The organism is Photobacterium sp. AWH4_225 (genome assembly GCF_056158405.1).
The window spans coordinates 3,343,504-3,507,500 of the sequence record NZ_JBSWTF010000001.1 but is presented as its reverse complement, the minus strand read 5'-3'; the positions used below and the strand labels follow the sequence as shown (position 1 = coordinate 3,507,500).

Annotated in this window: 123 protein-coding genes, 6 tRNA genes, 5 rRNA genes and 1 other annotated feature (1 of these 135 running past the window's edge); of the genes, 89 read left to right on the top strand and 45 right to left on the bottom strand. The window is 51.3% G+C overall.

Annotation, left to right across the window (positions count from 1 at the left end):
* The first annotated feature begins 267 nt into the window (after positions 1-267).
* From ACXAD4_RS16220 to ACXAD4_RS16180, 9 genes are all read left to right on the top strand, one after another.
* Positions 268-3,155, top strand: a 23S ribosomal RNA gene (locus tag ACXAD4_RS16220).
* 84 nt (positions 3,156-3,239) lie between these two features.
* A 5S ribosomal RNA gene (gene rrf, locus ACXAD4_RS16215) occupies positions 3,240-3,355 on the top strand.
* Positions 3,356-3,670: 315 nt separating this feature from the next.
* Positions 3,671-5,223, top strand: a 16S ribosomal RNA gene (locus tag ACXAD4_RS16210).
* Between the two features lie 116 nt (positions 5,224-5,339).
* Positions 5,340-5,415 (top strand) — tRNA-Glu (locus ACXAD4_RS16205).
* 1 nt (position 5,416) lies between these two features.
* Positions 5,417-5,492: transfer RNA gene (locus tag ACXAD4_RS16200), tRNA-Lys, on the top strand.
* 30 nt (positions 5,493-5,522) lie between these two features.
* Positions 5,523-5,598 (top strand) — tRNA-Val (locus tag ACXAD4_RS16195).
* A gap of 319 nt (positions 5,599-5,917) precedes the next feature.
* Positions 5,918-8,805 (top strand): 23S ribosomal RNA (locus tag ACXAD4_RS16190).
* A gap of 83 nt (positions 8,806-8,888) precedes the next feature.
* Positions 8,889-9,004: ribosomal RNA gene (gene rrf, locus ACXAD4_RS16185) — 5S ribosomal RNA — on the top strand.
* The 16S, 23S and 5S rRNA genes sit together here with 4 tRNA genes alongside, the layout of an rRNA operon.
* Before the next feature lie 42 nt (positions 9,005-9,046).
* Positions 9,047-9,123: transfer RNA gene (locus ACXAD4_RS16180), tRNA-Asp, on the top strand.
* A 507-nt stretch (positions 9,124-9,630) separates the two neighbouring features.
* Here the strand turns inward: ACXAD4_RS16180 and ACXAD4_RS16175 are convergent.
* From ACXAD4_RS16175 to hemL, 14 genes are all read right to left on the bottom strand, one after another.
* A complete protein-coding gene (locus ACXAD4_RS16175) occupies positions 9,631-11,043 on the bottom strand; it encodes a phosphoglucomutase/phosphomannomutase family protein (protein ID WP_475242668.1) in 1,413 nt (470 codons plus the stop codon).
* 56 nt (positions 11,044-11,099) lie between these two features.
* Complete coding sequence (locus ACXAD4_RS16170; protein ID WP_475242667.1) at positions 11,100-13,505, bottom strand: glycoside hydrolase family 94 protein; 2,406 nt, start codon at positions 13,503-13,505, stop codon at positions 11,100-11,102.
* Between the two features lie 39 nt (positions 13,506-13,544).
* On the bottom strand, positions 13,545-15,476 hold the full coding sequence (locus tag ACXAD4_RS16165; RefSeq protein WP_475242666.1) for a beta-N-acetylhexosaminidase: 1,932 nt from the start codon (positions 15,474-15,476) through the stop codon (positions 13,545-13,547).
* A 7-nt stretch (positions 15,477-15,483) separates the two neighbouring features.
* A complete protein-coding gene (locus ACXAD4_RS16160) occupies positions 15,484-16,371 on the bottom strand; it encodes a glucosamine kinase nucleotide-binding domain-containing protein (protein ID WP_475242664.1) in 888 nt (295 codons plus the stop codon).
* Positions 16,364-18,097: a glycoside hydrolase family 9 protein gene (locus tag ACXAD4_RS16155; RefSeq protein ID WP_475242663.1), complete on the bottom strand. Its 1,734-nt coding sequence runs from the start codon at positions 18,095-18,097 to the stop codon at positions 16,364-16,366. Before ACXAD4_RS16155 ends, ACXAD4_RS16160 begins: the two co-directional genes overlap by 8 nt.
* Positions 18,098-18,107: 10 nt before the next feature.
* Positions 18,108-19,103, bottom strand: a complete 996-nt coding sequence (locus tag ACXAD4_RS16150) for an ABC transporter ATP-binding protein (protein WP_475242661.1) — start codon at positions 19,101-19,103, stop codon at positions 18,108-18,110.
* A 22-nt stretch (positions 19,104-19,125) separates the two neighbouring features.
* A complete protein-coding gene (locus ACXAD4_RS16145; protein ID WP_475242660.1) occupies positions 19,126-20,097 on the bottom strand; it encodes an ABC transporter ATP-binding protein in 972 nt (323 codons plus the stop codon).
* On the bottom strand, positions 20,097-21,122 hold the full coding sequence (locus ACXAD4_RS16140) for an ABC transporter permease (protein ID WP_475242658.1): 1,026 nt from the start codon (positions 21,120-21,122) through the stop codon (positions 20,097-20,099). The genes ACXAD4_RS16145 and ACXAD4_RS16140 overlap by 1 nt, the downstream gene beginning before the upstream one ends.
* Before the next feature lie 2 nt (positions 21,123-21,124).
* Positions 21,125-22,111, bottom strand: a complete 987-nt coding sequence (locus ACXAD4_RS16135; RefSeq protein ID WP_475242657.1) for an ABC transporter permease — start codon at positions 22,109-22,111, stop codon at positions 21,125-21,127.
* A 134-nt stretch (positions 22,112-22,245) separates the two neighbouring features.
* Entirely contained in the window at positions 22,246-23,925 is a 1,680-nt protein-coding gene (locus ACXAD4_RS16130; protein ID WP_475242655.1) for an ABC transporter substrate-binding protein, read from the bottom strand.
* A 614-nt stretch (positions 23,926-24,539) separates the two neighbouring features.
* The gene (locus ACXAD4_RS16125; protein WP_475242654.1) at positions 24,540-27,926 is read right to left on the bottom strand and encodes a response regulator; all 3,387 of its coding nucleotides are present in this window, start codon (positions 27,924-27,926) and stop codon (positions 24,540-24,542) included.
* Between the two features lie 302 nt (positions 27,927-28,228).
* A complete protein-coding gene (rsmC, locus tag ACXAD4_RS16120) occupies positions 28,229-29,248 on the bottom strand; it encodes a 16S rRNA (guanine(1207)-N(2))-methyltransferase RsmC (protein WP_475242653.1) in 1,020 nt (339 codons plus the stop codon).
* Positions 29,249-29,349: 101 nt separating this feature from the next.
* Positions 29,350-30,435 (bottom strand): AI-2E family transporter, encoded by a 1,086-nt coding sequence (locus ACXAD4_RS16115; protein ID WP_475242652.1) that lies wholly within the window; start codon positions 30,433-30,435, stop codon positions 29,350-29,352.
* A gap of 334 nt (positions 30,436-30,769) precedes the next feature.
* The gene (hemL, locus tag ACXAD4_RS16110; RefSeq protein WP_475242651.1) at positions 30,770-32,068 is read right to left on the bottom strand and encodes a glutamate-1-semialdehyde 2,1-aminomutase; all 1,299 of its coding nucleotides are present in this window, start codon (positions 32,066-32,068) and stop codon (positions 30,770-30,772) included.
* A 277-nt stretch (positions 32,069-32,345) separates the two neighbouring features.
* On the opposite strand from hemL, the gene clcA reads away from it, so the two are divergent.
* Positions 32,346-33,749: a H(+)/Cl(-) exchange transporter ClcA gene (gene clcA, locus ACXAD4_RS16105; RefSeq protein WP_475242650.1), complete on the top strand. Its 1,404-nt coding sequence runs from the start codon at positions 32,346-32,348 to the stop codon at positions 33,747-33,749.
* Positions 33,750-33,809: 60 nt separating this feature from the next.
* The gene (erpA, locus tag ACXAD4_RS16100) at positions 33,810-34,151 is read left to right on the top strand and encodes an iron-sulfur cluster insertion protein ErpA (protein ID WP_107301349.1); all 342 of its coding nucleotides are present in this window, start codon (positions 33,810-33,812) and stop codon (positions 34,149-34,151) included.
* Between the two features lie 133 nt (positions 34,152-34,284).
* Here erpA and ACXAD4_RS16095 read toward each other — a convergent pair whose 3' ends face one another.
* Positions 34,285-35,604 carry a peptidoglycan DD-metalloendopeptidase family protein gene (locus ACXAD4_RS16095; RefSeq protein ID WP_475242649.1) on the bottom strand — a complete coding sequence of 440 codons (1,320 nt, stop codon included), beginning with the start codon at positions 35,602-35,604 and terminating at the stop codon, positions 34,285-34,287.
* Positions 35,605-35,731: 127 nt separating this feature from the next.
* On the opposite strand from ACXAD4_RS16095, the gene tyrS reads away from it, so the two are divergent.
* Complete coding sequence (tyrS, locus tag ACXAD4_RS16090) at positions 35,732-36,919, top strand: tyrosine--tRNA ligase (protein WP_475242648.1); 1,188 nt, start codon at positions 35,732-35,734, stop codon at positions 36,917-36,919.
* Between the two features lie 72 nt (positions 36,920-36,991).
* Here tyrS and ACXAD4_RS16085 read toward each other — a convergent pair whose 3' ends face one another.
* The 9 genes from ACXAD4_RS16085 to gltB (ACXAD4_RS16045) all read right to left on the bottom strand — a co-directional run bounded on the left by ACXAD4_RS16085 (position 36,992) and on the right by gltB (ACXAD4_RS16045) (position 53,162).
* Positions 36,992-37,408 (bottom strand): VOC family protein, encoded by a 417-nt coding sequence (locus tag ACXAD4_RS16085; RefSeq protein WP_475242647.1) that lies wholly within the window; start codon positions 37,406-37,408, stop codon positions 36,992-36,994.
* A 169-nt stretch (positions 37,409-37,577) separates the two neighbouring features.
* Positions 37,578-38,189, bottom strand: coding sequence for a TRIC cation channel family protein (locus ACXAD4_RS16080; RefSeq protein WP_475242646.1), 612 nt, complete (start codon positions 38,187-38,189; stop codon positions 37,578-37,580).
* A gap of 120 nt (positions 38,190-38,309) precedes the next feature.
* Complete coding sequence (gene btuF / locus ACXAD4_RS16075; RefSeq protein WP_475242645.1) at positions 38,310-39,134, bottom strand: vitamin B12 ABC transporter substrate-binding protein BtuF; 825 nt, start codon at positions 39,132-39,134, stop codon at positions 38,310-38,312.
* The gene (locus ACXAD4_RS16070; protein ID WP_475242644.1) at positions 39,135-40,091 is read right to left on the bottom strand and encodes a cobalamin biosynthesis family protein; all 957 of its coding nucleotides are present in this window, start codon (positions 40,089-40,091) and stop codon (positions 39,135-39,137) included.
* 1 nt (position 40,092) lies between these two features.
* Positions 40,093-40,791, bottom strand: a complete 699-nt coding sequence (mtnN, locus tag ACXAD4_RS16065; protein WP_475242643.1) for a 5'-methylthioadenosine/S-adenosylhomocysteine nucleosidase — start codon at positions 40,789-40,791, stop codon at positions 40,093-40,095.
* A gap of 119 nt (positions 40,792-40,910) precedes the next feature.
* Positions 40,911-42,323: an FAD-dependent oxidoreductase gene (locus ACXAD4_RS16060; RefSeq protein ID WP_475242642.1), complete on the bottom strand. Its 1,413-nt coding sequence runs from the start codon at positions 42,321-42,323 to the stop codon at positions 40,911-40,913.
* 12 nt (positions 42,324-42,335) lie between these two features.
* Positions 42,336-46,799 carry a glutamate synthase large subunit gene (gltB, locus tag ACXAD4_RS16055; protein WP_475242640.1) on the bottom strand — a complete coding sequence of 1,488 codons (4,464 nt, stop codon included), beginning with the start codon at positions 46,797-46,799 and terminating at the stop codon, positions 42,336-42,338.
* Positions 46,800-47,149: 350 nt separating this feature from the next.
* Positions 47,150-48,622 carry a glutamate synthase subunit beta gene (locus ACXAD4_RS16050; protein WP_317524477.1) on the bottom strand — a complete coding sequence of 491 codons (1,473 nt, stop codon included), beginning with the start codon at positions 48,620-48,622 and terminating at the stop codon, positions 47,150-47,152.
* A complete protein-coding gene (gene gltB, locus ACXAD4_RS16045) occupies positions 48,615-53,162 on the bottom strand; it encodes a glutamate synthase large subunit (protein ID WP_475242639.1) in 4,548 nt (1,515 codons plus the stop codon). Before gltB (ACXAD4_RS16045) ends, ACXAD4_RS16050 begins: the two co-directional genes overlap by 8 nt.
* A gap of 616 nt (positions 53,163-53,778) precedes the next feature.
* Between gltB (ACXAD4_RS16045) and mnmL the strand changes: the two genes are divergently transcribed.
* The 4 genes from mnmL (at position 53,779) to ACXAD4_RS16025 (ending at position 59,799) form a co-directional block, all read left to right on the top strand.
* Positions 53,779-54,723: a tRNA modification radical SAM protein MnmL/YtqA gene (mnmL, locus tag ACXAD4_RS16040; RefSeq protein WP_475242638.1), complete on the top strand. Its 945-nt coding sequence runs from the start codon at positions 53,779-53,781 to the stop codon at positions 54,721-54,723.
* A 90-nt stretch (positions 54,724-54,813) separates the two neighbouring features.
* Positions 54,814-56,733, top strand: coding sequence for a GGDEF domain-containing protein (locus ACXAD4_RS16035; RefSeq protein ID WP_475242637.1), 1,920 nt, complete (start codon positions 54,814-54,816; stop codon positions 56,731-56,733).
* Positions 56,734-56,860: 127 nt separating this feature from the next.
* Positions 56,861-59,227 carry an aerobic respiration two-component sensor histidine kinase ArcB gene (gene arcB / locus ACXAD4_RS16030; RefSeq protein ID WP_475242636.1) on the top strand — a complete coding sequence of 789 codons (2,367 nt, stop codon included), beginning with the start codon at positions 56,861-56,863 and terminating at the stop codon, positions 59,225-59,227.
* Positions 59,224-59,799, top strand: a complete 576-nt coding sequence (locus ACXAD4_RS16025; RefSeq protein ID WP_475242635.1) for a hypothetical protein — start codon at positions 59,224-59,226, stop codon at positions 59,797-59,799. Before arcB ends, ACXAD4_RS16025 begins: the two co-directional genes overlap by 4 nt.
* A 96-nt stretch (positions 59,800-59,895) precedes the next feature.
* Here ACXAD4_RS16025 and arcA read toward each other — a convergent pair whose 3' ends face one another.
* Entirely contained in the window at positions 59,896-60,615 is a 720-nt protein-coding gene (gene arcA, locus ACXAD4_RS16020; protein ID WP_039467143.1) for a two-component system response regulator ArcA, read from the bottom strand.
* Positions 60,616-61,009: 394 nt separating this feature from the next.
* Between arcA and ACXAD4_RS16015 the strand changes: the two genes are divergently transcribed.
* Both ACXAD4_RS16015 and ACXAD4_RS16010 read left to right on the top strand, forming a co-directional pair.
* Complete coding sequence (locus ACXAD4_RS16015) at positions 61,010-61,411, top strand: DUF3293 domain-containing protein (RefSeq protein WP_475242634.1); 402 nt, start codon at positions 61,010-61,012, stop codon at positions 61,409-61,411.
* A 73-nt stretch (positions 61,412-61,484) separates the two neighbouring features.
* The gene (locus ACXAD4_RS16010) at positions 61,485-61,982 is read left to right on the top strand and encodes a putative 4-hydroxy-4-methyl-2-oxoglutarate aldolase (RefSeq protein ID WP_475242633.1); all 498 of its coding nucleotides are present in this window, start codon (positions 61,485-61,487) and stop codon (positions 61,980-61,982) included.
* 96 nt (positions 61,983-62,078) lie between these two features.
* Here ACXAD4_RS16010 and ACXAD4_RS16005 read toward each other — a convergent pair whose 3' ends face one another.
* Positions 62,079-62,537: a hypothetical protein gene (locus ACXAD4_RS16005; RefSeq protein WP_475242631.1), complete on the bottom strand. Its 459-nt coding sequence runs from the start codon at positions 62,535-62,537 to the stop codon at positions 62,079-62,081.
* 137 nt (positions 62,538-62,674) lie between these two features.
* Complete coding sequence (aceK, locus tag ACXAD4_RS16000) at positions 62,675-64,405, bottom strand: bifunctional isocitrate dehydrogenase kinase/phosphatase (RefSeq protein WP_475242630.1); 1,731 nt, start codon at positions 64,403-64,405, stop codon at positions 62,675-62,677.
* Positions 64,406-64,721: 316 nt separating this feature from the next.
* Positions 64,722-64,841 (top strand) — a sequence feature (Thr leader region).
* Positions 64,842-64,911: 70 nt separating this feature from the next.
* Here aceK and thrA point away from each other — a divergent pair.
* From thrA to thrC, 3 genes are read left to right on the top strand one after another with little or no spacing between them, the layout of a single operon-like run.
* Complete coding sequence (gene thrA, locus ACXAD4_RS15995; protein ID WP_475242628.1) at positions 64,912-67,371, top strand: bifunctional aspartate kinase/homoserine dehydrogenase I; 2,460 nt, start codon at positions 64,912-64,914, stop codon at positions 67,369-67,371.
* A 1-nt stretch (position 67,372) separates the two neighbouring features.
* Complete coding sequence (thrB, locus tag ACXAD4_RS15990; protein ID WP_475242627.1) at positions 67,373-68,329, top strand: homoserine kinase; 957 nt, start codon at positions 67,373-67,375, stop codon at positions 68,327-68,329.
* A gap of 2 nt (positions 68,330-68,331) precedes the next feature.
* Positions 68,332-69,615: a threonine synthase gene (gene thrC, locus ACXAD4_RS15985; RefSeq protein ID WP_475242626.1), complete on the top strand. Its 1,284-nt coding sequence runs from the start codon at positions 68,332-68,334 to the stop codon at positions 69,613-69,615.
* Between the two features lie 77 nt (positions 69,616-69,692).
* Here thrC and ACXAD4_RS15980 read toward each other — a convergent pair whose 3' ends face one another.
* The 3 genes from ACXAD4_RS15980 to grcA form a co-directional block, all read right to left on the bottom strand.
* The gene (locus tag ACXAD4_RS15980) at positions 69,693-70,895 is read right to left on the bottom strand and encodes a dicarboxylate/amino acid:cation symporter (RefSeq protein WP_475242625.1); all 1,203 of its coding nucleotides are present in this window, start codon (positions 70,893-70,895) and stop codon (positions 69,693-69,695) included.
* Between the two features lie 275 nt (positions 70,896-71,170).
* On the bottom strand, positions 71,171-72,346 hold the full coding sequence (locus ACXAD4_RS15975; RefSeq protein WP_475242624.1) for a dicarboxylate/amino acid:cation symporter: 1,176 nt from the start codon (positions 72,344-72,346) through the stop codon (positions 71,171-71,173).
* Positions 72,347-72,588: 242 nt separating this feature from the next.
* Positions 72,589-72,966: an autonomous glycyl radical cofactor GrcA gene (gene grcA, locus ACXAD4_RS15970; protein ID WP_317524492.1), complete on the bottom strand. Its 378-nt coding sequence runs from the start codon at positions 72,964-72,966 to the stop codon at positions 72,589-72,591.
* Positions 72,967-73,515: 549 nt separating this feature from the next.
* On the opposite strand from grcA, the gene nfo reads away from it, so the two are divergent.
* The 4 genes from nfo (at position 73,516) to ACXAD4_RS15950 (ending at position 76,156) form a co-directional block, all read left to right on the top strand.
* Positions 73,516-74,367 carry a deoxyribonuclease IV gene (gene nfo, locus ACXAD4_RS15965; RefSeq protein ID WP_475242623.1) on the top strand — a complete coding sequence of 284 codons (852 nt, stop codon included), beginning with the start codon at positions 73,516-73,518 and terminating at the stop codon, positions 74,365-74,367.
* Positions 74,368-74,573: 206 nt separating this feature from the next.
* Positions 74,574-74,702: a hypothetical protein gene (locus ACXAD4_RS15960; protein ID WP_255526797.1), complete on the top strand. Its 129-nt coding sequence runs from the start codon at positions 74,574-74,576 to the stop codon at positions 74,700-74,702.
* Positions 74,703-74,821: 119 nt separating this feature from the next.
* Positions 74,822-75,496, top strand: coding sequence for a uracil-DNA glycosylase (gene ung / locus ACXAD4_RS15955; protein WP_475242622.1), 675 nt, complete (start codon positions 74,822-74,824; stop codon positions 75,494-75,496).
* Between the two features lie 123 nt (positions 75,497-75,619).
* Positions 75,620-76,156, top strand: a complete 537-nt coding sequence (locus tag ACXAD4_RS15950) for a hemerythrin domain-containing protein (protein ID WP_475242810.1) — start codon at positions 75,620-75,622, stop codon at positions 76,154-76,156.
* 73 nt (positions 76,157-76,229) lie between these two features.
* Here ACXAD4_RS15950 and ACXAD4_RS15945 read toward each other — a convergent pair whose 3' ends face one another.
* On the bottom strand, positions 76,230-76,412 hold the full coding sequence (locus ACXAD4_RS15945) for a DUF3545 family protein (RefSeq protein WP_475242621.1): 183 nt from the start codon (positions 76,410-76,412) through the stop codon (positions 76,230-76,232).
* A gap of 564 nt (positions 76,413-76,976) precedes the next feature.
* On the opposite strand from ACXAD4_RS15945, the gene ACXAD4_RS15940 reads away from it, so the two are divergent.
* Complete coding sequence (locus tag ACXAD4_RS15940) at positions 76,977-78,407, top strand: alanine/glycine:cation symporter family protein (protein WP_317524497.1); 1,431 nt, start codon at positions 76,977-76,979, stop codon at positions 78,405-78,407.
* A 158-nt stretch (positions 78,408-78,565) separates the two neighbouring features.
* On the top strand, positions 78,566-79,339 hold the full coding sequence (gene yaaA / locus ACXAD4_RS15935; RefSeq protein WP_475242619.1) for a peroxide stress protein YaaA: 774 nt from the start codon (positions 78,566-78,568) through the stop codon (positions 79,337-79,339).
* A gap of 87 nt (positions 79,340-79,426) precedes the next feature.
* Here the strand turns inward: yaaA and srmB are convergent, their stop codons facing one another.
* A complete protein-coding gene (gene srmB, locus ACXAD4_RS15930) occupies positions 79,427-80,650 on the bottom strand; it encodes an ATP-dependent RNA helicase SrmB (RefSeq protein ID WP_475242618.1) in 1,224 nt (407 codons plus the stop codon).
* Between the two features lie 166 nt (positions 80,651-80,816).
* Positions 80,817-81,533, bottom strand: a complete 717-nt coding sequence (locus tag ACXAD4_RS15925) for a tRNA1(Val) (adenine(37)-N6)-methyltransferase (protein ID WP_475242616.1) — start codon at positions 81,531-81,533, stop codon at positions 80,817-80,819.
* A gap of 361 nt (positions 81,534-81,894) precedes the next feature.
* Between ACXAD4_RS15925 and brnQ the strand changes: the two genes are divergently transcribed.
* Positions 81,895-83,214, top strand: coding sequence for a branched-chain amino acid transport system II carrier protein (gene brnQ / locus ACXAD4_RS15920; RefSeq protein ID WP_475242615.1), 1,320 nt, complete (start codon positions 81,895-81,897; stop codon positions 83,212-83,214).
* Positions 83,215-83,311: 97 nt separating this feature from the next.
* Here brnQ and fldB read toward each other — a convergent pair whose 3' ends face one another.
* The gene (fldB, locus tag ACXAD4_RS15915) at positions 83,312-83,830 is read right to left on the bottom strand and encodes a flavodoxin FldB (RefSeq protein WP_475242614.1); all 519 of its coding nucleotides are present in this window, start codon (positions 83,828-83,830) and stop codon (positions 83,312-83,314) included.
* A gap of 234 nt (positions 83,831-84,064) precedes the next feature.
* Between fldB and xerD the strand changes: the two genes are divergently transcribed.
* The 9 genes from xerD (at position 84,065) to ACXAD4_RS15870 (ending at position 95,172) form a co-directional block, all read left to right on the top strand.
* Complete coding sequence (gene xerD, locus ACXAD4_RS15910; RefSeq protein WP_475242612.1) at positions 84,065-84,961, top strand: site-specific tyrosine recombinase XerD; 897 nt, start codon at positions 84,065-84,067, stop codon at positions 84,959-84,961.
* 248 nt (positions 84,962-85,209) lie between these two features.
* A complete protein-coding gene (gene dsbC / locus ACXAD4_RS15905; protein ID WP_475242610.1) occupies positions 85,210-85,932 on the top strand; it encodes a bifunctional protein-disulfide isomerase/oxidoreductase DsbC in 723 nt (240 codons plus the stop codon).
* A gap of 159 nt (positions 85,933-86,091) precedes the next feature.
* Positions 86,092-87,816 carry a single-stranded-DNA-specific exonuclease RecJ gene (recJ, locus tag ACXAD4_RS15900; protein WP_475242609.1) on the top strand — a complete coding sequence of 575 codons (1,725 nt, stop codon included), beginning with the start codon at positions 86,092-86,094 and terminating at the stop codon, positions 87,814-87,816.
* Positions 87,817-88,035: 219 nt separating this feature from the next.
* A protein-coding gene (gene prfB / locus ACXAD4_RS15895) for a peptide chain release factor 2 (protein ID WP_317524507.1) occupies positions 88,036-89,134 on the top strand; the annotation gives its coding sequence in 2 pieces (ribosomal slippage) (positions 88,036-88,110 and positions 88,112-89,134; 1,098 coding nt in all).
* A 33-nt stretch (positions 89,135-89,167) separates the two neighbouring features.
* Positions 89,168-90,679, top strand: coding sequence for a lysine--tRNA ligase (gene lysS / locus ACXAD4_RS15890; protein WP_475242608.1), 1,512 nt, complete (start codon positions 89,168-89,170; stop codon positions 90,677-90,679).
* Positions 90,680-90,836: 157 nt separating this feature from the next.
* Positions 90,837-91,247, top strand: coding sequence for a hypothetical protein (locus tag ACXAD4_RS15885; protein WP_475242607.1), 411 nt, complete (start codon positions 90,837-90,839; stop codon positions 91,245-91,247).
* Positions 91,248-91,685: 438 nt separating this feature from the next.
* The gene (locus ACXAD4_RS15880) at positions 91,686-92,966 is read left to right on the top strand and encodes a dicarboxylate/amino acid:cation symporter (protein WP_475242605.1); all 1,281 of its coding nucleotides are present in this window, start codon (positions 91,686-91,688) and stop codon (positions 92,964-92,966) included.
* Positions 92,967-93,200: 234 nt separating this feature from the next.
* On the top strand, positions 93,201-94,535 hold the full coding sequence (locus tag ACXAD4_RS15875; protein ID WP_475242603.1) for a sigma-54-dependent transcriptional regulator: 1,335 nt from the start codon (positions 93,201-93,203) through the stop codon (positions 94,533-94,535).
* A gap of 388 nt (positions 94,536-94,923) precedes the next feature.
* A complete protein-coding gene (locus ACXAD4_RS15870; protein WP_475242602.1) occupies positions 94,924-95,172 on the top strand; it encodes a hypothetical protein in 249 nt (82 codons plus the stop codon).
* Positions 95,173-95,419: 247 nt separating this feature from the next.
* Here the strand turns inward: ACXAD4_RS15870 and ACXAD4_RS15865 are convergent, their stop codons facing one another.
* Positions 95,420-96,454, bottom strand: coding sequence for an NADP(H)-dependent aldo-keto reductase (locus ACXAD4_RS15865; RefSeq protein WP_475242601.1), 1,035 nt, complete (start codon positions 96,452-96,454; stop codon positions 95,420-95,422).
* Positions 96,455-96,622: 168 nt separating this feature from the next.
* On the opposite strand from ACXAD4_RS15865, the gene ACXAD4_RS15860 reads away from it, so the two are divergent.
* A complete protein-coding gene (locus ACXAD4_RS15860) occupies positions 96,623-96,925 on the top strand; it encodes a DUF6482 family protein (RefSeq protein WP_475242600.1) in 303 nt (100 codons plus the stop codon).
* Positions 96,926-96,938: 13 nt separating this feature from the next.
* On the opposite strand, the gene mutH is transcribed toward ACXAD4_RS15860, so the two are convergent.
* A complete protein-coding gene (gene mutH / locus ACXAD4_RS15855; RefSeq protein WP_475242598.1) occupies positions 96,939-97,607 on the bottom strand; it encodes a DNA mismatch repair endonuclease MutH in 669 nt (222 codons plus the stop codon).
* A gap of 581 nt (positions 97,608-98,188) precedes the next feature.
* Between mutH and rppH the strand changes: the two genes are divergently transcribed.
* From rppH to ACXAD4_RS15825, 6 genes are all read left to right on the top strand, one after another.
* Positions 98,189-98,707, top strand: coding sequence for an RNA pyrophosphohydrolase (gene rppH / locus ACXAD4_RS15850; protein WP_475242597.1), 519 nt, complete (start codon positions 98,189-98,191; stop codon positions 98,705-98,707).
* Between the two features lie 27 nt (positions 98,708-98,734).
* The gene (gene ptsP, locus ACXAD4_RS15845; RefSeq protein WP_475242596.1) at positions 98,735-100,990 is read left to right on the top strand and encodes a phosphoenolpyruvate--protein phosphotransferase; all 2,256 of its coding nucleotides are present in this window, start codon (positions 98,735-98,737) and stop codon (positions 100,988-100,990) included.
* Positions 100,991-101,020: 30 nt separating this feature from the next.
* A complete protein-coding gene (locus ACXAD4_RS15840) occupies positions 101,021-101,842 on the top strand; it encodes a sulfite exporter TauE/SafE family protein (protein ID WP_475242594.1) in 822 nt (273 codons plus the stop codon).
* A gap of 42 nt (positions 101,843-101,884) precedes the next feature.
* Positions 101,885-102,691, top strand: a complete 807-nt coding sequence (gene lgt, locus ACXAD4_RS15835) for a prolipoprotein diacylglyceryl transferase (protein WP_107300369.1) — start codon at positions 101,885-101,887, stop codon at positions 102,689-102,691.
* Between the two features lie 131 nt (positions 102,692-102,822).
* Positions 102,823-103,674, top strand: coding sequence for a thymidylate synthase (locus ACXAD4_RS15830; RefSeq protein WP_475242592.1), 852 nt, complete (start codon positions 102,823-102,825; stop codon positions 103,672-103,674).
* A 208-nt stretch (positions 103,675-103,882) separates the two neighbouring features.
* Positions 103,883-104,107, top strand: a complete 225-nt coding sequence (locus ACXAD4_RS15825) for a hypothetical protein (protein WP_475242591.1) — start codon at positions 103,883-103,885, stop codon at positions 104,105-104,107.
* A gap of 54 nt (positions 104,108-104,161) precedes the next feature.
* Here the strand turns inward: ACXAD4_RS15825 and ACXAD4_RS15820 are convergent, their stop codons facing one another.
* A complete protein-coding gene (locus ACXAD4_RS15820) occupies positions 104,162-105,307 on the bottom strand; it encodes a Na/Pi symporter (RefSeq protein ID WP_475242590.1) in 1,146 nt (381 codons plus the stop codon).
* A 481-nt stretch (positions 105,308-105,788) separates the two neighbouring features.
* On the opposite strand from ACXAD4_RS15820, the gene nhaA reads away from it, so the two are divergent.
* The 4 genes from nhaA to ACXAD4_RS15800 all read left to right on the top strand — a co-directional run bounded on the left by nhaA (position 105,789) and on the right by ACXAD4_RS15800 (position 108,829).
* On the top strand, positions 105,789-106,967 hold the full coding sequence (gene nhaA / locus ACXAD4_RS15815; RefSeq protein ID WP_475242589.1) for a Na+/H+ antiporter NhaA: 1,179 nt from the start codon (positions 105,789-105,791) through the stop codon (positions 106,965-106,967).
* Positions 106,964-107,230, top strand: coding sequence for a hypothetical protein (locus tag ACXAD4_RS15810; RefSeq protein WP_475242588.1), 267 nt, complete (start codon positions 106,964-106,966; stop codon positions 107,228-107,230). The genes nhaA and ACXAD4_RS15810 overlap by 4 nt, the downstream gene beginning before the upstream one ends.
* Positions 107,231-107,535: 305 nt before the next feature.
* Positions 107,536-108,426, top strand: a complete 891-nt coding sequence (gene nhaR / locus ACXAD4_RS15805; protein WP_107300364.1) for a transcriptional activator NhaR — start codon at positions 107,536-107,538, stop codon at positions 108,424-108,426.
* 106 nt (positions 108,427-108,532) lie between these two features.
* On the top strand, positions 108,533-108,829 hold the full coding sequence (locus tag ACXAD4_RS15800) for an ArsR/SmtB family transcription factor (protein ID WP_317524981.1): 297 nt from the start codon (positions 108,533-108,535) through the stop codon (positions 108,827-108,829).
* 77 nt (positions 108,830-108,906) lie between these two features.
* On the opposite strand, the gene rpsT is transcribed toward ACXAD4_RS15800, so the two are convergent.
* Positions 108,907-109,167 carry a 30S ribosomal protein S20 gene (gene rpsT / locus ACXAD4_RS15795; protein WP_255041925.1) on the bottom strand — a complete coding sequence of 87 codons (261 nt, stop codon included), beginning with the start codon at positions 109,165-109,167 and terminating at the stop codon, positions 108,907-108,909.
* Between the two features lie 207 nt (positions 109,168-109,374).
* On the opposite strand from rpsT, the gene murJ reads away from it, so the two are divergent.
* The 10 genes from murJ to ACXAD4_RS15745 all read left to right on the top strand — a co-directional run bounded on the left by murJ (position 109,375) and on the right by ACXAD4_RS15745 (position 124,264).
* Positions 109,375-110,934, top strand: a complete 1,560-nt coding sequence (gene murJ / locus ACXAD4_RS15790) for a murein biosynthesis integral membrane protein MurJ (protein WP_475242586.1) — start codon at positions 109,375-109,377, stop codon at positions 110,932-110,934.
* Positions 110,935-111,057: 123 nt separating this feature from the next.
* Positions 111,058-112,029 (top strand): bifunctional riboflavin kinase/FAD synthetase, encoded by a 972-nt coding sequence (ribF, locus tag ACXAD4_RS15785; RefSeq protein WP_475242584.1) that lies wholly within the window; start codon positions 111,058-111,060, stop codon positions 112,027-112,029.
* Positions 112,026-114,857 (top strand): isoleucine--tRNA ligase, encoded by a 2,832-nt coding sequence (gene ileS, locus ACXAD4_RS15780; protein ID WP_475242583.1) that lies wholly within the window; start codon positions 112,026-112,028, stop codon positions 114,855-114,857. Before ribF ends, ileS begins: the two co-directional genes overlap by 4 nt.
* A complete protein-coding gene (gene lspA / locus ACXAD4_RS15775; protein WP_187462072.1) occupies positions 114,857-115,393 on the top strand; it encodes a signal peptidase II in 537 nt (178 codons plus the stop codon). The genes ileS and lspA overlap by 1 nt, the downstream gene beginning before the upstream one ends.
* A gap of 97 nt (positions 115,394-115,490) precedes the next feature.
* Positions 115,491-115,925 (top strand): FKBP-type peptidyl-prolyl cis-trans isomerase, encoded by a 435-nt coding sequence (gene fkpB / locus ACXAD4_RS15770; RefSeq protein ID WP_187462071.1) that lies wholly within the window; start codon positions 115,491-115,493, stop codon positions 115,923-115,925.
* 12 nt (positions 115,926-115,937) lie between these two features.
* Entirely contained in the window at positions 115,938-116,879 is a 942-nt protein-coding gene (ispH, locus tag ACXAD4_RS15765) for a 4-hydroxy-3-methylbut-2-enyl diphosphate reductase (RefSeq protein WP_475242582.1), read from the top strand.
* A gap of 126 nt (positions 116,880-117,005) precedes the next feature.
* The gene (gene dapB / locus ACXAD4_RS15760; protein ID WP_475242581.1) at positions 117,006-117,815 is read left to right on the top strand and encodes a 4-hydroxy-tetrahydrodipicolinate reductase; all 810 of its coding nucleotides are present in this window, start codon (positions 117,006-117,008) and stop codon (positions 117,813-117,815) included.
* Between the two features lie 621 nt (positions 117,816-118,436).
* Positions 118,437-119,576, top strand: a complete 1,140-nt coding sequence (gene carA, locus ACXAD4_RS15755; protein ID WP_107300354.1) for a glutamine-hydrolyzing carbamoyl-phosphate synthase small subunit — start codon at positions 118,437-118,439, stop codon at positions 119,574-119,576.
* A 17-nt stretch (positions 119,577-119,593) separates the two neighbouring features.
* Entirely contained in the window at positions 119,594-122,818 is a 3,225-nt protein-coding gene (gene carB / locus ACXAD4_RS15750) for a carbamoyl-phosphate synthase large subunit (RefSeq protein WP_039469628.1), read from the top strand.
* Positions 122,819-123,409: 591 nt separating this feature from the next.
* Positions 123,410-124,264 (top strand): magnesium transporter, encoded by an 855-nt coding sequence (locus tag ACXAD4_RS15745; RefSeq protein ID WP_475242580.1) that lies wholly within the window; start codon positions 123,410-123,412, stop codon positions 124,262-124,264.
* Between the two features lie 81 nt (positions 124,265-124,345).
* On the opposite strand, the gene dacB is transcribed toward ACXAD4_RS15745, so the two are convergent.
* Together dacB and ACXAD4_RS15735 are read right to left on the bottom strand one after the other, a co-directional pair.
* The gene (gene dacB, locus ACXAD4_RS15740; protein ID WP_475242579.1) at positions 124,346-125,845 is read right to left on the bottom strand and encodes a serine-type D-Ala-D-Ala carboxypeptidase; all 1,500 of its coding nucleotides are present in this window, start codon (positions 125,843-125,845) and stop codon (positions 124,346-124,348) included.
* A 219-nt stretch (positions 125,846-126,064) separates the two neighbouring features.
* Positions 126,065-127,057 carry a porin gene (locus ACXAD4_RS15735; protein WP_475242578.1) on the bottom strand — a complete coding sequence of 331 codons (993 nt, stop codon included), beginning with the start codon at positions 127,055-127,057 and terminating at the stop codon, positions 126,065-126,067.
* Positions 127,058-127,581: 524 nt separating this feature from the next.
* On the opposite strand from ACXAD4_RS15735, the gene greA reads away from it, so the two are divergent.
* Positions 127,582-128,055, top strand: coding sequence for a transcription elongation factor GreA (gene greA / locus ACXAD4_RS15730; RefSeq protein WP_475242577.1), 474 nt, complete (start codon positions 127,582-127,584; stop codon positions 128,053-128,055).
* 96 nt (positions 128,056-128,151) lie between these two features.
* Here the strand turns inward: greA and yhbY are convergent, their stop codons facing one another.
* Positions 128,152-128,448 carry a ribosome assembly RNA-binding protein YhbY gene (yhbY, locus tag ACXAD4_RS15725; RefSeq protein WP_107300350.1) on the bottom strand — a complete coding sequence of 99 codons (297 nt, stop codon included), beginning with the start codon at positions 128,446-128,448 and terminating at the stop codon, positions 128,152-128,154.
* 138 nt (positions 128,449-128,586) lie between these two features.
* Here yhbY and rlmE point away from each other — a divergent pair, with 138 nt between their 5' ends.
* The 15 genes from rlmE (at position 128,587) to nlpI (ending at position 144,555) form a co-directional block, all read left to right on the top strand.
* Positions 128,587-129,216: a 23S rRNA (uridine(2552)-2'-O)-methyltransferase RlmE gene (gene rlmE / locus ACXAD4_RS15720; RefSeq protein WP_475242575.1), complete on the top strand. Its 630-nt coding sequence runs from the start codon at positions 128,587-128,589 to the stop codon at positions 129,214-129,216.
* A 49-nt stretch (positions 129,217-129,265) separates the two neighbouring features.
* Positions 129,266-131,242, top strand: coding sequence for an ATP-dependent zinc metalloprotease FtsH (ftsH, locus tag ACXAD4_RS15715; RefSeq protein WP_475242573.1), 1,977 nt, complete (start codon positions 129,266-129,268; stop codon positions 131,240-131,242).
* A gap of 126 nt (positions 131,243-131,368) precedes the next feature.
* Positions 131,369-132,208: a dihydropteroate synthase gene (gene folP / locus ACXAD4_RS15710; RefSeq protein WP_475242571.1), complete on the top strand. Its 840-nt coding sequence runs from the start codon at positions 131,369-131,371 to the stop codon at positions 132,206-132,208.
* 46 nt (positions 132,209-132,254) lie between these two features.
* Positions 132,255-133,592 (top strand): phosphoglucosamine mutase, encoded by a 1,338-nt coding sequence (gene glmM / locus ACXAD4_RS15705; RefSeq protein WP_475242570.1) that lies wholly within the window; start codon positions 132,255-132,257, stop codon positions 133,590-133,592.
* A gap of 197 nt (positions 133,593-133,789) precedes the next feature.
* Positions 133,790-134,122, top strand: a complete 333-nt coding sequence (gene secG / locus ACXAD4_RS15700) for a preprotein translocase subunit SecG (RefSeq protein ID WP_317524998.1) — start codon at positions 133,790-133,792, stop codon at positions 134,120-134,122.
* 12 nt (positions 134,123-134,134) lie between these two features.
* Positions 134,135-134,219: transfer RNA gene (locus ACXAD4_RS15695), tRNA-Leu, on the top strand.
* Positions 134,220-134,276: 57 nt separating this feature from the next.
* Positions 134,277-134,353, top strand: a tRNA-Met gene (locus ACXAD4_RS15690).
* Between the two features lie 177 nt (positions 134,354-134,530).
* Positions 134,531-134,986: a ribosome maturation factor RimP gene (gene rimP / locus ACXAD4_RS15685; protein WP_107300345.1), complete on the top strand. Its 456-nt coding sequence runs from the start codon at positions 134,531-134,533 to the stop codon at positions 134,984-134,986.
* A gap of 23 nt (positions 134,987-135,009) precedes the next feature.
* A complete protein-coding gene (nusA, locus tag ACXAD4_RS15680) occupies positions 135,010-136,497 on the top strand; it encodes a transcription termination factor NusA (protein WP_475242567.1) in 1,488 nt (495 codons plus the stop codon).
* Between the two features lie 25 nt (positions 136,498-136,522).
* Positions 136,523-139,276, top strand: a complete 2,754-nt coding sequence (gene infB, locus ACXAD4_RS15675; RefSeq protein ID WP_475242566.1) for a translation initiation factor IF-2 — start codon at positions 136,523-136,525, stop codon at positions 139,274-139,276.
* 97 nt (positions 139,277-139,373) lie between these two features.
* Complete coding sequence (gene rbfA / locus ACXAD4_RS15670) at positions 139,374-139,772, top strand: 30S ribosome-binding factor RbfA (RefSeq protein ID WP_039469658.1); 399 nt, start codon at positions 139,374-139,376, stop codon at positions 139,770-139,772.
* A gap of 3 nt (positions 139,773-139,775) precedes the next feature.
* The gene (gene truB / locus ACXAD4_RS15665; protein WP_317525002.1) at positions 139,776-140,720 is read left to right on the top strand and encodes a tRNA pseudouridine(55) synthase TruB; all 945 of its coding nucleotides are present in this window, start codon (positions 139,776-139,778) and stop codon (positions 140,718-140,720) included.
* Positions 140,721-140,828: 108 nt separating this feature from the next.
* On the top strand, positions 140,829-141,098 hold the full coding sequence (gene rpsO, locus ACXAD4_RS15660; RefSeq protein ID WP_005369538.1) for a 30S ribosomal protein S15: 270 nt from the start codon (positions 140,829-140,831) through the stop codon (positions 141,096-141,098).
* A gap of 245 nt (positions 141,099-141,343) precedes the next feature.
* The gene (pnp, locus tag ACXAD4_RS15655; RefSeq protein WP_475242565.1) at positions 141,344-143,467 is read left to right on the top strand and encodes a polyribonucleotide nucleotidyltransferase; all 2,124 of its coding nucleotides are present in this window, start codon (positions 141,344-141,346) and stop codon (positions 143,465-143,467) included.
* Positions 143,468-143,640: 173 nt separating this feature from the next.
* A complete protein-coding gene (nlpI, locus tag ACXAD4_RS15650; RefSeq protein WP_475242809.1) occupies positions 143,641-144,555 on the top strand; it encodes a lipoprotein NlpI in 915 nt (304 codons plus the stop codon).
* 114 nt (positions 144,556-144,669) lie between these two features.
* Here nlpI and ACXAD4_RS15645 read toward each other — a convergent pair whose 3' ends face one another.
* From ACXAD4_RS15645 to ACXAD4_RS15635, 3 genes are all read right to left on the bottom strand, one after another.
* Positions 144,670-145,545 carry a U32 family peptidase gene (locus tag ACXAD4_RS15645; protein WP_475242564.1) on the bottom strand — a complete coding sequence of 292 codons (876 nt, stop codon included), beginning with the start codon at positions 145,543-145,545 and terminating at the stop codon, positions 144,670-144,672.
* A gap of 10 nt (positions 145,546-145,555) precedes the next feature.
* A complete protein-coding gene (ubiU, locus tag ACXAD4_RS15640; RefSeq protein ID WP_107301477.1) occupies positions 145,556-146,563 on the bottom strand; it encodes a ubiquinone anaerobic biosynthesis protein UbiU in 1,008 nt (335 codons plus the stop codon).
* Positions 146,564-146,720: 157 nt separating this feature from the next.
* On the bottom strand, positions 146,721-148,754 hold the full coding sequence (locus tag ACXAD4_RS15635; RefSeq protein ID WP_475242562.1) for a sensor domain-containing protein: 2,034 nt from the start codon (positions 148,752-148,754) through the stop codon (positions 146,721-146,723).
* Positions 148,755-148,958: 204 nt separating this feature from the next.
* Between ACXAD4_RS15635 and ubiT the strand changes: the two genes are divergently transcribed.
* The 14 genes from ubiT (at position 148,959) to deoD (ending at position 162,855) form a co-directional block, all read left to right on the top strand.
* Complete coding sequence (ubiT, locus tag ACXAD4_RS15630) at positions 148,959-149,480, top strand: ubiquinone anaerobic biosynthesis accessory factor UbiT (protein WP_317525008.1); 522 nt, start codon at positions 148,959-148,961, stop codon at positions 149,478-149,480.
* Entirely contained in the window at positions 149,470-149,973 is a 504-nt protein-coding gene (locus ACXAD4_RS15625) for a GNAT family N-acetyltransferase (RefSeq protein WP_475242561.1), read from the top strand. Before ubiT ends, ACXAD4_RS15625 begins: the two co-directional genes overlap by 11 nt.
* 113 nt (positions 149,974-150,086) lie before the next feature.
* Positions 150,087-150,488 (top strand): DNA polymerase III subunit psi, encoded by a 402-nt coding sequence (locus ACXAD4_RS15620; protein ID WP_475242560.1) that lies wholly within the window; start codon positions 150,087-150,089, stop codon positions 150,486-150,488.
* Positions 150,478-150,924, top strand: coding sequence for a ribosomal protein S18-alanine N-acetyltransferase (gene rimI, locus ACXAD4_RS15615; RefSeq protein ID WP_475242559.1), 447 nt, complete (start codon positions 150,478-150,480; stop codon positions 150,922-150,924). Before ACXAD4_RS15620 ends, rimI begins: the two co-directional genes overlap by 11 nt.
* 152 nt (positions 150,925-151,076) lie before the next feature.
* Complete coding sequence (prfC, locus tag ACXAD4_RS15610; RefSeq protein WP_475242557.1) at positions 151,077-152,657, top strand: peptide chain release factor 3; 1,581 nt, start codon at positions 151,077-151,079, stop codon at positions 152,655-152,657.
* Between the two features lie 156 nt (positions 152,658-152,813).
* Positions 152,814-154,940 (top strand): glycogen debranching protein GlgX, encoded by a 2,127-nt coding sequence (gene glgX, locus ACXAD4_RS15605; protein WP_475242556.1) that lies wholly within the window; start codon positions 152,814-152,816, stop codon positions 154,938-154,940.
* A gap of 38 nt (positions 154,941-154,978) precedes the next feature.
* Positions 154,979-155,155 (top strand): DUF5363 family protein, encoded by a 177-nt coding sequence (locus ACXAD4_RS15600; RefSeq protein WP_475242554.1) that lies wholly within the window; start codon positions 154,979-154,981, stop codon positions 155,153-155,155.
* Positions 155,145-155,939: a TatD family hydrolase gene (locus tag ACXAD4_RS15595; protein ID WP_475242553.1), complete on the top strand. Its 795-nt coding sequence runs from the start codon at positions 155,145-155,147 to the stop codon at positions 155,937-155,939. The genes ACXAD4_RS15600 and ACXAD4_RS15595 overlap by 11 nt, the downstream gene beginning before the upstream one ends.
* Positions 155,940-156,146: 207 nt before the next feature.
* Positions 156,147-157,406, top strand: coding sequence for a NupC/NupG family nucleoside CNT transporter (locus ACXAD4_RS15590; RefSeq protein WP_475242552.1), 1,260 nt, complete (start codon positions 156,147-156,149; stop codon positions 157,404-157,406).
* 441 nt (positions 157,407-157,847) lie between these two features.
* Positions 157,848-158,018, top strand: a complete 171-nt coding sequence (locus tag ACXAD4_RS15585) for a XapX domain-containing protein (protein ID WP_107301306.1) — start codon at positions 157,848-157,850, stop codon at positions 158,016-158,018.
* A gap of 431 nt (positions 158,019-158,449) precedes the next feature.
* Positions 158,450-159,223 carry a deoxyribose-phosphate aldolase gene (deoC, locus tag ACXAD4_RS15580; RefSeq protein ID WP_039469528.1) on the top strand — a complete coding sequence of 258 codons (774 nt, stop codon included), beginning with the start codon at positions 158,450-158,452 and terminating at the stop codon, positions 159,221-159,223.
* A 193-nt stretch (positions 159,224-159,416) separates the two neighbouring features.
* Positions 159,417-160,748, top strand: a complete 1,332-nt coding sequence (gene deoA / locus ACXAD4_RS15575) for a thymidine phosphorylase (RefSeq protein WP_475242550.1) — start codon at positions 159,417-159,419, stop codon at positions 160,746-160,748.
* A gap of 10 nt (positions 160,749-160,758) precedes the next feature.
* The gene (locus ACXAD4_RS15570) at positions 160,759-161,979 is read left to right on the top strand and encodes a phosphopentomutase (RefSeq protein ID WP_475242549.1); all 1,221 of its coding nucleotides are present in this window, start codon (positions 160,759-160,761) and stop codon (positions 161,977-161,979) included.
* Positions 161,980-162,129: 150 nt separating this feature from the next.
* Positions 162,130-162,855 carry a purine-nucleoside phosphorylase gene (gene deoD / locus ACXAD4_RS15565; protein WP_107301302.1) on the top strand — a complete coding sequence of 242 codons (726 nt, stop codon included), beginning with the start codon at positions 162,130-162,132 and terminating at the stop codon, positions 162,853-162,855.
* Between the two features lie 97 nt (positions 162,856-162,952).
* On the opposite strand, the gene ACXAD4_RS15560 is transcribed toward deoD, so the two are convergent.
* Entirely contained in the window at positions 162,953-163,567 is a 615-nt protein-coding gene (locus ACXAD4_RS15560; protein WP_475242548.1) for a YtjB family periplasmic protein, read from the bottom strand.
* Between the two features lie 91 nt (positions 163,568-163,658).
* On the opposite strand from ACXAD4_RS15560, the gene serB reads away from it, so the two are divergent.
* Positions 163,659-163,997 carry the beginning of a phosphoserine phosphatase gene (gene serB, locus ACXAD4_RS15555; RefSeq protein WP_475242547.1) on the top strand. It continues 627 nt past the right edge of the window, so 339 of the gene's 966 nt are visible here — the first part of the coding sequence; the start codon lies at positions 163,659-163,661; its stop codon lies beyond the right edge, outside the window.

The window sequence follows — 163,997 nt, the reverse complement described above, 5'->3', positions numbered from 1 at the left end:
ATGGTTTTAGAAATAGCAAAAGTGCTAATGAATAACGTCAGTTATTGATTAACGCTTTTGCGTTATGCTCTTTAACAATCTGGAAAGCTGACTAGTAAATTGAATTCATTGAATTCAATACTAATAGTTTCATCGAAAGATGAAACGAGTTCTCAAGCAACACACATTCAAGTGTCTTGTGTAAGAGTCCGGCGAAACACAGTTCATCAATACTCAGATGAACAACCTTGGTTGTTGAGCCATACGAAAGACCTCTTGGGGTTGTATGGTTAAGTGACTAAGCGTACACGGTGGATGCCTGGGCAGTCAGAGGCGATGAAGGACGTGCTAACCTGCGATAAGCCAAGAGAAGATGGTAAGAATCACTATACTCTTGGATTTCCGAATGGGGAAACCCAGCTGCATAAGCAGTTATCAATACGTGAATACATAGCGTATTGAGGCGAACCGGGGGAACTGAAACATCTAAGTACCCCGAGGAAGAGAAATCAACCGAGATTCCGGCAGTAGCGGCGAGCGAACCCGGATTAGCCCTTAAGCTAGTTTTGCGACAGGTGAATGTGCTGGAAAGCACAGCGATACAGGGTGATAGCCCCGTAACCGGTAGCGCATTGCGAGTGAAATCGAGTAGGACGGGACACGTGATATCCTGTCTGAACATGGGGGGACCATCCTCCAAGGCTAAATACTCCTGACTGACCGATAGTGAACCAGTACCGTGAGGGAAAGGCGAAAAGAACCCCTGTGAGGGGAGTGAAATAGAACCTGAAACCGTGTACGTACAAGCAGTAGGAGCCCTTCGGGGTGACTGCGTACCTTTTGTATAATGGGTCAGCGACTTAATTTTAGTAGCAAGGTTAACCGTTTAGGGGAGCCGTAGGGAAACCGAGTCTTAACTGGGCGTTCAGTTGCTAGGATTAGACCCGAAACCAGGTGATCTAGCCATGGGCAGGTTGAAGGTGAGGTAACACTTACTGGAGGACCGAACCGACTAATGTTGAAAAATTAGCGGATGACTTGTGGCTAGGGGTGAAAGGCCAATCAAACCTGGAGATAGCTGGTTCTCCCCGAAAGCTATTTAGGTAGCGCCTCGGACGAATACTACTGGGGGTAGAGCACTGTTAAGGCTAGGGGGTCATCCCGACTTACCAACCCTTTGCAAACTCCGAATACCAGTAAGTACTATCCGGGAGACACACGGCGGGTGCTAACGTCCGTCGTGGAGAGGGAAACAACCCAGACCGCCAGCTAAGGTCCCAAAGTTATAGCTAAGTGGGAAACGATGTGGGAAGGCTCAGACAGCCAGGATGTTGGCTTAGAAGCAGCCATCATTTAAAGAAAGCGTAATAGCTCACTGGTCGAGTCGGCCTGCGCGGAAGATTTAACGGGGCTAAGCTATACACCGAAGCTGCGGCAATGCATTTATATGTATTGGGTAGGGGAGCGTTCTGTAAGCGGTTGAAGGTGCATCGTAAGGTGTGCTGGACGTATCAGAAGTGCGAATGCTGACATGAGTAACGATAAAGGGAGTGAAAAACTCCCTCGCCGGAAGACCAAGGGTTCCTGTCCAACGTTAATCGGGGCAGGGTGAGTCGACCCCTAAGGCGAGGCCGAAAGGCGTAGTCGATGGGAAACGGGTTAATATTCCCGTACTTCTTACTATTGCGATGGGGGGACGGAGAAGGCTAGGTGGGCCTGGCGACGGTTGTCCAGGTTCAAGGGTGTAGGCTGTAATCTTAGGCAAATCCGGGATTACACTAGGCTGAGACCCGATGTCGAGCCGCTACGGCGGTGAAGTCATTGATGCCATGCTTCCGGGAAAAGCCTCTAAGCTTCAGATAGTAAGGAATCGTACCCCAAACCGACACAGGTGGTCGGGTAGAGAATACCAAGGCGCTTGAGAGAACTCGGGTGAAGGAACTAGGCAAAATGGTACCGTAACTTCGGGAGAAGGTACGCTGCCGGCGGTGAAGAGACTCGCTCTTGGAGCTGCTGGCAGTCGCAGATACCAGGTGGCTGCAACTGTTTATTAAAAACACAGCACTGTGCAAAATCGAAAGATGACGTATACGGTGTGACGCCTGCCCGGTGCCGGAAGGTTAATTGATGGGGTTAGACTTCGGTCGAAGCTCTTGATCGAAGCCCCGGTAAACGGCGGCCGTAACTATAACGGTCCTAAGGTAGCGAAATTCCTTGTCGGGTAAGTTCCGACCTGCACGAATGGCGTAATGATGGCCACGCTGTCTCCACCCGAGACTCAGTGAAATTGAAATCGCAGTGAAGATGCTGCGTACCCGCGGCTAGACGGAAAGACCCCGTGAACCTTTACTACAGCTTGGCACTGAACATTGACCCTACATGTGTAGGATAGGTGGGAGGCTTTGAAACCGAGTCGCTAGATTCGGTGGAGCCGTCCTTGAAATACCACCCTTGTAGTGTTGATGTTCTAACGTCGCCCCGTCATCCGGGGTGCGGACAGTGCCTGGTGGGTAGTTTGACTGGGGCGGTCTCCTCCCAAAGCGTAACGGAGGAGCACGAAGGTGGGCTAATCACGGTCGGACATCGTGAGGTTAGTGCAATGGCATAAGCCCGCTTGACTGCGAGACTGACAAGTCGAGCAGGTGCGAAAGCAGGTCATAGTGATCCGGTGGTTCTGTATGGAAGGGCCATCGCTCAACGGATAAAAGGTACTCCGGGGATAACAGGCTGATACCGCCCAAGAGTTCATATCGACGGCGGTGTTTGGCACCTCGATGTCGGCTCATCACATCCTGGGGCTGAAGTCGGTCCCAAGGGTATGGCTGTTCGCCATTTAAAGTGGTACGCGAGCTGGGTTTAGAACGTCGTGAGACAGTTCGGTCCCTATCTGCCGTGGGCGTTGGATGATTGAGAGGGGCTGCTCCTAGTACGAGAGGACCGGAGTGGACGAACCTCTGGTGTTCGGGTTGTGTCGCCAGACGCATTGCCCGGTAGCTAAGTTCGGAATCGATAACCGCTGAAAGCATCTAAGCGGGAAGCGAGCCTCGAGATGAGTCATCCCTGAACCTATAAGGTTCCTGAAGGGTTGTTGGAGACTACGACGTAGATAGGCAGGGTGTGTAAGCGTTGTGAGGCGTTGAGCTAACCTGTACTAATTGCCCGTGAGGCTTAACCATACAACACCCAAGGGGTTTTAACGGACTCCGCAAACACTTGGATGAGTGTCGAGAACATCAGCTTTTTAGATTGTAAGAATTTTGCTTGGCGACCATAGCATTATGGACCCACCTGATCCCATGCCGAACTCAGTAGTGAAACGTAATAGCGCCGATGGTAGTGTGGGGCCTCCCCATGTGAGAGTAGGACATCGCCAGGCTTTCATTTCGACTTTGCTTATTTGATAAGCAAGTCACCATAGAGCTTTAAGTTTTCTTAGAGTTTTATGTTGACTTTCGAAGTGGTTAGCGTATTATACGCGTCCTGCTTAAGTGCTAAGGCACTGAAAGGCAATATGTTCTTTAACAATTTGACCATGCAATCTGTGTGGGCACTCGTGAAATGATAGTCAACAAAAGCATTATCAATGAAACTGAGTGACCAATACAAATTTTAAGTTTACTTATTATTTGGCACAGTCAATTCAATCATTACTTCGGTAATGGTTTAACAGTATTTCATTGAGCCAAAACTTTAATTGAAGAGTTTGATCATGGCTCAGATTGAACGCTGGCGGCAGGCCTAACACATGCAAGTCGAGCGGCAGCGACATAAGCAATCCTTCGGGTGCGCTTATGGGCGGCGAGCGGCGGACGGGTGAGTAATGCCTGGGAATATGCCCTGATGTGGGGGATAACCATTGGAAACGATGGCTAATACCGCATAATCTCTTCGGAGCAAAGAGGGGGACCTTCGGGCCTCTCGCGTCAGGATTAGCCCAGGTGAGATTAGCTAGTTGGTGAGGTAAGAGCTCACCAAGGCGACGATCTCTAGCTGGTCTGAGAGGATGATCAGCCACACTGGAACTGAGACACGGTCCAGACTCCTACGGGAGGCAGCAGTGGGGAATATTGCACAATGGGGGAAACCCTGATGCAGCCATGCCGCGTGTGTGAAGAAGGCCTTCGGGTTGTAAAGCACTTTCAGTCGTGAGGAAGGCATATGCGTTAATAGCGCATGTGTTTGACGTTAGCGACAGAAGAAGCACCGGCTAACTCCGTGCCAGCAGCCGCGGTAATACGGAGGGTGCGAGCGTTAATCGGAATTACTGGGCGTAAAGCGCATGCAGGCGGCTTGTTAAGCCAGATGTGAAAGCCCGGGGCTCAACCTCGGAATAGCATTTGGAACTGGCAGGCTAGAGTCTTGTAGAGGGGGGTAGAATTTCAGGTGTAGCGGTGAAATGCGTAGAGATCTGAAGGAATACCGGTGGCGAAGGCGGCCCCCTGGACAAAGACTGACGCTCAGATGCGAAAGCGTGGGGAGCAAACAGGATTAGATACCCTGGTAGTCCACGCCGTAAACGATGTCTACTTGGAGGTTGGTGTCTTGAACACTGGCTTTCGGAGCTAACGCGTTAAGTAGACCGCCTGGGGAGTACGGTCGCAAGATTAAAACTCAAATGAATTGACGGGGGCCCGCACAAGCGGTGGAGCATGTGGTTTAATTCGATGCAACGCGAAGAACCTTACCTACTCTTGACATCCAGAGAACTTTCCAGAGATGGATTGGTGCCTTCGGGAACTCTGAGACAGGTGCTGCATGGCTGTCGTCAGCTCGTGTTGTGAAATGTTGGGTTAAGTCCCGCAACGAGCGCAACCCCTATCCTTGTTTGCCAGCACGTCATGGTGGGAACTCCAGGGAGACTGCCGGTGATAAACCGGAGGAAGGTGGGGACGACGTCAAGTCATCATGGCCCTTACGAGTAGGGCTACACACGTGCTACAATGGCGTATACAGAGGGCGGCCAACTTGCGAGAGTGAGCGAATCCCAGAAAGTACGTCGTAGTCCGGATTGGAGTCTGCAACTCGACTCCATGAAGTCGGAATCGCTAGTAATCGTGGATCAGAATGCCACGGTGAATACGTTCCCGGGCCTTGTACACACCGCCCGTCACACCATGGGAGTGGGCTGCACCAGAAGTAGATAGCTTAACCTTCGGGAGGGCGTTTACCACGGTGTGGTTCATGACTGGGGTGAAGTCGTAACAAGGTAGCCCTAGGGGAACCTGGGGCTGGATCACCTCCTTAACGATATGACTGCGTTTTATGCAGTGTCCACACAGATTGCTTGGTTGAAATGTAAGAGAGCAAGGGTAGCGTTGGCTATCCTCGTTAGTGTGCCCAACACATTAACCAAACACTTAGTCCCATTCGTCTAGAGGCCTAGGACACCGCCCTTTCACGGCGGTAACAGGGGTTCGACTCCCCTATGGGACGCCACGGGTCGTTAGCTCAGTTGGTAGAGCAGTTGACTTTTAATCAATTGGTCGCAGGTTCGAATCCTGCACGACCCACCATCTTCTCCTTTGAAGATGTAAAACATCGGAGGGCGATTAGCTCAGTTGGGAGAGCACCTCCCTTACAAGGAGGGGGTCACTGGTTCGAGCCCGGTATCGCCCACCACTCTCTAAGAATTTTCTGCACGGATACGCAGATTCAATGAAGGTTAACTTTGTTGAGTCCGCTTTTTTGCCGCCGAAAATCATTAGAAAGTGGTTATCTCACGATAAACACATGCTCTTTAACAATCTGGAAAGCTGACTAGTAAATTGAATTTTCGAATTCAATACTAATAGTTTCTACTTGAATAAAGTAGGAACGAGTTCTCAAGCAACACACATTCAAGTGTCTTGTGTAAGAGTCCGGCGAAACACAGTCCATCAATACTCAGATGGACAACCTTGGTTGTTGAGCCATACGAACAGACCCCTTGGGGTTGTATGGTTAAGTGACTAAGCGTACACGGTGGATGCCTGGGCAGTCAGAGGCGATGAAGGACGTGCTAACCTGCGATAAGCCAAGAGAAGATGGTAAGAATCACGATACTCTTGGATTTCCGAATGGGGAAACCCAGCTGCATAAGCAGTTATCAATGCGTGAATACATAGCGTATTGAGGCGAACCGGGGGAACTGAAACATCTAAGTACCCCGAGGAAGAGAAATCAACCGAGATTCCGGCAGTAGCGGCGAGCGAACCCGGATTAGCCCTTAAGCTAGTTTTGCGACAGGTGAATGTGCTGGAAAGCACAGCGATACAGGGTGATAGCCCCGTAACCGGTAGCGCATTGCGAGTGAAATCGAGTAGGACGGGACACGTGATATCCTGTCTGAACATGGGGGGACCATCCTCCAAGGCTAAATACTCCTGACTGACCGATAGTGAACCAGTACCGTGAGGGAAAGGCGAAAAGAACCCCTGTGAGGGGAGTGAAATAGAACCTGAAACCGTGTACGTACAAGCAGTAGGAGCCCTTCGGGGTGACTGCGTACCTTTTGTATAATGGGTCAGCGACTTAATTTTAGTAGCAAGGTTAACCGTTTAGGGGAGCCGTAGGGAAACCGAGTCTTAACTGGGCGTTCAGTTGCTAGGATTAGACCCGAAACCAGGTGATCTAGCCATGGGCAGGTTGAAGGTGAGGTAACACTTACTGGAGGACCGAACCGACTAATGTTGAAAAATTAGCGGATGACTTGTGGCTAGGGGTGAAAGGCCAATCAAACCTGGAGATAGCTGGTTCTCCCCGAAAGCTATTTAGGTAGCGCCTCGGACGAATACTACTGGGGGTAGAGCACTGTTAAGGCTAGGGGGTCATCCCGACTTACCAACCCTTTGCAAACTCCGAATACCAGTAAGTACTATCCGGGAGACACACGGCGGGTGCTAACGTCCGTCGTGGAGAGGGAAACAACCCAGACCGCCAGCTAAGGTCCCAAAGTTATAGCTAAGTGGGAAACGATGTGGGAAGGCTCAGACAGCCAGGATGTTGGCTTAGAAGCAGCCATCATTTAAAGAAAGCGTAATAGCTCACTGGTCGAGTCGGCCTGCGCGGAAGATTTAACGGGGCTAAGCTATACACCGAAGCTGCGGCAATGCATTTATATGTATTGGGTAGGGGAGCGTTCTGTAAGCGGTTGAAGGTGCATCGTAAGGTGTGCTGGACGTATCAGAAGTGCGAATGCTGACATGAGTAACGATAAAGGGAGTGAAAAACTCCCTCGCCGGAAGACCAAGGGTTCCTGTCCAACGTTAATCGGGGCAGGGTGAGTCGACCCCTAAGGCGAGGCCGAAAGGCGTAGTCGATGGGAAACGGGTTAATATTCCCGTACTTCTTACTATTGCGATGGGGGGACGGAGAAGGCTAGGTGGGCCTGGCGACGGTTGTCCAGGTTCAAGGGTGTAGGCTGTAATCTTAGGCAAATCCGGGATTACACCAGGCTGAGACCCGATGTCGAGGTGCTACGGCACTGAAGTCATTGATGCCATGCTTCCGGGAAAAGCCTCTAAGCTTCAGATAGTAAGGAATCGTACCCCAAACCGACACAGGTGGTCGGGTAGAGAATACCAAGGCGCTTGAGAGAACTCGGGTGAAGGAACTAGGCAAAATGGTACCGTAACTTCGGGAGAAGGTACGCTGCCGGCGGTGAAGAGACTCGCTCTTGGAGCTGCTGGCAGTCGCAGATACCAGGTGGCTGCAACTGTTTATTAAAAACACAGCACTGTGCAAAATCGAAAGATGACGTATACGGTGTGACGCCTGCCCGGTGCCGGAAGGTTAATTGATGGGGTTAGACTTCGGTCGAAGCTCTTGATCGAAGCCCCGGTAAACGGCGGCCGTAACTATAACGGTCCTAAGGTAGCGAAATTCCTTGTCGGGTAAGTTCCGACCTGCACGAATGGCGTAATGATGGCCACGCTGTCTCCACCCGAGACTCAGTGAAATTGAAATCGCAGTGAAGATGCTGCGTACCCGCGGCTAGACGGAAAGACCCCGTGAACCTTTACTACAGCTTGGCACTGAACATTGACCCTACATGTGTAGGATAGGTGGGAGGCTTTGAAACCGAGTCGCTAGATTCGGTGGAGCCGTCCTTGAAATACCACCCTTGTAGTGTTGATGTTCTAACGTCGCCCCGTTATCCGGGGTGCGGACAGTGCCTGGTGGGTAGTTTGACTGGGGCGGTCTCCTCCCAAAGCGTAACGGAGGAGCACGAAGGTGGGCTAATCACGGTCGGACATCGTGAGGTTAGTGCAATGGCATAAGCCCGCTTGACTGCGAGACTGACAAGTCGAGCAGGTGCGAAAGCAGGTCATAGTGATCCGGTGGTTCTGTATGGAAGGGCCATCGCTCAACGGATAAAAGGTACTCCGGGGATAACAGGCTGATACCGCCCAAGAGTTCATATCGACGGCGGTGTTTGGCACCTCGATGTCGGCTCATCACATCCTGGGGCTGAAGTCGGTCCCAAGGGTATGGCTGTTCGCCATTTAAAGTGGTACGCGAGCTGGGTTTAGAACGTCGTGAGACAGTTCGGTCCCTATCTGCCGTGGGCGTTGGATGATTGAGAGGGGCTGCTCCTAGTACGAGAGGACCGGAGTGGACGAACCTCTGGTGTTCGGGTTGTGTCGCCAGACGCATTGCCCGGTAGCTAAGTTCGGAATCGATAACCGCTGAAAGCATCTAAGCGGGAAGCGAGCCTCGAGATGAGTCATCCCTGAACCTATAAGGTTCCTGAAGGGTTGTTGGAGACTACGACGTAGATAGGCAGGGTGTGTAAGCGTTGTGAGGCGTTGAGCTAACCTGTACTAATTGCCCGTGAGGCTTAACCATACAACACCCAAGGGGTTTTACGGACTCCGCAAACACTTGGATGAGTGTTGAGAACATCAGCTTTCAAGATTGTAAGAATTTTGCTTGGCGACCATAGCATTATGGACCCACCTGATCCCATGCCGAACTCAGTAGTGAAACGTAATAGCGCCGATGGTAGTGTGGGGCCTCCCCATGTGAGAGTAGGACATCGCCAGGCTTCCAATTTAGATTATCGCAGTGAACGTGCGGTGATTTGAGTGGAGCGGTAGTTCAGTTGGTTAGAATACCGGCCTGTCACGCCGGGGGTCGCGGGTTCGAGTCCCGTCCGCTCCGCCACTTATACTAAGCCCAAGCAGAAATGCTTGGGCTTTTTTACGTCTGTGAGATATGTTCGCCTTGCAGGAGAATGAGTCCCGCTGGAGCGCCAGCCCGGCCGTTCCGCCACTTATATTAAGCCCAAGTCGAAAGACTTAAGCTTTCTTGTATCTGACGCTACAGAAAGTGCTGCGCACTTTGGTCGCGTCCGGCAGCCCGGCCCTTCGCCACTAATACTAAGCCCAAGCAGAAATACCTGGGCTTTTTTACGTTTCAGGTAAGGGGGTACTGGTTTGTGGCTATAGGCAAAACGGCTGCAGGAAGAGCCGAGATGAAACAATGGACTGGCATACGGCATTGTAAATATTGTCGTGCCAAAAAAGAAAAAGGGTAGCGAAGCTACCCTTGCCGCGAAGGCTTAAAGCCTGCGAAATGTAACAGCTATGTGCATGTTACCTTAGGACTCAACGTGTTTCCCCAGCGCTAACCAAGGCAGTGGTAAGGCTAGCGCTGAGAAAGGGGTAAGCGTTAAAGGTTGAGGAAAGCCTTCAATTGGCTGACAACCTTCTCGGCCTGTTCTTGATTCTCCATCTCAGCAAACAGCCTCAACAGAGGCTCGGTGCCTGAGAAGCGGGCGAGTGCCCAGCCACCATTCTTGAAGTAGACTTTAGCCCCATCGGCATAGCTCACATGGTCGATTTCCCATTCGAAATCAGGTAGCTCCTTGTTGATGTAGATCTTGTCATATAGGCGCTGGCGATCCCTAGGGCGGAAGGTACAGTCACCTTCTGCGGTATAGGCAAAGCCATACTTGCCATAAATCTCATCAAGCATTTCTGACAACTTTTTGCCCGTCACACTTATCATCTCGACCAGTAAGCTAGAGGCAAATACACCATCCTTACCTTTTATATGGCCACGGATTGTAAGGCCACCAGAGCTTTCACCGCCAATGAGCGAGTCATCGGCTTCCATTTGTGAACTGATGTGTTTGAAGCCGACCGGAACTTCAAAGCTTTTCTCTCCATGGTCTGCCGCAATCTTGTCTAGCAGGTGAGTAGTAGCGATGTTGCGAACCACAGAGCCTTTCCAGCCTTTATATTCAAGCAGGTAGTAATACAGCAGCATCAAGACTTCGTTCGGGTGAATGAAGTTACCTTTTTCATCAATGATGCCCAGTCGGTCTGCATCACCATCGGTACCAATACCAATATCGTAACCTTCATGGGCCACAAGGTGTTTCAGACGGTAGAGCGTTGCCGCGTTAGGTGATGGCATCAAGCCGCCAAAGGCTGGGTTTTGTCCATCGTTGATCACATCCACATCACAGCGGCCGGTGATCAAAACGGTTTGTAGGGCGTTCTTGGCAACACCGAACATTGGGTCAATCAGTACCCGCAAGTTTGCTTTCTTTATCGCATCGATATCGATGAAGTTAATGATGGAATCGACAAAGTCGTTCATCGGGTTGATCTGGGTAATGAGCTTGTCTTCAAGCGCCTGCTCGAAATCGACTGACTTGACGTCTTTGGCTGTGAGTGTCGCAACCTGTTGCTCAATTTTAGCCGTTATGACTTCGTCGGCGTCCCGGCCTCCTTCAATGAAGACCTTGATACCGTTGTAGTCGGCTGGATTATGCGAGGCTGTGATGCAGGCTGAGTATGTAGTGCCCATCTCTTTGGCTTGGAACATGACTATCGGGGTAGGAACAAACTTATTGATCAAGCTCACTCTGATACCATTTGCGGCCATTACTTCAGCGAACCAGGCGGCCGCTTTGTCTGACAGAAAGCGACGGTCATAGCCAATAACAAAACCGTTATCAGTCACTTGTTCGGCAATCATGATATTTGCCAGCCCTTGGGCTGCAAGGCGTACATTGTCTTTGGTGAACTCTTCCCCGATAAGGGCGCGCCAGCCACCGGTTCCAAATTGGATCATAATGGAACTCCTATTCTCTCGTAGATAGACGGGGCGCAAGCGGCGCCCCAAATGTGTTAACCCATCACAACCGTAACTGTGTTAGTGCTGCCTTCAGGCTGGGCAGGAATAGCTCCCTCAATCGCTTCGCCATTGAGGCTGATAGACTGAATGCCTTTGCTTACACCGTTCGGGTTTTCGACTTTGATCTGGTATGTCGCACCACGCCATTGGCGAGTGACTTCAAAGCCAGGCCAGCTGGTTGGAATACATGGATTAACCGTTAAGCCGGCAAAGCCTGTTTGGACACCCAAGATGAAATTGGTGACGGCAAAGTAAGCCCAGCCAGATGTCCCTGTCAGCCAAGGGTGATTGGCACGGCCATGATCTTGATGATCGCGTCCCATGATGAACTGAACGTACGAGTAAGGTTCGGCGATACGTTTCTCGATAATGTCATTCTGGTTGAACGGGTTCAGGGCATCGTAGAACTTCATGGCTTGATCGCCACGTCCTAGCTTGGCTTCCGCTACCCAAGCCCAAGGGTTTGGATGAGAGAAGATAGCGCCATTCTCTTTTACCCCTTGGTAAACCCGAGTAACAAAGCCAATGTCATCATTCGGTGTGGCAAATGATGGGGCGTTCAGGTGAAGGCCGTATTCGGAGAACAGGTTTTCGTCAACGGCGTCCATGGCTTGTTTACCGCGTTCTTGAGAGGCAAGACCCGATAGAACTGCAAGGGTATTGGATTCAAGGTGGATACGTCCCTCTGTTTGCTGGGCGGTACCTATCTTGTCACCGTTTTTGGTTAGGCCGCGGATATACCAGCCGCCTTCTTCATCCCATAGGTGCTGCTCACAGGCTTCGCGGACGTTGGCTGCCATTTCAGTATATTTTGCAATGTCATCGTTTTTGCCAAGATACTTCGCAAGTTCGATGAATTCCTGCAGTGCCCAGAAATGCAGGAATGAAACCATGGCAGACTCACCGCCACCGAGGTTCAGGCAGTCGTTCCAGTCAGCTCGTAAGCCTTTACAGATCCCTGTTTGACCTACATATTCGGCCGAGAAATCCAGTGCGGCTTTCATGTGCTCGTAGACGGTAGCATCGCCGCCATCAGCATATGGGATCACTTCATCAAAGAAGCTCTCCTCACCGGTTTCCGTCACATACTTACAGATGGTAGGGATCAGCCATAGGTGATCATCAGAGCAGGTATCTTCAATACCGTGGATCTTATCTTCGTCACTCGGCGTAGGAACAACAGTTGGAGATTTCGACGGTTCGACATCAGCTTTTTCCGGATCAAACCAATCAGGATCGAACAAGTGGAGACCATAGCCCGCTTTTACCTGGCCGCGAAGCAGATCAACCAAGCGCTTGCGAGTCATTGCGGCATTGGAGTGCGGAACCGAGATTGCATCTTGAGCGGTATCACGGTATCCCAAACCAGTACGGCCACCCACTTCGATAAATGAGGCGAATCGAGACCAGACCACACAAGTCTCTGCCTGGTATAGGGTCCAAGCATTGATCATTGTATCCAGCCCTTCATTTGGCGATTTGACCTGGAACTTAGCACAGCGCTCATCCCAGTGGGCTTTGATCCCGGCAAATGCGGCATCGACCTCTTCCAAGTTCTGGTACTTGGCTCGTAGACGTTCGCCATTGCCTTTGCCGATCCCTAGGATGTAAGCAAAGCGGACTTCTTCACCCGGCTGGATCGTGAATTGCTTGTGCAGTGAACCACAGTGGTTGTAACAAGTTTGGGCTGAGTTTGAACACTGGCCTTTTTCAACTGCAATCGGGTTAGCTTCATCTCGGTACAGGCCTAGGAAACTGTCGCGCTGACCATCGTAGCTATCAGGAGAGAACGTTGAGGCTAGGTAATAGAAGCCTTCGAAGTCATTGGTGTTGTAGTAGAGATCGTATTCGATCACGCCTTCTTTATATTCTGTACCGGCAGAGTATAGCGACATTTGATGGTTCTGATTGTCCGATTGGATATGACTAAATGAGAACTCTACAAATGAGAATGCACTGATAGTACGAGGTTTGTCGGATGTGTTCTTGATGACGACATCCCAGATTTCAGCATCTTCGCCTTTTGGTACAAATAGGGTTTTGGTCGCAGTGATGCCACTGTATTCACATTTGAACTTCGAGTATGACAGACCATGGCGGACTTCGTAGTTGGCTTCCTCTAGGCTTTTCGCCACTGGCTGCCAAGAGATGGACCAGTAGTCACCCGTTTCGTCATCACGCAGATAGACATAGTGGCCCGGACGATCAAATGTCGCATTCGGGCGGAATTTAGTGACTCGGTTGTACTCAGGCGAGTTATAAAATGAGTAGCCACCTGCGTTGTGCGAGATAACCGTACAGAACTTTTCTGTTCCCAGGTAGTTGGTCCAAGGAGCAGGCACATCAGGACGGGTGATCACATACTCTCTATTATCGTTGTCAAAAAAACCGTATTTCATGGTGTTTCAATCCTTTTATTGTAATCGTTGTCCTGCGCCTTACTCGCAGCGACGGTAATTGATGCCTACTTTGTCTAAATATGCGAACTGGCCGGCTAGGCGGGCGGTGAAATCAGGCCAGTTACGTTTCTCGGGAGCTGTCCAGCCTAATTCAGCGATGGCTAGTAAGCGGGGATAGAGCATGTACTCGAATCGGCTTTGGCTATTGATCAGTTCACACCACAGGGCGCACTGAATACCTTTGATGTGATGGCGGGCCGGATCACCGTCAGGTAGTTCAGCCAGAGGGTGATATTGGTATACCTGCTCCAGCGTAAGCTTGCCTGCCCAGTCGACGCCGGCTTCTTCTGCTGAATAGCCCTGGGCCATATCGAGGTAGGTGGCTTGCCCAGGCTGCATAACGACGTCATACCCGGCTTTGGCACACATAAGGCCGGCTTCTTCGCTTATCCAGGAGAAAATGACAGTATCTTTGCTGACTTTGTCGCCATGAGTCGCTTCTTCCCAGCCCATCATGCGCTTGCCTTTGCTGGCGAGGTGGTTTTCGACAAAGCGCAATAAGTGGCCTTGAAGTTCTTTGGGATCCTTATAGTCTTGCTCTTCCATCAATGCTTGGCATGCAGGGCTATCTGTCCATACACCTTTCGGTACTTCATCGGCACCAATATGAACATAGGGGGCAGGGAAAAGCTCACAGACTTCATCGAGAACATTGGAGATAAAGGTATAGGTCCCTTTCAGAGCCGGTGACAGAACATTGTCGTTGTAACCCTGAATGCTGCGATAAACGGAATGGTCATCCGGGTCGACAAGTAAATCGGGTAGGGATTTGATTGCCGCCCGGCAATGCCCGGGAATATCGATTTCTGGGATCACCATGATCCCTCGGTCTGCGGCATAACTGATGATGTCGCGGATATCCTGCTTGCTGTAATAGCCACCATGGCGCTGGCTGATGGCGGTAAATTGCGGTTGGATTCTTTCATTCGGGCCCCGCCAAGCCCCAATTCGCGTGAGCTCTGGGTAGCTATCAACTTCTACCCGCCAACCTTCATCATCGGTGAGATGCCAGTGGAAGACGTTGAACTTGAATCGAGCCAGCTGATCAAGCAAGAATTTGATGCGCTCTACCGGGTGGAAGTGGCGGGCACAGTCAAGCATCATACCGCGGTGCTCAAAATGCGGCGCATCACTGATTTCGACCATAGGAATACGGTAAGCCGCATCAGCACAATGATTGGGCTGAGGCGGAATGAGCTGTAATAACGAGGCTGTTGCATGGCAGAAGCCGGATACTGAGCTGGCAAGCAGCCAAATATCATCTTGTTCGACCAGTAACTTGTAAGCACCATCGGCAAGTTGCTCTTGGAGCTGGTAGTGAATATTACCTTTAGGATCCACTGCCAGCTTTTCGTGCATTTGGCTCTCAACTTCGGCCTGCAACCAACGGCTGCAACCTTCAGCAAGAGGAGTTGCTACGGAAACCGCGGTGTTTCGGCTGAATGTAAACTGCCCGGAAAGTGTCCTGATTTGTTGCGGAGCAGGGACAAGACTGATTGCGGCAGCTGGTTCCAGTTTTGTGTTATGGCGTTTGCTCTGCGGGTGATGCAAGCCGAAAGCTGTAATTTCTACAGGCTGCGGAGTGATAAATGGTGTTTGGCCATCGCTGCAGATAAAGGCATCGATGATCCCATCATCCAGCAAGGTAAAGGGTTTGGTTCCTATGGTGAACTCGGTGTAGAAGTGGCCATTAGACTGCAATGTTTCATTTCGACTAGGAGTTAGCGTGCAGTAGCTCCCCACTTGCTTCAGTTGCCCATTGGTTAAGCTGGCGTGGTTGAGCCAGCGCCCCATTGTAAAATGCAGAGACCATTGGGTAAGCGGTTTGTCCGATAGGTTGTGAATTGTCAACGCAAGCCGCGACTCATCCGGCTGCTGTTCGATGACGACAAAATCAAGACGATAACTCATAGCCACCTCATAATGGGTAAAGGTTGTGGTAACCGCGAGCCATCGCCAATGCCCCATCCATCGCATCACCCATTGGCTCGGCGACACGCTGCTGCATTGGCGGGATCAACCAAGGCTGGATCCGCTCTGCAATGCTGCCCATTAGGCAGATTTGCTCGGCTCCGCGGCTGATCAACGCTTTCATCCACATTTCTACATCTGCCGCAGTTTGGTTGAGGAGTTCGATACCGAGTGCATCCCCCCGGTAAGCTTCTGCAAAAATTGCCGGAGAGAACTGGCCATAATCGCAAGGGCGTGCTGATTTAGACCAGCTGACGATGGCATCGATATCATGCTTGAAGTGGCTCAGTACATGCTCCGCCAATGGGGTGATAGGGCGGATCCCATCATGGGCCAGCAGGGTTTGTTGGATGAGGCGAAGCCCCATGACAGCCCCGCCGCCCTGATCGGAGATCGGAAACTCGCGTCCGCCGACCACGTGCTGCTCGGTGCCCTTGAGCAAAATGCCACACGATCCTGTGCCGGCAATCAGGATGGCACCATCGTTTCCTCCCCAAGCACCAAGGCAGGCTCCGTAGGCGTCGGTATTGAGGGTGACCGCACCGAAAGGGTGTGGCTGGGCCATAAATTCATACCAGGCGGACTGCTGCTCCGCGCCGGCCAGGGCCAATCCGACTGACATCGCAGAAAAGTCGTTTTTTGTCAGTTCGGCAGCCGCTGCTGCCGTGGCGATGGCATCGATAATAGACGCCATTGCGACATTGGCGCCAAGCAAAATATTGGCACTGCCTGTTTTGGCTTCACCCAAAAAGCGCCCGTTGCTGTCTGTTATCCGAGCCCGGCAAGATGTACCGCCACCATCTACCCCGACGTAGTAGCGAATAGGATCAGTCATTGTGTCGCTCCTTAAATTGCAGCGTTACAGCCAATAAATACCAAGTAGCATGGGGGATCCATTGCTCTCCCCAGCGCCAGTTCTGGAGAATGTCTTGGTGATGCGGTGCTGGGTTGAAGGCAATGTCGTGTTCGTTATCGAATCCTGAGGTAATGCCATTGCAGACCCCGCCTCTGGCATTGAAAAAGCCGAGTTCTGGCAGGTAATCCGGGTTGTTGCGGCCGTGACCGTCAAGCATGGAAATATCGAATGGGTTTAGACCCAGCAGCCAATCGAGTAGTCTTTGGCCATAGGTTTTGAGTTGCGGGCGCAATGGTTGGCAGCTTGGATAGCTTGCCGCCATAAATGCCATGCTGGCCAGTGAGGCCAAGCGGGCGTTTTCCCCTTGCCACCAATATCCGGTTTCATTGTGGTGGGGAGTGAAAAATGCCGAGGCTTTTGGACCGTCGACTGGCTTGGTGTATTGCCGTGGATAACCAAATGGGTTGGTAACTTCGTGGGTAATATCGAGTTCGAAGGCGACCGCATTAGCGACGACATCCCCCAGCTGTTTCTGACGCTGAGGCTCTGGCTCGATAGCTAAATACTTGAGCAAGCTGATCACCGGCAAACCGGCTTCTGCAGCGTGGAAGTATGGGCGGCTGCCATCACTATTGGCCGACCAGTAACAATGCTGCTGCTCATCACTCAGTTGGCGCATGGCCAGTCTGTTTGCCCAGTTTCGGGCTTGTGCCAAGAAATCGGTATTGCTGGTGGCACGGAAAAGCTCAACAGCGGCCAGCAGGGCACAGTATTCATCGATGATGTTTTCAATACCGTCATCAAGATATTGCAGATTGTGCTCAACCAAGTGCCAGTAGCCTTGCTCCGCTGCCGCTAGATAGGTCACGTTGGCTGTTGATGGATAGCCGATGTGCTTTGCTGTTGGGCTATTCAGGATCCGGCTTGCTGCTGCCAAGGCGGCAATAGCAACCCCTGCTCCCTGGCGGAAACCCGCTTGGAAGTCGGTAGATTTGTCGCCACTTTGATGGGCGTAACTACAGATTTCACGCTGTTCGGTTTGCTTGCTCCATTTGTCGAAGACCGTGGTGTAGAAGTAGCCCTGCGGTGCCTGCATTTTGACAAGAAAATCGGCTCCATAGAGAGCTTCTTCCAGCAAGCGAACCCGGCTGAAGTCAGCAAAGGCTTCTTCGTTTGCCAGGGTTTCGAAAGCAGACAGCATATTCCACACCACCATAGGTGTTTGCTGCGGGTTGAAATAGTTGCTGAAGGATAGGTGGCTCAGGTATTTGCTGACGTCACCAGATGCGTCGTACCAGCCTCCGCTGACATCAACCTTGGTCTCGGTGCCGAGTATCGGAACCGTGCGATCGGCCAAATCAAACTTGCCGCCGCAGCGCTGGGATTTAAAGTAATGCAGGACATCGCTGAAAGTGCGAGTCATCAATAGCCCCTCGGCGATAGCAAATGGCTCCGACAAGGTGTCACCGACACGAAGGTGATATTTCCCGCACTCCTTGAGTGCGGAAAAGTCGATAGTGTAGGTGAGCCCTGTGTGCCATTGATCGACCGGACCACAGGCCTCAAGAGGCAGCTGCATGATAGGCTGTTGGCTGCGGGCACAGATAAGCTCGGCATATTGAGCGTCAATAGCTGATGCCGTTTGAACGACTGCCTGCTTGTGGCCAAATTGCTCATAGCCTAAGTGGTTGGTTAACAGCTGCATGATCCCTCCATCAATTCTCGTACAGGTAACAACGTACGAAATGGTTGTCGGAGAGCTGGGTTACTCCCGGAAGTTGCTCACGGCACTTGTCTGTCGCATGGGTACAGCGACCGGCAAATGGGCAACCTAGGCTTTCTGGTGTCCAGAGCGGGATCTCCCCTTTGTTACCCTTGAGCTTCTCGTGGATAGACTTCTTCGGATCCGGAACTGCCGAAACCAAAAGCTGGGTATAAGGGTGCTGCGGATCGTGAATGATCTCTTCGGTATCTCCCCACTCAACCATGTGACCGACATACATCACAGCCAGATCTTCAGCAATGTAACGCGCAGTGGCGATATCGTGGGTAATATAGAGAAGCGCCATCTCGCGCTCGAACTTCATCTCTTCCATCAGGTTGAGTACACCTGCACGGATCGAAACATCGAGCATCGACGTCGGCTCATCGGCCAGTACAACTTCGGCACCAACGGCAATGTTTCGCGCTAGGTTGACGCGTTGACGCTGGCCACCAGAGAGCTGATGCGGATACTTGGCTGCGGTTTCTTTAGGCGGGATCAGACCAACCTGTTCAAGCAGATCGTAGACCCTTTCTTCCAATTCTTTCTTGTTGCCTTTGCTGACTTTGTTGTGGATCAGCAGCGGGCGCGCCACATGGTGGAAAATGGTGTGGGTCGGGTTCAGCGAGCCGAACGGGTCTTGCCATACCATCTGGATACCTTGGCGGTATTGCATCAGGTCGGCTTTTTTCTCGATGGTGGCAATATCACGTCCGTAGTATTCGATATGTCCGTCTGTCGGCGCGTACATCTTGGCAATCATCTTGGCCGTGGTCGATTTACCCGAGCCGGATTCACCGACGACAGACAGGCCGCGGCTTTTGTACATTTTGAATGATACGTCGTTGATGGCACGCATCATGGATTTTTTCAGCGAGTTGCTGTTGACCGGGAAGTCCTTGACGAGGTTCTTCCCTTCAATAATTGGTTGTCCGATTGGCTTGCTCATAATGCTTCCTATTACTTAATCCTTAACTGCTCTTGTTGAATAGGTGGCAGTTACTAAAACGGCCTGGTTCCAGCTGACGAAGCTGGGTTGCATGGCTGAAGCAAGCGTCGTGGGCCTTGCTGCAGCGGGCCTGGAAGCGGCATCCAGTCGGCACTTCCAATAGGTTGAGCGGGTTGCCCGGGATCCCTGTCAGACGGGTCTTAGGCCCAGTCAACGGTGGGAAAGAGCTACCCAGCCCTTCGGTATAAGGATGGAATGGGGTTTCCAGGATCTGCTTGGACGGCGCGACCTCAACCAGTTCACCGGAATACATGATGCCGATGCGATCGGAGAACTCGACCATCAACGACAGGTCGTGGGTAATGAACAGGATAGAGAAGCCGAACTCCTCTTTCAGGGCGTAGATCTTCTGTAGGATTTCGCGCTGTACCACCACATCCAGAGCGGTAGTTGGCTCATCCATGATGATCATTTTTGGGTTCAAGGCCAGGGCAATGGCAATGACCAAGCGCTGGCGCATACCACCAGAGAACTGGTGCGGGAAATCACGCAGGCGGCTTGGATGGATATCGACGATTTCCAGCAGGCCTTCGGCACGGCGCACAGCTTGTTGGCGGGTCATTGCAGTATGGCGCATGATCACATCGCAGAACTGCTCTTCCAATGTCAGAACCGGGTTGAGGGCGTTCATCGCACTCTGGAAGACCATGGAGATCTCGCTCCAGCGGAATGCTGACATTTGCATGTCATTGAATTTCAGGATGTCTCCGTGGCCGTCGAAGATAACCTCGCCACCAGTAATAAACGCAGGCGGCTTGTGCAGGCGCATCAGCGAGAAGGCTACGGTGGATTTACCACAGCCTGATTCGCCCGCCAGACCAAAGATTTCGCCTTTGCCAATATCGAAGCTGACGTTGTTTACCGCACGCACATCACCGGCATCGGTAATGTAGTCAACGCACAGGTTGCGGATAGAAATTTGTGGATCATTCATTATTTCTCTCCCCCTTCAAGGGCTGGCTGAGGCGCGATGTTTGCCTTAGCTTGTTTCTGGTTTTCTTTTGCCATGTTCTGCCAGCGGCGCATGCCTTTGTGCGAACGTAGTTGCGGGTTGGCGATTTCATCGACGGCAAAGTTCAGCATTGCCAGGCCAATTGCTATGAATGTCAGGGCGAGACAAGGTGCTAATAGTTCCCACCAAGCGCCAACCAGCATGGATGATGAGGTTTGAACGTTGTAAAGCATGATGCCCCAGCTGATGGAGTTCGGGTCGCCCAGGCCAAGGAAGGACAGGGTGGCTTCCATCATGATGGCCAGCATGACTGAGCCAATGAAACTTGCACCGACAATCGAAATCAGGTTTGGAAGGATCTCGACAAAGATAATACGGGTAGATGATTCGCCTAATACTTCAGCTGCCTTGACGAACTCTTTCTCACGTAAGGAGAGGGTTTGCGCCCTGACTACACGGGCACCCCATGCCCAGGATGTCATCCCGATCACTATCGCGATCGTCAGTGGGCCGGCCTGGCCGATAAAGGCGGCAATCACGAACAACAGCGGTAGCTGGGGGATCACCAACATGATGTTCATGGCTGCCGACAGGATGTCGTCGACCCGGCCGCCGAAGTAACCGGCAGAAACACCGATAACGGTTGCCAGGAAACACACCATGATACCGGCACCGAAACCGACTGCGAGTGAGGTACGGGCACCGTAGACAACCTGAGACCAAACATCACGGCCCATGCGGGTGGTGCCTAGGACATGGTCAGCATCTTTAGATAGACGTAAAGTACGCTTGCTGTCCGCCAGATTGGTTGATACCCAACCGTCAGGGTTATTTTGCGCAGCTTTTACCACAAAAGCAGGGTACTCGTGCGGGCTACCTGTACGTTTATCGGGTGCATATTTGGTAATCACCGGAGCAAATAGCGCCCCAAAAATAAAGATAGCGATGATGGTGAGGCCAAACATAGCCTTGGCATTACTGGAAAGTAGTTTGATTAGTCCTTTCATGATTATTTGCCTCCCTTACGTAGGCGAGGATCCAGAGCAACAATTAGAAGGTCGGCCAAGAAGTTGAAGAACAGCATGAACATAGTCATGATCAATAGCTGACCTTGCAGTACTTGGTAGTCTCGGGTGTTAATGGCATTGAGCAGGACAGTGCCAAGACCCGGGTAGTTGAAAATCATCTCGATGATTAGCTGGCCACCGATAGCCATACCAATTGCCATCGACAGGGCGGTGACACTCGGCAGCATGGCGTTACGGGCGGCATATTTGAAAACGACGCGGTTCTCGCTCAGGCCCTTACCCTTGGCCATGGTGATGTAGTCTTCGTTCAGCAGGTTGATCATGTTGTTACGCATATTGATCAGGAAGCCGCCGATTTGGATGATGGTGGCACAGAACAAAGGCAGTACTGCGTGGTAACCGACATCTAGGTAAAAGTCTAGGCTCGTCCAGTCCGGCGTAGTTCCCGGGGTATAGGCGTATGTTGAAGGGAACCATTTCGTTCCGATAGCAAAGGTGTAAAGGACCAACATGGCGACCACAACTGGCGGTACTGCCTGTATGACCAGCATCCCCGGAGAGATGAAGGCGTCGTATTTACTCCCGCGTTTCCAGGCGGCAAAAATACCCAGGGTAGAACCCATGCAGAAAGCCAAGATAACAGCGGTACCGGCAAGAAATAGTGACCAACCAACAGCATTGCCCAGTACGTCGTTAACGGTTTGTGGGTAAGTTTGGATTGAGATCCCTAAATCCCACGACAGGATACCTTTGAGGTAGATAAAGTATTGCTGATACATTGGGCCGTCTACAAAGCCCAGCAGCTCTTTCATTGCTGCGATACGTTCTGGGGTCACCTGTACTGCGGCATTGGCAAACATCATGGTGACCGGATCACCCGGCATCGCCCGGGGAATTATAAAATTGAGGGTTATTGCGAACAGGAGCGCAATAAAGTAAAAGCTAAGTCTGCGTAGAAAGAATCCCATAACTCACACCTTAAAATATCCAGCTTCTCCAACCAGATTTCAGACACACTCTTCCCTGACCACTGGCCATAGTTATTTCTAAGGGGGAAGGTTGAAGGGGCGGTGCGCAAGGTGCGCACCGCAAATTACGACAATTACGATTTAGGTTTTAGATCAAGTACTTGAAGTAGACGCTCTTGCGTGTTGGTGATAGGCATCGGACGTCCTTTCGGATTCTTCTCGTTCCACCAACCAGTAAAGCGTGCTGTGTTGTACTGAGATGTGTAAGCACCTGACATTACAGGGATTGTTACTTGGTTCTCTGCAATGATCTCCTGGATAGCATGTGCCATTTTAACCTGCTCGTCGCGGTCAGCTGTCTTGTAGAAGCCCGCTAGTAGGTTATCCAGCTTCTCGCTCTTCCAGTAGTGCAGGGCGAAACGAGGCATACCTTCGTTAGCCTGGAAGCGTGAGTGGTAAGCACTATCCCAGTATGTGTAAGGATCTGCACCGTGGAAGTAGTTGGTGTAAGCTACATCGTAAGTGGCATCCAGCATAGCCTGGTTGTATACCGAGAAATCAGGTGTGCTAGCTTTCGCCTTGATACCCACTTCCTGTAGCATTTCAACGCTTAGCTGAACGGTGTTGTTGAAGTCAGTCCAACCGTTTGGCGATTGGATAGAAAGCTCAATCTTCTTACCCGTAGGTGTTTCAACGAAGCCGTCGCCGTTGGTGTCTTTAAAGCCGGCTTTTTTCAGTAGCGCTTTAGCATTGGCAACATTGTAAGTCATGTATGGCTTGTACTTCTCGTGTACAGCTTCATCTGACCAAGATTCAAATGCCTGGCCTAGACCTGATGCATAGTCGTTCACTACACCGCCGCCATAGAAAGCGATATCGATGATAGTTTCACGGTCGATAGCCATAGAGAAGGCACGACGGAAATCAATGTTGTTGATTGCTTCGTGGTTACCTTTGTTCGGTGTTTTGTAGTTCAGCATGAATGCTTGCGTACCACCTGCAGGGTACCAGTACTTGTTGTCTGGGCTTGCTGCTGCGTATGTGCTGTCAACATCTGGGATGAAGGCGTATGTCCAGTCAAACTGGCCACTCAGTACCTGACCTAGGAACTGGTCGTTGCCACCTACCTGAGGAAGGCGCAGACAGTCAACGTCTAGGTTGGCGTTATCCCAGTAGTTAGGGTTACGGCACTGGGTGTACAGCTGAGGGGTAAAGGTATCAATCTCAGTGAAAGGACCCGTACCGACAGGGTTTTCGTTAGTGAAGCGAGTTGGATCCTCAACTTTACTCCAAACGTGCTCAGGCACAACGGCAACTTTAGAGATCAAGTAAGGAACATTCGAGTTCGCTTCTGTCAGGCTAAAGGTAACTTTGTCGCCTTTCGCTTTCACACCTTTAAGGCGAGCATTGATACCAGTACGATCAAGCTCTGGGTGTTTTTTCAGCAACTCGAAAGTAAATGCCACATCTTTGGCAGAGAACGTCTTACCGTCTGACCATTTTACGCCATCACGGATCTCGAAGGTCACTTCCATCAGGTCATCTGACATGTAGTAGTCTTTTGCAAGACGCATGACCGGCTCGTTACCCTTAAGCTCGTTGAATACGACCAATGGCTCGAAAATGAAGTCATAGGTTGTATCTAGCTGAGTCTGTAGGTAAGGGTTAAAGTTACGTACAAAAGTTGGATAGAACTTAGGAACCATAGTTAGCTCGCTGCGTTCTGCAGCCGACGCCACTGGGGCGGTTAACATAGTTGAAGCTGCTGCTACAACGGCTAGCGCTAACTGGTTTTTCTTTATATTGGCAAGCATAGCTGTTCCTTACTCTTTGCTTTTAGTTTCACTTATGGAAAAAGCCCCGTCTTCACGGGGAGGAAGAACCTACTTTGTTCAAGCTGAGTAACGCACTCGAACAAATGGCCTTGTAGGCTCTGTGTGCCTTAAGGAAACTCCTGATTGGCAAAACGGTCAATCAGGCTGCCCGTCAAAAACGTTAAATTCGTTTATCACTCCGTAAAAAACGTTAATAACGGACTGTGATCCAGCGCTTGCTTGAGTGGTGAGTGTGCTTTAGGTCGCAATTATTATTTCGCTGTTTCATACTGATAAATTTCGCACTTATTTTTAAGTCGTTTAAATTCATGGGCTTAAGCTCTGCTCTGTGTAGGGTTAATGTAACGGGATGAATCATGCCGCTTATTTCCCTGCGGAAAATTTATCAGTGCAGTTTGTTGTGATTACCTTCTCATAAACCGAAACTTTTTGCTGTGAGGGTGGGGTAAGGTGGGAAATAGAGTCGTATCTGGGGGATTTTTCGCCACTGATTTTGCCTGTGTCAGGGCGTTTTTTGCGGTTTGTGAGGGATAATTCGAGGTAAAAAAAAGCCTGCACAGAGCAGGCTTAGAGTGGATAAAGAGCTCTGGTTATTATTGGTTGACGATATCCTGCAGTTGCTCTTTCATCGTCACTAGCTCGTTATGTGTCGGGGTGTTTTGAGGGCTACGCTCAAGGACAAAGTCGATGGTACTGAGTACCGTTCGCCAGCGTGGTGTCTTCGGTAGGGTCTCCAGGTGCAGGTACTTGTCCAGCGTACGTGTCTGCAGGGTGCTGCGGTCGAGATAGACCCGCCACAACCCGCTCTCCTCGGCTAGCTCGAACTTGGTCTTCTGGGTGGAGTCCTCCCATTGCTTCAGTGTGGTCTTCATTATCTCTACAAGCAGTTCGCGCAAAGTGTCATTTTTGCTCTTGCCATTACCCTCCAGCTTGTCGGCTATGGAGCAGAACTCGTCCCCCAAGTGGCGCAGCTTCTGCAGGTTGTCCTTATTTCGGTTGAAAGCAAAGCCTGAGAGCACTTCGACGGCATTTTCCAGCACCTCTATTCGGTGGCTGCTGGTCTGCCCCTGGTTGTCGAAGATAAACATCCGCTGTAACCCTGACTCCTCTGGGAGGTTGATGACATCGGTTTCCAATGATGTCAGGCTGTCACCGATCTTGAACATCAAACTGCCATGGAAGTGGTGGCTTAGACTGATGTCCTGCGGCAAATGTGTGGCCAGAATATCTTCGATATGGTGGCGCTCTACTTGCTCCGGCGAGCGGTTGAAGAGTTTGCCGGCAGCGGCATTGGCATAGCGTATACGACCACCACTTTGGACGCAGAGGATTGCCTCGTTGGACGACTCGAGTAAGCCCAGCAAGCGATTTTGCGTCTCCAGTAGGCTATTTTCAACCTGCTCCCTGCGTTCAATCTCTTCAGTAAGGCGTTGATTTTCTCTAAGCTGGCGCTCTGTTTGCCCGGCTTTGAGGTGAGCGCCGATACGGGCGGTGAGCTCTTCTTTGTTAAATGGCTTGGTGAGGTAATCATTGGCGCCAGATTCAAAACCACGGATCCTATCCTGCACCTGGCCGAGGGCCGAGAGCATGATGATCGGGAGCTCGAGCATATTATAATCTTGACGCAGCTTCTCACAGACCTCATAGCCGGACATTTCCGGCATCATGATATCTAGCAGCATCAGGGCTGGCTGGTGGCTTTCAACCAGTTTCAGCGCCTGCGGCCCGCTTTCAGCTGTGATCACCCGGTATCCCTCGAGGCGAAGGAAGTTATTGAGAACCTGAAGGTTGACGGGTTCATCGTCGACAATCAGCAGCAGTTCGCCATCGGGGTTTTCCTCGATATGCTCTAGCTCGCAAGCTTGGGCTTCCGGTGACGGGATCTGGAAGTGGCCGCTGCGGCTTGAGATCTCGCTGTTGGCAATATCAGCCTCCGAAGCGAGATTCAGCGTGAAGCTGAAGGTCGTGCCTATCATCGGCTGGCTGCTGACGTACAGGCGCCCTCCCATCAGTTCAATGAGCTGGCGGCTGATCGACAGGCCGAGTCCTGAGCCTTGGCGGTAGTTGGCTGATTGGGTATTGGCCTGGATCAAGGGCTCGAAGATATGCTCGAGCTGCTCTGCCGGGATCCCTTGCCCGGTATCGACCACCTGAATCCGAAGCTGCGATTCCAGTATGGTCGCCGAAAGGATGATCTTACCTTCGGAGGTGTACTTAATAGCGTTTCCGACCAAGTTATAGAGAACCTGCTCCAGTCGCTGCTCGTCCCCTTGTACCAGCGGTAAGTCGTTGGGGATCTGGTTGATAATGCGAACCGGTTTGCTGCCAAGTAGATGGCTGGATAGCTCCAACACCAATCTGGCGGCAGAGGAGACATCGACCGCGTGCTGCTGGATATCGAGATCGCCATAGCGCATCTTGTGGTAGTCAAGCAGGTCATCGACCAGATTGGTCAGGCGCTGGCCGCTGTTGATCATGATTTCAAGCTGGCGGCGCTGAGAATGCTGGACGGGACCGTTGGCGCCTGCCAGCAGTGACTCGGCAATACCGACCATACCATGCAAAGGCGTTCGTAGCTCATGGGAAGTGGTTGCCAGGAACTCATCCTTGAGCTTGTCAGCAGTTTGTAGCTCCTTGTTTTTCTGCTGGATGATCTGGAGGTTTTGCTCCAGCTCATTGTTTTGCTCGCGGATCAGGGTCATTTTCTCCCTGACCGAGGCCTGCATCCTGGCAAAGCTAACAGCCAGGCGGCCTATTTCATCACAGCGATCCGTCCCTTCAATTTTCTGATCCATATCGCCGGCGGAGACCTGCTCTGCAGCCCAGGTCAGGCGAAGCAGAGGGGCAGTAATGGAGTTTGACAGCCAATGCGAGGCGATAATGACCAATACGATGGCCGTTAGCATGGCAACGAAGAAAATCACTTCTAGCTGGCGGATCCGGGCAAAAGCTTCCTCTTCAGGCAGTTCGACCACCAAAGCCCAGGGGCTATCCATGATATTGAGTGGGGAAAAGGCGCTGAGAACCGGGACGCCATTGAAGTTGGCAAAGCTACCCACGCCGCTGTCTCCTTCCAGCGCCCGGTTGATACTGTTACTGGAAAATGAGGCGGGATCTCCGCTCGCGGTTGGTAATCTAGAACGGTGATCCTGGCCGACCAGCAAGGTCTGGACGGAGTAGGAGTTATTGCCAGTGTCACTCAGGAAGTCACGGATAGATTGATTGCTCAGCTTGAAGAACACGTAGCTGTGCAAATAGCCTTGCTGGATGATAGGGGCAGCAAACCAGGCCGCGAGATCGGCTTCGCCCTGAGACGGACTGAAATCGGTGAAGGCAACCGGGACTTGGTCGGTCGCACTTTCTGATTGTTCGGTTTTTTTCTGGATAGATGAGAATGTCTGGCTTAATGCCGGGTACGCTTGCGCCGACTGGGGCAAGTTAATACCAAAAATCCCCGGGCTGTTGGCTGCATAGACGATGTTGCCGTTGATATCGACCAGCAAGATGTCACTGAACGAAGAGCGTTTAAGGTACTCTTCATAGGCCCAGTTATAACGCTTATACATCAACCGGTAGCGCTCATGGCCGACATAGTTGCCGGTGTCTTGCTCGTTGAGAGATTTATTGGTCAATGTTTCCGTGTAGTAGCGGCCTCTACCTGTCTTGTGCAGTACATCGGAAATATCGCCCAGCTGATGGTAGGCGCCGACTAAGCCATAGAAACGGCCACCGCTGGCATTGGCCAGTTCGGAACGGGCAAAGCTCTGTACCTCCGATTCCCGGCCGGCAAAGAAGTTGTTGAGCTGTTTTTTCTTGTTGTCGAGTAGGGACGCAAGATGGTTGGTGCTCTGTTCAGCCAGATCTTTGGTATGGGAGTTGAGGAAAAATAGGGCCGATAGTATCAGTGGGGTAATACTCAATACTAAAAAAGCCAGCATTAAAGTGTGCTGGAGACGCTTTAAACGGGTAGTCTGCTGCATTCCGGTGCCTGAAAATACCTGTGGGACAAAGCTACGTTGGTGGTAACGCCTTGATGTTATTGATATAGGTGTTGATTGCTTCCGTAAAATTGACGAAATTAACGGTTCAATCGTGCGGAAAAATCACCATAACCACCAGTTATACTGTGTTTTTTCGTGGAATCAAGAAAGTGGAAGCGGAAGCGTGTGCCGACACACAGATTTGACGTTTTTGCCGTCAATTATGGAGATGAAATTGCCCAGAATGTGCAGGTTTGTATGAAAAGTTGGGCTGAGGCCGGGTGTTACCCAGCCTTAATAAGTCATTTTTTTGCAGTGTAAATACTAAATTTATTGTTCTTGGCTGTGGTCTCGCAGTTGCCCAGGCTTTCCTCGATAAGCGGTGGATAACGTAAGAAGCTGTTAGCAACAATGATCAGTTGGCCTTCATTGTTCAGGTACTGCGGCGCCTTGGCAATAAAGTCTTCCGTCGCGGCATAGAAGGTTTTCAGTCCGGCATGGAATGGCGGATTGCTGATCAGGTAGTCGTATGGGCCTTTCAGTGACGCATAGACATCAGTGGCTGTAAAGGTTGCTTCCAGTTGGTTTTCCCGGAAAGTCTCTTCGGCAGATGCGATGGCCAAGGCGCTGATATCACACAGTTCCAACTCAATGGATGGGTTGTTGGTTTTCATTACCGCACCAATGACACCGGCCCCACAGCCAAAGTCCAGTACGCGGCCTTTCAGTGAAGGCAGGGTTTCCAGCAGCAGTTTCGAACCTTGGTCGAACTCACCGTGGCTGAAGACGCCCGGCAGAGAGCGGATCGTCAACTCGGTACCTGCGATGCTAAGTGGGTAGCTGCGGAACCAGTCATTGATATCGAAAGCCGGAGCCTGGGTATCGCAGCGGCCCCAGAAGAAGCTGCAGCGACGGGCCGAATCGTACTTGGTAAGCTTGCCATAAGGGGCGAACATTTTCTCGGCACTACGCACACCGCTCCGGTTTTCACCCACGACACAGATTTCGGTTTCCGGACCAAACTTGGCCAGCAGCATCGCCAACAGGTACTCGGCTTCGGCTTTGGCTTTCGGCCAATACAGCAGAATCATATCGATATCGGCTTCATCACTGAACTCAGCGCCAAAGGTTGTATGGATATTGCTAAAGGCAGCCATACGGCGGGCATAGCCGAAATTGGTGGTAAAGATCGTTACTGATGCAGCGGTCTGTGATAGCTCATTTGGAAAACTGTCATCGAGCTCACCGGCCACCAGGACTTTGCGGTTTTCGAAAAACTCTAGTTGACGGGCAGCAACCTGACTAGCAGCACTGTATGACATAACGACCTCAAGAATGGATGAAAGCTGTGTTGGGGCGCGAATTGTTCCACAAAAATGCGGATAAGAAAAGCCGGGCTGGGGCAGAGCCCCAGCCTAACTGATTAATGATGGTCTTGGTGCTGGAGGAAGTCCTGGAATTCGGCTTCGTAGAGCTTGAACAGTACCAAGGTGACGGCGAAGATAATCGGGCCGTAAATCAGGCCGATCAATCCAAACACATGCAGGCCTCCAATGATGGAGAAGAAAATCAGCAGCGTGCTCATGCCAGAGCTACCCTGCATCAGCAGTGGGCGCAGGAAGTTATCGATAGAGCCGACCACAATCGCTCCCCAGCCAGCCAAGAACAGTGCCCATTCCCATTTGCCTATCAGTAGCAGGTAAATACTCGCAGGTAGCCAGATCAGCGCGGTGCCGACCACCGGGATCAGCGAGGCAAAAGCCATCATTGAGCCCCAGAACAAGCCCTGGAAACCGGCCATCCACATGGCAAAACCACCGGCAAAACCTTGGGCAAGCGCGGTGAGGAAAGAGCCGAGTACCGCAGACTTGGCGACTTGCTCGACTTCATTGAGGACGGCATCTTCCTGGCTGCGAGAGAGTGGCAGCACATGGCGGATGGTCTGGACGATCTTGTCATGGTCGCGCAGTAGGAAGAACAACACGAACAGCATCAGCATGAAGTTGATGAGGAAGTTGGTGGCATCTCCCAGCAATCGGGCACTGACATTCAGTAGCTGTGCACCGAACTTCGAAGAGGCCGATGCCACTTTCTGCACCATGACCTGGGTATCGACCGGCTCGAACGGTGAATATTTTTCGATAAGCGATAGGAGTTTGACCACATAAGGGTGGGCCAGCACCTCTTGTACCCCACCGGAGGTTAGCCAGGTGTAGCTCTCCCTGGAAAAGGTAGTGCCCTGATGAATGATTGAGCTAAACACCACCAGCATCGGGATCACGATGATGAAGGTCAGTAGGGTGCAGGACAGTACCGATGACAGGTTAGGCGAGCGAGGCATCAACCTGTCCAGCTTTAAATGCAGCGGGTAATAGAGCAGTGATATGATAAACGCCATCACGATAGGGCCGATATACGGCTCAATCAATGTGTAACTGGCGTAGGCGGCCAGCGCCAAAGCGGCAATAAGCATCCAGTGGCGAGACTCTACTTTGAATGGTTTGGGCACTGTGCATCCCTTCTCGATAGTTTTAATGAGGCTAATGTTGCTGTCTGGTATTATGATTGCACCACATTGCTTACGAGGCAATCGATAATATCTGTCTGATTTTCCAGCGAGGAGGTATGACGATGGGGTGTTGTGACTGCGGTTGTGAGACCAAGAAAAAAAGGCGGGTTCCGCTGGCGGTTTTGGTCTTGGCTGCACTGGTTGTTTTGGCACTTGTCTTCTGGCAGTGATGCGTAGATTCTAAATATAGACAGTCCCAAAACTAACAAGCCGCTCAGTGAGCGGCTTGTGTCTATCGGCTTTTCAAAACGAATAGGGTGACGTTAGCACCGTATTATGCGGCAGCTTCTTCTGCCAGGGTCTTGAAGGCATACTCTGCCGCACCCAACGTGGCTTCAATTTCCTTATCGCCATGGGCTAGCGAAGTGAAACAAGCTTCGAAAGCAGAAGGTGCCAGGTAAACGCCTTTTTCCAGCATCAGGTTGAAGAAACGCTTGAAGCGCTCGATATCGCATTTGGCAACATCGTCGTAGCAGTTGACAGCTTCCTGATCGGTAAAGAAGAAACCGAACATTGCACCTACCTGGTTGGTTTTCAGTGGAACGCCGTACTTATCAGCCAGAGACTGGAAGCCTTCAGCCAGTCGCTGAGTAGTGCTGGCAAGCTGCTGCTCATGACCTTCTTTGGTCAATACGCTTAGGCAAGCATGGCCGGCTGCCATGGCGACAGGGTTGCCCGATAGGGTGCCCGCCTGGTAAACAGGGCCGGTTGGCGCCACATATTCCATCACTTCACGACGGCCACCGAAAGCACCAACTGGCATACCGCCACCGATCACTTTACCCAGCGTAGTCAGATCTGGCTTGATGTTGTAGTAACCCTGAGCACCGCCGTGGGACACACGGAAGCCAGTCATCACTTCATCGAGGATCAACAGGGCACCAAACTCGTCACAAATCTCACGCAGACCTTCAAGGAAGCCCGGTACCGGTGGAATACAGTTCATGTTGCCGGCTACTGGCTCGACAATGATACAAGCGATCTGCTCTGGGTGTTCGGCAAAGGCTTCGCGAACAGAGTCTAGGTTGTTGAAAGTGCAAGTTAGCGTATGCTTGGCAAAGTCAGCTGGTACGCCCGGAGAGCTTGGCTGGCCAAGGGTAAGGGCGCCGGATCCCGCTTTCACCAACAGGCAATCGGCATGGCCGTGGTAGCAGCCTTCGAACTTGATGATCTTGTCACGGTTGGTGAAACCACGAGCCAGGCGGATAGCACTCATGGTCGCTTCGGTACCCGAGCTCACCATACGAACCATTTCCATCGACGGTACCAGCTGGGACACCATTTCAGCCATGATGATTTCCATCTCTGTTGGTGCGCCAAAGCTCAGGCCCTGCTGGGCAGCTTTGATCACGGCATCACGGATAGCGACATGGTTGTGACCAAGGATCATCGGACCCCACGAGCCAACATAGTCAATATAGGCTTTGCCATCGGCATCGAAGATGTAGGCGCCGTCTGCGCGCTCGATAAATAGCGGGCTGCCGCCTACGCCTGCAAAGGCACGGACTGGTGAGTTAACGCCACCAGGGATCGTCTGTTGCGCTTTGGCAAATAAATCAGCTGACTTGCTCATTGTGATGTCCTGTTATTGAAGATTGTCCGATTTGAACTGTCGGCATTGTACCTAGGCTAATGGGGGCTTTCAATTGGGGGCGACGGGAACTATGGGCCGGCGCAAAGCATTGCGGGGCACAAAAATGCTGTGCATCACTGCAAAGCTAGTTTTCAACATTGAATATGTAAAAAAAACAACCGGTCAGCTATGCTTTCTCAAGGCGCTTTCTACATATAGGGCGTCCCTTTCTATTGTTTCCCGGCTCCGGGATGACTTCATACTTACGGCATTGTTGATGACAGAGAAAAACCAAGGCACACCTGCGCCTGAAAGACTGCAGCCGAGCGGGCTGGTCCGGCGCTTTTTATCCCGTGACAAAACCCCTGTATCCGTCCTTTTCCTCTCCGCGCTGGTGGGCCTGGGAGCCGGGTTGCTGTCGACCTTGTTTGAGATTGCTGTGCATTGGGTGTCTGAGCAGCGAACAGAATGGTTGCGTCATGAAATCAGCAACATGCTGCCGTTATGGTTGTCGGCTTTCTTGATCAGCGCCTTGCTGGCCTTGGTGGGGTATTACCTGGTCCATCGTTTTGCTCCGGAGGCAGCCGGTTCGGGGATCCCGGAGATTGAAGGGGCGATGGATGACATCCGTCCGGTGCGCTGGTGGCGGGTGCTGCCGGTTAAGTTTATCGGTGGCCTAGGCGCATTGGGTTCAGGCATGGTGCTGGGCCGTGAGGGACCGTCGGTACAGATGGGCGGTAATATTGGCCGGATGGTGTCTGATCTGTTCCGGCTTAAAGATAAAGAAGGTCGCCATGCGCTGCTTGCCTCGGGGGCCGCAGGCGGTTTGGCCGCTGCGTTCAATGCCCCGTTGGCGGCTATCATGTTTGTGGTTGAGGAGATGCGCCCGCAGTTTCGCTATAGCCTGATCTCTATTAAGTGCGTGATGATTTCAGCCATAGTCGCCAATATCGTTTTTCGCAGTATCTCTGGTCAGCAGGCGGTGATCACCATGCCGCAGTATGATGCCCCGTTACTGCGGTCGCTATGGCTGTTCTTATTGCTCGGTATGGCATTCGGTATTTTCGGCGTGGTGTTCAATAAGCTGGTCACCATGGCCCAGGATATGTTTGCCCGTATCCACCGCAATGACCGCCGCCGCTATTTACTAACGGGGACGTTATTGGGGGGAAGCTTCGGTTTGCTTCTGTTATACGTTCCTGAAATGACCGGAGGGGGGATCAGTTTGATCCCAAGTGCGACCAATGGCGAGTATGGTATCAGCGTACTATTGATCCTCTTCTTGGCCCGTGTGGCGACCACCTTGCTGTGTTTCGGATCAGGGGCGCCCGGGGGGATCTTCGCGCCGATGTTGGCGTTGGGCACCTTGTTCGGTACTTTTTTTGGTGCCATTGCCCAGCAGTTGTTCCCTGAGCTTGGCCTGCAGCCAGGCATGTTCGCTATTGCCGGTATGGGGGCACTGTTTGCGGCCACAGTAAGGGCGCCGATCACCGGTATCTTGCTGGTGATCGAGATGACCGATAATTATGATTTGATCCTGCCATTGATTATTACAACCCTGGGGGCAACTATGCTGGCACAGGTACTTGGCGGTAAGCCAATTTACTCTCAGCTCTTGCATCGGACCATAGAAAAGGAAAAAATGGCAAACAGAGAGCAGTCTACGGTGGTCAATACTTGAACGAGATAGTCAGGTATTAGATAATCACAACCATGACCGAGAGTATTTGAGAGGTTTTTAATGAGCGATGCTAATCTGCCGCTGAATTTTTCTGATGTTGCAGCGAACAAAGTGAAAACGCTTATTGCCGAGGAAGAGAACCCGGAGCTGAAGCTACGTGTTTACATCACCGGCGGTGGTTGTAGTGGTTTCCAGTATGGCTTTACCTTCGATGAGAAAGTAAACGAAGGCGATACCACGATTGAAAAAAGCGGCGTCACACTGGTTGTTGACCCGATGAGCCTGCAATACCTGATCGGTGGCACGGTTGATTACACGGAAGGCCTGGAAGGTTCCCGCTTTTTCGTAAACAACCCGAACGCGACAACCACTTGTGGTTGTGGTGCATCGTTCAGCGTCTAATTGAGCTATCTCGGCAGCCAAACAGGTTGCCTGTGCATTGGCGAATAAACATTGGCGAATAAACGGACGAATAAAAAGCCGCTCCCGAAAGGGGGCGGCTTTTTTGTTGGCTGTGGCTGCTGGTAGGTACGTGTTAGGTACGGTTGCCAAGCAGTGGACTGTTGTCGGCAATAAACTGGCTGAAGTGGTTCAGCTGTGCCATACGTTCTTTGGCGAACTTCTGGAACTGGGTCTTTTCCTTGCCGCTGAGCGAGCGGGCCTGAGGCAGTTTTACCGTCCTCGGGTTTTTGTGTACCCCGTTGACCAAGAATTCATAGTGTAGGTGCGGGCCGGTAACTCGGCCGGTGCCACCCAGCGTACCGATTGTTTGTCCCTGCTTGACACGCTGGCCTGTTTTGACCTTGCGTTTAGTCAGGTGGAGATACTTGGTAATGTAGGTTGAGCTATGGCGAATGAAGACATAGTTACCGTTGAATTTGTTGTAGCTCGATTGCATGACCACACCGTCACCGGCTGCCCAAATCGGGGTACCGACCGGGGCTACGTAGTCAGTACCTCGGTGGGGACGGACCTGTCCGGTCACTGGGTGCAGGCGGCGCGGGTTGAAGTTCGAACTGACGTAACGGAAGTTGATCGGTGAGCGCAGGAATGCCTTGCGCATCGCCTGGCCTTTCTCATCATAATATTTGCCATCTTCACTGCGAATTGCCGTAAATGTCTGGCCCAAGTTACTAAAGGTGGCGGCCAGAATATTGCCACGACCGATAGGCTCGCCTTCAACCAGGCGCTCTTCAAATAATACAGAGAAGCTGTCACCAGCACGGATATCTAACGCGAAGTCGATATCCCAGCCGAAGATCCCGGCGATTTCCATGATTTGGTTTGCGGTCAGGCCGGCTTTATCTGCGGCATTCCAGAAACTCGAAGTGATCACAGCCTGGGCAAAGTTGAGTTGAAGGTCAACCTCTTTACTTTCCTTGTTCGAATAGAAGGTATCGGCAGTGCGGGTGATCACCAAGCTGTCGGTTGCGCTCTGTGGCTGGATCAACTGGACCAATTGGTTGTCTTCGTCAAAACCAAAGCGCAATTTGTCGCCCGGACGCAGGCTAGTTAAGGTTTTGGTGCCTTCATCGGCATTGACCAAGCGATAAAGGGTAGCAGGCGATAATCCAACCTTGTTGAATACCACCGCCAGGCTTTCGCCGGATTGCACTTCGTGCTCTTTCCACTTCAGGGCCGGAACCGCAGGCTTTTCATCACCCTCCATCGGTCGAAGCTGGTCGGTATCGAGAGATATTTCCAGCGGGTAGAGTTTGCCGATTTCGAATTTTCGCTCAGGGTGTCCACTGCTTTGTGAACTCGGCCATAATATTAACACCACGAGCAGCGAGCTGATCACGGTGATGAGAATTTGGTGCATCCTTGGCAACCGGCGGAGTATCGGTACTTGCATGTGGTGTTTTTTTGCGATTTCGTAAAAAATAAGACAACCCTTAGTCTAACTGGTTTCAAAAAACATCGCTATTCAAGTAAGATTGAGGATTATTACTTTTTTGCCAATTCTGTGGGAGCGAACAAGAATGGCCAGCATTGAACAAGCTTTAGCTGAAATTAAGCGTGGTGTGGATGAGCTGATTCCGGAAGAGGAGCTGATTGCCAAGCTAAAAGAGAACCGTCCTCTGCGAATCAAACTAGGTGCTGATCCAACTGCACCAGATATTCACCTAGGTCACACGGTGATCTTGAACAAACTGCGTACGTTCCAGGAGCTTGGCCATGACGTCACGTTCCTGATCGGTGATTTCACCGGTATGGTGGGTGACCCAACAGGTAAAAACACAACTCGCCCACCGCTAACACGCGAAGACGTTCTACGTAATGCAGAAACGTACAAAGAGCAGGTTTTCAAAATCCTAGATCCTGCCAAGACCAAGATTGAGTTCAACTCGAGCTGGCTGTCAGATCTGGGCGCAGAAGGCATGATTCGTCTGGCTGCAAACCAGACTGTTGCTCGTATGCTTGAGCGTGACGACTTCAAAAAGCGTTACAACGAAGGTCGCCCGATTGCGATCCACGAATTCATGTACCCGCTGCTTCAGGGCTATGACTCGGTAGCCATGGAGACCGATGTTGAGCTAGGCGGTACTGATCAGAAGTTCAACCTTCTGATGGGCCGTGAACTGCAGAAAGCCAATGGCCAGAAACCTCAGGTTGTTCTGACTATGCCACTGCTGGTTGGCCTAGACGGCGTGAAGAAGATGTCTAAGTCTGCCAACAACTACATTGGTGTGACTGACGTACCAAGCGAGATGTTCGGTAAAATCATGTCTATCTCTGACGATCTGATGTGGAACTACTTCGAATGTCTGTCTTTCCGTCCGCTGGAAGAAATCGATCAGTTTAAGTCTGATATTGCTGGTGGTCGTAACCCGCGTGATGTGAAAATCTTGTTGGCGAAAGAAATTATTGCCCGCTTCCACAGCGAAGCAGATGCCGATGCGGCCGAGCAAGAGTTCATTAACCGTTTCCAGAAAGGTGCGATGCCAGATGAAATGCCAGAGTTCGAATTCGAAGCCGGTATTGCGATTGGTAACCTACTGAAAGATGCGGGTCTGGTTAACTCAACCTCTGACGCGATGCGTATGATCCGCCAGGGTGCAGCGAAAATCGATGGCAACAAGATCGAAGATACTAAGCTGATCCCTGAAGCCGGTACTGCGGTTTTCCAGGTTGGTAAGCGCAAGTTCGCCCGTGTTACTTTGAAATAATCAAAGTCTTCACCCGCATGAAAAAAGGCGCCTCAGGCGCCTTTTTTGATCACACTGCCAATAGCCAAAAACCTATATGCTGTAGTCGTTACGCTGACTGTTGTCTTGGCTAAGGTATTCGATAAATTCCCACTCTATGCCATTGGGATCCCAGAAATACACCCGCTTGCGCCATGGGTGCGAGGTCTCCATCTCATTCTCTTTGTAGCCAGCTGCCAGCAGGCGGGCTCTAACCTCCAAAATATCTTCAGTCACCAAGCCGATATGGTTGATACCCGCATCTCGGTAGGGCGTGCGATCAACCGAGCTACGCTCGACGACCTCCTGCAGGGCAAGGTAGCTATGCTCAGTCCCGATATGGCACCAGCGGTAGCTATCGCCTTGGCCGCAATGGCGGACAGTAAATGCCGGTAGGGCGGTCTGGATGAACTCGATAGTATGGTCGATGTTGCCGACCGTGATGTTGGCGTGTTCCACGTAGGGGGTCATAGGCACCTCTTATTTATTAAGTAATGTTTTTTGTTTACTTAAGTGTAGGAGGTCGAGGATTTAAGTAAAGTTTTTTGTTTACTTAAAATGGCGAGGTTACAAAAAAACCGCCAGAGTGGCGGTTTTTGTGAAAAAGCATTATTGCTTGCATTTGAAAGTGTGAGATTGATTAGCCCCTCAGGGCAAACGTCGGCAGGGAAAGGTGCCAGCGTATTGCTGCCAGACGAATAGTCAATGTCGTAATAATGCCGGCCAGGGTCGCGACTGCAGTATCTACATTGGCTGACAGAGCCATAGTGTGAACAATACCGCCAAGGATACAGGCGGTGGCATACACCTCGGTACGCAGTACCATCGGGATTTCCCGTGCTAATACATCACGAATAACCCCACCGCCACAGCCGGTCATCACCCCCATGATCACTGCAACCATAGGAGTCGCACCAAAACGCAGGGCCTTCTCGACACCAATCGCCACGAAGACCGCAAGGCCAATGGCATCAGAGACCGGTAAGATCCACCAAGGCATCTGGCGTGGGCGGCGTATCGCCAGCATGCTGACTAGGCAGGTAATGAAAATCACCCATAAGTAATTGGTATCGGTGATCCAGAAAACAGGTGTCGCGCCAAGAGCCATATCGCGGATGGTTCCCCCTCCAATGGCGGTAACGCTGGCCAGCACCACAACCCCGAACGGGTCCATCCGGAGTCTGCCTGCCAGTAATACACCCGAAGCGGCAAACACGGCCGTTCCGAACATATCGAGAAGATAAATGAGCATTATGATACCTGCTGAGTCAGAGAATATAGGGCGATCGCGCAGATTGTACGACGAATAAACTGGCTGACAACTCGCTGCAATCGCTTTGTGAGGTGACTCACATTGATTGTTGATAGCCTGTTACAAGGGGCTTTGGCGAACTTGATCCAGGTACTGGCAGATTTCTTCAGCGGCCTTTATGGTGCGTGGTGTAGGCCGGTTTAACCAGTCTGATGTCACAGTAAAAATGTGCTGCCTTTCCACTGCGGGTAACTGCTGGCGCCACTTGTCCCACACCGATGGATCGGCGGCAGCATGCGAAGTACCGAAAATCACCTCTGGCTGGCGAACAATGACTTGCTCTTGTGAAACCTGCGGGTAGGCGGCAGCACTGTTGGCAAAGATGTTCTGCCCACCACAAACAGCAAAGACTTGGCTTGGCCAATTATCGCCGGCGACGGTGATTATCGGGCTGTTGCTGAGCTGGTAGAAGTAACTGACGGGCTGTTTTTCCTGGTGTGCCAGACGAAGGCTCTCTAGCCGCTGACGAAAGTCGTGGGCATTGTTTTGGGCTTGCTCGGGTGTGTCGGCAAACTGGCCGAGTTTCTCGAGGGTGGCCGCAATGTCTTCCAGTGATTTCGGGTTGGAATAAAATACCTTGAAGCCTAGTTGCTCCAGCCGGGTCATTTCGCGGGTCGGGTTTCCACCTTCCCAAGCTAGGATCAGATCCGGCTGCAGGGCAACAATGCGCTCCATTTTGATCCCGCGGTAGTTGGCGACACGCTCAAGGGATTTAGCCGCTTCCGGGTAGTCGCTGTAATCACTGGCAGCGATCAGTTTATCGCCGAGTCCTGCAGCATAGGCCATTTCGGTGGTGTGGGGCGAAAGGCTGATGATGGTTTTCACTGGCTGGGCAGAGGCAAAGAAGACTGGGAATAACAGCAGGCAGAGGGCAGCGAAACGCACTTAAACGGCTCCTTGTAGCATGAGTAGTAGTAGGCTTTGGACAATCACCCATGCCCATAGGCGCTGGTTGGCAAGGCGATTGATTTGACCTAGGTGGAAGGCCGCAGGCGCAATTCTGCCGCCGAGCTTTGGCCGTTCCATCTTGGTTTGGTCATAGATGGCCGGCCCGCCCAATGACAGCGATAGCTTGTGCCCGGCAGCGGCCAGAAGCCATCCGGGACCTGGAAGTAGCCAGCTTTCGCCCTGTTGCTTTAGCCCTTTTAGCGCGACCTGGGCGTTATGGCCAAGAGTCAGGACGAGGGCAAACAGACGCAATGGCACAATATCAATAATGGCGAGGGCGGTTGTGGCAGGCTGGCCAAAATGGCGGAACTGCTGCCGGGAGGGTGACCAGCAACGGCTGAGCTCAACGGCTAGGCGATATAAGAGCGCGCCGATCCCGCCACCAAGGGCATACCAGAACAACACACCTGCGACTAACCGGCCGTATCCGACCAGCATGGTTTCTGCGCCGGCCTTGCCGAGGCCAAGCAAAGAGAGGCTTTCGGTATGGCGGTTTATCTTGCTGGACAGCAGTGTTCGGCACTGCAATTTATCTTCTCGGCTGTAGGCTCGGACAAACTGCTTACTGAACTTGTGCATATTGCGCCAGTCCAGGGCAACCCATAGCAGTAGAAGGTGGAATGCAGTATCGATCCAGACCAGCTGGTAAAGGCAGATCAGTACAATAAGGACAGTGAGCCACAAGAGCGACCACGACAGCAGACCTGAAAGGCGTTTCTGTTGCGGGGCATCATTGGGTTTATTGACTTTTTGCGCGAGGCTTAAGGCCAATTGTCGCCAGATTTGTAGCGGGTGTAACTGGGAAGGTATCGGCAACAGCCATTGCAATGCCAGTGCACCCCACAAGGCAAGCAGGGTGCTGTTACCGGCGATATTTGCAATGGCGTCGGTCATCTTATTGGTTCAGCAGGTCAACCATCTTGGCAACCATAACCGATGAGCTCTGGGCTGCAACTGGCAGGAACTCTTCAAAGCTCATTGGCGACTCTTTGTCTGCCACGTCGGAAATGGCACGGACAACAACGAATGGTACGTTGAACTGGTGGCAAGCCTGGGCAATGGCTGCCGCTTCCATCTCAACCGCAATCACTGACGGGAAGTTGTCACGAATGAAGGTTTGTTTTTCTGCCGAGCACACGAAGGCATCGCCAGTACAGATCAGGCCGCGTACCGCGTGGGTATCACCCATGGTCGCCAGAGCCTGCTCGGCAACGTCCATCAGCTTGGCATCAGAAGCAAACGCCGCTGGCTGCTGGGCCATCTGGCCGATTTCGTAACCGAAAGCCGTTACGTCAGCATCGTGGTAACGCACTTCTGTTGAGATCACGACATCGCCAACATTCAGGCTGCTGTCGAAACCACCGGCAGAGCCTGTGTTCAGCACGACATCCGGCTGGAAGATTTCAAGCAGCACTGCACTGCCGACTGCCGCGGCTACTTTACCGATGCCTGACTGAAGCAGCACCACATCATGGCCGTTCAGTGTACCTGTGTAGAAAGTACAACCTGCTTTGTGATGCGTTTCGCAGTTAGCCAGTTGGTCTTTTAGGATGGCAACTTCTTGCTCCATCGCGCCGATAATGCCGATTTTCATCAATACAGTCTCTTGTTAGGTAACAAGCCCCCATAAAGGGGGCGTGGGAATGGGCAGATTGTAACATGGTGGGCGGCAACTTTGCCAAGTTGCCAGCCGGTTAGTTACACATCTATGAGCTATACATCTAGGAAGTCGAGGATACCGTCTGCGGCGCGGCGTCCTTCGTCAATGGCGGTGACGACCAGATCCGAGCCGCGGACGGCATCGCCACCGGCAAAGATCTTCGGGTTGGAGGTCTGGAAGGCAAAATCGCCACCCTCCGGGGCCTGAATGCGGCCCCATTGATCCAGCTCGACCCCGAACTCAGCCAGCCATGGCATCGCATGGGGCTGAAAGCCGAAAGCCATGATCACCGCATCGGCTGGCAGGATATGCTCGCTGCCCGGGACGGGCTCAGGGCGGCGGCGACCCGCCTCATCGGGCTCACCGAGGGCGGTCTTGACCATTTTAACCCCGCTGATTTGTCCATCGCTGCCAAGCTCCAGGCCTGTCGGCTGCAAGTTGAACTTGAATTTCACGCCCTCCTCTCGGGCATTTTTTACCTCACGCTTGGAGCCGGGCATGTTGGCTTCATCCCGCCGGTAGGCACAGATAACGCTGCCGGCACCCTGGCGAACCGAGGTGCGAACACAGTCCATCGCAGTATCACCACCGCCGAGTACCACCACATTCTTGCCTGCCATATCAATGAATGGCGGACTGTCATCGAGCCCCATCACCCGGTAGGTATTGGAGATCAAAAACGGCAGGGCATCGAACACCCCCGGGGCGTCTTCGTTCTCCAAGCCTGCACGCATGTTCTGGTAGGTGCCGACACCAAGGAAGACGGCATCAAATTCAGCTGTCAGCTCGGCCATTTGAATATCTTTGCCGACTTCGGTGTTGAGGCGGAACTCCACACCCATTTCGCTGAAGATCCGGCGGCGGTTGATCATGACTTCTTTTTCCAGCTTGAACGACGGGATCCCGAAGGTCAGCAGGCCGCCGATCTCTGGATAGCGGTCGAACACCACTGGCTTGACGCCGTTACGCACCAAGATATCTGCACAGGAGAGACCAGCAGGGCCAGCCCCGATGATGGCCACTTTCTTGTCGGTCCACTCGACATGGGACATGTCTGGTTTCCAGCCCATCTCGAAGGCCTTGTCGGTAATGTACTTCTCGACATTACCGATGGTGACGGCACCAAAGTCATCGTTAAGGGTACACGACCCCTCGCACAGGCGGTCTTGTGGGCAGACCCGGCCACAGACTTCCGGCAGGGTGTTGGTCTGGTGCGACAGCTCAACCGCTTCGATGATCCGTCCCTCGTTGGCGAGTTTGAGCCACTGGGGGATATAGTTGTGAACCGGGCACTTCCATTCACAATACGGGTTGCCGCAATCGAGGCAGCGGTCAGACTGGGCGCTGGCCTGTTGCTGGGTGAAAGGTTCGTAGATCTCGACAAACTCAATCTTGCGCACTTTCAGTGGCTTTTTGGGCGGGTCGATACGTGCAACATCGATAAACTGGTAAATATTCTGGCTCATCGGGTTCCCTCCCTATTGTGCTTGAATGCGCAGCTCAGCAGCTGAGCGACTCTGGTGGCCGAGCAAGGTATTCACATCGGCAGTTTTTGGTTTGGCCAGGTAAAAACGCGGGATCCACTGGTCGAACTCGGCCAGTATCTCCTGAGCCCGATCCGAGCCGGTCAGCTCGAGGTGCTGGTCAATCAGGCCGCGCAGATGCTCCTGGTGGATCTTGAGCTCAGATAGAGGCAGGGCCTCGACCAGCTCAGGGTTGACCCGTCCGGCAAAGTCGCCGTCTTCATCGAGGATGTAGGCAAAGCCCCCGGTCATCCCGGCGCCGAAGTTGACCCCGGTCTTGCCGAGAATGGCGACAATGCCCCCGGTCATGTATTCGCAGGCATTGTCACCCGCACCTTCGATAACGGCGATGGTGCCGGAGTTCCTGACCGCAAATCGCTCACCAGCTTTACCGGCGGCAAACAGCTTACCGCCCGTTGCGCCATAAAGGCAGGTGTTGCCGATAATGGTTGATTGGTTGGATTTGAAAGCCGAGCCAACTGGTGGGCGGATGACTATTTGCCCGCCAGTCATGCCTTTGCCGACATAGTCATTGGCATCGCCGGTCAAGAAGAGGTTAAGGCCTCCGGCATTCCATACCCCGAAAGATTGCCCGGCAGTACCGGTCAGGTGGAGGTTGACCGGTGTCGACGCCATCCCCTGGTTACCCCAACGCTTGGCGATTTCCCCCGATAGTCTTGCGCCTACCGAGCGGTCGGTATTACGGATGTTCTCGAAGATGTTTGCACCGCTACGCGCTTCGATAGCTGGCAGTGCCTGTTCGAGTAGGGCGGCATTGAGCGGTGCATTATCGAACGGACTATTGCTTTCGCTGCAGTACAAGGTTTTGCCTTCCAGAGGCTCGCTGGTCGCCAGTACCGGCGATAAATCCAGCTTGCTCTGTTTGGCGGTATAGCCTTCGATGACTTCGAGTAAGTCGGTACGGCCGATCAAGTCGGTGAGCTTTTCTACCCCGAGTTCTGCGAGCAGTTCTCGGACTTCCTCACCAAGGCCGATGAAGTAATTCATCACCTGCTCGGGTAATCCTTTAAAGAAATCGCGCCGCAGGGTTTCGTCCTGCGTTGCCACGCCCGTTGCACAGTTATTGAGGTGGCAGATCCGCAGGTATTTACACCCTAGTGCCACCATTGGCGCGGTACCGAAGCCAAAGCTCTCGGCGCCGAGTATAGCTGCTTTGACTACGTCCAAGCCGGTTTTGAGGCCACCGTCGACCTGGAGCCGGATCTTGTGGCGCAACCCATTGGCGACCAACGCCTGCTGAGTTTCGGCAAGTCCCAACTCCCAAGGGCTACCGGCATATTTGACCGAGGTAAGCGGGCTGGCACCGGTGCCGCCGTCGTAGCCAGAGATAGTAATGAGATCGGCATAGGCTTTGGCTACCCCGGTCGCAATGGTGCCGACGCCGGGCTCGGACACCAGTTTGACCGATACCATGGCAGTCGGGTTGACTTGCTTGAGATCGAAGATCAGCTGGGCCAGATCTTCAATCGAATATATATCGTGGTGAGGCGGTGGCGAGATCAGGGTAACGCCCGGTACCGCATAACGCAATTTGGCAATTTCGGTGGTGACTTTGTGGCCCGGAAGCTGTCCGCCTTCACCGGGCTTGGCCCCTTGCGCTACTTTGATTTGGATAACATCGGCGTTGACCAGGTAATGCGGGGTAACACCAAAGCGGCCCGAAGCGACCTGCTTGATGCGGGAGTTACGCTCGCTGTTGAAGCGGCGAGGATCTTCGCCGCCTTCGCCGGAGTTAGAAAATCCACCCAACCGATTCATGGCAATAGCAAGAGCCTCATGTGCCTCTGGACTCAGGGCACCGATAGACATTGCCGCGGAGTCAAACCGTTGGTAGAGCGCTGACGCTGGCTCGACCTTGTCGATGGCAATAGGCGTTTGATCCGAACTCAGTTTGAATAAATCACGGATCGCTGCGACAGGTCGCTCGTTAACTTGTTTGGCAAAAGCTTGGTAGTCGGCGTAGTCACCGGACTTGACCGCTTTTTGCAAGGTGCCGACCACGTCCGGGTTATAGGCATGGAACTCTCCGCCGTGGACGTACTTGAGCAAACCGCCATGCTCGATGGGTTTGCGCTTGAGCCACGCTCGACGGGAAAGGTTGAACAAGTCCTGCTGGAAATCGGCAAAGCCAGCACCCTGGATCCGGCTCGAGACACCACGGAAGCAGAGATCGACCACCTCGTCATCGAGCCCGACCGCTTCGAATAACATGGCGCAACGGTAGGAGGCGATGGTGGAGATCCCCATCTTGGACATGATCTTGTACAGACCCTTGTTGATGCCGTTGCGGAAGTTGAGCATCACTTCGCGGTACGGTTTAGTTATAGCGCCGCTATCAACAAGCTGGCCGAGGGTTTCATAGGCGAGATACGGATACACCGCAGTAGCACCGAAGCCAAGCAATACCGCAAACTGGTGCGGATCGCGTGCGGTGGCGGTTTCAATGATGATGTTGGCATCGCAGCGGAGCTGCTCGGCCACCAAGCGGTTCTGTACCGCCCCCACAGCCATGGCCGCAGGGATAGGAAGCTTGCCTGCATTAATGCCGCGGTCTGACAGCACAATAAGTACCGTACCACTGCGGACCAACCGCTCGGCCTGATCACAGATATCGATGATTGCCTGCTTGAGATCTTTCTCGTTAGGATCGAAGTTGATATCGATGATGCTGTTACGATAGTGCTGGTTATCGAGTTCCAGCAGCTGGACCAAGTCGGAGTAAAGCAGTACTGGCGAACCGAAGGCAACCCGGTAAGCGTGGCTGTCGGTTTCGCAGAACACGTTGATTTCACGACCGATACAGGTCGCCAGCGACATCACATGTTTTTCCCGCAACGGGTCTATCGGTGGGTTGGTGACCTGGGCAAACATCTGGCGGAAGTAATCGGTGACGGCCCGTTCTCGGGAAGAGAGTACCGCCATTGGCGCATCATCGCCCATCGAACCAGTCGCTTCCTGGCCGTTCTCGCCAATCACCCGCAGGACCTGATCGATTTCTTCACGGTTCATGGCAAACTGCTTCTGGCAGGTACCCAGCTCGGTGTCATCGAACGAGCGGTTGCCGACCTGTTCGTCGCCGAGCTCCTCGAAGGGTACTAGCCGTTTGACGTGACTGTCCATCCATTCTTTGTAAGGGTGGCGTCCCATCAAATCGTTATCAATGTCGGCAGAGTGCCAGATCTTGCCGAACTTGGTGTCGATCACCAGCAATTCACCCGGCCCGACGCGGCCTTTTTCAGCCACTTCATCAGGGGCATAATCCCAGATCCCGACTTCGGAAGCCAAGGTGATCAGCTTGTCCTTGGTGATGATATACCTTGCTGGTCGCAAACCGTTTCGGTCGAGGTTACAGGCGGCATAACGGCCATCGGACATCACGATACCGGCCGGCCCATCCCAAGGCTCCATGTGCATGGAGTTAAAATCATAGAAGGCCCGCAGCTCGGGCTCCATGTCCGGGTGGTTCTGCCACGCAGGCGGTACCAGCATTCTCATCGCGCGGAATAGATCCATGCCGCCGGAGAGGAATAGCTCGAGCATGTTGTCGAGACTCGAAGAGTCCGAGCCGGTCTCGTTGACAAACGGAGCAGCGGTTTGCAGATCTGGCAATAAGGGGGATGCAAATTTGTATGCCCGCGCCCGCGCCCACTGGCGGTTACCGGCAATGGTGTTGATCTCACCGTTGTGGGCAAGATAGCGGAACGGCTGGGCTAGCGGCCAGCGGGGCTGGGTATTGGTTGAAAAGCGCTGGTGGAACAGGCAAATCGATGACTCCAGCCGGATGTCTCCCAGATCCTGGTAGAAACGGGGTAGATCGGCTGGCATACACAGGCCTTTGTAAACGGTCACTTGGGTCGACAGGCTACAGATATAAAAGTCAGGGTCTGCGGTGATGCGTTTTTCGATCCTGCGCCTAGCAACATAGAGGCGGCGGTCAATATCCCTCGGCTTCCAGCCGGCAGGGGCGTTGATAAAAACCTGTTCGATATTGGGGAGAGTTTCGGTTGCGATTGGGCCAAGTACCTGAGGGTTGATCGGCACCGGACGCCAGCCAACCAATGACAGGGTTTCCTTGGCCAGCTCTTCGCTGATGATCGTGCGGGCCTGTTCGGCAAGCACCGGATCCTGGCTGAGGAACAGCATGCCAAGAGCAAATTCTCGCGACAGCTTCCAGCCGTTGTCTTCGGCCACGATGCGGTAGAAACTATCGGGTTTTTTCATTAGCAGCCCACAACCGTCACCTGTTTTGCCATCGGCAGCTATGCCGCCACGGTGGGTCATTCGGTCAAGGGCGGAAATCGCGGTCCGGACAAGTTTGTGGCTGGTTTCTCCTTCGATATGGGCAATTAACCCGAAACCACAGTTATCTTTATCCAGCATGGGGTTATACAGTGTCATTACAACTCTCCCTAGCATCTGCCTGAACAAGCAGAAATACTGCATCTTTTGACGGTCTTCCTGACCGTCGTTGACAACCTTCACGCGTACCACGGGTTGTTTCTTGTGATTATCGGGTGGCCGCTGAAGGTACCTTTTTGCTTCCAGCGACCTTTCAAGTTAACGGCTATTTACAGAAAGGTCAAATTATAAGCAATAAATTAACATCCACTGTAGGCACGGATAATGCAGTGATATAGAGGGAGTGTAGAGTGAATAATTATGGTGAGGTGGGCTTGTGAGGAATAAAAAACCGGCCTGAGGAGGCCGGTTTGGTTTAAGTTTTTCGAATCGGACAGGTAATTACCAGATTAGGCATTCGACAGCATTAGCGAGTCGGCCTTGGCTTCGAGGTTACTATCACCCATCAGATAGGCATCGATCTCGCGGGCACATTCACGGCCTTCGTTAATACAACGAACCACCAGTGATTGGCCGGTACGCATATCGCCAGCAGCAAATACACCTTGCTGGTTGGTGGCAAAACCTTGGGTTGCCACGTTGCCACGGTCATCGAGTTTAATGTCCAGCTGTGCTAGCACACCGGTTGGCTCTGGGTGCAGGAAGCCCATTGCCAAGAAGGCCATATCACACGGAATGATACGCTCAGAGCCTGCCACTTCGGTAAAGCCTGGGCGCTCACCTGCTTTTGCCTCTTCCCACTGGATGTCAGCAATACGCAGTGCTTTGACATTACCCGCTTCATCACCAATGAATTCCTTGGTCAGGATATTCCAGTGACGTTCACACCCTTCCTCATGGGAGGTCGAGGTTTTCATGATCATCGGATAAGAAGGCCATGGCTGGTTGGCCGGGCGCTTTTCAGGCGGGATCGGCATGATCTCAACCTGGGTAATGCTCTCTGCACCGTGGCGGTTGGATGTACCTACACAGTCAGAGCCGGTATCACCACCACCGATCACCACTACATGCTTGCCTTTGGCGTGGATCTCTTCGGTTTTCAAATCCATGTCATTGGCACGGCGGTTGTTCTGGGCAAGGAACTCCATGGCGAAGTGCACGCCTTTGAGTTCACGGCCTGGGATAGGCAGGTTGCGAGGAACTGTCGAGCCACCGGTCAGCAAGACGACATCAAAGTCCTGGCGCAACTGCTGGGCATTGATGTTGACACCAACATGGGCGTTCACTTCGAACTTGATCCCTGCATCGGCCATCAGGTTGATCTTGCGATCGATAATGTCCATGCCCAGTTTGAAATCAGGGATCCCGAAACGCAATAGGCCACCCACTTTCTCATCACGCTCGAACACCGTCACACAGTGACCGGCACTGTTGAGTTGCTCGGCTGCCGCCAGGCCCGCAGGGCCCGAGCCGATGATCGCGACCGTTTTACCGGTACGCGAACGCGGTGTCTTCGGTTTGGCGTACCCTTCGCGGTACGCCGTTTCGACAATGGTCTTCTCGATATTACAAATCGTGATTGGGTCTTGGTTGATCCCCAGTACACAGCCACTTTCACAAGGGGCTGGGCAAACACGGCCGGTAAATTCCGGGAAGTTGTTGGTCGAGCTCAGGATATTCCACGCCTCTTCCCAGCTGTCACGGTACACCGCGTCATTGAATTCCGGGATGATGTTACCGATCGGGCAGGAGTTGTGGCAAAACGGCACGCCACAGTCCATGCAGCGCGATGCCTGCGTGTTGATCTTGTCGCCGAACTCCTCGTTGAGAACAAACTCCTTGTTGTCCTGGATACGGACGCTCGGATCCAGCTTCTTTGGCAGCTCGCGGCCAAACTCTAAAAATCCAGTAGGCTTACCCATTGACGGCCTCCAACTCTTCCTTGTTTTGTGCTTCTGCCTTACGCTTCTGTAGTACTGCCTTGTAATCCCTTGGCATTACTTTCACCATCTTCTCGAGGTTGGCCTCGAAGTTAGACAGGAAGGTTTCTGCCACAGTACTGCCAGTCAGCTCGACGTGCTTGGTTAGCATATCGTGCAGCAGATCCTTGTCTTCCTGCTCGATTGGGTCGAGGTCGACCAGCTCAGGGTTGAGCTTGGTGTCGAAGTCTTCGAACTGATCCCAAACATACGCCACACCGCCACTCATTCCGGCTGCGAAGTTACGGCCTGTTTGGCCTAGAATAACGGCCACACCGCCAGTCATGTATTCACAGCCGTGGTCACCCACGCCCTCAACGACGACCTTGGCACCCGAGTTACGGACACAGAAGCGCTCGCCGGCCATACCGCGGATGTAGGATTCACCCGAGGTGGCACCGTAGAAACAGACGTTACCGACAACGATGTTGTCTTCCGGGATGATGTCAGATTTGGCATCTGGGTAGAGTACCAGCGTACCGCCTGACAGGCCTTTGCCCCAGTAGTCGTTGGCATCGCCTTCGACTTCGAACTTGACGTTTTTGGCCAGGAAGGCACCGAAGCTCTGGCCGGCAGAGCCGTTGAACTTAACGTTCATTGGCTGAGGCAAGCCCTTGTCTTTGTAAATTTTGGAGATTTCGTTCGACAGCATGGTACCGGCACTGCGGTCGGTGTTGATGATGTCAAACTCGGCATCTACCTGCTTGCCTTCGTAAAGGGCAGGGGCCGCGGCTTCAATCAGCTTGCGATCCAATACCTCTTCGAGGTTGTGGTTCTGCTCACGCTGGTTGTACACGCCGTCTTCGTCACGGGCTGGCTCGATGAACAGTACCGGACTTAGATCCAGGTTCTTGTACTTCCAGTGGCCAATGTTGTCGCGGATTTTCAGTTTGTGTGACTGGCCAACCATCTCATCGATAGTACGGAAGCCTAGCTCTGCCATGATTTCACGTAGGCCTTCAGCCATGTACTGGAAGAAGGTCACGACATCTTCTACGCGGCCGTCGAAACGCTCACGTAGGGTCTTGTTCTGGGTCGCGATACCCACTGGGCAAGTGTTCTTGTGGCACTTACGCATCATGATACAACCTTCAACCACCAAGGCTGCGGTTGCCACGCCCCATTCTTCGGCACCTAGCAAGGTTGCGACAGCAAGGTCACGCGGAGTCTTCATCTGACCATCGGTCTGGACTACGATACGGTTACGCAGGCCGTTCTTCAGTAGGGTCTGGTGGGTTTCGGCCAAGCCAAGCTCCCACGGTAGACCTGTGTGGCGAATAGATGACATTGGTGATGCACCGGTACCGCCATCGAAGCCCGCAATTAGCACGACATCTGCTTTCGCTTTAGCTACACCAGAGGCAATCGTACCGACACCGGCTTCCGATACCAGCTTAACGTTGACGCGGCCGGCACGGTTGGCATTCTTCAGATCGTAGATCAGCTGCGCCAAGTCCTCGATAGAATAGATATCGTGGTGTGGCGGTGGTGAAATCAAACCGACGCCCGGAGTTGAGTGACGGGTAGCACCGATCCAGTCATCGACCTTATCACCCGGTAGCTGACCACCTTCACCCGGCTTGGCACCCTGTGCCATCTTGATCTGAATTTCATCAGAGTTGGTCAGGTAGTATGAGGTAACACCGAAGCGGCCAGATGCGACCTGCTTGATTGCTGAGCGTTCCCAGTCGCCGTTGTCTTTCTTCTCGAAACGGGCAGGGTCTTCACCGCCTTCACCGGAGTTGGATTTAGCACCGATGCGGTTCATCGCGACAGCAAGCGTCGAGTGGGCTTCGTACGAGATAGAGCCGAAGCTCATTGCACCGGTCGCAAAGCGCTTGAGGATGCTCTCGATTGGCTCAACGTCTGCCAGTGGGATTGAACCGGCTGGGTTTTTGATGAACTCTAGCTGGCTACGCAGGGTCGCTGCGTTATCGCCCTGCGCATCAACGGCGTTGGCGTACTCTTTGAACTGGGCAAAGTCCTTGTTACGGGTTGATTGCTGCAGCAGCGAGATAGTTTCTGGGTTGAATAGGTGCTTTTCACCACGCTGTTTCCACTGGTAGACACCGCCGACATCCAACATCTGAATTGGCACTTCGCGGGTTGGGTAACCTAGGCGGTGACGAACCAATACTTCTTTAGCAATGTCATCGATGGTCAGACCCTGGATACGGGAAACCGTACCGGTGAAGTATTTATCAACCACAGACTTGCTGATACCAAGGGCTTCGAAGATCTGGGCGCCGTGGTAAGACTGCAGGGTCGAGATCCCCATCTTGGAGAAGATCTTCAGCAGGCCGCCGTTCACACCCTTACGGTAGTTGTTGAACAGCTCTTCGGTCGGTACTTCCGGATCCAGCTTGCGCTTGCGTTGCAGGTCAACAATGGTTTCAGTCACCAAATATGGGTTAACCGCATTGGCACCGTAGCCTACAAGAGTTGCAAAGTGGTGGGTTTCGCGGGCATCACCGGTTTCAACCACGATGTCACACTTGGCACGCAGGCCTTTGCGGATCAGGTGGTGGTGAACAGCGCCGACGGCCAGCATCGCCGGGATAGCGGCATGGTTGGAGTTCACGGCACGGTCGGTCAGGATGATGATCGAGTAACCGTCGATAACTGCATCTTCCGAGTACTGGCAGATACGCTTAAGAGCACGCTCTAGCTTGCCGTCTTCGCCGCTGGCACGGAACACGATATCCAGTGTCTTGGCCTGCAGGTACTCGTTATCGATAGCACGCAGTTTTTCCAGCTCAGCATTGCTCAGTACTGGTGATTCGATTTCCACCTTCTGGCAGTGCTCAGGCGTTTCTGCCAGCAGGTTGTGGTCTTTACCTAGGTAGGTATTGAGTGACATCACCATACGCTCGCGGATCGGGTCGATCGGCGGGTTGGTCACCTGGGCAAATAGCTGCTTGAAGTAGTTCGACAGGTGCTGAGACTGGTGCGACAGCACAGCCAGCGGCCAGTCGGCACCCATGGCGCTCAGTGGCTCGTAACCGGTTTTCGCCAGCGGCACAATGATATCGTTGACTTCTTCCGAGCTCATGCCAAAGGCTTGCTGGTGGTGCAGCAGACGTTCTGGCGTTGGCTGGTGGTGCATGTTGTCCGCTTCAGGCAGGCTCTTCAATGTCAGCAGGTTGTCTTTGACCCACTGCTCATAAGGCTGGGCTGAGGCGATAGTGTCTTTAACTTCTTCGTCGGAGATGATGCGACCTTGCTCTAGATCGGCAACGAAGATACGGCCCGGTTGCAGGCGGCCACGGAACTGGACGTTCTCCGGCTCGATCTCCACCACACCGGATTCCGAAGCCATGACCAGGAAGTCATCCTTGGTCACTGTGTAGCGCGATGGGCGCAGGCCGTTACGGTCAAGGGTTGCACCAACCTGAACACCGTCGGTGAAACACACCGAGGCAGGACCGTCCCAAGGTTCCATGACGTTGGCATGGTACTGGTAGAAAGCACGGCGCTTTGGATCCATGTTCTTGTTTTCTTGCCAAGCCTCAGGGATCAGCATCATTAGCGCATGCGGCAGGCTACGGCCTGACAGCACCAGCAGCTCCAACGCCATATCGAAGTTGGATGAATCCGAACTGCCTTCCTGACAGATAGGCAGCAGCATATCGATTTCTTGCTGGCTGAATAGCTCAGACTCTAGGATCGCTTCACGGGCTTTCATCCAGTTCAGGTTACCGCGCACGGTGTTGATTTCACCGTTGTGGGCGATGTAACGGAAAGGCTGGGCCAGGCGCCATTTCGGGAAGGTGTTGGTCGAGAAGCGGGAGTGAACCAGCGCCAGTGCCGTCACCATCGATGGGTTCTGTAGATCAAGGAAGTACTGAGGTACCTGTTCAGTGGTTAGCTGCCCCTTGTACACCAATGTCTTGTATGACAGAGAGTTAATATAGAAGTCATCACCGATATTGGAGATGCTTTCCAGGCAGACACGAACCGTGTAGTTACGCAGAACATAAAGCTTACGCTCAAGTTCAGCCGGCTCCATGCTGGTACCGCCGGTAATAAAGACGTGCTCGAACTGAGGCTCGGTACTTAGCGGATCATCGCCAATCATTGAGTTGTCGACGGGCAGCACACGGTAGCCAATGACTTCTAGGTCAAGTCGTTTGGCATTGCGCTCAAGGATGTCACGGCACTGCTGACGTTTGTACTCGTCTTTAGGGAAAAGTACCACACCCACACCGTATTGCTCGAAAGACGGTAGGCGGATACCTTGTTTGACGGTTTCTTCCAGCAGGAATTCATGCGGTTTCTGTAGCAAGATACCTGCACCGTCACCACTGCACGGGTCACAGCCCTGGCCGCCACGGTGTTCCATCCGAGCTAGCATATCAAGGGCTTGGGTGACAATTTCGTGGGATTTACGGTTCTTCAGGTGGGCCACAAAGCCGATACCACAGGCATCGTGCTCCATTTCAGGCACATAAAGTCCCTGAGCATTCAGCTCTTGATCTGTCATAGATACTTCCTTCCAGTTTCAACAGGTACCAATCCTGGTACCTGAGTTATCCCTAATTTTGGTTATGCATCCTTCACGGCCCATGGTGGACTCCTGTCCGGCCATGTCGGATGGGTTTGCTGTGGGATGATGTAGTCAATCAATAGCAAACTTCATTCTGTAGCACCTGTGCTCTGGTATGCAAAAGCGCTGCAGTTTTGAGGGGAAGCAACATAAACCACTAAATATTCGTCTGGTTTAGTTACTTTTATTGTTCATAAATTGCACACAGCTGTAACTATCCTACAATTTTGATTGATTAATTACCAACAAAAAATATCCCCACCCTGTAACATCTCGGCATCACTATGAATTAATTGCTTAATTAGGTGCGTATCTATTCGGAAATAACCATCTATCTGCATAGTGGGTTTATTTAACCATGAAAAGTGTAGGGTTATCGGGTGGGGGTATAGACCAAAGTATTACAAAATGATGTTGTTGCTAATTTTCATTCCTTTTTCCTACCGATACATGGTGAAAAAAACGCCTTTATTGTTCTCGCACAACTTTTGCCAACATCATCGGTGCTAACCTGTGCCGCTTTTTTCGACCCCTTGAATGACTAGGTGACAAGATGCAGCTGCATGAGCTCGTGAATACATTTGGCCAGGACCTACAGCGTCGCTACGGAGAGAAGGTACACAAACTGACCTTGCATGGTGGCTTCAGCTGCCCGAACCGTGACGGCACTATTGGCCGTGGCGGCTGCACATTCTGTAATGTTGCCTCGTTCGCCGATGAACAGGCGCAGCACAAGCCGATCACCGAACAGCTCACTCAGCGTGCCGGTGAAGTTAACCGTGCCAAACGTTACTTGGCTTATTTCCAGGCCTATACCAGCACTTATGCCGAAGTGCAGACGCTTAAGGCTATGTATGAAGAGGCGCTGGAAGCGGCGGATATCGTTGGCCTGTGTGTTGGTACTCGCCCGGACTGCGTACCGGACGAAGTGCTCGAACTGCTGGCGGGTTACCGCGAACAGGGCTATGAAATCTGGCTTGAACTCGGGTTACAGACCGCCAACGATAAAACCCTCAAGCGGATCAACCGTGGCCATGACTTTGCCTGTTATGAGGCTATCGCCAAGCGCGCCAGGGCGCTAGGGCTGAAAGTGTGTGCCCACCTGATTGTCGGCCTGCCGGGAGACACTCGCGAGGATAACCTGGAGACTGTCCGCAAAGTGGTCGATGCCGGTGTGGATGGCATCAAGCTGCACCCGCTTCATATCGTTGAGGGCAGTATCATGGGCTTGTCATGGAAAGCCGGTCGATTGGCCGAGCTCAGCCTTGAGGAGTACACAGAGATATCTGCTGAGATGATCCGTTTAACGCCGCCGGAGGTGGTTTACCACCGTGTTTCCGCCAGTGCCCGTAAGCCAACCCTGCTGGCCCCTGAATGGTGTGAAAACCGCTGGCTGGCAATGACGGAGATTGGCCGTAACCTTGATAATAACGGCGGCCAGGGCGCGGCACTGGGGCAGCCGTTTGAATATACCCCGCCGGTGCCTCGATCGAGTTAAAACTTGCAACCAAACAACCGGGCTGGCATTAGCGGATGTATCGGTAAGTGTGTTAGATTACGAGTAAAATGACGTCAATTACTAAAATCAATGCATACTTCCTGTCAGGAACGCTCTGTTAGTCCGATATTGCTTACACTGCTCACCTTACTGGCCAGTTGCGGGGTGCTTCTGATCAAGGGGATGTCTCGCCGCCTATTATTGCTGGGGGCGAGCTTTTTTGCTCCTGCGACCTTGGCCTCAACCGTTTCCCAATGGTTTCAAGCTGATAATCCGGCGCTGCTTTTTTCTCTGTTGATCCTTGTGCTGGTTATCGGCGGAGGGTTATTAACCTTGCTGTTTCATCACCTTGAAGCCAGCTCCTTCCGCCGCTTGCATGGCCAGCTTACCCTGATGCCTGTTGCTGTTGCGCTTGTCCGTAAAAAGGATGGCCATTTGATCTATGGCAACAAGCCCTGCCGTCAGTTGCTGGGGGTACGCAAGATTAATGATCGCTATCTTTATCCTGATGGACTCAGCAGCAAGATGCTGTGTGACTTCTTTCGCCCCTTTACCGGCCTGAAAGCATTCAGGGATGTTGATGAGGCCTTGCCTCAAAGTAATGGCAAAGTGATCCCACTGCTGGTTTCAGGCCAATCGATTCGATGCCAATGGCAGCCTTGCTGGTTGTTGTTTATCGACTCGCCCCGCTCACGTCACGGTGAGCAGATAAAGCTGGAAAATGAGCAGCGGATCTTCCAGCAGGTGCTGAACTCCCTGTCGGAGCTGGTGTATTTCAAAGACAAATCAGGCAAGCTGATTGGCACCAACAAAGCCTTTGATCGTTTCTGGCGGGGTAGGCTCGATGAAGGGATCACCGAAGAACAGGATATCGGCTCTTTGGGCAATACCGCGTCCCATACTTGGACCACGGCCCCTGATGGCTCGAGCCGGCTTTTGGAAACCAATTGTAATTTGTTGATTGGTGATACCGGTGAGGCCATCGGTACCCTCAGTATCAGCCATGACGTGACGGACTGGCATGAGATGCAAGAGGTATTGAAAACCGAAATCGAAAAACGGGAAGTGACCGAACAGGAGCTGGCCCAGCGAAATACCTTACTTGATACTATCCTCAGTGCCAGCCGGGATCCGATAGCCTTATATAATGAACATGGTGTTTATGTTGGCTGTAACGAGCCGTTTGCACGATCACTGGGCTATACCCAGCAAGCGCTGCTGGGAAAATCGTCGGCCGATGTGTTGGAGCCGGACAAATATGAGTTGTTTCGGCAGACCGATTTGCAGGTTATCCAGCAAGGGATCAGTGTCAAACTTGATGACTACGTGATTTTGGAAGACGGCACCCCTATCTGGTACGAAGTCCTCAAGTCTCCTTACCGGGATCCGACCGATGACACCACCGGGGTGCTGATGATGGCCCGGGATGTGACTGAGCGTAAGATGGCCGAGCAGCAACTTGCCGATGCCATCATGGAATTGCAGGAGCTCAGCTTTGTTGACAGCCTGACCAAGGTCGCCAACCGCCGGAGTTTCGATGAGCAATTGCGTAAGATGTGGTACAGCCATATCCGTGAGCAGCACCCACTGACGCTGATCCTGTGTGACATTGATTACTTCAAGGCCTTCAATGACAACTATGGCCATCAACAGGGTGATTTTGCCTTGCGAGAAGTGGCGAAAGTGCTGCGCAGTGTGGTTAAGCGCGAGACTGACGAAGTCGCCCGCTATGGTGGTGAAGAGTTCGCCTTCCTGCTGCCAAATACCAGCCTGGAAGGCGGTCAGGTAGTCGCAACGGAAATCCATCGGGCACTGGCCGAGAAAGGCCTGACTCACCGCTATTCGGATATCGCCTCGACCCTGACTGTGAGTCTGGGGGTGGCTACCCTGACACCAAAACCGAATCAGGATTATGGTGAGCTGGTGGAGCTGGCAGACGTGGCACTGTACCGGGCCAAGGCGGCAGGGCGAAACTGTACCATGACCATGTCAGAAAAAGAGGCCGGGTAGACTGGATCGTAGTTAATACGGCCGGACAACCAAAATGTGAAGGACGGCAGGTGATTGGAAAAAGCCTGCTTGGGTTCTCGGCGGCTCGCCATTATGATGGTGAAGCGGTAGTGAATAGGAAGCAATAATGAAACAAATCAAAGTACTGGCACAATATTACGTTGATCTGCTGGTCAAACTAGGACTGGTTAAGTTTAGTTTGTTACTGGCCCTTGCGCTGGTGGCCTTGGCGGTGGTGGTGCAGATAGGTGTCACCTTGGTTTTGCAGGGCGAAGTGCTGGATATTGATATTGTCCGCTCGGTGTTCTTTGGTTTGTTGATCACGCCGTGGGCCGTTTATTTTCTATCCGTCGTGGTGGATCAACTAGAAGAGTCCCGCCAGCGCTTGTCCAAGTTAGTCACCAAGCTTGAAGAGATGCGCTCGCGTGATATGCAACTCAACAAGCAGCTGCATGAAAACATTAACCAGCTCAATCAGGAAATCGAAGAGCGGGAAAAGGCAGAAGAAGCCCGCCGTGAAGCGATGCAGGATCTTGAAAACGAAGTCTACCAGCGTGAAAACGCCCAGCTGGAATTGGCCGAGCAGAGCGCATTGCTCAAGTCTTTCCTCGATGCCTCGCCCGATTTGATTTACTACCGCAATGAGAAAGGCCAGTTCTCCGGCTGTAACCGGGCGATGGAAGAGCTCACCAACCGCACCGAGAAGCAACTGGTTGGCCTTACGCCCTGGGATGTCTACAGCGAAGAAGTGGCGAGCAAAATCGCCGAAACAGACCAGCAGGTGTTCAACAACAATGTTTCCCTGACCTACGAGCAGTGGTTGGAGTACCCCGATGGCCGTAAGGCTATTTTCGAGTTGCGTAAGGTACCTTTCTACAGCCGTGACGGCCGACGTCTGGGTTTGATGGGCTTTGGCCGTGATATTACCGAGCGCAAGCAGTACCAGGATGCGCAGGAGAAGGCGAGCCGTGACAAGACTGCTTTCATTTCTACCATCAGCCATGAGTTACGTACCCCGCTCAATGGTATTGTGGGTCTTAGCCGGATGTTGCTTGAGACCAAGCTCGATCAAGAGCAGAACGACTACATGCGTACCATCTATGTCAGTGCCATTACTCTGGGTAATATCTTCAACGATATTATTGATATGGACAAATCTGACCGTCGCCGTCTCGAACTGATGCCTAAACCGCTCGACTTCCATGACTTTGTCTCTGAGATGGAGAATATCTCTGGTCTGATGGCAAGCCAGAAAGGCCTACGCTTCGACCTCGAGCGGCTGACTGAGCTACCTGAGTGCATTGAGGTAGATGGTACCCGGTTACGTCAGGTGCTGTGGAATCTGATCAGCAACGCGACCAAGTTTACCAAGGATGGCGGTGTGGTGATGTCGGTCAGCAGCGAGGTGGATGATGAGCAAGCTCATATCACCTTCGAAGTCGAGGATAGCGGAATAGGGATCCCGGCAACAGAGCTCGATAAGATCTTTGCCATGTACTATCAGGTCAAAGATGAAAACGACAACCTGCATGCGGTCGGTACCGGGATTGGCTTGTCGGTTTCGCGCCAGTTGGTGCAAATGATGGGCGGAGACATTACGGTTAGCTCGGAAGTGGGCGAAGGCAGTACCTTCACGGTGACAATCACCGCCCCGCTAGTCGAGCGTGTTGAGGAAGAAGAAGCCCTGCCGTCCCTGCCGCAGATCAGCCTCAATATCTTCATGGTGGAAGACATTGAGCTCAACATTACGGTTGCCAAGGCATTGCTGGAAAGCCTGGGCCATGAAGTGACGGTGGCGATGCGCGGTGACGAGGCCCTGGAGCTGTTTGACCCAGAAGCCTACGATTTGGTGCTGCTGGATATCCAGCTGCCGGACATGACCGGTTTCGATGTCGCAGCCAAGCTGCGCGAACAATATGACTACCTACCTGCATTGGTGGCACTGACAGCCAATGTTATCAAGGATAAGGGTGAATACCTGGCCAAAGGCATGGATGATGCGATCAGTAAGCCGCTGAGCGTCAAGGCCATCACGGACGTGATCCAGCGCCTGGTGCTGACATGCCCGCTGGATGAGGAAGAAGGAGAGGAATTGGTGGTTGAAAGTGAAAACCCGCAAGGGGTTAGCGATGAGATGTTTAATACCTTGTTGGATTTGGAAATGCTGTCCTCCTATGTGGAGATTGTCGGTACCAAGCCGGTGTATGACAGCATTGCGATGTTTGAGGCCAAAATGCCGGAATACATTGCGATCCTTGATTCCAACATGACGGCCAAGGATCAGGACGGCATCAAGTTTGAGGCGCATAAAATTAAAGGGGCGGCCGGCTCCATTGGTCTCAAGCATATCCAGCAGGTTGCCCAAAAAGCCCAATCGCCGGAATTGCCGGCCTGGTGGGAGAATATCAATGATTGGGTCGATGAAATCAAAGATGGCTACCACAATGATCTTAAGGTGCTTAAAGACTGGTTAGCCCAGCAGGAGAAGGCATGATGGGAACTGATGCAAAAGCGTTTCTGCTAGCAGCAGGGATAGTATTGGTTGCAGGCTGTGGTGAAAGGGCGCAAGACCAAGAGACAGAATCCAAAGACCCGGCTGTTGTCGAAGAGCAAGCCGAACCTGAAGCGCCACCTGTCGAGGAGGTTCCGGTGACCTTACCGGCGGAGATTGATATCTGGCAATCCCCACAGGAGCTGGTGCTGTCAGAAGTGACCGTTTATTTAGGCAGTGAGCTATGGCTCAACAGCATGCCGGTGATCGGTGATGATGGTAGCCAGCCTGCTAATAAACTGCATGCCTCTATCCGTTTGTTGACGCGCGATATGAAGCCATTGCCTGCAGGGGTGGAAATCATGCAGGTGATGATAGCGCAGGACGACCAGCAGTGGCTGGCGCAGGAAAACCTGGAGATTCGCTCGGAAGGTGAAATGAGCCTGGAAGTCAGTATGCGTGGCGGGCCGGAGTGGCTACCGGGCAGCAAGGCTGATATTGCGGTGACGGTACTTTATCAAGGCCAGGAGCAGGTAGTGATCCAGCAAGAGGTATTGATCAGTCAGGTGTTCTGATTGGTGGTTGTAATTACGGCCTCAGCCATTCCCCGTTGCAAAAAAACAAAAAAGGCTCCGCGAGGAGCCTTTTTGCTATGCGAAGAGCCGGAAAGATTATTCTTCTTCCAGATCGCCGCAGAAACGGTAACCTTCACCGTGGATTGTCGCGATGATTTCCGGGGTATCAGCCACTGATTCGAAGTGCTTACGGATACGGCGGATAGTCACGTCGACGGTACGGTCATGTGGCTTAAGCTCACGGCCGGTCATTTTCTTCAGTAGCTCGGCACGTGTCTGGATTTTGCCTGGGTTTTCACAGAAGTGAAGCAGGGCACGGAACTCTGAGCGTGGCAGCTTGAACTGATCACCGCTTGGGCTAACCAATGAACGGCTGTTGATTTCAAGCGACCAGCCGTTGAACTCGTAACGCTCAACCATACGCTTGTCTTCAGTTGGCAAGCCTTGGTTCATCGCACGGGTTAGCAGGTTGCGAGCACGGATAGTCAGCTCTCGAGGGTTGAATGGCTTAGTGATGTAGTCATCAGCACCAATTTCCAAACCAAGGATCTTATCCACTTCGTTGTCACGGCCAGTCAGGAACATCAGTGCCATGTCACCTTGCTCGCGTAGTTCACGCGCAAGCAGCAGGCCGTTTTTGCCTGGTAGGTTGATATCCATGATCACTAGGTGAACTGGGTGCTCAGAAAGCATCTGGTGCATTTCAGCGCCGTCATTGGCTTCAAATACTGTGTAACCCTCTGCCTCAAAGATGCTTTTCAGGGTATTACGTGTTACGTGCTCGTCTTCTACAATTAGAATGTGAGGGGTTTGCATTGGCAGTACCTAATTTCTAAAAACGGAATCTGGTCAAAAACAGAATAGTAAAATTCTATATAAAAAATTCACATACAGGCAAAAACTTGGGAGAAATACGTGCTTGGTCGTATTTCCTCATTTTCCTGTTGGTACGCCATCCATTTATCCAGCTCATCACGACATGATGATTTTCGCTGAAAAAGCCCAAACTTAGGGGCATTGGCTACAATTTCCGTGGGATGGCGACGATTGTATTCACTTAACAGCTCGCTAACAATATAAGTGCTTTGTTTCCGCGCTGCTTTCGGGCACTTTATTGATTTACATCAAACAGTATGAAGTGTATTACGACTCTCCACTTTGTTTAACATTCGCTACAAAAAAATGCATCGTCCCTCAGGTGTTACTTTCTATGTGTGAAAAAAAATCGCTATGGTGTAGCTACCAATCGATCATCTTTAATCTTAAGCAACACCCTGTTTACCCTTGCTTTGCAATTCTAACAGCATTTAATCCGAGAAGCATCGTTCTTAGCAAGAAAGACAACCTAGCTCGACATCAAAAGCTTGAGTTAGCGCTCAAATCACAATGCGACAGTGTATTGCCGATCAGCTGCAGCGCCCCGGATGGGCAGTGGCAGGAATTAGGCTTTATCGTGCCACTGAGCAAGGAGGCCGCATGTTTGGAAGCCCGGCGCTGGGAGCAGAACGCAATTTATTGGGTCGAAGGTAACGAGCTGTTTTTAGTGCCAGTTTTACTCGACGGTGTGGAGACACAAAGATTGGGTGATTGGCCAAGCTTTCTCTACACTTAACGTAGCCCCAAGGAGCTGGGGAAGAGACGGCCTTGGATAGGGAAGGCAACAAAGACAATAAAAGGAGCCTGCGATGAAAGATTTAACCCCGGATTTGTGCGATCACTTTGAACAGGATGTGCGTTGGTTACCGTTGACTCTGCAAAATTACGGCGGCCGGACGGTATTCTATGGTGAAGTAGTTACTTTGCGGTGTTTTGAAGACAACAGCTTGGTGCGAGATATCCTCTCCCGCGAAGGTAAAGGCAAAGTGCTGTTTATCGACGGGCATGCTTCCTGTAACAAAGCACTGCTTGGTGATCAGCTGGCGCTGCTGGCCCAGAAGAATGGCTGGGAAGGGATCATCATTAACGGTGCCGCGCGTGATGTTGGGATCATTGCAACATTGGATATCGGAGTTAAGGCATTGGCAACCTGTCCGGTGAAAACCGTCAAGCGCCAGACCGGTGAGGAAAACGTCACGCTTACTGTTGCCCATACCTTGGTGTATCCGGGAGACATGCTCTATGCCGACCTCAATGGTATTGTCTTTAGCAAGCAGCCGCTTGATCTATCCGTTATCAATCCGTAGTGAAAGGCCTGATGGCAACAAGAAACCCAATAGAAAAACGCCTGGCTGAGCCAGGCGTTTTGCTAGGTTTACGAGAAATCAGGTGACGGAATAGCGCTAGAAACGAAAGCCTATCCCGAATTGGTAAATTTGCTCCAGTGCCTCATAGTCGAGCGTAGCATGCAAATTTAGCCTTTCCGTTACTTCATATTGGCTCGATACCTCCACACCCATCACTGTGTCTTGGTTCTGTGTTTCGGAAGTTACGGCACTTTGTAAGCTCAGTTTCGGTGTGAAACTATACTTCACACCGGATAACAGCCCACGACTGGCTGATTGGTTTTCGTTGCCGCTTTTCAAGCGGGTGCTGAGATAAAGCTCAGTGTTATTAGAAATAGAGTAGGCATAGCCGCTGTCGATTTGCCAGAGATCGAACTGCTCTGCGCCTTTGGACTGGGATGACATGAACCACCCAGAAGACGAATCATCGTCAAGTATGTTCAATAGCCTGCTTTCTGCTGCTGTTGTTGGTAACGCCACTACCAGCAGGGCAATTGTGATTAGCCATGTACGCATTCATCACCTTCCCTGTTTTATTGTTGTGATTTTTTATATATATCCTTAACAAAGTACTACTAAGAACAAAATAATATTAGGTCATTTAGTACAAAAATGACACAACGGTTTTGCATTGCTGAGACATTTTGCCCTATTTAGCTAGCCCCCTGGCCGAAAATGAGTCGTTGCTGGTTACTGTACGGGAAGACATCTTCGAATTTGCCTTCCTCGATATTGCTTTGCAATTGCTGCCAGTATTGGGGCTCGAACAGATCGCTGTGCAGCTCGTTGAAAAGTTGCCTAACCTTTGGATTGATCAGCAGGAAGGTCCGAAACTCTTCCGGGAAGACATCATTAACCCCGACACTGTACCAAGGCTCTGCAGCCATCTCGTCTTCCGGATAACGGGGAGGTGGGATCTGGCGGAAGTTCATCTCCGTCATGTAGCTGATCTCATCATAGTCATAGAACACTACCCGCTTGTGGCGGGTCACCCCGAAGTTCTTGAATAGCATATCGCCGGGGAAGATGTTGGCGGCCGCCAGCTGTTTGATGGCCTTGCCGTATTCATCGACCGCATGGCGCAGATCATCATCGTTGGCTTGCTCAATATACAAATTGAACGGGATCATCCGCCGCTCGATATACAGGTGCTTGATCAGGATTTGTTGATCGGTGACCTTGACTATAGACGGGGCGACCTTGAGCAGCTCTTCCAGTAGTTCGTCACTGAAACGGTGGCGGTCAAAGGTGAAGTTGCGGTATTCCTGGGTATCGGCCATCCGCCCAACCCGGTCATGTTCTTTAACCAGCTTGTATTTCTCCCTGACCACGGCGTGGCTGATTTCTTTTTGCGGAGCAAATTTGTCTTTGATGATTTTAAACACAAACCCATAGGACGGTAGGGTGAACACCGACATCACCATGCCTTTGATCCCGGGGGCTAACTCGAATTGGTCATCGGAATGTTCGATGTGGTGCAAGAACTCGCGGTAGAGCTCTGTTTTACCGTGCTTTTGGCAACCTATCGCGGTATAGAGCTCAGCCTTGGTTTTGTTTGGCATCAGCTCACTCAGGAAACGGACCAGTGCGGCCGGCGCCGGGGCGTAAACCATGAAATAGGATCGGGCGAAGCCAAACAGGATACTGACCGCATCGACATCGACCAGGCAGGCATCGACAAATAGCTTGTTCTCGCTGGTAGTGAGAATAGGTAGAACAATGGGTAGGTGATGGTGGTCGTCAAAGCGGATCCGTCCTACCAAATAGGCTGCCTTGTTGCGGAAAAACGGCTCGCGGATCATTTCGATCACTGGTGGTGGATTGCCAACTGCTGCCAAATGCTGGCTGATGCGTTCGCCAAGCAACTGGATATCCCGCTGTTTATCCTCCCATTCGAGGCTGAACGGCGTGTCATCGAGGATCCGGCCCAGCAAGGTGTCGAGCGTCGCCCCGGTATTGTACAGCCGGCTGAGGTTGGTCGGGTAAATGGGGATCCGGCCTTCCTGTGAACTATGGACAAACAGCTTGTCGCGTTTGATATTGCGGTGCTCGAAGATCCGGCAATAGACCGAATTGAAAAAGCTCTCGGCAATATCGTAACGGGGATAATCGAGCAGCAGATCCTCATAGGCATTTTTGACCGCCATCAGAAATGCGTGGTTGGCATAGCGCTTACCCAGCATGATGGTAATTTGGCTGGTGACGAGCCCAACATGGTGATCATAGAACTTGATACGGGTCTTGAGCGCCTGTTGTACGGCTGGCCAATTCTGGCTTTCGAAGCGCTCCTGCGCACCGGCAGTCACATCCAAAAATCGGCCATACATGGCATCGAAACCTTGCAGAATCGTATGGGCGACAAGTTGTTCCATTGCAGCTGTCATCCGAGCTCCCTATTCTTATCAAGTTAGCCTATGAGTAACGGCACATTGTTCCCAAGCTCAGTATTACCAACCCTGGGCGCATCATCCTAAGTTGCTTAATTATTCACCATATCTACTATGCATGTTGTTTAGTTTAACTGCAATAAAATGATACTAACTATGCCTCAATGGTATAGCTATATCGCTAGTTTTACCTGCATTTTGCTATTTAAATAGCCATCTCGAGGCAAAAATAAGGTTGACTCGGGAAAATGATTACGGTAAACGTAAATGCATACATATATTGGTTATCTTTTTAGGACACCTATGTTTAACGCATTCAGCATGAATACAACCACCATTATTATTACCGGCACCATGATTGCTGGGGTGGGCTGATGCGCGAAAGAATTGCAAAAAAAAGCCCACATCCCAAAAAGATGTGGGCTTTTTTTTAACCTGATATTTCATCCTGGAGTGGCAAAAAGTCACCGGGGGCACGTTTTAGGAAGTTGTGGGAGTAGGGAATGCGAGTATTAAAGTTTGGTGGTTCATCGTTGGCCGATGCTGACCGGTTTTCTCGGGCAGCGGATATTATCGCCAATAACGCCCAGCAGGGGCCGGTTTCAGTGGTGCTGTCGGCACCGGGTAAAGTCACCAATAAATTGGTGTCAGTGATTGAAAACAGTATCCAGTTTGGTGAGGCGGAAGCACAATTGGCCGATCTGGAAGCGGTGTTCAATGAACTGCTGTCGGGGCTAAAAGAGGTTGAGCCTGGCTTTGACAAGGAGGCATTGGAGGCCAAATTGGCGAGCTCGCTGGGCCAGCTGAAGCAATACGTTCACGGTATTAAATTGTTGGGCCTCTGCCCTGACAATGTCTATGCCAAAATCATCAGTAAGGGTGAAAGGCTGTCTATCGTTATGATGCAGTCGCTGCTGCAGGCCAAAGGTCACCAGGCTAGTCTGATTGACCCTGTGGCGTACTTGTTGGCCCATGGTGATTACCTCGAGGCCCACGTCGATATTGAAGCCTCTACTCAGAACTTCCGTCAAAATCCACTGCCGCAGGACCATGTCAATATCATGCCGGGCTTTACTGCCGGTAACGAAAAAGGTGAGTTGGTCACCCTTGGCCGTAATGGCTCGGATTACTCCGCGGCGGTACTGGCAGCTTGTCTGCGTGCCGAATGCTGTGAGATCTGGACTGATGTCGATGGTGTTTACAGCTGTGATCCTCGCCTGGTACCCGATGCCCGCCTGCTTAAATCTCTGAGCTACCAGGAAGCCATGGAGCTGTCTTATTTTGGTGCATCGGTTCTGCACCCGAAAACCATTGCTCCTATCGCCCAATTCCATATTCCATGTCTTATCAAAAACAGCTTCAACCCACAGGGAGCAGGCTCGCTGATTGGTCTTGATACAGGTGAAGACAAGCTGGATATCAAGGGGATCACTACCCTGAAAGATCTGACCATGGTCAATGTGTCGGGGCCGGGAATGAAAGGTATGGTTGGTATGGCCGCCCGTGTGTTTGGTGCCATGTCATCGGCCGGTGTGTCGATTGTATTGATCACCCAGTCTTCGTCGGAGTACAGCATCAGCTTCTGTATCGAGAGCGAGGACAAACTGGCAGCCCAGCGTGCCCTCAAGGACCACTTTGAGCTGGAGCTGAAAGAAGGCCTGCTTGAGCCTGTCGAATTTATGGATAACGTTGCGATTGTTACTTTGGTCGGTGACGGTATGCGCACCTCCCGTGGTGTGGCTTCGCGCTTCTTTACCTCGCTGTCTGAAGTGGACGTTAATATTGTAGCCATTGCCCAGGGTTCTTCCGAGCGGGCGATCTCTGCGGTGATCCCGGACGACAAGGTTTCCGAATCGGTCAAGGCATGTCACGAGAACCTGTTTAACAGCCAGCACTTCCTTGATGTCTTTGTTATTGGTGTCGGTGGTGTCGGTGGTGAGCTGGTGGATCAAATCCAGCGCCAGCAGGCGAAACTGGCCGAGAATGGCATTGTGATCCGGGTATGTGGTTTGGCCAACAGCAAGGGTTTGCTGCTAGATAGTAACGGCCTCCCGCTGGAGAACTGGCGTGATGCAATGGGTCAGGTTTCCGAACCCCTAAGCCTTGCACGAATGATCCAGCTGGTGAAACGCAACCACGTTATTAACCCAATCGTGATTGACTGTACCTCAGACCAAGGTATTGCCGAGCAGTATGTTGACTTCTTGTCAGCAGGTTTCCACGTGATCACCCCGAACAAGAAAGCCAATACCGCCAGCATGGCTTACTACCAGCAGCTGCGTCAGGCTGCGCGCTCAATGCGCCGTAAGTTCATGTATGACACTACGGTAGGTGCCGGGTTGCCAGTTATTGAAAACTTGCAGAACCTAATGGCCGCCGGTGATGAACTGGAGCGTTTTTCGGGGATCCTGTCTGGTTCGCTGTCCTTTATCTTCGGTAAGCTGGACGAGGGAATGAGCTTTAGCGAGGCGACGACGGTTGCGCGTAACAATGGCTTCACCGAGCCGGACCCTCGTGATGACCTATCGGGTATGGACGTAGCCCGTAAGCTACTTATCCTGGCCCGTGAAGCCGGTATGGCACTTGAGTTGGAAGATGTGGTTGTCGAGCAGGCTCTGCCACCGGGTTTCGATGCCGAAGGCTCAGTTGATGAATTCATGGCGCGTTTGCCTGAAGCGGATGCCTACTTTGCCAATTTGATTGAAGAGGCAGCCAGTGAGGGTAAAGTGCTTCGTTATGTCGGTGAAATCAAAGACGGTAAATGTGCAGTGAAGATTGCTGCGGTCAACCCGGATGATCCTATGTTCAAGATCAAGGATGGTGAGAATGCGCTGGCTTTCTACAGCCGCTACTACCAGCCAATCCCATTGGTACTAAGAGGCTATGGTGCCGGTACAGAAGTAACAGCCGCAGGGGTCTTCGCCGACTTGATGCGTACGCTGGGCTGGAAATTAGGAGTGTAAGATGAGTGTAGTGGTTTATGCGCCGGCGTCGATTGGCAATGTGAGTGTCGGTTTTGATGTTCTGGGGGCCGCCGTGTCCCCTATCGATGGCACCTTGCTTGGCGATAGGGTATTGGCAGAGCAAGGCTCTCAGCCATTTTCTCTGAGCTGTGTCGGGGCGTTTGTCGATAAGCTGCCCAAGCAGGCGGAAGAGAATATTGTCTACCGCTGTTGGCAGGTTTTTGCCCGAGAGCTGGATAAGAAAGGGGCGGCGCTTAAACCTGTCGCCCTGACCCTGGAAAAGAATATGCCGATCGGATCGGGCCTGGGTTCCAGTGCCTGTTCGATTGTTGCGGCGCTCGATGCGCTGAACCGCTTTCATGACCAACCGCTCGATGAGACAGAATTGCTGGCCCTGATGGGGGAGATGGAAGCTGAGATCTCCGGTAGCTTGCACTACGACAATGTCGCCCCGTGTTATTTGGGCGGGCTGCAGTTTATGGTCGAGGAGCTCGGGATCATCAGCCAGTCGGTACCATGCTTCGATAACTGGTACTGGGTCATGGCGTACCCGGGCATCAAAGTGCCGACGGCAGAAGCCCGCGCTATCTTGCCATCTCAGTACCGCCGTCAGGATGTGATTGCCCATGGCCGTTACCTGGGCGGCTTTATCCATGCTTGTCATTCGGGTCAACCTGAGCTGGCAGCAAAAATGATCAAAGATGTGGTTGCTGAGCCATACCGCGAGCGTTTGCTGCCTGGTTTTGCTAAAGCGCGGCAGTATGCGCTGGAAGCTGGGGCTCTGGCTAGCGGGATCTCCGGCTCGGGGCCGACGATGTTTACCGTGTGTGATGACCTTGAAGTCGCAAAACGTATTGCACGATGGTTGCAAGATCATTATGTTCAGAATGAAGAAGGATTCGTCCATGTCTGTCGTTTGGACGGGCAGGGCTCAAGAGTAACAGGAAGTGAGCTGTAACCATGAAGCTATATAACCTAAAAGATCACCAAGAGCAGGTTTCGTTCGGCCAGGCAGTACGCCAGGGGCTGGGAAGCAACCAGGGCTTGTTTTTCCCTGCCGAACTACCGGCTTTCGACAATGTTGATGCGCTGCTGGAGCAAGATTTTGTCAGCCGCAGTACGGCTATCCTGTCGGCATTCATCGACGAAGAGCTAGCTGCAGAAACCGTCTCTCAAATGGTTGGCAATGCCTTCCAGTTCACTGCACCGATCAAGCCGGTCAAAGATGGGGTCTATGCCCTTGAGCTGTTCCATGGCCCGACCTTGGCTTTCAAGGACTTTGGCGGTCGTTTCATGGCCCAGTCACTGGCTGCAGTGTCTGAGAGTGACGGTAAAATCACAATTTTGACTGCGACTTCGGGTGACACCGGCGCAGCAGTGGCCCATGCGTTTTACGGCATGGACAACATCAAGGTGGTGATCCTTTACCCTAAGGGCAAGATCAGTCCGCTGCAGGAAAAACTGTTCTGTACCCTTGGCGGTAACATTTCGACGGTTGCGGTAAACGGCACCTTCGATGATTGCCAGTCGCTGGTCAAGCAAGCCTTTGATGATGGTGAGCTGCGTCAGGAAGTAGGCCTTAACTCGGCAAACTCGATCAATATCAGCCGTTTGTTGGCTCAAATATGTTACTACTTCGAAGCGGTTGCCCAGCTACCGAAAGAAAAGCGCGAGGAGCTGGTGATCGCAGTACCAAGCGGTAACTTCGGTAACTTGACTGCGGGTTTGCTGGCCAAAGCCATTGGTCTGCCGGTGAAACGCTTTATTGCCGCAACTAACGTCAATGATACCGTGCCGCGTTATCTGCAAACCGGTAACTGGACACCGGAGCCAACGGTACCGACTATCTCCAATGCGATGGATGTCAGCCAGCCAAACAACTGGCCTCGTATCGAAGAGCTATGCCGCCTCAAGGGCTGGGGTCTTGATCAGTTGGGCTATGGTGCGGTTAATGACGAGCAAACGGCTGAGACCTTGCGCGAGATGGAGCAGGAAGGCTATCTGTGCGAGCCGCACGGTGCGATTGCATACCGCATCTTGAATGAGCAGTTGGCCGAAGGCGAAACAGGCTTGTTCCTATGTACCGCCCACCCGGCTAAATTCAAAGAAGTGGTGGATGAGATCCTGGGTAAGGACATCGACCTGCCAGCGCCGCTAGCCAAGCACAATGCGATGGAGCTATTGTCGCTCGAGCGTGACAATGACTTCGAGCAGCTAAAAGCAGTACTGCGTAGCGTTCAGTAAGCGAGTTATTATCGATAATGAAGAAGGGAGCCGATTGGCTCCCTTTTTGTTTGGCATGCAGATTTCTAGGGTATGGCTTAAGCGGTTTGTTCGCTGTTGGTGGTTGCAGCCTCCGCTTCCATCACTTCACCGGATGCGGCTTCATCAGCAAATTTGTCCACCCAAAGTGCCAGCGCACCGTCACCTGTGATGTTACAAGCAGTACCGAAACCGTCTTGTGCGAGGTGAAGGGCAATTTGCAGGCCGATCATTGCTTCGGTAAAGCCCATCATCGAGCCAAGCAGGCCAACCGCCGCCATGACTGCGCCACCCGGAGCACCCGGTGCGGCAACCATGGTAATACCCAGCATACCGATAAACGGCAGTGCTTCGATGAAGCTTGGCACGGTGGCATTACCGGTTACCAAGATGACCGCGACACAGACAGAAGTGATGCTGATCGCCGAGCCGGACATATGGATATTGGCACAAAGTGGTACCACGAAGTTGGCAATCGGCTTTTTCACGCCATTTTGCTGAGTCTGGCGCAAGGTCACTGGCAGGCTGGCTGCAGATGACATGGTACCCAGAGCCGTAACGTAGGCTGGTAGCATGGTTTTCAGCAGCTTTAGCGGTGAGCGGCCAAGCAGTGCACCTGTGCTGATGAACTGGAAAGTCAGCCATAGCCAGTGCAGGGCGACAATCAGTACCAGCACCAGGGTGAATGTTTTCAGAGTCGAGAACACCGTGCCTTTAACTGTCATGTCGGCAAATACGCCGGCGATATAGAACGGCAGTGACGGTACCATCACCTTGGCTAGGAACAGCTCGATGATGTTGCGGCCTTCGTCGCTAAGTTTGCGTAGGTGCTCGCTGTTGGTCGCCGTGATGCCAAGGCCAAAGATAAAGGCCACGGCGAGAGCGGTCATGACCCCCATGACAGGCGGGATTTTCAAATCAATCAGCGGAGCCAGGGTGCGGGCCGCTTCGCTGACTTCAGCTGGGCTGTGCAGCATTGACGGCAGGACCTGCCCTGCCACCAGGTAGGCCATAGCACCGGCACCCATGGTCGACAGGTAGCTCAGGCCGACAGTTTTACCCAGCAGTTTGCCGGAGTTTTTCGGTAGGTTTGCGATCCCGCTGGTGACAAAGAAAAGGATAAGCAGGGGAATGGTGAAGCCAATCAGCTGGCTGATCAAAGCCTTCATGGTGATCAGGATCTGAACCAGCACATCGGGGGCAAACAGGCCGAAGAGAATACCGGCTAGAATGCCAGCAATGAGTTTTAAAATCAGTTTCATCGCCAATAGTCCTATTGAGGAAAATGGATAGTAGTCCGTAACAAAGCGGCGACGTTTTTACCATTACTTGGCGGCGGATGCCAAAAAAGAGGTGTTTTATGTGTTACATCGAGTGAAATAGTGATTTGCTTGGGTGTAATAACAGCATACCGATGCTTTTTTTGACATAAATTAAGGCGAAACAGGATACTTGCAGGTCAAAAAAACGCCCTTGTGATATCGATTTCATAAAAAAGGCAGGCTCATCGCCTGCCTTTGTCGAATTGGTTAGTGGATTAGACGTCTGCTTGCTCGATAGCCTGAGGTTGAGGCTGTTTGGCAAACTTGTTTACCCACAAGGAGATAGCACCGTCTCCGGTAATATTACAGGCAGTACCGAAGCTATCTTGGGCCATATACAAGGCAATCATCAGAGCCAGTTCGGCTTCGCCGAATCCCAGCATCGATGCCATCAAGCCGAGGGCGGCCATCACGGCGCCCCCCGGCGCGCCCGGTGCAGCAATCATCGTTACCCCAAGCATCATGATAAACGGCAGCATTTCAAGCAGTGATGGAATTGCAATGTGCTGGCTGAGTGCCATGACCGCCGTCGAACAGGTCACTAAGGTAATGGTGGAGCCAGACAGGTGGATGGTGGCGCACAGCGGGATGGTGAAGTTGGCGATGGACTCATTGACACCATTTTCCTTGGTCTGGCGCAGTGTCACCGGAATAGTGGCAGCCGAAGACATGGTACCGACAGCGGTAAAGTACGCCGGCATCATGTTCTTGATCAGCTTCAACGGCGAATAGCCCAATGCCAAGCCAGTAATCGTGTATTGGATGGTGATCCAAACCCAGTGCATGAAGATAGCTAATGCTAGTACTAGGCCGAAGGTTTTTAGGGTCGAGAAGACGGTGCCTTCAGCGGCCATTTCGGCAAACACGCCAGCAATGTAGAACGGCAGGAGCGGGATAATAATGTTGGAAAGTAATAGGTCGATGATCCTGCGGCCGTCTTCGGCGATGGTTTTCAGCGGTTTGCTGTCAGTAATACTGATCCCCAGGCCAAACAGGAAAGCAGTGGCCAAGGCGGTCATGACACCAAACAAAGGTGGCACTTCAACGGTTATAAAGCTGGTGAGCTTGTCGGCACTGTCCGCTGCTGCGGTGACAGGCTCTGCCATGCCGCTGATCACGGTACTGGCTACTATAAAAGCCAAACTGCCGGCAATGATGGTTGAACCGTACGACAGGGCCACGGTTTTACCCAGTAGCGAGCCGGAATTTTTTGGCAGGCTGGCAATGCCGCTGGTGATATAGAACAGGATGATAAGGGGAATGGTGAAACCGATGAGCTGCCCACCAAGGAGTTTGATAGTCAGCAAGACGCGGATGATGGCGTCAGGGGCGAAGAAACCAAGGAGGATACCGATCAAAATACCCGCGATAAGCTTGAGGATTAACTTCATGAACTGGCTCCGAAAATATTGTTATATAAAAAGCTCCATTTTTGTGGCATTGCCCGTGGATACAGACATTGGGTGGTAGGCAACGCTATGAATGTACAGTTTTATTAACATAAATACCTAAATTGTCGTCACATTTTAGATGATAATATAAACAGTATGCGATAAGGGTATTCGGAATGTGTTTCGGCAGACATAAAAAAAACGGCACCCTCGGGCACCGTTTTTGCTAACAGGAGCTGTGATTACAGGCTGTTAGTGAAAGTACGTGCGATAACGTCACGCTGCTGCTCTGTAGTTAGAGAGTTGAAGCGTACTGCGTAGCCAGAAACACGGATAGTTAGCTGTGGGTATTTTTCTGGGTGCTTAGCTGCATCTTCCAGTGTTTCACGCTTAAGAACGTTAACGTTTAGGTGCTGACCGCCTTCGATCTTAGCCGGTGCTTCGATAGCAACTTCACGAGACTCGTACTCACCTAGATCTGCAGCAGGAACCACTTGGTCAGCTTCGAAACCAGCAGAAGCAGCAACACAGCGAGCTTCGTTAGTTTCAGTATCTAGCAGCCAGATTGAGTTTAGTAGGTCATCGTTAGCTGATTTAGTGATTTGAATACCTTGGATCATGACTTTATTCTCCGTTTTAAGACTTATCTCTTATGACCTAACCCCTGAGGTTTAAGCCTGATTTTGCAAAATTATGACTATTGAAAAATACGACCGAATATCGGTTTTTATGAATAAGTGAAGCTCTGTGAGCAAAAAAAGCTTCAACCGTCACAAGCCATATTTTTTAGTAGTAATAATTCGCAATCACCGCTAAAGAGAATGTCGTTAGTTTTTTCGGTTTTCTTGTTGAGTTGCGTATTATATATCTCGATGGTGTTGATTGTGTATTGATTTAGATCAAATTACAACAAAAAACCTTAAATATATTCAGGCTATTTTATTGAGCTAGGTCAACTAAGCCGCATATTTATTGGTGTTTAACTAATATTTTATCATTTAAAAAATATTTGAAACGATCATTTGTAGTAAAATTACATCAAAATGAGCAATGCCTTTCACCTAACCTCACGGAAATTGTGCGCTTGCCCCGATCAATCTGTAAGCGCTGACGTTGATAAATAACGTACAATCCGTGCTTAAAATGCAAACCTTCAGAGTAGGAAAAAGATGAAATTAATTGGTGCGCACGTATCCGCTGCCGGCGGTGTACACAACTCGCCAGAGAATGCCCACAAGATCGGTGCCAATGCCTTTGCCTTGTTTACCAAGAACCAGCGCCAATGGGCGGCCAAGCCGTTGGAGCAAGATGTGATCACGGCATTCAAGGCCCGCTGCCAGCAATACGGGTTTACTGCTGATGCCATTCTTCCTCATGATTCGTACCTGATAAACCTTGGTGCGCCAGAGAGTGAGAAGCTGGAAAAATCACGCAAAGCATTTATTGATGAAATGGCCCGCTGTGAACAGTTGGGGCTGCACCTGCTGAATTTCCACCCGGGTAGCCATTTGAAGAAAATCCCCGAGGGCGAGTGCCTGTCCTTGATTGCTGAGTCTATCAATATGGCGCACCAAGCCGTGCCGAATGTGGTGGCGGTGATCGAAAATACCGCAGGGCAAGGGAGCAACCTCGGCTGGCGGTTCGAGCAACTGGCCAGCATTATCGAGCAGGTAGAAGACAAGTCGCGGGTCGGGGTCTGTATCGATACCTGCCATGCATTTGCTGCCGGCTACGATTTGAGTAGCGATACTGCGACAGACAAGACGTTTGCCGAATTTGATCAAGTTGTCGGGATGCAATATCTGCGTGGTATGCATCTCAATGATTCGAAAGGCGGCTTGGGCAGCCATCTTGACCGTCACCACAGCTTGGGTGAAGGGGAGATTGGTTGGGATTGCTTCCGCTATCTGATGCAAGATAGCCGCTTCGATAATATTCCGCTGGTATTGGAAACCATTAACCCGGATATCTGGCGGCAGGAAATTGATACGCTGCGCTCGTTTATTCCTGAAACGGTATAGGAATGCCTGCTTCTAGGCGTTGCTTTTTGGATAAGTAATTTGTCCTACAATGGGGCAGGTTTCACCAAGGTAGGGCGTGGACAAAAATATCAATCATTGTGTTTTTGAGTTTAAGGTATTGAAAGTTAATAACTTTGTTGTATTTCTCAATATTGGCATCAAGTTTTCATATCTTTACCCAGTGGTTTAACAATAGGGTAGGGAAAATGATGAACAGTGAAATGATGATGTTGAGTTACGGTATCTCAAGACTGCCGCAGGCCCACCGCCATATCCAGGGTCGTGGTCATTGGCGAACGCCAGTTACCCCTAAGGCGCGCTATCAAGTGGAATAGCCAAACAGGTTTTCTTCTCCTTTGCAGTAAGCCTCCTATCTGTATCTATAGGTAGGGGGCTTTGTTTTCTCTGCTAAACCCATACAATGGGCACCAATAGTGAGATTGAGGAGCAGAGAATGAGCCCGGTATTGAGCTGGCAAGATGTGATTGACGCGGAGCGCCAGAAACCCTATTTCCAGCAGGTTGAACAGCATGTTGCCGCTGAGCGCGCGGCGGGCAAGGTGGTGTACCCGCCGCAGGAAGATGTGTTCAATGCATTGGAAGCAACACCGCTATCGGAGGTCAAGGTGGTGATCCTCGGACAGGATCCCTACCACGGCCCCGATCAGGCCCATGGCCTAAGCTTTTCGGTCCGTCCCGGCGTAAAAGTCCCGCCATCTTTGGCCAACATGTACAAAGAGCTGGTGACGGATATCGATGGCTTTACTCCGCCATCCCACGGTTATCTGCAGAGCTGGGCCGAACAGGGAGTGTTGCTACTTAATACCGTGCTGACGGTGGAACAAGGCAATGCCCATTCCCATGCCAAGATAGGCTGGGAAACATTTACCGACCGTTTGATCGAAGTGATCGATCAGCACTGTGACGGCGTGGTTTTCCTGCTGTGGGGTGCCCATGCCCAGAAGAAAGGCAAGAAAATTGATACTGAGCGTCATCATGTACTGCGCTCCGCCCACCCATCACCATTGTCTGCATACAGAGGCTTCTTTGGTTGTAAACACTTCTCGCAGACAAATCAGCTATTAAACCAGATGAATAAGCCAACGATTGATTGGTTGCTGGAAAATTAATCTTAATTTGTCAAAATGTGTAGATAATGTAAATTATCTGCACATTAAATAACCAGGATCAAGGTGCGTTTTTTCATCCCTGCTTACACTTTCAATAATGGAGATGACTGGGAGGTTTACGCAATGATGCTGGATGATATTCACACTGAACATGGTTATATATGCCGACTGTTGAAGATCCTTCAACAGAAGCTTACTGCAATACGTAACGGGCAAGAGGTCAACTATGGCCTGATCAAAGATATTGTTGATTATCTGCAGAATCATGCCGAATGTTGCCACCATCCGAAAGAGGATGTGCTTTATCACTACTACCAGGCACATTATGCCGAGCATGCCGGTGAAGTCGAAAGCCTGGAGAAAGAGCACGAAGAGTTGGCAAGGCTGACCCAAGAGTTTGCCGATACCGTCGAGATGATATTGATGGATGCGGTGATCCCGCTCGATGTGTTTGCTGACAAGCTCAATGCTTTTGTTGTCCGCCAATACGCTCACTTGGAATTTGAGGAAAAACATATTCTTCCCCTGATCCGCAAGCACTTTACCCAAGATGATTGGTTGGCAGTATCACAGCAGTATGAAGAATGCGATTGTGATCCGTTATTTGGTGCCCAGGTCACTGATCGTTACCGTCACCTTGCTGAGCGGTTACAAGCCTAGGTTGCGAGGCGGTATACCATACAAAAGAAAGAGCCGGCATACGCCGGCTCTTTGTTAGATCATTGCTTGTTGATTAGAAATCAAGATCGTCGTCTGATAAATCCTTGAACATATCAATATCAGCCAGTTCACGGCGCAGTCTCTGCCTGTCTTTCAGCGCTTCAATCTCACGCCACTTGCGTTTCACAGGCTTGCACCGGGAACCACGTCTTGGTGTTTCAGTTGCAAGAATGTCATCGAATGCATAGCTGTCCATAGAGCACCTCTTCCTTACAATCGGTCCTATTTAAATATCATAGCAAGCCACAAAATAAAATTGATGTGTTTCGCAAATGTTACCCATTGATGAAGTTTTGATGTGCGTAAGATCGCAATGTCAAACTGGTTGTATAAAAAATCGGCAAGATAACCGGTGCTATGGCTTGCGGGAATGGGATGAAAAAGCAGAATATCGGCCCTAATTTCGCCAGCGTAATGCCAGATAAGCAATATTCATGGCTAGGATATTGATTTTTGCTGGTTATCTTTGCATGATCATCAGCCATCTGCAGTTATACCAAACAAGGTCCTGTCAGCAGGTGGCACATTTCTCATGCCTCTTGTTAACATCATGCCAACATAATAGCTGCGCCAGATAGCGGTCTGTGAATACAGGGAAATCCGTCGCTGTCTTTTACCACATAATAAAACTAAGGTTGTAGTAACTGTTTTGCTTACCCGCAAACTTGCGTCAGGTTGGCAAACGGGCTGTGCCGATATTTTCTGGTTGCGGTCGATGAGATCGGCAATCAGCTAATTATTGATTTCTAGAGGGGTAGACGTGTCAAGTCAGATTAACTTTTTGAACGATCTGTTATGGGGCTCCGTGCTCATTTATTTGCTGATTGGCGTTGGCGTGTTCTTTACCTACCGGTTGGGATTCATTCAGTTCCGTCATTTTGGCCATATGTTCAGCGTAATGAAGAACAGTCGTAAGTCGGACAAGGCAGGGATATCATCGTTCCAGGCGCTGTGTACCAGTTTGGCTGCCCGTGTCGGGACCGGCAACATGGCAGGTGTCGCCGTAGCACTGACGCTAGGTGGCCCGGGCGCTATTTTCTGGATGTGGCTGATTGCCATGCTGGGAATGGCGACGGCTTTCGCCGAGAGTGCCTTGGCACAGCTCTATAAAACCCGTGATGATGACGGCAACTACCGTGGTGGCCCGGCTTACTATATGGAAAAAGGCCTCGGCATGCGCTGGATGGGCGTGGTGTTTTCCATTTTCCTGATTATCGCCTTTGGCTTGGTGTTTAACTCGGTTCAGGCCAACTCGATCACTCTGGCGATGAATGTGGCCTTTGGCTGGAATCCGGCTTACGTGGGTGTCGTTCTGGTATTCATGGCGGGTGTCATTATTTTTGGTGGTTTGCGTGCCATTGCCCGTACTGCAGAGATCCTGGTGCCGGCCATGGCGCTGTGTTATCTGGTGCTGGCCCTGTTTATCATGTTCACCAATATTGGCAAACTGCCTGAAGTGCTGGGGCTTATTTTCCGTAGTGCGTTTGGCCTTGAAGAAGCGGCTTCGGGCGCCTTGGGCTATACCATTGCCCAGGGGATGATCAATGGCCTTAAGCGCGGCCTGTTCTCCAATGAAGCAGGTATGGGTTCCGCACCCAATGCTGCCGCTTCGGCAACGCCGTATCCACCGCACCCGGCTTCGCAGGGCTATGTCCAGATGCTCGGTGTATTCATGGATACTATCGTAATTTGTTCGGCCACTGTGGCGATTATCCTGATGTCAGGCGAGTATGTCCCGCACAGCGAGATCACCGGTATCGAACTGACTCAGCGTGCGCTGAGCTCTCAGGTCGGTGGCTGGGGTGCCATTTTTATCGCGGTGGCGATCTTCTTCTTTGCCTTTACCTCGCTGGTGGCAAATTACTCTTACGCCGAGACTAACTTGATCTTCCTTGAGCACAACCACAAGGCCGGCCTGACCGTGTTCCGTATTGTGGTGCTGGGCATGGTGATGTTCGGTGCGGTCGCCGATTTGCCGACTGTCTGGGCGATGGCGGATGTGTCGATGGGGATGATGGCAATCATCAACTTGATAGCGATTGTGTTGCTGTCCGGTACAGTAGTGAAACTGGCTCGGGACTACAACCTGCAGCTCAAGCAGGGCAAGGTGCCGACTTTCGATAGCAAGGATTACCCTGAGTTGCATGCCCAGCTTGAAGAAGGGATCTGGGATCAGCCGAAGAAGGACTGATTGCATGTGACCTCTGGTGGTGAGCGATCTCACCACCTCACCACCTCATCATCGAATTTAGCGATAACAGCAATAGAAAAGACCACGCGTACTTCGCGTGGTTTTTTTTTGTCAGGCTGATAACATCTTAGCTATATAAGATCAAAAGGAAGCTTCCCATGTTAATTGTGGTTTCACCGGCAAAAACTCTCGACTATGACTCTCCGTTGGCGACGGAATCTTTCACCCAGCCAGAGCTGACAGATCACTCGGCTGAGTTGATTGAGGTTTGCCGTGAGCTGACGCCAGCGCAGATCGCCAGCCTGATGAAGGTGAGCGATAAAATCGCCGGCTTGAATGCAGCCCGTTTTGCCGAGTGGCAGCCAGAATTTACGACAGACAATGCCCGCCAGGCGATTTTGGCCTTCAAAGGGGATGTGTACACCGGCTTGGCGGCCGAAACCATGAATGACGAGCAGTTTGCCTATGCCCAGCAGCATCTGAGAATGCTCTCTGGTCTTTATGGCCTGCTGCGCCCGCTTGACCTGATGCAGCCGTACCGCCTCGAGATGGGCACCAAGCTCGAGAACCCGCGTGGCACGAACCTATACCAGTTCTGGGGCAACATTATTACCGATAAGGTCAACCAGGCCTTGGCTGAGCAGGGCGACGATATCCTGATCAATCTGGCTTCGAATGAATATTTCAAGGCGGTGAAGCCTAAGCAGGTGGCCGGTAAAATCATCACCCCGGTTTTCAAAGATTGCAAAAACGGTACCTACAAGGTGATCAGCTTCTATGCCAAGAAGGCGCGTGGCATGATGGCGCGCTACATCATTGACAACCAAGTGGATTCAGTAGAAAAACTGCAGCAGTTTGATACCGCGGGTTACTACTTTGTGCCGGCAGAGTCGACAGCTACCGAGCTGGTGTTCAAGCGCGAAGAGCAATAATCACAACGGTATGCCGTGGTTACAGGAATAAAAAACGGGCTGGTATCTACCAGCCCGTTTTACTATTTGCTTACTGAAGAAAATGCCTTACTTCTTGGCTTTTTTCTTTTTCACTGCTGCTTTCTTTTTCGGATCTTTTTTCTTCTTCTTTTTCACCGTGGCAGGCTTTTTGTGCTGCGGGCGCATGCCATCAATAAAGCGCTCGGCCACTTCTTCTTTCATGTAACGGCCGACACGTTCGATCATTGCCTGATCGTGAGCTTCAATCAAAGAAACGGCAGTGCCTTTCTTGCCTGCGCGGGCAGTACGGCCGATACGGTGCAGGTAGACATCGGCGGTGCGTGGCATATCGAAGTTGATCACGTGGCTGATGTCCGGCAGATCGATACCACGGGCGGCAACGTCGGTGGCCAGCATGATGTTCACTTCTCCCTCGCGGAAACGGCGAATAGTGTTGTTACGTGACGCCTGGGCCATCTCGCCCTGGATCCAGCAGCATGGGATCTGCATTGCAGCCAGCTGATCACGCAGAGTAGCAAGACGTTCGCGGGTCTTGACGAAAATAATGGTGCGTTCAGCTTCGCCCTTGAGGATGTTTTCCAGCAGCGCCAGCTTGTGGGCCATGTCATCACAGCGGTGGTAGTACTGGTGGATCTTCTTGCGTTCGCGGCGTGGCGGCTCGGCATTGACTTCGACCGGCTCATTGAGGATGGTGTTCGAGAAGTCACGGACTCCTTTGCCTTCCAGCGTGGCTGAGAACAGCAAGCTTTGGCGGCGCCAGCGGCATTCGTTGTGAATACGCTCTACGGCTTTGCCAAAACCCATGTCCAGCATGCGATCGGCTTCATCGAGGATCAGGCACTCGATAGCACGGCAGTCGAAACGCTCGCTTTCGATGTACTCCATCAAACGGCCCGGTGTCGCCACCACGATATCCTGGGTTTTGCCCAGTAGCTCAGCATGCTCGTCGTAGGAGATCCCGCCGGTAATGGTGAATACCTTCAGCTGGGTGTGCTTGGCCAGCGCGCGCGCTTGGTCGGCAACCTGAATAGCCAGCTCACGGGTCGGGGTCAGAACCAGTACGCGTGCAGGTCCCGGCTTCTTGCGCGGGAAGTCCTGCAGGTGCTGGATCATCGGCAGAAGAAATGCTGCGGTTTTTCCGGTACCGGTAGGAGCGGACGCCAGTACATCACGGCCATCCAGCGCGTGCGGGATCGCCTCGGCCTGGATCACGGTTGGGCGATCGTAGCCGATATCTTCAATGGCCTGCAGCAGCTCGCTATCTAATTCTAATTCGGAAAAGTCTCTCACCAGTCATTTCTCCTTGGGAACTCAGGGCATCTTCCACCTGTTGGGGAAGCCTATAGAGCACGTGCAAAATACATAAGGGGCGGCATTATAGAGATAATTGCCGCAACGATCACCGATAAAAGTACAAAAACTTCTGCAAATCGCCAAACCGAATGCGGCAGTCCCGCTACATTTTCAGATAAAACGCCTTGGTTAGGGCAACAAAAGCTTTGCTGTACTCGCCGCTCTCGTGGATCACCAACTGCTCGTGTTGTGGCTCTGATGGGCTTGCAGCCAACGCGATCAGCAACCGGGTTGGGGCTTTACGCTCGGTGGTTTTTACTTCGCATACCCGTTGGCAGTATAGCTGGTGGGCGCGGGCGGCTTGGATCAGTTGCTCGCCTTCGTAAACCGGCAATATCAGGCTGGCGCTTCCTGTCGGGCTTAGCAGATAGCTGATGGCTGACAACAAGTCATGGTGCGACAGGGTATCTGTATGGCGCGCCGTCGCCCTGGATTGGCAGTCAGCTTGCTCGCCATGGTTGAAGTAGGGAGGGTTGCAGACAATCGCTGCAACGCTGCCCGCCGTCTGCTGGCTGGCCCAGTCTTGGACGCTTTGGTGTGCCAGCTCGATACGCGCTGGCCATGGAGAGTCGCTGAAGTTTTTCTGCGCTGCCGTGGCTGCTCCGCTGTCGATTTCAATAGCGGTAATGGGGTTGCCATTACTTGTCGTGCGCTGTGCGCTCATCAGTGCAAGCAGACCGCTACCGGTGCCAATATCGAGGATCTGGCCCGATCTCGGTAGCGTTGCCCATGCGCCGAGCATGACGCCATCGGTGCTGACGGGCATGCCACAGCCATGATCGTTGACATGGAACTGCTTGAAGGTGAACCCTTTTGCCATTGTGTTGCTGGACCTTGTTGTGTTTTTGACCAAGGCATTATAGCCCGCCCGAGATGAAATGCAGAATGGTAACCTTCTGTTGAATAGATGTTGCATAGTTATTAATTCTGTTTTTTATCTTTTTTATAACTCGCTTTTATTGGTCATATACTCCTCTCTGGGTTTTGTTTTTGGTGGTATATGCTGGTTTTTGAGTTTAACAGCCAAAGATTATGGTGTTTTTCACTGTGATATTGCTTGTTGAGTACTTTTTCGTCATTATGCTGCGAGCAAGGTCACATTCAGGTAATCCTTTTTTGTGGCCAAAAAAATAACAAAAGTTACAAATACAGCAGACATAACAAAGAGTGGAAGGTGCAGTTTGAAAAAGTCACTCAGTTTTACCGATATCATGGCGTTGGGTTTTATGACCTTCGCTTTCTTTTTGGGCGCCGGTAATATCATATTCCCGCCGCAAGCTGGCCAGCAGGCCGGTGATCACCTCGTTCCGGCGATGTTCGGGTTCCTGTCAACCGGTGTTACTTTGCCGCTCGTGGCGATTATTGCCGTGGCTGTGGCAGGCGGTTGGAAAGGCATGACCCAGGATTTGCCGTCCAAAGTCGCGACACTTCTTGCAGTACTGATTTTTATCGTGATCGGCCCTGCCTTTGCCGCACCACGTGCCGGTTTGGTGGCTTATGAAATGGGCGTGAAGCCATTCATTGCCGACGCAGGACAGCTTAGCCTTACTATTTTCTCTATCGTCTTTTTTGGCATCGCGATGTTCCTGTCCCGCTCGCGCGGTAACCTGGTTGATATGGTCGGTAAATTCCTGACTCCTATTTTGTTTATTGCCTTGGTTGTACTGGCAGTGAGCGTAGTGGCTAACCCGCAGGATGCAATTGAAGCGGCACGTGGCGATTATATCGATATGCCTTTCCTCAAAGGTTTCGTCGAAGGGTACAATACCCTGGATGCCGTGGCAGCTCTGCTGTTTGGTATGGTGATTGTCGATGCGGTACGCAGCAAGGGCGTGACCGATGAAACAGCAACCCGTAAATACTTGGTAATGGCAGGCCTTATTGCGGCTGCTGGCTTGGCGTTTGTTTACATTTCCCTGTTCTACTTGGGCGCTACCAGTGTGAATATCGCAGCCAATGCGTCAAACGGTGGCGACATTCTGGCGATTTACGTTGCGGCGCTGTTCGGCCCAGCAGGCCAGATGATGCTGTCACTGATTGTGTTGCTGGCGTGTTTGACCACTGTGGTTGGCCTGATCAGTGCGTGTTCTGAATATTTCTCATCATTGACAAGCTGGTCTTACGAAAAGTGGGCTGTGGTATTGTCAGTAACATGCTGTGTGGTTGCCAACGTTGGCCTTAACCAGCTGATTGTGCTGTCTCTGCCTGCTTTGTTTGCCCTGTACCCAATTGCGATGGCACTGGTTATTCTGACCTTTATCCGCCGTTGGTTGCCAAACCCTGCACTGTCCTACCGTGTGGTAATGCTGGTGGCACTGTCGTTCAGCATGATTGATGCGGCCAAGGTAGCAGGTTTCAATGTGTCGGCTTTCCGCGTATTGCCACTGTTTGACTACGGCATGGCGTGGCTGATGCCAACCTTCGCGGCATTGGTAGTGACTTACTTTGTTGGTTCGCAAAAAGCTGTTAAACAAGCACAGCAAGAAGGCCAAACGGTGTAACCGCTCAAATGCCAGTATGCAGTTAGCAAAAAGGGATGCCTCGGCATCCCTTTTGTCTTTTAGCGGTTACCCAAGTTAAAGGGAAACCGCTGTAGCGTTAAAGCGTTTCGCTATACTCGGTGAGGATTTGCTCACACCAGGTGGTGATGCGTTCATCGCTCAGCTCGTACTGGCTGTCTTCATCCAGTGCCAAGCCAACAAACAGTTTGCCGTCATCGGTCAAGGCTTTTGACGCTTCGAATTCATAGCCCTCGTTAGGCCAGTAGCCAACAAACTGGGCACCGGTAGGCAGTAGTTTCTCATGCAGCATGCCCATCGCATCGAGGAACCATTCGGTGTAGCCTTCCTGATCGCCAAGGCCGAACAGCGCCACGGTCTTGCCTTCTAGGCTCAGGCCATCAAGTTGCTCCCACACGGCTTCCCAGTCTTCCTGCAACTCACCGAAATCCCAAGTGGAAATGCCTAGGATCAGCATGTCGTACTGGTTCATTGCAGTGATGTCTGCTTCTTTGATGTTATGTAAATCAACCAGTTCGGCACCGATACAGTCGCGGATCTTTTCCGACGCCATTTCGGTATAGCAGGTGGTTGAGCCGTAGAATAAGCCAATCTTCATGCTGCTTGTCCAATGTGTAACGAATAAATGATAGGGGATTCTACCTAGCTTGGGCGGTCTTGACTATTTCTGAGTGATTGAGTCAGAAATTCCAGTAGCAAACGAGCTGGGTCGTTACATTTGCAGGGAAATCGTCTACCATTGAATACTGTTTATTTATCCATGTGTTTTATAGGCTATGCTTCATGACCTTTTGTTCATGCTCATTAGCCCGAAACGAACACCGAGGTTGTAGTGGAAAACGATGAAGTGATCATCGAGCGGTTTCTCGATGCGATGTGGATGGAGCGGGGTCTGTCTGAAAACACCCTGATGTCATACCGCAATGATCTGAAAAAGCTGGAAAACTGGCTCAAAGACCAAAGCCTGACCCTGGAAAAGGTGTCGACCGACGATCTGCAGCGCTATCAGCAGTGGTTGTTTGACGCCGATTATAAACAGACGTCGCGGGCCCGGATGGCATCGGCGATACGCCGATTGTTCCAGTATCTGAACCGGGAAAAGATGCGCGATGATGATCCCAGTGCCATGCTGGTCAGTCCCAAGCTGCCTAAGCGCCTGCCCAAGGATATTACTGAAGAGCAGGTTGATGCCTTGCTGTCGGCGCCTGATCCCAACGATCCGATTGAGCTTCGTGACAAGGCGATGCTTGAGCTGCTCTATGCGACCGGCTTGCGTGTGACCGAACTGGTGAGCCTGACCATGGAGAATGTCAGTCTGCGCCAGGGCGTGGTTCGCGTGATTGGTAAGGGTAATAAGGAGCGCTTGGTACCGATGGGGGAAGATGCCATCGACTGGATCGAGCAGTTCTTGCAAAGTGGTCGTCCGCAGCTCCTAGGTGAGAAAAGTTCGGATGTGGTCTTCCCGAGCAAACGCGCCAAGCAGATGACCCGCCAGACATTCTGGCACCGGATCAAGCACTATGCCGTGAAAGCGGGCATAGACGGTGATACCTTGTCGCCGCACGTGATGCGCCATGCCTTTGCGACCCATCTGCTCAATTACGGTGCTGATTTGCGTGTCGTGCAAATGTTGCTTGGTCATAGTGATCTGTCGACCACCCAGATCTATACCCATGTCGCAACCGAGCGCCTCAAGCAGCTTCACGGCGCGCATCACCCTCGTGCTTAGGTGGGCAATTTACCAGTATTGAAACGAAAGTCAGCCTGCATCTGCTTGATACTTGGGTATATACTAAAAGAGTGATACCAACCTTGGTAAATATTTGACCAATTACTCATTTAGGTTGGCATAGGATATTTTGCGGAATGTGAAATTTTTTTGCACTACAAGGGTCATATAGTTCACCAGTAGTGATGGGTGCTGGCGGTAAGCGTCACAGTCCGGCACGAATTTATTATTTTAAAGGAAAGAGTCGCATGCACTTTTTGGGTCGTACGTTACTTGCAACCGCAGTGGCAATGACAGCCTTCACGGCATCAGCCAAGCCAGACGAAGCAGCAATCACCAGCAAGTTGAGCAAACTGGGTTTGGTGCCGGTCACTATCAGTGCTTCGCCACTGCCTGGGCTCAATGAAGTCGTGACCGATCGTGGTATCTTCTATGTTTCGGATGATGGCGGACATTTTTTGCTTGGGCAGCTATATCAAGCAACAGATGCTGAGCCGGTGAACCTGACCGAACAGAAGATGGCCAAACTTAACAAGGCCAAGCTTGAAGGCATGGAAGATGAGATGATCGTCTATCCGGCCAAAGATGAAAAATATGTGGTGACGGTTTTCACTGATACCAGCTGTGGCTACTGCCGTAAGCTGCATAGTGAAATGCAGGCCTACAATGATGCCGGCATTACTATCCGTTACCTCGCTTTCCCACGCGGTGGTGAGCGTTCGCGTAACTTCGGTGAGATGGGTGCTATCTGGGGTGCCAAAGATCCTGCTAAGGCAATGGATCAAGCCAAAGAAGGTACTTTCAACCCGACGGGTATTGAGCAGCAGGGCGACTTGGTGAAGAAACACTATCAGCTGGGTGTGGCGATGGGCGTTTCCGGTACGCCTGCGATGATCCTGGAAGATGGCACTATGCTGCCTGGCTACCAGCCAGCGCCAATGCTACGCCAGATGCTGGATAACCGCAGCTAATTTGACGTTTGCTTAAGGTTATTGGTCTTAAAGCCCTGGTACTACCAGGGCTTTTTTATGTCCGAAATTCTGTTGCCCACTCGGGCCCAGTGCCTATAATGGCTAGATGCGCATATGCCTAAGTCTCCTTTAACTTACCCTGCCGAATAGATAATCCCGATGATTGAAATAAAACGCCGCCCAGAAGCCGACACCAGTCAATTTACCGAAGCTACTCCACCAATCCTTCAACGGATTTATGCAGCTAGGGGGATTTCCAGTGAAGCGGAGCTAGAGCGTGGGGTGCGTGGTCTGCTGGGATATAACCAGCTGCATGGTATTGAACCGGCGGTGACATTGCTCAAACAGGCACTGGCCGAGCAGCGCCGTATCATCGTGGTGGGTGATTTTGATGCTGATGGAGCAACCAGCTCCGCGCTGTCGGTACTGGCACTGCGCATGCTCGGTAGCCGAAATGTTGATTACCTCGTCCCTAACCGCTTCGATGATGGTTATGGTTTGAGCCCGGAAGTGGTCGAGCAGGCGGCAGAGCGCGGTGCTGAACTGATCATGACGGTGGATAACGGGGTGTCCTCTATCTCCGGGGTGGCGGCAGCCAAGGAGCGCGGTATCCAGGTGCTGGTGACTGATCACCACTTGCCGGGGGATACCCTGCCAGAAGCGGATGCGATCGTGAACCCAAACCTGCATGAATGTGATTTTCCATCCAAGGCGTTGTGTGGTGTGGGCGTTGCTTTCTACCTGATGCTGGCAGTGCGAGCATCGCTGCGCGAGGATAATTGGTTTGCCGATCAGGGGCTGCCGGAACCGAATTTGGCCGAGTTATTGGATTTGGTCGCATTGGGCACTGTCGCCGATGTAGTGGCATTGGATGGCAACAACCGTATTTTAGTCCATCAGGGCTTGCAGCGTATCCGTGCTGGCAAGTGCCGACCGGGGATCCGCGCCTTGATTGAAGTGGCTAACCGCGATCCGGCCCGCCTGGTGGCGACGGATTTGGGCTTTGCTCTGGGTCCGAGGATCAATGCCGCCGGACGTTTGGATGATATGTCTTTCGGCGTTGAGCTGCTGCTGTGTGACAACATTCAGGCGGCGCGCCGGATGGCTACCGAGTTGGATGCCTTGAACCAGACCCGCAAGGAAATCGAGCAGGGTATGAAGGAAGAAGCGGTAGCGATTTGCGAGCGCCTCAAGTTCAACCAGCAGGATATGCCTTATGGTTTGGCCCTGTTCCAGCGTGACTGGCATCAGGGAGTGATCGGTATTTTGGCCTCGCGGATCAAGGAGCAGTACCACCGCCCGGTGATTGCCTTTGCCGATGCCGGCAATGGTGAAATCAAGGGGTCATGCCGCTCTATTCCCGGTTTGCATATGCGTGATGTGCTTGATTTGATTGATACCCAGAACCCGGGGATGATCCTCAAATTTGGTGGTCATGCCATGGCTGCGGGTTTGACTATTCCCGAACCCAAGCTCGAGGCGTTCAGCCAAGCGTTTGATCAGGCGGTGCGCGCCGAGCTCGACGAGGATGCCTTGCGCGGGGTATTGCTCAGCGACGGCGAGCTGATGCCGCAGGATCTCAATTTGCAGACAGCGGAAGTGCTACGAGCCGGTGGGCCGTGGGGGCAGCAGTTCCCAGAGCCTATGTTTGATGGCCGGTTCCGTTTGCTGCACCAGAAGCTGGTGGGCAGTAAACACCTTAAGATGATGCTTGAGCCTGTCGCGGGTGGTAGCGTGATTGATGCAATTGCCTTTAATGTTGATGTCCGCCGCTGGCCGGATGCTTCGGTCCAACAGGTTGAGCTAGCTTACCGACTTGATGTCAACGAGTTCCGCGGTAACCGCAGTGCCCAGCTGTTGGTAGAGCACATCACGGCGCTGTAGTTTGTTCTTGTTCAATCTGATCTGGCAGGCCAAATGGGCGCTGTCGGCACGCTGGTGACAGGGAATTTTGCTGAAATATGGCTTCTCTGTTACCGGCGGCTTTTTTGTGATCGGGTTAATAAAATAATTTCACCGTTTCCCTTCCCTTTTCCCTGTATATTCTATCTACAATTCGATAGAATCCTCCGGTTATGTCCATTTCGGCTATGAAGAGTGGCAATGTTCGAGATTAATCCTATTAAAAACCGACTTGAGGATGTATCAGCACGTACTGACGTCCTTAGGGGGTACCTTTGACTATGATGCCAAGAAAGAGCGTCTAGAAGAGGTCAATGCAGAATTAGAGCAACCTGATGTATGGAACGAGCCAGAGCGCGCACAGGCGCTGGGTAAAGAGCGTTCATCATTAGAAGCGATTGTAGATACCATCGACCAGTTGGACCAAGGCGTTGAAGACGTTGAAGGTCTGCTTGAGCTGGCAGTGGAAGAAGAAGACCAAGAGACATTCGACGAGATCGAACCTGAACTCGCCGAGCTAGAAAGCAAGCTGGCCAAGCTTGAGTTCCGTCGTATGTTCTCTGGCGATCACGATAGCTCTGACTGCTACATCGACCTGCAGGCAGGTTCGGGCGGTACAGAAGCACAGGACTGGACATCGATGATGCTCCGCATGTACCTGCGCTGGGCGGAGGCCAAAGGCTTCAAAACCGAAGTGATCGAAGTTTCCGAAGGTGATGTGGCTGGCCTGAAGTCGGCAACAGTTCGCATCAGCGGTGAGTACGCCTACGGCTGGTTGCGTACCGAGACCGGTGTACACCGTCTGGTGCGTAAGTCACCATTCGATTCGGGTGGCCGTCGCCATACGTCTTTCTCTTCTGCGTTTATCTACCCGGAAGTGGATGACAATATCGATATCGATATCAACCCTTCTGATCTGCGTATTGACGTATACCGTGCCTCGGGTGCCGGTGGTCAGCACGTTAACACCACCGAATCGGCGGTACGTATTACTCACGTGCCAACCAACACTGTGGTGCAGTGTCAGAACGACCGTTCTCAGCACAAGAACAAAGACCAGGCGATGAAACAGTTGAAAGCAAAACTGTTCGAGCTTGAGATGCAGAAGCAGAATGCTGAGAAGCAGGCCAACGAAGACGCCAAGTCTGACATTGGCTGGGGTAGCCAGATCCGTTCTTACGTGCTGGATGACTCCCGTATCAAAGATTTACGTACCGGGGTGGAAAATCGTAACACCCAGGCCGTACTTGACGGCGATTTAGACCGTTTTATTGAAGCCAGCCTGAAATCAGGTCTGTAACCGACTCCGGTTAAAACATTTAAGGGTTAACCCATGACTGATCAATTACAAGATGAGAATAAGCTGATTGCTGAACGTCGCGCGAAATTGGATAAAATCCGCGAAAACTGCAAGGCAAACGGCCACCCGAATGATTTCCGTCGCGATAGCCTAGCGGCAGATCTGCAGGCTAAATACGGCGAACTAAGCAAAGAAGAGCTTGCTGAAGCGGGTCACGTAGTGGCGATTGCTGGCCGTATCATGGCTAAGCGTGGTCCATTCCTGGCAATCCAGGACGTTTCTGGCCGCATTCAGGCATACGCCGACAAGAATGTTCAGAAAGAGCTGAAAGAGAAATACGCTGGCCTTGATATCGGTGACATCATCGGTGTTAAAGGTGCCCTGCACAAGTCAGGCAAGGGTGATCTTTACGTCAACATGGACGAGTACGAGCTGCTGACCAAAGCACTGCGTCCTCTTCCAGAGAAGTTCCACGGTCTGACTGACCAGGAAATGCGTTACCGCCAGCGTTACGTTGACCTGATCGTGAACGACGATTCTCGCAACGCGTTCATCATCCGTTCTAAGCTGGTGGCGGCAATCCGTAACTTCATGATGTCGAAAGGCTACCTTGAAGTTGAAACGCCAATGATGCACGTGATCCCGGGTGGTGCGACGGCGCGTCCGTTCATCACCCGTCACAATGCGCTGGATATCGATATGTATTTGCGTGTTGCCCCTGAGCTGTACCTGAAGCGTTTGGTTGTAGGTGGTTTCGACCGTGTATTCGAAATCAACCGCAACTTCCGTAACGAAGGTCTATCGCCTCGCCACAACCCAGAATTCACCATGATGGAATTCTACCAGGCATACGCGGACTACAAAGATCTGATGGATCTGACCGAAGAGATGCTGAGCACTGTGGCAATGGATGTACTGGGTTCAACCTCTATGCCTTATGGCGACGAGACCGTTGAGTTCGGTGGCACTTACGCGCGCATGAGCATGTTCGAGGCGATCAAGCACTACAACCCGAACCACGAGCAGATCCAGGCCCTGACTGAAGAAGATCTGCAGAACCGCGAGCTGATGGTTTCTATTGCCAAGTCTGTTCACGTTGAAGTGGAAGACTTCTGGACATGTGGCCAGCTGCTTGAGGAAATCTTCGGTGAAACTGCTGAGCCTAAACTGATCCAGCCAACCTTCATCACTGGCTATCCAGCGGATATCTCGCCACTGGCTCGCCGTAGCGACGACAACCCGTTCTTTACTGACCGTTTCGAGTTCTTCATCGGTGGCCGTGAAGTAGCTAACGGCTTCTCTGAGCTTAACGATGCAGAAGATCAGGACGCACGTTTCAAGGCGCAGGTTGAAGCGAAAGACGCAGGTGATGACGAAGCGATGTTCTACGATGCGGACTACATTACCGCGCTAGAGCACGGCTTGCCGCCAACAGCAGGTCAGGGTATCGGTATCGACCGCCTGGCAATGCTGTTCACCAATACTCACACTATCCGTGATGTGCTGTTGTTCCCGGCAATGCGCCCGCAGAACAACAACGCATAAGCCTCGCTTATCGTGATTGATGAAGCCACCCTCCGGGGTGGTTTTTTTATATCTGCAATATGAGTTTGCGAGCGGAAATGCGCTCTATGTGGAAGAAGAACAAAGCTGGTTAACTTATAATCACCTTGTAAAAGTTTAATAAATATAAGGGATTATAATGAAATATCGATTGGCGACGTTGGCTGTGGCCGGTTCTTTATTGGTTGGCTGTAGTTCTTTGCAGATGGTACCGCCGCAGAGTGACTACCAGGGAAACTTACCAGAGGTATACAAACAGGAATTGAATCAACTCAATTCCTTGCCCAGTACACCGTTTCGGGGAGGTGTCCAGATCTACTACTTCGATAATGATGCGTCGTTGTTGACGATAATTTATCGTCTACCCAACCCGAGATGGTCGTGGAATTTGGGCCAGCAAGAGTTTGAGCAGGAGGAATTTCCGACTATTTGCCAGCAGCTTGGACACGAAATTCAGCAGGGTCTAGGCGTGCGATATTGGTTCTCTGGCGGAGGGGGCTTTTTGACCAATATTGTGACTGACGAGACTTGCCGCTCTCTTTCTTCATAACGACTTTGTTAGTTCTATTGAGTCAGCCTTAGCTCATTAAGGTGGCATTAATGGCTTTTCTGAATAGGATCAGGAAGGCCATTTTTTATGGTTTCCAATAATGAAAGTTGGTGGAAAATTGTTCTTATAGTGAACTTTTGGGTGTGACCAAGCACACGTTTTACGTAATTGATAACTTTGCAAATAAAGCAATATGTTGCCACATATTCTGCTATTGATGGTGTGAATAAGTTGCCGTTTTGCATGGGTTTTAGTGTTTTGTTTTGTGTTTTTTATTCTATGTCGATAATTAATATTGTGTTTCAACTGTAGCTAAATTGTAAAAATTGTTCTTTTAAGTTTGTTTTGGCTGTGTAAAATGACGCCCAATCTCGCGATAAACAGCGGGAACAGGAAGTAAACAGAGTTTTTACAAGCACAACAGACTGGAGATGGACGATGAAGAAATCGCTATCAGGAAAGATATTTACAGGCTTGTTTGCCGGCCTGATCCTCGGTACGGCAATTCAATACCTGTTTAACGGCGTGACCTTGATGGATACCTATGTGCTCGGCCTAGCGGAAGGTGCTGGCGGCATGTTTGTCTCACTGATCAAACTATTGGTTGTTCCTTTGGTGTATGTGTCGATTGTTTGCGGCATTGTCGAGCTGAAAGACATCACTGCGTTTGGTCGCCTTGGTGGTAAAACTTTTGCTCTCTACATTATCAATACCATCATCGCGATTACGGCAGCCCTGACAATTGGGATGATTATCCAGCCGGGCGCAGGTGCCAACTTGGCAGGAACCGTGACTGAAGCGGTGCAGCTGACGACCACCGAGACGCCGGATATTTTCTCGCTGATTGTTAACATCGTACCGAGTAACCCGGTTCAGGCTTTCGCCAACGGCGATATGCTGCAGATCATCTTCATGGCTATCCTGACAGGCTTGGCGATCCAGGCGCTGGATACCCGCGGCGGCCCTGCGATCAAGACCTTCAAAATGGCCAACGAAGTGATGATGAAACTGGTTGGTTTGGTGATGAGCCTGGCACCATTCGGTGTGTTTGCCCTGATGATCCAGCTGGGCGCGACATTGGATGCCAATACCCTGATGTCGGTTGCTGGTTATGTGGCACTGGTTGTGTCAATGCTAGTGTTCTGGATTTTCTTCTTCTACCCAATGATGGTTGGCCTGACAACCGGTATCAAGCCGAGTGCGTTCCTGCGTCATACCCGTGAGCAAATTCTGTTCTCGCTATCAACAGCAAGCTCGAACGCAACCATTCCGGTAACCATGCGTACTCTGACTGACAAGATTGGTGTATCTAAGTCTGTGGCTGGTTTTGGTGTGCCATTGGGTGCGACCATGAACATGTCTGGGGTATCTATCTACATCGCACTGGCAACCCTGTTCGTGGCCAATGCGTTCGGCCAGCCAATCAACAGCGCTGATATCTTTACCCTAGGTCTGACTATCCTGCTGCTTTCTATCGGTGCCGGTGGTGTACCGGGCGGTGGTGTGGTGATGGTCGGTGTACTTCTTCACCAACTAGGCCTACCGCCTGAAGGTTTGGCTATTATTGCCGCGGTTGACCGTATCAATGATATGTTCTGTACCAGCTCTAACGTTGTTGGTGACACTGCGGTAAACACCATTGTTGCCAAATCTGAGAACGAGATTGGTACAGCTGAAGTTGAAACCGAATCTCAACCTGAGCAGGTGACCGTTAGCTAAAGCTAGGTCTCAAAGGGATGAAATATGAAAGCGCCTTAGGGCGCTTTTTTTATTTGCGTCCAAAATTTCTTCCCTCCGCCAGACTTGACTACAATTTTAATATTAAATTAATTGCGCATTAGTCAAATCATGGTTGTTAGTTGGTAGCGGTATTGCCTTTAGTGTGGGTTATTATCCAAGTGGGAAATCGCACAACTAGCAAAAAGGGTTGCTCTGGCCGGGAAGGGATTGCGGATGAAAAGAACACAGGGAAACAGTTCTATCTTGGGGACATTGGTGATTTTGGGGGGTGGGACTCCGACTTGGATAAGCGTGTTGGAAAAAGCGGGCTGGGCTTGCCATCGCTGCTACGATCTCCGGGCGGCAGAATCACTGATGTTGGAAATCGGTCCCTGTATTGGCGTGGTCGATCTCACCCGTGATGATTTTAGTTTGCAAGGGGTTGCCGGGCTGGTCAATCGCAATAAACAGGTACGCTGGCTGGCGCTGGTACAGGAGCGGCAGCTAGCTCATGATTCTATCTGCCAGTTCATTGTGAATTTCTGCATTGATTACTTCACCGACCCTGTGCCCGAGTCCCAACTACTTGGGACTATTGGGCACCAGCTGGGTATGTTGCAGCTAGAGCACCGGGTATGGCCGCAACTTGGCGTGTTTGGTCAATCCGGCCTGCAGGGGGAGCAGGCAGCAATGAAGAAGCTGCGCCATCACGTCAAGCGCATTGCCATGGCTGATGTTCCTGTTTTGGTCCAGGGCGAGATAGGAACCGGCAAAGAGCTGGTTGCCCAGGCGATCCATCAAGCCTCGACCAGAGGCAAGGGGGCGTTTGTCAGCGTGAATTGTGAATCTCTGCCTGATAGCTGGATGGTCGAAACCAATACAGGCAAGACAGAGCAGTGTTGTCTGGAAGCGGCTGATGGTGGCGTACTGTTTTTAGATGAAATCACCCAACTAGATCTCCCCCGCCAGCAAGAATTGGTTCGCCTGCTGGAAGATGAGGCCTTTACTACCGAAACGGGCCGCAAGGTCTCGGCAGATATTCGATTGATAGTCTCTACCCGCTATAGCCAAGAAGAGCTGATGGAATCTGGCCTGTTGTGTGAGGAGCTATACTTCCGTCTCAATGCCCTTGGCGTTATGGTGCCGGCCCTGCGCGAGCGGGGCGAGGATATCGTATTGCTGGCTGAGTTTTTTATGCTGAAATTCGCCCGTCAGTATAACAGCCCTGTGAAGCAACTTTCGCCGGAAGCCGGCCAGTTGTTGGTCAGTTATTCATGGCCCGGTAATGTCAGGGAGATGATTGGCCATATCAAGCGGGCTATCTTGTTGGCCGATGACAAGATACTCGAAGCGGATCATCTCGATCTGCCAAGGGTCATGGATGACAAACAGAGCCTGAAAAAAATTCGTGCGGACTCCGAGCGGGGAGCGATCCTAGCTGTGCTTGAGAACAACAAAGGCCAGATTTCCGCGGCAGCACGGGAGCTCGGGGTGTCAAGGGCAACCATGTACCGGTTATTGAATAAACATGATCTTGTACCGCCGCCCAAGCATTTCCGCCAAAGCTGATCCGGAGCCATGCTCTGCAATCTTTTTTGATATAGGGGATTTATTCACCAATTCGTTCCTGTTGGGGGATGAATGCAGAATATTGTTGTTTTTATATTCACAATCCAGCCTAAGTGGTTGTTTTATACTCATGGCTTGTTACAATGACCCCATATTTCACATCTTCATAACTTATTACCGGAGGAACTGATATGCAAAGTAGTATCTTTATGTCGCACACCTGTTCGTTCGGTGATACCTGCGCCAAACCAAATCATTAACGGCAATCCGCTGTGTAAATGGGCCGCGGATTTCTGTCGCGGCTAGTTAAGTTTTGCTTATGTTGTCAGCCTGATCGGCAGGATCTGTGTCCCTCTTATTAACTTTAAATTAAATGGAGAGCACAATTATGCGCCACTCAGTCTATTTACGCCTTGCAGTCTTTCTTGTTCAACTTGATGTTAAACGTGAGGATGCCCTATGGCGGCGTGAACACCGTCGTATCCAAATCAACCTGCCATACCACCTATCAGAGCATTTGCTTAAAGATATGGGGATTGATAAAGACCACCGTATTGCGCAAGACCTCTTGAACACATCGGCCGGTCGTAAGGTGCGTCATTTGAGACGGGAATACAAATCTAGACTTGTCACGTAACGCTTCCCCCCGTAAATGGTTTGCGGGGGGAGAGAAATATGATCAACTGTTAGCAATAGGTATAGGCCGTCACGGCTTGTAACATTTACCAACGCTTTGCGACGAATGTGGCCTAGAGCCCATGGAGAGGGTTAGGTAAAGTAGCCGGGCATCAACAAAGGTGTCTACCTAAGTTGGTTGAGCTAATGTTTTTCGGCCCCCGTATTACGGGGGCTTTTTTTTGTCTGTCGTTTACCAGGGGAGGGGATCACGGACAAGGGTTGGAATATTGGGTGCCAACTTCCTGTAGGTCTTGTAGGACCGCTTCAGTCAGTTCGACATCCAGACTGTCGATATTGGCATTGACTTGTTCGAGAGTGGTGGCACCGATGATATTGCTGGCAACGAAAGGACGTTGGTTGACGAATGCTAACGCCATTTGGGCCGGATCCAAACCATGCTTATGAGCAACGTTGACATAGGCTTCGGTGGCGGCAATGCCCTGTGGCTTGAAATAGCGCGAGAAGCGTTCGAACAAGGTACAGCGTGCCCCTTCCGGACGAGCACCGTTGAGGTACTTGCCACTGAGAGTACCGAACGCAAGTGGTGAGTAGGCCAGCAGCTCTACCCCCTCATGGTGGCTGATTTCCGACAACCCGACTTCGAAGCTGCGGTTGAGCAGGTTATACGGGTTCTGGATGGTGACCACACGAGGCAAATTGTGCTTTTCCGCCAGACGCAGGAACGACATCACGCCCCAAGGGGTTTCGTTGGAAAGACCGATGTACCGGATCTTCCCGGCCCGGACCAGTTCATCCAGGGCGGCGAGCGAGTCGGTCAGGGTAACCCCGGAATGATCTTCCTGGTATTGGTAGTTGAGTTGACCAAAGCAGTTGGTTTCCCGCTGCGGCCAATGGATTTGGTACAGATCGATATAGTCGGTTTGTAGCCGGTTCAGGCTAGCTTCTACCGCATCGTGAATATTTCGCCTGTCGAGGGCCATTTCTGGTCGGATATAAGGCGTATTACGCGGCCCAGCCACTTTAGTTGCTAAGACCACCTTGTCTCTGTGGCCAGTTTTTTTCAACCAGTTACCAATATAGGTTTCGGTTAACCCTTGGCTCTTGGCATTGGGAGGAACAGGGTACATTTCTGCGGTATCGATAAAGTTGATCCCGCGTTCAAAGGCCAAATCAAGTTGGCTATGTGCCTCTTGCTCGTTGTTCTGTTCACCGAAGGTCATGGTGCCGAGGCAGATCTTGCTGACCTCAAGGTTCGAGTGTGGGATCTTGTGGTATTTCATTAGCCCTCCTTGGACTCAGCAGATGTTCTTGTTTCGACTATAGCGCGAGTTCCAGAGTGTGAGAAGTCCCACAACACCCTACCGAGTCTCTATCCTGATCTTGCTGGGTGGAGGATTGTGACCAATAGTTAAGCTTTATAGGATGGGCAATGTTGGGGAGAGGCGATAATGAAGCTGTCACAGTTGAAGCACTGGACAAAAGCAGGCAACGGGGCTATCCCCGCGTGTATCCTGACAAGCTACGCAGGGTGTTCCGATTACTTGATTGAGGTTGAGTACAAACATCACCTTGAGCCGCTCAAGACCGATAGCGGTGAGATGGTCAAGTTCCAGTCGATTGAGCAGGCAGGGGATCTATTGCGGCCGCTGGGGATCACCAGTGTGACGCTCAGGGTCATTGATCCCTATGACGAATTCTCGCCTGATGGCCAGGTGAGTAACTGCCGGGAAGACATGACAATCGCACTCTAGGATGCCAACAGGATTACAGGATAAAATACTTTTCCAGCAGGCCGGCAGTGAAATGGGTTTTGAGGTAAAAGCCACGCGGCAGGGTTTTGATCGGCTGGCCATTGGCCCCATAGGCTTCCGTCAGTGCTTTGCTGTTGGCTGCTTTCGGGCGTAGCTGCAATACTTCGCCATGACGCGCAGTGATTTGTTCAACCTGGCCTAGCACTATCATATCCATCAACTCTTCCCAGTCCTGCCGAAGCTGCTGTTCTTCCTCTGGTGATGGGCTCCATAAAAGCGGCGATCCGACATGGCGATCCGCCAAAGGGATATCCCGCTCTCCTTCCACCGGGATCCACAGCACCCGGGCAAGCTTGTGGCGGATATGACTGTTTTCCCAACGTAATCCTTGTAGACCGATCAGCGGTGCAACGCAGACAAAAGTGGTTTCAAGGGGCTTGCCATGATAACCCACGGGGATCGTCTTGAGTTCAATGCCAAGCTCGGCAAAGTCTGGTACAGGTTTGCTGCCAGCCGTGGCCCCGAGGTGCCATTCCAGCAGTTGCCCTACCCAGCCTTTATCCCGACGCAGATCAGGCGGGACAGTGATATTGGCCATGTGCGCTAGCTCACCGAGGGTCATCCCGGCCAGTGCATTGGCTCGCGTCAATAATTCCTGTTCTGTCTTTGGCGTCGGTTGCATGTGGTCTACCTTCTTTGTGGCAGGCGATCCTATCATAGCTGTATTCAAGGATCCTATTATCTAGTTATCCACAGGCATGAGGGTGAAAAAACTTTATTTGGTTGAATATGTATTTTTATACAGGGGTTGGTTGCTAATTTGACCAGTGGTGTGATGGTTTTTTGAGTGGTTGATGCTTTTTGATGTGGATAAAATGATGGGTGGTTGATCTTTGACCGATCTAGAGTTGTGGCAGAAATGATCTTGTCACAATTGAAGGTGAATATTCATTATTGCTGATTTAGTCTATGTTTATTAAGGTTTTTTGCTTTGTTGCTGGTGAGGTTTTATGACTGGCTCTACAGCAAGATTAGAACAGTAACTCACTGGATTGACGGCTTCTTCACAATTCTATCCACAGAAATCGTGTATAAATGTGGGCTGGGTCTCATTGTGGTGTTTATAAAGTAGCCAGGAGCTGAAAGTTATCCAGATTATGAGGCTTGGCTAGGAAAATAGAAGGATAAATAACAATGTTTGTTTACCCATTGGATTGTCTGTGAAAAAATCACTATTAATAGAGATTTAATTGAGGTCGTCCAGTGATTGATGGCGATGGGTACCGCCCAAATGTGGGTATTGTGATCTGTAATAGCCATGGCCAAGTATTCTGGGCTCGACGATATGGACAACATTCCTGGCAGTTTCCGCAAGGTGGCATCGACGAGGGGGAAACCCCTGAACAGGCCATGTTCCGGGAGCTTTACGAGGAAGTAGGGCTAACTAAGAAGGATGTACGTATTGTGGCGTCAAGCCGCCATTGGCTTCGCTACAAGTTACCCAAGCGACTGGTGCGCTGGGATTCTAAGCCAGTTTGTATCGGGCAAAAGCAGAAATGGTTTCTGCTCAGTCTAGAGTGCGATGAGTCAAAGGTGAACATGCAGCGTGGCAGCACGCCTGAATTCGATGGTTGGCGATGGGTCAGCTATTGGTATCCGGTGCGGCAGGTTGTGTCTTTCAAGCGAGATGTCTATCGCAGAGCATTAAAAGAATTTGCTGCCATAGCAATGCCTTTTAAAGAGCGCAAAGAACGAAAAAAGCGCCGGGGCAAACGCGGCTAGGCCAGTTGGTAGGGAGCGGGGCGGATTATGCTGACGCAACTAAGAGAAATTGTTGAAAAGGTGGCGACGGCCCCGAGTCTGCTTGATGCCCTGGAACAACTGGTGATCAGCACCTGCAAGGCAATGAAAACCGAGTGTTGCTCGGTGTATATTGCCGATCAGCAGCGCCAGCGCTTTACTTTGATGGCAACCAAGGGGCTGAGAAAGCCCCACCGTCATGTCGGCCTGCCTTTCGGCCAGGGTTTGGTGGGTCTGGTTGCCGACAGGGCCGAACCGATTAATGTCGCCGATGCGCGACACCACCCCCACTTCAAACACCTTCCCGGCATCGGGGAAGAGTCATTCAGTTCCTTTTTTGGTACACCGATCATACACCAGCGCCAAGTGCTGGGTGTGCTGGTGATCCAGCAGCGTGAACAACGTGAGTTCGACGAAAGCGAAGAGTCGTTCATGGTTACCTTGGCCGCGCAGCTGGCGGTGTTACTGGCCCATGCCAAGGCACAGGGGATGTGGCCGGATCAGCACAACGGTTTGCACCTCGTCGGCTCGGCGGCGTCAACCGGAGTCGCGGTTGCCCGCGCGTGGTGGGATGACAACCAGCCGCGTTTAGAGCTGGTGGCGCCGGCCTCCTGTTTGGATCGTGAGGAAGAGCAAGAGCGTTTAAGTATCGCCATTGAGCTGGCAAGTGCTGAATTCCGTCGCCTGCGCAAGCGCTTTGACAGTGAGCTGCACAAGGAAACTTTGGCGATTTTCGATTTGTTCAGCCACCTGCTCAATGATCCCATGCTGCGCAAGGATCTGTTCCATAAGATCGCCGGCGGTGATTTGGCCGAATGGGCGATCCGCCAAGTGGTCGAAACCTATTCTGCCCGCTTTGCCAATATGGAAGATGCCTACCTCAAGGAGCGGGCACAGGATATCCGTGAACTTGGTCAGCGGCTGTTGTTCTTTTTGGCCAATGAAGAAGTTACCGAGCATGCCTGGGATGAGCCGGTGGTGCTGTTGACCCGTGAGCTGACTGCTGCCATGTTGGCCAGTGTCCCTCGCGATAAACTGGCTGCCGTGGTATCGCAGGAAGGTGCTGCGAACTCCCATGCCGCGATACTCTCCCGCGCCCTCGGGATCCCTGCGGTAATGGGGGTTGATTTTGTGCCGGAGAAAATTCACAACAGTCAGGTCATTGTCGATGGCTACCGGGGCGATCTACTGGTCAACCCCAACCGCCACGTGTTGGCTGAATATCTTCGCCTGCAAAAGGAAGAACAAGAGCTGGCCGCGGTTGTCGAAACCGGGCTGGATAAACCTGCGGCGACGCTGGATAACGAGCGGATCAATATTTTCCTCAATGCCGGGCTCAGTGCCGATACCAGTATCGCGGTTAACCGTGGTGTTGATGGGGTAGGGCTGTACCGTACCGAAGTGCCTTTCTTGCTGCAGCGCAGCTTCCCGTCAGAAGAGGAACAGACTCAGCAATACCAGTCGATCCTCGAGACTTATTGCGGCAAGCCGGTAGTGATGCGTACCTTGGATATTGGCGGGGATAAACCCTTGCCGTATCTGGCCATCGAAGAAGACAACCCCTTCCTCGGTTGGCGTGGGATCCGCTTTACCCTTGATCACCCGGAAATCTTTCTGATCCAGGTGCGGGCGATGCTCAAGGCCAGTATCGGCCATGACAACATGGATATCCTGCTACCGATGATTTCCGGGATTGCCGAACTGGACGAATCGTTGACCCTTATCGAGCGGGCCTACACCGAGGTGGCGAAAACGGCTGCCGAGCAGGGACATGTACTGCGCCGGCCACGGATCGGGATCATGATTGAAGTCCCATCCATTCTTTACCAGTTGCCGGTCTTGAAAGGGCGGGTGGACTACATTTCTGTTGGTAGCAATGACTTAACCCAATATTTGTTGGCTGTTGACCGGAACAATTCGCGGGTTGCCGGTGTCTATGATGCACTGCATCCGTCGGTGATCCATGCACTCAAGCATATTATTGACGTCAGTCAGCAGCTGCAACTGCCGGTCAGTGTCTGCGGTGAGTTAGCCGGTGATCCTATAGGTGCCTTGTTGTTGGTGGGAATGGGTTACCGTTCGCTGAGTATGAATACCCGTAATGTGGCGAAGATAAAATACATGCTGCGCCACGTATCGGTGAGTGATATGCAGCAGTTGGCGGATTTCGCCCTATCGGCAACTTATGCCGATGAAGTACGGCGCAATACGATTGAATTTGTCGATGGCCATGGCTTGGGCGGTTTTATCCGTGCCGGTAAGTAGCCTTGTTGTTTTGTTGTTGGTGTGAGTAGTATGGCCGACATTTTGTCTATCTATGGCAGCGAACTGTGGGTGTTCGGCTGTTGTTTGCTTCTTGGCGCGGTTGTGGGGATTCTAGCTGGCTTGCTGGGTATCGGCGGAGGTTTGCTGGTGGTACCAGCTCTGGTCTGGTTGCTGCCCCAAGCTGGTATCGAAGCCAATTTGGTGATGCATATTGCGCTCGGGACATCCCTCGCCAGTATCGTGCTGACATCGGGCTCCTCGGCCCGGAATCACTTCCGGCTCGGCAATGTGGATTTATCCATTGTCCGCAGCTTGGCACCGGGTGTGGTAATGGGGGGGCTGGGTGGCAGTTTTGTCGCTGAGTTGGTGCCTTCCTCGATGCTGCCGAAAATCTTTGCCATTATTGTGTTATTGCTGGCCACTCAAATGTTGCTGTCGATGCGTTTTAGCGGCAAGCGCGATTTGCCCGGAAATATGGGAACATTCTGCTCTGGTGGGGTGATTGGTGTGGTGTCCAGTTTGGCCGGGATCGGTGGTGGTTCACTGACCGTACCGTATCTTAATTGGCATGGGGTGGAAATGCGCCGGGCTATTGGATGTGCCTCGTTTTCCGGTGCATTGATTGCGATTGCGGGAATGACGGGGTTTGTCTTGGCCGGGGTCGGAGAGCAAACCTTGCCACCGATGAGCTTGGGTTACGTCTATTTGCCTGCATTGCTCGGTATTGTACTGGTGTCGATGCAGACAACACGTTTTGGCGCTGCGTGGGTGAGCCATTTGCCAACACCGGTACTAAAGAAAATTTTTGCTGTTTTTTTACTGTTTGTCAGTATCAAAATGTTTATGGGGTAGTCATCATAGGCATATTGCCTGTGAAGTATAGAGATAAGATTGATGAGCCAAGGTTATTTAACGTTTCCGAATATTGATCCGGTGTTGATTGAGATCGGGCCGTTAGCCATCCGCTGGTATGGCATGATGTATTTGTTGGGGTTTGTATTTGCCATGTGGTTGGCCAACCGCCGTGCTGACAAGCCGGGCAGTGGCTGGACCCGAGAGCAGGTCAGTGACTTGTTGTTTGCCGGTTTCCTCGGCGTGGTATTGGGCGGCCGTATTGGCTATGTGCTGTTCTACAATTTCCCATTGTTCTTGGACAACCCGCTTTACTTGTTCAAGGTATGGACCGGAGGGATGTCGTTCCACGGCGGTCTGCTCGGTGTGATTGCGGCGATGTTCTGGTATGCCTACAAGAACAACCGTACCTTCTTCAACGTTGCTGACTTTATTGCGCCGTTGGTGCCTTTCGGCCTTGGCGTTGGCCGTTTGGGTAACTTCATCAATGGTGAGTTATGGGGTAGGGTAACCGATTCGCCATGGGGAATGGTCTTTCCGACCGGTGGACCGCTACCGCGCCACCCGTCACAGTTGTACGAGTTTTTCCTTGAAGGACTGGTGCTGATGATCATCCTCAATGTGTTCATCCGCAAGCCTCGTCCTGCCGGCGCGGCCTCGGGCTTGTTCCTGTTCGGTTACGGCAGCTTCCGCTTTATCGTCGAGTATTTCCGCGAACCGGATGCGCACCTTGGCTTGTTCGGTGGATGGATCAGTATGGGACAAATCCTATCGTTGCCAATGGTCATTGGTGGCGCCCTGATGATGCTGTGGGCCTATAAGTGCCAGCCGAAAGGTAAGACAGCCTAATACTCAACAAATGACTATAGGGCAGCCTCTGGGCTGCCTTTTTTGTATCTGGCGATAATATCTCCCTGAATAATTCGTGGTTTCGTGTAGAATTAGCCGCACTTGAATTTAGAACTAAGGCCAGCGGAACCATGAAACAATATCTCGCGCTTTGCCAGCGCATTGTGGACGAAGGAGTATGGGTTGAGAACGAGCGAACAGGCAAGCGATGCCTGACAGTGATCAATGCCGACTTGAATTATGATGTGGCCAACAACCAGTTTCCGCTGATCACTACCCGCAAGAGTTTCTGGAAAGCGGCGATTGCCGAGATGCTGGGTTATATCCGCGGCTACGACAATGCGGCGGACTTCCGTGCTCTGGGTACCAAAACCTGGGATATGAACGCCAACGACAATGCCGCTTGGCTGGCAAATCCGCATCGCAAGGGTGAGGACGATATGGGCCGCGTCTACGGCGTACAGGGCCGCAGCTGGCAAAAGCCTGATGGCAGCACTATCGACCAGTTGCGCAAAATTGTCGACAACCTGAGCAAGGGCATTGATGACCGCGGCGAGATCCTGACCTTCTACAACCCGGGCGAGTTCGATATGGGCTGCTTGCGCCCGTGTATGCACACCCACACTTTCTCTTTGGTTGGTGACACCCTTCACCTGACTAGCTACCAGCGCTCTTGTGATGTCCCATTGGGGCTGAACTTCAACCAAATTCAGGTTTTTGCCCTGTTGGCACTGGTGGCCCAGATCACCGGCCACAAACCAGGACAGGCATACCACAAGATCGTCAATGCCCACATCTACGAAGATCAGCTAGAGCTGATGCGTGATGTTCAGCTAAAACGCGAGCCGTTCCCATCGCCGCAGCTGAAAATCAACCCGGACATTAAATCGCTGGAAGATCTGGAAACCTGGGTGACCATGGACGACTTTGAGGTAGTGGGTTACCAGCATCACGACCCGATCAAGTACCCTTTTTCTGTATAGAAACCTTGCTGCGGGTAACAAAATATTGCCGCAGAAACATTTTCATGCCCCTAAAAGCCCCTTTTTGGGGCTTTTTTGTAGGTAAAAAGCGGTAAAGAGCTGCGGAACTATGGTGTGATGGCACTATGGTTTAGCACCTAGAATATTCGAATCGGGAGGGACTTTGGCGAACAAAAATGAAGAGAGGTTACTTGACTTAAAGAGCCTTTTGAGAAAACTTGCACAGCACCACAGCACCACAGCACCACAGCACCACAGCACCACAGCACCACAGCACCACAGCACCACAGCACCACAGCACCACAGCACCACAGCACCACAGCACCACAGCACCACAGCACCACAGCACCACAGCACCACAGCACCACAGCACCACAGCACCACAGCACCACAGCACCACAGCACCACAGCACCACAGCACCACTTTCTGTAGATAGCAAAAAACCCGCCGGAGCGGGTTTTTTTAGGTGTGTGTTTTAGCGAGCGATTACGCTGTAAGGGCTAGGATGGCACCCGGGATAGCGATGAATACTAGACCGATGTAACCTGCCACTGCTGCTTTGCTCTTGGTACCGATTTCGCCTAGGTAGAAAGCACCTTTTAGTGGTAGTTCACGTAGGAACGGTACACCGTAGATAAGTACTGTCGCCATTAGGTTGAATGCTAGGTGAACCAGTGCAATCTGCAGAGCGAAGACTGCGAACTCACCACCAACAGCCGTTGCTGCAAGCAGAGCCGTGATACATGTACCGATGTTAGCACCAAGAGTGAATGGGTATACATCGCGTACTTTCAGAACACCAGTACCTACTAGCGGAACCATCAGGCTGGTTGTGGTCGAAGAAGACTGAACCAGAACCGTTACCACTGTACCTGATGCGATACCGTGGATTGGACCGCGGCCGATAGCGCTCTTTAGGATTTCACGTGCACGGCCAACCATTAGGCTACGCATCAGTTTACCCATCGCTGTGATAGAGATGAAAATCAAGCCGATACCGATGGCAATCATGAACAGGCCACCCATAGTGCCGAAGCTAGACAGTGGGCCTTTGATTAGGTTAACACCCGGGCCAGTAACGGCCTTCATGAAGTTAAGACCACCCATATCCATGTTGGCAGTACCCATCATTGGTGATACCAACCAAGTCGAAATCTTATCCAGCAGACCGAACATCATCTCCAACGGTAAGAAGATGGCTACAGCTAGCAGGTTGAAGAAGTCATGGATTGTTGCACTGGCAAAGGCACGGCGGAATTCCTCGTTACAACGAGCATGACCAAGGCTAACCAATGTATTGGTTAGGGTTGTACCCATGTTGGCACCCATAACCATTGGGATCGCGGTTTCAACTGGCAGGCCGCCAGCAACCAGACCTACAATGATAGAGGTTACTGTACTTGATGACTGGATAAGCGATGTCGCTACCAGACCGATCATCAGGCCAGCAATCGGATGCGAGGCAAACTCGAAAAGCGTTTTAGCTTGTTCACCAACAGACAGTTTAAAGCCGCTGCTCACAACGGATACAGCAACAAGTAGAACGTAAAGCATGAACGCTAGGTTAGCCCAGCGGACCCAGCGCATAGAGCTGTTCATTGGCTGTTCAGCAGTAGAGGCTTGGGTAGTCATAATCATTTCTCCATGACAGGAATATGTCGTTTTGGTTTCATATTTTTGAAATCTGAGGGCGATGGTAGAGATCGAATATTTCAGAAATATGACAGTTGCTGTCACAAAGTAAGTTTGTGCTCTTTTTGCGAGGTGAAGCAGTGGTTGTCAGCGTAATGAAAAATTTACTTTGATTTTATCTTTATGAATTTAAAGGCTATTTTTAAAGAAGAAAGATCAATGATGTCGTGAAATTTTTTTCTCTTGTAAATGAGGTTTTTTTAGAATTAATTAGTGATTGATGGCTTTTTGAGCAGCCAAAAATGACGAATATGACAGTGTAAATTAGACAGTACGGTTATTGCTTGTATTGGAGGTGTATTGCTCGGTTTTACCGAGGTTTATATTCTGAACAAACGATTTAACAGTTTAGTGCTGTGACGTCTAAACTAAATTTACATTTTTATTGTGACATTTGTTTCACGAAAAGGAGTTCCGGTCGATGACCGATGCGATTCGTAAATTCTTAAAACTAGAGTCTGCTGGTGGGATAATCCTGATCATCGCGGCGGCGTTGGCCATGATGATCGCGAACTCCCCGTTGCAGGATCTGTATAACGGTACACTGCACACCTATGTTGCGGGCTTGTCTATCTCACACTGGATTAACGATGGCCTGATGGCTGTGTTCTTCCTGCTGATTGGTTTGGAAGTAAAACGTGAGCTGATCGAAGGGGCGCTAAATACTAAAGAAAAAGCCATCTTCCCTGCCATTGCCGCTGTAGGCGGTATGATTGCGCCAGCACTGGTTTATGTCCTTTTCAACTTTGCTGACCCACTAGCTGTGAAAGGCTGGGCGATCCCTGCAGCCACTGATATTGCCTTCGCGTTGGGGATTATGGCCCTTTTGGGTAGCCGTGTTCCGGTCACCTTGAAAGTCTTTCTGCTGGCGCTAGCGATTATCGATGACTTGGGTGTTATCGTGATTATTGCTCTGTTCTACAGCAGTGATCTGTCGACACTGGCGCTTGCTGTTGCGTTCGCATCAACCGCAGCCCTTTTCATCATGAATGCGAAAAACGTCACCAAAATTTCTTGGTACGTTGTTGTTGGCCTTATCCTATGGGTCAGTGTGTTGAAGTCGGGTGTCCATGCAACACTGGCTGGTGTGGTATTGGGCTTTGCGATTCCGCTGTCCGGCGATAACGGTTTGTCAGACGAGCATTCACCGCTCAAGAAAATGGAGCATGCCCTACACCCGTATGTGGCCTTCTTTATCTTGCCAGTGTTTGCCTTTGCCAATGCCGGTATTTCGCTAGAAGGCGTATCCCTAAGTGGCCTGACATCTATGTTGCCATTGGGTATTGCCCTCGGTCTGATGATCGGTAAGCCCCTAGGCATTTTCACCGCAAGTTATCTGGCGATTAAAACCGGTTTGGCAAGTATGCCGGAAGGCATTGGGTTCAGGCAGATTTTTGCGGTCTCAGTACTGTGTGGTATCGGTTTTACCATGTCTATCTTCATCTCGTCGCTGGCTTTTGTTGGCGCACCGGAGGAGTTCAGTACTTACTCTCGATTGGGCATCCTGTTGGGGTCAACGATATCAGCGGTTATTGGCTATATGATGCTTAGCCGTTCGTTGCCAAGGAGTATTGCCAAGGAAAGTGGAGGTGTAATATGAAACGCGCAATGATGATTGTTGGGCTCATGGTGTCTGCGACAGCAATAGCCGTACCGGACTACCAAAGCTGCAACCAAGATGACAGCTCAGATGTCTGCCAGGCTTACCTAGCAGGTTTGAACCACGGTAAATCGGCTGCAGAAACTACCGCCATGGTTGAAAATGATAGTCCGTTCCGTTCCCGAGCGCTCGAGCAGCGTGTCGGCGAACGTTACCGGAAAATGTCTGCGATGGATCAAAAAACGGCTTCAACATCAGAGTGATAAACATTTTTTTCGATGTATGAAAACTGAATAAGTGTAATATTTCATTTGTGAATGAATGATTACGGTTGAAGCGCCCAGAAGCTCAGCGTAAGCTGGCTTCTGGGATTTTTATTTTTAGGGCAGTGTGATTTCCGATCAGCAGCATCGCAGTCTACGTTGCTGGTTAACAAGACCGATTACGTCATCAGCATTTTGTAACCCCGTTACTGTATACTCTTCTTGTACTCGGTAGTTCAACACCTCTGTTGGTCCTTGCCTATCCCGATTGGAATGACACTGCTTATGGAAAATGGTTGCTTAACATGTCTCACCTAAACTACAACCACCTTTATTACTTCTGGATGGTCTGCAAACAAGGCTCAGTTACCAAGGCTGCCGATGCGCTGTTTTTGGCACCGCAGACGGTCACCGGACAGATCCGTGCGCTGGAAGAACGTTTAAAGGGTAAGCTGACTAAACGTGTTGGTCGTAACATCGAGCCCACCGAGTTGGGCCAGCTGGTTTTCAAGTATGCCGATAAGATGTTCGACCTCAGCTACGAGATGTTGGATATCGTCAACTATACCCAGCGCGAGAACCTGTTGCTGGAAGTTGGCGTGGCGGATGCGTTGTCCAAACGCCTGGTCAGCAAAGTGCTGATGGAAGGTTTGCCGGAAGACGAGCGTATTCACCTGCGCTGTTACGAGTCGACCCACGAAATGCTGCTCGAGCAGCTATCGCAGCATAAGCTCGATATGATCCTATCGGATTGTCCGGTGGACTCCACCCAGAGCCCTGGCCTCTACAGCAAGAAGCTGGGTGAGTCGACCATGAGCTTTTTCTGCAACGAACCAGACAAGCCACTGAACTTCCCTGCCTGCATTGAAGATTACAAGCTGCTGATACCGGGACGACGTACAGCGATGGGGCGTAAGCTTATCCATTGGTTCGATCAGATGGGTATTACACCGAATATCCTTGGTGAGTTTGATGATGCTGCCTTGATGAAAGCCTTTGGCTTGTATCAGCAGTCGATGTTCGTCGCGCCTTCTATCTATGCTGCCGAGCTGGAAGACACTACCCATAACATCCGTGAGGTGAAGCGGGTGAAAGAGATCAAGGAAGAGTACTACGTCATCTTCGCTGAGCGAATGATCATGCACCCAGCAGTAAAACGCATATGTGAGGCAGACTTTAGAAAACTGTTTAAATAAAGTTGCTGATTTTTGTTCGTTTGATTCAAATATCCATACTGTGTGCTAGAAAACCATGTTTAAATTAAGTACATTAGCGTTAACTTAATTGACAGGTGGTAGCAGTATGGAACTACAGCAAATGGAGCAGAATGCCCCTAAAGCCGTAGCTCTGCTAAAAGCAATGGCCAACGAACGGCGTCTATTCATCCTTTGTTACTTATTGGAGGAAGAAATGTCGGTTGGGATGATGAGTGAGCGGCTGGGGCTTAGCCAATCGGCATTATCGCAGCATCTGGCATGGTTGCGGCGTGATGGCCTGGTAGAAACAAGGAAAGAGGCTCAGACGGTCTATTATCGCCTTAAGAGCGATGAGGTCAAAGCGATGATCCAGTTGTTACACAAGATGTATTGTGGGGCCTAGCAGCGCAGATATTGCTGAAAAGCAGACATAAAAAAACCGGCGAAAGCCGGTTTTTTTATCGAAATCAGAAACTCAGATTAAAGAGCTTTGATTTTAGCAGCTAGACGAGCTTTATGACGTGCAGCTTTGTTTTTGTGGATCAGGCCTTTAGTAGCCATGCGATCCATAACAGGTTGCATTTCATTGAAAGCTTGAGTAGCAGCTTCTTTGTTGCCCGCTTCGATAGCAGCAATAACTTTCTTGAAGAAAGTACGCATCATAGAACGACGGCTAGCGTTGTGCTGGCGACGTTTTTCTGAAGTGATCGCACGTTTCTTAGCAGATTTGATGTTAGCCAAGGGTATAACTCCAAAACTTGGTACGGTGACATTTTAAGGCCGAGGACTATGCCTGTTTAGCCAGAGATTGTCAAATGATTTGTGCAAATAACCGCCTAACCAATTGAATTGGCACTTGCGGATTAACACGGTTAATATGGCGGCAGATTTTACCAGCATTTGGCTACGGAAGTCACCTTTTGGGGCCATCTTTATGAGGTTTTTTTTGTGAGCAAGCGTCTTTTGCGCTCAGGACTGATTGTCAGCACCATGACATTGGTCTCTCGAGTGCTTGGTTTGGTGCGCGATGTGGTTGTCGCCAACCTGATGGGGGCCGGGGCCGCGGCCGATGTTTTCTTCTTTGCCAACAAAATCCCTAACTTCCTGCGGCGGTTGTTTGCCGAAGGCGCCTTCTCACAGGCTTTTGTCCCGGTACTGACGGAATATCACGCATCCGGTGAGATGGACCGTACCCGCCAGTTGATTGCGAGGGCATCGGGTACCCTGGGTGTGATTGTGTCGATTGTTACCCTGCTGGGTATCCTCGGTTCGGGAGTGGTGACCGCCTTGTTCGGCGCAGGTTGGTTTATCGACTGGCTCAATGACGGCCCATCGGCGCCTAAATTCGAGCTGGCTAGCCTGCTGCTGAAAATTACGTTCCCTTATCTGTGGTTTATCACCTTTGTTGCGCTGTCAGGGGCGATCCTCAACACCTTGGGTAAGTTTGCGGTGTCTTCGTTTACGCCGGTATTCCTCAATGTGGCGATTATTGGCTGTGCATGGTTTGTATCGCCGAACTTGAGTCAACCGGAAATAGGACTGGCACTCGGGGTATTCCTTGGCGGTCTGATCCAGTTTCTGTTCCAGCTGCCGTTTCTATATAAAGAAGGAATGTTAGTCAAACCCAAGTGGGGATGGAACGATCCGGGCGTGGTGAAGATCCGTACCTTGATGATCCCGGCGCTATTTGGCGTTTCGGTCAGTCAAATCAACCTGTTGTTTGATACCTTCATTGCCAGTTTCCTGACCACCGGCTCTATCAGCTGGCTGTATTATTCCGACCGTTTGTTGGAGTTCCCGCTGGGCTTGTTCGGTATCGCCATTGCAACGGTGATCCTGCCTGCGCTGTCGCGCAAGCATGTGGATCAGAGCCCTGAGCAGTTTGCCCATACCATGGACTGGGGCGTGCGCATGGTACTGTTGCTGGGGATCCCTGCGATGCTGGGATTGATGGTGCTGGCCAAGCCGATGCTGATGGTGTTGTTTATGCGTGGTGAGTTCAGCCCTAACGATGTACAGATGGCGTCTATGTCATTGCTGGCTTACGCCTCAGGCCTGCTTAACTTTATGTTGATCAAGGTGCTAGCGCCAGGTTATTACGCAAGACAAGATACCAAGACCCCGGTGAAGTTTGGTATCGTGGCGATGGTAACCAATATGTTCTTCAACGCCATCTTCGCTTATTTCTATGGCTATGTTGGCCTGGCGATGGCTACGGCGCTGTCGGCACTGGTTAACGCCGCCCTGCTTTACCGCGGCCTGCACATTACCGGTGTGTACAAGGTGACGGGGGAAACCTTGTGGTTTGTGTTGCGCCTTGTTGTCGCCGGTGGCGCCATGGTCGGCACACTGTTGTGGATTCTGCCGGAGATGGCGGTGTGGCTGGAGTGGACTTTGGCTAATCGCGTGCTGTGGTTAGCCGGCCTCATTGGTGCCGGTGCTGGGGTATACCTAGTCGCAGTCATGCTGATGGGTGTGCGCCCCCGCCACTTGAAGGCCGCGAGTTAAACCTTATTGCGGGTGGTGATAAATTATCCGCAAAATCGCCTGAATATGATTCAGATTGGTATGATGGGTTCAGAGTAGTATATAATCCGTCAGTTTTTCACTCTGCGAAAATGAACTTGACGCATGGAATTGATCCGAGGAATACATAATATCAAGCCTGAGCACCATGGTTGTGTGCTGACGATTGGTAATTTTGATGGTGTTCACCTAGGTCACCAGGCAGTGCTTAGCAATGTCATGGCCAAGGCGAAGGCGCTTGGCTGTCCGGCGACAGTGATGAGCTTTGAACCCCAGCCTCAGGAGCTGTTTGCCGGCGATAAGGCACCAGCGCGATTAACTCGCTTCCGGGACAAATACTTACGCTTGAAAGAGCAGGGTTTGGAACGCTTCCTGTGTGTCAATTTCAATCGTCACTTTGCTAGCTTGTCGGCACAAGATTTTGTCCGCCGCTTGTTGGTTGAGCAATTGGGTGTTAAGTTTCTGGTAGTTGGCGACGATTTTCGCTTCGGTAAAGGCCGGAGCGGTGATTTCGCGATGCTAGAAGCTGCCGGAAAAGAATATGGCTTTACTGTGGTGAGTACCCAGAGCTTCTGTGTCTCCGAGCAGCGTGTCAGCAGCACAGCTATCCGTCGGGCATTGGCCGACGATCAGCTTGCGCTGGCAGAGTCCATGCTAGGGCGTCCGTTTAGTATTAGCGGACGCGTCTCCCATGGCCGAAAATTAGGACGGACTATCGGTTTTCCGACAGCTAACGTCCCACTTAAACGCCGGGTCTCTCCGGTTTCTGGCGTTTATGCCGTCGAAGTCCACGGCGTGGCAGATACTCCGCTTGCCGGGGTTGCTAATGTTGGTCGTCGGCCGACGGTAAACGGTGTACGCCGCCAATTGGAAGTACACTTGTTTGATTTCCAATCTGATCTCTACGGGGCCCAGATTGACGTCGTGCTCTGCCATAAGCTGCGCGACGAGATAAAATTTGAATCATTTGATGCGTTAAAAGCACAAATCGAGCGTGATGCGCAGTCAGCACGGGTGTGGCTGGCTGAGCGTAATAATGTCCAACTTCGCCCAAGTAACGGAATCGAGAATCAATGAGCGACTATAAAGATACCCTGAACCTGCCTGAAACAGGGTTTCCGATGCGAGGCAACCTAGCTCAGCGTGAGCCTGCAATGCTTAAGCGTTGGTACGATGAAGATCTTTACGGTGAAATTCGTAAAGCTAAGAAGGGTAAGAAATCCTTCGTACTACACGATGGCCCTCCATATGCCAACGGTGATATTCACATTGGTCACGCGCTAAACAAGATTCTTAAAGACATTATTATTAAGTCAAAGACTCTGTCAGGCTTTGATGCGCCATACATTCCTGGTTGGGACTGTCACGGTCTTCCTATCGAACTGATGGTAGAGAAGAAAGTCGGCAAGCCGGGCCACAAGGTTACTGCTGCGGAATTCCGCGAGAAGTGCCGTACTTACGCAGCCGGTCAGGTTGAAGGCCAGAAAGAAAGCTTTGTACGCCTGGGTGTACTGGGTGAGTGGGACAAGCCTTACCGCACCATGGATTTTGGCACTGAAGCCAACATCATCCGCTCGCTGGGCAAGATTGCCGATCAAGGCCACCTGCTAAAAGGCTTTAAGCCTGTTCACTGGTGTACAGACTGTGGCTCTGCACTGGCTGAAGCAGAAGTAGAATACAAAGACAAAGTGTCTCCTTCTATCGATGTTCGCTTCAAAGCTGCTGACGAAGCCGCCACTGTGGCTAAGTTCCAGTGTGCTGATGACCATACCGGCGAAGGTGACATCTCTATCGTTATCTGGACCACAACACCTTGGACATTGCCTGCCAACCGCGCGGTTGCTGTACGTGATGACTTGGAATACGTGCTTATCCAGGTTGAAGGCGAGAAGAAAGAGCGTCTGATCGTTGCGTCTGAACTAGCGAAAGATGTGCTGGACCGTGCTGGTATCGAGCACTTCCATAATCTTGGTTTCTGTAAAGGTGCTGATTTGGAATTGGTGCGTTTCAACCACCCATTCTACAACTTCGAAGTACCAGTGATCCTGGGCGATCACGTAACGACTGAATCAGGTACAGGTTGTGTACACACAGCACCGGGCCACGGTCAGGAAGACTTCGCGGTCGGCCAGAAGTACGGCCTAGAAGTGGCTAACCCAGTTGGCAGCAATGGTGTTTACCTGCCGGATACCGAGCTATTTGCCGGTCAGCACGTATTCAAAGCCAACGATGCAGTTGTTGAAACGTTGAAAGAGCACGGTGCGCTACTTCACCACCATGCTTACGAGCACAGCTACCCACACTGCTGGCGCCACAAGACACCAATCATCTTCCGTGCGACGCCTCAGTGGTTCATCTCGATGGATCAGGCGGGTCTTCGTGCTAAAGCGCTTGAAGAAATCAAAGCGGTTGAGTGGATGCCTGAGTGGGGTCAGAGCCGTATCGAAGGTATGGTTGAAGGTCGCCCTGAGTGGTGTATCTCTCGTCAGCGTACCTGGGGTGTGCCAATTGCCCTGTTTGTTCACAAAGAAACGCAAGATCTTCACCCGAACAGCGCAGAGCTGATCGAGAAGGTTGCAAAGCTTGTTGAGCAAAAAGGTATCCAGGCATGGTGGGATCTTGACCCAGCAGACATCATGGGTGAAGAAGATGCAGCCAAGTACGAAAAAGTACTGGATACCCTGGATGTATGGTTCGACTCGGGTGTAACTCACTTCTCTGTGGTTGATAGCCGCGAAGAGTACAACGGCAACAGCGCCGACCTATACCTAGAAGGTTCTGACCAGCACCGTGGTTGGTTCCAGTCTTCACTAATTTCTTCAGTGGCGATGAAAGGCGAAGCACCTTACAAGCAAGTGCTGACTCACGGTTTCGTTGTTGACGGCCAGGGCCGTAAGATGTCGAAGTCTATCGGTAACGTAGTGGCACCGAAAGATGTGACCAACAAGCTGGGTGCAGACATCCTGCGTCTATGGGTTGCGTCGACTGACTACACCGGTGAAGTTGCTGTATCTGACGAGATCCTGAAGCGTTCAGCTGATGCTTACCGTCGTATCCGTAACACCTCGCGCTTCTTCCTGGCTAACCTAAGCGGTTTTAACCCTGAAACTGACCTGGTTGCACCAGAAGAGATGGTTGCACTGGATCGCTGGGCTGTTGGCCGTGCGATGGCTGCGCAGGAAGAGATCATCAAAGCTTACGATGAGTACAACCTGCACGCGGTGACTCAGCGTCTGATGCAGTTCTGTTCGGTTGAAATGGGCTCATTCTACCTGGATGTGATCAAAGACCGTCAGTACACCGCGAAGCGTGGTGGTCACGCTCAACGTAGCTGCCAGACCGCACTATACTACATCGTAGAAGCACTGGTTCGCTGGATGGCACCTATCATGTCGTTCACTGCTGATGAGATCTGGAACGAGATGCCAGGCCAACGCGACAAGTTCGTGTTTACCGGTGAGTGGTTCGAAGGTCTGTTTGGTCTAGCGGAAGGCGAAGAGCTGAACAACGAGTTCTGGACTGAGATCCAAACTGTACGTGGCGCGGTGAACAAGCTGCTTGAAGGTGCACGTAAGGACAAAGTGATCGGTGGTGCCCTGCAGGCGGAAGTAACTCTGCACGCTTCTGAAACGCTGGCTGCCAAGCTGAACAAACTGGAAGATGAACTACGCTTTGTTCTGCTAACCTCTAAAGCAGAGGTTGTTATTGCAGACAGCAAGCCAGAAGGCGCGCAGGATACTGACGTGGAAGGTTTGTTCGTCACTGTAGCTGCCTCTGAAGCGGCGAAGTGTGACCGTTGTTGGCACCACGTTGCCGATGTTGGCACAATCGAAGGTCACGAAGAAGTGTGTGGCCGTTGTGTCAGCAATGTCGAAGGTGAAGGTGAAGAGCGTAAGTTTGCCTAATGAGTAAGTTATCGTCTGAAAACGGACTATCGCTGAAGCAATCCGGAGTTCGCTGGCTATGGCTAGCGGCTCTGGTGTTCATTGTTGATATCGGCAGCAAGCTGCTGGTGATGAACACCATGGAGTACGGTTGGCCAAACCGTATTGAACTGCTGCCATTCTTTAATCTGCTTTACGTCCACAATACCGGGGCGGCCTTTAGCTTTTTGAGTGATGCAGGCGGTTGGCAGCGTTGGCTGTTTGCAGCGATAGCCCTCGGGGTTTGTGCCATGCTGATATTCTGGATGCGCAAGCTTCCGGCCAAGCAGAAACTGGCCAATATCTCCTACGCCCTGATCATAGGTGGGGCATTGGGTAATCTGTTTGACCGTCTTTACCATGGCTATGTGGTCGATTTCCTCGATTTTTATGTCGGGACTTACCACTGGCCGGCATTCAATATTGCCGACATGGGTATTTGTATTGGTGCCGGCTTGATTATCCTTGATGGGTTCTTGTCAGATAAAGACAAGAAGAAGCAAGCCGTTAAGCATTAACCTCGATCTTGGCTTATATCCCTAAGCGCCGTCCGTTGATACGGGCGGCGCTTTGTTGTTAAATGGGCGGGTATAACTAAAGAGAAAGGATCCCTACATGTCGGTCATTACGGAAAGCAGTGAAGTTCTCATGCACTTTGCCATCAAATTAGAAGATGGTTCAGTGGCAGATTCAACCCAGGCAATGGGCAAACCGGCAAAATTCAGGATGGGGGATGGCAGCCTGACAGACAATTTCGAAAAATGTCTGCTGGGCCTGGCACAAGGACAGAAGAGCAGTTTCGACCTTGAACCGGAAGATGCGTTTGGCTTGCCAAACCCTGATAACATCCACCATGTTGACCGTACCAAATTTGGTACTGATGCCCCGGCCGAGGTCGGCAATATTATCGCTTTTGCCGGTCCTGACGGCAGCGATATCCCAGGCATCATTACAGAAGTTCTCGGTGACTCTGTGACCGTTGATTTCAATCACCCGCTTGCAGGGCAGCGTGTGACTTTCGAAGTTGAAGTCGTTGCCATTGAAAACTAAGAGCAGTTAGCAATGAAAATCTTACTCGCGAACCCTCGGGGTTTTTGTGCCGGTGTAGACCGAGCTATCAGTATTGTTGAGCGTGCGCTGGAAATGTACCAGCCGCCGATTTATGTTCGCCATGAAGTGGTGCACAACCGCTTTGTGGTTGAGGGGCTGAAGCAGCGCGGAGCCATTTTTGTCGAAGAGCTGCACGAAGTGCCGGACGACAATATTGTGATTTTCTCCGCCCATGGGGTGTCGCAGGCAGTTCGCAACGAAGCCAAAGCCCGTCAGCTGACGGTGTTCGATGCCACCTGTCCGTTGGTGACCAAGGTCCATATGGAAGTGGCGCGTGCCAGTCGCCGCAATATGGAAGTGGTGTTGATCGGCCATGCCGGACACCCAGAAGTTGAAGGTACCATGGGGCAGTATGCGAGTGAGGCTGGTGGCATGTATCTGGTCGAGAAACCAGAAGATGTTGAGACGCTAACTGTCAAAGATCCGAGCAATTTGCACTACGTCAGCCAGACAACCCTGTCAGTTGATGAGACGGCGGATGTAATCGACAAACTACGTGAGGTCTTCCCTGAGATCCAGGGCCCACGTAAAGATGATATTTGCTACGCGACCCAAAACCGCCAGGATGCCGTGCGCGAAATGTCGACCGATGTCGATGTGATGATCGTAGTGGGTTCGAAGAACTCTTCAAACTCCAACCGTCTGCGCGAACTGGCCGAGAAGCTGGGTACGCCGGGCTACCTGACCGATTGCCCTGAAGATGTTGATCAGGTGTGGTTCGAAGGGAAAACGAAAATCGGTGTTACCGCAGGTGCATCGGCACCGGAAGAGCTGGTGAACCAGATTATCGCCCGTATACAGTCGTTAACAGATGCCAGTGTCGATGAGCTGACCGGCCGCGAAGAGAATATGTTCTTCGAAGTACCGCGTGAATTGCAGGTTAAGAACGTCTAACCATCCTCGACCTAAGGTCGGTTTAGTGAATTTATCAGCCCCAGCCTCTGCTGGGGCTTTTTTTATCTTTCTCAACAGGCTACATTGGGGAGCATAGAGAACATAGAACCAGGGAGATGAAGCGCAATGGTAAGAATTGCGATTGCTGGCGCGGCAGGACGTATGGGCCGTCAGCTACTAAAAGCGACACATTTGTCCGAGCAGGCAGTATTGGGTGCAGCAACCGAGCGTCCTGAGTCGACACTGATTGGCGCCGATGCCGGTGAGTTGGCAGGTATTGGTCCGGTGTCGGTGATTATTGTCGAGGATTTGGTCAAAGCGGCTGATGACTTTGATGTGCTTATCGACTTCACTGCACCAGTAGCAACCTTGGCTAACTTGGCTTTTTGCCAGCAGCATGGCAAGAAAATTGTTATCGGTACGACGGGTTTCAGCGATGAAGAGCGTGCCCAGATCGACAAAGTTGCCGAGTCGGTGCCTGTAGTGATGGCGCCAAACTACAGTGTCGGTGTCAACCTGGTGTTCAAATTGCTGGAGAAAGCCGCCAAGGTGATGGGTGATTATTGCGATATCGAAGTGATCGAAGCCCACCACCGCCATAAAGTCGATGCTCCGTCTGGTACCGCGATCGGTATGGGTGAAGCAATTGCCGGGGCGATGGGTAACAAATTGAGCGATGTGGCGGTTTATGCCCGTGAAGGGATCACTGGCGAACGTAGCCGTGATGAGATCGGCTTTGCGACCATCCGTGCTGGCGACATTGTGGGTGAGCATACCGCCATGTTTGCCGATATCGGTGAGCGAGTGGAAATCACCCACAAGGCGACTGATCGTATGACCTTTGCCAGCGGTGCTGTCCGAGCGGCAGCATGGCTCAATAACAAGCCGGCAGGTTTCTATACCATGCACGATGTGCTAGGGCTCGATGAGCTGTAATGGATGTTAAAAAACCGGCCAGTTGGCCGGTTTTTTTATACCTGTCTACTATGCTGGACTGATGGTTGTAACCAAAATCCGCACTAAGCAGAAGGGGAAGCTATATGCTTGAAGGGAATTTATGCTGGTGGCTGATGTGGCCAATATGCTTAGTGAGTGCATAATCAGCCACTTTGTTGCTGGTCACTGTTCGTTTTGTTAGCTATTTCTAAAATTGACGGTGTTTTCCTGCTTTTAGTGTTTATTTTATTGGCTTTGTTGTGATTTTTTGGTTACCTCTCCAAAATTGGCGGTAAAGTTGGCGTGTTTTCGCCGCAACCCGATAGTTTTTTGTTTTTGCTTTTGGTTGAATTTAGGCAAACGATAAACTGGATCTGGGTAGAAAAAAGAACCGTCAAAAGGTGGGGTTTTCTTAACGTTTTGCCCGTCTTTGCTGGTTTTGGTGCTGGGGAGGCTAAAAAATAAATTTATTTTTCGTGATCTGTTGACAGATTTCGATACCGTCTCTAGAATGCGCGCAATTTGTCAAAATTCGGCTTGACTCGCGTTTTGACTTTGTATGGAATGGGTAATTGCAACTTTATCTGTTTTAACTGCATTTTTATATTTTTGGAGGTTGTCTTGAGCAAATCAGCGCTGTTAGTCCTGGAAGATGGGACAGTGTTCCGCGGCGTGTCCATTGGGGCAGATGGTTCGGCCGTTGGTGAAGTTGTTTTTAATACCTCGATGACGGGGTATCAGGAAATTCTCACCGACCCTTCTTATTCTCAGCAGATTGTTACTCTTACTTATCCTCATATTGGCAATACCGGAACTAATTCCGAAGACGAAGAATCCTCCTCAATCCATGCGCAAGGCTTGGTAATTCGCGACCTCCCTCTTATCGCTTCTAACTTCCGTAATCAGCAGTCCCTTTCTGATTACCTGAAATCCCAGAACATCGTTGGCATTGCCGACATCGATACCCGCAAGCTAACTCGCCTACTGCGCGAGAAAGGTGCACAGAACGGTTGCATCGTAGCGGGTAACAACCTGGATGAAGCGCTAGCATTGGCGAAGGCGAAAGAGTTCCCGGGCCTGAAAGGCATGGATCTGGCTAAAGAGGTGACTACCTCTGAAGCTTACCAGTGGAAACAAGGTTCATGGACGCTGGAAGGCGGCCTGCCAGAAGCGAAAGATGACAGCGAGCTGCCGTACCACGTTGTGGCTTACGATTTCGGTGCCAAGCGCAATATCCTGCGCATGCTGGTTGACCGCGGCTGCCGCCTAACTGTCGTTCCTGCCCAGACTTCAGCTGAAGAAGTACTGGCCCTGAACCCAGACGGTGTGTTCCTGTCAAACGGCCCTGGCGACCCAGAGCCATGTACTTATGCGATTGAAGCAACAAAAGTGTTCCTTGAAAAAGGCCTACCAATTTTCGGTATCTGCCTTGGCCACCAGATCCTTGCTCTGGCCTCAGGTGCACAAACGGTGAAAATGAAATTTGGTCACCACGGTGCCAACCACCCGGTTAAAGATCTTGACCGTGATGTGGTGATGATCACCTCTCAGAACCACGGCTTTGCCGCTGATGAAGCAACGCTGCCTGAAAACCTACGTGCGACCCACAAGTCACTGTTCGATGGTTCGCTACAGGGTATCCATCGTACTGACAAGCCAGCCTTCAGCTTCCAGGGCCACCCTGAAGCAAGCCCTGGCCCGCACGATGCAGCGCCACTATTTGATCACTTCATCGACCTAATTAAGCAGCACAGCGCCTAAGCCGGAGTAATTAAGCAATGCCAAAACGTACTGATATTAAAAGTGTTCTAATCCTAGGTGCTGGCCCGATTGTTATCGGCCAGGCATGTGAGTTTGACTACTCAGGTGCTCAGGCGTGTAAAGCCCTACGTGAAGAAGGCTACCGAGTTATCCTGGTTAACTCGAACCCAGCTACCATCATGACTGATCCAGAGATGGCTGATGCCACTTACATCGAGCCAATCCACTGGGAAGTTGTGCGCAAGATCATCGAAAAAGAGCGTCCGGATGCGGTACTACCGACTATGGGTGGCCAGACAGCGCTGAACTGTGCGCTTGATCTTGAGAAGCACGGCGTACTGGAAGAGTTCGGCGTTGAAATGATCGGTGCAACAGCTGATGCTATCGATAAAGCGGAAGACCGCTCTCGCTTCGATGCAGCGATGAAATCAATCGGCCTTGAGTGTCCACGCGCTGATACCGCGAAAACTATGGAAGAGGCTTACAAAGTCCTCGATATGGTTGGCTTCCCATGTATCATCCGTCCTTCATTTACTATGGGTGGTACCGGTGGTGGTATCGCTTATAACAAAGAAGAGTTCGAAGAAATCTGTCGCCGTGGTCTGGACTTATCGCCAACCAACGAGCTACTTATCGATGAATCTCTGATTGGTTGGAAAGAGTACGAGATGGAAGTGGTTCGTGATAAGAACGACAACTGCATCATCGTATGTTCAATCGAAAACTTCGATGCCATGGGTATCCACACTGGTGACTCAATCACGGTAGCACCAGCACAGACCCTAACAGACAAAGAATACCAGCTGATGCGTAACGCATCGCTAGCGGTACTGCGTGAAATCGGTGTTGAAACCGGTGGTTCTAACGTACAGTTTGGTATCAACCCGAAAGATGGCCGTATGGTTATCATCGAGATGAACCCACGTGTATCTCGCTCTTCGGCGCTGGCATCTAAAGCAACAGGTTTCCCAATCGCGAAAGTGGCGGCGAAACTGGCTATCGGCTTTACTCTTGACGAGCTGATGAACGACATCACTGGCGGTGCAACGCCAGCATCGTTCGAACCAACAATCGACTACGTTGTTACTAAGATCCCTCGCTTTAACTTCGAGAAATTCGCTGGTGCAAACGACCGTCTGACCACTCAGATGAAGTCGGTTGGTGAGGTAATGGCTATCGGCCGTAACCAGCAGGAATCTTTACAAAAAGCACTTCGCGGCCTAGAAGTTGGCGCGAACGGCTTCGACGAAATGGTTGACCTGGATGCACCTGACGCTCTGACGACTATCCGTCACGAGCTGAAAGATGCAGGGGCCGAGCGTATCTGGTACATCGCGGACGCATTCCGTGCCGGTCTATCGGTAGACGGCGTGTTCAACCTAACGAACATCGACCGTTGGTTCCTAGTTCAAATCGAAGAGCTAGTGAAGCTAGAGGGCGAAGTAAAAGAAGGCGGCTTTGCTGGCCTTAACGCTGACGTTCTTCGCAAGCTTAAGCGCAAGGGCTTCGCTGATGCGCGTCTAGCCAAGCTACTAGGTGTGGCTGAGACTGAAATCCGTAAGCTGCGTGACCAGTACGATATCCACCCAGTGTACAAGCGTGTTGATACCTGTGCGGCTGAGTTCTCTTCTGATACCGCTTACATGTACTCATCTTACGATGAAGAGTGTGAAGCGCAGCCGACAGACAAAGACAAGATCATGGTATTGGGCGGTGGTCCGAACCGTATCGGTCAGGGTATCGAATTCGACTACTGCTGTGTTCACGCCTCTCTGGCACTACGCGAAGACGGTTACGAGACCATCATGGTTAACTGTAACCCAGAGACAGTATCGACCGACTACGATACGTCAGACCGCCTATACTTCGAGCCAGTTACACTGGAAGATGTACTGTCTATTGTTCGTGTTGAGAAGCCAAAAGGCGTTATCGTTCAGTACGGTGGCCAGACGCCACTTAAACTAGCACGTGCACTGGAAGCTGCTGGCGTGCCAATCATCGGTACTAGCCCAGATGCTATCGACCGTGCCGAAGACCGTGAGCGTTTCCAGGCAGCCGTTGAGCGCCTGGGCTTGCTACAGCCAGAAAACGCAACCGTAACGACAATGGAGCAAGCGGTTGAGAAGTCAAAAGAAATCGGCTTCCCACTGGTTGTTCGCCCATCTTACGTACTGGGTGGTCGTGCGATGGAAATCGTCTACGACGAAGCTGACCTACGCCGTTACTTCAACGAAGCGGTTAGCGTGTCTAACGAGTCGCCAGTTCTGCTTGACCGTTTCCTAGACGATGCAACAGAAGTTGATATCGATGCTATCTGTGACGGCGAGCGCGTAGTTATCGGCGGTATCATGGAGCATATCGAGCAAGCCGGTGTTCACTCAGGTGACTCAGCATGTTCACTACCTGCTTACACCCTAAGCCAGGAAATCCAGGATGTTATGCGCCAGCAAGTTGAGAAGCTAGCCTTCGAACTTGGTGTACGCGGTCTGATGAACACCCAGTTCGCGGTTAAGGACAACGAAGTTTACCTTATCGAGGTGAACCCACGTGCTGCGCGTACGGTACCGTTCGTATCGAAAGCAACGGGCGCACCACTGGCGAAAATCGCTGCACGAGTGATGGCTGGTCAATCTCTAGAGTCGCAAGGCTTTACCAAAGAGATCATCCCACCATACTACTCAGTGAAAGAAGTGGTACTGCCATTCAACAAGTTCCCAGGTGTTGACCCACTGCTAGGCCCAGAAATGCGCTCTACTGGTGAAGTAATGGGTGTCGGTGATACGTTCGCTGAAGCTTTCGCCAAAGCTGAACTAGGCTGTGGTAAAGAGAAACAAGCGAAAGGCCGCGCACTGCTGTCTGTTCGCGGTAACGACAAGCAGCGTGTTGTTGACCTGGCTTCCAAGCTGGTTAAGCAAGGCTACGAGTTGGATGCTACCCACGGTACTGCGGTTGTACTAGGTGAAGCGGGTATCAACCCTCGTCTAGTAAACAAGGTACACGAAGGTCGTCCTCACATTCTTGACCGTATCAAGAACAACGAGTACTCGTACATCGTGAACACGGCTGAAGGCCGCCAGGCTATCGAAGACTCGAAAGTTCTTCGTCGCGGCGCGCTAGCTGAGAAGGTGAACTACACCACTACGCTAAACGCAGCATTTGCAACCTGCATGGCTTGGGCTGCTGATGACCGTAACAAGGTGACTTCAGTTCAAGAGCTACATGCTCGTATTAAAGACGCATAATAACAGACACTAAATCTCTGCTTTTACGAGCAGAACAGAGTGCAAAAACGGCCTGCGGATGCAGGCCGTTTTTTTATGTTTGTCCAAGGGACTGTGGGACTTTTGAGCAAGCAGTTTTCACCATAATGTCATGGTGTTGAATATCTGTGACGTCATTAATAATTTGTGTCAATTGCGGATGAAAATCTCCTTGAAACTGCAACTGAAGCGCGTACAATTAGCCGCGTCGCATAAGCGATACTTATTTTTTGGAGACTTAGATGAACGATACCGACCATCCCCCGAGTATGAAGGTGGAAAATCAAACCTGCTAACGGTGTCGGTCTCCTATGATTCCGAACTGTCCCCAGGTTCGGAATAGTCTGTTCTATCTCATCTTTCGATGACCCTTTTCAAACATACTTTTCCTCGGTTTTCCCAAGCCATTATCTCAATATAGAATCTCGCCAATGTGTGGTGAATGACAGGCTTTTTGCTGTCTGCAGTTCAGCTTTATGTTAAGCGCTTGCAGATAGGGGCTGGCACATTCATTTCGTGTTATGGCGTGTTCTGGTGGTCGTTGCCGTGACCTAGCTAATCGGGAGATTCGCCATGACGGTAATGAACTATGCAGCAGATGCTGCACTGGTAAATGAAGAACTAGCTAAGAACGATGTTCTGGCTGCACGCAACGCGTTTTTGAAATATGACATTGATGAACAGGCCAAACTGTTGGTCAAGATGCCTATTTCAGAAGCGATTGCGATTTTGAGTGAAATGCCGTTGCGTCATGTGCAGACCCTGTTGGATCTGCTGGATGAAATGGACGAAGAAGTATGCATGCGCCATCTGGCGAACGGCCTTGGCCTGATCTGCTCTGAAGCAGAGCCTGCCGGTCACTACCTGCAAAACAGCGTGTTTAGCCATGTGCGCGAGCGTATTGGTTGGATTGTCGGTCTGGCTTTGCTGGGTATTGTTTCGGGCCTGATTATCTCGCATTACGAAGATACCCTGAGCCAGCTGGTACTGTTAGCGGTATACATGCCGGTGATTGCGGCAGCAGGTGGTAACACCGGCTCGCAGGCGGCTACGCTGGTAGTCCGTGCCCTAGCCATGGAAGAGATACGGTGCCGGGATTGGGCTAAGGTTCTGTGGAAAGAGTTCCGTGTTGCCTTGATGATCGCCGGTGTGTTGGCTGCTGTGATCATGGGCCGGGTGATGATGTTCAGCGATGGCTCGTCGCTGCCAATCGGTATGGAGCTGATGGACATTGCCATGGCGATCGGTGTGGCTATCTCGCTGCAGGTCGTTTTGTCGACAACCGTTGGTGGTGTACTGCCAATGATTGCCCGTGCGGCCAAGCTTGACCCGGCAGTACTGGTCAGCCCGGTATTGGCTTCGGTGGTGGATATCACCGGTATGATCATTTACTTCAAGACGGTCAACGCCTTCCTTAGTCTTGCCTAGTAAGCTAAAGATACGAACATGAAAAAAGCGAGTGGTGATGAGCCACTCGCTTTTTTTGTTGCTAGTCAGTATCCTGACGCTTCAATACTGCTGGTATAAGCCTTTATAGAGAGTACGCTCAAAGGTTTCGATAGGTGGGGCAATAGCTGGTAGGCTCTCATCTCGCTCCGGTGGGAAGTAGTTACTTACCATCTGCACAAACAACAAGGTTTGGCCTGATTGGACTTTGATAAGGCCAGCCAGGTTATAGGTACCGTACAGCGAACCGCTCTTGGCGTGAATTTTTCCTTGCAGCGGTTTGTGACGAATACTCTGGCGGTAGCGCAGGGTACCGCTCTGGCCACTGACTGGCATGGTCGCGAGCAGGTTTAGCGTGTCGTCATGGTTGTAGATGTAAGTGATCACTTCCATCATTTGGCTTGCGGTCATGCGGTTATTGCGGGAAAGACCCGAACCATCGACAATTACCGCCCGCTCTAAATCAATATTGGCCTTGTCTTTCAAGATAGCCTTGATGGCCTTGCTGCCGTTGGCAAAGCTGCCCGGCTGCTTGAAGTATTTGGCACCAATCGTTTTGGCGATGTTGTCTGCATACAGGTTATCGGAATCTTTGACCATGGTGTTGAGAAGCTCATGCAACGGGGCAGAGTGATGGCTCGCAATGACCTTGCCCTTGGCACTGTCGTCACGTTTTATGCTCCCTTCCAATTTGATACCAAGACGCTTCAGCTCGGCCTTTATCACCTGGCTGATGTACGCTTCGGTATCCTGCACGGCAAAATTCAGCGGTAGCGGCTTGTCACGCTTAACCAGGCAGCCGCTGAGGTGGTAGTGGTTGTTGCCCTTGTTTGTCAGTTCAAGATCGCAGTGACTAGCTTTCTGGCGCTCTTTGGTCGTCACCAGTGCGTCAGTCGTGACTTTTAGCGGCTGGTGGCTTGGGATATTGACCCGGGTTGTATCACCGACATTACGGTTACTATACAGCGCACCTTGTACGCAGTTGTGCTCGAGGCTCAGGCTGCTCGACGGCGCACTATAACATACCCCTAGAATATCCCATGGCCAGCCTGGTGCTTGCTCGTAGCCGCTGAACTGGCTGCCGTTGAGCAGCAGATCCCCTTTAATGGTAGAACCTGAGTGTGCCTTCATCTTGCCGAGTAACGAAGCGAGCTGTTTGCGCGACAAAGCCGGATCGCCACTGAAGCGCAGAACGATATCGCTCTCTTGCTGTTCTAGCTGAGTGGTAAAGCGGTAATCCTTACCAAGATAAAGCTGTGCTGCTAGAGCGGTCACCATTTTCTGGGTACTGGCTGGTGGTTGGAATTGTGCTTCACGTTGTGAATAAAGAATATCTCCGGTCTTGGCATCCGCGATGACGAGTGCGGTGTCATGGCCGTAGGGCAGTGCTCTGAAGTCTGGTTGATAAGCTTTGAGCGCTATAGGGGCCGACTGTTGGGCTGTATTAGATTGATTCGTTGCCTCAGCTTGGACTTGTGTTTGGGCTTCTGTATGGGAAAAAACAACGGGGGAGGCTAGCGATAAGCTGGCGGAGAGAAGTAATAGACGAAATGGCAGACGCATCGGTGGCCTTCTGTTGAAAATTGGAGTAAATCACTACTCCCATGATAAACAATATCAGGCAGATAAAAAGTCAGAGATCGGCAAGCTTGTTGGGGTCATTGGAAGTTTTATTACTAAATAAGTGACATTTGCGGTTTCTAGAAAAAAGGCATAAAAAAACACCGGCCAGAAGGCCGGTGTTTAGAAAAGGCTGTGTTAGAACTCTATATCCAAATAGGATTAGAAGTCGTAACGTGCACCAAGAACGAACTGATCGTCAGCATCTGAACGCAGATCAAACTGGTAAGAAGCGTAAGTACGGAAGTTCTTGTTGAAGTAGTGAGTTGCGTCTACTGCGATAGCATCACGTAGGTCTGCTGCATCACCAGAAGCGTCAGTGTCTTCTAGGTAGTTGTAAGTAGCTACGAATACAGTCTTGCCGTAAGTGTATGCTGCTGCAACTTCGTAACCGCGAGAGTTGTCGATAGTTTCGCCGTCAACAACTGTTTTACGAGCGTCTTGGTATAGACCAGACACGTAGAAGTCACCGTAAGTGTAAGAGATAGCACCGAATGCTTGCTTCTGAGTGTCATCAACAGCAATGCTGTTGAACGTGTTGCGGTCTTGCTCACCGTAACCAGCACCGAAACCTAGGCCCATGTCCATTACGTACATTGCACCTACAGAGTAACCGTCACCGTATTCAACGTTGTCATCAGAAACGCCTTCAAACGCGTAGTTAGCTTTAACAGTCAGGTTGTCACCTGCGATGTCGAAAGAGCCAACGTATGCTAGGTTGTTTGAAGTACGGTCAGCTGCAGCAATCTTGTTACCTGCGTTGTTACCGTGGAAAGACATGATATCAGTGAAGTCAGTAAGCATGCCTAGAGAGCCGTCAGTCTTACCGAAAACAACTTTACCAAAGTCACCACCGATACCTGCGTTAATGTGACGGTTGTTAACGTTGCCGCTGTCAGCAGAAGAACCAGAGCTTGTGTACTCGCCTTCGTAGAAACCGATACCGTAGATAGTATCAGTGATGTCTGTCTTACCTGCGATGTTCATACGAACACGTGATGCATCAGAAACGTCACCGTCGCTGAATACTGCACGTGCTTCAAGACGACCGCCTACTGCTAGGCTTGAAGTTTCGTCAGAGTAAACTTCTGCTGCGTTTGCTACAGAAGAGATAGATGCTGCTGCTACTGCTAGAGCAATCAGTTTCTTGTTCATTGTCGAATCCTTTTGGAATTTTTTGTTGTATGCATATCTGTGCTAAATGCATGCTGTTCTTTTTACTGGTCTCTGGCCCGATCTGTTAGTAAAAAAAACTGAAAAATACTTTATTTCAATGATTTTAAGGCGGTTTGTGATAGGTAATGTATGAGATATCAGGTGGTTACCAGCGATCAAAAAAGTTCGCCCGTATGGGCGTTTTTTAGCTATTTTTAGGGTTTATCTGTTGCACTTTTAGATGGGTAAAATTGTTTTAATGCGTGATTTTGTGATCGTTAGCGCATAAATTTTAAACTGCATGCGCTAGGGCTATGGTTTGTGAAATTTTTATGATTTTCCGCTACTGTGATGGCGCTTGTAACCGAAAGTATGCCGCTGAATGAACAAGGGTGATCTCTTTGGCATCTTTGTTTAGAATGAAGTGTTCCCATTAGTAATCGCCTCGTCCGGCCAATCTGCCGGGCTGGCTTTGTTTTGCCTTTTATAGCAGTGGCTATACGGGCGTTGAGGTAATAAGAGTTATGGATAAGATTCCAATGACGGTACGCGGCGAGAAGCTGCTGCGTGAAGAACTGGATGTACTAATGAAGCGTCGCCCGATCATTTCGCAAGCCATTGGTGAAGCGCGTGAGCTGGGTGACCTGAAAGAAAATGCCGAATACCACGCTGCCCGTGAAGAGCAGGGGATTTGTGAAGCGCAGATCCGTGATATCGAATACAAGCTGTCTGTAGCGCAGGTTATCGACGTCACCAAGATGCAGAACACTGGTAAGGTGATCTTTGGTACTACTGTTACTTTGATTGACGTCGACACCGACGAAGAAGTGACATACCAGATCGTGGGCGATGACGAAGCCGACATCAAGGCGGGTCGTATTTCAGTGAATTCACCGATTGCCCGTGGCCTTATTGGCAAAATGCAGGATGACGAAGTGACAATCACCACACCAGGTGGTGCTCGCGAGTTCGAAATTGCAGAAGTGGCTTACATTTAATCACACGAAATTGTTATTAAATGTATCAGTAAAGAATGGATCATGGCATTCCGTGCCATGATACAGACATAAAAAAGGCCGCAGCGGCGGCCTTTTTTATTTGCGCGGAAGCTCGATCTTACGCTCTTCGCTCTGGCGGTACAGTACCAGTGTCTTACCAATAACCTGGACTTTCTCTGCCTTGGTTTCGCGAACAATTGCGTCAACGATCAAAACCTTGGTCTCGCGCTCTTCAGCAGCCACTTTAACCTTGATAAGCTCGTGGTGGTTAAGTGCCAGTTCAATCTCGGCAATCACGGCTTCAGTCAGGCCATTTGCGCCCATTAGGACAACTGGCTTTAGGTTGTGGGCAAGACCTTTAAGGTATTGCTTCTGCTTGGTGCTTAGATTCATGTCGGCTCTATTATTAAATTAGGGTTGAAAACCGCGTATTCTAACGCCATATAGTCTAGAAGACTAATTTGTTTAGTATACGCCATTTGTGGTGTTGCTGAGTATACTTGATAAGTACCCAAACTCATTAGGTAAATCATGAGTAAGAAAAAACATTCGGGCAGCTCTGGCCGATGGCTGAAAGAACATTTTGATGACAAGTATGTTCTAGAAGCGCAAAAAAAGGGCTACCGTTCCCGCGCGATTTTCAAAATTGAAGAAATCCAAAACAAAGACAAGCTCCTGAAACCCGGTATGACGGTGGTTGACTTGGGAGCGGCTCCTGGTGGATGGTCACAGTATGCAGCTGAGGTCGTTGGTGATGAAGGGCAGGTGATTGCCTGTGACATATTACCAATGGATTCACTGCCTGGCGTGAGCTTCCTGCAGGGGGATTTCCGTGAAGAAGCTGTCTTGGATGCACTGCTTGAGCGTATCCAACCTGACATGGTTGATGTTGTGTTATCCGACATGGCACCGAACATGAGTGGTAACTTGGCTTCAGATCAGCCTAGAGCTATGTATCTTGTTGAACTAGCATTAGATATGTGTAGGCAGGTACTTGCGCCCGATGGCAGCTTTGCGGTAAAAGTTTTCCAAGGTGAAGGCTTTGACCAATATCTGGCAGAAGTGCGTAGTATGTTTAAAGTGGTCAAAATTCGTAAGCCAGATTCGTCGCGAGATCGTTCTCGTGAGGTATATATTGTAGCTACAGGTTACAAACTGTAGTACCCTAAATTCATCTATTAGTTATCGCGGGGTTAACACCTTGAGTGACATGGCAAAAAACTTGATTTTGTGGTTGGTCATCGCTGTGGTTCTGATGTCTGTATTTCAGAGCTTCGGTCCTGGTGATAGTGCTGGCCGTCAAGTCGACTATACAACCTTTGTCCGTGAAATCGGTCAGGATCAGATAAGGGAAGTGCGATTCAATGATCGTGAAATTACCGTATTCAAACGTGATAACACGCGATACGTCACTTATCTACCTGTCGTTAACGACCAAAAGCTGTTAGACGATCTAATTAACGCAAACGTAAAGGTCATGGGTACTCCGCCTGAGGAGCCAAGCCTACTGGCCTCAATCTTTATTTCCTGGTTCCCGATGCTATTACTCATCGGTGTCTGGATCTTCTTCATGCGCCAGATGCAGGGCGGCGGTGGCAAAGGTGCCATGTCGTTCGGTAAATCCAAGGCTCGCATGATGAGTGAAGACCAGATCAAAACAACCTTCGCCGACGTGGCCGGTTGTGATGAAGCCAAAGAAGACGTGAAAGAGCTGGTGGACTACCTGCGTGATCCAAGCCGCTTCCAGAAACTGGGCGGTAAGATCCCAACGGGTGTTCTGATGGTCGGTCCTCCTGGTACGGGTAAAACCCTATTGGCGAAAGCCATTGCCGGTGAAGCCAAAGTACCGTTCTTTACTATCTCAGGTTCTGATTTCGTAGAAATGTTCGTCGGTGTGGGTGCATCCCGTGTCCGTGACATGTTCGAGCAGGCAAAGAAAGCCGCGCCTTGTATCATCTTTATCGATGAGATCGATGCGGTAGGCCGTCAGCGTGGTGCTGGTGTAGGTGGTGGTCACGATGAACGTGAGCAAACCCTTAACCAGATGCTGGTAGAGATGGATGGTTTCGAAGGTAACGAAGGTATTATCGTTATTGCCGCGACTAACCGTCCTGACGTACTGGACCCTGCGCTATTGCGTCCTGGTCGTTTCGACCGCCAAGTAGTGGTTGGCCTGCCAGACGTTCGTGGCCGTGAGCAAATCCTGAAAGTTCACATGCGTAAAGTGCCGCTAGACGGTGACGTTAAACCTGAGCTGATCGCTCGTGGTACGCCGGGCTTCTCTGGTGCAGACTTGGCGAACCTTGTTAACGAAGCGGCATTGTTTGCTGCCCGTGGTAACAAGCGTACGGTTTCTATGGTTGAGTTCGAACTGGCGAAAGACAAGATCATGATGGGCGCAGAGCGTAAGTCTATGGTGATGTCTGAAGATCAGAAAGAGTCGACTGCATACCACGAAGCAGGTCACGCAATTATCGGTCGCTTGGTACCGGATCACGATCCTGTGTACAAGGTCTCGATCATTCCTCGTGGCCGTGCATTGGGTGTAACCATGTACCTGCCGGAGCAAGACCGTGTCAGCCACTCTCGCGAGTTCTTGGAGTCAATGATTTCAAGTCTGTACGGTGGTCGCTTGGCGGAAGAGCTTATCTACGGAGTTGATAAGGTATCGACCGGTGCATCGAATGATATCGAGCGTGCAACAGACATCGCGCGCAAGATGGTGACTCAGTGGGGCTTCTCTGAAAAATTAGGTCCATTGCTGTATGCGGAAGATGAAGGCGAGGTTTTCCTTGGCCGTTCAGTAACGCAGAGCAAGCACATGTCTGACGATACGGCGAAGCTTATCGATAACGAAGTTCGCGCTATCATCGACCGCAACTACGAGCGTGCCCGTGAAATCCTTGAGCAGAACATGGATATCATGCACGCAATGAAAGACGCGCTGATGAAGTACGAAACGATCGATGCCGGCCAGATTGACGACTTGATGGAACGCAAGACAGAGATCCGTGCGCCAAAGGGTTGGGGTGACGAGAACGACACCCTGAAAGCGAGCGAAGCTGCACCAGAGCAGCAGAGTGAGCAACAGGAAGCACCTGCTGAACCAAAAGCAGAAACGCAACCTGAGCAAGCACCCGAAGCACAGCCTGTTCAGAAAAAAGAAGACGACAAGCCGCAAGCTTAATCGTTAGACGCTAATTAAAAACCCCGACCTTGTTCGGGGTTTTTTGCATCTATAACATCAATGGCAAACCACCAAACGTAAGATACCAAGTGCTATAACCTCCACATATAGCCTAGGAGCAGAAAGTTGATCCTCAAGAGTAAATCAAAAACGCTAAATCTTTCCCGTCCCCACACCATGGGGATTTTGAACGTTACCCCAGACTCCTTTTCTGATGGTGGCCGCTTTAACCAAATGGATGCCGCCTTGCGCCATGCCGAGGAGATGCTGGCTGCAGGGACAACGATTTTGGATATCGGTGGTGAGTCCACCCGCCCTGGGGCCGATGAAGTCTCACTCGAGCAAGAGCTTGACCGTGTTGTGCCGGTTATTGAAGCTTTGCGCCAGCGATTTGATTGCTGGATTTCGATTGATACCAGCAAAGCCAAGGTGATGACCGAGGCAGTGAACGCTGGTGCTGATCTCATCAATGATGTTCGTGCCTTGCAGGAGCCGGGTGCGTTGCAGGCGGCCGCCGGTGCCGGCGTGCCGATTTGTGTAATGCATATGCAAGGGCAACCGCGTACAATGCAGCATCAACCGTCATATCAAGATGTCATTGCCGATGTCGGTGACTTCTTGGCGGAACGAATTACTGCCTGTGAGCAAGTTGGGATCCCGCGTGAGCAGTTATTGCTCGATCCCGGCTATGGGTTTGGCAAGACCCTTGAGCATAACTACCAGTTGCTTGCTCACCTTGACGAATTCCATCGCTTCGGCCTGCCGCTTTTGGTTGGTATGTCGCGAAAATCGATGGTATTCAAATTGTTAAACAAACAACCGGCTGATTGCCTAGCTGGTAGCCTTGCCTGTGCCGCTATCGCAGCGATGAAAGGGGCCCAGATCATCCGGGTTCATGATGCGAAAGAGACGGTAGACGTCCTTAAGGTGTGCGAGATGACGCTGTCCCAGTACCGGGATAAGTAACAGTTTCAGGCTAGGTTGAATATATAAAAGTTGCTAGGAGCAGAAAATGGCTGAGCGTAAGTACTTTGGTACCGACGGTATTCGTGGGTTGGTAGGTAAAGGCCCGATTACCCCGGATTTTGTGTTGAAACTAGGTTGGGCTGCGGGGCGAGTATTGTCACAGCAGGGCACCAAGAAAGTAATTATCGGTAAAGATACCCGTATTTCAGGCTACATGCTGGAGTCTGCATTGGAAGCAGGCTTGGCCGCTGCTGGTTTGCAGGCGGCGTTCACAGGCCCGATGCCTACTCCTGCAGTGGCGTACCTTACCCGCACTTTCCGTGCCGAAGCCGGTATTGTTATTTCAGCATCACATAACCCGTATTATGACAATGGTATCAAGTTCTTCTCGTCAGAAGGAACCAAGCTGCCAGATGAGGTTGAGCTGGCGATTGAAGCTGAACTGGACAAGCCGTTGACATGTGTCGAGTCAGCCATGCTGGGTAAGGCCTATCGTATTAATGATGCAGCCGGTCGTTACATTGAGTTCTGTAAGGGTACCTTCCCAAGCAAGTATGACTTGGCGGGTTATAAGATTGTTGTCGACTGTGCCCACGGTGCGACCTACCACATTGCGCCTAGCGTGTTTAAAGAGCTAGGTGCAGAGGTGATCACAATCGGCTGCGAGCCGAACGGCACCAACATCAACGACAAAGTTGGTGCAACGGATGTTGCTGCACTGCAGGCCAAAGTACTGGAAGAGAAAGCACACTTCGGTATCGCGCTGGATGGTGATGGCGACCGTGTGATCATGGTCGATGAGGAAGGCAACAAAGTTGACGGCGACCAGATTGCCTACATTATTGCCCGTGATGCCCTGCGCCGTGGTGAGCTTAAAGGCGGTGTGGTTGGCACGTTGATGACCAATCTGGGAATGGAAAATGCCCTGAAAAACCTGGGTATTCCGTTTGTCCGTGCCAAAGTGGGTGACCGCTATGTTATGGAAGAGCTGAAAAAGCACGATTGGCTGATCGGTGCTGAGAACTCGGGCCACGTGATCCTGCTGGATAAGGTCACCACGGGTGACGGCATTGTGGCGGGTTTGCAGGTGATGGCATCGATTGTCGGTAGCAAGATGTCACTGAAAGAGTTGGCTGACGGCATGACCATGTACCCGCAGGTACTGGAAAACGTCCGTTTTGCTGGCGAGTCTAACCCATTGGAATCAGACGCAGTTTTATCAGCAACCGCTGCTGTTGAAGCTAAACTAGGGGATAAGGGACGTGTCCTGCTGCGTAAATCCGGTACCGAGCCTCTGATCCGCGTCATGGTTGAAGGCGAAGATGCTGCACTGGTCAAGGAGTCAGCCTTGCTGATTGCCGAAGCCGTGAAGGAAAGCTGCTGATTTTGTCCTGATTTCGACTAACCGGTGTCGGTTTTGCCTAAATCTTCGACAAGTAATTCAAGAAACAGAGTTTTCGAGGAAATTTTACTTGTCAGTGAAGATAGCTTTCGCTAGTATTCAATCCGCTCCTAATGGAAGGGGTGCGCTGGCACTGCTAAAGCAAAGCCGGCACAACAATTTAACCATAGGTGGAACCCATGTACGAAATTCTACTTGTGATTTATCTGTTGGCTGCGCTTGGTGTTATTGGCCTAGTTTTGGTTCAACAAGGTAAAGGCGCAGATATGGGAGCCTCATTTGGGGCTGGCGCATCAGGAACCCTGTTTGGCGCGAGCGGCTCTGGAAACTTCTTGACCCGAATGACCGCAATTTTCGCGACCATCTTTTTCGTTATCAGCTTGGTGCTTGGCAACATGAGCGCTAAAAAAGCAGGCGAAACCAGTGGTTGGGAAAACCTAAGCGCTCCGGCGACTGAACAAGTTGTTGAGCCAACTCAGAATGCACCAGTTAACAGTGACATTCCTGAGTAAATAAAGAATTTAGCCGAGATGGTGAAATTGGTAGACACGCTAGCATGAGGTGCTAGTGCCGCAAGGTGTAGGGGTTCAAGTCCCCTTCTCGGCACCATTATTACTCGCTTGAAAGAGTGAGGTCTGGGCGATATAATCGCCGTCAGATTACGGACGCGGGGTGGAGCAGCTTGGTAGCTCGTCGGGCTCATAACCCGAAGGTCGTCGGTTCAAATCCGGCCCCCGCAACCACTTTCCGAAAAAACAGCTATTCTTAGTAAGGTTGTTTTTTCTATCACAGCGATATGCTGTGGTATCAGGGTCCAGTGATATTAAACCCCGTAATTCGGGGTTTTTTATTATCTGAAACATGACCATTCAGGTATCTACTGGGCTTTATAGCCCTTTTTTTGTTTCCGGGGGGTTGTCTTGACAGCTTTAGAGATGCAATTGACCGAACTGCTTGAGGCGCCGGTAACGGCGACAGGCTATGAACTTGTCGGTCTGGAATTTATCCGTGCAGGCGAACACTCAACACTGCGTGTATTTATCGATCACGAAAACGGTATCACCGTTGATGATTGTGCCGAAGTTAGCCGCCAGGTAAGCGCGGTGATGGATGTTGAAGATCCAATCACTGTGGCCTATAACCTGGAGGTCTCTTCCCCTGGTCTAGAAAGGCCGCTATTTAAAGCCGCGCATTACCAGCAGTTTATTGGCCACGAGGTCAGCCTGGTGTTGAAAATGGCGATGGGCAACCGTCGTAAGTGGAAAGGTGATATCGTTGCCGTAGAAGGCGAGCTTGTCACATTAAATGTTGATGGCAATGAAGAAACATTTGCACTGAGCAATATTTCCAAGGCCAACCTGGTTCCAAAATTCTAACCGCTAAAATTGGGGCATTAGAAATGAACAAAGAAATCTTGGCTGTCGTTGAAGCGGTATCCAACGAAAAAGCTGTACCTCGTGAGCGCATCTTTGAAGCTCTAGAGATCGCATTGGCAACAGCGACGAAGAAAAAATACGAAGCGGAAATCGATGTACGTGTAGCTATCGACCGTAAAACTGGTGAATTCGAAACATTCCGTCGTTGGAAGGCAGTAGAAGAAGTGACTCAGCCTACGCTTGAAATCACTTTGGAAGCGGCCAAGTTTGATGATGAAACTATCGAAATTGATGGCTTCGTTGAAGACGAAATCGAATCAGTGACGTTTGACCGTATCACTACACAAACTGCGAAGCAGGTTATCGTTCAGAAAGTTCGTGAAGCCGAGCGTGCACAGATCGTTGAGCAATTTATTGACAACGAAGGTGAGCTAATCACTGGTGTAGTAAAGAAAGTTAACCGCGATGCTGTTATCATTGACCTTGGTAACAATGCAGAAGCTGTTATCCAGCGTGACGACCAGTTGCCACGTGAAAACTTCCGCCCGGGTGACCGTGTTCGTGGCCTGCTGTACAAAGTAGCGCCTGAAGCACGTGGTTTCCAATTGTTCATGACTCGCTCTAAGCCTGAAATGCTGTCAGAGCTATTCCGCATCGAAGTGCCGGAAATCGGCGAAGAGATGATTGAACTGATGGGTGCGGCTCGTGATCCAGGTTCTCGTGCCAAGATTGCCGTTAAGACTAACGATAAGCGCATTGACCCTGTGGGTGCATGTGTAGGTATGCGTGGTGCACGTGTACAGGCCGTATCTGGCGAGCTAGGCGGTGAGCGTATCGATATCGTGCTGTGGGACGAAAACCCAGCTCAGTACGTAATCAACGCAATGGCACCGGCAGAAGTTAGCTCTATCATCGTAGATGAAGACAACCACACTATGGATATTGCTGTTGAGAAGGACAACCTTGCTCAGGCAATCGGCCGTAGTGGTCAGAACGTTCGCCTAGCGTCTCAGCTTACTGGCTGGGAACTGAACGTAATGACTGTTGAAGATCTTCAGAAGAAGCACCAGGAAGAAGCCCAAGAGTCTATCGAAGTGTTCACTAAGCACCTAGATATCGACGAAGACTTCGCCACTGTATTGGTTGAAGAAGGCTTCACAACACTTGAAGAAATCGCCTACGTACCAGTAGCCGAGCTGATGGCTGTTGAAGGTCTGGATGAAGACACTGTTGAAGAGCTGCGTAACCGCGCGAAAGAAGCGCTAACCACGCTTGCCCTTGCTCAGGAAGAAACTTTTGAAGGTGTTGAGCCTGCAGAAGACCTACTGGGTCTGGAAGGCTTGGAGCGTGAGCTTGCGTTTAAACTGGCCGCGAAAGGCGTTGCAACGCTAGAAGATCTTGCTGACCAAGGTACTGATGATCTAACTGACATCGAAGGTATCGACGAAGCAAGAGCGGGTGAGCTAATCATGGCTGCTCGTAACATTTGCTGGTTCAGTGACGAAGCATAATATTTAATCGCAAGGGAGGAGCAGCATGTCAGAGGTTACAGTTAAAGCACTTGCCGAGGAAATCGGCACGCAGATTGACCGTTTGCTTCAACAGTTTGCCGATGCTGGTATCAGCAAGAAAGCTGAAGATAGCGTAAGCCAACAAGAAAAACAGAGTCTATTGGCCCACCTGAAGAAAGAACATGGTGGCGATAGCACATCTGGCGAGGCTCCGACACGCCTTACTTTGCAACGTAAGACCCGAAGCACGCTGAGTGTTTCGGGCTCTGGTGGCAAAAATAAAAGTGTTCAGGTAGAAGTGCGCAAAAAGCGCACCTACGTAAAGCGTTCTGCGCTTGAAGAAGAACAGCGTGCCGCGGAAGAAGCGAAGCGCCAGGCTGAAGATGCAGCCCAGCGTGAAGCAGAACAAGCCGCTCAGCGAGCAGCCGAAGAAGCTGCCAAGCGTGAAGCAGAAGAGCTGGCAAAACGCGAGGCGGAAGAAGCTGCTAAGCGTGCTGCTGAAGAAAAGCGTTTAGCTGAAGAACAAGCTAAGCAAAATGCAGAACAGAATGCTGATCGCAATGCTGAGGAAAAGCAGAAGCGTGAAGCAGAGGAAAAGCGTTTGGCCGAAGAAAAAGCTAAACGCGCCGCCGCTGACGAACAGGCTAAGAAAGAAGCTGAGGCGCTACAACGTCGCCGGGAAGAGGAAGCCAAGCGTAAAGCCGAAGAAGAGAGTCAGCGTCAGCTAGAAGAGGCACGCAAAATGGCAGAAATGAATGAAAAGAACTGGTCAAAACCTGACCAGGAAAAAGGTAATATGGATAAAGCAGACTACCATACTACGACGTCTAGCTACGCTCGCGCAGCTGAAGACGAACAAGACCGTAAAGAAGAAGGCGGTCGCCGTCGCAAGAAGAAAAAAGCCGGCGCTAAGCAAGACGACCGCAATGCACGCGGTGGCCGTAACCAGCGCGGCCGCGGCAAGCAGCAGATGGCTAAGCCAACTTCTATGCAGCACGGCTTCGACAAAACAGCGACAGTTGCTAAGCAAGATGTTGTGATCGGTGAGACTATCGTTGTTTCTGAACTTGCTAACAAGATGTCTGTGAAAGGCGTTGAAGTTATCAAGGTGATGATGAAGATGGGCGCAATGGCAACCATCAACCAGGTTATCGACCAGGAAACTGCTGCACTAGTAGCAGAAGAAATGGGTCACAAAGTTATCCTGCGTAAAGAGAACGAACTTGAAGAAGCGGTACTGTCTGACCGTGACGAAAACCTAGCCGTTGTTCCACGTGCGCCGGTTGTAACCATCATGGGTCACGTTGACCACGGTAAGACCTCTACCCTTGACTACATCCGTAAAGCACACGTTGCTTCTGGTGAAGCGGGTGGTATTACCCAGCACATCGGTGCATACCACGTTGAAACTGACAACGGTATGATCACCTTCCTAGATACTCCTGGACACGCCGCGTTTACTGCAATGCGTGCCCGTGGTGCTCAAGCGACAGATATCGTTGTTCTTGTAGTAGCAGCAGACGATGGCGTGATGCCACAGACTGTTGAGGCAATCCAGCACGCGAAAGCGGCAGGTGTTCCTCTGATCGTTGCTGTGAACAAGATCGATAAAGAAGACGCGAACCCAGACAACGTTAAGAATGAGCTAGCTCAGTACGACGTTATCCCTGAAGAGTGGGGCGGTGAGAACATCTTCGTTCATATCTCTGCTAAGCAAGGTACAAACATCGACGGTCTTCTTGAGTCTATCCTTCTACAAGCAGAAGTTCTTGAGCTAACTGCTGTTGCTGAAGGTATGGCGAAAGGTGTGGTTGTAGAATCTCGCCTAGACAAGGGCCGTGGTCCTGTTGCAACTGTTCTTGTTCAGGAAGGTACGCTACGTAAGGGCGACATCGTTCTTTGTGGTCTTGAGCACGGCCGTGTTCGTGCAATGCGCGATGAGGTTGGTAAAGAAATCGAGTCTGCCGGTCCTTCTATCCCAGTAGAGATCCTAGGTCTTTCTGGTGTTCCTTCTTCAGGTGACGAAGCGACTGTTGTTCGTGACGAGCGTAAAGCCCGTGAAGTAGCACTTTACCGCCAAGGCAAGTTCCGTGACGTTAAACTGGCTCGCCAGCAGAAAGCGAAACTGGAAAACATGTTCTCTAACATGGCTGCCGGTGAAGTTGCTGAGCTGAACGTTGTACTGAAAGCTGACGTACAGGGTTCTGTTGAAGCGATTGCTGACTCACTACGTAAGCTATCGACTGAAGAAGTTAAAGTTAACATCGTTGGTTCTGGTGTTGGTGGTATTACTGAAACTGACGCGGTTCTTGCTGCAGCTTCTAACGCTATCATCCTTGGCTTCAACGTTCGTGCTGATGCATCAGCTCGCCGTACTGTTGAGACTGAGAACCTTGATCTGCGCTACTACTCAATCATCTACCAGCTGATTGACGAAGTGAAAGCTGCAATGGGCGGTATGCTATCTCCTGAATTCAAGCAGGAAATCATTGGTCTGGCTGAAGTACGTGACGTATTTAAGTCGCCTAAGATCGGTGCTATCGCAGGCTGTATGGTTACTGAAGGTACCATCAAGCGTAACAACCCAATCCGCGTACTGCGTGATAACGTTGTTATCTACGAAGGTGAGCTTGAGTCACTACGCCGCTTCAAAGACGACGTTCAAGAAGTTAAGAACGGCTACGAGTGTGGTATCGGCGTTAAGAACTACAACGATGTTCGTGTCGGCGACCAGATCGAAGTTTACGAAATCATCGAAGTTCAGCGTACCCTTGACTAATCTTCAAGGTCTAACCTGCTCTAAGATATACAAATAATCCATGGGGAGCTTCGGCTCCCCATTGTTTCAAGAGAGCTTTCTCTAAGAGAGGCAATGAATGTCTAAAGAATTTAGCCGCACTCAGCGTGTTGCGCAGCAGCTTCAGAAGGAGCTGGCCGTGATCCTGCAGCGTGAGATCAAAGACTCGCGTATTGGCATGACCACTATTTCAAGTGTCGACGTTTCCCGCGATATGGGTTACGCGAAAGTATACGTAACCTTCCTGACTGTGGGCGAACAGACTCCAGAAGGTAGCTTGGAAGCACTACGCGAGATGGCACCTTACATTCGCTCACTGCTGGGCAAGCAGATCCGTCTGCGCGTTACCCCTGAGCTAAACTTCATCTTTGATAAGTCACTAACCGAAGGTATGCGTATCTCGACCCTAGTGTCTAAAGCAGTACGCGAAGATGAAGAGCGCCGTGGCGATGAGCCACAGGCAGAAGACGAGGAGTAATCCATGGCACGTCGTCGTAAGGGCCGTCCTATTGATGGTGTGATCCTGGTTGATAAGCCAACCGGGATCAGCTCGAATGATACGCTGCAGAAAGTAAAACGTATCTTCTTTGCCCAGAAAGCCGGCCATACCGGTGCCTTGGATCCTTTAGCGACGGGCATGCTGCCGATTTGCTTTGGTGAAGCGACCAAGTTCTCCCAGTTCCTGCTGGATTCGGACAAGCGCTACCGGGTAATTGCCAAGCTGGGCGAGCGTACAGACACCTCGGACTCCGACGGTGAAGTGGTACAGACCCGCGAAGTCAAAGTCGACCGTGGCCAGCTCGAGCGCTGTATTGCCAAGTTCCGTGGTACGACCGACCAGATCCCGTCGATGTACTCGGCACTGAAGTACCAGGGCCGCAAGCTGTACGAATATGCCCGCGAAGGGATTGAAGTACCGCGCGAGTCACGCAAAATCACAGTTTACTCGGTCGAGTTGCTGCGCTTTAGCAACAACGAAGTGGAAATGGAACTGCATGTGTCGAAAGGCACCTATATCCGTACCATCGTTGATGATCTGGGCGAGATGCTGGGCTGCGGTGCCCACGTGACCTACCTACGCCGTACCGGTGTATCTAACTACCCGGTTGAGCGCATGGTAACGATTGAGCAGCTTGAAGCCTTGCTGGAGCAAGCAAAGGGCCAGGACATTGCACCGTCTGAACTATTAGACCCACTGCTATTGCCTATGGATACCGCCGTACAGGATCTGCCTGAGGTGAATATCATCCCGCAGATCGCTATCTATGTTCGTAATGGCAACCCGGTCAATGCCGGCCGTGTTCCTGCCGAAGGCACCCAGGTACGTATTACCGTCGGTGAAGAGCGCGAGTTCATCGGTGTCGGTGTCATCGACCGCGAAGGCATGCTAGCGCCAAAGCGTGTGGTAGTGAATGAGCAAGCATAATTCTCTTGTAGTTATTTTGCGCTCCACGTATAATCCGCGGCTCGGGTGTCGGCTGAATCAGAGATTGGCTGACACAAATTAGAAACATCTTTGTATTAGGAATGAGTTATGTCTCTGAATGCAGAAACTAAAGCAGCAATCGTTGCTGAATACGCGCAGTGCGAAAACGACACTGGTTCTCCTGAAGTTCAGGTTGCTTTGCTAACAGCACAGATCAACCACCTTCAAGGTCACTTTGCTAACCACAAACACGACCACCACAGCCGTCGCGGTCTACTACGCATGGTTTCTCGTCGTCGTAAGCTTCTAGACTACCTAAAAGGTAAGAACCTAGATCGCTACCAAGACCTAATCAAGCGTCTAGGCCTACGTCGCTAAGATTGCTTTGAGAAAGGAGCCTTATGGCTCCTTTCTTTTTATCACTGCACTTCATCGCCAATATCACGAGTCGTTTTCGTCGACCTAGAGGTCGCGGCTAATGACAGTTCTTCAAGTGTTGAGAATTATCATTAGTCGCGATACGTGAAATTGCGGTAAATTGCCCTTCATCACATGACGCTTTTCCTTGTGTCAGATATACTTAACGGCGCAAATAGAAAGCGGAATAATTTAAGGAAATTCACGTGAATCCTATCGTAAAGACTTTCCAGTACGGTAACCACACGGTTACCATCGAAACTGGTGTTATGGCGCGTCAGGCGACCGCTGCTGTTATGGTTAGCATGGACGATACATCTGTATTCGTTTCTGTGGTTGGTAAGAAAGAAGCTGTTGAAGGCCAAGACTTCTTCCCGCTAACGGTAAACTACCAAGAGCGTACTTACGCTGCAGGTAAAATCCCTGGTGGTTTCTTCAAGCGTGAAGGTCGTCCATCTGAAGGCGAAACACTAACAGCCCGTCTGATTGACCGTCCAATCCGTCCGCTATTCCCAGATGCATTCAAAAACGAAGTACAGGTTATCGCGACTGTGGTTTCAGTAAACCCAGACGTACAGCCTGACATCGTGACTATGATCGGTACTTCTGCTGCTCTAGCAATTTCTGGTATCCCGTTCAACGGTCCAATCGGTGCAGCACGTGTTGGTTACATCAACGACCAGCTTGTACTTAACCCAAGCAACACTGAGCTTGAAGAAAGCAAGCTAGACCTAGTAGTTGCTGGTACTGAAAGCGCAGTACTGATGGTTGAGTCAGAAGCTGACCGCCTATCTGAAGAACAGATGCTACAAGCTGTTGTTTACGGTCACGACCAGCAGCAGGTTGTTATCAACGCGATCAACGAGTTTGCCGCTGAAGTTGCCACTCCTGCATGGGAATGGGAAGCACCAGCTGTTAACACTGAGCTGAAAGCACGTGTTGCTGAGCTTGCTGAAACTCGCCTAACTGACGCTTACCAGATCACTGAAAAAATGGCGCGCTACGAGCAAGTAGGCGTTATCAAGAACGAAGCAGTTGAAGCACTTCTAGCTCAAGACGAGACACTAGACGAGCGCGAAATCCGCGGCATGCTAGGCTCTCTAGAGAAGAACGTTGTACGTAGCCGCATCATCGCTGGCAACCCACGTATCGACGGCCGTGAGAAAGACATGGTTCGTGCGCTTGACGTACGTACTGGCGTACTTCCACGTACCCACGGTTCTTCTCTGTTCACCCGTGGTGAAACTCAGGCTCTAGTAACTGCGACTCTAGGTACGCAGCGCGATGCTCAGATCATCGACGAGCTAACTGGTGAGCGTAAAGATCACTTCCTTCTACACTACAACTTCCCTCCATACTGTGTGGGTGAGACTGGCTTTGTAGGTTCTCCTAAGCGTCGTGAAATCGGCCACGGTAAACTGGCTAAGCGTGGTATTGCTGCAGTAATGCCTTCTGTTGACGAGTTCCCATACACAGTACGTGTAGTATCGGAAATCACTGAATCTAACGGTTCTTCTTCAATGGCTTCTGTATGTGGTACGTCTCTTGCGCTGATGGACGCAGGTGTGCCAATCAAGGCATCTGTTGCGGGTATCGCAATGGGTCTTGTGAAAGAAGGCGACGACTTTGTAGTTCTTTCTGACATCCTGGGTGACGAAGACCACCTTGGCGACATGGACTTCAAAGTAGCCGGTACTGAAGACGGTATCACTGCACTGCAGATGGATATCAAGATCGAAGGTATCACTAAAGAAATCATGCAGATTGCACTGAACCAAGCAAAAGGTGCGCGTACGCATATCCTTAGCGTAATGGATGAAGCAATCAACGCACCTCGCGAAGAGATTTCTGAGTTTGCTCCTCGTATCCACACGTTGAAGATCAACCCTGAGAAGATCAAAGACGTGATCGGTAAGGGCGGTGCTGTTATCCGTGCACTAACGGAAGAAACTGGCACGACTATCGAAATCGAAGACGACGGTACTGTGAAGATCGCTGCGACCGAAGGTACAGCTGCGAAAGAAGCTATCCGCCGTATCGAAGAGATCACTGCTGACGTTGAAGTTGGCCGTATCTACACCGGTAAAGTAATGCGTATCGTTGACTTCGGTGCGTTCGTATCAGTTATTGGTGCGAAAGAAGGTCTTGTTCATATTTCTCAGATCTCTCAAGAGCGTATCGAGAAAGTGGCTGATCACCTAGAAATGGGTCAGGAAGTTAAGGTTAAGGTACTGGAAATCGACCGCCAGGGCCGTATCCGTCTGAGCATGAAAGAAGCACAGGCTGAACTGAACCCAGCACCAGCTGGCGAAGAGAAGCCAGAAGCATAAGGCTTTTTGCTAAAAGCATGATATAAAGGGGCTATTCAGCCCCTTTTTTTATTATATTGAGAGTTCACCGGAAAATCCCTCGCAATAATCGCTTAGGAGAACGCGGTTGCGTCTCTTATGGGCTACGATGGTATATGCTAGAGATAGACGTGTCTCACTCAGGGAGAACTGCATTGATTGCAAATAGGATAAAATTCGCGTGCCTGGCGCTGGTCTTGATATTGTCAGGCTGTTCAACACCCAAATCCCAATGGACTCAGCCGCCGATGGCTGTGCCGTTCCAGCCGACTATCCAACAACAAATCCAGCTGGCGAGGATCGATCAACTGCTACAGCGTGACGATCTGGATAACGAAACTTTAGCTCAGGTGTATTACGAGCGCGGCCTGCTGCACGATAGTCTTGGGTTGCGTGACCTGGCTCGCTTGGACTTCAACCAGTCGCTTTCTCTCAAACCAAACCAACCTGATGTCTTCAATATTCTTGGGGTTTACTTTACCCAGGGTGCCCATTTTGATGCGGCCTATGAAGCGTTTGACTCCACCCTTGAGCTGAATGTCCGTCACCCATTTGCCCAGCGCAACCGTGGTATCGCCCTTTACTACGGCGGTCGCTATGAGTTGGCGCTCGAAGATCTCAATGCCCACTACCAGCAGAACATTAATGATCCTTACCGGGTGATTTGGTTGTATCTGACCGAGCTTGAGCAAGACCCTGCGACAGCTGCCGAGAAACTACGTAACCGCTATAATGCGGCCACAGACAATAACGACTGGGGCTGGCAGATTGTACGTTTGTACCTGGAAGATGTCAGTGAGTCAGAGTTCCTGCGCCAGATTGCCACAGAAAGTGAAGATAACGATGTGCTGGCCGAGCGCTTGACCGAAGCTTATTTCTATTTGGGCAAGCGTTACCATCATAACAAGGATTTCTCATCAGCCTTGATGCTCTACAAGCTGACGCTTTCCGGCAATGTGTATGAGTTTGTCGAGCACCGCTTTGCCTTGCTTGAGCTAAACCGTCTGATGGCTGAAGTCAGTATCAACCAGCCGATCACCCCTCCGGCCGAACCGGCAGAAGAAGTGTAAGCTCGCTTCATATTCGGACTCGCTTCATATTCGGAATAGATAAACAAAAGCCGCGGTCATCCGCGGCTTTTCTCGTCTTGGAGCAGCTATGGCATGCAAAACATGGCTGTTGGATTACTCGATGTTGAGGCCAGCCAGGTTGTGCCAGTAGCCGTTACAGTGGTGACCGCCTTCCAGAGGGTGCTTGTGCTCGCCATGCTGGTTGGCACGGAAGGTATCGACCAGTGAAAGGGTATCGATACCGAGCGGGCTGAGGCGTACCACGTCTACCAAACCAGCCATTCCCGGCTGATCGTTGATCAGGTTGTAGCAGTAACCTGACTGGGTCTGAATGCCATTGAGGGTAAAGACTTTCTGCTCTTCCTGGCTGTTGACGGTGATCCCGGTTGGGTACTTGATACAGCAGGTTTCGCAGTCATCTTTGGCACGGTCTTCGGCACGGGCGGTAAAGCAGCGGGCCGAGTAGGCCAGCGGTAGGTAACCGTAGCTGAATACCTCGGTTTCGAACTTGTCGCGGATCCCTATCTGTTCACATTCTTTGGCGACGTTTTGCAGCCACTGGCGTGACAGCTCAACCGGCATACACCAGCGGATCATGCCCTTTTTCAAAAACAGGTTAAGGGTTTGGGCGTTGTAGCAGTTCACGGCCGGACCAACCACAAAAGGCACCTTGTTCTCGTGCGCCAGCTGAATGGCTGATACATCGTTGGCTTCAATCGCAAAGTCACCGTTATCAATGTACTTTTTCATCACATTGACTTCGCTTGGTGCTTCGAGCAGTGCCATGGTCGACAGTACCACCTGCTTGCCACTGGCAGACAACTCTTTGGCAATATCGAACCAATGGGCTGGTTTCATCTCGCGGCGCTTGGAGCAGACGGTTTCACCAAGGTAGATAATATCGGTGTTGGCGTCTTTGGCTTGCTGGTAGAACGCCTCAACATCCATTTTTGGCCAGAAGTACAGCAGGGGGCCAAGTGAGTATTTCATTGCTGGCTCCTTATTGCCATTTGCGGTGGTAGGCACCGAGGGTAGTCTGTTTGCCTTCTGATACGTTACCGAGGCAGGCATTCCAGGCTGGGTCTACGCTGTAGTTTTCCGGTGAGGCCAGGTAGCGGTCAATGGCTGCACGCCAGGTACGGGTAACCTGTTCTACATAGGCAGGGCTGCGCTGGCGGCCTTCGATTTTCACTGAAGAAATATTGGCCTTGAATAGCTCAGGCAAGATTTCCAGCGTATTGAGACTGGTTGGCTCTTCCAGAGCGTGGTAGCGGCGGTCTTCCCCGTCGAGGTTAACGTCGAAACGACCCTTGCACAGCGTCGGATAGCCCGCATTTTCGCCATGAGCATAACGGTCAATCAACACCTCGTTGAGGCGAGATTCCAAGCCGGTCGGTGTTTCCTGCCAGCGGACGAATTTGGCTGGCGAGCAGGCACCGACGGTATTCGGTGACTCACCTGTCATATAAGACGACAGGTAGCAGCGTCCTTCCGACATTATGCACAAGCTACCGAAAGCGAACACTTCCAGTTCGACATCGGTATTGCGAGCCAGCTGCTTGACCTGGTGGATAGATAATACTCGAGGCAGTACCACTCGCTTGACATTGAAGTTCTGGCGGTAGAAATCAATGGCGGCGGTATTGGTCGCCGAGGCCTGCACCGAGAGGTGAAGCTCGAGATCCGGGTACTTGGTGGCGGCATATTCCAATACCGCGATGTCGGCAACAATCAGCGCATCGACACCCATGGCAGCGGCATTGTCTACTGCATTGCGCCAGCGGTCGAAGCCATCCGGGTGGGCAAAGGTATTGAGGGCAACATGCAGTTTACGGTCGTGGTCACGCACGTACTGTACGGCTTTTTCGAGTTTACGTCCTGTAAAGTTTAAACCTGCAAAGTGGCGCGCATTGGTATCGTCTTTGAAACCGATGTAAACCGCATCGGCGCCGTTATCAATGGCAGTTTTAAGCGCGGGTAAGTTGCCCGCGGGGCAGAGTAGCTCCATATTATTTTTATCTACCAGTGTGGGAAAGAAAGTAATAAGAGCAAATAGTAGGGGGCGGACTGCCCCCGTGTTTTGATGTCAGGCAGGTTTTGTTGATTTAGGACAACTTATTTTCCACTTTTGTATAGCTCAAGATTCATTTTTGAGTGCGATTCACCTAAAGGTGATTATGCTTGTGAAGCGTGGCTTCGAGCTCGTTTTTCGGTAGTGGCTTGTAGAAGTGGAAGCCCTGTATCGCATTGCAATCGAGGTTGGACAGCAGGGTGGCCTGCTGGCGGGTTTCGACCCCTTCGGCGACCACGCTCATGTTGAGCGACTTACCGAGGTTGATGATGTTCTCGATCAGGGTCAGCTGCTTGGGAACATCTTCGATATCTTTGATAAAGGCGCGGTCTATTTTGAGCTCGTCGAGCGGGAAGCGGGCGAGATAGGACAGTGACGAGTAGCCGGTACCGAAATCGTCGATGGAGAGCGAGAAACCGAGTTTCTTGATGGCGTTGAGCATCTGGATGGTATGTTCACCATCGCTCATTACCGCACTTTCGGTGAGCTCGAACGTAATATCGTTGGGGTTGACCCCGGTTGCCTTGCGCAGCTTGTCGACAAACTGGATCAGGTTGGGGTTGCCGAACTGCTGTGGTGACAAGTTGATCGCCACTTTGCCCGGCAGCAGACCCTGGGTTTTCCAGTAACGGACCGTAGTGAAGACTTCTCGCATGACGACCTGGCCTAATTGTTCGATCAGCCCTGAGCGCTCGGCAACAGGAATGAACTGGGCCGGGCTGATATAGCCTTCGACTGGGTGTTTCCAGCGCACCAGTGCCTCTGCACCGTTGATGGAGAAGTCGCGGGCATGGACTTTGGGTTGGTACCACACATCAAGCCCGTTGTTCTGCAACGCCTTCTGCAACTCGATTTCAAGCCACAGCTGCATCCGCGCTTCCTTGTTCATCTCTTCGCTGAACTTGACGGCACGGTTGCGGCCTCGGTTTTTGGCTTCGTACATAGCCGTATCGGCATTTTGCAGCAGGATACGGGCATCATTGCCGTCCCCGGGGTATTGCACCATACCGATTGAGCAGGCCAGGTGCTTGCTGAAATGGTGCAGGTCGAAAGGTTGGTTGATCAGGGCAATAACTTGCTCGGCGATCAGGCTACCTTGTTGTTCGTGCGCAGGATTGGGCAGCAATATCGTGAACTCATCCCCGCTGAGGTGGCCGATAATGGCATCATCAGGCAGCAGGCGTCTCAAGCGCTGGGAAATCTCCTGCAGTACTTGGTCACCAATATGGTGCCCCAATGAATCATTGATATTTTTAAAGTTATCAATATCGAGATACAGCATCACCAAGGGGATCTGCTGATTGATCAACTGCTCCAGCTGGCGGCTGGTGCCGTGGCGGTTAAGTAGCCCGGTAAGCGGATCGATGTGAATCGATGATTCGCTTTTTTGTGGTTTGGCGACTGTCGGTGAATAAGATTTGAGGATCACCAGCTGGGCCGAGGCACCCAGCACCTCGATCGGCGAGGTGGATAGCTGCAGTGTTTGCTGCTGCGGGCAATGGCGGCTGGTTTGGCATAACCAGGCTTCGCCTTGTTGATGTAAAGCCAGCTGGGCCCGGGTTACAGGTTGTTGCTGGTTATCGACCACCAGCTTGCTGAACGCCTTGCCTTTCAGATCGTTGGGATGCTCAAACCCAAGCAGTTGGGCGGCTTTGTCGTTGGCTGAAATCACCGTATCGTCCTCGACAATACAGCTGCCGTCGTGCATCAGCTTGTTGAGGGTTTGCAGGTGATTTTCATGCTCTTGGATGGCGTTGGTCAGAATCTGGCGCTCGGAGGTATCGACACAGTGCAGCACAATATGAGTGATTTTCTCGCCTTCGCTGCGAAGCGGAGAGAGGCTGAAGTGCATGCTGGTATCGTGGTGGTTGTCATCGAGGATGACTTCGCTCTCCAGCGTTTCACCTTTCAAGGCCCGCTCATAGAAGGGGCGCATCGAGTGATAGAAGGATTTGCCAAGGGTGTCGACATCGCTGAGGCCGATCAGCTCGTCACGGCTCAGGCCGCTGAGTTCGCAGTATCGGTTGTTAACCATTAAATATTTGTGCTGATGATCCAGGACAGCAAATAGAAAAGGGCTGTGATCAGTCAGAAGGGGAAACCAATGGTTCAGTTGCTCAGTCGGCATGATCTTGGGTTATTTTTCCGTAAGTTACTGCCATCCAGCAGCGAGGAGACAGGTGTGTTTTCACTCACTATATCGAGGTCATTGGCACAATACCAAACTTTAGCTGAACAAAGCTGTATTTTTTGACTCAAGGCATAAAATTACTGCCTTGTCTTGCCATACAATCACTAAATATATGCGACCGACTACAGGAAAAATTATTCAGTGATTGCTCAACTTAGAAAACAACTGGTACAGAATGGCCCGGCCCTATTGCGTGTTCCTGCCAAACTGGCGCCTTTTCCTTTGCAAAAGAAAGTGATGCTTGATGGCTTGGCCATGGTATTCAAGGAAGCACTGGAAGATGGCGACTTTGAATTTTTGGAAGATCGCTGGCTGAAAGTGGAAGTGCGTGATTTGGATCTGCGCTGGTACATCAGTTACCAGAATGAGCAATTGGTGGTGGCAGAGCACGTTGAGCAGGAAGATGTCAGCTTCAGCGGTGAATGTAACGATCTGGTATTAATTGCCGCTCGCAAGGAAGATCCTGATACACTGTTCTTCCAACGTCGTCTTCGTATCGAAGGGGATACCGAACTTGGATTGGAAGTGAAGAATCTGATGGACAGCATCGATTTGGACTCACTACCTGCGCCAGTTAAATTTGTACTGCACCAGTCGGCGGACTTCATCCACAAGGGTATGCAGTCTGCATCTGGGCAAGAAGAGGTCATGAATGCTCATTAGATCTGAGGCTCCGGCCGATATTATCCCGATCGACAACCTGCTGAAAACGGTGTTTGACACCGAGGCTGAAGCTGAGTTGGTCATGCGGTTGCGGGAAAATGGCAAGCGCACCCTATCGCTGGTCGCATGCAATGATGAAGGCGAGCTGGTTGGCCACTTATTTTTCAGTCCGGTGATGCTCGATGGTGAGGATCATAACTGGCAGGGATTGGCACCGATGGCGATCAAGCCGGAGTATCAGCGTCAGGGTATTGGCCTGGCCATGCTGGAAGAAGCCAAGCAGACCCTGGCAGAGCTGGGCTATCCGGTCATTGTAGTGCTGGGCCATCCTGAGTATTACCCGAAAGTGGGTTTTGCGCCTGCGGCCCCTCAAGGGATCCAATGCCCTTGGCCAGTACCGGAAGAGGCTTTTATGGTGTTGGAAGTCGTTCCCGGAGCGATCGGTGAAAAGAGCGGTATGATCAGCTATAGCGAAGAGTTCAACGCGCTGTAATAGTCGTCTAAAACAAGTTTCATTAAAATACCACCGCAAGGTGGTATTTTTTAGGTTTGTGGGCAAGTTCTGGTAGTATTCCCGGCCAAAGTGAACATCATCAAGGTGAGTAGATGAAACAGCGTGATTTACAGTTGATGAAGGCAATCGGATTAACCTACTGGCAGGTCCGTAAACCGGGCTTTTTCCCCGATCAGGAACAGCCAGTGATCGATCTGCCGGACACCTGTCAGCTGTTGTTTGTCTGCGATGAAGAGCTGGATGAGCACGACCGCTGGCTGTTCGGCCGTATCCTCGGCAGCATGAAGCTCCAGCCCGAGCAAGCACTGTGTATCCCCGCGGCTGCGGTTGAGCAGGTGCGTGAACACCATCTCAAATGGTGTTGGGTTGCTGGCTGTGAAGCGGCTCATCCTGCCGACTGCCAATTGCTGACGTCTGCCTCACTGAAATCAATGCATACCAATCCCGGCGCCAAAAAAGCGCTGTGGCAACAAATTTGTTCTTATGACGCATAACATTGTGACTCTAGCGCCCCATCATCTCGATGATGTTTGGCGCATCGAGCAAGCCGCCCATGCTTTTCCCTGGGCAGAATCGCTGATCCGCAAGGAGCCCAATAAACTGGCGCTGAACTGCGGGCTGGAAATTGACGGCCAATTAGTGGGGTACTGTTTTGGCCAGCTGGTGGCCGGTGAAGCAACCTTGCTCAATATTGCTATCGACCCTGCCTGCCAAGGCAAGGGCTATGGCAAACTTTTGTTAGAAGGCTTTATTGATAGGGTCGGGCAGCAAAAAGGCGAGGAAGTGTGGCTGGAGGTCAGGGCGAGCAATACCCGGGCCTACCAGCTTTACGAGTCACTCGGCTTTAACGAAATTAACCGTCGCGAAGGCTACTATCCGTCAGAAAATGGCCGGGAAGATGCCCTGATCATGACGTATTTAGTCATGTAGATTTTACCCATCTTGCGCGGTGCACCTTGCTTGCGTGTTACCGCTGTCTCTTTTGGTGGAGTTTGCGTATAATTCCGCCATCTTTATCGCACCGGCTTGCGAAAATCGCAGTCGCTCGATTATTGAAATCTCTAACAGGATTATCAACGCTTATGTCTTTTCTACCTGAAGTGAACAAACGCCGTACGTTTGCGATCATTTCTCACCCGGATGCGGGTAAAACAACCATTACCGAAAAAGTCCTGCTATTCGGAAACGCGATCCAGAAAGCGGGTACCGTAAAGGGCCGTGGCTCTAACCAGCATGCCAAGTCAGACTGGATGGAAATGGAAAAAGAACGTGGTATCTCGGTAACCACGTCGGTGATGCAGTTCCCTTACAACGAATGCCTGGTCAACCTGCTAGATACTCCGGGACACGAAGATTTCTCGGAAGATACCTACCGTACCCTGACTGCGGTTGACTCGTGCCTGATGGTGATCGATGCGGCGAAAGGTGTCGAGGATCGTACCCGTAAGCTGATGGAAGTTACCCGTCTGCGTGATACGCCGATCGTCACTTTCATGAACAAATTGGACCGTGATATCCGTGATCCGATGGAGCTGCTGGACGAAGTCGAAACCGAGTTGAACATGGCATGTGCGCCGGTATCATGGCCGATCGGCTGTGGTAAAGAGTTCAAGGGTGTTTACCACATCCACCGTGACGAGACGATCCTGTACAGCACGGGTCAGGGCCACACCATCCAAGAGCAGCGCATCATCAAAGGCTTGGACAACCCAGAGCTAGATACTGCAGTAGGTGATGATCTTGCCGAGCAACTTCGTGAAGAGCTTGAGCTGGTGATTGGTGCGTCCCACGAGTTCGATCGTGAGTTGTTCCTTGCCGGTGAGCTGACGCCAGTGTTCTTCGGTACTGCATTGGGTAACTTCGGTGTTGACCATATGCTAGACGGTCTGACTGAGTGGGCTCCTGCGCCGATGCCGCGTAAAGCCAATGAGCGTGAAGTAGAAGCAACCGAAGAGAAGTTCTCCGGCTTTGTCTTCAAGATCCAGGCTAACATGGATCCTAAGCACCGTGACCGTATTGCATTCATGCGTATTGTATCGGGCACCTACAGCCAGGGCATGAAGATGAACCATGTCCGTACCGGTAAGAATGTCAGTATTTCTGACGCCGTTACCTTCATGGCCGGTGACCGTGCGCGTGCCGATAAAGCCTATGCGGGTGATATCATCGGCCTGCACAACCACGGTACGATTCAGATCGGTGATACCTTCACTCAGGGTGAAAACCTGAAGTTTGCCGGTATCCCTAACTTTGCTCCGGAACTGTTCCGTCGTATCCGCCTGAAAGATCCACTGAAGCAGAAGCAGTTGCTTAAAGGTCTGGTACAGCTGTCGGAAGAAGGCGCGGTACAGGTGTTCCGTCCGCTGCAAAACAACGACTTGATCGTTGGTGCGGTCGGTGTGCTTCAGTTTGACGTGGTAGTTGCCCGCCTGAAAGCGGAATACAACGTTGAAGCTATCTACGAAGGCGTTAACGTGGCAACAGCCCGCTGGGTTGAGTGCGATGACACCAAGAAGCTGGAAGAATTCAAGCGCAAGAACCAGTCTAACCTAGCGTTGGATGGCGGTGATAACCTGTCTTACATCGCACCGACTATGGTTAATCTGAACTTGGCCAAAGAGCGATTCCCTGATGTTGATTTCCGTGCCACTCGCGAGCACTAATTCGCAATAAGTCACGGGCATCCAGCTCAATATCGAAGCCGTCACATTGTGGCGGCTTTTTTTTGTACTTTTTGTGAAGCCTACCTCTACCCGTAGGGAATGGGTCTACTATTCTGGTTATGCACGTTGGCGCAGCACAACAATAAGGATGATGGCATGAACAGGGCAGACGGACTTGAGGTTTCATTGAGCACCGCATTGGCGGCGGACAACCAGATATACACCTTGCCTGGCGAGGCGTTCCCGCTAGGATCCTCGGTTCGCGAGAACGGGGTTAATTTTAGTGTCTACTCCAAAGATGCGACACGGGTGACCTTGCATCTGTTTGCCAGTGCCGATGCCACCGGCCCCTTTCGCTCGTTTGAGCTCAGTCCGGCGCTGCACAAGCGAGGCCATTACTGGTTTATCTTTGTCGGCAATATCGGCCATGGACAGTATTACGGCTTTCAGGTCGATGGCCCGTGGCTGCCCGAGCGAGGGCTGCGTTTTGACAGCGACAAAATTCTTATTGATCCCTATAGCCAGGCGGTCGGTTTTGGCCGCAACTACAGCCGCCAGCGGGCTATCGACACAGGCAGCAACATGGACGCCTGCATGAAGAGTATCGTGGTTGATCACTGCGGCTTTGATTGGCAGGACGATGTCGCCCCGCGCCATTCGCTGACCGATACCATCATCTATGAGATGCATGTCGCCGGCTTTACCCGCCACCCTTCCTCTGGCGTAGTCTCGACCAAAAAGGGGACGTTTTCGGGGATCATCGAAAAAATCCCGTATCTCAAATCGCTCGGTGTCACAGCCGTTGAGCTTATGCCGGTGCAGCAGTTTGACGTCGATGATGCGCCTGAAGGGCGGGATAACTACTGGGGCTATAGCCCAATCAACTTCTTTGCCGTCCATGCCGACTACAGTGTCGAAAAGGCCCCTCTGAGTGCCATTGACGAGTTCAAGACCTTAGTCCGCGAATTGCACAAAGCGGATATCGAGGTGATCCTCGATGTGGTGTTCAATCATACTTCGGAAGGGGATGAGCACGGGCCGACGTTTTGCTTCAAGGGGCTTCAAAACGGCGCCTATTACCTGTTGGACAAGAAGACGGGATCCTATGGTAACTACAGCGGCTGTGGCAATACCTGCAATGCCAACCACAGTGTGTTGCGGCGGATGATCATTGATGCGTTGCATTACTGGGTGACTGAGATGCATGTTGACGGTTTCCGGTTTGACTTGGCCTCGGTACTGGCCCGCGACAGCCAGGGGCACCCAATGAAGGAGCCGCCTCTGTTGTGGTCGATTGACTCGGATCCTATTCTCTGCAGCACCAAGATCATTGCCGAGGCTTGGGATGCGGCCGGGTTATACCAGGTCGGCTCTTTCATCGGGGATCGCTGGAATGAGTGGAACGGGAAATTCCGTGACGATGTCAGGGCATTCTGGCGTGGGGATGCCGGTTATGTCAGCCGGTTTGCCTCACGAATTTTGGGCTCGCCAGACATGTACTGCAGCCACCACCACTCGCCGCACCGTTCAGTCAACTTCATCTGTGCCCATGATGGTTTTACCCTCAATGATCTGGTGAGCTACAGCGAGAAGCACAACGAGGCCAACGGTGAGGGTAACCGCGACGGTGACAACCACAACCTGTCGAGTAATTACGGGGTCGAAGGACCGACCGCGATTGCAGAAATAGAATCGCTGCGCCATCGTCAATGTAAGAACATGCTGGCGACCTTGTTCCTGGCACTTGGCACCCCGATGCTCAATATGGGGGATGAAGTGCGCCGGACCCAACAAGGCAATAACAACGCTTACTGCCAAGACAATGAGCTAAGCTGGTTTGACTGGGGGCTGGTGGATACCCATAGTGACTTGCTGCGCTTTGTGACCCTGCTTAGCCAGTTGCGTACTGCCGAGCCGACCATCGACTGGAACATGCATATGTCACTCAATTCGGTGCTGGAAGATGTCGGGATACGTTGGCATGGTATCCAGCCGGATCAGCCGGACTGGTCGGAAAATTCCCATTCTATTGCGCTGACGGTGTATCACCCGATCACCCAGGATGAGCTGTATGTGATTTGTAATGCCTTCTGGGATCCGCTTGAGTTCACCCTGCCGGATCGTCATTGCAGTGATTGGCACTTGGTGATTAACACTGCCAAGCCATCGCCTCATGATATTTATCCTATTGATGAAGCACCGCTCTATACCCGCGATACCATATTGGCGACTGGGCGTAGTATGATCGTCATGGTTGCCAAGGCGACACAAGCGACGAAATAGACAAAGCAATAGGCCAATAACTGTTAGGAATGATAACCATGATGTCGTTGATAAAGCGTGGGGTAGCGGCGTATGACCGCTGGTGTGAAAAGATGGGACTGGTACCCGAGAACCGCCGCTGCTGCGCACCGGTTCGTTACGATACCGATGACCCGCGCCACCCCGCTAACAAGCAGGGGAGTTGTTCAGTAAAGGCCAAATCGCATGCTGATTGACAGTCACTGTCATTTCGACTTCGCGCCGTTTTGTGATGATCCTGAATACTACTTGGGATTAGCACAGCAGGCCGGGGTCGAAAAAATTATTATCCCGGCCGTCGGCCAGCGCAACTGGCAGGCGGTTCGTCAGCTGGCAGCGCGTTTTCCCAGCCTGTATTTCGGCTTGGGGTTACACCCTTTCTTCAGCGCTGAGCACGATGCTAATGCCTTGGAGCAACTGGAATCAGAGCTGGTTGCAGAGGCGACGTTGCGGGAGAAAGATCACTCTCGCTGCGTTGCTGTCGGGGAATGTGGGCTAGACTTTGCCATTGCGGATGCCGATCGGGATCAACAGATTTCGCTATTAGTCGCCCAACTACAGTTGGCCAACCGCTTTGAGCTACCGGTGATTATGCACTGTCGCAAGGCGTTCCCAGAACTCCTTCGGGTTTTGAGGCAAAATACGCCGATTGCGGGTGGGGTATACCATGGTTTTAGTGGTAGCTATCAACAAGCTAAGCAACTTATTGATCTAGGTATCAAAATTGGTGTCGGGGGAACGATTACCTATCGCCGAGCCAACAAGACTCGCAGTACAATAGCGGCACTGCCACTAGATGCATTACTGCTGGAGACTGATGCGCCAGACATGCCCGTGGCAGGGTTTCAGGGAGAGCCAAACCGACCCGATCGGTTAGTGAATGTGCTGGATGAACTTTCAGCGATCAGAACGGAAACCGAACAGGAAATTAAGCAGGCAACTAGCTTAACCACCGCTGAACTTTTCCGTATCTGGATGTGAATGAACATCACAAAATAAACGTTTGCGTAAAACGTTTGCGTGAAAGTGTGATGAGTCTCACGTTTGGAATTGAACTTTCACTCTCTTTCCTTGCAAAGTGTGAAGTCGGCGTTATTTTATCCGCCGCAGCATGAGTATAATGCGCCGGACTCTTAATTGAGCCGAATTGTCGAGACGCCAAACTTAACTAAAGGGAAGCCATAAACTATGAGCATGTTTATGAGCCTGGTTGGGATGGCAGTACTGCTAGGTCTTGCAGTACTACTATCTGATAACCGTAAAGCTATCAATCTACGTACTGTGGGTGGTGCATTTGCCATCCAATTCTGTTTGGGTGCATTTGTTCTTTATGTACCTGTTGGCCGTGACGTGCTATATGGCATGTCTACAGCTGTTGCCAACGTTATCGCTTACGGTAACGACGGTATCAACTTCCTATTCGGTGGCCTGACTTCAGACAAAATGTTTGAAGTATTCGGTGGTGGCGGCTTCGTGTTTGCCCTACGCGTACTACCAGTAATCGTTTTCTTCTCTGCACTGATCAGCGTACTTTACTACCTGGGCATCATGCAGGTTGTGATCAACATCCTAGGTGGTGGTCTACAGAAAGCGCTAGGTACTTCTCGTGCCGAATCAATGTCTGCAACAGCTAACATCTTCGTTGGTCAAACGGAAGCACCTTTGGTTATCCGTCCGTTCGTACCAAAAATGACTCAGTCTGAGCTGTTCGCGGTAATGTGTGGTGGTCTGGCGTCTGTAGCTGGTGGTGTACTAGCGGGTTACGCATCTATGGGTGTTCCTCTAGAGTACCTAATCGCCGCTTCATTCATGGCAGCTCCTGGTGGTCTTCTATTTGCTAAGATCATCAAGCCTGAAACTGAAGAAGCTGTTGAGCAGCTAGCAAGCGACGCGACTGCAGGCGACGACAAGCCAGCTAACGTTATCGACGCAGCGGCAGCGGGTGCATCTTCTGGTATGCAGCTAGCACTAAACGTTGGTGCAATGCTTCTAGCATTCATCGGTCTAATCGCGCTAATCAACGGTATGCTAGGTGGCATCGGTGGTTGGTTCGGTATGCCTGAACTGACTCTAGAGCTTATCCTAGGTTACGTATTCTCTCCTCTTGCATTCCTAATCGGTGTGCCATGGGAAGAAGCAACAATCGCTGGTTCTTTCATCGGTCAGAAACTAGTTGTTAACGAATTCGTTGCTTACCTGAACTTTGCCCCATACCTAGCGGAAGGTGCTGCAGTTACTCTATCTACGAAGACTGAAGCAATCATCTCGTTCGCTCTATGTGGTTTCGCAAACCTATCTTCAGTAGCAATCCTACTGGGTGGTCTAGGTGGTCTGGCGCCAAGCCGTCGCCACGATATCGCACGCTTCGGTATGAAAGCTGTTGCCGCTGGTACGCTTTCTAACCTGATGTCTGCAACTATCGCAGGTCTATTCATCAGCCTTGCTTAATTCAAGCGAGCTGAAAGCCTGATAAAACGCCGCGGGAAACCGCGGCGTTTTTGTATTTCTGGCTAGAGGCGAAGAGCCTGGCTAGGGGCTAGGGGCTAGGGGCTAGGGGCTAGGGGCTAGAGGCATAACAGCTTGGCTAAAGGCAAAAGTGGCTCTAGGCTACGGGAAGATCTGAGAGCTAGGAACTTGACATGAAGAGGCTACTGTAAAACTCTGTATCGCCTATCGCCTATCGCCTATCGCCTATCGCCTATCGCCTATCGCCTATCGCCTATCGCCTATCGCCTATCAACAGCTCCAGTAAACATCCCCTCCGTCGTTTCTATTTGATGCCATAAAATCGATTGCGCTCCGGTTTCTGGCAAAACCCTTTGCTAACATTACTTTCATTGCGGGGCAGACTACACTTTCCTTTGTGCTGTAACAGACAGAGAAATGATTATGAGTGAAGTACTGCTGGCGCTGGTCGCCGGGTTTATTGTTGGCGTATTGTTTTCCGCGATTAAACTGCCGATACCGGCTCCGCCGGTGCTTTCCGGGGTGATGGGTATCTTCGGTGTCTATGCTGGTGGGATAGCCTATCAGTGGATAGTCGAGCGGTTTTTTACCTGACGAAATTTGTGCGTTGGGTAAACACATTGTCCACGCTGGGAAACGTATATTTCGTGGTGGCAACAAGGCCTGCTTGGTATTATAGAGCAGCACCATCACAAACTGATTTTCGCTGTTCTGGTCAACACCGTCATGGTGTTACCTATCGCTAGGCAAGGCCAGGACAGCGCATTTGCTGGGAAGTAATTATGGTCACTTCCCACGCGGTGAAAAGGATATCAATCAGGATAATGCGTGTGCATTGTTTACCTGAGTCTTCAAGGAATCAAGTCCGTAACCCCGTCGACTGATGGCTGGTTGTCGGGATACTGCTTGCGAAAGCGGGCCGTTTGGCGGTGGCGCAATGAATACCGTCAGGCGCATCTATTGCTGGGCAAGGCAATTGTTCAGCAGAAATAGCTTGGTAGAAACTAATTGGACTGGAGATAGTCATGAGCGAATTGAAAGCGGCTGCACTACGTGCACTTAAACTAATGGATCTTACCACTCTTAACGACGACGACACTGATGCAAAAGTGATCGAGTTGTGTAAGAACGCGAAGAGCCCGGTAGGCAACACAGCGGCCGTATGTATTTACCCACGTTTTATCCCAGTTGCTAAGAAGCAGCTTCGTGAGCAGGGTACACCAGAAGTACGCATCGCGACCGTAACCAACTTCCCGCACGGTAACGACGACATCGAAATCGCTGTTGCTGAAACGAAAGCGGCTGTGGCTTACGGTGCAGACGAAGTTGACGTAGTTTTCCCGTACCGTGCCCTAATGGCAGGTAACGAAGAAGTTGGCTTTGAGCTAGTGAAGCAGTGTAAAGCTGCGTGTGGCGAGATCATGCTAAAAGTGATCATCGAAACTGGCGAGCTGAAAACTGAAGAGCTAATCAAGAAAGCATCTGAAATTTCAATCAAAGCAGGTGCTGACTTCATCAAGACTTCTACTGGTAAAGTGCCAGTGAACGCAACGCCTGAGTACGCAGAAATCATGCTTAACGTGATTAAAGACATGGGTGTTGAGAAAACTGTTGGCTTCAAGCCTGCTGGTGGCGTGCGCACTGCAGAAGACGCGCAGCAGTACCTAGACATGGCTGACCGCATTCTTGGTGCTGAGTGGGCTGACAACATGCACTACCGCTTTGGCGCATCAAGCCTGCTAGCTAACCTGCTTCACACGCTAGGTGAAGGCGAGAAAGCAGCTGAAGGCGGCTACTAATTCTATTCCAGTAAGGTGGCATGATTGCCACCTTATTTTTAGGTCTCCGACCGCAACTTATCCGTGATGTTTTACTGTTTGGTTCTTGCCTTGCTCCGGTTATGGAATAAGGACGGGCTGTCTGTACCTGAGAATCATCAAATACCAGGTAAAACGTCATGACCCTACATAAAGAATATCATTGGGGAATACCATGTATTTACCACAAGAAATCATCCGTAAAAAACGTGACAACATTGAGCTAACTGCTGACGAAATTAACTTCTTCATCCAGGGTATCGCCAAAGATACCGTGTCTGAAGGCCAGATCGCCGCTTTCGCGATGGCGATTTACTTCAACGACATGACCATGGACGAGCGTGTGGCACTGACATGTGCAATGCGTGACTCAGGCATGGTTATCGATTGGAGCCACATGAACTTCGATGGTCCGATTGTCGACAAGCACTCAACCGGTGGTGTGGGCGATGTAACGTCACTGATGCTTGGCCCTATGGTGGCAGCATGTGGCGGTTACGTACCGATGATTTCTGGCCGTGGTCTTGGCCACACCGGTGGTACGCTGGATAAGCTTGAGTCTATCCCTGGCTACAACATCACGCCAAGCAACGAAGTGTTCGGTCAGGTGACCAAAGACGCGGGTGTGGCAATCATCGGCCAGACTGGCGATCTTGCTCCTGCTGACAAGCGTGTTTACGCAACTCGTGATGTAACCGCAACGGTTGATAACATCTCGCTGATCACGGCCTCTATCCTGTCGAAGAAGCTGGCTGCTGGCCTTGGCTCTCTTGTGATGGACGTAAAAGTCGGTTCTGGTGCCTTCATGCCAACTTACGAAGCCTCTGAAGAGCTGGCGAAATCGATTGTAGCCGTTGCTAACGGTGCTGGCACTAAGACCACAGCACTGCTGACAGACATGAACCAGGTATTGGCATCGACTGCTGGTAATGCACTCGAAGTTCGCGAAGCCGTGCAATTCCTAACCGGTGAATTCCGTAACCCTCGCTTATTTGAAGTGACCATGGCATTGTGTGCTGAAATGTTGGTAAACAGTGGTTTAGCAACAGATATCGAGCAGGCACGCGAAAAACTTCAGGCGGTACTGGATAACGGTAAAGCGGCTGAGTGCTTTGGTAAGATGGTGGCAGGTCTAGGTGGTCCAGAAGATTTCATGACCAACTACGACAACTACCTAGAAACAGCGGAGCTGGTGAAGCCGGTATACGCAGAAACCACAGGTTACGCGTTTGCTATGGACACCCGCGCACTGGGTATGGCTGTGGTAGGCATGGGCGGTGGACGCCGTGTGGCCTCTGACACTATCGACTACGCAGTTGGCCTGAGCGACATGATCCGCCTTGGCGATGAAGCCAATGCCGACAAGCCTCTTGCGGTGATCCACGCGCGTAACGAAGCGCAGTGGGAAGAAGCGGCCAAGGCTGTACGTGCTGCGATTACTATTTCTGATCAGAAACCTGAGCCGACACCTGAAGTTTACCGTCGTGTTCGCCCAGAAGATGTTTAATGGAGTCATCATGAAACGTTCTATTATTCTTGTTCTAGATTCATTCGGTATTGGCGCTACGGAAGATGCCGTTAAGTTCGGCGATGTTGGTTCCAACACCCTAGGCCACATTGCTAAAGCCTGTGCCCGCGGTGAAGCGGACAACGGCCAGCGCAGCGGTAAGCTACACCTGCCAAACCTTAACAAGCTAGGCTTGGGCAAGGCGTGTGAAGAGTCTTCGGGTTACTTCCCTGAAGGTCTGGATGCTGATGCGGAAATCACTGGTGCGTTTGCCCACGCGGCAGAGCTGTCTTCTGGAAAAGACACACCATCAGGTCACTGGGAAATCGCAGGTGTACCTGTGTTGTTCGACTGGGGTTACTTCACCGACAAAGAAAACAGCTTCCCGAAAGAGCTGACCGACCGCATCCTTGAGCGTGCAGGTCTACCTGGTTACTTGGGTAACTGCCATGCATCGGGTACTCAGGTACTGGATGACTTGGGCGAAGAGCACATGAAAACCGGCATGCCGATTTTCTACACCTCGGCTGACTCGGTATTCCAGATCGCTTGTCACGAAGAAACATTTGGTCTTGATCGCCTACTAGAGCTGTGCCAGATCGCTCGTGAGGAGCTGGAAGACTACAACATCGGTCGTGTAATCGCCCGTCCGTTCATTGGCCCGGGTAAAGGTCAGTTCGAGCGTACCGGTAACCGTCGTGATCTGTCTGTCGAGCCGCCATCAGCAACGGTTCTGCAGAAGCTAGTCGACGAGAAGCAAGGCGATGTGGTGTCGATCGGTAAGATCTCTGATATCTATGCCGGCTGCGGTATTACCAAGAAAGTCAAAGCAACAGGCATTCCAGCATTGTTCGAAGCAACACTGGAGCAAATCAAGGAAGCGGGTGATAACACTATCGTCTTCACTAACTTTGTTGACTTCGATTCTGCCTACGGTCACCGCCGTGATGTAGCTGGCTACGCTGCAGCGCTGGAATACTTCGACAAGCGCTTGCCTGAGATCATCGAGTTGCTGCAGGAAGACGACGTACTGATCCTGACTGCAGACCACGGCTGTGATCCAACATGGGAAGGCACTGACCATACCCGTGAACACATCCCTGTTTTGGTGTCTGGTCCGAAAATCGCTGCTGGCTCTCTGGGCCGCCGTGATACGTTTGCCGACATCGGCCAGAGCTTGGCAGAGTACTTCGGTATCTCTGACATGGAATACGGTAAGTCATTCCTATAACAAGCAAGGGCAGGGAGATCCTGCCCAAAAACACAATTCTTTTTACTGTTTCGGTCTATATTTGTCCTAGATCGAAACAGTGTTTGCAAGACAAGATTACATTGAGTTGGTAATGCAAATAAACCAACAGATGACAGAAAGGAAATAATGATGGCTACTCCTCACATTAATGCTGAAATGGGTGACTTTGCAGACGTAGTACTGATGCCGGGCGACCCGCTACGTGCCAAGTACATTGCAGAAACGTTCCTGGATGACGCTAAAGAAGTGTGTAACGTACGCAACATGTTCGGTTACACAGGTACTTACAAAGGCCGTAAGATCTCTGTAATGGGTCACGGTATGGGTATCCCTTCTTGCTCTATCTACGCAACTGAGCTGATCAAAGACTACGGTGTGAAGAAAATCATCCGTGTGGGTAGCTGTGGTGCAGTACGCGATGACGTGAACCTGCGTGATGTTGTTATCGGTATGGGTGCATCGACTGACTCTAAAGTGAACCGTATCCGTTTCGGTGACCACGACTTTGCTGCGCTGGCTGATTTCGGCATGGTACAGAACGCGGTAGACGCAGCGAAAGCGAAAGGCGTAGACGTGAAGGTGGGTAACATCTTCTCTGCAGACCTATTCTACAACCCAGATTTCGATTTCTTCCAGACTATGAAGAAATACGGCATCGTAGGTGTTGAGATGGAAGCGGCTGGTATCTACGGTCTGGCTGCTGAGTTCGGCGCTAAAGCACTGACTATCTGTACGGTTTCAGACCACATCCTACGTGGCGAAGCGACTACCTCTGAAGAGCGTCAGCTGACGTTCAACGATATGATGGAAATCGCACTGGAATCTGTTCTGCTGGGCGACGCTGACGAAGCGTAAGCAACAGAAGAATGACACTAAAAAGGGCTTGCCACTGGCAAGCCCTTTTTTATTGCTGTTAACTCAACTCAGTTTCGCAATGGCAATGGCAACGCAATCAGTCGCTCTTGTCATTGCTGAGCAAAATAGGGAAATGCCACTTCTCCTTGCGGTTACCGAAGGTCATGGCCAGCAAGAAGCCAATCACCATCGCACTGGCGATCAGGGCGCGGATAATATTGGTGATGGCATCGATATCCGCCATGGTCTCGGCAATCAGCTTGTCATGCTCCAAAGTGATGCGGACAAAACCCACCACCTGGTGCTGGCTCATAATGGGTTCAATCAATTGCTGGCGACCATAGCTGGCGACAGCCAGTGGTGTAGACAAGCCGGTGACCTGTTTTAGCGGCAGCGCTTCTTGGCTTTTGGCCAGTGTTACACCTTCCAGATCATAGATGCTGGCATCGAGCAGCAATGGCTCTTTGGCCAGTTGTTCAACTAGCTGCTGTAGCCGGTCTTGGTTCTTCTCAATCACATCCGCCGCTGCGGTATCGGCAGCTTGGCGCACGACCAGGCGCGAGAGTTGCTGGGTCTGATCACTCAGGGTGCGGTAGTTTTGCTTGGCTAGGTTGGAGCCGTATTCAACCATGGTGATCAGTGCCGCAAGGCAGCCGAAAAGGATGAACAGCCGCCAGGCTTTTTGGAATTGGGTATGTTTTTTCTTCATCATATCAGCGGTACATTCAAGACCAATGTCATCTTGGGGCTTGCCCTGGTAATTTGCAATAGGGTAAGTTGTTTAACCAAGCGTTTACTTTAACATGGATGGTTTGCAAGTGCTCAAAATAAGGAAACATACCTCGTTACTCCAACGATTCCCGGAAGTGGTGTCGGCGACGAATCTTGACCGACAGCGTTCAACAACCCTGATTTATGGTCGCTCTATTGATGCCGTCGCGGTCCAGGCGATTGAAGAATCCTATGGCGAGCCTCTGGTACTGACCGCCGCGTGGAAAGTGGGCAAGTATGATTGCTTGTTGCTGGCAACACCTTACTCCCTGTTGCTGGAGCAATGTGTTACCCATGCTCAGCTTGATATTGCCGATTTGGGACAGCTCCCTGATCTGCGCGAGCCGGGGCTGGTGGTGATGGATATGGAC

Bases quoted from the DNA above. Each gene is read 5' to 3' on its own strand.
- ACXAD4_RS15830 (WP_475242592.1), top strand. From the start codon at position 102,823: ATGAAACAATATCTCGCGCTTTGCCAGCGCATTGTGGACGAAGGAGTA.
- ACXAD4_RS15635 (WP_475242562.1), bottom strand. From the start codon at position 148,754: ATGCCGACTGAGCAACTGAACCATTGGTTTCCCCTTCTGACTGATCAC.
- prfC (WP_475242557.1), top strand. From the start codon at position 151,077: ATGTCTTTTCTACCTGAAGTGAACAAACGCCGTACGTTTGCGATCATT.
- yaaA (WP_475242619.1), top strand. From the start codon at position 78,566: ATGTTAATTGTGGTTTCACCGGCAAAAACTCTCGACTATGACTCTCCG.
- dapB (WP_475242581.1), top strand. From the start codon at position 117,006: ATGGTAAGAATTGCGATTGCTGGCGCGGCAGGACGTATGGGCCGTCAG.
- ribF (WP_475242584.1), top strand. From the start codon at position 111,058: ATGGAATTGATCCGAGGAATACATAATATCAAGCCTGAGCACCATGGT.
- gltB (WP_475242640.1), bottom strand. From the start codon at position 46,799: ATGACACTGTATAACCCCATGCTGGATAAAGATAACTGTGGTTTCGGG.
- arcB (WP_475242636.1), top strand. From the start codon at position 56,861: ATGAAACAAATCAAAGTACTGGCACAATATTACGTTGATCTGCTGGTC.
- mnmL (WP_475242638.1), top strand. From the start codon at position 53,779: ATGCAGCTGCATGAGCTCGTGAATACATTTGGCCAGGACCTACAGCGT.
- ACXAD4_RS16155 (WP_475242663.1), bottom strand. From the start codon at position 18,097: ATGCAGCTGTTAACCAACCACTTAGGCTATGAGCAATTTGGCCACAAG.
- ACXAD4_RS16145 (WP_475242660.1), bottom strand. From the start codon at position 20,097: ATGAATGATCCACAAATTTCTATCCGCAACCTGTGCGTTGACTACATT.
- thrC (WP_475242626.1), top strand. From the start codon at position 68,332: ATGAAGCTATATAACCTAAAAGATCACCAAGAGCAGGTTTCGTTCGGC.
- greA (WP_475242577.1), top strand. From the start codon at position 127,582: ATGGATAAGATTCCAATGACGGTACGCGGCGAGAAGCTGCTGCGTGAA.
- ACXAD4_RS15880 (WP_475242605.1), top strand. From the start codon at position 91,686: ATGAAGAAATCGCTATCAGGAAAGATATTTACAGGCTTGTTTGCCGGC.
- dacB (WP_475242579.1), bottom strand. From the start codon at position 125,845: ATGCGTCTGCCATTTCGTCTATTACTTCTCTCCGCCAGCTTATCGCTA.
- mtnN (WP_475242643.1), bottom strand. From the start codon at position 40,791: ATGAAAATCGGCATTATCGGCGCGATGGAGCAAGAAGTTGCCATCCTA.
- dsbC (WP_475242610.1), top strand. From the start codon at position 85,210: ATGCACTTTTTGGGTCGTACGTTACTTGCAACCGCAGTGGCAATGACA.
- thrB (WP_475242627.1), top strand. From the start codon at position 67,373: ATGAGTGTAGTGGTTTATGCGCCGGCGTCGATTGGCAATGTGAGTGTC.
- ptsP (WP_475242596.1), top strand. From the start codon at position 98,735: ATGCTGACGCAACTAAGAGAAATTGTTGAAAAGGTGGCGACGGCCCCG.
- tyrS (WP_475242648.1), top strand. From the start codon at position 35,732: ATGGCCAGCATTGAACAAGCTTTAGCTGAAATTAAGCGTGGTGTGGAT.
- ACXAD4_RS15980 (WP_475242625.1), bottom strand. From the start codon at position 70,895: ATGAAACTGATTTTAAAACTCATTGCTGGCATTCTAGCCGGTATTCTC.
- nhaR (WP_107300364.1), top strand. From the start codon at position 107,536: ATGTCTCACCTAAACTACAACCACCTTTATTACTTCTGGATGGTCTGC.
- ACXAD4_RS16140 (WP_475242658.1), bottom strand. From the start codon at position 21,122: ATGAAAGGACTAATCAAACTACTTTCCAGTAATGCCAAGGCTATGTTT.
- arcA (WP_039467143.1), bottom strand. From the start codon at position 60,615: ATGCAAACCCCTCACATTCTAATTGTAGAAGACGAGCACGTAACACGT.
- ACXAD4_RS16150 (WP_475242661.1), bottom strand. From the start codon at position 19,103: ATGAGCAAGCCAATCGGACAACCAATTATTGAAGGGAAGAACCTCGTC.
- lspA (WP_187462072.1), top strand. From the start codon at position 114,857: ATGAGTAAGTTATCGTCTGAAAACGGACTATCGCTGAAGCAATCCGGA.
- ACXAD4_RS16070 (WP_475242644.1), bottom strand. From the start codon at position 40,091: ATGACCGACGCCATTGCAAATATCGCCGGTAACAGCACCCTGCTTGCC.
- ACXAD4_RS16170 (WP_475242667.1), bottom strand. From the start codon at position 13,505: ATGAAATACGGTTTTTTTGACAACGATAATAGAGAGTATGTGATCACC.
- thrA (WP_475242628.1), top strand. From the start codon at position 64,912: ATGCGAGTATTAAAGTTTGGTGGTTCATCGTTGGCCGATGCTGACCGG.
- ACXAD4_RS15960 (WP_255526797.1), top strand. From the start codon at position 74,574: ATGATGAACAGTGAAATGATGATGTTGAGTTACGGTATCTCAAGACTG.
- ubiU (WP_107301477.1), bottom strand. From the start codon at position 146,563: ATGGAGCTACTCTGCCCCGCGGGCAACTTACCCGCGCTTAAAACTGCC.
- deoC (WP_039469528.1), top strand. From the start codon at position 158,450: ATGAGCGAATTGAAAGCGGCTGCACTACGTGCACTTAAACTAATGGAT.
- ACXAD4_RS15800 (WP_317524981.1), top strand. From the start codon at position 108,533: ATGGAACTACAGCAAATGGAGCAGAATGCCCCTAAAGCCGTAGCTCTG.
- ACXAD4_RS15870 (WP_475242602.1), top strand. From the start codon at position 94,924: ATGCGCCACTCAGTCTATTTACGCCTTGCAGTCTTTCTTGTTCAACTT.
- ACXAD4_RS15945 (WP_475242621.1), bottom strand. From the start codon at position 76,412: ATGGACAGCTATGCATTCGATGACATTCTTGCAACTGAAACACCAAGA.
- grcA (WP_317524492.1), bottom strand. From the start codon at position 72,966: ATGATCCAAGGTATTCAAATCACTAAATCAGCTAACGATGACCTACTA.
- lgt (WP_107300369.1), top strand. From the start codon at position 101,885: ATGAGCCAAGGTTATTTAACGTTTCCGAATATTGATCCGGTGTTGATT.
- deoA (WP_475242550.1), top strand. From the start codon at position 159,417: ATGTATTTACCACAAGAAATCATCCGTAAAAAACGTGACAACATTGAG.
- ACXAD4_RS15600 (WP_475242554.1), top strand. From the start codon at position 154,979: ATGATGTCGTTGATAAAGCGTGGGGTAGCGGCGTATGACCGCTGGTGT.
- ACXAD4_RS15620 (WP_475242560.1), top strand. From the start codon at position 150,087: ATGAAACAGCGTGATTTACAGTTGATGAAGGCAATCGGATTAACCTAC.
- ACXAD4_RS16015 (WP_475242634.1), top strand. From the start codon at position 61,010: ATGTGTGAAAAAAAATCGCTATGGTGTAGCTACCAATCGATCATCTTT.
- ileS (WP_475242583.1), top strand. From the start codon at position 112,026: ATGAGCGACTATAAAGATACCCTGAACCTGCCTGAAACAGGGTTTCCG.
- rpsO (WP_005369538.1), top strand. From the start codon at position 140,829: ATGTCTCTGAATGCAGAAACTAAAGCAGCAATCGTTGCTGAATACGCG.
- nhaA (WP_475242589.1), top strand. From the start codon at position 105,789: ATGACCGATGCGATTCGTAAATTCTTAAAACTAGAGTCTGCTGGTGGG.
- glmM (WP_475242570.1), top strand. From the start codon at position 132,255: ATGGCTGAGCGTAAGTACTTTGGTACCGACGGTATTCGTGGGTTGGTA.
- rlmE (WP_475242575.1), top strand. From the start codon at position 128,587: ATGAGTAAGAAAAAACATTCGGGCAGCTCTGGCCGATGGCTGAAAGAA.
- ACXAD4_RS15560 (WP_475242548.1), bottom strand. From the start codon at position 163,567: ATGATGAAGAAAAAACATACCCAATTCCAAAAAGCCTGGCGGCTGTTC.
- ACXAD4_RS16035 (WP_475242637.1), top strand. From the start codon at position 54,814: ATGCATACTTCCTGTCAGGAACGCTCTGTTAGTCCGATATTGCTTACA.
- yhbY (WP_107300350.1), bottom strand. From the start codon at position 128,448: ATGAATCTAAGCACCAAGCAGAAGCAATACCTTAAAGGTCTTGCCCAC.
- rsmC (WP_475242653.1), bottom strand. From the start codon at position 29,248: ATGTCATACAGTGCTGCTAGTCAGGTTGCTGCCCGTCAACTAGAGTTT.
- ACXAD4_RS16080 (WP_475242646.1), bottom strand. From the start codon at position 38,189: ATGCTCATTTATCTTCTCGATATGTTCGGAACGGCCGTGTTTGCCGCT.
- ispH (WP_475242582.1), top strand. From the start codon at position 115,938: ATGAAAATCTTACTCGCGAACCCTCGGGGTTTTTGTGCCGGTGTAGAC.
- ACXAD4_RS15590 (WP_475242552.1), top strand. From the start codon at position 156,147: ATGAGCATGTTTATGAGCCTGGTTGGGATGGCAGTACTGCTAGGTCTT.
- ACXAD4_RS15925 (WP_475242616.1), bottom strand. From the start codon at position 81,533: ATGGCAAAAGGGTTCACCTTCAAGCAGTTCCATGTCAACGATCATGGC.
- secG (WP_317524998.1), top strand. From the start codon at position 133,790: ATGTACGAAATTCTACTTGTGATTTATCTGTTGGCTGCGCTTGGTGTT.
- ACXAD4_RS15645 (WP_475242564.1), bottom strand. From the start codon at position 145,545: ATGAAATACTCACTTGGCCCCCTGCTGTACTTCTGGCCAAAAATGGAT.
- ACXAD4_RS16135 (WP_475242657.1), bottom strand. From the start codon at position 22,111: ATGGGATTCTTTCTACGCAGACTTAGCTTTTACTTTATTGCGCTCCTG.
- rimI (WP_475242559.1), top strand. From the start codon at position 150,478: ATGACGCATAACATTGTGACTCTAGCGCCCCATCATCTCGATGATGTT.
- aceK (WP_475242630.1), bottom strand. From the start codon at position 64,405: ATGACAGCTGCAATGGAACAACTTGTCGCCCATACGATTCTGCAAGGT.
- clcA (WP_475242650.1), top strand. From the start codon at position 32,346: ATGACAGAGAAAAACCAAGGCACACCTGCGCCTGAAAGACTGCAGCCG.
- hemL (WP_475242651.1), bottom strand. From the start codon at position 32,068: ATGAGCAAGTCAGCTGATTTATTTGCCAAAGCGCAACAGACGATCCCT.
- ACXAD4_RS15745 (WP_475242580.1), top strand. From the start codon at position 123,410: ATGACGGTAATGAACTATGCAGCAGATGCTGCACTGGTAAATGAAGAA.
- ACXAD4_RS15570 (WP_475242549.1), top strand. From the start codon at position 160,759: ATGAAACGTTCTATTATTCTTGTTCTAGATTCATTCGGTATTGGCGCT.
- ACXAD4_RS15885 (WP_475242607.1), top strand. From the start codon at position 90,837: ATGAAATATCGATTGGCGACGTTGGCTGTGGCCGGTTCTTTATTGGTT.
- ACXAD4_RS15950 (WP_475242810.1), top strand. From the start codon at position 75,620: ATGATGCTGGATGATATTCACACTGAACATGGTTATATATGCCGACTG.
- ACXAD4_RS15865 (WP_475242601.1), bottom strand. From the start codon at position 96,454: ATGAAATACCACAAGATCCCACACTCGAACCTTGAGGTCAGCAAGATC.
- ACXAD4_RS15735 (WP_475242578.1), bottom strand. From the start codon at position 127,057: ATGAACAAGAAACTGATTGCTCTAGCAGTAGCAGCAGCATCTATCTCT.
- carB (WP_039469628.1), top strand. From the start codon at position 119,594: ATGCCAAAACGTACTGATATTAAAAGTGTTCTAATCCTAGGTGCTGGC.
- ACXAD4_RS15820 (WP_475242590.1), bottom strand. From the start codon at position 105,307: ATGACTACCCAAGCCTCTACTGCTGAACAGCCAATGAACAGCTCTATG.
- ACXAD4_RS16010 (WP_475242633.1), top strand. From the start codon at position 61,485: ATGAAAGATTTAACCCCGGATTTGTGCGATCACTTTGAACAGGATGTG.
- ACXAD4_RS16025 (WP_475242635.1), top strand. From the start codon at position 59,224: ATGATGGGAACTGATGCAAAAGCGTTTCTGCTAGCAGCAGGGATAGTA.
- deoD (WP_107301302.1), top strand. From the start codon at position 162,130: ATGGCTACTCCTCACATTAATGCTGAAATGGGTGACTTTGCAGACGTA.
- nfo (WP_475242623.1), top strand. From the start codon at position 73,516: ATGAAATTAATTGGTGCGCACGTATCCGCTGCCGGCGGTGTACACAAC.
- rbfA (WP_039469658.1), top strand. From the start codon at position 139,374: ATGTCTAAAGAATTTAGCCGCACTCAGCGTGTTGCGCAGCAGCTTCAG.
- ACXAD4_RS16160 (WP_475242664.1), bottom strand. From the start codon at position 16,371: ATGACTGATCCTATTCGCTACTACGTCGGGGTAGATGGTGGCGGTACA.
- ACXAD4_RS15595 (WP_475242553.1), top strand. From the start codon at position 155,145: ATGCTGATTGACAGTCACTGTCATTTCGACTTCGCGCCGTTTTGTGAT.
- ACXAD4_RS15875 (WP_475242603.1), top strand. From the start codon at position 93,201: ATGAAAAGAACACAGGGAAACAGTTCTATCTTGGGGACATTGGTGATT.
- gltB (WP_475242639.1), bottom strand. From the start codon at position 53,162: ATGACAGATCAAGAGCTGAATGCTCAGGGACTTTATGTGCCTGAAATG.
- ACXAD4_RS16060 (WP_475242642.1), bottom strand. From the start codon at position 42,323: ATGAGCCAGAATATTTACCAGTTTATCGATGTTGCACGTATCGACCCG.
- lysS (WP_475242608.1), top strand. From the start codon at position 89,168: ATGACTGATCAATTACAAGATGAGAATAAGCTGATTGCTGAACGTCGC.
- ACXAD4_RS15840 (WP_475242594.1), top strand. From the start codon at position 101,021: ATGGCCGACATTTTGTCTATCTATGGCAGCGAACTGTGGGTGTTCGGC.
- ACXAD4_RS16165 (WP_475242666.1), bottom strand. From the start codon at position 15,476: ATGAGTTATCGTCTTGATTTTGTCGTCATCGAACAGCAGCCGGATGAG.
- ACXAD4_RS15860 (WP_475242600.1), top strand. From the start codon at position 96,623: ATGAAGCTGTCACAGTTGAAGCACTGGACAAAAGCAGGCAACGGGGCT.
- ACXAD4_RS15585 (WP_107301306.1), top strand. From the start codon at position 157,848: ATGAGTGAAGTACTGCTGGCGCTGGTCGCCGGGTTTATTGTTGGCGTA.
- nusA (WP_475242567.1), top strand. From the start codon at position 135,010: ATGAACAAAGAAATCTTGGCTGTCGTTGAAGCGGTATCCAACGAAAAA.
- fldB (WP_475242614.1), bottom strand. From the start codon at position 83,830: ATGAAGATTGGCTTATTCTACGGCTCAACCACCTGCTATACCGAAATG.
- ACXAD4_RS16085 (WP_475242647.1), bottom strand. From the start codon at position 37,408: ATGACCCCCTACGTGGAACACGCCAACATCACGGTCGGCAACATCGAC.
- ACXAD4_RS16095 (WP_475242649.1), bottom strand. From the start codon at position 35,604: ATGCAAGTACCGATACTCCGCCGGTTGCCAAGGATGCACCAAATTCTC.
- ftsH (WP_475242573.1), top strand. From the start codon at position 129,266: ATGGCAAAAAACTTGATTTTGTGGTTGGTCATCGCTGTGGTTCTGATG.
- truB (WP_317525002.1), top strand. From the start codon at position 139,776: ATGGCACGTCGTCGTAAGGGCCGTCCTATTGATGGTGTGATCCTGGTT.
- ACXAD4_RS16175 (WP_475242668.1), bottom strand. From the start codon at position 11,043: ATGATCCAATTTGGAACCGGTGGCTGGCGCGCCCTTATCGGGGAAGAG.
- ACXAD4_RS15810 (WP_475242588.1), top strand. From the start codon at position 106,964: ATGAAACGCGCAATGATGATTGTTGGGCTCATGGTGTCTGCGACAGCA.
- ACXAD4_RS15625 (WP_475242561.1), top strand. From the start codon at position 149,470: ATGCTCATTAGATCTGAGGCTCCGGCCGATATTATCCCGATCGACAAC.
- ACXAD4_RS16125 (WP_475242654.1), bottom strand. From the start codon at position 27,926: ATGCAGCAGACTACCCGTTTAAAGCGTCTCCAGCACACTTTAATGCTG.
- ACXAD4_RS16130 (WP_475242655.1), bottom strand. From the start codon at position 23,925: ATGCTTGCCAATATAAAGAAAAACCAGTTAGCGCTAGCCGTTGTAGCA.
- infB (WP_475242566.1), top strand. From the start codon at position 136,523: ATGTCAGAGGTTACAGTTAAAGCACTTGCCGAGGAAATCGGCACGCAG.
- ACXAD4_RS16005 (WP_475242631.1), bottom strand. From the start codon at position 62,537: ATGCGTACATGGCTAATCACAATTGCCCTGCTGGTAGTGGCGTTACCA.
- glgX (WP_475242556.1), top strand. From the start codon at position 152,814: ATGAACAGGGCAGACGGACTTGAGGTTTCATTGAGCACCGCATTGGCG.
- ACXAD4_RS15975 (WP_475242624.1), bottom strand. From the start codon at position 72,346: ATGAAGTTAATCCTCAAGCTTATCGCGGGTATTTTGATCGGTATCCTC.
- recJ (WP_475242609.1), top strand. From the start codon at position 86,092: ATGATTGAAATAAAACGCCGCCCAGAAGCCGACACCAGTCAATTTACC.
- fkpB (WP_187462071.1), top strand. From the start codon at position 115,491: ATGTCGGTCATTACGGAAAGCAGTGAAGTTCTCATGCACTTTGCCATC.
- ung (WP_475242622.1), top strand. From the start codon at position 74,822: ATGAGCCCGGTATTGAGCTGGCAAGATGTGATTGACGCGGAGCGCCAG.
- ACXAD4_RS16050 (WP_317524477.1), bottom strand. From the start codon at position 48,622: ATGGGTAAGCCTACTGGATTTTTAGAGTTTGGCCGCGAGCTGCCAAAG.
- mutH (WP_475242598.1), bottom strand. From the start codon at position 97,607: ATGCAACCGACGCCAAAGACAGAACAGGAATTATTGACGCGAGCCAAT.
- erpA (WP_107301349.1), top strand. From the start codon at position 33,810: ATGAGCGATGCTAATCTGCCGCTGAATTTTTCTGATGTTGCAGCGAAC.